This is a genomic window from Maribacter litoralis (assembly GCF_902506355.1).
Taxonomy (GTDB): Bacteria; Bacteroidota; Bacteroidia; order Flavobacteriales; family Flavobacteriaceae; genus Maribacter; species Maribacter litoralis.
Genome location: NZ_LR733271.1, coordinates 576,717 through 807,402, shown reverse-complemented (window position 1 = coordinate 807,402; position 230,686 = coordinate 576,717). Strand labels below are relative to the sequence as shown.

The window sequence follows — 230,686 nt, the reverse complement described above, 5'->3', positions numbered from 1 at the left end:
AGTAATAGGTACCTTGGATACTTTGGTGATTTCCTATTTGTTAACCGGTAAAATATCACTTGCAGCCTCCATTGCGTCTATAGATTTTGTAACGAAAATGGTATTGTACTTTTTTCACGAAAGAATCTGGAATTTGGTTAAGTGGGGTAAATAGAAAAGAAAAGGATTATGGCATTGACAGAAGCACAAGTTCAACAATTGAACGTTCAATTTAAAGGCATACCACCAGAAGAGATTATTTCTTGGGCAGTAAAACATGCTCAGACTCCTGTTGTAACAACAAATTTTAGACCTTATGAAGTAGCTATTTTACATGCTGTTTCCGGGGTAAGAAAAGATATTCCTGTGATTTGGTGCGATACCGGGTATAATACGCCTAAAACGTATAAGCATGCAGAGGAGTTGATCAATAGGTTGAATTTGAACGTTAAATTATATGTGCCTAAGCAAACAACTGCACATAGAGATGCCGTTATGGGTATACCTCAAATAGATGATCCTAGACATGCCGAGTTTACGGAGCAGGTTAAATTAGAACCGTTCAAAAGAGCTATGGCAGATTTTAAGCCAGATGTATGGTTCACAAATCTTAGAAAAGGGCAGACCGCACATAGGGATAGCTTGGATATTTTGAGTTTAAGTAAAGACGGCGTTTTAAAAGTGAGTCCGTTTTACCACTGGAACGATACGCAGTTAGATACCTATTTAAAAAAATACGATCTACCTAATGAACATAACTATTTTGACCCTACCAAAGTGTTGGCAAATAGGGAATGTGGATTGCACAGTTAATTAGCGGTAGTAGAAAAGAATTAAGATAATTGATCTAAAAAATTAGAATGAGTAATACAAGCACGGAATTGGAGGTAACACCTTCTTTAGACCTTTTAAAAGATACATCTCATATAAACGCCCTTGAAAATGAGGCGATTTATATCATAAGAGAGGTTGCAGCTCAGTTTGAGAAGCCTGTTCTTTTGTTTTCGGGGGGTAAAGACTCGATTACATTGGTACGTTTGGCGCAAAAGGCTTTTTGGCCTTCAAAAATTCCCTTCCCATTAATGCATATTGATACCGGTCATAACTTTCCTGAAACTATCGAGTTTAGAGATAGATTGGTAGAAGAGTTAGGTCTTGAATTGATTGTACGAAATGTACAAGATTCAATTGATCAAGGTAAGGTTAAAGAAGAATCGGGTAGGTATTCAAGTAGAAATAGCTTGCAGACAACGACCTTGTTAGATGCAATCGAAGAGTTTAAGTTCGATGCGTGTATAGGTGGTGCTCGTAGAGATGAAGAAAAGGCACGTGCTAAAGAACGTATTTTCTCTGTTCGTGATGATTTCGGACAGTGGGATGAGCGTAATCAGCGTCCGGAATTGTTCGATATGTTAAACGGACAAATAGAATTGGGTCAGAACGTTAGGGTATTCCCAATCTCTAACTGGACGGAATTAGACGTTTGGTCTTATATCAAAGAAGAGCAAATTGAAATCCCTTCTATCTATTTCGCTCACAAGCGTAAAACATTCTTAAGAGATGGCATGATCTGGTCTGCAGAAGATGGTATCGTGTTTAGGGAAGAAGATGAGGTTGTAGAAGAAAGATTGGTGCGTTTCCGTACCGTGGGTGATATGTCTTGTACGGCAGCCGTACTTTCAGATGCAGAAACTATTGATAAAGTAGTAGAGGAAATTAGGGATTCATCCATTTCCGAGCGTGGTGCACGTATTGACGACAAGCGTTCAGAAGCAGCAATGGAGAAAAGAAAACAACAAGGATACTTTTAGAATTTTCTTTTGAAAATTCAGCCTTTAGCCTTTAGCTATTGGCAGTTAGCAATAAAAATAATATTAAAAGCCAATAGCGAATAGCGAAGGGCTAATAGCTTTAAAATGGAAGTACTAAAAATAGCAACAGCAGGTAGTGTAGATGACGGTAAAAGTACCTTGATCGGTAGAATATTGTATGATACAAAGTCACTTACCAGCGATAAATTAGAGGCAATAGAAAAGACCAGTAAGCAAAAGGGATATGATTATTTAGATTTCTCTTTGGCAACAGATGGTCTGGTAGCGGAGCGTGAGCAAGGTATTACGATCGATGTTGCCCATATCTATTTCTCTACGGCAAAGAAAAGTTACATTATAGCAGATACACCTGGGCATGTAGAATATACCCGTAACATGGTTACAGGTGCATCTACTTCTCAAGCTGCGATCATTTTGATCGATGCGCGTAAAGGGGTAATCGAGCAGACCAACAGACACTTTTTTATCAATAACCTATTGCGCATAAAAGATGTGGTGGTAGCTATTAATAAAATGGATTTGGTAGATTATTCCGAGGAAACGTACAATGCAATAAAAGCCGATTTTGAGGCGTTGATGGCAAAGAGGGATTATCAAGATCAGAAAATTACTTTTATTCCTGTTAGTGCATTAAAAGGAGATAACGTAGTAAACCTATCGGATAAGACACCTTGGTATAAAGGGCAGTCTTTGTTAGAGCATTTTGAGGCGTTGGATAGAAAGGATATTTTTAATGTAGGAACACCACGTTTCCCAGTGCAATATGTTATCCGCCCAAAGACAGATGAACATCACGATTTTAGAGGATTTGCTGGTAAAGTATATGGTGGCGAATTAAGCGTTGGCGATGAGGTAGTGGCGCTACCATCACAAACACGTTCTAAAATAAAGGATATTTACTTTCATGATAAGAAGTACAGAACCGCATCTAGGCGTTCGTCGGTAACGATTACCTTAGAAGATGAAATCAATTTGAGTCGTGGAGATATGTTAGTGAAGGCTGATGATTTACCAACCGTAGATAAGCAATTTACAGCTACAATCTCTTGGATGGATTCATTGCCATTAGCTGCAGGAAACAAATATATAGTTCAACATGGTGTCAATAAAGTATTGGCGAAAGTTGAGCAGGTACATCATAAAATTGCACCGGATTATTCTGGTATAGATGAGAAAACGGAGTCTTTGGGTATGAATGATATTGCTCAGGTAAGTTTCCGTTTAAACAAACCAATTTTCTATGACCAATTTAAAGATCACAGAACAAACGGTTCATTTATATTAATCGATACAAAATCCAACAGTACTGTAGGTGCAGGATTTATAAGTTAATATCAACAGGTCAATTTTATATTGGCTGTTTTTATAAAGTCTATAAAATCTATAGGCAAAATATAGTAATAATTTACATCGGTATTTATACTGAACATTTAATACTAAGCAATGCAAAGTTTTAGAACAGAATTAGAAAATCAGGTAGTTGAAAAGGACATTCTTGAATTGGAACGTAAAATTCATGAGTTTCACGGCGGCAAACTAGATGAAGAAAAGTTTAGAAGCCTTCGTTTGGCACGTGGTGTTTACGGTCAGCGTCAAGAAGGTGTTCAAATGATTCGTATAAAGTTGCCTTACGGTAAGGTAACCTCTAAGCAATTGCTTCGTATTTGCGATGTGTCCGATGAGTATTCTACCGGTAGGTTACATATTACTACGCGTCAAGATATTCAGATTCACTATGTAGATTTGAATAGAACGCCGCAGTTGTGGGCAGAATTGGAAAAGGATGAAATTACGTTAAGGGAAGCTTGTGGTAATACCGTACGTAATGTAACGGCAAGTGAGACTGCAGGTATTGATGTAGATGAACCGTTTGATGTTTCGCCTTACGCACATGCATTGTTTCAATACTTTTTAAGAAACCCTGTGTCTCAAGAAATGGGGAGGAAATTTAAAGTTTCTTTCTCTGCAAGTGATGCCGATACCGGTTTATCTTACATGCATGATTTAGGTTTTATTGCCAAAATTCAAAATGGTGAAATTGGTTTTAAAGTGATGTTAGGTGGCGGATTGGGTTCTCAGCCAAGACATGCAGATGAATTGTACAGCTTTTTGCCTGCGGATCAGATAATTCCTTTAATGGAAACCGTAGTTCGTGTTTTTGACCGTTACGGTGAGCGTAAAAGTAGAGCTAAGGCAAGAATGAAATTCTTGTTGAAAGATTTAGGTCTTGACGGATTTAAAGAATTATTGGCTGCAGAGAAAACTGCGGTACCATTTGATAGTTTTCCTATTGACCCAGAGGCATACCCAAAGGTAGAAGTGTCCGAGTTGGAAGCACCAGCAGTTGAGATAAATAATGTAAAGGCATTTGAACAATGGAAATCTACCAACGTAATACCTCAAAAGCAACCAGGCTATGTTGCTTTGGGTATTAAGGTGTTATTGGGTGATTTTTATACGGACAAGGCACGTCTATTGGCAAATCTGGTGCAAAAATATGCTGCAGGTGAACTTAGGTTGTCATTACGTCAAAATATATTGATTCCGTATGTAAAAGAAGAAAGTCTTGCATTTTTCTATACCGAATTGGAAAAACTGGGCTTCATTGAAGCTGGGTACAATAAGGCATTGGATATTACGGCTTGCCCAGGTACGGATACCTGTAATTTAGGAATTGCAAGTAGTACGGGTATTGCCGAAGAATTGGAAAGAGTTATAAAAACGGAATATCCTGATTATATCAATAACGATGATGTTGTTATAAAGATCAGCGGTTGTATGAACGCCTGTGGGCAGCACAATATGGCAAATATTGGTTTTCAGGGGATGTCCGTTCGTACAAAAGATAAATTAGTGGCTCCCGCACTGCAGGTACTGTTGGGTGGTAGCAATGATGGAAATGGAAATGGTCGTTTTGCTGATAAGGTGGTGAAAGTACCAAGTAAAAGAGGACCGGAAGCATTGCGTTTGATCTTAAATGATTTTGATGCTAACGGAGGAGACTTGTCTTTCCCTGATTATTATGCGGAAAAAGGACAAATGTATTTCTATGATTTCCTTACTCCGCTTTCATCTACAGATGATTTAACGCCAGAAGACTTCATTGACTGGGGTAATACAGAGCGTTATGAAAAAGCTATTGGAGTAGGCGAGTGTGCAGGAGTTGTGATCGATTTAATTGCGACGCTTCTTTTTGAAAGTGAAGAGAAAATACAGAATGGGGAAGAAATGTTCCAAGCAGAAAAATGGTCTGCTAGTATCTATCACGCGTATTCTTCTATGGTGAATTCGGCAAAGGCGATGTTGACCGCAGAAAATACCAAAGTAAATACACATGCAAGTATCATTAAAGATTTTGATGAGAAGTTTGTTGCCGATGGTAGAATTGCCGTAGCTGGTGGATTTGAAAATATGGTCCTTCAACTAAATCAGAATGAACCAACAAAAGAATTTGCACAATCTTACATAAAAGATGCAAAGGAATTTTTAGAAACTGTTGAGAAATTCAGACAACAAGAATTAGCAGAGGCATAATATGCATACCAATAATTTATCCAATCAAAAAACAATCAATGCAATAGTTGATACTCCCTTAAAGAATAGAGGGAGATTGACTGTTGTTGGTGCAGGACCAGGTGATGTAGAGCTGATTACTTTAAAAGCGATCAGAACGTTAGAAAGTGCCGATGTGGTTTTGTATGATGCTTTGGTGAACGAAGAGTTGCTGGAATTTGCTAAAAATGCAGAGCTCATATTTGTGGGCAAACGCAAAGGCTGTTATGCTTATCAACAAGAGCAGATTAACGAGCTTATTGTCGGTAGGGCAAAATCTGCGGGACATGTGGTGCGCTTAAAAGGCGGAGATCCTTTTGTATTTGGTCGCGGTTCGGAAGAAATGGAATACGCCGCATCTCACGGATTGGAAGTTGCGATGGTACCCGGTATTTCCTCGAGCCTAAGTGTGCCCGCATATCAAAATATTCCGGTGACCAAAAGAGGTTCGTCAGAAAGTTTTTGGGTAATTACCGGTACCACCAAAGAACATAAATTATCTGCCGATGTTGTTCTAGCGGCAAAAAGCAGTGCTACGGTGGTCATTTTAATGGGCATGTCAAAACTCCCGCAAATAGTAGAGTTGTTTAAAGGAGAAGGTAAGGCGGATATGCCGATCGCCATTATTCAAAATGGAACACGTGACAACGAAAAGGTGGGTGTTGCAACTATCGATACTATTATAGATGTAGTGGAGAAAGAAAAACTATCGAATCCGGCGATTATTATCATTGGCGAAGTAGTTAAACATCGTGACGCACTGGCAGAGGCAACCAACCAGTATTCAAAGGAGAATGTCAGATTGAGCGAAGTGAATAAGTATTAAGTGCAAAGTACTAAGTAAAGAGTACCAGTAAAGGAAAAGTATAGAGACTAAGTGTAATTAAAAAGAAGCTAAAAAGTAGTTGAATGGTATAATGTCAAGTTAGTACTGAATATCAATTACTTTTTACTAAAATGAAGATTATGATTAAAACAGATATGCTCATTATAGGAGCGGGACCAACCGGATTATTCACGGTGTTTGAAGCAGGATTATTAAAGTTAAAGACGCATTTAATAGATGCCTTGCCACAACCAGGTGGACAGTGTTCAGAAATTTATCCTAAGAAGCCTATTTACGATATTCCTGCATTTCCAGAAATTTTGGCGGGTACTTTGGTAGATAACTTAATGGAGCAGATCAAACCTTTTGAACCAGGATTCACTTTGGGCGAAAGAGCGGAAACTCTAGATAAGTTAGAAGATGGTTCATTTGTGGTAACCACCAATAAAGGGACTAAGCACAATGCCCCTGTTGTAGTTATTGCTGGTGGATTGGGGTCTTTTGAACCAAGAAAACCGCCCATTTCAAATATTGTAAACTTTGAGGATACGGGTGTTTCTTACATGATCAAAGATCCAGAAGTATACCGTGACAAAAAAGTGGTAATTGCAGGTGGTGGAGATTCGGCGTTGGACTGGGCAATTTTTTTGACCGATGTAGCTTCTGAGGTGACATTGGTGCATAGAAGGGATGAGTTTAGAGGCGCATTGGATTCTGTTGAAAAAGCATCTGAATTGGCAAAGCTTGGTAAAATTAAATTGATAACTAAAGCTGAGGTAAAAGAGCTTCATGGAGAAAATGAGCTGAAGGCGGTAGTTATTAAGCATACCGATAAAGAAAAGGAGGATACCTATTTAGAGGTAGATAATTTCATTCCGTTATTCGGTCTGTCTCCAAAATTAGGTCCTATTGGTGATTGGGGCTTAGAGATTCAGAAAAATGCCATTAAGGTAAATAATGCAAAAGATTACCAGACTAACATACCGGGCGTATATGCCATTGGTGATGTAAATACCTATGAGGGTAAGCTGAAATTGATACTTTCAGGTTTCCATGAAGCAGCCGTAATGTGCCAGTATGCTTATCAGCAAATCAATCCTGGAAAACGTTTTGTAATGAAATATACAACCGTTGGAGGTGTAGAAGGATTCGATGGCTCCAAAAAAGTAGCGAAGAAAGAAGTAGTACAAAGTATAGCATAATTTTATTATTTGGTTAGTACCGCCTCCGGATGCTTTGGCGTACGGAGGCTTTTTTTATTACAATTTTTTAAAAATTCGTGGGCTAAAAAACCTATTGAAGTTTTGGTTAAGAACGGGTAGTACCGTTACTTTGCAATTCGTTCCTGAATAATTTGAACTGTTATCAAGAAAGGCGGAGGGACTAGACCCTGTGAAACCTTGGCAACCCTTTCCGCAATGGAAAAGAAGGTGCTACATTCTATCCTGTTTAAAAAGGACAGATAACTAAAGAAAGAACATTTTTCCTTCCTTTCCTTACTTGGTATCACATATATTTTAAAGCGAACATAAAATTTGTTACAGCGTAAAATGAAGGATATAAAAGAAATTTTAAAAGAGCGTATTTTAATATTGGATGGTGCCATGGGTACTATGCTACAACGCTATAAGTTTACTGAAGAAGATTTTAGGGGAGCGCGCTTTAAAGATTGGGAACACCCATTGCAGGGCAATAATGATTTGTTGTCATTAACCCAGCCAGAGGCAATTGCCGACGTTCACCATAAATATTTTGCAGCAGGAGCAGATATTGTTGAGACCAATACATTCTCGGGCACAACTATTGCCATGGCAGATTATTTTATGGAAGATTTGGTGTATGAGCTCAATTACGAATCGGCACGTATAGCAAAAATGGTAGCCGATGAGTTTACGAAGAAACAACCGAACAAGCCCAGGTTCGTTGCCGGAAGTATAGGTCCTACCAACAAAACGGCAAGCATGTCTCCAGATGTAAACGATCCAGGTTACAGAGCTATTTCTTTTGATGAATTGCGTATAGCGTATAAGCAGCAGGTTGAAGCATTGTTAGATGGTGGTTCGGATATTTTATTGGTAGAAACCATTTTTGATACATTAAACGCAAAGGCGGCTTTATTCGCTATTGAAGAAGTAAAGGAAGAGCGAAATATTGATGTGCCTATCATGGTAAGCGGTACCATTACCGATGCTTCTGGGAGAACATTATCTGGGCAAACGGCAGAAGCATTCTTAATTTCTATTTCCCATATTCCTATTTTATCGGTCGGCTTCAATTGTGCATTGGGAGCGAATCAATTGGTGCCACATTTAGAGGTGTTATCAACCAAAAGTGAACATGCCGTTTCGGCACACCCCAATGCAGGTTTACCAAATGCCTTTGGAGAATATGATGAGACTCCCGAGCAAATGGCGGAACAAATAAAAGAATACGCAGAAAAAGGTTTAGTAAATATAGTAGGCGGTTGTTGCGGAACCACCCCGGAACATATTACGGCGATTGCAGAAGTAGTGGCTAAATATGAACCTAGAAAGGTGACAGTTGTCGGTTGATGGTTGTCAGTAAATAATAACTGAATGGAATATACCGAATTAGAAGTATGGAAAGAATCTAGGGTTTTGGCAAATTTGATATATAAAGTTTCTCAGCAGTTTCCTAAAGTTGAAATGTATGGGTTGACAAATCAGATACGTCGTTGTGCTGTTTCAGTTTCGTCAAATATAGCTGAAGGATGTGGAAGAAGAACAGCAGCAGATACTATCCAGTTTTTACACATTTCTAGAGGTTCTCTATATGAATTAGAAACTCAGTTATTCATTGCTTTGGATCAAGAATATTTGATTAAAGAAGATTTTGAATCCATTGCGAAGCAAATTTTAAAATGTAAAAAACTCATTAATGGGTTTATCAATTACTATAAAAAGACCAAATAATGTCTGGAAGTATTTCAAAAAAACCATCAACTGACAACGGTCAACCGACAACTAAATACCTGAAATTATCAGGTCTTGAACCCCTAATCGTAACCCCTGAAACAAACTTCATAAACGTTGGAGAACGTACAAACGTAGCAGGTTCTAAAAAGTTTCTACGTCTTGTAAAAGAAGAGAAGTTTGAAGAGGCGTTGGCAGTTGCAAGGGAGCAGGTAGAAAATGGTGCGCAGGTCATTGATATTAATATGGATGACGGTTTGATCGATGGTAAAGAAGCCATGGTCAAGTTTTTGAATCTTGTTATTTCTGAACCGGATATTTCTCGTGTACCTATAATGATAGATAGCTCTAAATGGGAAATCATTGAAGCGGGTCTACAAGTTGTTCAGGGGAAATGTGTGGTAAATTCCATTAGCTTAAAAGAAGGTGAAGAGCAATTTATGCACCATGCCAAGCTGATAAAAAGATATGGTGCCGCTGTCATAGTAATGGCTTTTGATGAAGTTGGACAGGCAGATACTTACGAGCGTAGAATTGAAATTGCAAAGCGTTCGTATGACGTTTTGGTGAACAAAGTCAACTTTGCGCCAGAAGATATAATTTTCGATTTGAATATTTTTCCTGTTGCTACAGGTATGGATGAGCATAAATTAAATGCCATTGATTTTATTGAAGCAACAAGATGGGTACGTGAAAACTTACCACATGTAAGCGTAAGTGGCGGAGTGAGTAACGTGTCATTTTCATTTAGGGGGAATAACCCTGTGCGTGAAGCAATGCACTCCGTTTTTTTATACCATGCTATTAAAGCAGGTATGAACATGGGGATTGTCAACCCAAGTATGCTTGAGGTTTACGATGATATTCCCAAAGATCTATTGGAACATGTAGAAGATGTTATTCTAAATAGAAGAGATGATGCAACTGAGCGATTGCTCGATTTTGCGGAATCTGTAGTAGGGAAAACCAAAGAAAGTAAAATTGATTTGTCTTGGCGAGAAGAGCCTTTACAAGAGCGTATTACCCGAGCCTTGGTAAAAGGTATTGATCAGTATATTATTGAAGATGTAGAGGAAGCTAGAGTTGCTGCAGATAAACCGATTGAAGTCATTGAAGGGAATCTAATGACAGGTATGAACGTGGTAGGCGATTTATTCGGAAGTGGAAAAATGTTCTTGCCACAAGTGGTAAAATCCGCCCGAGTAATGAAGAAAGCAGTAGCATATTTATTACCCTATATTGAGGAAGAAAAGTTATTAAATCCGCAAATAGGAGATTCTGATAATGCGGGTAAAATATTAATGGCAACCGTAAAGGGCGATGTTCATGATATTGGTAAAAATATTGTAAGTGTAGTATTGGCCTGTAACAATTATGAGATCGTTGATTTAGGCGTAATGGTGCCACCGGAAAAAATTATTGCAGCAGCTATTGAGCACAATGTAGATATTATAGGGCTTAGCGGATTGATTACGCCCTCATTAGATGAAATGGTGCATTTGGCAAAGGAAATGGAGCGTAAAGATTTCAAGATTCCGTTGTTGATTGGTGGGGCGACAACAAGTAAGGCACATACGGCGGTAAAAATAGACCCGCAATATAAAGAGGCTGTAGTTCATGTAAATGACGCTTCTAGGGCGGTTACAGTGGTAGGCGATTTGTTACAGAAAGAAACAGCTACAGGTTATAAGAAAAGTATAAAGGATGATTATGATGTGTTTAGGGAAAAGTTCTTGAACAGGTCATCAAGTAAAACCTATAAGCCCATTTCGGCGGCACGTAGAAATAAGTTTAAAATAGATTGGAAAACTTCAGAAATAGTTAAGCCGAATAAACTGGGTATTCAGGTAATTGAAGATTTAGATTTAAATGTTCTTGTGCCTTATATAGATTGGACCCCGTTTTTTAGAAGTTGGGAACTGCATGGTAAATACCCCGCCATATTGACCGATGAGGTTGTTGGAGAACAAGCAACGGATTTATTCGCAGACGCTCAAGAGATGCTGAACAAGATAATTTCTGAGAAGAAATTAAAGGCAAAAGGTATTTTTGGACTGTTTCCTGCAAACTCTATCAACGATGACGATATTTTAGTTGACACAAGCTCAAATCTAGATGAGAATACTGGGTCGCTGAGCGGAGCCGAAGCGAAAGAGAGTTACACTTTCCGTACGTTACGTCAACAATTGGAGCGTAGAGAAGGTGTTGCAGATTATGCATTGGCAGATTTCATAGCTCCTAAGGAATCTGGAAAGCAAGATTATATAGGTTGTTTCTGTGTATCCACAGGTTTTGGTACGGCAGAATTGGCGGAACAGTACGAGAAAGATCTTGATGATTACAATTCTATTATGGTAAAGGCATTGGCAGATCGTTTGGCTGAAGCATTTGCAGAATATTTACATAAAGAGGTAAGAACCCAACATTGGGGTTATGCCTCAAATGAGGATTTGAGCAATGAAGATTTGATCAAAGAATCATATAAAGGTATTCGTCCGGCACCGGGTTATCCTGCTTGTCCTGATCATTTAGAGAAATTGACCATTTGGGAAATACTGAAGGTTAAGGAGACTATTGGGGTGGAATTAACGGATAGTTTGGCCATGTGGCCAGCGGCATCGGTAAGTGGCTATTATTTTGGAAATCCTGAAGCACGTTATTTCGGACTTGGTAAAATAAAGGAAGATCAAGTAAAGGATTTTGCCAATCGTAAGGGAATGTCGTTCGAAGAAGCTGAGAAATGGCTGGCGCCAAATATAGTAGACTAGTGCGTTAGGGATTGAAGCGGCATCTTTTTCTATTTGAATGGTATTCTCTGATGTTCAAAGACAGGATAAATAGAAAAAATATAGCGTAAAGCCCGCCCGAACGCCCAAAGAATAAAATTAGAAATGAAACCTATTAAGGGTGTACTCATAATTAGAGTAAAAAATAGAAAATGAAAGTAACAGACCATATTACCAACGCACAGGGAAAAACACTTTTTTCTTTTGAAATTGTACCGCCGGTTAAAGGGCGAAATATTCAGGAATTGTATAATAATATTGATCCGTTAATGGAATTTAATCCTCCGTTTATTGATGTAACGACATCGCGTGAGGAAACTATTTATATTAAAAAAGAGGGACTTTTAGATAAGAAGACCACACGTATGAGACCTGGTACGGTAGGTATTTGCGCGTCTATTCAACATAAATATAACGTTGACACGGTGCCCCATGTTTTATGTGGTGGTTTTACTAAAGAGGAAACTGAATATATGCTGGTAGATTGTCATTACTTAGGTATTGAAAATGTAATGGCATTGAGAGGAGATGCACGTAGTGAACAAAAGTATTTTGAACCTACCGATGGTGGGCACCCTTTCGCTATAGATTTGGTAAAACAGATTCAAGATTTAAACTGTGGAAAATATTTGCATGAGACCATAGAGAGCGAGTACTCAAGTGAATTCTGTATTGGGGTTGCAGGTTACCCGGAGAAACATTTAGAATCTCCGTCATTACAATCGGATTTAAAGCGATTGAAAGAAAAGGTCGATGCCGGTGCAGATTATGTGGTTACGCAGATGTTCTTTGATAATAAAAAGTATTTTGAATTTGTTGAAGCTGCAAAGGAAATGGGAATTAACGTCCCTATTATTCCTGGTATAAAACCACTTGCTGTAAAAAGACACTTACAGTTATTGCCACAGGTTTTTAGAATTGATTTACCTCAAGATTTAATAGATGCGGTAGATGGTTGCGCAACCAATAAGGACGTACGTAAGGTGGGTATAGAGTGGGCAATACAACAATCTAAAGAACTGAAAGCAGCTGGTGTACCTGTGTTACATTACTATTCTATGGGCAAGTCTGATAATATTAAGGCGATAGCGGAAGCACTTTTTTAAAGGTTTAAAAGTATTAAGTAAAGAGTATTAAGTACAAAGTGTTCGTTATTGATAATACTCTTTACTTAATACTTCGTACTTAATACTTATAACTATTTTTGCCTTCAATGAATTTCAAGTTTCTAACCATTGTAATGCTATCGGTAAGTTTCTGTTTTGCACAAGAAGCTTCTGAGAAAAAAAGATACACGCTTGATGCCAACCAGTTTTATGGTTCCATCATGTTGCATAATCCAGATATATCTCATTTAATTACTTCACATCCTGGTGGAGTTATATTGAGCTATAATCGAAAAACCTACGGAGCCGAAGCATGGGAGGAGTTATATAATTATCCCGATTTGGGTTTTTCTTTTATTTATCAAAATTCAAATAACAGTACGCTAGGGGATAATTACGGATTGTATGCGCACTATAATTTTTATTTTTTTAGACGCAATATGCAGTTTCGTATAGGTCAGGGTATTTCTTATGCAACCAACCCTTATGACAAAGAAACCAACTTTAGAAACAATGCTTATGGCTCGGACCTTTTAAGTTCAACGTATTTAATGCTGAACTATCATAAAGAGAATATTTTCAAAGGACTAGGTTTTAAGGCAGGTATTTCAATAATCCATTATTCCAACGCTAATTTTAGGGCACCAAATACCTCTACAAATACCTTGGCTTTTAATGCCGGTTTTGTGTATGATTTAGATGGAGGTAAGGATATTGAATATGTACACCGCGAAAAAGAAAAAGTAACCGAGGCGTTACGTTATAATTTTGCCTTGAGGGCTGGGGTGAACGAAAGTGATGTTATTGATTCCGGTCAGTATGGCTTTGCTGTACTCTCTGCATATGCCGATAAGCGAGTGGGTAGAAAAAGTGCCCTACAATTAGGAACGGATGTATATTTTTCTAATTTTTTGAAAGAATTAATACGGTATCAGAGTATTGCTTTTCCAGAAAATAATGTAGATGCCGATGATGATTATAAAAGGGTAGGGGTCTTCGCGGGTCATGAACTGTTCATTAATGAAATGTCGGTGATCTCTCAATTCGGGTACTATGTGTATTATCCATTCGATTTTGAAGGGCGCACTTATTTGCGTGTAGGGTTAAAGCGCTATTTTGGAAATAAAGTTTTTGGGGCGGTAACCCTAAAGTCTCACGGCGCAAAGGCAGAAGCGGTAGAATTCGGAATAGGAATACGATTGTAGAAATATGAGGTTAGAAAATAGAAAACAGAAAATAGACTTTAAATCGATAGGTGGTGGGCAAAGACTTTTGACCTTATCTTCTATGTTAGTTTTGTTGTTCATATGTATTTCCTGCGATTCAGAAAATTCTTTCGATTGTTTTCAGAGTACGGGTGATATAATACGAGAAGAGGTTATGGTAGCCGATTTTACTACCATTACCGTATTTGAAAATGTGACTTTGGTTATAAAACAAGGAGACACCCAAAAAGTAGAAATAGAAACCGGTGAAAATCTTAGAAATGAGGTTTCAGCTGTTGTAGAAGATGGTCGTTTATTGTTGACCGATACGAACGATTGTAATTATGTACGAGATTATGCTACGACTACCGTATACGTAACAACGCCAAATTTAACTAGTATTCGCAGCAGTACAGGATTTCCTATTCGAAGCGATGGCGTTTTGGCTTTTGAAAGCTTAAGTCTCTTGTCGGAAAGTTTTACGAATCCCGAAGCTGAAACTACGGATGGAGAATTTGATTTGGACTTAGCGGTAGAAACATTGAGTTTAACAGTAAACGGTATTGCTTATTTTAAATTAAGAGGAACAGCCGAAAGCTTTAGTGTTAGTATTGCAGCAGGCGATTCTAGAATAGAGGCAGAAGAGTTAGTTGCTGAACGGGTAACTATAAACCATAGAGGTTCAAATGATATTTTAGTGAATCCGCAACAAAGTCTTACTGGTGTATTAAGAGGTACTGGCGATTTGCAAAGTTATAACCGACCGGCAACAGTAGAAGTAGAAGAATTGTATAACGGACGATTGATTTTTGTGGAATGAATCCCATTTTAAAATATCTTAAAAATGTATTCGCAACCAAACGGGTGTTGGATGATGACCCTACTTTAATGGGATTAGTGAAAGCGGATGCCCTTTTGCAAGATATGTTCACCAGTGATAAATTTCCAGGATTGGCAATTACGGTTTTAAAAGAGGGGAAAACCATTTTTCAAAAAGGCTATGGGTATACGGATATTGATAAAAAACAATATGTAGACCCTAAAAATTCGATTTTTAGAATTGCAAGTGTATCAAAACCTATTGCGGCTACAGCACTGGCGCATATGGTTCAGGAAGGAGTAATCTCATTAGACGAATCTTTCTATACCTATTTGCCTAAATACCCCAAGAAAAAGTGGGATTTCACTATTCGCCAATTGGCAAGTCACACCGCAGGTATTCGCGTGTATAAGGGTAAGGAATTTGCTTTGAACGAACCTTTGGCAATAAAGGACAGTTTGTCTATTTTGGAGAATGACCCATTGGTTTTTAAACCAGGTACCGACTACCTGTATAATAGCTTTGATTGGGTAATGATTTCCGCGGCAATGCAAGAAGCAAGCGGAATCCCCTTTGAGGAATATGTTCAAAAAACAGTTTTGAATCCGTTAGGGATGCATCATACATTCTGTCCTGAACGTCATTTGGATGATGATTTTAAAGGAGCTGGTATTGAGGTCAATGATATAGCTGTATTAAAAGAACAAAACCAGGTAACCACATTTTATACAAAAGGGGTAACGGGGTTTAGAAAGGCTGTTTCTGTCGATAATTTTTACAAGTTGGCAGGTGGTGGTTATCTTTCTACATCAGAAGATGTTGCAAAATTCGGACAAGCATTTTTGGATAAGAAAGTTGCTATCGATGGTGCTATCTTAAATCAATTTTTAACCGCACAACAAGTAAATGGTAATTCTACCTACTACGGTTTAGGTTGGCAGGTGAGTGAAGATGCTAAGGGACGGAAGTTCTTTGGGCATGTAGGTAGTGGTGTAGGTGGTTACTCCAATTTTTTTGTGTATCCAAAAGAGCAACTGGTGTTTTCAATTCTTGTAAATAGTACCGACCCCAAAATACAAGAGGACCTAGATGTTGTAATTGACTTTTTTTTTTGATGAGGTTGATTCTTAGTGATTTAATGTTTTTTAGATTTAAAGAAAGATCATGCCGTTTCAGAGCAGTTTGGTATCATAGGTTTTATAGATAAAGAGCTGTTTAAGAAGGGCAATAATACTTTAGTGGTCACAAAAAAATTAGGTGATGTAAAAGAGTTTTCATGGTCTATTCCTTTTAATTATCAGTCCAACACACAATTAAAATAAATTTTTAACGCTATTAAGATTATCAAATTTAAAGTAAATGTTATGAGGTTAAAATGTTGTTTAATTATATTGTTAACAATAGCTGTAAATGTTTCTGCCCAAGAAATTACAGCCTTTCATACTATGTGGGGTATGGAGTATTATCAAGATGATAAGGAAATTACAAGGAAAGAAGTAAAAAGTATTTTTTCAAAAAATGAAGAAGTTTATGCACATTGGAAAAAGGCAAATACAAAAGATGTGGTTGCAGGAATTGCTTTGGCAGGTGAATTTGTAGGTGTTTTTTGGGCAACAACTGAATTATTAAATGATGACCCGACCTTAACAAATCGGGATAGGGCAAAAAATGCTATTGGTCCGCTAGCGGGAGGTTTAGTAGGTGCAATAGTGGGAGTTATATATTTAAACAGCGCCAATAATTCTAGAAAGCGAGCTATATTAACTTACAATAAACAATTTGATAAAACCACCACATTTAGATTGGTTCCTGTAGGAAATTCTAATGGGCTTGGGTTGGCACTCAGGTGGTAGACCATAGACATAATTTTAACACAAAACCTTCAGTTTTTGAAATAGAAATTGAATTTTATAAAAAAATAAAGTCCAAAACAGCCATATTTAAATATAATTACTACTTTAGCCAAAGATTACAAGAACAATGACAAAACAATATTTCTGGAACGGTTTTTATTTTTACTTCTTTTTTAAAAGAGGTACGGGACTGTTGTAGTATATTTTAAACATAAAATAGAATCTAAGTTCCGATATACGTCGGAACTTTTTTTTTGATTAAAACTGAGTAAAGTGAGTCTAAAAATAGCCATACAAGGAATAAAGGGCAGTAATCACCACCAAGTAGCAAAAGATTGCTTTGGTGATGATATAGAATTAATAGAATGCCTTTCTTTTGATGCTTTGGTAGATAAGTTGTTGTCTAAAGAAGCGGACCAAGGCGTTATGGCTATTGAAAATTCCATTGCAGGATCCATTATCCCAAATTATGCCTTGGTGAATCATAACAACCTGCATATCATTGGGGAATATTACTTGAACATCCATCATAATTTAATGGTGTTGAAAGGGCAGAAAATCGAAGATATTACCGAAGTAAGTTCTCACCCCATGGCATTGTTGCAGTGTAAGGAATATTTTAGGCAATATCCGCACATTAAACTCGTGGAAGATGTTGATACGGCAGAAACGGCAAAGCGTATACAAGAGCAAAAATTAAAGCATGTAGCTGCCATTGCACCAAATGTAGCTGCAGAATTATATGGGTTGGACATCGTAGCGAACGACATACAAACCATTCAAAATAATGCTACGCGTTTTATCATTGTAAAAACAAAAAACGATGCGTTGCCCCAGGCAGAAATAAGCAAGGCTTCTTTACGGTTTTTAACCGACCATAAAAGGGGAAGTTTAGCGGCAGTGCTTAATGTTATGAGCGATTGTAGATTGAATTTAACCAAAATACAATCGTTGCCAGTAATAGAAACACCATGGAAATATGCATTTTTTGTGGATGTTACTTTTGCTGATTATGCAGATTTTACAAAGGCTAAAAGTCTATTGAACATCATGGCAGAGGACTTTAAGATTTTGGGTGAATATAAAAATGTAAGACAATGATTCGTACCGCTGAAAGGTTAAATACCGTACAGGAATACTATTTCTCAAAAAAGTTGAGAGAAGTACGCGGGTTAATGGCAGAAGGTAAGCCTATTATAAATATGGGTATTGGTAGCCCTGATCTTACTCCGTCCCCAGAAGTATTGAAAGCTATACAGAATTCTGTACACGAAAATGGTGCCCACCAATACCAAAGCTACCAAGGTTTGCCACAGTTGAGAGCAGCTATCGCAGATTTCTATAAGAAGAAATTCAGTGTTGATGCTGACCCAAATACCGAGATTTTACCCTTAATGGGCTCAAAAGAGGGTATTATGCATATTAGCCTTGCATTTTTAAATGAAGGCGATGAGGTTTTAATTCCAAACCCTGGTTACCCTACATATACATCGGTTACGAAATTGGTAGGTGCAGTACCTACATATTATGATCTGACCGAAGAAAATGGATGGTTTCCAGATTTAGAAGAACTGGCAAAGCAAGATTTATCTAAAGTAAAGGTCATGTGGTTAAGTTACCCACATATGCCAACTGGTGCTACGGCTACAAAAGAACAGTTTGTAAAGATGGTGGCATTTGCTCAAAAGCATGAAATACTTTTGGTAAATGACAATCCTTATAGTTTTGTCTTAAATGCTGAACCGGCAAGTATATTAAGTATACCTAATGCAAAAGAGGTTTGTTTAGAGCTTAATTCATTGAGCAAAACATTTAACATGGCAGGTTGGCGTGTTGGTTTTGTTTTGGGTAGCGAAGATCATATCAATGCTATTTTAAAGGTGAAAAGTAATATGGATAGCGGCATGTTCTACGGTATACAAAAGGGAGCCATTGCAGCACTTGAAAGTAGTGATGATTGGTTTGAAGAATTGACCAAAGTATATGGTGCCCGTAGAGAGTTAATCTATCAGTTGGCAGATTTATTAGGCTGTACGTATGATCGTAAAGCTGTAGGTATGTTCGTTTGGGCAAAATTACCGGAAGGTAGCGCTGCATCAGAAGATTTTATAGATAACATATTGTACAATAAAGATTTGTTCATTACACCAGGAACCATATTTGGTAGTAACGGTGAAGGCTATATTCGCTTTTCGCTATGTATTTCAGAAGAAAAAATAAAAGAAGCAATCGCAAGATTTTAGTGTGATGAATGTATTTGTAATAGGTATCGGTTTAATAGGAGGTTCTTTGGCAAAGGATATAAAGTCCGCTTTTGACAATGTTACCGTGTATGGTATAGAATCCAATGCATCAAATTTGGAAGAGGCATTGTCCTTGGGCATTATAGATCAAAAAGCCACCTATAAAGATTTACAATTGGCAGATATGGTCATTGTAAGTATACCGGTAGATGTTATGGTTACCGAGCTTCCGAAAATATTGGATGCCGTTCATGAAGATTGTGTGGTTTTTGATGTGGGTTCAACCAAATCAATGATCTGCAAGGTATTGGAGAATCATCCTAAGAGAAGAAACTTTTTGGCGTGTCACCCAATTGCCGGTACAGAGTTTTCTGGTCCGTCAGCGGCAATACATGATTTGTTCAAAGACAAGACCAATATTATTTGTGAGGTAGAGTTAACTGCCTTTAAGCTTCAAGAAAGGGCATTAAAGGTTTTTCAGGCAATAGGTATGCGTATAAGATATATGAACCCTGTTGCTCACGATAAGCACATAGCTTACGTATCTCACTTATCGCACATAAGTTCGTTTATGTTGGGTAAAACGGTGATAGAGAAAGAAAAGAACGAGCGCGATATTTTTGATATGGCGGGTAGTGGATTTGAAAGTACGGTGCGTTTGGCAAAAAGTTCACCAGCTATGTGGACCCCTATTTTCAAACAGAATAAAGAGAATGTAGTAGAAACTTTAGAAGAGTACATACAGAATCTTACGGCGTTTAAAGAATTGCTGCTGAAAGATGATTACGAGGGCATTTATAATGAAATGAATAATACGAATAAGATCAAAGGAATATTAAAAAGAAATACCGTTAAACAAGAAATAGAATAAGTAAAAATGGAAAATTCAAAACAAATGAGAACATGGTTGGATGATTTAAACCTTGACCATCCACTAGTAATAGCAGGGCCATGTAGTGCGGAAACCGAGGAGCAAGTGTTAGGTATAGCACACTCCCTAAAAGATACCGATGTAAATTATTACAGAGCAGGTATTTGGAAACCCCGTACTCGCCCAGGAAATTTTGAAGGTGTAGGAGCTTTGGGGCTTAAATGGCTTCAAAAAGTAAAGGCGGAAACAGGTATGAAAACTGCTACAGAGGTGGCTAACCGTGCACATGTAGAATTAGCTTTAGAACATGATGTAGATTTGTTGTGGATTGGAGCAAGATCAACTGTTAGTCCGTTCATTATGCAAGAATTAGCAGATGCTCTTGAAGGTACTGATAAAATTGTATTGGTGAAGAATCCTGTAAATCCAGATTTAGCTTTATGGTTAGGAGGTATAGAGAGATTGCATACTGCAGGTATTAAAAAGTTAGGGGCAATTCATAGAGGGTTCTCTACGTATGAGAAAACCAAGTATAGAAATATACCGGAATGGCAAATGGCGATCGAGTTCCAGAATAGATTTCCAGATTTACCATTAATTAACGATCCATCGCATATTACAGGTAAGAGAGATATGATCTTTGATGTTTCTCAGACCGCTTTAGATCTTAATTTCGACGGACTGATGATCGAAACTCACCATGATCCGGATAATGCTTGGAGTGATGCCGCACAACAGGTTACTCCAGATAAATTGGTTCAGATCATGAGAGACCTTAAAATTAGAAAAGAAAGTGATCCAGAAGCTGAATACAATTCTCAATTAAGTAACCTTAGGGCACAGATTGATGTTATTGATAACCAATTGATCGAGACTCTAGGTAAAAGAATGAAAGTTTCAGATAGTATCGGTGAGCTTAAAAAGCAAAAGAACGTTGCCGTGCTACAATCGAACAGATGGAATCAAATTCTAGGTGCTATGATTTTAGAAGGGGAAAGTAAAGGACTTAGCGAAGAGTTCGTTCTTCGTATGTTCAAGGCTATTCACCAAGAGTCTATTAACCACCAAGAGAAGATAGTGAACGCTTAAGGTTAGCTTAACTTTATAAACATAAAACATCCGTAATATGCGGATGTTTTTTTATGTCTAATTTTTAATAAGTAAGAAAAATATCACATTTAAGCAATAACCCTAATTGTGAACCGTTAGGGGACTAAAGAACCAATTTAACCAAACAAAAAGTATGAAGAAAGTAGTATTAGTTACCATTATGTTGATTGCCTCGGTATCGGTAAAGGCCCAATCTTATTTAGGCTATTTAACAGATAACTACAGTGGTGTTAACAGTGTAATATCTAACCCTGCGAACATTGCTGATTCTCGTTTTAAGACTGATATCAATTTAATAGGTGCAAGTGGTTTTCTTGCTAATGATTATGTAGGTATTGGGTTTTCAGATTTGGTTTCCAGCGATTTTGAGTATGATGATGACGCTATGTTGTCGTTATCCGATAATAATAACTTTTCGGGCAATGTAGATGTCTTAGGTCCGTCATTTATGTTCAATGTTGGTAAAAAATCTTCTATCGCCATTTTTACCAGGGCAAGAAGTTTTGTAACGGGTAATGAATTTAATGGGGAAAGTATAGACGACCTTGATGATAGTATTGATGAAAGTCAAGACTTTTTAGTGAACGAGGGCGATTTCTTTGCAGCCGGTCATGGTTGGGCAGAAGTGGGTATTACATACGCACAAGAACTAATGAACAAAGAAGAACATTTCTTAAAGGGTGGTCTTACGTTCAAATATTTAAAAGGATTTGGTAACGCATATGTAACAGGTAGAAACGTAACCATAGATTATGATGCCGATGGTGCAACTTTACCAGATAATTCAACTATTGGAACCTTGGAATCTACAGGAGATCTAATTTATGGTAGAGCTGATCAGTATGATGTTGAAGATTATGATTATGAAGTGCCAGATGCAAACGGGTTTGGTTTTGATCTAGGTTTCGTTTATGAGTGGAGACCAGACTATGAAGATTACGTAGTAACGGGTGCTGACGGAGAAAAATCTGTCATGAAAGATAAAAATAAATACAAGCTTAAGTTTGGGTTATCGCTTACCGATATTGGTGCTGTAAATTATAAGGGTAGTTTGGTAGATACGTACAATATCAATAATACCATAACCCAAGATGATTATGATAATATTGAAGATTCAGATGACCTTCAAAATTTATATACGTTCACCCAAGCTACCGAAGATTTAAAAGCAGGGTTGCCAACAGCGCTTCATTTTAATGCAGATTGGAATATTAAAAATCATTTCTATTTAAATTTTAATACAGATTTGTCAATGCGTTCAGCAGGAGAAAACAATCTAAGAACAGCAAATGTATTTTCGTTGACTCCTCGTTTTGAAAGCAAGTGGTTCAGTTTCTATTTACCGGTAAGCAGCTATCAGTATAGTGGCTTGCAGGTTGGCGCAGGTTTACGTGCAGGACCGCTTTACATTGGGTCGGGTTCATTGATTTCTACATTTACAAAAAATGAAATTCAAGGTGCAGATGTGTATGCAGGTTTAAAAGTGCCGGTATATTACGGTCAGCCAAAAGATTCGGACGGTGATGGTATACCAAATAAAGAAGACGGTTGTCCAAAAAAAGCCGGACCTATAGAAAATAACGGTTGCCCTTGGGGAGATACGGACGGAGATTCTGTATTGGATAATGAAGATCAATGCCCAGATGAAGCAGGACCAGTAGAGAACAATGGTTGCCCATGGGTCGATACCGATGGTGATACTTTATTAGATAATGAAGATCAATGCCCAGATGAAGCAGGACCGGTAGAAAATAACGGTTGCCCTTGGCCAGATAGTGACGGAGATTCTATTTTTGATAAAGATGACAAATGTCCGGATGAAATGGGTACGGTAGCTAATGACGGTTGTCCAGAGCCTGTAGTTACCGCTGAGGTTCAAAAATCTTTGAACGAATATGCTAAAACTATTTTGTTCAATACGGGTAAATCAACACTAAAAGATGAGTCTACGCCAGTATTGGTAGATATTATCGGTATTTTAAATGAATACCCAAATGCCAATTTCACTATTGAAGGGCATACGGATAGTATCGGTTCTGTAGCTACCAATCAAAAATTATCAGAGAAAAGAGCTCAGGCGGTATTACAATTTTTAATCGATGGTGGTATTTCGCCGGCTAGATTAACCGCTATAGGTTATGGGGAAAGTAAGCCAATAGCTACCAATATGTATAAAGATGGTAGACAAAAGAATAGACGTGTGGAAATCAATTTAGCACAATAGTCGAAATGATTAAAATAGAAAGCCCGGTTTTTACCGGGCTTTTTTTATGGGTTTTAGTTTATCGTTTAAAGATGTACCGGGTAATGAATATTCCTTGACCGTCAGTATTTCCGGCATCTGCTTCAACACCACTAGTTACAAAAACAAGTTCCCATCCGTTTTGTGCCATATCACTTAGTTTAGAAGAAATAAGGGCATCGTTTGCTGCAATGTTTTGAAATCGAATACCTGCTACATTATAAAAATTGAGCAATTTGGTCTCTTCAAAGTCCTTCACTCGAATATCACTGCGTTTAGATTTGTTTCTGGTATTATCATCCTCGGTTTGGGTAGATGAAAACTCTTGGTAATCTCTATCGGCATTGGCATCAATAATTCTGGATCTTCCCAACCCGCTTGGTACAATAGATTCTACACTGGTAATAACCTTAAACTCTTGTGCAGTTATTGCGCTTGACGCTAAACAAGAGAAAAAGAAAAATAAAATGATTTTTTTCATGATGATGGTTTTTTTAAAAGATTAAAGTTTGCACAGTGAAAGTAAAAGGTATAATGAAGAAAGCAAAGTAATGCGGTTTATATCAACGTAAAATCACAAAAAACTATGAGAGAAAATCTACAGGAAAACCAGTAGGCAAAAAAAAGTCCCGATACTAAAAGCATCGGGACCTATTATAGAATATGTGTTTTTGTTCTATTGAATAGAGAAATCAAAAACAGATTGGTTTTCTCTTCCTTGAGGAACTTGACCTTGATAAATAAAGCAATACTCACCTGGCTCTAAAGTGTCTGGAGTTACTTTAAACTTGTTGCCTTCAATTTCCTCGATAGCAAAATTAAGAGCGTATTTTGGGTCTATACCGCTGCTGCTGGTAATCCAACTGCTTTTTCCGGTAATAACTTCTCTAAGGTTCTTTTTCTCTTTTACTGTAAGTTTAACCAAAACAAACTCGTTAGGGTTGCTTGCCATTCTAAACCACCAGTTAAAGATACCTGTATCTCCACCTTGGTTGTTTTGCATATTATCAACCTGTGTTACGCTAGGGTCGAAGATGAAAGTGAATTCAGGCTGACTTTGGCGAATAACGTTGTTCGATTGTGTTTTAGGTAATTGTGCCTTTTTCTTAGAGTTGATCAATCCAGAAACTAATTTTTGTGCCACTTGGTTAGAATTAGATCCCGAAAAAACACTTGGTTGAACCAACTTGTCTTCACCATTGGCATCTGTATAATAGATACCGGTTTTAGACATGGTGTTCTGTTTAGACTTGTCCATTATCAAAGACAGTACTTCAGAAGAAACACCTGCATTTTTCATTTGCCCTAAAGCTGTAATAGACGCATCGAACTTAACATCCGATGTATTAATTTTATCGATGATCATGTAATCGTCAAAACCAAGTTCCACCATTTGAATAACAGATTCGTTGGTAATGGTTTCTTGAGCGGCGCCAAATGTAAAAGTTGATAATGCTAAAAATAGCATCGATTTTTTAAGGAATTTCATTTTCGTTGTTTTGGTTATTATCTATTGTTATAGTTCTAAATTCAAATTTATGTTAATTTTTATATTTAAAGCAGTTACTTTGTATAAATGGAAGGATTTTAGGGTAAATGGTAGGAATTGTTTATAAATCTACGGGAAGTTGGTACACTGTTAAAGCGGATAATGGTGAATTCTTTGAATGTAGAATAAAAGGTAAGTTTAGGATCAAGGGTATAAAAAGTACTAACCCTATAGCGGTTGGTGATCGGGTACGCTTTGATATTGAGACTATTGGAGATGATACCATCGGTATTATCAATGAGATTGAAGATCGTAAAAATTATATTATACGCAAGTCTGTGAACCTTTCTAAGCAGACACATATTATCGCCGCCAATTTAGATCAAGTGTTTCTTTTGGTGACTCTTAACAATCCGCCTACATATCCTGTTTTTATAGATCGATTTTTGATTACTGCAGAAGCATATGAAATACCGGTAGTGCTACTTTTTAATAAAGTAGATACCTATGCACCCGAAGAATTGGATGAAATTAAATTTTTGGCAGCGCTGTATCGTAATATTGGGTATACCTGCATAGGTATTTCTGCCGCTACGGGTAAGAATGTAGATAAGGTGAAAGAAATGATGATAGGTAAAACTTCAATGTTTTCCGGTCATTCCGGTGTTGGTAAGTCCACACTGGTAAATGCCCTAGAGCCCAATTTAGATATTAAGACAAAACAAATTTCTCAACAGCACGCACAAGGTCAGCATACCACAACCTTTGCAGAAATGTTCGACCTAAGTTTTGATGCCCGTATCATTGATACACCCGGTATAAAAGGTTTCGGAATTGTAGATATGGAAAAGGAAGAAATAGGAGACTATTTTCCGGAATTTTTTGAATTAAAACAAGATTGCAAATTCAATAATTGTATTCATGTAGATGAACCAAAATGTGCGGTAAAAGATGCATTGGAATCTGGAGATATCGCCTGGAGTAGGTATAATAGTTATTTGCAGATGATTAAAGGAGAAGACGAGAATTATAGGGTAGATATACACGACGATAAAAAATGAGAGTAGTACTACAACGTGTTTCAAAAGCTAGCGTAACGGTAAACGATAAAAAATTAAGTGCCATTGAAGAAGGTTTGTTGATTCTCTTAGGTATTGAAAATGAAGATTCACAAGAAGATATAGATTGGCTTACGAATAAAATTGTCAACCTTAGAATATTTAATGATTTAGAAGGAGTGATGAATACCTCACTTTTAGATACTGAAGGAGACGCAATAGTGGTCAGTCAGTTTACTTTGCACGCCAGTACCAAAAAAGGAAATCGACCTTCGTATATTAAGGCGGCAAGACCAGATGTAGCCATTCCTTTATATAAAGCCTTTATTGCCACTCTAGAATCTAAAATGGGCAAAAAGGTAGGGACTGGGGAATTCGGTGCAGATATGAAAGTAGAGTTGCTAAATGATGGTCCGGTGACTATTTTGATAGATACAAAAAATAAAGATTAATGAATATTGAAAACGCACAACTAGAAGTAGATAAATGGATCAAAGAACATGGTGTTCGCTACTTTAATGAGTTGACCAATATGGCACAGCTAACAGAAGAAGTGGGCGAGGTCGCTAGAATTATTGCTAGACGCTATGGTGAGCAGAGTGAAAAAGAGTCTGATAAGAACAAAGATCTGGGCGAAGAATTGGCAGATGTTGTGTTTGTAGTGCTGTGTTTGGCCAATCAAACAGGTGTCGATTTGCAACAAGCTTTTGATAAAAAGTTAGATTTAAAAACAAAGCGCGATCATGACCGTCATCACAACAATAAAAAGTTGAAATAGGCTTATATTTGTCGTTCTATTTTTAAAACGATACGCATTGAAACTTCACTTGACAGGTCCGTCCAATACAAAGCTTAACGATACGATTACAATAACAGGTTCTAAGAGTGAATCTAACCGTAGTTTATTATTGGCTGCATTATTTTCTGATATTAAAATTGAGAACATTTCCAATTCAGATGATGCCCAGGTAATGGCAAAAGGATTAAAAATCTCTGAGGGTACTGTAGATATACATCATGCAGGTACCGCCATGCGTTTTTTAACCGGATACTTTGCCTCTCAAGAAGGAAAAGAAGTTGTACTTACCGGTTCTAAAAGAATGACCGAAAGACCTATTGAAATTTTAGTGGATGCCTTAAAAACATTAGGTGCAGAAATCTCTTATGTTCAAGATGAAGGATATCCGCCAATAAAAATTAAAGGACAGCGTATTGTAAAAGATAAGGTGAGTCTACCTGCGAATGTGAGTAGTCAGTATATCTCATCATTATTATTGATTGCGCCAAGTTTAGAAAACGGACTGGAATTAGAGTTGGTCGGTAAAATTACCTCGGTACCCTATATAAAAATGACCTTGGCACTGTTAGACGAAATCGGTGTCACCACCTCTTTTGAGGGTAACCTTATTAAAGTTTCTCCTAAGGCAAAAGTAGCGCCAACAACTTTGGTGGTAGAATCTGATTGGAGTTCTGCTTCATATTTCTATGGTATTTGTGCACTAGCAGCACCGGGAACCGAGATTACATTATCGGCTTATAAAAAAGAAAGTCTTCAAGGTGATAGCGTGCTTGCAAATATTTATACCGCATTTGGAGTGGAGACAACCTTTAGTAACAATATGGTTACTTTAAAAAAGACAGATAAAAAGATAGACGCTAAGAATGAGTTTGATTTAGCTAATGCTCCAGATATTGCTCAAACTATTGCCGTTACTTGTTTTGGTTTAGGGGTTGGCTGTTATTTGACCGGTCTACATACATTAAAAATCAAGGAAACAGATCGTTTAGAGGCTTTAAATACTGAGCTGTCCAAATTAGGGGCAAATATTGCTGTAACCGATAAGACTTTAACGATTGTACCATCCATAGGTATTCTTGAAGATATTGCTATAGATACATACAATGACCACAGAATGGCAATGGCTTTTGCCCCTTTGGCTATGAAAACCACAATAATAATCAATGATGCAGAGGTGGTATCTAAGTCATATCCAGATTTTTGGAACGATCTAAAACAACTAGATTTCGGTATAAAGGAATTATAATTAAGGATTTACTTGACAAGGCCTATCTGCAGATTGTATATTTGCAGCCGCAATTTGCTACATTAAATATAATAGCTACATGAAATTATCAAATTTTAATTTTGAGCTTCCTAAAGAATTATTGGCGGAGCATCCATCTGAAAATAGAGATGAGTCTAAGTTAATGGTGATCCACAGAGATACCGGAAAAATTGAACATAGAATGTTCAAGGACATGATCGACTATTTTGATGAAGGTGATGTAATGGTTCTTAACAACACAAAAGTATTCCCTGCCCGTTTGTACGGTAACAAGGAAAAAACAGGAGCTCGTATTGAGGTTTTTCTTTTACGTGAGTTGAACGAGGAGCAACGTCTTTGGGATGTTCTTGTTGATCCTGCACGTAAAATACGTATTGGTAACAAGCTGTATTTTGGTGATGACGAAACGTTGGTGGCAGAGGTTATAGATAATACAACCTCTAGAGGTAGAACCTTACGTTTTCTTTATGATGGTGCATACTTGGATTTTAGAAGAAAATTAAGGGAGTTGGGAGAAACACCTTTACCAAAGTACATAAAAAGAGATGTAGAACCAGAAGATGAAAATCGTTACCAAACTATATATGCAAAGCATGAAGGTGCCGTGGCGGCCCCAACAGCAGGTCTGCATTTCTCTAAGCATTTGCTAAAGCGTTTAGAAATTAAAGGTGTAGATTTTGCAGAGTTGACTTTACACGTAGGTTTGGGTACATTCAACCCAGTTGAGGTAGAGGATCTTTCTAAGCATAAAATGGATAGTGAAGAAATGTTCATTGATGAAAAAGCTGCTGAGATCGTAAATAATGCCAAAGTTAATAAACGTCGTATCTGTGCAGTAGGTACTACGGCAATGCGTGGTTTGGAGAGTGCGGTATCATCTAAACAAACGTTGAATACTTATGAAGGTTGGACCAATAAGTTCATTTTCCCTCCGTACGAATTCAGTATTGCAAATGCCATGATTACTAATTTCCATTTGCCAAAATCAACATTATTGATGATGGTATCTGCGTTTATGGGGCATGATTTAATGAACAAAGCATATAAAGAAGCAATATTGGAAAGCTATAAGTTCTATTCTTATGGTGATGCCATGTTGATTATATAAGTAGATATATCACCTTATTTAATAAGGAAAATTTTTAAATCCCGCTTTATCCATATGTTGACAAAGCGGGATTTTTATCACCAGTAATACCTACCTTTAATAGATGGAAGAAATAAAGAAAAAAGATATCCGGGCACTAACTAGAGAGCAGCTTAGGGAGTTCTTTGTTTCTAATGGTGACAAAGCTTTTCGTGGTAATCAAGTTTACGAATGGTTATGGCAGAAAGCCGCTTATTCTTTTGATGTGATGACGAATCTGTCAAAAGAAACTAGGGAAATGCTTGAGGCTAATTTTGTCATTAATCACATTAAGGTGGATCAAATGCAACGTAGTAGCGACGGTACTATAAAAAATGCCGTACGCTTGCATGACGATTTAATCGTGGAGTCCGTCTTGATTCCCACAAAATCAAGGACTACGGCTTGTGTATCAAGTCAGGTTGGGTGTAGTTTAGACTGTAGGTTCTGTGCAACCTCTCGTTTAAAACGAATGCGAAATTTGAATCCCGATGAAATCTATGATCAAGTAGTAGCCATTGACAATGAAAGCCGATTGTATTTTGACAGGCCGTTGAGTAACATTGTGTTTATGGGAATGGGTGAGCCTTTAATGAACTATAACAACGTATTAAAGGCAATTGATAAAATTACCTCTTCTGAAGGATTGGGTATGTCACCTAAAAGAATTACGGTTTCTACCTCTGGCGTGCCAAAGTTGATTCGTAAAATGGCAGATGATGAGGTGAAATTTAAATTAGCGGTTTCATTACATTCTGCAGTTGATGAAATACGTACTTCAATAATGCCTTTTAATGCCAAATTCACGTTGAGCGATCTAAGAGATTCGCTACAATATTGGTATAACAAGACCAAAAGTAGAATTACCTATGAATATGTGGTTTGGGAAGGAATTAATGATACCCAAAAAGATGTCGATGCTTTGGTGGAATTTTGCCGTTTTGCACCATCAAAAGTAAATTTAATAGAATACAACCCCATTGATGATGGCGAATTCAGACAAGCGTCAAATGCTGCTATAGACCGTTATGTGAATTCTTTGGAGCGTAATAATATAGTAGTAACCGTTCGTCGTTCTAGAGGTAAGGATATCGATGCCGCATGCGGACAGTTGGCGAATAAAAGTTAGAAGTACAAAGTAATAAGTGCGAGGTACGAAGTAAAGAGTACAAAGTATTAAGTAAGAAGTCCGAAGTAAAAAGTGGAATAGAGAAAATAGAGTAATTAGTAAAATGAACTATTAGGGAAATTGCTAACCTAATATCTTAGTACTTTACACTTATTACTTAATACTAAAAAACGCGAAGCGTAAAAGCCAAAAGCCAAAAGCCAAAATTATTTTTGAACTTGAACTTGAGTTTTGAACTTGAGGTTGAACTTGTATTTTATTTTTTCCAACAACCAACAACCAACAACCATCAAATCATTATATCTTCTCTGGGTACTGTTATTTCCTAGCTTTTAACTAATTTAGGCGTTCTAAGAAGGAGCAGCTGAAAATAGTATCGCAAATAAAGGAACCTGTCTATCAGGAAATGGAGTTGTTTGAGTCTAAGTTTAGAGATTCGATGAGCTCTAAGGTTGCACTACTCAATCGAATTACCCACTACATAGTCAATAGAAAAGGGAAGCAAATGCGTCCTATGTTCGTGTTTTTAACAGCAAAATTGTTGAATAATGGCGAGGTAAACGAGCGTACGTATCGTGGTGCTTCGGTTATAGAGTTGATACATACTGCCACATTGGTTCATGATGACGTAGTAGACGAAAGCAACAAACGAAGGGGTTTCTTCTCCATTAATGCCCTATGGAAAAATAAAATTGCAGTTTTAGTAGGCGATTATCTACTGTCTAAAGGTTTGTTGCTGTCCATTGATAATGGTGATTTCGATTTACTTAAAATAATCTCCGTCGCCGTTCGTGAAATGAGCGAAGGCGAATTGTTGCAAATAGAGAAAGCTAGGCGCTTAGATATCACCGAAGAGGTCTATTATGATATTATAAGACAAAAGACCGCTACCTTGATAGCGGCATGTTGTTCTTTGGGTGCATGTTCCGTTAAGCCTGAAAGTATCGATGTGGAAACTTTTAGAAAATTTGGTGAGCTGTGCGGTATGGCATTTCAAATTAAAGATGATCTCTTTGATTATGGAGGCGAAAAAATAGGAAAGCCTACCGGTATAGATATAAAGGAACAAAAGATGACATTGCCATTGATCTATGCCCTTAATAATTGCTCGAAGAAAGAAAAAAGTTGGGTGATCAACTCCATCAAAAACCACAATAAGAATAAAAAGCGGGTAAAAGAAGTGATAGCCTTTGTCAAGGAAAAAGGAGGCTTGGACTATGCCGTTAGCAAAATGCTGCAATACAGAAATGAAGCACTAGAGCTTTTGGATACGTACCCGGATTCTGAATATAAAAGTGCCTTACAGCTCATGGTAAACTATGTAGTTGATCGTAAAAAGTAATTTTTTATATTTTTAAAACATTGATTTTAAGGTTATTGAAAAATTATTTCAATTAATTTTATTTTTCAGGCAACTATATTTCCTTCTTCTGCGTCTATGTAAATAGAAGACCAAACCAATATTGTGAAAATTATACCTTTTTATAAAAACGAAAAGCAGCTTATAAAAAAAGCATCATCGGGTAACCGCGATGCGCAAGAGCGTTTGTATAAAAAGCATGCTCCAAAAATGTTGAGTGTCTGTAGACAGTATATTAGGGATATTCATTTTGCGGAAGATGTTATGGTGCAAGGGTTTTTAAAAATGTTCAATAAGTTACATACGTTTAAGTTCGAGGGTAGTTTTGAAGGTTGGTTACGTAAAATAATGATTAGAGAAAGTATTTCTTATTTAAGAAAACAACAGTTTGTGGTTTATGATGATGAGGTATACGAGAAAAATCAGTCCGACGAGATTTCGCAAAGTACAGATTTGGACACCGAGCATATTCAACAATTGATCGATGCTTTGCCACAAGGCTATAAAATGGTCTTCGTATTGTATACCGTAGAAGGGTATAAACATAAGGAAATTGCAGAAATGTTATCCATTGCGGAAAGCACTTCAAAAACACAATTATTAAAAGCCCGAAAATTGCTTCAAGACCAATTAAGGCAACAAAATATTATAGGGTATGGAAACCGATAAGTTTGAAAAACATATAAAAGCTAAATTTCAAGAGCGGGAAATTCTTCCTTCAGAGAATGCATGGGCAAAAATAGCATCAGAATTAAAAGATGATGATGCCAAAAAGAAACCCGTATATCTATGGATGGGTATTGCGGCTAGTATAGTGGTATTGCTTGGTGTTGCACTGTTTTACTTTAATGGCAGTGCCGTAAGCAATGAGTTGCCAACTGAAATTGTAGACACGGAAAAGGAAAATAAATTAGACGATGTTATTATAAAAGAGTCCTTGCCTTTTAAAAGTGAAGAAGAAGTGGTAGAGGTATCATCAGAATCTAAAACCAGTGTAGAAAAGGTAAAAGTTGAAGAACCTATAGTACCTAAAATACAAGAGTCTAAAGTGCTGGATGATAAAATTGAAGTAGCTGTAAATCAAGTGCCAACTAACGAAACTATTGAGATATTGGTGCCTGATGAAATTATTGACTCTAAGGTGGCAGCTATTATGGCGCAGGTAAATGTTCTAGAACAAAACAGTACAGTGACCGATGCCGAGGTAGATTCCTTGTTAAAACGGGCGCAAGACGAAATTTTAAGAGAGAAAATATTTAATAAAAATAAATCTGTTGATGCTATGGCTTTGTTGACAGAGGTTGAAGATGAACTTGATCAATCCTTCCGAGACCAAATTTTTGATTCCCTAAAAGCCGGTTTTATAAAAGTGCGTACTGCTGTGGCAGACCGCAATAATTAATCAATCACATATCGTTTTATCCTACATCTCTATAAAATGCTATAGGGACAGGGAGCGGAGTTTATTCATCAAAAAAAATCAAAATTAAAATGAGAACAATTACAATGTATTTAATAGTGTTGCTGACACTTTTGTTAACCCAAGGTTTAGTAGCGCAGGAGAGTTATAAAGAGAAGATAGAAACTTTAGAAGAGCAAAAGTTAAGCATCACCAGGCAAGAAAAGGAAGCTTTAAAATTTGAGATTGCAGAGATTGTAAAACAGTTGGAAAATGGGCAAATTACCGAAGAGGAGTCCAATGCATTAAAAATGAAAGCAGCAGAAAAAAGAGCTTTGAATATAGAAGAGCGAATTGCCATTATCGATAATAAAATTTCTCTGCTAGAAAGAAATAACGGTGATGTAAAAGAACTGGATACCTTAAACTATAAGTTTGCATTTGAATTCGGGGTAGGAGATGATGATGACAAACTGTTTGGAATACGTATCAATGAAAATAAATATAGAAAAGAGACGGTTTATGATAGAAGAACCTATTCTGATATTGTTTTGGCCGTTGGTCTAAATAATACAATTATAGAAGGACAGTCCTTAAATGATTCTCCATATAAAATTGGTGGAAGTAGATTTTTTGAAATGGGATGGCAATGGCGCACCAGGGTATTTAAGAATACTAACTTTCTGCGATTCAATTATGGGTTCTCATTTCAGTTCAACGGATTAAAACCAAAGGATAATCAGTATTTGGTTTCTCTTGAAAACGGACAATCGGAATTACAGGAGTTTGAGTATGATTTGGATAAATCTAAATTTAGAATGGACAACCTAGTATTTCCTATGCATTTTGAGTTTGGTCCGTCAAAGCTATCTACTACCGATAAAACCATAAGGTATTCATTGCATAATAAATTTAGAGTTGGTTTGGGTGGTTATGCAGGGTTCAATTTAGGAACGCGTCAAAAATTAAAATATACCATTGATGGCGAAAAGGTAAAAGACAAATTAAAGCGTAGTTACAATACCAATGATCTTGTGTATGGTTTAAGTGCCTATGCGGGTGTAGATGGGGTGCTATTGTATGTGAAGTATGATCTTAATCCAATATTCAAAGATGCGGCGGTAGATCAACGTAACATCTCTCTAGGTCTTAGGTTCGATCTTTAATTAAGAAATTCATCAATCAAATTAGCTGTGGTACTTTTAATAGGGTGCTACAGTATTTTTATTTAGAAAGTTCGGTATTCATTTCTTCGGTAAATTCATTTTCATAATACCCACGTTTACAGTGGCTACATTCTATGGTAGTGTGGCTTGAAATTTTAAAGAGCTTTATCCAGAAGATATGGAAATAGTTTTTTATTGTAATTGCGGTTAAGGAGCCTTTTTGCTGGCAATAAGGGCATGTGCTATGAAAAAGCTTTTTAGTTTCTGGCTTTCCTGGTCTAGTGCCGAAGAATAGAATCATTATTGCTATTTTTGATGTTCTAATTTACGTAAAATTATTACCAGCTTTTAGCAAGATTTTCATGATTGCAAAAACAACTATAGACCAAGTTTACGAAACTGCTCGTTTAGAGGAGGTTATTGGTGATTTTGTACAATTAAAGAAATCAGGATCTAATTTTAAAGGATTGAGTCCGTTTAGTGATGAACGTACACCAAGTTTTATGGTATCTCCCGTAAAGCAGATTTGGAAAGACTTTAGTAGTGGTAAGGGTGGAAATGTAGTTGCTTTTTTAATGGAACACGAGCATTTTACCTATCCTGAGGCGATTAAATACCTTGCCAAAAAGTATAATATAGAAGTAGAGGAGACAGAACAATCTAGCGAACAAAAAGAACAGGCGAACGAACGTGAGAGCATGTATTTGGTGTCTGAGTTCGCACAAAAGCATTTTAAGGAAATGCTTTGGGAAAGTGAGCTGGGTAAGGCAATTGGTCTCACCTATTTTAAAGAACGTGGATTTACCGATGAGACCATCAAGAAATTTGAATTAGGGTATTGCCTAGATCAGTGGGACGGTTTTACCAAAGCGGCCCTTGATAAAAGTTATAAACTGGAATACCTTCAAAAAACGGGACTCACCATTGTAAAAGAGGACCCCAATAATCCTAATGGAGCTAGAAAATTTGATAGGTTTAAGGGTAGGGTCATGTTTCCTATTCATTCGTTAAGTGGTCGTGTACTTGGTTTTGGAGGGCGTATACTAACAAACGATAAAAAGGCTGCCAAATACCTGAACTCCCCTGAAAGTGACATCTACCATAAAAGTAAGGTGTTGTATGGTATTTACTATGCAAAACAAGCGATCGCAAAGGAAGATAATTGCTACTTGGTAGAAGGTTATACCGATGTAATACAGTTTGCTCAAAGGGGTATAGAAAACGTGGTTTCCTCAAGTGGTACCGCTTTGACACCAGAGCAGATAAGGCTTATAAATAGACTTACAAAGAACATTACGGTGTTGTTCGATGGTGATGCGGCAGGTTTACGCGCATCGTTACGTGGTATTGACCTGATTTTGGAGCAGGGTATGAATGTAAGAGTATGTACATTTCCAGAAGGTGAGGATCCAGATAGTTTTGCCAAGAACAATGAGTTGGATGATGTAATGGCCTATCTAAATGATAACGCTAAAGATTTTATTCAGTTTAAGGCTTCTCTTCTTGTAAAGGAGGCTGATAATGATCCTATAAAAAGAGCCGATACGGTTAGGGATATCGTAAATAGTATTGCAAAAATCCCCGATCGTATTCAACAAGAGATCTATATACAAGAGTGTGCCCAGATTATGAATATTTCTGAGGCGGTGTTGTATAACACGCTTGCCCAAATTGGAAAAAAAGAGGAGAAGGAAATACAAAAGCAACAGAAAGAAGAGCAGAAAGCTTTTGATGTTGTTCGTAATACCGATATTGAAAAAGAAGAGAAAGTAGACGTACAGTACCTCTTAGAGCGAAAAATCATTGAATCGCTCATGCTATACGGCAATTTTAAAGAAGAATTTGAAGATTTGGTATTGAAGGAAAATGATGCGGGAGATTTGGTGTTAGAGCCAGAATCTGCCGAAATCAAGGTGTATGAAAAAATATACTTAGATCTTCAAGAAGATGAAATAGAATTGGCAAATGAAGATTTTCGTAAAATGTACAGCAGGCTGATCGAAGCCCTGAACCAAAACGAAGATTTTTCAATTACCGCTTTTGTAAACGGACTAGATCAAGATATGGCAAATCAAATCTCCTCTATTTTGATGGAGGAAGAACGCTATACCTTACATAATTGGGAAAGGAAGGATATTTTTCCAAAAAAGAAAGAAATTGGTGTATCTCAATTGGTTAGCGAAACAATTTTGACCCTACGCTGTTACCTGATCAAAAAAAGAATGACGGCATTACAGCAAACTACAGAAGAGGCAGGTAAAGATAATAGAGAGGCGCTTGAGGAGATTATGAACTATATTCAGTTGAATAAGTTATTGAACCAAAAATTAAATAGGGTTTTATCGTAGAAAAAATATTAACGTATTAAAAAAAGACCTGCTAACAGCAGGTCTTTTTTTATTTTATTACAGTTGTAAGAATTTAGTACAATTCCAGGGCTTTTGCCTGTTGTAATAAATCTACCATATTATCAACATTTAATTTTTTCATTAAACGAGCTTTGTAGGTACTAACTGTTTTTTCGTTTAGGTTTAAACCTAAAGCAACTTCTTTGTTGCGCTTACCACTAGCTAAAAGTTTTAATACTTCTATTTCTCTAGTAGATAGTTTTCTAAAGAACCTTCTTGGTTTTTTAGTTCCTTCATCAAAAGCAAGTCTTTGTGCAAGTTCGTTCGTAATGAACATGCTACCTTCACTTACTTTGGTCACTGCTGCAGTTATATACTCTACACCAGATGATTTGGATAAATATCCAAAAGCACCTGCTCTAATGGCACTTAGGGCGTACACATCTTCAGATTGACCGCTGTACATAAGGACTTTTACGTCCGCGTAATCTTTCTTGATTTTGCGTAATGCCGCTATTCCGTTTATATCCGGAATATCCATTTCTAACATGACCACATCGGGGGTTGTGTCTTTGAGTTTTTCAAACAGTTCTTCGGTAGTAGCTACCTCATCGATCAGTTCAAATCCCTCAGCGGATTCTAGAACCTTCCTAACTCCCATTCTTATGATAGGATGATTGTCCGCTATTAAAACTTTGATCATTAAATTATTTTTTTATAGATTTTAAAACCTATTATTGTCTGAAAAGACAACATGCAATGTAAGGCATAAAATTCTAAATTAGAAGTCAAAGTTGCATTTTTTTATTATTAACGTATAATTTTCAACTTTATTTTCGATTTAATACCTTGATTCTTAGTTGAGTTGTTATTTTAACTCTTTTGGGATCTCACAAACAGGTATAGATAACATTTTGTGTTGGTTCATAGTATTGAACCTTGTAAAAATTGTATAGACCTCTTTCTGTCTTCCTTCAAAATCTGCAACGGTTTTTCCTTCGTCTTTCATGTTCATGGCCCATTCTAACTCGGGGTACGATGCACCTATCTGATCTTCATCTGTTCTATCATCTCCCCATAAACCATCTGTTGGTGCGGCATCTATGATCTCTTGGTTTACACCCAAAGATTTTGCGATGTCATATACTTCGGTCTTCATTAGATCGGCAATAGGGCTAAGGTCAACACCGCCATCGCCGTATTTTGTATAAAATCCTACCCCGAAATCTTCTACCTTGTTTCCTGTACCTGCTACCAGATAGCGTTTTAGGGCGGCAAAATAGTACAAACTGGTCATACGTAGTCTAGCTCTTGTGTTTGCCAAAGACATAAATCTTTCCTCTTCATTTTCAACCGCTGGTAGGGCTGCCACTAAGCTATCGAAAACCGGAGTAAGGTTTACAGGTTGTCTTTTTACATTGGGGAAATTCGTTGTTAACCAATCAATATGTCTTGAGGCGCGATCACTTTGGTTCTCGGCTTGGTGAATGGGCATCTCTAGACAAAGCAGGTCTAAACCCGTTTTTGCGCATAGGGTAGAAGTAACGGCAGAGTCAATTCCGCCAGACACTCCAATGACAAAACCTTTTTGTTTTGCATTAACAGCATAATCTTTTAACCACTTTACAATGTGTTCAATTACCTTTTCAGTTTGCATACCGCTCTAATTATTTAGTAAAATCAATTAACTTTGCCTTAAAAATAAGTTGAACACTGTGAATAATAAAATGTATTGTAAAATACTTGCCAAGGTCAAACCTATTTTTATACTATTATCAGTTTTTGTCATTCTTTCTAGTTGTAATGATAGTGATAAGGTTGCCAAAGAGATTTCGGCGATACCCATGGATCTTAAAATATCGCGATTTGATCGCGAATTTGCGGCTTCGGGTGAGAAAGGTTTGCCGAGCTTACGTAAAATGTATCCGTATTTATTTCCGGCGCCAGATAGTGTTTGGATCGCCAAAATGAACGATTCCCTTCAAATAGAGCTATTTCAAGAAGTAGGTAACGCCTTTCGTAGTTTTGAGGACGAGGAAGAAGGCTTGGTGCAATTGTTTAAACACATTAAGTACTATTTCCCGGAATACACGGTGCCAAAAGTGATAACGGTAACAAATGATGTCGATTATAATAACAGGATTATTTTGACCGATAGTTTGTTATTCATTAGCCTTGATAATTATTTAGGTCCTGAGCATAAGTACTATGGTGGTTTTCAGCGTTATATTGCACATACTTTAGATCGTAATTTTTTGGTAGCCGATGTTGCTAGTTCTTTTGCGAAGCAGGTAGTGCCAAGACCAAGAGATCGCTCTTTTCTTGCACGTATGATCTATTTTGGCAAAGAATTGTATTTGAAAGATATGATAATGCCAAGTGTAGAAGACCGTAAGAAAATAGGGTACTCGCAAGAAGATCTAGATTGGGCTTTTGCAAATGAAGAGCCGATGTGGAGAAATTTTATTGAAAACGAATACCTGTACAGTACAGATAATAAGTTGAACCAGCGATTTTTAGAACCGGCACCCTTTTCGAAATTTGGACTGGAATTGGATAATGAGTCGCCAGGTAGATTAGGTAGATTTGTAGGTTGGCAAATTGTACGCGCATTTATGGATAATAATGATGTGGAGTTAAAACAACTTATGACCATGCCTGCAGAAGAGATATTTAAAAAATCAAATTACAAACCCAGAAATTAAATGGCAGATTTACATACTTCAGAGATTACGTTGCGCGTAGGATTAGATGAGAATAGAGTTCCTGAAAAATTAAACTGGTCTGCACAAGACGGAGGCATTGAGAATGAAGAGGCAAAGGCAATGTTGTTGTCCGTTTGGGATAGCAAGAACCAAGAATCTCTAAAAATCGATTTATGGACCAAGGATATGCCCGTAGATGAAATGAAAACTTTCTTTCACCAAACATTGGTTTCTTTGTCAGAAACCTTCTTAAAAGCGACGCAAGACGAGAAAATGACGGCTACCATGAAAGATTTCTGTGACTACTTCGCAGAAAATCTAAATTTAAAAGAACAGGGTTAAACAGTTTTCAACTTCTTTTTACCTTTTATTTTTTTAATCCAGTAAACAATATAGGCGGTACCGAAAACGGACGGAGTAAGCCATGCCCATAGATTATCTTGGTGCATACCGGCAACTATAAATGCCGTTATGGAAGCTATTAGTGCACCTAACATTCTGCTTAGGTGATTTATGAGCCAAAGTTTTCTGTTCTCTAATGTGGTCTTAAATAGTTTGTAGTCGCCAAAGGTTAAAGAGAGACCGGTTAGACCGAATACTAGAAATAGGATACTGTGAGAATATCCTTGTATAAGTCCTGTAGAGCCAAAGACGATCATTAAGAGCGCGCAAATAGCCATAATTGCTGAAACGAGTATATCGGTCAAGTTCGCTTTTGTTTTTTTGGTCGATTTAAATGTGAGTGCCCTATTACCTGCCATAACCATATAGATCGTAAAAATACCGATCAAGAATAAAAAGGTGTTGATGTGGTTGGGCATACGTGCTACTACTAGAGAAATAGCAGAGCTTATAATCATTGACCATGAAAACCATTTACCTAATCGTTTATGATTGTGTTGCCCTTTTTTTACAATAATACTTGCTATACCGGTAATAAGACCTACACCGCCAAAAAATGCGTGAATGTAGATGAAGATGCTAATGATGTTTTCCATGGTCGGTCGGTTTTTCGTTACCCAAAGATGGAGTATTTATTGTTGTAGAGATAAATATAATTACTCAATTGGGGTATTTGGGTGCTGAGTTGTGGTAAGAAGTACAGAGTACAAAGTATTAAGTACAAGGTATTAAGTATTAAGTAGAAGGTACGAGGTTAGAAGTACTAAGTGTTAAGTACAAAGTCTTAAGTAAATGTAAATGTCATTGCGAGGAGCTCTCGCGATATGGCAAGCTATTGAAATTATCTATGTCAGTTCGAGTGTTTTCTGAAAGAAAATGTATCGAGAACAGGTTTGGAACACGCGAAGAATCTCGATAAAAATTTCACGTACGATCAGCTAAGTACTCTGTACTTAATACTTAATACAAAAAACGCGAAGCGTTTAACCAACCATCAACGAACAACCATCAACGAACAACCATCAACGAACAACCATCAACGAACAACCATCAACGAACAACCATCAACGAACAACCATCAACGAACAACCATCAACGAACAACCATCAACGAACAACTATTACCTATTCTTCCTAGGCTTGCACGTCATACAAAAATCGGAGAGGGCATTGATCTCATCAATCACCTTGTTGTGTTCTTTGAGAAGAAGCTCGGTGTCTTTTCCGAAATCCGTTACTTTAAAGACTTGGGCGCTTACGGTATTCATTTCTTCCTGTAGCTCATTGAAAATGGGCTGAAATAATTTAGAATCGCTAAAAGTACCTTTCTCCTCATATATTTTTTTGCGAATTTTTCTAGCATAAAGCTCTACCAGGTCAAAATCGTAGCGCCCAAATTGCAATAGTTGATTAGCGGTAAGGGAATCCGGAGCCACCAACACAGCAAGGTTTTTTTGAAAAATAGCCTTTACCTTATCATTAAAGTTTTTGGTAAACATGAACGAGACCGAGTTCATATTAAAACTGAAGTCGATTTTTGATCCAGAATAAATAGAATAGGAGGTAAGTTCAGGATTGATTTCCGATTCCGCCGATTGATAGTCGCTTAGCTGTAACTCATAATCAGGATTCCACACAAGCGGTTCCTGTGCGAAAGTAGGCATTGATGAAAATGCTATAAAAAGTACGAATAGAATGTTTTTCAATGGTTCTAATTTTGAATCGAAAGTACTATAAAAAGCGATTCATAAAGAAGTTTGTAATGCCATGGAGTATTAAAGTTTGTTAAAACCTACAGTTGAAACTCCGTTTGGTTGTTTCCTGTGTCAAATATGTTAGGGTAGTGTTCACGAGCATTCTGAGCCATAAAAGCAACGGGTACATCTTCAAAATACCCGTAATCTTCCAAATATTCCATAAACTGGGTGCCATCTTCATTGAATGCTTGTAGCACGGCATCATTTTCACCATCAAAATCCAAAGGGGCAACATTCAGCATTTCGCATAACGAAGCGTTGAACGTGGGTGAGAGCTTCAGCCATTTACCATTAATATAGGCATCTACCATACCATGGGGCGTTAACTCGTTAGAACCGAATTTCTCTATCAATCGGTCTACCGCGATATGGTTTTTGACCTTCGCTAAATGAATTCGTGCAGGTATACCCATAGCACGTAAACAAGCAACTAAAATGATCGATTTGTCCACACAGTGCCCTTTAGTGCGTTTTGCAATTTCACTGGCACGGTATTTCTCTTTGTTGAAACTTAGGCTGTAGGGATCGTACCGCCATGTATCTCTCACCTTGGTATAAAGTGCAATAGCTATTTCTTTCTGTGATAGTTCGGTATCTTTAAATTCGGAAATAAACGCTTGTATTTCTTCACTTTTAAAATCAAAAAAGTAAGTGGGGGATAGGTAATCCATAGAATTGAGTATTTGTAGTATACATCGATTTATACGCCAAAGACTAAGGTAAGAAATTTTTATGCGTCAAGGGTAAATCGCCATACGCCCAAAGCTAGTATGGAGTAAAGAGTATAAAGTACAAAGTATTAAGTACGAGGTGAGATGTCTAATGTTAGAAGAGAGAAAATAGAATATAGAGAATAGACTTGTTTTATCAGATGCTTGGAATCAGTATTAAGTACAAAGTATTAAGTGAGAATTTTAAAATTGGAATAGAGAAAATAGAGTATAGAATATAGAGGAAAGAGAATGGACTTTTATTGATTGAATCGTATTTAGCTTTGCTAAATTGTTGATATTTAAGTAGCCAGTAGCCATTATTCACTATTTCGCTAATACACTGCCAGCTGATACTGCCTACTGGGAACTGAAACTGCCCTCTGATACTGAACACTGCCCACTGAGAACTAATCCCTCGGTCTGTTCTGCCAAATATGAATATACTGCCCTGTTGACATTCTCCGTGCCATTTCTTTGGCTCTGTCTGCCAATTCACCTTCGTAAAGTTCGTCAATGGTTTCGAACCATAGTTGTAGCCATTGCGCAAAGTGATTTTGAGAAACCGTATGGTTGAGATTTTTATCAACGTTGACATGTGCTTTTGAGGGGCTTCCTCTAAAAGTGCGTACCCCAAATAAGTTAGATTCCCAAAAATCGGTGAGTTTGCTGAGGTGTGCCGGCCATTGCTCTTCGGTAATATGTCCGTTAAAAATGGGTCCAAGAATATCATGCTGTCTTATTTTATCGTAAAACGTATGCACCAATACCCTCACATCTTCTCTATTTGTAATTTTTGTCATGCGCTATGCTTAAGAATCTGCAACGACTTTTTCTACCCGTTCGGCGGCATCAAGTTTAGAAAGGGTAAGGCGAATAATACTATCCGATTTCGCTAAAAGGTCATGCGGAATATTGGCTGCTAAGGTAATGATATCTCCTTGCTCTAGAACATGAACAGTGCCTTCCACTCCGAAATCTATACTGCCTTTTACTATATGGACTATAATTGGAAAAGGCGCTTTATGTTCTTTCATAAGCTGACCTTTTTTCAATAAGATGCGTATTTCTTTAGAGAACGATGTTTCTAAAAGCACTTGTGTGACAATTTTCTTGTCGTTAAATTCTAAATTTTCGGTGAAAGATATTTTTTGCATACCATTGTTTTTACAATAGTAGACAACAACGGATTTCTAAACTATGACACTTCTCAGTGTTTTTTGTAAAAAGCACTTTCTGCGGTTCTGTTTTAGTGGTGTTATGGGGTAATCGGTCTATTGATTTTTAACAATTAGGAATAAAATATGTAATTGGCTATTACTCCCCCAGAGTATTTAAATACAGCGCTAAAACTAAACCGATTGCTGTAGCAACACCTGTCCAATACTTATCTTCTTTAAAAGCTTTTGGAAAAACCTCTAAAGCAAGTGATGCGGCAACGGCACCACCGGCAAAGCATTTAATGTAATTCAAATACTTGGTAGGTACGTCGGCAAGTAAAAAATGACCCAGCAAGGCGGAGGCGGATAGTATAAGAGCGGTACCGATCCAAAGCCATAAAACTTTCTTTTTAGAACCTGCATTTTCCGCCATCTCTTTTGCCCCACCTGCCGCTTCGGGTAAATTCGATAAAAGTATGGAGCCAGAAAGCGCAGCGATGGATAATGGTCCTGCGCCGATCAAAGAAACACCCAATGCCAAATTTTCTGGTATGCCGTCTAAGGTAATAGCAGCAAGTAAACCACCGCCACTTTGAGAGTTCCATTTTTCCTTCACCCAATAATCTAATGCGGTGAACGTAATGGCACCTACAAATACCGTGGTCAACGCCATGGGGACGGAGTTATTTTCAAGTGCCGGATAAATAAGTTCAAGCAATGCCGAAACCAATAGCGCACCGCCTGCCAATGCTACCAGAAAACCTTCCAGCCTTTTTGATAAATTTCCGTACAGCCCCCACAGTGCACCAATAACAAGTGCTCCGGTTACAATTAGTACAACAATGGCGGTCATCATAATTTTTAACGATAGGGTTAATTAATTTGCTAGGTGTTCAGCGCAAATTAGGCACCTGTCGTTAAAATCGATGCTATGATTAAAAGTTTTATTAACTCTAAATACTACCCGTTGGCAATTTTCGCCTGTTCTTCTAAATCGGCAAGGTTTTCAAATTTTTGTAGCTGTAGTTCTTTTTTGGTTGCTTTTATTTCATCAACTAAGGCAAGAATTAAATCTAAGGGTTTGGCTTCGTAGCCAAACATTTTTTGGTCAAAGGCAATGCCGGCTATAATACCGTCATTTTCCATGCCTACACCCCAATTTTCTATAAAATCTACTAATGCTATTTCTGTAATTTGGTAGTTGCTCCAATGGTTTATAGTGCAAGATTTCGCTCTGGCACCTTCTGCCCAAAAACATAATATGTCAACAGGTTTGCCCTGTTCATTTTCATAAAGCGCAGAGGCTGAGGTGGCAAAGCCTTCATGATTTTGCAGCGCATAAACAATGCCTGTCTCGCAAACGGTTTTAATAAAGTTCTTGTATCTATTTTCAATGATATCTGAGCCTTGTTGTTCCATGTGTTGTGTTTGTGGGAAGGTGTGTTGTTTTTTGTTGAAATGATGACGAAGGTAATTTTAATTTTTGTGATTCACATTCCATTTTATTAGTCAATGTCAAAGTCATAATCTCCACCCCAATCTCCGCCACTGTCAAAATCGAAGTAATCATCGATGGTATGGAACATTTCAGATATATCAGTGAATAAATCAGAAAATGAAAGGTCAGGGTCGTAGATAAAATCGATCCAATACCAATCGTTTAAAAAGTCATCATCATTATTATTTGAGATTACTGGAGATATTGATTTGAGTTTTTCTAAAAGTTCAAATTTTAAGTTCTTAAGAAGAAAGATGTTTCCTTGAAGAAATAGAATTAATTCTAATGCCTTATTTGGTTCGTTTTCAATAAAGGTTACAATATTTTCATCTACTTCGTCTAGGTACTCTTGTAGTTCTTTTTTTAGATTATTTCCCTTGAAATTGGTTTTGAACAATGAAAAAATACTTGAAACTAAATCACTTTTAAAATAAGATTTCAGTTTTAAATCACGAACAATCTCTTTTTTATATTGGTATTCAGATGGTATTTTTTTGAATATGGCTCTTAAGTAAGGTTTTAATTTGAAATAGCTATCCTCGTCAATGAGTCCTGTAAAATATTCTTCAAATTTATTTGGCTTATATTTTGTGAAATTCTTTCCAGTTTCGACAGTTACATATTCTCTTAAGTATGGGTCTCTTGGGTGAGATTTTAATTGAGTTTTCTTGATTCTTAAAACTTGCTTTAAAGTCAAGTCGAATAATGTCAACTTTAAGAGTTCTATTAACTCAGTTTTAGGTTCTAAAATGAGTTTTGTAGCCGCAGGTTTCAATTCAGACAATCTATAAATATTTGAGTTTTTGAATTTCTGACTAGAATTGAACTGCATTGTTTTTATTGTTTTGAATAGTATTTTCTAAGATAAGCTGATGAGTTTAAGGAGTGCAAAATGCACTTAAGAATTGATAAATACCATTTTTTAAACTTTTATGTAAGTTACCTTTTTTTGTGCCATGCCAATAAACTGTATTTGTGCCGGTAATTAGAAATTCTTTGTCTTTGACTTTAAAGCTTAAATCGGTATTCATTATAGCATCAGCAGTTCTAAAGTTCCATTCAATTCGTTCAATTTTAACAATTACTTTTACCACATTATCATTAGGAAAACCAAATGAGTTTTTTACACTTAAATTGGTGCTTGTATTTTGTTGTAATTCCTCAACTGCGGCTACAAATGTTGATTCATAACCTGGAATTTTTGATTCTCCAATACTTGGTCCTGTTTTCTCAATTTTAGCGTAATTACTTTCCTTGTCGAAAATGAATTCAAATGATTTACTACAATCCAAATTAGAAGCTAATTTGTTTATTTTTTTATGGGAAGAACAACTGGTAATAAACAGTATAGATAGAGAATATAGAAAATATTTTAATTTCATTATGTGTAGTGCTATTTAGATTTTATAACGTAATTACAATTGATTAGTTGCCTAACAATTATATTGAAATTAAAAAAAACTCAAAGAATCTGATTTTAGAATCTAAGAGCTTAGAATTGTATGAACTTAGATTAAATATGGAGAGGTTTGTTTTTTACATCAGAACTATCTCGAATTACGTTTTTTATATATCTCTTGGTATTTGAGACCTTCTGATTACTTTACTCAATGGTGCACGTTGTAAATCTCGTTTGATAAATTCTTTCCACACATAAGGACTTATAGTATATTTTGTATTGTTAGAATTCGTAATAATAGGAGTTCCATATGCCCTGTCTCTACGAGAATTAGATAAAATCCCAAAACCTCTATTATAATTGATTCATGCCTCTCCAAAATATGAATAGAAAATGTTATCAAAATCAATTTCTGTTAATCCCAAAATGATGGTGATTTAAGGTTTTTTTCATAAAGATGCTCTATCGTATCCATCTCATCATAGTTATATGTCAATTCGGTTTTTAATAATTCGGACAATCTATTTAGATAATTCGGGATATTTTTCTTGAATTCTTGAAATTCCTTTTCGTTCATTTAAGACATTTTAATTAATTCATATAAAGTATTTTTATGAATAAAGTGTAGCTAATAAATAAACGCTAACCTTTCAAATCTAGCACGAGCCCTATTATTTATTTTAAAAAAAAGCTCAAGAATCTGATTTTAGAATCCATGAGCCTAGAATAATATTGTCTCAGATTAAAGAAGAATTTGTTTGTTTTTTACCTCAGTTCTTTGTTGTATGCCGTTTTTTATTAATCAAAATTTATTCGATTACTAATATCATCTATATTCTTTCGATGATTTTCTCTTTCAATTCTTTCCCTTTCAGCTTGTTGTTGTTTCCTTCTATTAATTTCCTCTAATTGCTTATTAGCAACTTGCACAGCTAATTTAAGAGTGTCTTTATGATACTTTTCGACTTCTTCGATTGTAGTTCCATTTAAAATCACTTGATTCCCGTAAGCCGTTGCAATTCCCCGTCTATGCATTGAAGTCCAACTTGGTGGTCGATTCCAAGCATTTATAAATAACTCTCTCCATTCATAACTGGGTGTTCTATTTAATTCAAAAGGTATTTTATATAATCCACTTCCAGCAGTTCCATCATTCGTTGGTTGAGTAATTTCATCTATAACAATTCCTTTAATTTTGATTGGTTCATCTTTCGGGACAGGTTCAGACTTTGTTTCTTGATTTCTTGAATTAGGTGTTTTTCTTGTAGTTGATATTCCAAGTTCAGGTGCAGTTTCCCTATCGTTTAATAATGTAGTTGTTAAGTCAGAATAATTATTTTCATAATGTGTTTCGTTTGACAAGTCCACATAATATTTTCCTTGAAGCCAACTAGGGATTGAAGTGTCTTTAGTTCCGGATTTTAAAATTGGGATAAATTTTCTATGATTTGATTTTTGCAAAACCTCTGCTGTCATTATATCTCCCTCATATCCAACTCCGCCTATTCTATCTTCCGATTTGGTCTTATATTTTGGTGTGCAAATAATAAGAACATAGTCATTTTTCCCTGACTGATTTTTCCATAAAATGAGGCATTTGGTCGCCTGGAACAATTTCCCATTGGTCAAGTTTTGCATCAATTCCATCATTTCGTAATTCTGTTGCAAGTTCTTTTACCCATATTTTGGCTTCTTCACTTTCCCAAGCGTATGAAATAAATGCTTTTGGATTATCCATTCAGTTCGTTTTTTATATCAGTTTTATTATTATCAGAATTGCTGAAATCAATAAAGTCAACATTGATATGATTTGAATTTTCCATTTTACCAATTTCACAGCTTGTAAGTAAACGATATATGCGATAACCAACAATAAAATAGAGGTCCACCAAGTGTTGCTAATTAAATTCAGTCCAGCTCCAGTTAGTGCTATTAAAATTCCACTTATTGGTGCGAATTGAGAGTCAAAATAAGAACCCGCTTTCCAGTTTTCAAATCGTTCAGCAAAATATGCGTTTCCCTTTTCCGTGTCAAAGTCAAAACCATTGTCCATTCCGATTCTGGTTTCCATTTCAATTTTATGTTTAGCTAGTATTCCATAAAATCCGATTGCAAATCCGCTAAATGATAAAATCGTACAGTAAATAAAGTAAAGGTTGTCGATCATAGGTTTGAGTTTTGTTTAAATGGCATACAACTATGGTGTATGTGCACAATTACGCATATTCCCCTATATTCAAAAATATATGTAATTACACTTCTAATATATCTCTAAAGAATAAACCTACAATTTAGAATTTACACTGCATTACGGGAAACCATAATTGGTCAAAAATTATGTATGGTTTGAGTATTTTTACGACCAAATGGTCGTGCCTAAGAAAATTCTATTTATCTACAATGCCAATAGCGACACGGGCAGTAAAATGCTAGACTTCGCCCATAAAATCATCAACCCAGCTACCTATAACTGCAATCTCTGCAGTTTAACCTATGGCAGTTTTACCGAGAACAAACAGTGGAAAGGGTTTAGAGAAAGCTTGTTAGCCAAAGGCTACGAGTTAGAATTCTTTCATAAAGACGAATTCCAAGAAAATTATTAAAGTAAGTTTGGGCACAAGTATACCTATCCTATTATATTGGTAGAAACAGGTCATGACCTAAAGGTGTTGGTGTCTGCCGAGAAGTTGAACGCTATGGAGACGGTGGAGGATCTTATTGGTGAAGTAGGCAGTTTCAGTGTTCAGTAAGCAGTTTCAGTTTTCAGTTGTCTTTAGTGAAGTGTTATCCCTACTGTCAGTTCGAGTGAATTTTCGAAGCATGAGAAAATTTGTATCGAGAACAGGTTCGGTACACGCGAGGGTTCTCGATACAAATTTTTTACTTCCGCTCTGCTACAGTATAAAATCCACTCGAACTGACAATATGTTTTGTCTGTTGTTAAACGTAGTCTTAGAGATACGTGTTCCAAAAAAAAAGATAGCCGCGCTTTGCTCGCTATGACGGAGAGATTTTAATATTCGTCTTTGCGAGGAGCTTTTCGCGACGTGGCAATCTGTTGAAGGTGTGTTCTGTATTTGGTTGTTGGTCTCACTCGGTCGTAGAGCTTATTCGGTCACTGAGCCTAGCTGAAGTGATGCGAGTTTCAAAGTTCTCGACTGCGCTCGAAGTGACATTTCGGTTTTAAAGAGTAGAAAGTACAGCGTATTAAGTCGTAAGTAATTAAAGAGTACAAAGTAATAAGTACAAAGTATTAAGTAGTGGATGTGAAGTGTAAAACGAATAGCATAAAGCGAACAGCTCTGAGTACGAAGCACGAAGAACTAACACAAACAGCTATATACTTTGTACTTAATACTTAATACAAAAAACGCGCAGCGTTAAGAAAAACTGCAAACTGTTACTGCCAACTGATACTGCCAACTGATACTGCCAACTGATACTGCCAACTGTCACTGCCAACTGTCACTGCCAACTGAATGCTAGAACAAGTACTTAATACAAAAAACGCGCAGCGTTAAAAAACGAACAACCATCAACGAACAACCAACAACTACTTCTTCGTTGCCTCAAAAAACTGCCCGTTTATCTCGTCTATGTATGCTAATACTTCATCGCGGCCGCTGCGGTGGCTAGAGCTGGTGATAAAGTGCGGTGGAGCTTCTTCCCACATGTCCGTGGTGAGTTTGTTCAAATACTGGTTTACTTGTCGCTCAATGGCTTTTGGCTTTAATTTATCGGCTTTTGTAAAAATTATGGCAAAGGGTACTCCGTTTTCACCCATCCACTGCATGAATTCCATATCTATAGGTTGTGGATCATGGCGAATATCTACGAGCACAAAAGAACATACCAATTGCTCTCGTTGTAAAAAGTAATTGGTAATATATTTTTGAAAGGTGTTTTTATCTTTTTTGGAAACACGAGCATAACCATAACCCGGTAAATCGACCAAAAACCAATTCTCGTTGATCTTAAAGTGGTTGATAAGTTGGGTTTTTCCGGGGCGACCAGAGGTTTTTGCCAAGCTTTTACGCTCGGTCAACATATTGATTAAAGAAGACTTACCCACGTTAGAACGACCAATAAAGGCATACTCGGGCAATGGCTCCTTTGGGCATTTGGTAACATCGGAATTGCTCATTACAAAGTCGGCCGACTTTATTTTCATCCGTAGGGTATTTAAAAATTATTTTTGGTCAACCATTCATCTAAAATGGTATTGAACTGGTCTGGGTGCTCCATCATAGGTGCGTGTCCGCATTTATCCAACCAAAAAAGATCGGAATTGGGTAGCAGCTCGTCAAAAAGCTCTGCAACATCTGGCGGAGTAACCGTATCATCTTTACCCCAAATAATACAAGTAGGGGTTTGCATGCTTGGTAGATCTTGAGCCATGTTATGGCGAATGGCACTTTTGGCGATCGCCAAGGTTTTTACCAATTTAACACGATCGTTGACCGTGGCAAAAACTTCATCTACAATTTCTTTGGTGGCAACTTCTGGATCATAGAAAACATCTTGAGCCTTCTTTTTAATGAACTCATAATCACCACGTTTAGGGTAACCGTCGCCCATGGCACTTTCGTAGAGCCCAGAACTACCGGTAATGACCAATGCCTTAACCTTGGCAGGGTAAAGTTTGGTATGTAAAAGACCAATATGGCCACCTAAAGAGTTGCCTAAAAGAATAACATCTTCGAGTCCTTTATGATCTATAAATTTTTTAAGATATTTTGCAAAATTCTTTACCGTTGTCTTCAACATTGGCATAGAATATAGCGGAAGTTCAGGTATAAGTACTTTGTATCCTTTTGGAGGAAAATAAGAGGTTACCCCTTCAAAATTACTAAGTCCGCCCATAAGTCCGTGAAGAATAATTATGGGTTTTCCTTCACCTTTCTCTATATACTTAAAGCCACCTTCGTTAATCAATTCGTTTTCCATGCGCACTACTCATCATAATTGCCCAAATATAGGTAATTACAGAGAATAGCAAACAACTCTTTTCGATAAGGTGGTTTTATGATTACATCAACTTTAGATTTTCCCCAGAATAAAGGTGAAGTGGTAAAATCTGATCAAAAAAATCCGATGAGTGGCAAAAACGGTTCACAAAAGGGGTAATTTATTAACAAAGTGGTTTTTAGTGGTAAAATGTGGTAATAATATTTATATATTTGAGTTATATAAATAAAACCTATCCATTTTGGACATTTATTTCTTTGGGACATTTAACTGCAAGGCCGATGCCAAGGGGCGTATCATGCTTCCTGTTGCGCTGCGCAATCAAATGACTCCGATCTTAAATGAAGGTTTTTTTATTAAAAAGTCGTACTACAACGAATGTCTAGAATTATATCCTGCTCAAGAATGGTATAAAATCATGGCGGAAATGGACCAGAATAACCGATTTGATGAAGAAAGCCAACTTTTTCAAAGAATATTTATGGATGGGCTAAGACCTGTAGAGGTAGATGGTACCGGTAGGCTTTTATTGGCAAAAGACGTGATTTCTTTAGCTGGAATTACAAAAGAGGTGAAGATAGTGCCAATGCGCAAGCATTTGGAGATATGGGATGTGAAAGAGTACGAAGCTACCATATCTATATCTAAGGAAGAGAAGAAGAATTTGGTGAAGCGTGTAATGCTGAACAAAAAAGACGATAAAGATGTATCATAATCCGGTAATGCTGACAGAGACAGTAGATGGGTTGGACATCAAAGAAGACGGTATATATGTAGACGTGACATTTGGTGGTGGCGGTCACTCTAAAGAAATATTGAAAAGATTGGGTAAAGAAGGCAAGTTATATGCCTTTGATCAAGACGAAGATGCGCAGGCAAACGCGTTAGGTGATCCAAGATTTACGCTAATTGCGGAAAATTTTAGATACATCACCCAGTTTTTAAAGTTCTATGGCATTAGAAAAGTAGATGGAATCTTGGCAGATTTTGGAGTTTCATCGCATCAGTTCGATCAAGCGGAACGTGGTTTTTCTACCCGTTTCGATGCGGATCTGGATATGCGAATGAGCAAGCGTAATACGCTGTCTGCTTTTGAGGTGGTCAACAAATATTCGTATGACGACTTGAGAAAGGTGTTGTTCGAATATGGCGATATCAGAAATGCCAACGCTATGGCAAAGGTAATTGTTGCCAGTAGGGAAGAAGAGCCGATACAGACTACCGATGCCTTAAAGGTGGTGTTAAAGCAGTTTTTGCCAGAGCATAGGCAGCATAAAATATTGGCACAGATATATCAGGCGATTCGCATAGAGGTGAATCAAGAGATTGCGGTGATCAAAGAGTTTTTGGAGCAGGTGCCAGGGTTGTTGAAAGAGAAGGGAAGACTAAGTGTTATAAGTTACCACTCGTTAGAAGATAGGTTGGTAAAAAGATTTATAAGGGCCGGTCAATTTGAAGGAGAGCCAGAAAAGGATTTTTACGGGAATATAGATGTACCGTTAAAAAAGGTTGGAGGATTGATAGTTCCGACCAGAGAAGAGATAAAAGTTAATAACAGAGCACGTAGTGCCAAATTGAGAATAGCAGAACGCAATGGCGAAAAGTAAAGTGAAAACAGGTGTATTTGACCTATTGAAGGGAAAGTTTTTGGTGAGCGGTGACGCCCCTAAAAATTGGCTGTTCATTATTTTCATTTCTTTTTTGGCAACGGTAATGATCAGTAGCTCACACAGCGCCGATCAAAAAGTACACCGTATTGCATTGTTGAACGAAGAGGTGAAAGAATTGCGTAACGAATTTGTCGATATGCGATCAGATGTGCAGCAGTTAAAGCTAGAATCGAACATTACCGGTAAAATATCGGCAAAAGGATTATTTCCTTCAGAAACTCCCCCGCAAAAAATTAAAGTGAAATCTTTAAATGAAGAGGAGTAATGGCGGTAACGGATAAAAGCATATTAAAAAGACTCTACATAGTGGCGGGTTGCATGGTGCTCTTTGCGGGCGCGGTGTTGTTCAAGCTGGTTTCTATTCAAATTGTAGATGGCGAAAAATACCAGGCATTGGCAGATACGCGAACAGAGCGTATGTTCACCATTGAGCCCAACAGGGGTAATTTGTATTCTGACGATGGTAGCCTTTTGGCGACTTCGGTATCTAAATACACCATCCGTTTTGATGCCGTAACCGTTAGCAGCGAAGATTTTAAGGAAAATGTAAAGCCGTTGGCAGATGCCTTGGCAAAGCAGTTTGGGAAAACATCTTCTCATTATCAGCAAATTTTAAGAAAGGCAAGAGAGAATAAAAATAGATACGCATTGATCGTGCGTAATTTGGATTATTCAGATTATATGGCAGTTAAAAAGATGCCGCTATTTAATAAAGGTGCCTATAAAGGAGGTTTGATCATTGAGCAGAAAACCAAAAGAGAGCATCCGCTAGGTAAAATAGCCGAGCGTAGTGTCGGGTATGAGCGTGTAGATGAAAACGGTTATTACACCCGTGTGGGAATGGAAGGTGCCTTTGGAGAATATTTAAGGGGAATTTCTGGTAAGCGTTTAAAGCAAAAAATCGCCAAAGGGCAGTGGAAACCGATCGGTAACGATAATATCATTGAGCCAAAAGATGGTTATGATGTGTATTCTACCATTGACATCAATATACAAGATATAGCGCACCATGCACTTTTGGGGCAATTGGAAAAATACCAGGCAGACCACGGTACGGTAATCGTAATGGAGGTGAAGACCGGTGAGGTAAAAGCGATTTCCAATTTAGGGCAGACTTCAGAAGGTAAATATTATGAGCGATTAAATTATGCCATAGGTGAGTCTCACGAGCCTGGGTCAACATTTAAGTTGGTGAACTTGGTAGCTGCTTTAGAAGATAAGATAATAGATACCAGTTCTGTAATAGATACCGAAAAAGGGTCATGGAAATTATATAGACATAGAATAAAGGATACCAAGCGTGGTGGTCATGGAAAAATTACCATGTCAAAGGCATTTGAAGTGTCGTCTAACGTTGCATTTGCAAAAATGGTGCATGAAGGCTACAAGAACGATCCAGAGAAATATGTAAACAGGTTAATGGAAATGGGCATTCATAAAGAACTGGGCTTACCGGTTGTTGGTGAAGGCAAACCGGTTTTACGTTACCCAGGTGATAAAGGTTGGTCTGGGTTGTCATTGGCGCAAATGGCTTATGGGTATGAGGTTTCTATGACTCCGTTACAGACTTTGGCTTTTTATAATGCTATCGCCAATGATGGTGAAATGGTAAAGCCAAGATTATTGAAAGAAGTAAAGGAATGGGATAAGACCATAGAGAAGTTCGATAAAAAAGTATTGAACCCTGCTATTTGTTCGCAGTCTACTGTGAAGAAAGTACAGCAGATACTTAAAAATGTGGTAGAGAAAGAGCATGGCACCGGTCATGGTATGTATTCCAAGAATTTTTCCATGGCAGGAAAAACAGGAACTACCCAGACAAACTATGTATCTAAGGATAGGTCTAAGTACGAATACATTTCGTCATTCGCTGGCTATTTTCCGGCAGACGATCCAAAGTACTCGTGTATTGTAGTTATCCATAAGCCAGATAAGGGTGTAGGATATTACGGTGCCGATGTTTCAGGGCCGGTATTTAAATCGGTTGCACAGAAAGTATATGCTACATCACCTTTAACAAGTGAGGTGGATGTAAAAGATGTATTGGTGGCAGATAATGAAGATTCTCATAGTGGCTATTATAAAAAGGCGCAGCAAAAATATGCTGCAGTACCAAATGTAAAAGGTATGTGCGGTATGGATGCCGTAGCAATTTTAGAAAATTTGGGTATTGAGGTAGAGGTAAAAGGGAACGGAAAAGTTAAACGCCAATCGATCTCTACGGGTACAGATTTAAAAGCGGTGAAAAAAATAGTATTGGAGTTGATATGATGCAATTGAAAGACATATTATATGGAGTGCGTATTACTGCTGTTAGCGGTACTACTACTTGTGATATAGCTTCAGTGCAGTTCGATTCTCGTGAAGTGCAAAAATCTGATGCCTTTGTTGCAATTAAAGGTACGGTTACAGATGGCCATAAATATATTGATGCGGTTGTAAAAGCTGGTGCAAGGGCGATTGTTTGTGAAGAGCTGCCAAAAGAAATGGTAGATGATGTAACCTATGTGCAAGTAGAAAGTGGTAATCAAGCATTGGCATTGATGGCTTCTAACTTCTACGATACGCCGTCTAAAAATTTAAAATTGGTGGGTGTTACCGGTACCAATGGTAAAACCACGGTATCTAGTTTATTGTATCAATTGTTCAAAAAAGCAGGGTATAAAGTAGGGTTGTTGTCCACCATAAAAATAATGGTAGACGATACCGAATTTCCTACCAAACATACCACACCAGATGCATTGGTAGTCAATAAGCATTTAAAATTGATGAACGATGCCGGTGTAGAGTTTTGTTTTATGGAAGTGAGCTCTCATGGTATTCATCAAAAAAGAACTGAAGGTTTGGCATTTGCGGGTGCAATTTTCACCAATCTTTCCCATGATCACCTAGACTATCATAAAACCTTCGCAGAATATCGCGATACCAAAAAGATATTGTTCGATCAATTGCCTAAAACGGCTTTTGCGTTGACCAATATTGACGATAAGAACGGCTTGGTCATGTTGCAGAATACCAAAGCTAAAAAAGCAACGTATGCGCTAAAGAACTATGCTGATTATAGAGCGCAGATTTTAGAGAACCAGTTCGATGGTCAATTGTTGAAAATCAATGACAACGAACTTTGGTCAAAATTAATAGGTTATTTCAATGCTTATAACATGCTGGCGATTTACGCTACTGCGGATTTATTAGGATTGGATCAATTAGAAACCCTACGCCTTATAAGTGAGTTGGAAAATGTAGACGGCAGGTTTCAATATTATATATCAAAAAACAGAATTACGGCAATAGTTGATTATGCCCATACGCCGGACGCCCTAAAAAATGTGCTTGAGACAATCAACACGTTGAGAACTGGAAATGAAAACGTCATCACCGTTGTGGGGTGTGGTGGCGATAGAGACAGATCAAAGCGTCCGGTAATGGGTAATATCGCCTCTGAGATGAGTAACAAAGTGATTTTTACATCCGATAACCCTAGAACGGAATCGCCCACGGAAATCATCACCGAAATGGAAGCGGGGGTCGAGCCGCAGAACGTCAAAAAAATGCTGTCCATTGAAAATAGGGAACAGGCAATAAAAACGGCCTGTCAATTGGCAGATGCCAACGATATCATATTGGTAGCCGGTAAGGGTCACGAAACCTATCAAGAGACCAATGGTAAGCGTGTAGATTTCGACGATTTTAAAATAGTAAAAGAGCTATTGAATAGCCTAGATAAATAACCAAAGCTTAGAAGCAAGAATAAAGAATTTATGTTAACCTATCTGTTTGAATATTTAGAAAAACAATACCAGTTGCCCGGTGCTACGCTGTTTCAGTTTAGTACGTTTCGTGCTGCAATGGCTATTCTTTTTTCGTTGATGATTGCAACAGTATACGGTAAGCGTGTTATTCTGTTTTTGCAAAAACAACAGGTGGGCGAGACCATTCGAGATTTAGGTCTTGACGGTCAAAAGCAAAAAGCGGGTACCCCGACAATGGGCGGATTGATCATTATTATGTCTACCCTTATCCCTGTACTGTTATTTGCACGATTGGAGAATATCTACATAATACTATTGATTTTCACCATGCTTTGGATGGGGGCAATTGGCTTTTTAGATGATTACATCAAAGTATTTAAAAAGAACAAAGAAGGTTTAAAAGGTAGGTTCAAGGTCTTGGGTCAGGTAACATTGGGGCTTATAGTTGGTGCGGTACTATACTTTCATCCAGAAGTGACCATGCGTGATCATGATAAGACCATAATTACACAAGAATACACGGTTGAGCAAGTAAAGGGAGAGGAAATTAAATCGACCATGACAACAGTACCGTTCTTTAAAAATAACGAGTTTGACTACGGTAGTTTAATTTCTTGGGCAGGCGAAAGTGCAAAGGAGTATGCTTGGTTGTTGTTTATACCAATAATCATATTAATAGTTACGGCAGTATCTAATGGAGCTAATTTAACTGATGGTATAGATGGTCTCGCTGCGGGTACTTCGGCTATTATCGTATTTACGCTGGGTATTTTTGCGCTGGTATCGGGTAATATTATTTTCTCTGATTACTTGGATATCATGTACATACCAAGAGTAGGAGAGCTGTTGATTTTCATTACCGCTTTTGTTGGTGCATTGATCGGATTTTTATGGTATAACGCCTTTCCGGCACAAGTATTCATGGGCGATACGGGTAGTTTGACCATTGGTGGGGTAATTGCCGTAATCGCGATTATAGTACGTAAAGAATTGTTGATTCCCGTGTTGTGCGGAATCTTCTTTGCCGAGTCCATTTCCGTGATGATGCAAGTAGGGTATTTTAAGTACACAAAAAAGAAACTTGGTGAAGGTAGACGCATTTTTTTAATGTCTCCCTTACATCATCACTATCAGAAAAAAGGATATCACGAGAGTAAGATCGTAACCCGTTTTTGGATCGTGGGTATTTTATTGGCCATTGTGACCATAGTGACCTTAAAAATTAGATAATGGCACTGCTAGTAGTACTTGGAGGAGGAGAAAGTGGAGTAGGTACGGCCATTTTAGGATTAAAGAAAGGATACGATGTATTTGTATCGGATAAAGGAAAAATAAAAGAGAAGTATAAAAACGTTCTTGAACATTTTGAGATTGATTGGGAAGAAGAACAGCATTCTGAAGACCGCATACTAAAAGCCGATTTGGTAATGAAGAGTCCGGGTATTCCGGATAAAGTACCCTTGGTAAAGCAGTTGGCGGCGAACGGTGTTCCAGTAATATCAGAGATAGAATTTGCATCAAAGTATACAGATGCAAAAATCATTGGTATAACGGGAAGCAACGGTAAAACAACGACTACCATGCTAACGAACCACATATTGGCTACAGCTGATTTAAAAGTGGGTATGGCAGGTAATATTGGCGATAGTTATGCAAAAATGGTTGCGGAGAACGATTTTGAGTATTACGTACTTGAAATCAGCAGTTTTCAATTAGACGGCATTAAAGATTTTAAACCACACATTGCCGTGATTACGAATATTACACCAGATCATTTAGATCGGTATGAGTATGAATTTGAAAACTATATAGCATCAAAATTCAGAATTGCAGAAAACCAAGACGAAAACGATTATTTGATTTATGACGCAGATGATACGGTTTTGGTGGATTGGCTGAGCAAGCACCCTGTCAAATCAAAATTAATGCCCTTTTCATTGAATAAAGTATTTGAGCAAGGCGCATTTATAGAACAAAACGAGATAATAATAAAAACAACAACAGACACTATTAGCATGACGAAGAACACTTTGGCCTTAGAAGGTCAGCACAATGTAAAGAACACAATGGCAGCGGCAACAATTGCAAAATTGGTCGGTATACGCAAAGAGACCATAAGAGCCTGTGTTTCTAATTTTCAAGGGGCTCCCCACCGTTTGGAAAAGGTGTTGAAAATACATCATGTGGAGTATATAAACGACTCAAAGGCAACAAATGTAAATGCTGCCTATTACGCATTGGATAGTATGAAATCACCTACTGTGTGGATTGTAGGTGGGGTGGACAAAGGAAATGAGTATATGGAACTAATGCCTTTGGTACGAGAAAAAGTAAAGGCAATTATTTGCTTGGGCGAGAATAATGAAAAGATCAAGCATGTATTTGGTAAGGCCGTAGACTTATTGGTTGAAACGTATGCTATGGAAGAAGCCGTAAAAGTAGCCTATAAAATTGCAGAACGTGGGGATACGGTATTGTTATCGCCTGCTTGTGCAAGTTTTGATCTGTTTAAAAACTATGAAGATCGCGGAGATCAATTTAAAAACTGTGTAAAAAACCTATAAGTTGTTGAATATATTCCAAAATATAAAAGGAGATAAAGCCATTTGGGCCATTGCGGCACTCTTGGCCCTGTTCTCGTTTTTACCTGTATATAGCGCCAGTAGTAATTTGGTGTATGTAGTGGGTAACGGTACGCCGGTGGGTCACTTGGTAAAACATGCCATACTGTTGTTTTTAGGTTTTGGAATTATTTATGGTGTGCATAAAATACCTACGCATTTCTTTAAAGGTCTTTCTATGATCGCCCTACCCATTGTTTTGGTGTTGCTCATATTTGTTTTGGCACAAGGCACTTCTAGTGGTGGTACCAATGATAGTCGTTGGATCCGTTTGCCTTTGGTAGGTTTCGGTTTTCAGCCCTCTAACTTGGCAGCTGTGGTATTGATGATTTACGTAGCACGCTATTTTTCAAAAGTTAGGGATATTAAAATAACCTTTAAAGAAAGTATTCTCCCGTTATGGTTGCCTGTTTTCTTGGTAGTGGCTTTAATATTGCCGGCTAACTTTTCTACCGCAGCGATAGTTTTCTCAATGGTAATGGTATTATGCTTTTTAGGTGGTTATCCTATGAAATACCTATTGGGGATCGTTGGTACGGGAATACTGTTTTTGTTCATATTCATATTAACGGCAAAAGCTTTTCCAGATTTATTCCCGAATAGGGTAGATACTTGGATGAGCCGTATTGATAGTTTCTCTAATGCTGAAGATACTGAAGGAAACTACCAGATAGAACGTGCAAAAATAGCCATTGCAACAGGAGGTATTGTAGGTAAAGGAGCGGGAAAAAGTGTGCAGAAGAACTTCTTGCCACAGAGTTCATCAGATTTTATCTATGCAATTATTGTAGAAGAATATGGCCTGGTAGGCGGATTCATTTTAATGCTTTTTTACATGTTCTTGTTATTTAGAATAGTGGTAGTAGCCAACGGTTGTGCTACCATATTCAGTAAGTTGTTGGTATTAGGAGTAGGGCTGCCAATAGTATTTCAGGCATTGATAAATATGGCGGTAGCGGTAGAATTGTTTCCGGTAACGGGGCAGAATTTACCATTGATCAGTAGTGGTGGTACCTCAAGTTGGATGACCTGTTTGGCTATAGGGATCATTTTGAGTGCGAGTAATAAAAGTATAGTTCAGGAAAGTGCTTCTGGCAACGATGTAGATATGGACGAGACTAACCCTTTAGAGATATTAAGTGGGCAGTTATAAGTTTATTTTGTCGGGCGGAGGTACTGGCGGACATATTTATCCGGCGATAGCCATAGCGAACGAATTGAAAAGGAGATATCCTGATGCAGAGTTTTTGTTCGTTGGAGCAAAGGATAGAATGGAAATGGAAAAAGTACCACAAGCGGGGTACAAAATAGAAGGATTGTGGATTACGGGAATTCAGCGAAAACTGACCCTTAAAAATCTACTTTTTCCGATAAAATTGATAAGTAGTTTAATGAGAGCAAATAGCATCGTATCGAAGTTTAAACCGCATGCCGTAATTGGCACGGGTGGTTTTGCTAGTGGTCCGTTGTTAAAAATGGCAACCACAAAAGGGATTCCTTGTGTTTTACAAGAACAGAATTCTTTTGCGGGAATCACCAATAAACTATTAAAAGATAAAGTGGAAAAAATCTGTGTAGCCTATGAAGGTATGGAGAAGTTTTTTCCAAAGGATAAAATAGTATTAACAGGTAACCCTGTTCGGTCAGATTTGGTGGAGTTAAAAGCCACCAAAGAAGAAGCTTTAAACTATTTTGAATTGAGTGACGCTAAAAAAGTATTGTTGGTGTTGGGTGGCAGTTTAGGTGCCAGACGCATTAATCAGCTAATTGTGGATCATTTAGAATATTTTGAGGCATTGGGCTTACAGGTAATATGGCAATGTGGTAAAGGGTATTATGAGACGTATAAAGTCCATCAATCAGAGAATATAAAAGTACATGCCTTTTTGAATTCTATGGATAAAGCCTATGTAGCGGCAGATTTCATCATTTCAAGGGCAGGAGCAGGTGCGGTGTCTGAATTGTGCTTGGTAGGTAAGCCAACATTTTTTATTCCGTCACCGGTAGTGGCAGAAGATCATCAGACAATGAACGCATTGTCTTTGGTGAAAAAAAATGCCGCTATAATGATTAAAGAAAAAGAGCTTGATGATCAATTTAAGTCAGAATTTGAATCGGTCTTTAATTCATCTGAAAAGCAAGTTGAATTGTCAAAGAATATCAAAGCATTGGCATTGCCCAATGCAACGGCTGATATCTGCGATGAAATAGAAAAATTGATAAAATAAATGAACGTAACGCAAATACATAGGGTGTATTTTATTGGCATTGGAGGCATTGGTATGTCTGCTTTGGCGCGTTATTTTGCGTTCATAGACAAAACGGTTGCGGGGTACGATAAAACCGAAACCCCATTAACCCAAGAACTGGCAAGTTCTGGTATCGATGTTCATTATGTGGACGATATCGATAGTGTAGCTGACGAATATAAAAACGATCCAGAGCATACCTTGGTGGTATATACACCAGCAGTACCCTCTAATCATAAAGAATACCAGTTCTTTGTACAGAATGGTTTTACCATTAAAAAACGATCGGAAGTACTTGGTTTAATTACTAAAGATTCATTTTGTTTAGCAGTTGCCGGTACCCATGGAAAAACAACAACGTCAAGTATTTTGGCACACTTGTTAAAAGAAACGGGAGTGAAAATGACCGCTTTCTTAGGTGGTATCTCAGAAGATTTCAATAGTAATTTCTTGTTGGAAGGTACCGAGTTTTCGGTAGTGGAAGCCGATGAATTTGATCGTTCATTTATGCAATTGACGCCCAATGTAGCTTGTGTTACATCGATGGATGCAGATCATTTGGATATTTATGGCGATGCACAAGAATTGGAAAGAACGTTTAAAGATTTTACCGAGCGATTGAAACCGGGCGGTAAATTATTTGTTCGAAATGGTTTGCCTTTAGAAGGGCTTACCTATGGTATAGAAGACGATTCGGATTATTGTATCCGGAACATAAAAATAGAACATGGCACCTACATATTCGATTTGGAGACCCCCGACCTCAAACTAGAAGGGGTTGAATTTAACAAACCTGGGCGACATAATTTGTTGAACGGTTTAGTGGCTTTTGCGATGGCGATGCAAGCAGGTCCCCCGCCGCATCGCCTTGCTGAGGCACTAGCAACTTTTAAAGGTGTTCAGAGGCGTTTTTCTTATCAAATTAAAAATGATGATTTCATTTATATAGATGATTATGCGCACCATCCTACTGAAATAAATGCGGTTTTTGAGGCAGTATCAGAAATGCATCCCAATAAAAAAGTATTGGCAATTTTTCAACCACATTTGTTTTCAAGAACACGTGACTTTGCGAATGAATTTGCAAAAAGTTTATCTCGCTTTGAAAATATCTTGTTGTTGGATATATATCCGGCTAGGGAGGAGCCTATTACGGGAGTAGATTCAGAATGGTTGTTGGGCAAAATGACAAACGGTAATAGAAAATTAATTTCAAAGGAGCAAATACTATCTGAGATTAAAAACCAAAATCCGGAAATATTAATAACAATGGGAGCCGGAGATATAGGCTTGGAAGTAGTGAAAATAAAAAAAGAAATGTCATATGCGAGTTAATTTGAGCATAATAAAATTAGCGGCGTTACTACTGGTAATCACTGGGCTGTATGCTTTTTCTAATGAAAGAAATAGCTCAAAACAGGTGACCGGTATGAGGGTAGAATTCATTGGTGATCAAAATTTGTACCTCACAGAAGGGACGGTTAATAAATTGTTAATACAAAATTGCGGAGGTCTCAAAAATGTGCCTAAAGAAAATATAGTTTTGAATACTGTAGAAAAGGCCCTTGAGGCCAATGAAATGGTGAAAAGTGCACAGGTCTATCTTACAATAGATGGCGAGCTTACGTCGAAAATAGTTCAACGGAAACCAATCGGGCGCATAGAAGGGGATAAAAAGTTCTATTTAGATGATGAAGGAAAGAGAATGCCACTTTCCAAAAATCATTCAGCTAGAGTCCCCATTATAACAGGCAATATCAGTGGTAAAAGCCTTGAGGATGTCTATGTCATATTGGAACACATAAATAAGGACGATTTTTTTCGAAAATCGGTAATAGGTATTCATATTCAAGATGATAGCGAATATCAATTGCGGTTAAGGCTTAATAATTTTGTTGTAAACATAGGCGGTATTGAAGATTTAGAGGCCAAGTTCAGCAATTTCAAGGCATTTTATGCCAAAGCGAACAAGGATGAAACCTTGGAGGATTATGCGGTAGTAAGTTTAGAATTCAATAACCAGGTGGTGTGCACTAAAATATAATTAAAATGGAACAAACTAAATATTCAGTCGGGTTAGACATAGGAACAACGAAAATCGTTGCCATAATCGGTAAGCAAAACGAATATGGTAAAATTGAGATTTTGGGTATAGGTAAGTCCAAAAGTTTAGGTGTACACAGAGGTGTGGTAAATAACATTACCCAGACTATAAAATCTATTCAGCAAGCAGTTGAAGAAGCAGAGGCTAATTCTGGACTTAAAATTGGGTCTGTTGTCGTTGGTATTGCCGGGCAGCACATAAGAAGTTTACAGCACAGCGATTACATTACCAGAAAAGATTCTGAGGAGGTTATCGGCGAAGAAGATGTTGACACTCTATGTAATCAAGTGCACAAATTGATTATGCTACCGGGCGAAGAGATTATTCATGTATTGCCACAAGAGTATAAAGTAGATGGACAAGCGGAAATTCGTGAGCCTATCGGTATGTACGGTGGTAGATTAGAGGCTAATTTTCATGTAGTGGTCGGTCAAGTAGTTTCCATCAAAAACGTTGGTCGTTGCATTAAGAGTGCCGGTTTAGATCTTGGCAACATTACGTTAGAGCCATTGGCATCATCTGATGCGGTATTGAGTCAAGAAGAAAAAGAAGCAGGTGTAGCATTGATCGATATAGGTGGTGGTACAACAGATTTGGCAATTTTCAAAGACGGCATTATTAGACATACGGCTGTAATACCATTTGGTGGTGGTGTCATTACCGAAGATATAAAAGAAGGTTGTTCAATTATAGAGAAGCAGGCCGAATTATTGAAAACAAGATTTGGTTCAGCTTGGCCAGGTGAGAACAGGGACAATGAAATTGTTTCTATACCAGGTTTACGTGGTAGAGAGCCAAAGGAAATTTCTTTGAAGAACCTATCTAAGATCATTCACGCGCGTGTGGTTGAAATTATTGAGCAGGTGTATGTAGAGATCAAAAACTACGGTCACGAAGAGCAAAAGAAAAAATTAATTGCCGGTATAGTGCTTACAGGTGGTGGAAGCCAGTTGAAGCATTTAAAGCAATTGGTAGAATATATAACAGGTATGGATACTCGTATTGGGTACCCTAACGAACACCTAGCGGGTGATTCTGACGAAGAAGTTGCTAGTCCCCTATACGCAACCGCTGTTGGTCTATTAATGAATGCCATTAAAAACCAAGAGAAGTTGAAATTAACACAAGAAGAAATCGTACAAGAGCAGGAAGAAGAATTGGTATATGCAGAACGCAATGCCGAAACCGTTGCGCGCCCAAGCATACACAAGGAGCGTAAATCTGTTTTTGATAAGTGGTCTGAAAAGTTGAAAGAATTTTTGGATAACGCAGAATAATAAGTTTAGCATAAGAGAATACATAACCAGTAATAATTAGAATATGAGTAAGAACAGCGAATTTGATAATATCTCCTTTGATCTACCAAAGAATCAAAGCAACGTTATAAAAGTCATTGGTGTAGGTGGCGGTGGTAGTAATGCCATAAACCACATGTTCCAGGCAGGTATCAACGGAGTTGATTTTGTAATCTGTAATACTGATTCACAGGCCTTGGATAATAGTCCGGTGCCTAACAAAATACAGTTAGGTGTATCATTGACAGAAGGTTTGGGTGCTGGTGCCAACCCTGAAGTAGGTGAACAAGCTGCCATGGAAAGCATGGAAGATATCAAAACTATGTTGGATGCTACAACAAAGATGATTTTCATTACTGCCGGTATGGGCGGGGGAACAGGAACTGGTGCTGCTCCCGTAATTGCAAAGTTTGCAAAGGAAATGGATGTTCTTACTGTAGGTATCGTTACAATGCCGTTTCAATTCGAAGGAAAAATGCGAGTTGAACAGGCTCAGTTAGGTATTGAAAAATTACGTAAAAATGTAGATTCGCTGATCGTAATTAACAATAACAAACTAAGGGAAGTGTATGGTAACCTTGGGTTTAAGGCGGGGTTCTCAAAAGCTGATGAAGTATTGGCAACTGCAGCTAGAGGTATTGCAGAGGTTATTACACATCACTATACTCAAAACATCGATTTACGTGATGCTAAAACCGTTCTTTCTAACAGTGGTACTGCAATCATGGGATCGGCAATATCATCTGGTTCGGCAAGAGCAAATGAGGCTATTATGAAAGCCTTGGATTCTCCATTATTGAACGATAATAAAATTCAAGGAGCCAAGAATGTATTGTTGCTGATCGTATCTGGAGCACAAGAAATTACTATTGATGAGATTGGTGAAATCAATGATCATATTCAAATAGAAGCTGGTTATGGTGCAAACATCATTATGGGTGTTGGTGAAGATGAAAGTTTAGGAGAAGCTATAGCTGTTACCGTAATTGCAACGGGATTTAACATTGAACAGCAAGATGATATTGTAAATACAGAATCAAAGAAGATTATTCATACGTTAGAAGACGGTCAACGTGCTGAGGCAATGTTGTTATCTAACACAAAAACAGTCCATACTTTAGAGATGGATGACGAGGAAGAGGAGGTTAAAGAAGTCAAGCCCGTAAAAAAGTATGAGTTCGTTGAGGAAAATGATTTTGATTTGATTCCTACAACGAACTACATCAGGAATTTTAATGTTTTTTACGAAGAAGTGTTGGCAGAGAACGTATCTGAAGAAGACTTCGTTATAGTTGATGCACCAACTTCGTTGAGGGATATAGAAGTAGTAGATCCAAAAGTTTTAAGAGTGGAGGATGAAGATGACAGATTCGCTTCTAATTTTCAACATTCTAAAGATGAGGAAGAAGAAAGAGAAAATGTGATCATGTTCGATCTTCATGATGAAGTTAAGGATATTGATGTTAATGATAGCATTGAGATCGTGCCGGTATTGGAGTACAATAAAAATGGAGAAAAGAGATATAGTTTAGATGACTATATGAAATTGGAAAGTAAGCTTACCGGAGCAAAATCAAAGGCTGAAGAATTTGAGCCAAAAGTAGTAGAGGACGAGCTAATTTTTGAAAAAAAGACGGTAGCTCCAAGAAGAAAGGCACAGCCAGAAGAAGAATTGGATCCTTTAGATACACCAATTGAGGAGTTGTTAAGGGAAAGAGCAGATGAACGCAGACGTAAATTAAAAGATTTCAATTATAAGTTCAAGAATAACGCACCAACTAGTTATGATGAGAAGAAACCTGCTTATCAAAGACAGGGAGTAAATTTGAACGATAGCCCTAGAGAAAAAAAAATCTCTAGAACCTCGCTAAGTGGTGATAGTAATGACGATATTCAGTTGCGCTCTAACAACTCTTTTTTACATGATAATGTAGACTAGCAGAAGGTTCGCTATAATGTATTAAACCCGAAAACAAATAAAGTTTTCGGGTTTTATTTTTTATCTTCGCAGACCAAAATAAAGAAGAAATGGGTTTACAGCAAAGAGTAATGGAGCAGTTGAAATTAGCTATGAAAGCAAAGGATTCAGTAGCATTAGAATCGCTTAGAGCTATTAAATCTGCTTTATTGGTGGCAAGTACTAGTGGTGGATCGGAAGTAACTGAAGACGATGAAGTAAAAATCGTTCAGAAACTGGTAAAACAACGTAAAGATAGTGCTGCAATTTTTATAGAGCAGGGAAGACAAGATCTTGCAGATCCAGAATTGGCACAAGTAGCTGTTATAGAACAATTTTTACCGGAACAACTTACCGAAGAAGAAGTAGAGAAAGTAGTTGTACAAACTATAGACTCTATTGGCGCGTCGGGAATGAAGGATATGGGTAAGGTTATGGGAATTGTTTCAAAAGAACTTGCCGGTCAAGCAGATGGTAAGTTGATTTCTACAATTGTAAAGAAAAAATTGGCATAAAAAAATTGTTGTGCAAACAGATAATTTAGTTTTGAATACTGAATACTGAATACTGAATACTGAATACTGAATACTGAATTTGGCCTCGTGGCGCAACTGAATAGCGCATCAGATTTCGGCTCTGAGGGTTGGGGGTTTGAATCCCTCCGGGGTCACTATTTTAAAAAAGGTCTTGCATTTGCAAGACCTTTTTTAATTACTTTTTTTTGATACATCATTAGTCCCTGTTGATATCGAAAATAATGCCGTCTTTGTGCATTTGTGTCATTTCGTTCTTTGAATAGCCGTAAGTAATATCAGAGTAATTTTCATCTTTATCTATTTTATAGATTCTTGATTTTTTTGAGATTTCAAAATCGTTCAAGGAAAGGTATAAACTATCAGATGTAATTCTTTCTAACCGCATAGTAGAAAAACTACCATTGTTTGCCTTGTATTCATAGATGTCACCAACTGCTGGTTGCGTTAGGTATAACTGTGTATTCTCTTTGTTTTTTCCACTTGAGTATATCGCAAATACAATCAATAATGCAAATATTAAAAGTCCTGAAAACTGCCACAGAGGTCCTTTTGCATCGCCTTTAATATTTTTATACTGCATTTTAAGCGCTTCGGGCATTTGTTTTGGCTTTAGAGTCTCTTTACAATGTGTACAGTAAGAGCTGCCACTTTTGCCTAATGGGAAAACGGGAATCCAGAATACATGCGCATGTCTTCTGTAAATATTGATGTAAACAGTATCTTGATTGTTACAATGTTGACACGTAATGTTTCTGGTTTTTACCGAATCAAGATTTGCAGACCCAGTGCCGAAAAATATCATAATAGAAGGTTTAGTGTTTAGTTCAATACATAACGTCGTTATATATCGTCTATTGCTCAAAAAGCTATTACCTTCAATAAATCAATTGATTACGTAGTAACGGAACTTGAAATAATATTTTTTACAATCATTTTGGCATGAACTCTAGAGTTCTCGATAAACCACTTATGGGTTTCCATTCCGCCACAGATAACACCTGCTAAATATAATCCTTCAACGTTGGTTTCCATGGTTTCTGGATTGTATTCGGGCAGTTTTTTTTCGTCGTTGCTAATATGTACTCCTAATCTTTCCAAGAAATAAAAATTAGGTTTATAACCTGTAAGTGCAAGAACAAAATCGTTTTCAATTTCTTCCTCACCGCCATCGGTATTTAATATGATTGTTTTTTCGGTGATACTTTTAACCGTGGTATTGAAAAACGTTTTAATGCTACCTTCTTCTATGCGGTTAATGATATCTGGTCGTACCCAGTATTTTACACGTTGGCCAACTTCTGGGCCTCTAATGATCAAGGTAACATCTGCACCTTTTCTATAACACTCTAAAGCGGCATCAATGGCTGAATTACTTGCCCCTATTACAGCAACTTTTTGACCTGCATAATAATGGGGATTATTATAATAGTGCGCCACTTTTTCTAGATTTTCACCAGGTACATTCAGTAAATTCGGTAGGTCATAAAAACCGGTTGCGACTACAATTTGTTTTGAAGTATATGTGTTTTTATTGGAAGTTATAGTGAAAATATCCTTGTTTTTTTGAACGTTTTCTACCTTTTCGAATAAATGGATGTTCAATTTATTGGAAGTAACAATTCTTCGGTAATATTCTAATGCTTCATCTCTTTTAGGTTTAGCTTCCTTACTGATAAAAGGAATTTCGTCTATCTCCAATTTTTCAGATGAAGAGAAAAATTGCATGTTGCTGGGGTAGTGAAATAGTGAATTCACAATAGGTCCCTTTTCAATAATAAGATAAGAAAGTCCGTTTTTCTTTGCTTCTAAGCCACATGCAATACCAATTGGTCCTCCGCCAACAATTACAATATCATATTCAATTTTCATCCCTTTAATTCTTTAATAGTAGTAGTAGGGTCATCACTTTTAAAAACAAAGCTACCAGCGACCAATACATCGGCACCGGCATCAATTAATTTTTGAGAATTGCCAGTAGTAACACCACCGTCAACTTCAATTAAGGCCGATGAATTTTTTCTGGTAATCAATTCTTTTGCAGCCTTTATTTTATCATAGGTATTTTCAATAAACGACTGACCTCCAAAACCAGGATTAACGCTCATGATCAAAATAAGGTCTACATCTTGTATAATATCCTCCAAGAGCATTACGTTGGTATGCGGATTAAGGGCAACGCCCGCCTTCATGCCCAAAGCTTTAATGGCCTGTATGGTTCTGTGTAAATGGGTACAGGCTTCATAATGTACGGTTAGAATATGTGCTCCAAGATTTGCGAATTCTTCCAAATACCTATCTGGATCTACAATCATTAAATGCACATCTAAAGGAATGGTGGCATGTTTTTGAATAGCTTTTACCACTGGCATTCCGTACGAGATATTGGGTACAAAAACACCGTCCATGACATCAATATGGTGGTAAGTAGCCTCACTGGTATTTACCATTTCTACATCACGTTGTAAATTACCAAAATCTGCTGCTAACAGCGATGGGGCTATGCTTGCCTTTTTCATTCTAAAAACCTTTTAGTTCCTTGCAAAAATACGGATTTGTAATTCGTTCTACGGTTGTTTTAGATTTGCTTTAACTTCATTTAGTCAATTGCCATGCTACCATTTTTAGTTAGGATAGGATTTACTTTTGACTTGTATTCGTCGAGAATTCCGTTCAATTTATTCAACTCTATAGCTAGTTCGGCAGAAAGTTCATCGTATACTTTATATGCACCGTTGGTAGGCTTGGCATCGCCAGATTCTACGCTTCGGCGTAATGATGCCAATCTGTTGTTGAGTTTAATTGGGAAGTTCAAAGGATCTTGACCTGATTGATTTTTAACTTGGTAAAGAGCTTCTTCAACCTCCGTCAACTTACCTATGAACGGAGTAACGATTGTTTTATAGTCACTCTCGCTAATATTAGGCTTAATGGTATCTAACGTACTTTTTATTTCACGGATTTTAATGACAGCTTCGTTAGCGGCAGAAGTTTTGCCCATTATCTTATTTGATAATTTGAACTGTTCATCTAAATCTTCTTTGGTTATTCCTTTTAAGTTGGGATCCATTTTAATGTCGAAGGCATACGTTTTTTCGTAATTTCCTGATTTCATCTTGATTTTATAGGTGCCTAAAGGTGCTTTCGGACCTCTGGCGGGGCGAGCACTCCAAATAATCATTCCTTCAAAGGTAGTAGCACCCGGATAGCGCATATCCCATGTAAAATTGTTAATACCTTTTGCTGTAGTTGGTTTTGATGAGCCTCCTTTTAACCAATAGGGTAGGTTGGGGTCTTCTTTATATTCGGGCTTACTACCGGTAAATGTGTTGATCAGTTTGTCGTTGGCATCATAAATTTCAAACGTAATCGTATCTTTTTCTTCTTTTAGATAGTACTGAATAGAAGCATCGGTTAAACCTCTATAGGCATCAACAGGTTTAAAAAGAATTGCGTCTTGCTTTTCCATTGCTGGAGTATACTGTCGTAATGGTTGTATATCGTCTAAAATCCAAAATCCTCTACCATGCGTACCCAGTACTACATCATTGTCCTTAACGACTAAATCCCTTACCGGTGTATCGGGTAGTTTTAATTGTAGGCTTTGCCAAAGTTCACCATCGTTCATAGAGAAATATACACCATGTTCAGTTGCTAAGAATAAAAGTCCTTCTCTTACAGGATCCTCGCGAACAGCCCTTGCAAAATGACCGTCTTCGATTCCATTGATGATTTTTGTCCAAGTTTTACCGTAATCATGGGTTTTGAAAACATAAGGTTGTCTGTCATCTACTTGGTATCTGTTGGCGGCTACGTAGAGTGTACCAGGGTTGTGTAGAGATTCATCTATAATACTTACCCTAGAAAATTTGGGCAACTCTTTAGGGGTGATGTCTTCCCAATTTTTACCGCCATCTCTGGTAATATGTATTTTACCATCGTCTGAACCTGCCCAAATAGTGTTGATATCATGATTAGAAGGCGCTAGGGCAAATACGGTAGCGTATATTTCAGGTCCGTTCATGTCCATGGTAATTACACCACCTGTTTTACCTAAGGTAGATGGATCGGCATAGGTAAGATCCGGACTAATTTTTTCCCAAGATTGACCATCGTCGGTAGTTTTCCATACATGTTGTGAGCATGTGTACATTACATTATCATCTTGTGGGGCGAACATAATGGGGAATGTCCATTGCCAACGTTCTGGCAATGCACTGGCTGGTTCACCCGAGAAAAATCGTGGATATACCTGTATGTCTCTTTTTTGACCGTTACTTCTGTCATAACGGGTTAAAAGGGCGCCTTGACTACCAGCATAAAAAATATCAAGATTGGTTGGGTGCTGTGTAATCCAACCGCTTTCTCCACCACCAACAGCATACGCCCAGCCGTCGCCTTGACCGCGAGCTTGCATATGGTCCCATCCGTCACTTGGTACGGCAATAGTGCTATTGTCCTGTTGTGCACCGGCAACATGATACGGTACATCGTTCGTGGTCATTACATGGTAGAGTTGAGAAGTTGTGTAATCTTCTTCCGTCCATGTTTTACCGCCATTTATACTCACCACACCACCGCCATCGTTAGAGGAAATCATACGTTCGGGGTTATTAGGGTCTATCCATAAATCGTGATTATCACCATGTGGAACTTTTATTTCAGTATCAAAAGTGAACCCGCCATCGGTAGATTTCCAAAAATCAACATTGAGTCCGTAAACGGTTTCCTTATCTATAGGGTCTGCATAAATTCTGGAATAGTAAAAAGCCCGCTGTCTAAGCTTGCGCTCATCATTGGTTTTGGTCCATGTTTTACCAGCATCATCTGATCTAAAAACACCACCTTCATTAGCTTCTACAATAGCCCAAACACGATTGGAGTCTGCCGGAGAAACCGTCACTCCAATTTTTCCTAACGGACCTTCAGGCATACCTGGGTTTTTAGATAGATCTGTCCAAGTTTCTCCGTCATCGGTAGATTTCCAAAGTTTGCAATCTGGTCCGCCTCCCCACATTTTCCAAGCTTTTCTTTGCACTTGCCAAGTGCTGGCGTATAAAACACTTGGGTTGTTACGGTCTATAATTAAGTCTACTGCACCTGCCTTATCGCTAACATATAAAGTTTTCTTCCATGTTGTACCGCCATCAATACTTTTAAAAACGCCCCTTTCTTCATTGTCGCCATAAGGGTGACCTAATACGGCGACGTATACAATATCAGGATTTGTGGGATGAATTCTAATTCTAGAAACGGCTTGGGTTTCTTCAAGTCCTAAATGCTGCCAGGTTTTACCGGCATCTGTTGATTTGTACACCCCGTCACCTTGGGTAATACTACCACGTAATTGAACTTCTCCCATACCGATATATACGATGTCGGGATTTGTTTCTGCTACGGCAACGGCACCAACGGAAGAACTGGTTATTTGACCATCGGTAACTGGTTTCCATTCATTACCGCCATCGGTGGTTTTCCATAATCCGCCACCCGTTGCTCCAAAATAATATTCATTAGGTCTACTTGGGCTACCTGCAGAACCTAAAGACCTACCACCACGTATAGGACCTATATTTCGCCATTCTAAATTTTCATAGAATGCTTTGTCGATTACTGAATTTGGAGTTTTACTTTTTGATTTTTTTCGTTGCGCAACCATAGTGCCGGTTGAACATAAAAATAGAAAAGCAAAAACGAACGATAATTTCGAGTTCATAGTAGTTGTTGTTTGGTGGATAATTTGAATAATTGGTTGCTTGAAAATAAGAATTTAATCTGCTAATACTAAGGGATAAGAAAATTTTAACGACTAAGGAAACCTTAAAATATGGTAAGTATTTTAATTGCGGTTTTGCGTTATATTAATCTTAAAAACAAGTGCTAATTTTGTCAATTATTTATTCGGGATAAATAAACGCATGCCTAAAATTACTCGGATGTAATAAAGCGGAAGTAAATTGAAGTAGTAATATTAAGTGTGATTTACTGAATTTGTCGTAAACCTTCATAAATGGAAATAGCAACCGCATTTGCTAAATTAAGACTTCTAATATGCTCACTGTACAAAGGTATTTTTACAGCGTTTTCCATATTATTTTTTAATAAAGATTTTGGAAGCCCCACAGATTCTTTTCCAAATACCAAAAACATTTCATCTTCGAAGTCGATTTCCCAGTGATTTTTTGTGGCAGCAGCAGAAAAGAAGATCATTTTTTTGTTTTGATGTTCTTTAAAAAAAGCATCCACATTTTTATACATAATTACATTTAGATGTTGCCAATAATCTAAACCAGCTCTTTTTAAACGTTTATCGGTAAGTTCAAAGCCAAAGGGTTTAACCAAGTGTAATGTGGAACCAGTACCAAGAGCCAACCTGCCAATGTTACCGGTGTTGTTTGGAATTTCCGGTTCAATAAGTACGATGTTGAAGCCCATTATTTTTTAAAAGATTGTAAGTATAAGTGTTCTACTTTTTCTCTTGCCCAGGGCGTTCTGCGTAAAAACTTTAAACTAGACTTTATAGAAGGGTTGCTTTTAAAACAATTGATATTAACCTGTCCGGCTAAATCTTCCCATGAATATTTTTCGGTAAGCTCTTCTAAAATGGTCACAAGTTTTACACCGTGAAGCGGATTGTTAGGTTGAGAATCTGAACTCATTAGAATTGATTATTTTTAAGAACTAGTTTTATTTCTGAAAAGCAATGTACATGGACAGTGCCGGTACTTCAATAGTATCTTTTAATTTTTGTAAGCCTTCAAAGTCAAAGGTACTACCAGAAACTGCTTTATACCAAATACCTTCAATGTTATAATCAATATTTTGGTTCGATGCATTGTAGATTACTAGAATGTTTTTCCAACGATCATTATTGGCATGATCTTCAATCGTATAGGAGACAAGGCTATCATTATTTTGTTGAAATTTTAGATGTTTTCTAACTTCATTGGCGCTGCTCATATAAAATGCTGGGTGTTCTTTTCTTAACCGTATAAGGTTTTTGTAATAGTCGAATACCTGTTTATGATTATTTTTCCACTCCCAATTTATTTGGTTAATGCTATCTGGTAAGTTGTATGAATTATGTTCACCGTACTTGGTTCGAAGTAGTTCTGAACCGGCATGTAGAAATGGTGTACCTTGGGAAGTCAATACTATGGCGTTTGCCAATTTATCCATAGCTATCAAGGATTCCATATTCGCATTTGGTCTTGATATTTGTAATTTATCAAAAAGGGTGTGGTTGTCGTGGCAAGACACATAGTTTATAGACTGCCAAGGCTCTAAAGTCCAAGCGACATCAGAATAATTAACACTATCGTAATGTATTTGTGGATGTTGAATAGCACCAACAATTCCGAATTTAATGGATTCTGTTGTGTTCATAGCTCCACTTACGAAACCTATGCTTTTGTCCTCAAAGACAGAGCCTTTTAAACCGTCTCGCAAATCATCATTAAAAGCCGCAATTTTTGGTAGTTGTTGCATGTGCTTTTTCAGGGCTCTTTTCTTTTCGGGTAACGGAGAATCTTTTGCCGTCCATCCTTCTCCGTATAGCAAAGCATCAGGATTTATGTTTAATACGGCATCTGCAATTTCGTTCATGGTTTCTATATCATGAATGCCCATGAGGTCGAATCGAAATCCGTCAATATGGTATTCTTTGGTCCAATAGGTAACCGATTCGATTATAAATTTACGCATCATACTACGTTCTGATGCAGTTTCATTACCGCAGGCAGCAGCATCGGAATAAGAACCATCTTCCCAATGTCTGTAGTAGTAACCGGGTACTTCAAGATTAAAATTAGAAGTATCTGTTTTCCCTGTATGGTTGTAAACAACATCCATAATAACACCAATTCCATTATTATGAAACGCTTTGATCATTTGTTTGAATTCTTTAATACGGACTTCAGCATTAAAAGGATCTGTTGAAAATGAACCTTCAGGAACATTATAATTATTAGGGTCATATCCCCAATTAAATTGTGGGGTATCTAAATTTGTTTCATCAATGGAATAGTGGTCAAAAGTGGGTAAAAGATGCACATGTGTAATACCCAATTGTTTTAAGTGGTCAATACCTGTGGATGCATTATTATATCCAATGGTACCTTTTTCGGTTAAGCCTAAATATTTACCCGGATAGTATGAACCGGATTGTGGGTGAATTGTCATATCACGAACATGCAATTCATAGATAATAGCTTCATTTGGATGATTGAGCTGCGGCGACTTATCTTTTTGCCATCCAATAGGGTTAGTGCTATTCATGTCTAAAACCATGGCTCTTTTGCCATTGACCCCAACCGCTTTTGCATAAATTCCTGGTGTTTGATCTAACCATTTACTGGACTCCTTTACTTGATAGGTGTAATAAATTCCGTTTAAATCTTCATTTATGACAATTTGCCAAACACCGTTATTTTCTTTGGTAAGGGTATAGCTCGCATATGGTTCTGAGTTATTGCCGGTTTTGAAAAGTCTTAAAACAACTTCTTCGGCATTTGGCGACCACAGCTTAAATGATGTAGATGCTTTGCTGTACTTAAGCCATAGGTTTTCATTTACGGGCGTAGGATAATTATTGTAGTCTGTAATTGACTTATTGTCGGTATTGCATGAATTGAACAACATAAAACCTAGTAGCGTTAGTACTATATTTTTCATAGAAAGCATAGTGATGCTCTAAGATAAGCAAAGAATATTAGGAAGTAGCGAAGGTTTGTTCGTGGCTAAGTAAATAATAATGATACTATTATAAATGAAAAAACTCCGGTAATCAGCCGGAGTTTATTCATCAATCAAAAAACGAACAGTCATGATAAACTGTTGTTACCGTTAAAATTACAACTAATATGCCAATATTGCCAATTTAAGGAAAAATTAACGTGTAATTTTATTGCTTTATCGCATTGAATTTTTAACCCAAATACGTTTTTAATATTTTACTTCTAGAAGTATGCTTTAATCTTCTGATCGCTTTTTCTTTAATTTGACGAACTCTTTCTCTTGTAAGATCAAAAGTTTCACCAATTTCTTCAAGTGTCATTGAATGTTGACCTGCAAGGCCAAAGTATAAACGAATAACATCTGCCTCACGAGGAGTGAGAGTTTCTAAAGCACGCTCAATTTCTGTGCGAAGAGACTCATGTAATAGTTCTCTATCTGGATTTGGAGACTCACCACTACGAAGTACATCATAAAGGTTAGAATCTTCACCGTCAATAAGAGGCGCATCCATTGATACGTGTCTACCTGAGTTTTTCAATGATTGTTTTACATCATCAACGGTCATATCCAACTCTTTTGCAATTTCTTCTGGAGATGGCATTCTTTCATGCGCTTGCTCTAAGAAGGCAAAAGTTTTGTTGATCTTATTTATAGAACCAATTTTGTTCAGTGGTAAACGAACAATACGAGATTGCTCTGCCAAAGCTTGTAATATAGATTGACGGATCCACCATACGGCGTATGATATAAATTTAAAACCTCGCGTTTCGTCAAAACGCTGTGCAGCTTTGATAAGACCAAGGTTTCCCTCGTTAATCAAATCCGGTAAAGTAAGTCCCTGGTTTTGGTACTGCTTGGCAACTGACACCACGAATCTGAGGTTGGCTTTGGTAAGTTTTTCAAGAGCGATCTGGTCGCCTGCCTTGATGCGTTGTGCCAACTCTACTTCTTCATCAGCGGTAATCAAGTCCACTTTTCCAATTTCTTGTAAGTACTTGTCCAAAGATGCGGTCTCTCTATTGGTGACCTGTTTTGTAATCTTAAGCTGTCTCATTAAAATAAATTAAGTTCAATTTGCATAGACTGCATATACTTATACGTAAAAATCTTCCGAATGTTACAATTCAATAGAAAAAAGTTCATTTTTCCGTTGAATAGCATAAAAAAAGCCTCAACTGTTTAGTCGAGGCTTTAAGAATATACTTACAAAGAGTTAGTCTCTTCTTGGTTTTCTATCGCGATTACGATCGTTTCCACGACGGTCATCTCTACGTTTGTCATCACGTGGTGGTCTTTCAACAAAACCTTCTGGTTTAGGCAAAAGAGCTTTACGAGAAACTTTTTCTTTACGTGTACGTTTGTCAATACCAAAGTATTTCACATCGAATACATCGCCCATATTAACTACATCAGAAACATTTTCAGTACGTTCCCAAGCCAATTCTGATACGTGAAGTAATACTTCGTTTCCTGGAGCATCCATATATTCTACAACGGCACCGAAATCAAGCATTTTGATAACCTTTACTTCGTAAACGCTACCAACTTCTGGCTTAAACAATAAAGAATCAATTTTTGCCATTACAGCATCAATACCTTTGCTGCCAACACCAAGTACTTCAACAATACCTTCTTCGGTAACTGGATCTTCATTAATTACGATAGTCGTCTCGGTTTCTTTTTGCAATTCTTGAATTACTTTTCCACCAGGACCGATCAATGCACCAATAAATTCGTTTGGTATACGTCTCGTAACCATAGTAGGAGCGTGATCTTTAACATCTGTATTAGGAGTAGAAATAGTTTCAGTTATTTTACCTAAGATATGTAAACGACCTTCGCGGGCTTGTTTTAAAGCATTTACCAAGATTTCATAAGACAAACCTTTTACTTTAATATCCATTTGGCAAGCAGTAATACCATCGGCAGTACCGGTTACTTTAAAGTCCATATCACCTAAGTGATCTTCATCACCTAAGATATCGGAAAGAACAGCATATTTACCTGACTCAGTATCTGTAATCAATCCCATTGCAATACCGGAAACTGGTTTTTTCAATTGAACACCGGCATCCATCATTGCCATAGTACCAGCACAAACAGTAGCCATTGAAGAAGAACCGTTAGATTCTAAAATCTCAGAAACCACACGTACGGTGTAAGGACAATCTTCAGGAACCATTCCTTTCAATGCACGTTGAGCCAAGTTGCCGTGACCAACTTCTCTACGAGATGTTCCACGAATAGGTCTTGCTTCACCTGTTGAAAAAGGAGGGAAGTTATAGTGTAAATAGAAACGCTCTTCACCTTCAAAAGATGGCATGTCTATTTGGTTTGCTTCTCTACTTGTACCTAAGGTAACTGTAGCTAAAGCTTGAGTTTCTCCACGAGTAAAGATAGAAGAACCGTGTGTAGATGGTAGGTAGTCAACCTCACACCAAATAGGTCTGATCTCGTCAGTCTTACGACCGTCTAATCTTAAACCTTCATTTAATGTTAAGTCACGTACAGCGGCTTTTTCTGCTTTACTGTAGTATTTAGAAATTAATCCGCCATAATCAGCTTGCTCTTCTTCAGAAAAAGAAGCGATAATTTCTTCCTTGATTTCACCAAATGCAGCACTACGCTCATGTTTTGCAGAACCTGCTTGAGCAACCGCATATACTTTATCATACGCCATGTCGTGAATTTTCTTAGCTAAGTCAGCATCTTCACGTTCTGGCTCGTACTCACGTACTTCTTTTTTACCGAAAGCTTCAGCTAACTTTACTTGAGCAGCACATTGAACCTTAATAGCTTCATGGGCAAACTTAATAGCTTCGGTCATTTCTTCTTCAGAAATCTCATCCATTTCACCTTCAACCATCATTACAGAATCAGCAGAAGCACCGATCATCATATCAATGTCAGATTCTAATAATTGAGCTCTAGTTGGGTTAATAATGAATTCACCGTTTACACGACCAACTCTGGCTTCAGAGATAGCGCATTCAAAAGGGAAATCTGATAATTGAATAGCTGCAGAAGCTGCTAAACCTGCCATAGCATCTGGCATAACGTCTTCGTCATGAGACATTAATTGTATCATCACCTGAGTTTCAGAGTGATAATCTTTTGGGAATAATGGACGTAATACACGATCCACTAAACGCATTGTCAAAACTTCACCATCACTTGGTCTTGCTTCTCTTTTAAAGAAACCACCAGGGTAACGACCAGCAGCAGCAAATTTTTCACGGTAATCTACCGTTAGTGGAAGAAAGTCCACATCACTTTGTTTGTAATTGGAAACAACTGTACATAATAACATACATTTTCCTGATTGTACAACAACAGAACCGTGTGCCTGTTTTGCCAATTTTCCGGTTTCGATAGAGATTTCTCTACCATCACCAAGGTCAATGACCTCTTTAAATACTTTTGGAATCATAAAATTCGATTAAAACCTGCTCGTGCAGATTTGTTAAACAATGGTCTTTCCGACTGAAATTTTCTCTGGTCGGAGTTGTTGTGTTGTTGTGTTGACCAATGAAAAACCGTGTGTAGCTTTTTGTTCGCCTTTACCAAAATTCATGGCTTCAACTCCTAAGGCATGGAGTACTTAAAAAAAAGGGGATAGTTAACTATCCCCTTTTCAAAAATTATTTTCTAATACCTAGTTCTTTAATAAGCTCTCTGTATTTTACAATATCATTTTTAATCATGTAATCTAAAAGACTTCTTCTTTTACCCACCAATTTTACAAGTGAACGCTCAGTGTTGTAATCTTTGTGATTTTTTTTCAAGTGACCGGTCAAGTGGTTGATTCTGTGTGTGAACAAAGCAATTTGTCCTTCTGTAGAGCCAGTGTTTTCTGCACTACCGCCGTATTTTTTAAAAATTTCGGCTTTTACTTCTTTTGTTAAATACATTCCAATATTATTTTAAATGATTTTTATGTATGTGATTGTTTTTCAATCAGGGCGCAAAGGTAGTGATTTTTTTGAAATGTTTATTCTATATTTCATTTAAAAAGCGCACCCAGTAGGTAACGGTTGTTGGTTCTCTAAATCATTGGCAAATGTAGCGCTTAATTCTGCTGCCGAAAATCCTGTTTCAATAGTTCCTTTTTGCACGGCAGATGAATAACCTGTAGTGTTCATGTGAACACGAATATATACCTCGGTACTACTAGCTAGGGTGATTTTGCTGCCTGATCTTGTAAAGGGTTGTTCCTCAACATGACTGTGAGTGAGAATTCTTCGGTAAATTAAGTTACCCTCCAAATCTAAAATTTCCCACCAATCGGCATATTGATCACATCCTGTATCAGGGCTCGAAATTGTTGTGCTGATGGTGTAGGCATTAGGTTCTCCAGAAAAACTGACATCGGTAATCTTTGCTTCAAAATTTAAAATGCTCGCCGAATCTGATTCATCGGCGAGCATTTTTTCCTTATCTGTAGAACAGCATAAAAACCAAAACGAAAGTATGGTAAATACTAATGGTTTCACGCTGTTGCTTTTTCTGCTCTAACGGGGTTGTTCTGAATTAAGTCAATATATAAGTTCACTTTTTTCTTTAGATCCCTTCTATGTGAAATAAAATCTAAAAAGCCGTGTTCCAATAAAAATTCTGAAGACTGAAAACCTTCCGGTAAATCTTTACCAGTGGTGTCTTTTACAATTCTTGGTCCAGCAAAACCTATTAACGCTCCTGGTTCAGCAATATTGATATCGCCTAACATGGCATATGATGCAGTGGTACCACCAGTTGTTGGATCTGTACAAAGCGATATATAAGGTAAACCAGCCTCTGATAATTGAGCTAATTTAGCCGAAGTTTTAGCCAATTGCATTAATGAAAGTGCAGCTTCCATCATACGAGCACCACCAGATTTTGAAATCATCATAAATGGAACTTTCTTTTTAATGGCATAATCTATACCGCGAGAAATCTTTTCACCGACTACACTACCCATTGATCCACCAATGAATTTAAAATCCATACAGCAGATTACTATGTTTTTACCATATGACTTGCCAAAACCAGTTCTAACAGCATCTTTCAATCCTGTTTTTTTCTGTGCGGCTTTTAAACGCTCACCATATTTTTTGGTATCCTCAAATTTTAATGGGTCTTTAGAAGAAAGCTTTTCGTCAAGTTCGGTGAACTTATTGTCATCGAACAAAATTTCAAAGTATTCTTTACTACCAATTCTTACATGGTAATCATCTTCGGGGCTAACATAAAAGTTTTTTGCAAGATCGTCTGACTCAACAATTTTGCCAGTGGGCGATTTGTACCACAAGCCTTTAGGTGTGTCTTTCTTTTCCTCGGTAGAGGTTTGAATACCTTTTTCTTTTCTTTTAAACCAAGCCGTCATTTCATCCATTTTTTGGTTATCCTAAATGTTATAACGTATTAACGTTATTTAAATCTTCAAATGCTTTTTTCAAACGCTCAATAAAAGAGATTTCCCCTTTTCTTAACCAAACTCTTGGGTCGTAGAATTTTTTGTTAGGCTCATCGGCACCTTTTGGGTTACCAATTTGAGCTTGTAAATAATCTTTGTTGTCTTGAACATAATCACGAACACCTGCTAAAAAGGCGTACTGTAAATCTGTATCAATATTCATTTTTATAACTCCGTAGCTAATGCCCTCTCTAATTTCTTCTACTGTAGAACCAGATCCACCGTGAAAAACGAAATCAATATGATTGTTTTTTACACCATATTTTTTAGAAATATACTCTTGAGAGTTTAAAAGGATCTTCGGGGTCAATTTTACGTTACCTGGCTTGTATACACCGTGAACATTACCAAATGCAGCGGCAATTGTAAATCTAGGGCTTACTTTAGAAAGCTCTTCGTACGCGTAGGCTACCTCTTCTGGTTGTGTATATAATTTAGAATCATCTACATCAGAATTGTCAACACCATCTTCTTCACCACCAGTAATACCTAATTCGATTTCTAGCGTCATGTTCATTTTGCTCATGCGCTCTAAATATCCTTTACAGATTTCAATGTTTTCTTCTAAAGGCTCTTCAGAAAGATCGATCATATGAGAGCTGAACAAAGATTTGCCCGTTTCCTTAAAATGTTTTTCACTGGCATCTAAAAGACCATCGATCCAAGGTAAAAGTTTTTTAGCACAGTGGTCTGTATGTAAAATTACCGTAGCACCATAAGCTTCCGCTAATTGGTGTACATGTTTTGCACCGGCAACAGCACCTAAAATAGCAGCTTGTTGACCGTCGTTAGAAAGACCTTTACCAGCATTGAACTGAGCCCCGCCATTAGAGAATTGTATAATTACAGGAGCGTTTAAACTTGCAGCAGTTTCTAGAACACCATTGATAGTGTCAGACCCTATAACGTTAACTGCAGGTAGTGCAAATCCTTTTTCTTTTGCGTAGTTGAAAATTGCTTGAACTTCATCTCCGGTAGCAACTCCCGGTTTTATGTTGTGAGCCATAATTATGTGGTATGTTAGTTTCTTTAAAAAATGAGAAACAAAAGTAATAAAACAATTATACTTAAAAAGGATAGTTGATGCCAATTTGCAAAACAGAGTTGGCAAAATTATAATCTCTAAACCATCGTTTAGACTGAATTTCAGCAGGGTTGTAGGTTTTAAAACCTAAATCTAATCGAAATAAGAAGTAGGTGAAATCATATCTGAGTCCAACGCCCGTACCCAAGGCAATATCTTTTAATGATTTAAGACCGTCAAAAGTAGCATCTGGATCTTCTACATTATCTAGTACATTCCATATGTTTCCTGCATCGGCAAAAATAGCTCCGTTGATATCGCCTGCAATGGGGAATCTATATTCTAGGTTTAAAGCAATTTTTAAGTTGGCCTCGTTAAAATCGTTAACTGCCGATGTGCTTCCGGGTCCCAATGAATATGGAAACCATGCCCGGTTATCATTTGATCCACCACCAAAATAACTACGAACAAAGGGAATGTTGTCAGAATTTCCATAAGGAATGGCAATACCAAAAAATGTCCTTGCCGCTAGTACGTTTGATCGAGAAAGGTCCCAGTATTTAACATATTCAAACTCATTTTTTATATACTGGGAAAAGGGTACACCGAAAACCAACAGTTGATCATCATCATTTTTGTTGAACGGAATAAATGTGGAGAATGCGGAAAGTACATTACCTGCTCCTTCGATTTTCCAGCGAAATTGATAAAAAGTATTATCAAGAATACCTGTTCTATTGGTTTTATTGAAAGTGTAGTTAGAAGCGAAAATTAAATTGTTTTCGGTAAGCCTAATTCTTCTTTCTTCAATTGTGTTTACATCGTCGTAATCATCGGTTGTAGCGCTAACCTCCTCATTGAGTACGGCATTCGTAAACCCTGTAGTACCAGAGGGTATAATTAAGTTTAGTTCATCGTCGCTATCACCGGTTTCAAAATATTCTGCAAGTTCTGGGTAGAGTGTGGCATCTTCGTAAGAATCTGCAATATCATCTAAAAGCTCATAGGTGTTGGTATAAACATTATAAAAGCGATTACTGTTTACGTTTCTAACAAACTGTATATTCAATAATTCAACTTCGTGGTTTACAAAATCACTAGGCACCCAATTGTAGCCTAATACGGTATTAAAAGTCTGCTTGTCTAAACCAATATTGTTTTGAAAATTAGTGCCAATGGCGATTCTGGTTTTTGGCAAGGTATAATTGGGTATAATTTTAGAAGTATTGATAAAAGGAAACCATATTCTGGGAAAATCTAAAGATATGTCTCCGCCAAATTCCGAGAAATAATTTGCTTCAAAAGTGTTACTGCTTAACAGACCGTATGAACCATTTGCAGAAATACTTAAATTTTCAGCTCCTTTAAATATATTTCTAATTAAAAGGGTGGTTCCCAGACCAACACCTAAACGGCGTAAGTTAGAGCGGCTTACTTCAAAATTTGTGCCCAATGAATATTTAGTTTTTGGAGCTAAATAAATATTGGTGTTTACCTCATTGCCCAAACTATCTGTCTCAAAAATTATGTTTGGATACTTAAAAACGTTTAAAGCATTCAATTGTCTAGATGTTCTTATTTTGTCTACATCCCTGTAAATACTATCCTTTTTAAAAAATATGGCATTTGCCAATGTCTTGGGCTTAATGTCAAAATTTTTGGAGTAGTGAATAGTGTAGTCTTGGTAATCTATGGTGTAGAGCGAATCTTGTGTATTGGTAGAAAGGTAGTCTGTATAAATATTGATTTTATTGATTTTTTCAACCTTATATTCAGATGTGGTTACTTCGTTTTCCCCCCTGGTCTTTAGGTCACCGATATTGAGGGTAATGTTCATTTTTTGATCGTCGGATGCTCTAGTGGTATCTCTTAAAATATCGAATGTAATTGAGCTTTCTTGAAAATTTCTAATTCCGTTATTTCTGAAGATTCCCGTAAGTCGTTCGCGTTCTCCATTAAAATTAGATAGGTCAAATTGTTGCCCTTCTTTAATTAATGAGTTTTCCGCATTTAAAAAGTATAATGAATCTATAGCCTTAGATGAAATGTTGTTTCTAAGGGAGTCTATCATAAATGGGTCACCTAGTTCTATATGATAGTTGACTTTGGCTTTTTTGTGTCGAGCACTATCAATTTCATAGGTAGTGTTGTTGGTAAAATATCCTTTACTTTGGTAATAAGCACTAAGTTTTGCTAGGCTTAATCGTGTTTTGGTAGTATCTAAAATAGTGGGTTCTTCTCCTATATCCTTTAACCAATTACTAAGTCCTTTTACCAAAAAAGATTCACCTAAGCGTTCAACTTGTTTTTCAGAAAGTAGTTTGTCAAGTCTCTTTTTTCTATTGTCTTTTCTATAAAGCCAAGCGTTGTATGAAGAATCTGGATTCTCTTTAGCAAGATTGTATAGGTTTAATCTTAAAGGGTATCCGAGTACGGTAGAATTGGGTTTTTGATAAACAAGACTTTCCAATTCTTCGTTGTTTACTTTGATAGAATCGGCATATATCGCATTTTTAACCACCAAGAGTTCATCATCCTCAACCTTCTTTAGCGAGTTACAGGATAACAAGACTATTGCCAGTAGGGATAATAAGCTTATTTTAGCCATGATGTTTTTGGAGCAAAGTGCCATCCTCATAGAAATCAAAAATACATTATTTGAATGGTTGTCAAAAGTGAATTGAAACTTATCAAAAGTCTACAGCAAAAAAAGTGCCGAAATGAGCACGGACTATTTGTGGTGGAAGGAAAAAAGACGGTGGAAGAAGTAGTGAATTCCAACATGAAACAATACAAATTGTTTGCCGTTGATCCTGATGGTTTAGAGGTTGAAGGAACTCAGGTTATAAAAATAACATCGAGAGAATTGAGTCAAATGAGCGGACTTAAGAATCCTAATGGATACCTTGGGGTGTTTTATATTCCTAAACAAACCGGAAATATTACTTCTGATTGGGTATTGGCGCTTGACGGAGTTCAGGATCCGGGCAATTTAGGAACTATTATTAGATTATGCGATTGGTTCGGTATAAGTGATATTATTTGTTCTACGGATACGGTAGATTGCTATAACCCGAAAGTTTTGCAAGCGACCATGGGGTCTATTACACGGGTAAGTATTCAATATATGCCTCTTGATGCATTTTTAGGTTCAACCCAACTACCTATTTACGGGACTTTTATGGATGGTGATAATGTGAATACGACCAAGTTGCCAGAAAAGGGAATTATGGTAATGGGAAACGAGGGTAAAGGAGTCTCAAATGCTATTGCAGAACTCTGTACTGATAGATTGACAATACCGCAATTTGGTGGAGAAACTGCAGAAAGTTTAAATGTTGCCTCTGCTACGGCAATCTTACTACATGAAATTAGAAAGTAGTTTAACGTAGCGTTTTTAAAAAGGTTCATTATCCTTTTCCATTCATTGAAAATATTGGGTTAAAAACTACCAGAGCTGATAACAGCAAAGCATTTCGCTCGTGATTAGAAATTAACTAGGTATTGTGGATGGAAAAATTTATTTTTTGCTAATTGCTAATTGCTAATTGCTAATTGCTAATTGCTAATTGCTAATTGCTAATTGCTAATTGCTAATTGCTAATTGCTAATTGCTAATTGCTAATTGCTAATTGCTAATTGCTAATTGCTAATTGCTATTCAAAAGTAAAGTTGATAAAAATACCTCGGGTTTTCAGAGATTCAATATTACCGGTCCATGGGCTATTGGGATCTTGATCAGGCACTAGTTCGTCTGTAAGAGCAAAAACACCACGTATAGAAGGGGTGAATTTAAAATACTCTAAATAGAAATCTATACCAAAGCCAAGTTCATAGTTGTACACCCATTTTTTCATTCTAAAAGTTCCAGAGCTATTGTCGTCTAGACTTTCTTCGTTACTGCCCAGGTTGAGTCCAGTCGATACTCCGCCTAAAAGAAATGGTTTAAAATTTCCATATCTTCTAGTACTAGCTTTAAGTAATAAAGGGAAATTTATATATGTAGATTTTACTTCTACTATTGCATCATTCTCATCAATTAATGGAGAAGGAAAACCTAGCAATCTAGACCCATAATGTAAGCCGGGTTCAAAACGGACATCAAAAAATTCGTTAATTCGTACTTCGCCAATCAAGCCAACATTGAATCCAAAAGACTTTGCAACTTGGATGGTAGTTAAATCTTTACCGTTAGAATCAAACCCCAATTCTTCTTTGTAATCAAATTTAAAATCATATTGGTTTAAACCCAAAAAATAACCCCAGTTTAAGAGTTTTTTATCTTCGTTTTGTTTATTCAAAATAGGGCTCTCATTAAATTGAGCGCTCATTAAATTCGTTATCAACAACGTTAGGGGCACTAAAAACCACTTTTTCATAAATGCTGGTTTACGATTGTAAAACGTCAAATAAATATTGAAAGACCGGCGAATCTTATAGATTGCCTTTTTTTGCAACATAAATTGATGCAACCCCAAATGTTTGAGGTTTATTCGTTACATCTATAAACCCAATTTCGCGTAAAATATTGTTGAAGTTTTCTCCGTGAGGAAAAACTGAAGCAGATTCACTCAAATAGCCATAAGCCGAATCATCTTTAGAGAATATTTTTCCAATTAAAGGAAGAATGTTTTTCGTGTAAAAGCTATAGCCTTGTTTGTAGGGTGTCTTGGTAGGTACAGAAGTTTCTAAAACAACTAAAGTGCCGTTTGGTTTTAAAACTCTAAGAATTTCGGCCATACCGGTTTCTAGGGTTTCAAAATTTCGTACTCCAAAAGATACGGTTACAGCATCAAAAGTATTGTTATCAAAAACCAGGTTTTCACTATCGCCAACGACCATTTCAATGGTGCTGTCCAAATTTTTGTTAGTTACCTTTTCCTTTCCAACTTCTAGCATACCAGGTGAGATGTCTAAACCGACGATTTTTCTGGCGCCTGTTTTTGTTAAGGCAATGGCTAAGTCTCCTGTACCGGTAGCAATATCTAAAATAGAGTTAGGTTGTTCTTTTTTTAAAATTTCAACCACTTTTTTTCGCCATTTAATATCGATGCCAAAAGAAATTACACGATTTAATCCGTCGTAGTTTTTAGATATGGTGTCGAACATTTTAGTAACCTGTTCTTTCTTACCTAGGTCAGAATCTTTGTATGGCGTAACTTTTTGGGGCATTTTATTGCTATTTTTTTGGCAAATATACGATATAGTGAATGCTTAACTCCTTTTTAACCACCAAGGTTGACCATTGATAGGTTAAAGAATTGAAAATAAAGAATAAACTAATTTAATTATGTAATTTTGCCCCATAATAATTGCTATTGATTTCAAGACTACTTTTAAGTATTTATAATGTTTAAGAGTAGAAATTTTGCGCTTGATATTTAGCGGTCTAATAAGATAAATGAAGATTATAATTGCTGGTGCTGGGGAAGTAGGCTTTCATTTGGCCAAATTGCTATCCTATGAATCACAGGATATTACTTTAATCGATTCTAAAAAAGAGAGTCTTGCCTACGCAGATAACCACTTAGATATTCGTGTGCTAAAAGGTGATGCCACATCTATAGCTGTACTTAATGATGCGCAAGTGCAAAACTCAGATCTTGTTATTGCGGTAACTTCGTCAGAAACTACCAATTTAACGTTATGTATGTTAGCGAAACAATTGGGTTGTAAACGAACAATAGCAAGAATCTCAAACACCGAGTTTATAAAGAACAAAGATTTGCTTAGGTTTTCAGATTTGGGTATCGATGAATTGATATCGCCAGAAGCTTTGGCAGCTACTGAAATTCAAATGTTGTTGAATAAATCTGCATTTAACGATACTTATGAGTTTGAAGAGGGCGAATTGATAATGGTTGGGGTTTCTTTATTGAAATCAGCTCCATTTGTAGGTAAGATGGTAAAAGAAGCGGCAAAGATTTTTCCCGAATTACACTTCATGCCAATAGCTCTGCAGCGCACTGGAACCCAATATACGGTTATACCACGTGGTGATACCGTTTTTAAAGAAGGTGACCAAGTATACTTTATTACGGTAAAGGAAGGTGTAGATGAGTTGTATAAACTAACCGGTAAGAAAAAAGCGGAAATTAAGAATGTAATGATTCTTGGTGGAAGTAAAGTAGGGTATAAGACCGCCAGGGATCTATGTGCCAATAAATTCAACGTTAAGTTGATAGAAAAGAATAAGGAAAAGGCTTTTGATCTTGCCGATGAGTTGCCAAATGCACTTGTTATTAATGGTGACGGTAGAAATGTAGAATTGCTAGATGAAGAAAGTTTAGAGTCTATGGATGCATTTATTGCAGTTACCGGAAACTCCGAAACCAATATTATGTCATGTTTGGTGGCAAAGTCAAAATATATTAAAAAGACCATCGCCTTAGTTGAAAATATGGATTATTTTCAGCTATCACATTCCATTGGTATAGATACTTTGATCAATAAGAAGCTTTTAGCGGCCAACAATATTTTTAGGCACATTCGTAAAGGTGAGGTAGTGGCATTAATGCGTTTGAACAATTTAAACGCAGAGATATTGGAGTTCATCGTAAAAAGAAACTCTAAAGTTACCGGTGCTACAATTCGTGAGTTAGATTTTCCTAAAGCCGCAACTATCGGTGGTGTGGTAAGAGACGGAGTAGGGCATATTGCGCTGGGTGGATTTAACATACAAGAAGGCGATAGGGTAGTGGTTTGTTGTTTACCTTCCGAAATTCCGAAAATAGAACGAATGTTCCTTTAAGATGAGGCTTAACTTAAGAATCATATTTCATATCATGGGGCTGCTGTTACTTTGTAATGGTGGATTCATGCTTTTGGCAGCAGTAGTTAGTGGCTTGTATAAAGATGGGGCTACACTAAGTATTGCTTTGGCTTCGATCTGTACAATGTTCGTTGGTGTTTTTATGATGTACTACACAAGGGGTCATAAAAAAGAAGTGAAGCAAAAAGAAGGATATATAATTGTAACTTTTGGTTGGATTGTCATGTCCATTTCTGGTATGTTACCTTATCTATTTTCTGGAGCTTTACCTACGGTCACCAATGCTTTTTTTGAAACGATATCCGGATATACCACAACAGGTGCATCAATTATGGATGATATTGAGGCAATGCCAGAAGGAATACTTTTTTGGCGAAGCCTAACCCATTGGATCGGCGGAATGGGTATCATTGTTTTGGCAATTGCCATATTACCATTGTTAGGTATAGGTGGTATGCAATTGTTTTCGGCAGAAGCCCCCGGACCCACAGGTGATAAATTACACCCAAGGATTACGGACACCGCAAAAAGACTTTGGCTTATTTATTTTGGCTATACGGTAGCAGAAACCATTCTTCTACAGTTGGCAGGTATGTCTTTCTTCGATGCTATAAACCATGCAATGGCAACCTTGTCTACAGGTGGTTTTTCAACTAAAAATGCAAGTGTAGCCCATTGGAACGATCAGCCAATGATTCAGTATATCATCATTTTCTTTATGTTTTTGGCAGGTAGCAATTTTGTATTAAGCTATTTTGCTTTTAAAGGGAAGGTTCAGAAAGTAATAAAGGACGAGGAGTTTAGGTATTACGCAGGCTTTGTAATTGTATTTACTATCATTGTTGCATTGGTAGTATATTTTAAAGCTAATATAACGGAACTCACCCCGGGTTATCCTATGGTTTTGGGTAAAGCTGAAAGTGCAATAAGACATTCCTTGTTCCAAATTATCTCTGTAATAACTACTACAGGATTTGTCAGTGCCGATTTTACACAATGGACACCATTTTTGACCGTATTTTTCTTCGGACTGTTCTTTTTAGGTGGTTCGGCAGGTTCTACGGCTGGTGGTATAAAGGTAATGAGGCACTTGTTGATTATTAAGAATGGTGTGTTGGAGTTTAAGCGAACCTTACATACCAACGCAATAATCCCCGTTCGTTATAATGATAAAACGGTAAAAGAGAAAATTGTCTATAATATAATTGGCTTTTTCGTACTCTATATGTTATTGTTTATAATTGGAGCTCTAGTTTTAGGTTTCTTGGGATTAGATTTTGAAACAGCAATAGGCGGGGCGGCATCTTCATTAGGTAATGTTGGTCCGGCTTTAGGTAGTTTAAACCCGGTAAGTAATTTTAATAGTTTGCCAGACCTTGCAAAATGGTGGTGCGGATTTTTAATGCTTGCAGGTAGGTTAGAATTGTTTACAGTACTAATTTTATTGACCCCTTATTTCTGGAAAAGTACCTAGATTAGAAAATTATACGAATAAAAAAGTCCCTTTATTAAAAGGGACTTTTTTTTATTTAGTTATGTGCTGAGGTTTATTTCAGCGCTTCCTTAATTCTTGAAATTGCTTCTTTAATTTCTTTAACTGAAGCTGCATAAGATATACGAATGCAATTTCCGTTTCCAAAGGCATCACCTGTTACAGTGGCTACATTTGCTTCTTCTAAAATATACATTGAGAAATCAGATGCATTGTTGATTTTTTTACCGTTCAAAGTTTTTCCAAAGTAAGCGGTAACATCTGGGTAAACATAAAATGCACCTTCAGGTTCATTACATTTAAATCCGTCGATCTCATTTAATAGACTTAAAATAAGCTTACGTCTTTCTTTAAATTCATCTACCATGTATTTAATACGATCCGGTGATTCTTCTAAAGCTGTAATTACCGCACGTTGAGCTATGCAATTGGCTCCACTGGTAACTTGACCTTGTAATTTGTTTGTTGCACGTGCAATATAAGCCGGTGCGCCAATGTAGCCTATACGCCACCCTGTCATTGCAAATGCTTTTGCAACTCCGTTTACGGTAACTGTACGGTCGTACATATCTTCAAATTCTGCCATTGAAGAATGTTCTGTAACGCCATAATTAATATGCTCGTAAATTTCATCACTAACCACAATGATGTTAGGGTGATTTTTTAAGACATCAGCAAGAGCGCGTAATTCTTCCTTGCTGTAAATAGATCCACTTGGGTTACATGGCGAGCTATACCATAACATTCTTGTTTTTGGTGTAATGGCTGCTTCTAGCTGCTCGGCAGTCATCTTAAAATCATTTTCCAAGCTAGTCGGTACTTCTACCGGTACCCCATCTGCTAGTTTTACAATGTCGCTGTAACTAACCCAGTAAGGGCAAGGTAAGATCACTTCATCACCTTTGTTCAAAATAACTTGGGCTACATTATACAATGCTTGCTTTGCACCAGTAGACACAACGATCTGGGCAGGCTCATAACTTAAATTGTTATCTCTCTTGAATTTGGTGATGATAGCCTTTTTTAAGTCTACATAACCATCAACAGGTGTATAGGAGTTATAGTCTTCATTAACCGCTTTAATAGCAGCTTCCTTAATGTAATCTGGTGTGTTGAAATCTGGCTCGCCTAAGCTAAGACCAATAATATCTTTACCTTCAGCCCTTAATTCACGGGCTTTTGCAGCCATTTCTAAAGTGGCTGACGGTGTAACACTGTTGATTCTGTCCGAAAGTTGATTGCTCATGGGTACTCTTAATTTCTAGTATTGTAAAGTTGGCTCTTTGCCTAACTCTTTTAAATGTTTAAAGTGCGAAATTATAGCTTTTCTGGTAGTTTTATACTCGTGATAAGGTAAATTAAATTCCTGTGCCGTCTGTTTCACAATTTTTGAAATTTTTGTGTAATGTACATGGCTGATGTTAGGGAAAATATGGTGTTCAACTTGATGATTTAGTCCCCCTGTAAACCAGTTTACTATTTTGTTTTTAGTGCCAAAATTCACAGTCGTAAATAGTTGGTGAATAGCCCAAGTGTTTTTCATTGTACCTGAGTCATCTGGCAAAGGGGTGTCCGCGTCATCTACAATATGAGCCAATTGGAAAACAACACTAAGTATTACCCCTGCGACGTAGTGCATCAAAAAGAATCCTATGAGTATTTTCCACCAAGCAATATCCAAAATAAGCATCGGCAATACGATCCAAATAGTGATGTACAGTATTTTGGTGATAATAAGCGTACTCCAGTTCATAGTGGCGCTCGGTAGTTTACCATAAGATAGTTTACGCTTCATATAGCGGTACATTTGCTGAAAATCTGTAGTAATTGCCCAGTTAAATGTTAGTAGACCGTAAAGAAACACAGAGTAAAAATGTTGAAATTTATGGTGTTTCTTCCATTCGGCATGTTTGGAAAAACGTAATATTCTACCAGCTTCCATATCCTCATCATGTTCATGAATATTGGTGTAAGTATGGTGAAGTACATTGTGTTGTACTTGCCAGTTATAAACATTGCCGGCAAGAATGTAAATACTGCTTCCCATTAACTTGTTTACCCATTTTTTGTTAGAGTATGCGCCATGGTTTCCGTCATGCATAACGTTCATACCAACACCGGCCATACCAATACCCATAACTATGGTTAAAAGTACATTGGCCCAATTTGGTAGACCCAAGGTTAATATCAAAAAATATGGTGCAAGAAATAGGGCGAACATAATTACCGTTTTAAGGTGTAGTTTCCAGTTTCCTGTTTTTTTAAGTTTATTTGTTTTAAAATATTCGTTAACTCTGCTATTTAAAGTTTTAAAAAACTTGGCAGAATCTGTTCTTGGAAAACGAATGGTGTTTTGTTCCATAATTCGGTAATCTTTTACTTAATATAATGTAATTGAATCTATAATAGTTTGATAGCTTAATTAAAAGCCAAATCTTTGCACGAGTGAATATACTAATTAATTCTATTTACAAATATACGGATGACTGCTGAAATCATATTTGAAAATTTTCCCAATTTATCTGAAGATCAGAAAAGAAGGTTTGAGAAACTAGAAGAACTATATAAAGACTGGAACCAGAAAATTAATGTGGTTTCACGAAAAGATATAGATGAGCTTTATTTAAGGCATGTGTTACATTCATTGGGAATTGCAAAATTTATACAGTTTAAAGATGGTTCTACAATCTTAGATGTAGGTACCGGTGGTGGTTTTCCGGGCATACCTTTAGCTATCTTTTTTCCTGAAGTACAATTTACATTGGTTGACTCCATAGGAAAAAAGATAAAGGTGGTGAACGAAGTCGTTGAAGGTTTAGAATTAACCAATGTAACAACTATAAATGCTCGTGTTGAAGAAATACCGGGTCAATTCGATTTTATCGTCAGTAGGGCAGTGGCAGCTATGCCAACCTTTGTGCACTGGATAAAAGGTAAAATTAAAAAGGAATCAAAACACGATATTCGAAACGGAATACTATACTTAAAAGGCGGTGATCTGCATGAGGAGCTGAAAAACTATAGAACTGCAGAAATCTTTGATTTGACCAATTATTTTAAAGAGGACTTTTTTGAAACAAAGAAAATGGTCTATTTACCGCTGAAGTATAAAGGGTAGGCAATACTCAACTATAAAAGGAAAGAACTGTAGTATGCCTTCTTATACTTTCTGGCAAACTCTTTTAAATAATTCCAAATATGTATCTGAATACAAGTGATATGTAATCTTAATCTGTTAATAATCATAAGCAATTGATTTTAAATGAGCTACAAAGTTCGGTAAATCACACTGAGTTTACAATTAATTAACGTTAAATTTACATTGATATTGTACTAGAGGTATGTTAAAGTTTTTCTTTGTTAAAGTAAAATGCCCAGCGACTAACAAGTCGTTGGGCATTAAATTCTTGTGTTATAAGCAGTTATTTACTCCATGGTGGTACTACACCATTGGTTCTAGCGTAGGCAATAAGTTGACCTTTATGTTCTCCGTTATGTTCCATTATGGCTAATAATCCTCCTAGTTTATTTGACTTCATAAATCCGAAATCCACTTCTTCGCTTAATGTGCCATCTTCTACTTTTGTAATGTTTTCAAGTACGAAGTCATTCGATTTTTTAAGGGCGGCGATAATATTTTCCTTACCGGTAATTTTGCTCAAACCCATTACATCTACGTCCGCAGGTGGGGCAAAACCCAGTTTTGATGCAAGAAAATAGTTTCCACCGGCAACATGTAAAAGTGCTTCGCCAACGGAGCTTATACCTTCTGCTGGTCTCCAGTCATACTTATCTTCAGGGAAGGCTTCTGCAAGTTGAATTACTTGTAATTGGTTGCCTGTCAGTACTGCTTTTATACTGTTTTGTGTTAAGCCTTCTTGGGCATAAGAAAAGCAGCTTGCCAGTAAAAATGTAAATAGTAACTTTTTCATAATTAGTGTGTTAAGGTTGATGAAAGAAAATGTAATTTACTTTAAAATTTAGGTAAAGCCCAAAAAAAAGGCTGAATTAACATTCAGCCTTTTTAGTTATTGTCTTATCCTAAGAACGGATACCTGTAATCTACAGGGGTAACAAATGTTTCCTTTATTAAACGAGGAGATACCCAGCGTAGCAAGTTTTGTGCTGATCCGGCCTTATCATTTGTACCAGAAGCTCTGGCTCCGCCAAATGGTTGTTGACCTACTACTGCACCTGTTGGCTTATCGTTAATGTAGAAATTACCGGCACAGTTCTGTAATGCCTTCGTCGCTTCATCAATAGCGTATCTGTCTTGAGAAAGTACAGCACCTGTTAGTGCATATTCAGAAGTTCCGTCGATTAACTGCAACGTTTCGCTCCAATCTTTATCTTCATAAACGTATATAGTAACTACAGGACCGAATAATTCCGTTTCCATAGTTGTATACTTAGGGTCTGTTGTTAAGATTACCGTAGGCTCTATAAAGTAACCTTTAGATTTGTCAAAACCGCCACCAGCATAAATCTCGGCATTTTCATCTTCCTTAGCTTGGTTAATATATTTTGCCAACTTGTCGAATGAGCCTTCATGAATTACAGCGGTAATAAAGTTGCTCATATCTTCTGGAGAACCAGGTTTGTTGAATGATTCTATATCTGCCTTTACATATTCTAATATCTCATTTGCGGTAGATTTGGGTAAATATACTCTTGAAGCGGCACTACACTTTTGCCCTTGGAACTCAAATGCACCTCTAGAGATAGCTGTAGCTACTTGTTTTGTATTAGCGGTAGGGTGAGCAAGAATAAAATCTTTACCACCGGTTTCACCAACTATTCTAGGGTATGTTTTATATGTATGAATGTTATTGCCTATTTGTTTCCAAAGTTCTTTGAAAACATGCGTAGAACCTGTAAAGTGTAGTCCTGCAAAGTCAGGGCTACTTAGTACAGTATTGGTAATCATAACCGGATCGCCGTAGACTACGTTTATAACTCCGTCAGGTAAACCGGCTTCTTTGAAAATGTCAACAATAACCTTTGCTGAAAATATTTGACTATCACTTGGCTTCCATATTACAACATTGCCCATCATTGCTGCACTTGCGGGCAGGTTACCAGCAATGGCCGTAAAGTTGAATGGGGTTATGGCATATACGAAACCTTCTAACGGTCTGTATTCAACTCTATTCCAAATACCCTCGGCAGAATCTGGTTGCTCCTCATAAATTTGAGACATGTATTCTACGTTGAATCGTAAGAAATCAATTAATTCACATGCAGAGTCTATTTCCGCTTGGTGAATGTTCTTTGATTGTGCGATCATTGTAGCCGCGTTGATTTTTGCGCGGTATGGTCCAGCAATTAATTCTGCTGCTTTCAAGAAAATGGCGGCACGTTGTTCCCAAGTTAAATTCGCCCAAGCATTTCTTGATTCAAGACAATTGTCAATAGCGGCTTGTACGTTCTTTTTTTCGGCAGTGTGGTAGGTGCCAACAATATGTTTGTGGTCGTGAGGAGGGGACATAGGCTTGGTGTTGCCTGTACGTACCTCTTCTGATCCAATGTACATAGGTACATCTACTTGACCGTTAAAATATGTTTTGTATTGTTCCAAAACCGCTTCTCTTTCTGGTGAACCAGGAGCATAGCTTTTAATTGGCTCATTAATAGCTGTAGGAACTTGAAAAAATCCTTTACCCATTGTCAAAATTTTAAATTAAATTGTTGACCAAAGGTACTAAAAGGGTGTAGGACTAAAAACTAATAAAAGATTAAAAGGAATTAATTAAGTGCGAAGGGTGCGCTAAATTTAAATGTGGGTATATAAACCCTGAATTTTTGGGCATTGTTCATAATTACCATGTTGTAATGACCTTTCATGGCACCAATAGGAGAAGTAAGTAAACAACCGGAATTATAAGTGTGTGATTCACCTGGCTGAATAACCGGCTTTTTGCCAATAACCCCTTCACCATCTAAAGTTTCCATGTCATTTAAAGAGTCGTATATTTTCCAATGACGAGAAGTTAATTGAACGGCATCTTTGCTCTGGTTTTCAATAGTAATGGTATACCCAAACGCATAATGCATTTTGTAGTTTTTAAAGAACGTGCCTTCAAAAGTTGTTTGTACCGATATTTTTATGCCTTTAGTAACTTGTGTTATCATCATATTTAATATGTAAATACGCTCTGTGCTATTAATATGGTTATAGCTATAATCCCTAAGATAAAAAATATTGTGTTTAAGAAAAAATACTTTATAACCGTTTTAACTCTTCCTTGTTGATAGAAATTGCGCATTGCTTTATAAAGGTAGATGGCGAATATTAAAATAAATAAACCTTCACTGCCAAAATTGAACACTGCGTTGATCAAATTGCTAACAATGAGCAAGATAAATAATAATGACTGATTGTGAAAGCTAAAGATTAAATGATCGGTATAAGTGTATTTTTTTCTGATATAGACCAACCAAATGAAAAAAGAAAAGAACGGAAGAAAGAAAAATGTGGTAAATGGTAATTTAGAAATTAAAGAATTTAAAAACGAACCTGGTCTTTTTTCTATCTCTACAAAGCTGTTGGCTAAATTAAAAGCCATTTCATTTTCTTTATTTTCAGGTATATTAAATTTAGTAACACCTTGTTCAAAATAATAAATGGTGTCGTATTTAATTATGGAATTAAAAAAGTCAATTTTTCCTAAAAATCGACTTGTAAGTTCTTTTGTGTTTATTTTCTTAAAATATGACTTGGGGTCTTTTAAAATGGTAGAATCTTTGTCGCTAATTTGGTTTTTGAAAAACCCATTAATTTTAAGAGAGTCCATTTGGGCTAAGGCTAGGGCTCTTTCTTCTTCGTTTTCAAATTCTATTTTGTCAAACTCTTCATGCATTAAGTTAAATATCGGTTTACGATTTTCGTACCCAAACTTATTGAAGGATTCAAATTCACTATTGAAACTTAAAATCAAAAAGTAAATTATAGATAAGCTCAGCAGAAACCTAAAAGGGTTGGTGTAAGAGAGTCGTCTGCCAGAAATATATTCTTTAGTGATTTTACCTGGTTTTAATAAAAGAGCTGCCAGTGTTCGCCATAGCTTAGAATCGTAGGAAAGGTAATTGGCAAGAAACTCTTCAAAGAAATCTAAAAGAGTTAGTTTCTTGGTGCTATTGGCTTGAGAGCAATTTGGGCAATATTTATCGCTTAATTCCAGCGGATGCCCGCAATTAAGACAGTCTACACCTCTGTATCTTAGTTCGTATCTGCCCTTTGTTTGAGTGGTTGGTTTGTTTTCCATAAATGATGAAAAACGTAAATATACAGTTAGTTCGTGATATTTCTAGAATTGGCAGAACCTATACCTATAATACTGTCGTACATGTCTCCAAAATTTCTGTAATATACCAATACTAAATAGGTGTTTTCGGTAAAATGAAAATTACCGCCAACTTCGTTCAGTTTTACTTTATCGTCACTTTTTACGGCATATTTATAATTATAGAAACCTTGTTTCATTTTTAAGGTAGCTTCTAACATTCCATTTTTTTCATTGTAGACCATTTTGTTTTCATCCGTAAGTGCATAGTTGTTGAATTTGCCAAAAACATACACATCGTCCAAGGCAATGAATTCGGTATACGGAAGGCTAAAATGAACATTGGTGTATTCCGCTTCTCTAGAAGCATTGTCCCCTTGTAGCGTTCTTACCACAAAATCTCCGTTTATATCAGGAAAATAGGTGTATGCTTTGTCATTTCTAAAGTCGTCAGAAAAAAGATAATGGTTGTAAAGGTCGGTAAGGTCGATGCTAGATATCTGTGAACTTGGAGCTCTAAGGTCACTTGTGTCAAATAGTAAAAATTCATTACCGCCATAAAAGGCCGTTTCTTGGTCATATTTATAAACTAATTCGCTGCCCATGGTATATTGTGGGGCAATATTGGTAATCACTGTGGGCCAATAATGATTTTGAAGAATGGCAACTTTTACTTCTTTTTTAGGGTTGATCAATCTCGTTGATCCAGAATTGATGCTGAATTGTACAACCTGTTTCTCATTTATATAATTGAAATCTCTTGATCGTTTAATTTCGGTAGCGACGGTAACGACATCCTTATAAACAACAAACCTTCGTGAAAACTGTATTTCATTATAGCTATTATACACTTCAATAAGGTAATTACCGCTCACTTTTAAACGAACATAGTCGTTGGGTATGGTTAATTGGTAGTTAGAATAAGATTGTAAAGTACTATAGCTATTCTCGTAATCTGTTATACGTTGGTTGTCGACGCCATCTATATATTGAGATTTTAATAGGGATGATGGGGTCCAGTCGTAGTCGCAATGAATAACCTTATAGTAATAATCTTGTTCGTTGGCAAGTATGTCGTCAAATTCCAAATAAAGTGGTTCTCCTATTTTAATGACCGGAAACTGATCTTCTGTAGGACCCTTAAAAACTATCGATTTAATGTTCTCGGGCGGGTTGACCTCTACTTGAACCTGGGCAATCAAATTTTGTAAAAATAGAAGACAAATAATATGTTTGATGAAAATGCGCATTATACCCCGTTTTTTTTGAGTAAAGGTAAACAAAAAGGATGCCTAAAAAATATAGCTCGTTCTATTGTCTAATTTATGGGACAATAATTATGAAAACGAACTTTTTGTACTTAAATTTGCTCAAATTTTGATAACCTAAAGGTCTACACGCACATGTCAAAAGACATTCGAATTAAGAAAGGGCTCAACATTAATCTGGTGGGCGCCGCAGAACAGACTACTTCAAAAGCTGTTTTAAGTAATGTTTACGCAATACAGTTAAGTGATTTTCACGGAATTATCCCTAAAATGATGGTTAAACAAGGCGCCGAGGTAAAAGCGGGCGAGCCTTTGTTCTATAACAAAAGCATAGAGAGTATGGTTTTTGTTTCGCCGGTAAGTGGTGAGCTCATCGAAATTGAAAGAGGGGATAGAAGACGTATTTTGACCTTAAAGATATTAGCCGATAAAACACAAGAGGTAATTTCAGGTGCTGTTACAGATGTTGAGAAAGCATCTAAAGAAGAACTGAAAGCAACGTTGTTGAAAAGTGGCTGTTGGCCATTTATCAAGCAAAGGCCGTATGATGTAATTGCAAATCCGGATACCACGCCTAAGGCTATTTTTATTTCTGGGTATTCTAGTGCTCCTTTACGGGCAGATTTAAATTATGTGCTTCAAGGCAAAGAGAAAGAGTTGCAAACTGCAATTACTGCATTGGGTAAATTAACGCCTGGTAAAGTTCATGTTTCGGTTGGTGCCGGTGCTTCGCCGTTGTCTTCTATGGAAGGTGTAGAATTGCATACGGTATCTGGACCGCATCCTGCTGGTTTGGTAGGTACTCAAATAAATAGAATTGATCCTATTAATAAAGGAGAATTGGTTTGGACTGTATCTCCTCAAGATTTAATTATAATAGGTGAATATTTGCTTACAGGAAAGTTCAATGCAGAGCGTGTTATTGCTCTTGCTGGTTCTTCTGTAAAAGCACCTAAATATTATACTACGAAAATTGGTTCTGAGATTTCTACCTTCTTATATGCAAGTGGTGTAAACGAAGAAAATTTTAGAGTAATCAATGGAGACGTACTTACAGGTTCTAAGAGTAAGCCAGATGGTTTTTTAGGATACTATAATAATACGGTATCCGTAATTCCTGAAGGAGATGATTATGAGTTGTTTGGATGGAACAAGCCGGTTTTCGATAAAATTTCTGCAACTAGGGCTTTAACGTTCTCTTGGATGCAGCCCAACAAGAAATATGATTTAGATACCAATACCAATGGTGAGCATAGAGCTTTTGTGGTAACGGGACAATATGAAAAAGTTTTTCCAATGGATATTTTTCCAATGCAACTATTAAAAGCTTGTATGGTTAAAGATTTGGATGAAATGGAGCAATTAGGTTTGTACGAAGTGGCTCCAGAAGATTTTTCGTTAACTGAGTTTATATGTATTTCTAAACAACCACACCAAAAAATTATTCGTGAGGGGTTAGATTTATTGCAAAAAGAAATAGGATAAGAAATGAGTTTAAAAAGCAAATTACACGAACTTAAACTGAAGTATCAGGGTAAGAAAATGGCTCCTGCCTTTAATGCCTTTCATACTTTTTTGTTTTCGCCAGATGAGACTACCCATGCAGGTGGTACCCATGTAAAGGCGGCCGATGATTTAAAGCGTACCATGAACACGGTAATTATGGCACTGGTACCAGTGTTGATATTTTCTATGTTCAACGCAGGTTATCAGTACTATTCTGCAATCAATGGTTTTCCTGCAGAATTTTCTTTAATGAACGATTTTCTTACTTGGGATAACTTTTGGATCGGTATTATTAAGGTGTTGCCATTAGTGGTGGTTTCTTATGCTGTAGGTCTAATAGTCGAATTTATTTTTGCCGTTATCAAAGGTCATGAAGTAGAAGAGGGTTATTTGGTTACCGGTATGTTGGTGCCATTGATCGTACCAATAGATACTCCGCTTTGGATGTTGGCGGTTGCCGTAGTATTCGGTGTTGTTATCGGTAAAGAAGTATTTGGTGGTACAGGTATGAATATTCTTAATCCAGCCTTAACTATTAGAGCATTTTTATTCTTCGCTTACCCTACTTGGATGAGTGGTGATAAAGTTTGGGTTTACGGAGCAAGGGAGCGCTCAGAAGAAATTCTGGCAGGTGCTACAAATGTAGATGCCTACTCTGGTGAAACTATACTTGGGTTTTTAGCGCAAAACAAAGGGGCCGAGATGTCATATTCCGTTTCAGATATGTTCTTCGGATTTATTCCTGGTTCTGTTGGTGAAACATCGGCGTTCTTAATTCTTTTAGGAGGGTTGTTCTTGATATTCACTAAAATCGCTAGCTGGAGAATTATGTTAAGCGCTGTGATCGGTTCATTGGTAATGGGCTTAATATTCAATCAAGTAGTTGATTTTGGTTGGATAGGAGAATCAAGTAAATTTTACGGATTAATGAGTTTTGATTTTTGGAAACATTTAATCGTAGGTGGTTTGGCGTTCGGTATTGTTTACATGGCTACCGATCCTGTAACTGGGTCTCAAACCAATAAAGGTAAGTGGTACTATGGTTTCTTTATAGGTTTCATTTCTGTAATGATTCGTGTATTTAACCCGGCGTATCCAGAAGGTGTATTCTTGGCGATTTTGTTAATGAACGTATTTGCGCCTACTATTGATCATTATGTGGTTAGGGGTAATATTAAGAGAAGAATGAACAGATTAAAAAATGCTACTATCTATCCAAAAGATTCAGATGGTAAAGCAGAAGAACTTAAAGCTGAAACAGTTTAATTATGGCTAATAAAACAGATAGTAACGTTTATACAGTAGTTTTTGCTGCTGTTATGGTTGTGGTAGTTGGTTCAATACTAGCATTTTTGGCTTCTGCATTACGTCCTAACATTAAAGAGAATGAGCGTTTTGAAAAACAGCAGAACATTCTTTATGCAATGGGGGTGAATGAAAATGGTGATGATGCCGGTAGCGTAAACTTCGTGCCGACAGATGTAGTTGAAGATGAGTTTGCAAATTATATTAAAGAGCAGTTGGTTATACAAGGTGACAAGATCACTGAAGATGATGAAGCGTATTTAATTGATTTGAAAAAGCAATTGGCGAACATTAAAAAAGGTGAAGATTACAAATTACCTGTGTTCATTGGTGAGAAAGATGGTGAGAAATTTTACATCATTCCTATGTACGGTAAAGGTCTATGGGATGCTATTTGGGGTTTTATCGCCTTAGATGATACTATGACTGTTCAAGGTGTTTATTTTGACCATAAAGGAGAAACTCCTGGTTTAGGTGCCAATATTAAAATGCGTTATTTCATGGACGATTTTAAAGGGGAGACTATTTTAAATGGTACTCAATATGCTGGTATATCGGTAGCTAAGGGTAATAATGACCCGTTGAACAAAACAAAAGATGACAATGAAGTAGATGCCTTGGCAGGTGCTACAATTACCGGTAACGGTGTTTCTGCTATGATCAGCGAAACTGTCAAATTATATAAACCTTATTTAGAAACAATTAGAGCAAAGTAATATGGCACTACTATCAAAGAAAGATACAAATCTTATTACGGATCCCTTAGCGGATAACAACCCTATTACGATACAAGTACTAGGCATCTGTTCAGCATTGGCAATTACGGCAGAATTAAAGGCATCATTGGTGATGGCAATTTCTGTAATGTTCGTACTGGGTGCAGGTAATGTAGTTATCTCGTTAATGAGGAATATTATTCCATCAAAAATTAGAATTATTGTACAGCTAATTGTGGTTGCTACATTGGTAATTATAGTGGATCAAGTGCTAAAGGCCTTTGCTTATGAATTGAGTAAAACATTAGCGGTATTCGTTGGTTTAATTATTACAAACTGTATAATTATGGGTCGTTTCGAAGCTTTTGCTTTGGCAAACGGACCATGGCGTTCATTCTTGGACGGAATAGGAAACTCATTAGGTTACGGTGTAATCTTAATAATCGTTGGGTTTTTTAGAGAATTATTAGGTTCTGGTACGTTGTTCGGTATTCCGGTTTTAGGAGATCCAATAGCAAAAACTGGTTTATATGCTACAGGTTATGAGAATAATGGTTTTATGATTATTCCGCCAGCGGCATTAATCGTAGTTGGTATAATAATTTGGGTACAACGCTCAAGAAACCCTGCGCTTGTAGAAGAAAATTAAACGACATTTAAGTAGAAATTATGTTAGAACATGTAGAATTATTTTTTAAGTCCATCTTTATCGATAACATGGTATTTGCCGTGTTCTTGGGGATGTGTTCTTATTTGGCGGTATCCAAAAAAGTGGCTACTGCGGTTGGTTTAGGTGCTGCCGTAATATTCGTATTAGCGGTAACCGTGCCAATGAACTGGTTGTTAGATAAGTATTTGCTACAAGATGGTGCCTTGGTTTGGTTAGGTCCTGAGTATGCCGATTATAACCTTAGCTTTTTATCTTTTATTCTATTTATTGCAACTATTGCCACAATGGTACAGTTGGTAGAGATAGTGGTTGAGAAATTTTCACCTTCTTTATATAACTCACTGGGTATATTCTTGCCTTTGATTGCAGTAAACTGTGCAATTCTTGGGGGGTCGTTATTCATGCAAGCAAGAGAAATCGAAACTTTTGGTTTAGCATTTAATTACGGTGTAAGTTCTGGTATTGGCTGGTTCTTGGCAATTTTGGCTATTGCGGCCATTCGTGAGAAAATTAGATACAGTAATGTTCCTGCTCCTTTAAGAGGTTTGGGTATTACCTTTATTATTACTGGTTTAATGGGTATTGGTTTTCAAAGTTTTGGAGGAATGTTGACCGGTGGAGGTGATGAAGCTGAAGAAACTTCAGAGCAAGTGAACCAAATAAGCAAACCAGAAATGGTAACTCCTGTAGAGGAAGAAGTAGTAGTAGATAAGAACGAAGAAATTGACGAAAAGGTGATTTCTTATAACGACGTAAACAAATAAATATGATTTTAGCTGCAAGTACTGGCGGAACAATACTGATAACTGTTGTCGCATTTCTAATACTGTTGATGGTGTTAGTAGCATTGCTTCTGTTTACCAAACAAAAACTTTCTCCATCTGGTCCTGTAACCATTACCATTAACGGAGAAAAGAAAATTGAAGTTGATTCAGGTGGATCTTTGTTATCTACATTAGGTAACCAAAAAGTATTTTTACCATCTGCCTGTGGTGGAGGTGGAACATGTATTCAATGTGAGTGTCATGTGCTTTCTGGTGGAGGTGAAGCATTACCTACCGAAACTCCTCATTTTTCTAAAAAAGAATTGAACCATGGTGCTCGTTTGGCCTGTCAGGTTAAGGTAAAGCAAGACATGGAAATTACGATACCAGAAGAAGTATTCGGTATTAAGAAATGGCCTGCTAAAGTAGTGCGTAATTATAATGTTGCTTCTTTTATTAAAGAGTTTGTAGTTGAGATTCCAGAAGATATGGGCTACAAGGCTGGTGGTTATATTCAAATTGAAATTCCAGAGTGTGAGGTAAAGTATGCCGATATAGATATTACGGCACACCCAGAAGAGCATGAAACTCCGGATAAATTTCAAGCTGAATGGGATAAATTCAACCTTTGGCCTCTAGTGATGAAAAATCCTGAAACGGTCGAAAGAGCGTATTCAATGGCTTCTTTCCCTGCAGAAGGTAGAGAGATTATGTTGAACGTACGTATCGCTACTCCGCCATGGGATCGCTCAAAGAACGGTTGGATGGATGTAAACCCTGGTATTGCATCTTCTTATATATTTAACCTTAAGCCTGGTGATGAGTGTACAATATCTGGTCCTTACGGTGAATTCTTTATCAATGAATCAGATTCTGAAATGTTATACGTAGGTGGTGGTGCAGGTATGGCGCCAATGCGTTCTCATTTATATCACTTATTCAAAACATTGAAGACCGATAGAAAGGTGACTTACTGGTACGGTGGTCGTTCAAAAAGAGAGCTTTTCTATTTAGATCACTTCTATAAATTAGAAGAAGAGTTTCCTAATTTTAAATTCTATTTGGCATTATCTGAGCCGTTAGAAGAGGATAACTGGAAAGTAAAAGAAAATATAGATGCTCCTGGTGATGGTTTCGTAGGTTTCATTCACAATTGTGTAATTGATAACTACTTAAGCCTTCATGAGTCTCCAGAAGATATAGAACTTTATTTCTGTGGACCTCCATTAATGAACAAAGCTGTTCAGAAGATGGGTGAAGATTTCGGTATCCCAGATGAACATATACGTTTCGATGACTTTGGCGGATAAGCTGTAAGTTGTTGATTTTAAATAATTTAACCGATATGTAATGTATCGGTTTTTTTTATAAATTTATTTACATATGCACGTATTAACAGAACAAGAGCTGCATAACTTAGCAATGAATATTGTTGGCAAACAGTTAGAAGAGGCGGGGTTTGAATTTTTGGCGGTGAATAGTGAATTGCGAAAAAATCCGCAGTTTGTTTGCACCAAGGATAAGCAAATGCGTTTTGTAGTAGTTAAGGCAATAGAGTATCCTGGTGATCCAAAAGATCTTGAGTTTTTTATGTCAGACCTAAAGAAGATGAAAGAACATGCTCTTAAATTTGAGGCAACAACTTTCTATGCCGGTGTAGGATTGGTAAATGCTACTGATCATAATTTACCAGTGTATTTAAATGAGGAGTATATTGTGGATTATGATGGTTTGGTAGAGATATGAGAAAATGTATTTTAATATTGATGGTTTTTGTAGGGTTGATTCAATCTTGTAAGAATAAGGAAGCGGTTCGAAATCAAAATGTAGGTGGCGCTTTAGGTACTTCTTATAGTATAATTTCCATCACCGCTGAAGAAATGGATATGCAGCAGGAGATTGATTCGGTATTTGCTGTCATCAACCAATCTTTATCCACTTATATACCAGAATCTGATATTTCTAGGGTGAATAGTGGTGATAGTACTGTAGTTGTAGATGCTATGTTTAAAGAAGTGCTGCAACTTTCAAAAATGATACACCGAGAGACAAATGGTTTTTTTGACCCTACGGTAGGTACTTTGGTAAATGCTTGGGGCTTTGGTCCGGAAAGGCAAATAACAATGGATAGTCTAAAAGTGGATAGTCTTTTACACTATGTAGGTCTTAACAAGGTATCGCTAAATCAAAATAATCAAGTGGTCAAGTCTAATGCAAATATTTATTTAGATTTTAATTCAATTGCCAAGGGTTATGCAATAGACCGATTAGCTGCAATGTTAGATGCTAACGGAGTTCAAAATTATTTAATTGAAGTTGGTGGTGAGCTTGTAGCTAAGGGAAGAAATGTTATTAAGGAAAAATCTTGGGTAGTAGGTATAGATGATCCTGAAATGAAAATAAACAGGTCCACTAGAATTTTAATAAACTTAAATAATAGGGCTCTGGCTTCATCTGGTAATTACCGTAAATATAGGGTAGATGAAGCAAGTGGGAAAAAATATGTACATACGGTTAACCCCAAAACGGGTTATACACAATTGTCGAATACCCTTGGGGTAACCATATTGGCAGATAATTGTGCAACTGCAGATGGTTATGCCACGGCTTTTATGGCAATGGATTTAGATGATGCGTTTAAGGTAATCAATGAAAATGACAGATTAGAAGCCTATATCGTTTATATCGATGAAAATGGCGATACACAAGAATTCTTGACAGCAGGGTTTAAAGCTGTAGTTGTAGAGTAATTATTTCTTTACGAAAGGAATTATTTCCCCTTGTGCTAAGCGGTACCTATCGATTTCTTCTTGGCTCAAAAGCTTGGTAAAATCTATTTCGTTAACGGTGAAACCTATTTCTCTTAGTTTATCGAAATAATCCCTGCCGTAAATACGTACATGGTCATACTGTCCAAAAATTTTAGCCCGTTCTACTTTATCTGTTATGGTGTTGTCTTCATAGGTAATTTCTCTATTCAAGTCTTGCGGAATCTGAAAAATGCCCCACCCACCTGGTTTTAGAATTCTATATAATTCAGACATGGCCTTGGTATCATCTGGTATATGTTCTAATACGTGATTACACAGAATAACATCGAAGGTATTATCTTCAAAAGGTAAGTTACAGATATCTGCCTTCACGTCTGCTAACGGAGAATTTAAGTCCGTAGTGACATAATTGAGGTTTTTTAACTTTTTAAACCTTTTATAAAACGCCTGTTCTGGTGCAAAATGTAATACGTGTAAATGAGCCGTAAAAAAATCTGTTTCCTCTTTTAAGAACATCCATAATAAACGGTGCCTTTCTAATGATAGGGTAGAAGGCGAAAGTACATTTTCTCTTGGGTTTTCATATCCGTACGGAAGAAAACTTCTAAAGGTATTGCCATCAATAGGATCTTCATAAGTGTTGCCATGGTAATACGCCTTAAAAAAGGGTTTTACCAAATAACTAAGGGAAATTAATACTGGTCTAGGAACAAGGTTAAGAAAAAATTTAAAAATTTTCTTCATCAGTATTTCTTAGCTTTTCACGGTAGAAGAGGTAAATTCATCTTCTTCATCACTTTCTATGCCCAGTGCTTCGTAAATGTATTTAAAAGTTGATAATAGCTCTGGTTTACCATTTACAATGGCTACATCGTGTTCAAAGTGAGCACTAGGCTTACCATCTGCAGTAAGTATTGTCCATCCGTCCTTTAGTTGTTTGATGCTCTTAGTGCCCATATTGGTCATGGGTTCAATCGCAACTGTCATCCCTTCAACAAACTTTTTGCCTCTTCCGCGACGACCGTAGTTAGGCATTTCAGGGCCTTCATGCATTTTTCTGCCTAGTCCATGCCCTACCAATTCTCGAACAACACCGTAACCATGCTCTTCTGTAAATTTTTGAATGGCATAGCCAACGTCACCTACACGGTTGCCGACCCTAAATTCACGAATACCTATGTATAACGATTGCTTGGTAACCTCTAACAGCTTTTTAACTTCAGGACTCACTTCTCCTACTTCAAAAGTATAAGCGTGATCACCATAGAAATCATTTTTTAGAGCACCACAATCAATGGAGATAATATCTCCCTCTTGCAATGGTGTGTCATTTGGAATGCCATGTACTACCTGAGCATTGGGGCTCATACATAATGAATTTGGAAAATCATATAATCCTAAAAAACCAGGTACCGCACCGTGGTCACGAATGAAAGTTTCGGCCATGGCATCAAGCTGAAGAGTTGTTACTCCCGGTTTGACTTCTGCAGCGATCATTCCCAATGTTTTAGAAACAATTAATGCGCTTTCACGCATTAATTCAATTTCCTCAGCTGTTTTTAATTTTATCATGCTAATTGTATACTAATGGTTTATACCAATGAATTTTGAGTCATATATTTAGACTTTTCCACACCCATTAGTTTTAAAATAGTTGGTGCAATATCACCTAATACACCATCATTAATATGATTAATTTCTTTATCGACCAATATTAATGGTACAGGGTTGGTCGTATGTGCCGTGTTTGGAGAACCATCTTCGTTAAGCATGGTTTCACAATTTCCGTGGTCAGCGATTACGATTACAGAAAAATCTTTTTCGATAGCTGCAGTAATAACGTCTTTTGCACATTCGTCAACTGTTTCACAAGCCTTAATTGCTGCTTCCATAACACCGGTATGACCAACCATATCAGGATTTGCGAAGTTCAAACAGATAAAGTCAACATCTCCTTTATTGATTTCTGGTATAATTTTATCCCTAATTTCAAAAGCGCTCATTTCTGGTTGCAAGTCATAAGTTGCCACTTTTGGTGAAGGACATAGAATTCGAGATTCACCTTCAAAAGGAACCTCTCTACCTCCATTGAAAAAGAAAGTAACATGAGGGTACTTCTCGGTTTCCGCTATTCTAATTTGTTTTTTACCGGCATTGGATAAAACTTCACCTAGCGTGTCAACGATATTATCTTTGTTATATACAACGTGTACGTTATTGTATGATTCGTCGTAATTGGTCAAAGTAACATAGTACAGTGCAAGTTTGTGCATGTTTTGTTCATGCATATCTACCTGACTTAATACTTGAGTTAGTTCTCTTCCTCTATCTGTTCTAAAATTGAAGAAAATAACTACATCGCCTTCTTTTACAGATGCAACAGGTGTGCCATCTGTATTGGTCATTACAATTGGTTTAATAAATTCATCGGTAACATCGGCATCGTAACTTTTCTGAATGGTTTTACCGATATCTGTAGATTTTTCTCCTTCTGCATTTACGATAACATCATAAGCTTCTTTTACACGTTCCCACCTTTTGTCACGGTCCATTGCGTAGTATCTACCAATTACAGTGGCTAATTTTGTGTTTTTATCTGCGCCGTATTGAACGATATCTTCTAAAAACCCTTTTCCAGATTTTGGATCAACATCTCTACCATCGGTAAATGCATGTAAATACATATTTTTGACACCAGATTCTTTACCGGCAGCAATTAACCCTTTAATATGGTTGGTATGACTATGTACACCACCATCACTTAATAAGCCTAAAAAATGAACATCTTTATTGTTTTCCTTTGCGTAGTCAAAAGCACTTTTTAGTACTGGTTCAGAACTCAAAGTGTTCTCGTTGACCGCTTTGTTTATTTTAGCTAAATCTTGATAAACAATTCTACCGGCACCCAAATTCATATGACCAACTTCGCTATTACCCATTTGACCTTCAGGCAAACCTACGTTCATTCCGTCGGTTAGCAAATTGGAGTTTGCGTATTTGGTATATAAACTATCTATAAAAGGCGTATTGGCTTTATCTACTGCAGATACTTCAGGATTTGGAGATTTGCCCCAACCGTCTAATATCATTAAGATTACTTTTTTGTTCATCTTCTCAAGGTTTTAAGAATACAAAAATACTATGTTCTGTTAAGTTTAGCTACTAGATTAAGGGCCTTTTTTAAATAGGTACAGTAACACAACATAATTGAACATGAAAAAGAGTTTTGTTTGTTAAAGTTTAGTTATAACAGTGTTAAAGGATGAAACATTTTAAGTTTTAAATAGTCTATTAAAATGTACGCTATTGTACTTCATCAATTAAAATCAATCATCATGAAAAAAGTAATTCTTACATTAGTTATGGTAGCATTTACCATGGGATCAACAGTTATGGCATCTGAAAACACTAACCGAATTGCATCATCAACTACATCAGAACTTATAAAAAAAGCAGATGTTAGTTCTTTTTGTAAGGCAGTAATAAAGGGAGATGTACAAACAGTAAAGCGCTTAATTGATTTGGGCGAAGATGTAAATCAAAAATCTATGGGTATGACCCCTGCAATGTTTGCAGCCCGTTACAATAAAGTGGATATTTTAGACGTATTGATCAGCAATGGTGCAGACCTAGATATGAAAAGTAACCAAGGGTATACTGCAAAACGTTATGCTGAATTATCAAATGCAACCGAGGCCCTAGAACTTATCGAAACAGCTACCGGTAGCTAATTTTCGATACTTTTTTTACTCTTTAGCAAGACTAAAAGATTGGGTTTATAAACTCATAGTTTTTAGTAACTTATCTTGATTGTTAAATATTTATTATTTAATTCTTAATATTATTATTTTCTTAGTATAATATATGTAAATTTATGTTATTGATAATTTTGATAAAAATTTAAATATAAATATTATGAAAAAAGTAATTGCATTTTTATTCTGTTTAGGAATGTTTTCGATAGCAAGCGCTAACGTTGACAATATTAAGAACTCTAACTCTTATACTATAAATTCTATTTCTGCCAATGATGAAATCAGTTCATTATGTAAAGCAGTTATAAAAGGAGATGTAGACGAAGTTAGAAGTTTGTTAGCTACTGGGGCGGAATTAAACGAAAAGTCATTAGGGTTAACACCTGCAATGTATGCTGCGCGTTACAATAAGGCAGAGGTAATGAAGGTTTTGCTTCTAAACGGGGCGAATTTAAATATTAAAAGCGACCAAGGGTATACCGCAAAAGATTATGCTAAACAATCGAACGCTAAGGATGTGTTGGATGTTATTAAACAAGATTCTTAATAAACAGCATTCTAAAATTTAAAAAGGTCCATTGAATTTTCAATGGACCTTTTTTTAATTAATACAAAATCCTACTCCAAATAGTGTTCAGGTAAAAGAGTAAAACGCGTTAAAAATCAAATCCGTTTACGGCTCTAACAACGAAGGCGTACATTGCCATAAATATCATTAGGGCGCAAAATACCGAGTAAACTTTTAAAAACGCAACCAATATTTCTGGTTTGCAGTTTTCAAAAGCTTGCACGTACAAGTTTCTGAAATGTGTAATTGTTCCCATTATAGTGTTCTTCTATGATTAAATCATAGCTATAAAGGCTATCGATAAATGGTAAAATAAGCTTGGGACTTACCCAAAGTTACAAAAATATCAGTAGGGTATAAAAGGCTCTGGATAAAGTGCTCAAAAAATCGGATTAACCTTGATTTTTATACTTTGCGATAGCTTCCTTAATTTTTTCAATTCTATTTTCAGGATCTGGGTGGGTACTTTGAAATTCAGGGGTACGGTTTGGTCCGCCAGCTGCTTTTAAAATTTCCATTACCGTTACCATTTCGTAAGGGTCATATCCAGATTGAATCATAAAAAGTACACCTAGTTCATCACTTTCCAATTCGTCGCCTCTACCGTTTTTCAATAAAGTGCTCTGTCCTATACTGCCTACAATGCTGCCCATATCTCCTGCACCTACAGTTGCACCCATGGTAGCGGTTTGCCAAGTTTGGCTATCGGCAATTCTTTCAGCGGAATGCCTACCGATAACATGACCTATCTCATGCCCTAAAACCCCGGCTAATTGCGCTTCATTAAGTTGAGAAAATAGTGCATACGTAATAAAACATTGCCCACCAGGCAACGCAAAAGCATTTATGGTTTGGTCATCTGCCAATAAATGAAAGTCATATTCATAAGGTGTTTCCCTAGCAATACTGTTTTGAACCAATTTGTTTCCTACAGACGCAACGAACGACTGCAAACGTTGATCGGGATAAAGTCCGCCGTGCTGCTGTGCCATCTCTGGGGCACTTTGTAAGCCTATAGCAATTTCTTGATCAGGGGTCATGGTAATATGCTGTGAACGACCGGTGTAAGGGTTCTCTTCGGTGTTGCTGCATTTTTGTATAAATGCGAAGGCAACAATGGCCAATCCTATGAATATTCTAATTTTCCAACTTCCTCTTCTCATGGTAAAGTGTTATAGTACAGGCTCTAATGTACAAAATGCTTATAAAAGCTTTCTATTGATATCTAAAATATTATTTTGTATGTAAGACTTCAAAAAGTTCATAGTAAAATGCTCGGCACCATAATAATCTTCGCGAATTATAATGGATGCCACGTTTTTACTTCTGTACTGTTCAAGCATAGGTATAGATAATGGTGCATAGCTATAATGCCAAGGCTCATATTTAAAACCTCTTCTTTTTGGCTCATTGGTATAAACTAAATAAAAACCATAGGTTTCAGAGTTTTCATCCATCCATTTTTTAAAATCGACATAAGGACCATCACCTTCATATTTGTGAGGAACCAAAACATCACCCTCCACTTTTCTGTAGCCGTCCACAACATCAATATCGGTACCCCAATGATGTCTGCTGGTACCAGGTATGGTAGAATATTCAATAATTTTATCAATGGCGTCGGTAGGGTTCATGCCATCATCATCTGTATATTGCAAAAATTTGCGCTCAAAAATTGCTTCTTGTCTATCGTAGCTTCTATAACTAGATACTATTTTTAAATCAATACCATCTTTATATGCTGCTTTTTTCATTTCTATAAAGGCATCATGAGCTTCTTTTCTTAAGTTGATACCCTTACCGAATAGCTCTATATCTTCTTTGCCCATAAGTTCAAGAATGCCATATTCCTTTTCTTCTTGAATAAATATTGTTGGAGCAAGAGCAAGTGCTAAGGCTGCGGAACTACTTCTATTTATAAATGTTCTTCTTTGCATATCTAAATATTGATGTTAATGGAGCAATTTATTTGCCAAACTCGATCAAAAGATAAAATACTTTTGAATGCGGTAAAATCTGTATTATTAAAGTAAAAATAGTGATTATTGATCTTATGGTATGTAAGATTAATTTTCTTCTCTTGTCGAAAGGTATAAATATCCTTGGTGTTTGATATTTAAGTCGTTTAAGGTAATTATGTAAAAATAAATACCAGATGGTAAACCTATATTTTTTGCAATTACACCATTTACATTAGAAATGCCGTTAAATTCGTTAGTGTAGTTCTTTTTTGAGAATACCATTCTACCATATCTATTGAAGATTTGTAAGGTGTTGTTCGGTGACCCTTCTATTCCTTCAATTTCTAAATAATCGTTTATACCATCACCATTAGGAGTCATATAATAGTTGTCTAATGTAATATTGGACACGGTTTCTAAAAGGTCGGAGTTTCCGCCAATAGTTATTATTTCATAGTCACTTGGTACAAAGTCCTCTGAAGTTATTGAGCCACTGTTAAAATCTCCCTCCACATTAGAATTTCCAAGATTTACCCAAACTTTATCAATAATACTCCAACCTACCACTTTTAGGTCGGTAATAAAATCACCGTAAAGATTGGCGTTGCTATCTTGGTCCCAGGTTAAGGTTACTTTCGATGGAATACTACCTTCTAAATGCCAAAATTCATATTCGCTAACCGATAAAAATTGGTTTTCGGTTAAACTGGTATCGAAACTTGTTCCAATAATACTTGGGGTGTTGGGGTCTTCATAATAATAGGCTGCTTTGGTATAATCATTAGAACTTTCGGATGCAATCGTCAATGGACGTAATTTATCGAACTGGCCAATTGGGTAGGTAAATTCAGATTTATTGCTCATTGCTGCATAGCCATCTACTTTTGTGGTATTGCCTTCGCCTATATAGAATGAATCGTTTAGAAAATTTATATTGACTTCGGATACCATTCTATTGGTAACAATATCACCTGTTATAAAACTGGCGTTATTTGAAATCCCAACAGTATTATCTATATAAAGATCGTTGTCAACGGCAACTTCAAAATCATAAAAAATAGGATTTGACCCACCGGATATCGTTAGCGCCTTATCCATGGAATAAAAACCGACCAATCCTTTATTTTGATTAAATGCACCATTATTGATGACATCCATATGAAAACCAACAAGACCGTCATCGTGAATTTGAATATTTCCATAGTTATGCACGGCATCTTGACTGTAGCTGTTTAAGGCACAGAGTAAAGTACAGACGATATATATAAAAGTTGATGTGTTTCTCATATTCTTATCGATGTGCTTCGAATATTACTACAATTCCATCTGCATAATTGTCTGTATTTAAGGTAAACCCATTGCTTGTGAAAGCAGTAACCGTTGCGGTGGTTAACCCTAAATTATCTCCATTTTGATTTGCATAACGTAACCCGATACTGTGAGAGCTAGAAGCGTATCTAGATATATCGTTAATTGAATTACCACTACCTCCGTTGAAGATTACTTGTTCGGTAATAGTGCCATTGTCATCTCTGGCAAATCCTTTCATACTACCATAAGCATTTGGTAATCCATTTTCATTATTTCTAGTCCCGTTGTCAGCATTAATATCGAAATCTTCAATATTGGCATAGGCTACAAACGACACTGATGAAGGTTGAAAAGGAATTCCGGATACGGAAACCGCACCTGTTCCCGAAATTCTAAACGTACCGGTATAGGTAGTTTTTTGACCCATTTGGCTCCAAGACGTACCATCAAAAACATATACTTGATTTGTATCCGTATTAAAGACCAAAGATCCTGTGGCAGCATCTGTTGTAGCATTTATATCTGCGGTTGTGGCATTGGTTAAGCCAAGTAGTAAACCACTTTCCAATTGGGCGTTGGCAATAACACCTGTTAGAAGAATGATTGTTAATAGAATGTAATTTTTTAATCTCATTTTTATAGGTCTAAAACAGTGAACATAAATTCAGAATCAAATCTTGATCGGTCGGTGCCGCCGTTGTCATTATCACCGATGATAACCTCAAAACTAGTCGAGGTTTGGTTGGAGTAGGAGATGCCAGGATCGTCGTTACCGGCACCACCTCTACCAGGTTGTGTTAATTGAATGATATAATCTGCATCAGATACCGCACCTGTAGGCAATGTAACTCTGTAATAACCTACACTGATTCTAGTGACGGTAACTCCAGCTGTTGCTTTGGTAACAGTACCGGCAGAGCTTATTTTTCCAATAGCTTTTATAGGGCTCATAGAATTTACCCACTCAGTACCAGTGGCTGTTGAAGTTAATACTTGACCAGCTGTTCCTGGGGAATCATTTTCATCTAATACGGCACCTTCCAATTCTAAAGTTTCGTTTATTATTACTGAAGTATTGCCCGAAGTTTCTTCAACTTTTAATGCTTCAATTTCACCAACAACTAAACCTATTTCATCGGCTGCAGGGCTGTAAATACCGGTATCGGAATCATCAGAAAATCTATAAGATGGCAGGGTTGTACTACCATCAGAGTTGTTTAATCCACTAGTTCTAGTTGTTCCATTTACGGTAAGTTTATTTGTTCCTAGTAATGGATTTCCTATACTTAACCTATTGTTGGTTGCGTCCCAGAATAATTGGCTGTTATTTTCAGTTGGAGTACCATCGGCTCCTGCAAAAAACACAGAACCTGTAGTACCTGTATGTGATAAATCAGATAAAGGAACATCTAAGTCTCCATTAGAATCAGATATTCTTAAGTAGTCAACCCCTGCCACATCAACAGTGGAAAAACTAGTGTTGGTTTCATTGGTAATACTCCCATCAACTTCCGTAAAATCGTTAATGATGTTGTATGGTAATGTACTCGACCCATCTCCAGTTATACTTATTCCGGCACCTGCTGTAATTTCTGTTTCAGTTCCGTCTGCATATAGAGAGGATAAATTCGCTACCTGAGTTGTAGGGTCATCTTCAATTTTAAGTAAAAGTTCAAATGTTGAACCGTTGAATGCGAACATTTCAACTGTTTGATCATCTGTTGAAATTGTACTAAGATCAACTTGATTGGATCCAGTTAATGGATTCGTTAATGTAAGAATATTGGTAGCGCTTAAACTTAAATCAGAAAGTTCATTGGTTACCGAGTTGTCCAGGTTATCCGGAACGGTAATGGTATACGGACTGGCCGCAGTACCTGCACCTGCAATAGTAGTATTCGTACCGTCATTGAGAACCGTTTCCGATCCATCGGCAACAGGAAGTGTTATAGGAGTTGAAGCCACACCATTGATGGTAGAGGTGATTTCTCCAGCAGTGATATCCAGTTCGTTCGAGTTTACGATCGGGGCATCCAAAGCGCCATTGCTGTCCGTGATCGTCAATGTGTTCGTCGCAGAAGTAAAAGCTGTGTTCGTTTCGTTTGTTACCGAGTTGTCCAGGTTATCCGGAACTGCAATGGTATAAGGACTGGCCGCAGTACCTGCACCTGCAATAGTAGTATTCGTACCGTCATTGAGAACCGTTTCCGATCCATCGGCAACAGGTAGGGTTATAGGAGTTGAAGCCACACCGTTGATGGTAGAGGTAATCTCTCCAGCGGTAATATCCAGTTCGTTCGTGTTTACGATCGGAGCATCTAAAGAACCATTGCTGTCCGTGATCGTCATTGTGTTGGTTGCAGAAGTAAAAGCGGTATTTATTTCGTTCGTTACGCTATCATCTATTTCAGTAAACGTATTTGCTACCACATAAGGATCACCGGTAACACCTGTACCTGAGACACTGATGTCCGTTCCCGCGGTAACCAAAGTTTCCGATCCATCGACAACAGGTAGAGTTATAGGAGTGGAAGCGACACCATTGATGGTAGAGGTAATCTCTCCAGCGGTGATATCCAGTTCGTTCGAGTTTACGATCGGGGCATCCAAAGCGCCATTGCTGTCCGTGATCGTCATGGTGTTGGTAGCAGAGGTGAAAGCGGTGTTCGTTTCGTTCGTTACCGAGTTGTCCAAGTTATCCGGAACGGTAATGGTATACGGACTGGCCGCAGTACCTGCACCTGCAATAGTAGTATTCGTACCGTCATTGATAACCGTTTCCGATCCATCGGCAACAGGAAGTGCGATGGGAGTTGAAGCCACACCGTTGATGGTAGAGGTAATCTCTCCAGCGGTTATATCCAGTTCGTTCGAGTTTACGATAGGAGCATCCAAAGCGCCATTGCTGTCCGTGATCGTCATTGTGTTGGTTGCAGAAGTAAAAGCGGTATTTATTTCGTTCGTTACGCTATCGTCTATTTCAGTAAAAGTATTTGCTACCACATAAGGATCACCGGTAACACCTGTACCTGAGACACTGATGTCCGTTCCCGCGGTAACCAAAGTTTCCGATCCATCGGCAACAGGAAGTGTTATAGGAGTTGAAGCCACACCATTGATGGTAGAGGTGATTTCTCCAGCAGTGATATCCAGTTCGTTCGAGTTTACGATAGGAGCATCCAAAGCGCCATTGCTGTCCGTGATCGTCAATGTGTTCGTCGCAGAAGTAAAAGCTGTGTTCGTTTCGTTTGTTACCGAGTTGTCCAGGTTATCCGGAACTGCAATGGTATACGGACTGGCAGTAGTACCTGCACCTGCAATAGTAGTATTCGTACCGTCATTGAGAACCGTTTCCGATCCATCGGCAACAGGAAGAGCGATGGGAGTTGAAGCCACACCGTTGATGGTAGAGATAATCTCTCCAGCGGTGATATCCAGTTCGTTCGTATTTACGATGGTAGCATCCAAAGCGCCATTGCTGTCCGTGATCGTCAATGTATTGGTTGCAGAAGCAAAAGCGGTATTTATTTCATTCGTTACGCTATCATCAATCTCCGTAAATGTATTTGCAACCACATAAGGGTCACCGGAAACACCTGTACCTGAGACACTGATGTCCGTTCCCGCGGTAACCAAAGTTTCCGATCCATCGGCAACAGGAAGTGTTATAGGAGTTGAAGCCACACCATTGATGGTAGAGGTAATCTCTCCAGCGGTAATATCCAGTTCGTTCGTATTTACGATGGTAGCATCCAAAGCGCCATTGCTGTCCGTGATCGTCAATGTGTTGGTAGCAGAAGTAAAAGCAGTATTTATTTCATTCGTTACGCTATCATCTATTTCAGTAAACGTATTTGCAACCACATAAGGGTCACCGGTAACACCTGTACCTGAGACACTGATGTCCGATCCTGCGGTTACCAAAGTTTCCGATCCATCTGCAACAGGAAGTGCGATGGGAGTTGAAGCCACGCCGTTGATGGTAGAGGTAATCTCTCCAGCGGTAATATCCAGTTCGTTCGTATTTACGATGGTAGCATCCAAAGCGCCATTGCTGTCCGTGATCGTCATTGTGTTGGTAGCAGAGGTGAAAGCGGTGTTCGTTTCGTTCGTTACCGAGTTGTCCAAGTTATCCGGAACGGTAATGGTATACGGACTGGCCGCAGTACCTGCACCTGCAATAGTAGTATTCGTACCGTCATTGATAACCGTTTCCGATCCATCGGCAACAGGAAGTGCGATGGGAGTTGAAGCCACACCGTTGATGGTAGAGGTAATCTCTCCAGCGGTAATATCCAGTTCGTTCGAGTTTACGATAGGAGCATCCAAAGCGCCATTGCTGTCCGTGATCGTCATTGTGTTGGTTGCAGAAGTAAAAGCGGTATTTATTTCGTTCGTTACGCTATCATCAATCTCAGTAAATGTATTTGCTACCACATAAGGGTCACCGGTAACACCTGTACCTGAGACACTGATGTCCGTTCCCGCGGTAACCAAAGTTTCCGATCCATCGGCAACAGGAAGAGCGATAGGAGTGGAAGCCACGCCATTGATGGTAGAGGTGATCTCTCCAGCGGTGATATCCAGTTCGTTCGAGTTTACGATCGGAGCGGTCAAAGCGCCATTGCTGTCCGTGATCGTCATTGTGTTGGTTGCAGAAGTAAAAGCGGTATTTATTTCGTTCGTTACGCTATCATCAATCTCAGTAAATGTATTTTCTACTACATAAGGATCACCGGTAACACCTGTACCAGATACACTGATGTCCGTTCCCGCGGTAACCAAAGTTTCCGATCCATCGGCAACAGGTAGGGTTATAGGAGTTGAAGCCACGCCATTGATGGTAGAGGTAATCTCTCCAGCGGTGATATCCAGTTCGTTCGTATTTACGATAGGAGCATCCAAAGCGCCATTGCTATCCGTGATCGTCATTGTGTTCGTCGCAGAGGTGAAAGCGGTGTTCGTTTCGTTCGTTACCGAGTTGTCCAGGTTATCCGGGACAGCTATAGTGTAAGGACTAGCGGCAGTACCTGCACCTGCAATAGTAGTATTCGTACCGTCATCGATAACCGTTTCCGATCCATCGGCAACAGGAAGTGTTATAGGAGTTGAAGCCACACCATTGATGGTAGAAGTGATTTCTCCAGCGGTAATTTCCAATTCGTTCGAGTTTACGATCGGAGCGGTCAATGCGCCATTACTGTCCGTGATCGTCAATGTGTTGGTAGCAGAAGTAAAAGCAGTATTTATTTCATTCGTTACGCTATCATCTATTTCAGTAAACGTATTTGCAACCACATAAGGGTCACCGGTAACACCTGTACCTGAGACACTGATGTCCGTTCCCGCGGTAACCAAAGTTTCCGATCCATCGGCAACAGGAAGAGCGATAGGAGTGGAAGCCACGCCGTTGATGGTAGAGGTAATCTCTCCAGCGGTGATATCTAGTTCGTTCGAGTTTATTATGGTAGCATCCAAAGCGCCATTGCTGTCCGTGATCGTCATTGTGTTGGTTGCAGAAGTAAAAGCCGTGTTCGTTTCGTTATTGGCATCTTTATCTAGATCCAATGCTTCAGAAGCGGTGATTGCATCCGCAAGTTCTGTATCCGTAGCGAAAGTATTTCCTAAATCGACACCGGTAGCACCGACAGCAGGATTCGTCAGGTTTACTGTTGTCCCTGTGATGGAAATATCTGAAAGTTCGTTCGTTGCAGAAACATCTTCGTCGGCAAGAATATGATTGTCTATTTTGGTATCTACCGCTGCTATTGCATTATCGGCATCCAATTCGTTTTGGTCAATATCCGCTCTAATAGCAGTATCGTCATATGCCAATCCGCTAATATCGGTACTTACATCGCCACCGGCATCCGATACGGTTAAATTTGTTCCATCAAAAGAAATTCCTGTATTGTAATCATCTGTAGCATCTATATCTAAATTTGCAGGTAGGTCGCTTAAATCATTAAAGCTCCCAGAGAAATCATCTGCAGCGTTTTGGTCAAATGCTGACAAATCAACAGTTGTTGCATTTGGATCATTTGATAAGGTAAGCACTCCCGAAGTATAATCTAAGGTCTGTATTTCGTTTTGGGCGTCTGCATCTGCATCGTCTACATTGATTGCAATAGTATTACCGTTGTCAATACTTATATTCCCCGGTGTATTGTCTGTCTGTAAATTTTGATTATCGGTAACTGCGATAGAAATAATGGTTTCTATTCCGTTTTCATTGGTGTAAGTGTAGGTGCCATCACCATTATCGTTAAGTGTAGAAATAGTTTGTGCCGCTCCGTTAAAAGTAACCGTATTACCATTTCCATCATCTAGGGTAATAGTGCCATCCCCATTATCGGCAAATGAAAAATCACTAGTGTTGTTGCCGTCACAAAGGTTTGTCCAAATAGATCCATTGAAATAGTAAACACATTGGGTATCTGTGTTATAGACTACAGCACCGTTCAATGGTGTTATTGCTTGCATTTGTGCAGTAGAAAGTCTTGTAAGTACAAAAGCTTTATCTGTACTTTCCAATTCAACAATAGAAGCGGAATGTATGGTGTTGGGATTCTGACCTATTTTCACCTGTGCGGATACACAGAAGGAAATTAGTGAGAAAAATAGAAAGAATTTAATTTTTGTAGACATTGACGTATTGGGGGATATGTTAACATCTGTAAAAATAAGGGGTGATTTGTAAGAAAAATAGAATATGTTGTGTAGCTAGACAATTATGTTGAGAAAACCAATAGCTGTTCTATTACACCCAATAAATGTGTATTTTATCTAGTGTTTGTTAGGTTTAATGTTGTAAGAATTATCAAAAGATAACAGAACAATTTTGTGAAGATTGAAGTGAAAACAATCAAAAATTCTCAAAAAGGTTACCGCGTTAAATACAAAAATCCTTGATAATTTAAATCTTCTTCAGGTATGTAAATGGTATAAAAATAGACTCCGGTAGGTAAGCCTTCTTCAGCTCTAAAAGGCACGTTGTCCAAATTTGAAAAACCTACAAACTCATTGGTGTAATCGGTTTTCTCAAATACCTTTAATCCGTAGCGATCATATATTTGAACAAAATTACTGGAGAACTCCTCTAACTCTTCAACATAGAAAGTATCGTTAATGCCATCACCATTTACCGATACAAAGAAATTGTCAATAAAAAGAACATCTTTAGATAATGGTTCAAATGGTTTTTTTGATGACCCAAGAGTAATAGCTTCGTAATCATCTGGTATAAAAGATTCAGTAGAAACAAAACCTTCAGTTAATGTCCCCACAGGTACACTACCTACCAAGTTGACCCATTGTTGTGAAGCTTTGCTGTACCCTACAGGTATAACTTCATCTACATTATCCGTTAAACTTACTACAGTACTACGTTCGTTCCAACTTAAGGTTACTGTGGTTGGTACAGAACCTTCTAATCGCCAAAATTCAAAAGTATTTACCAATTCCACATCCAAATCCGTAGCATTGGTATCAATAAAACCAATGGGTGCAGGGGCATTATTAGGATTTTCGTAGAAATAAGCGCACTTGGCGAATAGGTTTACACTTTCGGAATTTATGATCAATGGTCTTAGATATTGAACGTCACCGACCGGAAAGCCAAAATTCTGTTGATTGGTAATGGCTGCATAACCTTCAATTTTACTAAAGTCATTTTCACCACTGTAAAATGAATTATCTACAAAGTTGTAAAAGATTTCTGGCGATGCTACAGGGGTAAGAATACTACCAAAAATAAAATTGGTGTTATTGGTGTTGTCCATACCAACATTAAGCTGCATATTATTTTCAAGGGCAATTTCCATATCATAGAATTGCGGTGTAATGTTCCCCGAAACCGTAATAAGCTCCGACCCATAAAAACCAGCTAAACCAAGGTTGTTGTCCATGGGAGATTCATTGATGAAATCGGTATGGAAACCTAAGGTAGCCCCTTCGTGCATGCGCATGCTGCCGTTGTTGTATAATGCGGTTTGGGCAGGAACAATTGCCGTACATAAAAAGAAAAATAAGAAGGCTATATTTTTCATATGTTAAAAGTCAGATATTGTGAAAAACCAATTTGAGTCACTTTCGTTGATAAAAATTTGAGGTACCAATATTGCACTTATAATTGCATTATGACCGTGATCTTCTACTCCGTTTTCTGTGCTATTTTCTACTTCTATTAATGGTTCTTCAGGAAAACTAATTACAGACATTTCTGTTGTGGATACAGTAAAACCATTAACTGTTTGATTCTGTAATTGAATTTTAAAATCAGGTGATACATTGAAAATCGTTAATTGTACTATGTAATTGGCGTCAGGACGTGGGGTGTCGAATGTTACCGTGTAATTACCCGCAGAGTTTCTTACTACGGTTGAATTAAGAATTTTAGCAGGAGTGCCATCGGCGTTTACTTTACCCATTGGCAAAGTAGCTATATTTGATGGATTTGCCCATGTAACATCACCAGCTGCGTTAGTTGTAAGTACTTGACCGTTTGCACCTGCTAATAATTTATCCGGAGTTACATTATCATCAAGGATTTTTGTGGTTGTAACGGCATTTTCCGCTAATTCAGCAGTATTTACACCTAATGGCGTTATGCCAATTGCATCTGTCGCTGAAATAGTAATGCCATTTCCTGCAGTATAAGTTGTTCCAGCTGTAGGTGCATTTATCCAATCGGTTTGCGTTCCGGTAGAAGATAATATTTGACCGGCAGTGCCTGATTCACCATCCTTGTCTAATAGCAAATTACTTACTTGAAGACTTTGATTAACTATAACATTCGTATTCCCTAATGTTGGTTCATCAATCCTCAAAGCCTGAACTGCACCTACATCAAAAGCAATTTCATCCGCTGCAGACCTATACATTCCAGTGTCTGGATCACTGGCGAAACGATATGTAACGACACCATCTCCAGCAGAAAACGAAGCTGCTCTTACTTGTCCACCAGAAACATGTAATTTAGTTGCTGGTGTATCTGTCCCTATTCCAATATTTCCAACTCCATCAAAACTTAAGTCAAACCCTGCTAATTGGTGAACTCTATCCTCTATTAAGGTTAAGTTGGCGTTAGATAAATTATCTCCAGCATTCAAACCATCAATTTCAGTCTGAATTTCTACGATGGCCGCCTGAACGTCATTACTAATAGTGTTACCAGCTGGTGTGAAGGGAACGGCCGCTGCGTTTTGGTTATCAGTATTGATGGTGTGGGTTAAGTCCGAAATTTGACTTTCTGTTATCGTAAGGTTTGTCTCATTGATATCAACCAAAATTTCATTGTTGACTGCATCTTCGGAAACGGCAATTTTATTTGAACCTGAATTTATACTTCTGAATTCAAGGTCGACACCATTCTTTTGAATAAAAGTCGGGACACCCGCTACACCTTGGTTAGAGGCAGTGTTTGTTTCACCTGTAATAGTAATCCCATCAATTTCGGTCTGAATTTCTACGATAGCTGACTGAACGTCAGTGCTTGTGGTGTTTCCGGTTGCAACAAAAGGAACAGCCGCTGCATTTTGGTTGTCAGTATTGACAAAACTATTATCAGCCAATTCATCGATAGCTGCCTGTGTTGTGGTCGCAGTTAAACCAGAAGTAGCATTGTCATAATCGACTTCACTTGCATTCTGATCATCATCACCTCCTCCAGGTGTGTAATCTGCCCATTCTACATTTCCAGTAATATTATTTGTAATTAAAACTTGGTCTTCGGTCAGTGTTCCTTGTGCAGGTTCGATTTTTGCTGGTGTAACTACACCAGGGTTAATAGTAAGTTCACCTAAATTATTCATGGTAGCATCTTTCTTAATAAAGGTCTCGGTTGCTACATTGGTATCACTACCAATTAAAATGTTTCCATTGTTTAAGTCAATAACTTGAGATGCATTAATAACATATGGGTCGTCACTAGAACCATCACCAGTTATATCTATTTTTACTCCTCCTTCTAAAACGGTTTCCGTTCCATCCACTACAGTGGCATCGGCTAAACTGCTTAGATCAACCTCGTTACCTGTGGTTAAAGGAGTAGAGATTGTAAGTATATTTGTTGCTTCGTTAAAGAAAATATCCTGAAGTTCATTCTGGTCATCCCCATCCCCATCATTATAAAAAGCGCCACCATCGTTTACACTGGTGGAAATTGAATTATTTGGGTCTTCACTTACAATAGTTTGTGCCGAACCGCCAACTGTATTGTCCACGTAAGTTTTAACAGCATTTTGCGTAGGGTATAAATTTGTAGAGTTTCCTAAGGTAACATCATTAGATTTATTGGCTAAATTTTCTTTAAGAGCCAAACCAGCTGTAACTATGGCATCAGTAGCAAAAGGTGATAGGTCTGCACTGGTGGCATCTCCATTTTCAATATTTATGGTAAGAATTTCATTTGCCAAAGTAGCATTACCTAAGTTTTGTTCATCTGTATCAATTGTTGGGTTAGGCAATGTAATCGTTCCACCATTTGTTAAACTAATTTCATCTCCAGCGGCATTAATGCTTAACTGCTGTAAATACGTTGATAAATCTATATCTGTATCATCATTTTCAAGGCTTAATATATTGTCATCTAAACTCAATTGTTGGTCATCTGAACCAATTAAAGCACCTAAACTAATGGTGGATACTCCTGCTATTGTAGACCTTTCGAGTGTAAGCGTTGTGTCTAATTTATTAAAGGTTAGATCATAAAAATCATTGGAATCTTCCCATTGTACAATACCATTTTCATCGGTCGTCAAAAGTTGATCTGGTACCGTATTGGCAATATCTTCAGGGGCAATACTGCCATCTCTAATTTCTACCGATCCAACGGCATTCTCACTTATTTCGCTAGATCCTACAGATGCCGCAGCCAGTTTATCTTGGGTAATGGAGTTGTCTTGTATATCATCGGGCCCAATACCGCCATCAATAATATTGTCTCCCAATATGCTGTTTTTGGCTACTTCTAAATTGTAACCGGCAGCAGATTCGGTAATCTCAATAGTACTTCTACCATTAATTATGGGGTCGTTGGTGATGCTAAAGTCTACGGCATCGCAAAGGTTGATCCATTGGGTACCGTCGTAATAATTAATGCATTCGGTATCGGTATTGTATACCATACCCCCACGTTGCGGGGTAATGGCTTCCATTTCTGCCGTGGTAACTCGGGTAATGACCAAAACTTTAGAGGTGCTTTCCAGCTCTAAAACAGATGAAGCATCTATATTTTGGGGGTTGTCTCCTATTTTAATTTGTCCGAATACGGGGGGTATAGCCAGTAAAATAAAAAAAATAAAGAAAATTATTGCTTTCATACTTAGTGTCTTATGACGAGAAAATAGTGAAAACAAAAATAGAATTATCTAGACAATACCATTTATTTATAAGTTGAAATAATGTTGTATTGGGTTAAAGAACATGTATTGTCGTTGTACCGCCTTATTTTTGCTTAAAGTTGCTGCCTTTTTAATTCTTGTTGATAAAGAAATTAACAAAAGTTTATTGACGGCTTTTTTTTTATAATGGTTACAAATCTTTTCTTTATCTTTTGAATGCCTCTATGAGTGGGGTGTTATCCCTTTTAATATACACTAAATGACCAGAAAATTACTTTTTTTATTAGTATTATTTACCGCTATATCGGGCTTTGCCCAAGATGATACCAGACGACCATTATTTGGTTCTGTAATCTATATGAATATTGGCGTACCCAATGAAAATGTCATCAACTCAACTTCTGAGCATGCCACAATTACCAATGATCAAGGGCAGTTTAAGATCAACGTAAAAGTGGGCGATCAACTGGTTTTTACTGCGGTAAACTACAATATAAAGGTAGTGACCATTACCGAAGAGATCTTGGCGAACAACCGCTTGGTGGTAGAGGTAAACGAAAAGGTGACAGAGCTTGACGAAGTGGTGATTACACCAGAGCAGCAAGAACGCTTCTTGCAAATGAGAAACGAGGAGTTTAAACAGCATGAGTACGAAATAGATCGTAGTACAGAGGTGGAGAATATAGCCATGTCTGAAGTTGATAGGGGGATGCAAAATGGCCTTAATTTTGCGAATATATTTAGGGCTATGTTTAAATCTCAAGATGAAGTTGCCGAAGAAAGGCCTAAGTTAAAGGTAAGTGAGGTGTTGCGTCAGGTTTATGACGATTCTTTCTTTGTGGTAGATTTACAGATACCTCAAGATAAGATCAATGAATTTTTGTATTACTGTGATGCCCGTATGCCGGCACAGTCTTTACTTAAAAAGGAAAATGAATTTCAGTTGATCGATGCTTTAGTGAATAATAGTAAAACGTTTCTTAAAGATTTAAATGAGGAGTAGACTCCTTATATTTTTTCTGTTTTCTGGCGGTTTTTCTTTTGCGCAAATTGGCGAATATAAGAAAATAGAGGGTAGGGTATATAGTGATGACGGTGATGTTGCCGCTACCCACGTAATCAATCTAACTTCTAAAAGAGCCAGTATAACAGATCAAAATGGGTATTTTGCTATTGCTGCAAAGCTATTTGATACTTTAGAATTCTCTGCCGTACAATACAAAAAGAAAATTGTAGTGGTCAGTTCGGCAATTTTTGAAAGCAAGCTCATTTCGGTTGGTTTAGAAGATGCTTTAACAGAATTGGATGAAGTAACGGTAACCCCTTATAATCTTAGTGGTAATTTGTTGGCAGATTTACCTACGTTGGATCTAGATCCAATAGTAACCGCATCTACCTTGGGGCTACCGAACGCCTACGTGAAAATACCCACAAAGGCAGAACGAGAGTTGTCTGCGGCAACCGCAAACCCCATAATGAGTTTTGATCCTTTGATCAATGCCATTACCGGGCGTACCAAAATGTTGAAAAAAAGGGTAGAGCGCAATAAACTTTATGACAGAACAGAGCGAGTTCGTAAATTTTATGCGGATAGTATTTACCAAAAACAGTTATTGATACCTGTTGATAGAATAGACGATTTTCTCTACTATTGCGAGGTTGATCCACGTTTTCAAAAAACAGTCGATACCCATGATGAAATAGCCATTTGGGAGTATCTACGACAAAAAAGTATACTTTACAGAGAGAATAATGCTTTGGATTAAGGGTGTTATATTTGGCATGTGCTTTGCTAATATGATATGAAACCATACAATATGAAAATTTTTAAACCAGTATTGGTATTATTGATACTTCCCCTTTTTGCCTTTGCCGGGGCACATAAATTCTACATTAGTGTTACCAATGTGAACTACTCGGAAAAAGATGAGGCCATACAGATCATTACCCGTGTTTTTATTGATGATATGAACGCGGTGCTAAAAGAGCGATATGGGTATACTGCAAATCTGGGCACCGAAAAGGAAAATGATGTAGATAAAGATTTTCTAGTAAAATATCTGAGAACAAAATTTTTGGTAGAGGTCAATTCAGAAAACGTAACCTACGATTTTATAGGCCATAAGTATGATAGCGATATGGTTATCTGTTACCTAGAGGTACCCAATGTACCACTTGCCACATTAAAACAAATCGGTATTACCGATGAAGTACTGACAGATATTTATGATGATCAGCAAAATGTGGTACATATGAAAGTAAAAGGCAAGAAAAAAAGCCATGTTCTTGTAAAATCTCGTCCTAAAGGAATGTTAAATTTGTAACATATATTAAGATATCCCTATAAAAACTTTAATTTTCGGACACTAAAAAAACCAAGTAATGATAAGAATAAAGTACGCATTCGCGTCTATTTTATTCCTTTTCGCCGGTGTAACCTTTGCACAAGAGACGGTAACTAAAGAAAAGGAACCTGGGCACTACAACCAGAGTAAGTTTAAGCAGTTATACGAAGAGTTTTCTACTCCCAACACCTACAGGTCTGCATCTGGTGCGCCAGGACCCGATTACTACCAGCAACAGGCAGATTATGTAATGGACATTCGTTTAGATGATAAGAATGCCAAATTATTTGGAGAAGAAACTATTACATATACAAACAATTCACCAGATGATCTAGAGTATTTATGGGTGCAATTAGATCAAAATGTGAGAGAAAAAGATTCTAAGGCAGCATTAAAGAACGGTAGCGGAATTTCTTTAGGTGATTCACCAGAAAAGTTTGTAGGTAACTTTATGACCGAGGCTTTTGATGGCGGATTCAATATCGATTATGTAAAAGATGATTCTGGTAAAGCATTGCCTTATACCATTAACTTTACCATGATGCGTGTAGATTTACCTACTCCGCTAAAAAGTGGCGATAAGTTTTCTTTTGATATTAAGTGGAACTATAACATACCTGATCATACGATAAATAGAGCTAGATCGGGTTATGAGTTTTTTGAAGAAGATGGTAACAGAGCCTATGTAATTGCACAGTTCTTTCCAAGAATGGCGGTTTATAATGATGTAGAAGGATGGCAGAACCACCAATTTTGGGGTAATGGGGAATTCGCACTTCCTTTTGGAAACTACGAAGTGAACATTACGGTACCGGCAGATCATATTTTAGATGGTACCGGTGTACTTCAGAACAGAAAAGAGGTATATACCAAAGAAATGATGCGTCGTTACGAGTTAGCTAAAAAGTCGTACGACAAACCTGTTATCATTGTAACCCAAGCAGAAGCGGAAGCAGCTGAAAAAGGATTCTCAGATAAAACAAAAACGTGGAAACTAAAAGCGGAGAATGTTCGTGATTTTGGTTTTGCAACATCAAGAAAGTTCATTTGGGACATGCAAGCGGTGAAATTAGGTAACAGAGATGTTATGGCCGTATCGATGTACCCAAAAGAAGGTAACCCGTTATGGGAAGAGTATTCTACAAAAGCTGTAGCGCATACGTTGAAATCTTATTCTTCGCATACGTTTGACTACCCTTATCCAAAAGCGATATCTGTACACGCTAAGCGTCAAGGTATGGAGTACCCAATGATCTGTTGGAATTATGGTAGACCAAATAAGGATGGTAGCTACTCAGACAGAACCAAATATGGTATGATCAGTGTAATTATTCACGAAGTTGGTCATAACTTTTTCCCAATGATCGTAAACTCAGATGAGCGTCAATGGGGATGGATGGACGAAGGTTTGGATACCTTTATGCAATACATGGCAGAGCAAGAATTTGGTGAAGCGTATCCAGAAGCTATTGCACCAAATGCAAAATACCCATCTAGAAGAGGAGACCCGGCGAAGATCGTACCTTACATGAGTGGTGATCAAAGTACCATTTCCCCAATTATGTCAAACCCAGAAAATGTTTTTCAACTAGGGCCAAACGCATACGGAAAACCTGCAACGGCATTGAATATTTTAAGAGAGACCGTTATGGGACGTGAGTTGTTCGATCATGCTTTTAAAACGTATTCTCAACGTTGGAAATTTAAACACCCAACACCAGAAGATTTCTTTAGAACAATGGAAGATGCATCTGCCGTTGATTTAGATTGGTACTGGAGAGGATGGTTCTATACTACCGATTATGTAGATATGGCCGTTAAGGATATTAAGAAATACTATGTTAGCGATAAGCCTAATAAAAAAATGAAAGCTTATTTAGCGCAGCGCGGTATACCAGAATCTAACTTGCCACCAATGGTATATTTAGAAGAGTATGGTGACACCGATATTGTTGCGCCAGAATTAAGGGATAACTTACCTTCGGAAACTTCTAAAACTCTAAAGGAGTTTATGATGGATAATATGACCGCAGCTGAAAGAGCGGCAATTAAAGAACCTAAGTATTTTTACGAAGTAACGTATAATAGCCCAGGTGGCCTACCAATGCCATTGATCGTTGAATATACGTATGCAGATGGTTCTGTAAAGAATGTAACCTACCCGCCAGAAATCTGGAGAAAGAATAGTAAAGAGGTAAGCATGGTTATTTCTTCTACATCAGAGTTAAAAGGTATACAGATAGATCCTAAAATGGAGACTGCCGACATTGACACTACTAACAATAGCTGGCCAAAGAAAGAGCAGGATAGCGAATTCGATAAAATGAAAGAAGGAATCAAAGGAAAATAATTAACAAAACATTTATTGAAAAAAGCCTCGTATAACTACGGGGCTTTTTTAATTTCGATACTAAACTTGTTTATATTTGTAGTATGATTGCTATGTATTCATTATTTATTAGTGGCGCAGAAATTTTCTTCATTATGTTTATCGTAGTGATGGTATTTGGTGCCGACAAAATTCCTGGAATTGCAAAGGGCTTGGGCAAAGGTATGCGCCAACTTAAAGATGCTACCGAGGATATTAAACAGGAGATTCAAAAAAGTGCCGACAAACAAGGCATAGACACAAGTTTTGTGACCGATATTAAAAAAGATATTGATGACATGAAACAAGATATTAGTTCTGGCTTAGGAACCGACGTCAAAAAACAAATTAATGACGTTAGTAAAAATATCAATGAAGTAACCGGCACGATCAAGAGAAAATAATCTACTATGTTAGATGAGATTTTACAATGGGATCGAGATGCCTTTGTCTATCTCAACAGTCTTGGTATAGAACAGTATGATGCTTTTTGGTCTACCGTTACCAAATTTCCTCCTTGGATTCCATTATTTGCACTTATTATTATACTTTTCTTTATAAAATTCCCGAAGAAAGATGCCTTGGCAATGATTTTGACCATATTGATTATGGCATATTTTGTAGCTACGGTAACAGATTTAACAAAGCATGTAGTAGCACGTTTAAGACCTAATAACGATGAAGAGTTAAATACACTGATCCGTATTTTAAGGAGTCCGTCTGGGTTTAGCTTTTTTTCTGGTCACGCCTCATCTTCTTTTTCTATAATAACGTTGACCGTATTATTTTTAAGACGGCATTTTAAATGGGTGTACCTATTTTATATATGGCCTATTTTATTTGCTATGAGTAGGGTGTACGTAGGTGTTCACTTTCCAATAGACCTTATGGTAGGTGCTTTGGTAGGTATATTTTCCGCTTGGCTGTTCTATAAATTATATGGCTTGATTATTTCACCCTACTTAAAGTCAGTCCGTCACGTATAGGCAAAAGAACCGTATCCAATAGTGGATGATCGCTCAATTTCTTATTGTAATCTAACAATACCTTTGTGGTAACATCTTTTGGGTTTAAGGGCTCTACCACTTTGCCCGACCATAATACATTGTCGGAAAGTATTACAGAGCCGGGTTTGGTTTTAGGTAATACAGCTTCAAGATATTTATCGTACTGTTTCTTTTCGGCATCGATAAAAATAAGGTCAAAGGTGATATCCATTTTAGGAATAATATCTAGGGCATTGCCCACATGTTGTACAATCTGTTCGCCATAACCGCTTCGGTCAAAAAAAGTACGCTGAATTTGTTCCAGTTCTGCATTGACATCAATGGTGTGCAGTTGGCCATTTTTCTGTAATCCTTCCGCAAGGCATAAGGCAGAATAACCTGTATACGTGCCAATTTCAAGTATAGTAGCAGGGTTTATCAATTTAGAAAGCAAACTTAGAACACGACCTTGAAAATGCCCGGTAAGCATACGTGGCTGTATTACTTTTAAATGGGTTTCTCGTGTAAGCTCCTGTAATAATTTAGGTTCTGGTTGAGAGTGGTCCGCTAAATAGTTTTCTAAAAGTGGCGATAAAAAATGCATGTGTTTCTTTTTGCAAAAATAGGGTTTTAAGCCTTAATTTAAGGGTCTGAAATAAGAGAGCGATGAATAATGAAATAGAAATAAGGGAAGCCGTAAAAAGCGATTTGCCCGTATTACGACTGCATGAACAAGAAGTAGTCAATGCAGAACGCCCCATGAACCCTACCATTAAGGAAAGTGGAGTTGTTTATTATGATTTAGAAGCGCTTATAGAGAACCCAAGAGCTACTGTTTTGGTAGCATGCCACGACGATAAAATAGTAGCAACAGGGTATGCTTTGGAAAAACCTGCAAGAGATTATCTTGACCATGAAACTTTTGCGTATTTAGGCTTTATGTTTACAGATCCAGCTTATAGGGGTAGAGGTTTGAACGGTAAAATTATTGATGCATTAATAGATTGGGCAACAAATGCAGGCTTAACCGAAATTAAGTTAGATGTATACAGCGACAATGATTCTGCCATACGTGCCTATGAGAAAAAAGGGTTTAAAAGACATATGATAGAAATGCGATTAAGAACCGAATAACATAAAGGATTGTTGGTAGTACTATCCATAATTCTGGGCATATGTTTACTTTTATATAAAATTAGCTATGGAGTTTAAAAATACGTTGGAATTTGCACAATCGTTAGATGCACAAGACCACTTAAGTACATATAGAGATGAGTTCATTTTTCCTAAGATAAACGGAAAAGAGGTTATTTATTTTACGGGAAACTCGCTAGGTCTTCAACCAAAACGCACGAAGGCTTTTGTTGATGAAGTGATGAAAGATTGGGCGGAATTAGCCGTAGAAGGTCATTTTTATGCCGAAAAACCTTGGTGGGACTATCATGAGCGGCTAGCTGAGCCATTGGCTAAAGTGGTAGGTGCTTTACCCGAAGAGGTTTCTGTAATGAATACCCTAACGGTCAACCTACATTTTTTGATGGTTTCATTTTACAATCCCACAAAAAAACGATTTAAGATCCTATGCGAGGAAAAAGCTTTTCCTAGCGATCAATACATGTTTCAAAGTCAAGTTCGTTTTCATGGTTTAGATTCCGACGAAACTATTGTGGAACTAAAAAAACGTGAAGGAGAACATCACTGGAGAACAGAAGATATACTTGCAAAAATTGAGGAGTTAGGCGATGAACTGGCACTTGTTTTAATTGGCGGAGTAAATTATTACAACGGTCAGGTAATGGATATGGAAGCCATTACCAAAGCGGGTAAAGCTGTTGGTGCCAATGTGGGTTGGGATCTGGCACATGCCGTTGGTAATGTTGAGCTAAAACTACATGAGTGGGATGCCGATTTTGCTTCGTGGTGTAGTTACAAATACATGAATAGCGGACCAGGAAATGCCTCTGGAATTTTTGTGAACCAGAAACACTTGAACAAAAAAGACATTCAACGTTTTGAAGGATGGTGGGGAACAAAAAAAGAAACCCGTTTTCTTATGAAACCCGAATTTGAACCTATGGAAAATGCCGATGCTTGGCAAATAAGTAATGTGCCCGTATTATCGGTGGCACCGTATTTGGCATCGCTGACCATGTTCGAAGAAGTAGGTATGGAGAAGTTGATTGCAAAAAGAAATTTGATCGTCTCGTATCTGGAATATATACTACATGAAATCGATAAGGAAGTAAATAGTTCTTTTGAAATAATAACCCCTAAAGATAGAGGTTGTCAATTGTCGGTATTTTTACACGGACAGGGAAAATCTTTGTTCAATTATTTAATGGAAAATGGTGTGGTTACCGACTGGCGTGAGCCTAACGTAATTCGTTTAGCACCGGCGCCTTTTTATTCTACCTATGAAGATATGTATCGTTTTGGGCAGATTCTAAAAGCGGGAGTATTGGCAAATTAGATTTTAAAGAAAATAGAGAATAGAAAAAAGAAAATAGAGAATAGAAAATAGATAATAGAGGATAGAAATGTATTCTTTTATTTCCAACAACCAACAACCAACAACCAACAACCAACAACCAACAACCAACAAACCAATACTAAATGAAATCATTACGATTAATTTTAGGGAATGCTAGATACTTCGGTCCTTCATGGGTTTTCGCAAGTATTAATATTCTTTTTGGTACTTGGGCAATTTATATACCTACGGTTAAAGAGTCGTTGAATATCAGTAAATCTGAGTTGGGTATTGCCATATTCTTTTTGGCTTTGGGTGTTTTTACGGTTTTTCCATTTGCTTCTGGTATTGTCAATAGGTATGGAGTAGGTAAGGTTACCTTCAGTGGCGTTATGATGAGCTGTACGGCTGCTATGTTGCCATTATTGGCACCAAATTACTATGTGCTCATGGTAGCTTTATTTCTTTTTGGGGCATCTAACGGTATCACCGATATTGCGATGAATACCCTTGTGACCGAAATAGAGAAAAAAGACAAGGTGAAATTCATGGCGGCATCACATGGTTTTTTTAGTCTTGGTGGTGTTTTGGCAGGTTTGGGTAGTTTTTTAATTGGACCGTTGTCAAATCCCGTACTACATATGTCCTTGGCTGTTTTGTTGGTCGTATTGGTCAATGTAAAATTTAGAAGTCAGTATTTTACTGAAGTAGCGGAAGAGGTAGAAAATGAACCCTTTAGTTTCGGACTCCTTAAGCCTTTATTGTTACTGGGGCTTATTTCATTTGTTGCTATGGGCAGCGAAGGTGCTATTGTAGATTGGAGCGGACTATATTTAAAGGAAATTGCATTGGCACCAGAGGCATTATGGGGATTAGGCTTTTTAGGTTTTCAGATAACCATGACCTTAGGGAGGTTTTTAGGTGATGGTATCAGCGATAAAATTGGGTCCGTCAAAATTGTTGCCTTAGGGGCAATTTTGGCAATAATAGGTTATTTTTTAGTACTCACGGCAAACGTTACGTTGAGTATTTTAGGTTTTACTATTAATGGATTGGGTTTTTCTGTCATGGTGCCCGAAGTCTTTAGAATAGGAGGTAATGTAAAGGGGATAGATTCCTCTAAAGGAATTGCTTTTATTGCCGGTACCGGTTATGCCGGCTTTTTGTGTGCGCCTCCAATACTGGGGTTCTTGGCGGAAAATTATAGCCTTACCAGAAGTTTTGTAGTACTATTGGCCTGCGGATTCTTAATTTTACTCTTTACATTGTTATTAAAGAAAAAGCGTGCATAAATTAGTTCTTGATATTGCTTCTTACCTTAAACTCATTAGAGGGGTCTTGCACTTTTTCAATGAAATCTAACATCTCATTTGTAAGTAGTAATTGATTTTGGGCATTCCAGTAACGCTGGTCGTAAGGGTATTTTATTTTGAACAAGTCTTTTGAGGTGCTCACGTTTTTCTTTACATCAAAATCACCTTCGTTATCTGATGTAGTGAGAATAAAGGATACATCGTAGTAGGAGGTATATGAATTTTTATCATCCGTCACCTCGACTTTTACATCATATTTTGCAGAAGCTATGTAATATCTATTTGTAATTAATGACTTGGATAGTGAAATTTCTTTTTCTATTGCAACTGTTCTAAACCTAATATTGCCATCTTTTTTATATGGACTATTTTTTGAGTTTATTACCATATACATTCTTTCAATTGCATTGTCGTCATTGTTAATGATGTAATGACCATTTATGATTTCATTATTAAATTCTGGTTTGGTATGAAAACTTAGATTGGTTTTACTGCCATTATTAAAAGTAGATTCGGTCAAATCAAAAGCGTCTCCAGTAGCGTTCATAGGAGTAAAATTCATAAATAGTTGGTAAAAAGTTTCAAAAATGAAATATACTTTCTTTTCATCTTTGACCAAACCTACTTTGCGCATATTGGTCAACTCAACCTTAAAGTCTTTTTTGTCGGGATTTATTTTTCCTGTATATAGAAGTGTTTTCCTTTCCAATTTTCCTTGAAGATCTTGTATGCGTGTAATTTCTCCATTATACCGTAGAACGCCTCTCAACAAAAATTTCTCTTTATAAGGGTAGATAGGATAGTTAAATCGAATAGAATCCCTTACTTTTTGCCATAGCGTTTTTTCATTGGTAACCGTAACTTCATTTAATTCTAATACACTTTTGTTGAGATAGATGGTGTCATTAATTTTTTGAAATACGGTGTGTAGTTTATCATACCCAACTCGGTAGATTGTAATGGAATCTAATGATGATGAAAATTGAAATCGCCCATCTTCATTGGTAATGGTATGGTCTTTAGAATTATAGATGCCAACAAATTCTAAAGGGGAATTATCGGCACTATCTATCACAATAGCATTAATAGTCTGTTGAGAATAGCCTATATATGAAAAAAGAAGAAGTGTGAAAAGGGATAATTTCATAATTGGTTATTTTTTTGGTAATTTTATCAAACTCCGTACCAATTTACCCGACACCACCTCTTGTTTGAAAAGTTAGAAATAGACTTTAAATTGTAGCCTTTATTTTAATTTTTAAGATTACTACTAATTTTGAAATCGTTTTCGGAGTCTTGTACTTTTTCAATGAAGGCTGTCATTTCATCAGTTAAAAGTAATTGGTTCTGTAGGTTCCAGTAGCTAGGTTTGTATGGGTAGTCTAACTTAAAAAGATCTTTGGTTGCATTTGCATTCTTAGCAACTTTAAAATTCCCAAAATTATCTGAGGTCATTAAAATTACGTTTAGGTCATGTTTTCCTTCGAATGATTTCTCTTCATCTGTAGTTGTAACCTTATAAGCTAGACTGCCTGAATCAAGATAATATTTATCTTGAATTTTTTTTAAAGAAAACATGAATTTTTTTATAGTCAGTCTTATAATAAAGCCATTTATTATTTAAAAAATTATCTACTGTTATAAAATATTCCATTTTAAACTCTTTTACAGCGGAATCCTTTGTTTCTAATATATAGTATCCTTTAATTTTTGTGGAGTCTGTAAATTGAGTAAACGCAATTTTTAAATTCTCACCTTTATTAAATTTATGCTCGGTAATGTAATATTTAGCTTTGGTTATTTTAATAGTAGTAAGCGAGTTATAAATCGTTTTTATTGAAGGGAAAACAAAGTTAGCATGTTTAGTATCAAATTTTAGACCTACTTTTCTCATATTGGTTAACTCTACTACAAAGTCTTTTTTCGATTCTTTTGAAGAATCATCCGTAAATATGTTTTTAATAGATAGCTTACCTGTAATATCTTCAATTCTTTGCATCTCTCCGTTATATTTGGATATTGCACGAAGCATAAACTTCTCTTTAAAGGGTTCATTGCTATAGTTTGTGTTCAGCGATTCATATACTTCTTGTAAAATTGATTTTTGATTTGTAACCACTACCTCATCTAATTCTAAAATGCTCTTTTCTAGAAATATAGTGTCTTTTAAGTTGCTAAAACTAGCTTTGATTGTTTCATACCCTGGTCTGTAAATTGTTACAGAATCTAATGATGATGAGAACTGAAAACGCCCATCTTCATTGGTAATGGTATGGTCTTTAGAATTATAGATGCCAACAAATTCTAAAGGGGAATTATCGGCACTATCTAACACAATAGCATTAATAGTCTGCTGAGAATAGCCTATATATGAAAATAGAAATAATACTAAAAGAAGTGGTTTCATGGTATGGTCGATGAATAAAGAGAGCTTCAAACTTTATACCACATTATTTCACCACGACCCCAGAAAAGTATAAAGAGAAATCAGCATCCGGTCTTTTGTGCATCATACTAATGTTCAATCCGTTTAATTCCTTGTAATCTTCCCAAGTGGTCGTCATATTTGGTTCAGACTGGTTTTCTTTTCTGTATACCCATTCCTTAATAATATAATCATCACCAAAATAATAATCATACGCATCGCCAGGGGTATAACCACCATCATTGTCATACACTGTGGTCAGTTTGTGCATAACAGATTTGCTTATGGGAGCTTCAACCCCTTCTGTGTGTTTGAAGGTGAAACTTTTTTGGTCCCACACCAATTGGTAAGGAGCCAAAAGCCAAAATTTGTCATTTACGAAACCTCCATCGGTAGCCGTCATAGTGCTGTCTACAGATTTTCTGTTGTATGATATAGTATCTTGTCTCGTCATCATGGTCACATCATTGGAAGCAGTTTCCCATAACCAAGTACGTTCAAAATGCTCATCTTCTCGATCTACATTGAAAGTGAATTTGATGCTTTCAACATCTTTCCAGTTTTGAAATCCGTTTGCATTGGCAATTTTTTCAAGAACGGTCAATTCCTTATCTTCGGCAACAGCAACTTTAGGTTTTTTTTGGTCGGTTTTACATCCTGTAAATACGCTTGAGATAAGTACGGAAAGAAGAATTAATTTTTTCATTTTCAGTAGATTTTCAAGTAAATATATCAATTACAGTATCTTTAACCTACTTTTATTTATTTGTAAACTCAATTATCAAGGTGACATTTCTTAAAAAGCTATGTTTTATAATCATTGGAAACCAGTTTGGTAATAAATCGGTTTCTAAAGGTGCACATGAAAAATTAACTGATAATGAGTTAATTGAGAGAATTGTCGCTAAAAACGATTCTTTATTATTTGGAGAATTATATGATCGGTATTCTCAATTGGTTTACAATAAATGTTTAGGATTTTCAAAGTCTAACAAAGAAGCGGAAGACTTAACCCAAGATATTTTTTTAATGTTATTTGTTAAGCTGGGTTCATTTAAGGGGAATTCAAAATTTTCTACTTGGCTGTATTCTTTCACTTATAATTTCTGTGTTAATTATGTGAACAGAAATAAGGAAAGAAAAATTAACGACAACTCCATTAAATATGATACCCAAGAAGATATACCTGTTGAAGTAACAGATGATCTTTTGCTACAGATGCAAGTAGATAAGCTTAAACAAGCTCTAGAATTAATTGGTCCGGAAGATAAATCTTTATTGTTGTTGAAATATCAAGATGGAGCATCTATCAAAGAATTGGAAAATATCTTAGATTTAAAACCAAGTGCTATTAAAATGAGGCTCAAAAGAGCAAAAGCGAAAGTAACGGAAATGTATAAAACCCTACCTTAATGCTAGAACAGGACAATAATCCATTTAAAAATTTACAAGGGGATCTTAAAGATGTTCCACCAGAACTGCGTAAAAAAGTTATGGATGATGTTGCTGCGGCTAAATTGGTTATGGAGTTGACCAATCTTTTTACGGGTAATTTCGCCTCAATTATTGAGAGCATGTTGAAAACAAATTCAAAACCTAACCAGAAATAATAGTAGTAGACCAGATATGGAAACAGTAGATAAGTGGAAAGACCTAACATTTGAATCTTTAAGTAATATTTTTAAAGATATTGCAGCGGCATTACCTGGTATTTTCGGTGCCTTTATAGTAATTGTCTTTGGGTGGATCATTATAAAAATAACCACTTTGGTTCTCAGAAAAATATTCAAGATCATAAAGTTGAGTAGCATATCCGAGAAAATCAATGAGGCAAAACTTTTCGGAGATGCCGATATAAAAATAGACTTGTCCAAGGTCATTGTAACCTTTGTAAAAGTATTGTTGTGGTTGGTCTTTATAATAGTGGCTTCAGATATTATGGGCTTGACCATTATATCTACGGAGATAGCCAACCTATTGCGCTATCTGCCAATTTTACTGTCTGCAATGGTCATCTTTATGTTAGGCCTGTTTTTGGCAAAGACAATAAAGGAGGCCATTATAAAAGTCTTTGATTCCATTGGTCTAAGCGGCGGTAAGCTTTTAGGTAATGTTTTATTTTACCTGATCATAATTTTTGTAAGTATAACAGCGTTAAACCAAGCAGGTATTGATACGCAGATTATTACCAATAATTTCACTATTGTGCTAGGTGCCTTCTTACTAGCGATTTCTTTGGCATTAGGTTTGGGGTCTAGAGAAATTGTTGGTGATCTTTTAAGAACTTTTTATTCTAGAAAGATTTACGAAGTAGGAGATAAGGTAAAAATCGGCGATTTGCAAGGTACCGTTATCGGTATAGATAATATTGCCATGGTATTAAAGACCAAAACGGGTAAAGTGGTTATACCAATTAAGAAAGTGGTAGAAAAAACGGTTGAAGTAGAAGAACAGCCCGAACCAAAACCAAAAGAGTAATTATTTTATAAAATTGAAATAGAATTGATGGTAATTAGGTGAACGATCGCCACATCTGTTTATATTTTAATTCATTAATTTTGTTAGAGATAAATAAACTTAAAATATGAGTTCTAAAAAAGGAAAAATTCAGGAAGCCATAGATGAGAAATTGCTGGAGGAAAGAAAAGTCTTCTTATGGGGTATGGTTGATGACGATTCTGCAAAACATGTAATTGATAGGTTGTTGTACCTAGATATGCAGAACAATAAAGAAATTCAATTATATATTAATAGTCCTGGTGGTTATGTAACTTCTGGTTTTGCAATGTACGACACCATAAAATCATTAAAGAGTCCGGTTTCTACAATCTGTAGCGGTCTTGCAGCTTCTATGGGTTCTATTTTATTATCGGTAGGTAAAAAAGGTAGAAGATTTATTCAGCCACATGCACAAGTAATGATTCACCAGCCAAGTGGTGGAGCAAGAGGGCAGGCTTCGAATATTGAAATACAGGCTAGAGAAATTATAAAGACCAAAGAATTAAGTGCACAGATATTAGCTGATAACTGTGGTCAAGATTTTGATAAGGTTTTAAAAGATTTTGATAGAGATTATTGGATGAATGCAGAAGAGTCTATTAAATACGGAATAGTTGACGGTATTTTAGAGTAGGCTATTATAACTTATAAAAATCAAAAAGTCCTTTACAAATTGTAAAGGACTTTTTTTGTGGTTAATCATCGTTTGGTGAAAAAATGTTGAATTTTATTTTGAGGCTACAATACCTTTTTTAATCTGTAGAATAGGGAATTCGGTTCTTCTGTTCAGCTCCAATTCTTCTGGGGTACAATCTTGTTTACTTGTACAGTGATTAATTGGTACTCGTTTTCCAAACCCTTTGTATGAAACTATCCTATCTTTAGATACACCGTTTTCAATGAGGTATTCGTAGGTAGATTTTGCCCTTCTTTCAGAAAGATTATCATTGTATGCATGGCTACCCACTGGATCTGTGTGCGCCTCTAATTTAATTATCATATCTGGGTAGGTAATGTTCATAACCTTAATTACCTTATTCAGCTCTGCGGCAGCATCGGGTCTAATATCACTTTTGTTAAAGTCAAAGTATATTTTATTGAGTCCAGCTAGTACTTTTAGATCTAAAACTGGTTCAAGAACAATATCTTGTCGCATTATTTTTTGAGCCTTTGGAGTAGATGCCGTGTTGAAGAAAACATTTTTATGTGGGTGGGTTTTTCTAACCGCCTCTATCATATAAGTAGTTTTTCTATTCACCGGAAATCTATAATAACCATTTTCATCTGTTGTGGTCTGTGCCACCAAGGTATTGGTGATTTGATCAAATAATTTAACGGTAACACTATCCAGCATTTGATTGTTTACCCCGTCAACAACGTAACCTTCAACATCTAAAGCAGGGGTAAATTTAAATTTATAAATATCGTCACTACCAACACCGCCTTCTCTGTTCGAACTTACATAACCGTCTAATCCATTTGGTAACCCGTAATAGGCAAAATCATCACTAGAACTGTTTATAGGTGTACCCAAATTTATAATATCTATTACCTCACCATCTTCATTTGAAATGGTTGAAAAAACATCTAATTGACCAAAGCCAACATGACCATCTGAACTAAAGAATAATTTACCTTCTTCGTTAATGAACGGAAACATTTCGTTTCCTTCGGTATTAACAATAGGACCTGCATTTATTGGGGTTTGTATACCTCCACGTTCATGAATTTCTGCATAGTAAATATCTGTACCGCCGTATCCACCAGGTCTGTCGGAAGCAAAATAAATACGTGTTCTGGCTTGGTTTACAGATGGGTGACCTGTAGAATAATAATCACTGTTCATTCTTAGGTTGCTGTTCTCTACCCACTCACCATCTACAAATTTGGCACTATATATTTTAAGGTTGATTTCATTTGATGCCCCATAACCTTCTTTTTTGTCATAGAAATTGTTTCGGGTAAAATACATGATAGTGTCGTTCTTATAATCTGTAGAAAAAGCGACTGAACTTTCATGGAATTTGGTATTGATATCTCCTTTTAAACGAATAGGTTCCGACATTGGGTTATCTTCTTGTACAGCAAAAAGATCTAGCCAAGGTTCATCGTTCCAGCCGTAAGTTTCACCGGTTACCACATCTCTTCGTGATGAAGCAAAGTATATATTCCCTAAAAACCTAAACGCTCCAAAATCACTATCGGCAGAATTAAAAGATACTGGTTCTACTTCATATCGTTGTCTACTGTTAAAGACAACCGAAGCCAAATTACCATCCTTTAAAAATCGTTTTACACGAGAATCGTTCTTATTATATTTTTTATATTTTTTCAACCAAACTTCTGACTCCTCTAAATCGCCATTGGCATATAGAGCCATGGCATATTTAAAATAGTAATCTGTAGGTAAGGTGGCATTGTTGATGACTGCCTTAAAATGCGGAATCGATTTTTTATAATCGCGAATCAACAAATAACATTCTGCCAATTGCTGGTGTGCATACTCTGCATTGAAATCGGTTTCGACCATTCTTTCATACTCTGGTATTGCCAAAGAATATGAGAATTTACTAAAATAGTAATCAGCTTTTTTTTGTGATGCAATTTGTGCAACGGTAAATTGCCCTACTAGAAAAAGTAGCGTTAAAAGCACCAAATTTTTATAATTTTTCATCGTATCGATTTTAAATTATTAGAAATATCTTGGGGATTTTACAGGACCTAATACCTTTTTGGTAAGTTCGAAAATTAAAATAATTTCATGCGTACCACCAGTATATGGTCTTACAGATGATGTTGGTAGATCATAAGCATAACCAATTCTAAAATCTCTAGAAACTTGGTAGTCCATCATAGCACCAAAATTAGATGCGTCGTTCACTCTGTAAGAAGTACCGATCCAAAATTTTTCATTGAACAAAAAGTTAATGGTAAAATCATAGGTTGCCGGTGCACCATTGGTAAATTTCGTAATAATGGTAGGCTTAAAAATAGTAGTTTCTGATAGATCAAAAACCAAACCACCAATTGCGTAGTAGCTATTACGTTCTATAGCTTCAAACTCGCCCTCGTTCAAATCTGTATTTAATATTCTTGGAGATGAAATACCGGCATACCATCTGTTGGAGCCAATATAAAAACCAGCGCCAAAATTAGGATTGATACTATTAAAGTTAGCGTTGAAAAATTGATCGTTGGGATCAGGATTTTCTAGGTTATAACTTGTGAAACCTCCTTTAAGTCCAAAACGCATTTTTACTTGCTGACTTACTGGAACGGTATAGGAGAAATCCCCATAAAAATAATTAGTGCTTTCAAAACCTAAACGGTCATTGATGTACGATACGCCAATACCGATCTTTTCATTTTTTAAGGGAGAATGTACAGATAATGTACTGGTTCTAGGGTTTCCTTCTAAACCTGCCCACTGGTTTCTATGTAGTATTGTTGCATTTAAGGTTTCTCTACTACCCGCATACGCAGGGTTAACAGAAATGGTATTATACATGTACTGTGTAAACTGAGGTAATTGTTGTGCACTTACAAAGGCACCGGTACATAGTAATATGGCTAAAAAGAAATTAGCTTTTTTCATGGTTATGTTTGGGTTTAGCTTTTTAGGGCTATATGTTAATTAATAAGTAGGTTAATCTTATATAAACAAATTTAAACGCTCTTCTTATATACTGAAAAATTAACGGTTGACGCTCCTAATTATTCGTTCTGATACTGCATTTTCGTTCAATTGATGTATTTATTAGATAAAAGCAAAGTGTGTTGTAAAGAACTTAAAAAGAGTATTTTAGGGTTGTTTTTTTTGGTGGGGGAAAGGGTGAAAAGTACCTCATCTGTTTTAAGATGAGGTACATTGTTATATGTGTTTAATTATTAGTTTGTACCTAGGTAAATGTATCCGTTGAACGGTTCTAGAATTGTACCTGTTTCAATATCGGTTGCTGTAATGATATAGTAATAGGTGCCGGTTGGTAACATACCAGATTGTCCGAAAGAACCATTTGGAGATTCACCGCCCCAATCATTTTGATAATCTTTAACCTCGGCAACTTTAGTACCCCAACGGTTAAATATTATAACATCAAAACTAAAGGCACAGTACTCAACCCCTGTTATTTCAAAGAAATCGTTTACACCATCACCATTGGCGGTAACCGCCTTTGAGATTATGATATCACCTCTGCCACATGGTACACATTCTGTATCTACGATTACAGTAAAGTCAACGTAGTATTTACAAGTGCCTTCAGTAGAACTGTAGGCAATTTTATATTCACCTGGCTCATGATTCATTGGGTCAAAAATGTTTTCTTCAATTTCAACATCACCTTCAAGTATCATAAACGTACCGTTACGGTCAAAATCTGCCGGTAGGTAATTTAATAGGTCAATTGGCTCTTCTTCAATACAGATATTGATTGTAATCTCTTGCAGTTGTGGTTGCAGAACAAATATGATCTGCTCAAAAGATGCAGTGTTACCACAAGAGTCGGTTACGTTCCAAGTTCTGATGATCATATAGTCGTCAGAATCATCCGCTTGCTGAATTTCTTCATTGAAGACCACATCAAAATTATCACAACCACCCGTAAATACCATTTCTGGAGCTTCCGGAATTTCATCACCACAAATAATGGTGATTTCTTCTTCATAAGGCAAACTCATAATTGGTCCGGTAGGTTCTACGGTAATAACTTGTGTATGTTCTGTTTCATTACCGGCACAATCGGTTGCTGTCCACGTTCTTGTAACTGTATAACCTACGGCACAGTTCTCATCATTTGTGATTGTTTCCTCAAAGACCACATCAATATTAGGGTCACAAGAATCTGTAGCTGTCAATATAGAAGCTTCTGGCACCATATTACATTCTACGGTCATATCTTGAGGCAGCGCTTCATTAAATGTAGGAGCTACTGTATCTTCAATAGTTATTACTTGTGTGTGTGTACGAATATTACCAACACAATCAGTAATTGTCCATGTTCTGATAATTGTAAATTCGGTTGCACACTCATCATCTTGACCTTCCACTGATTCATCATAATCTACAGTGATGGCACAAGTGCTATCTGAAGTGATTACAAATGCATCTGGGATCGTGTCACAAGCTTCAATAGTTTCATCAGTTGGCCAACCTTCATCACCATCATTATCAATAATAGTTACCGTAGCAATATTATCCGATAGAATACCCACTATAGGACTTGAAATATTTTCAAGAATTACATTGAAAGTCTCTGGGTCTTCAATAATTATATCATCTATAATAGGAATAACTAATGGTTGCGTATTTGGGTTTGTACCACCAAATGTCAATGTCTGTGTATTACGAGGTACACCGGTATAATCCATACTATCATTGGCAGAACCATCAACAGTGTAGTATTCAACCGTAAACTCATCTTGTACATCCGCATTTAGAACTACATTTAAAGTAACCGTACCGGCATCTTCATTTACCTCAACAGAAGTAGTATCAAACTGAACGCCATATAATGATGGGTCTGCATCGTTATCAATGATATTTACCGTAGCCGTATCATTGGCAAGAATACCAACGATAGACGAAGAAATATCTTCAAGGATTACATTGAAATTTTCAGTGAATTCAATTAATGTATCATCAATAATAGGAATTACAATAGTTTGCGTATTCGCATTTGTACCACCAAACGTTAGTGTCTGTGTATCTTGAGGTACACCGGTATAATCACTACCATCAATAGTAGTACCGTCTACCGTATAGTACTCAACCGTAAACTCATCTTGTACATCGGCATTAAGCACCACGTCAAGAGATACCGTACCTGCATCTTCGTTCACGTCTATCGAAGTAACATCGAATTGAACACCATACAATGATGGATCAGCGTCATTATCAATGATATTCACCGTAGCCGTATCATTGGCAAGAATACCTATTATAGGCGAAGATATATCTTCAAGGATTACATTAAAGTTTTCGGTAAATTCGATCAATGTATCATCAATGATCGGGATCACTATGGTCTGTGTATTGGCATTTGTACCGCCAAACGTCAGTGTCTGTGTATCTTGAGGTACACCAGTATAATCGCTACCATCAATAGTAGTAACGTCTACCGTATAATACTCAACTGTAAACTCATCTTGAACATCCGCATTAAGCACCACGTCTAGAGAGACCGTACCGGCACCTTCGTTCACGTCAACCGAAGTAACATCGAATTGAACACCATACAATGATGGGTCAGCATCGTTATCGATGATATTTACCGTAGCCGTATCATTGGCAAGAATACCAACAATAGGAGAGGAGATGTTTTCAAGGATTACATTGAAATTTTCAGTGAATTCAATTAAAGTATCATCAATAATAGGAATTACAATAGTTTGCGTATTCGCGTTTGTACCATCAAACGTTAGTGTCTCTGTATTACGAGGTACACCAGTATAATCGCTACCATCAATAGTAGTACCTTCTACCGTATAATACTCAACCGTAAACTCATCTTGAACATCCGCATTTAGCACCACATCAAGAGAGACCGTACCGGCACCTTCGTTCACGTCTATCGAAGTAACATCGAATTGAACCCCGTATAAAGAAGGATCAGCATCATTATCAGTGATATTGATAACACCTTGGTCATCATTTATAGCTATCAATGTGGTTGATAGGTTAGAAAGGTCAACAAATAGGCTTTCTGTAAATTCAATTAGCGTGTCGTCTATAATGCTAACCGTTATAGGGTGAACTTCACCATCTGTACCTGTAAAGGTCAATTGACCACTGTTAGTGGTGTAATCACCAGGTTCAATCGCAGAATCATTATTAGTGGTGTAATCCAAGGTAAATCCACCTTGAACATTACCTGTTAACAGCACATTTATAGTTGCAGTACCTGCAGCTTCATCAACTGTAATATTATCATTTTCAAATGAGATACCGGTAACACCAGGTATGTTGTCATTATCAGTGATATTGATATTACCTTGGTTATCATTAATAGCGATTAAGGTTGTAGACAGGTTAGACAGATCAACAAATAATCTTTCTGTTGCCTCAATAATATTATCGTCTATTATGGTAACCGTTACTGGGTGAATTTCACCATCTGTACCAGCGAAGGTAAGTTGCCCTGCATCAGTCGTGTAATCCCCAGGTTCTACAGCAGTATCATTATTGGTTGTGTAATCTACAGTAAATCCGCCTTGAACATTACCGGTCAACAATACATTGATCGTTGCCGTACCAGCAGCTTCGTCAACGGTGATATCATCATTCTCAAATGAAATGCCGGTTGTTCCAGGTATGTTGTCGTTATCGGTAATGTTGATGTTACCTTGATTATCGTTGATGCCTATTAAATTAGTTGATAGGTTAGATAAATTAACTAAAAGTGTTTCTGTAGCTTCAATGAAATTATCGTCAATAATGGTGACAACAATAGGTTGTAATTCTCCATCCGTACCGGCAAAGGTCAATTGACCAGAGATACTAGTATAGTCACCAGGTGCAATAGCGGAACCATCTGCAGTTGCATAGTCAATGGTGAATCCGCCAGGAACATTTCCTGTCAGTTGTACGTTTATGGTTGCCGTACCAGCCGCTTCATCGACTGTAATGTTATCGTTTTCAAAATCAATACCTGTAGTGCCCGGAATATTGTCATTATCGGTAATACTGATATTGCCTTGAGCGTCATTTATTGGGATTAAGGTAGTTGACAAGTTAGAAAGGTCAACAAACAGTCTTTCTGTTGTCTCAATTAAATTATCATCAATAATGGTAACTGTAATGGGTTGTGTTTCACCGTCTGTACCGGCAAAAATCAACTGACCACTATTGGTTGTATAATCACCGGGTTCTACTGCAGAATCATTATTTGTTGTATAATCTAAAGTGAATCCTCCTTGAACATTTCCAGTCAATAATACGTTGATTGTTGCTATACCGGCAGCTTCGTCTATAATGATATTGTCATTTTCAAAAGAAATACCAGAACCAGGAGTGTTATCATTATCAGTGATATTGATATTCCCTTGGCTGTCATTAATAGCAATTAATGTCGTAGACAAGTTAGACAGGTCAACAAATAATCTTTCTGTTGCTTCAATAATATTGTCATCAATAATGGATACGGTTACAGGATGAATTTCACCATCTGTACCGGCAAAAGTCAACTGACCACTAGTTGCGGTATAGTCACTAGGTTCTTCTGCAGAATCATTATTGGTTGTATAATCTAAAGTGAATCCGCCTTGAACATTACCAGTCAATAAAACATTAATTGTAGCGGTACCTGCATCTTCATCTACGGTAATATCATCATTTTCGAAAGATATACCGGTAGTACCTGGTATGTTATCATTATCCGTAATATTGATATTACCTTGGTTGTCATTGATTATTATTAACGAGGTAGATAAATTCGATAGGTCTACGAACAATCTTTCAGTTGCCTCAATAATGTTATCATCAATTATGGTAACGGTTATAGGTTGAATTTCACCATCTGTACCTGTAAAGGTCAGTTGACCGTTTATAGGGGTGTAATCTCCCGGTTGTATAGCCGTATCATTGTTGGTGGTATAGTCTACTGTAAATCCACCAGGAACGTTTCCTGTTAATTGAACATTGATCGTTGCGGTACCTGCAGCTTCATCAACAGTGATATCATCGTTTTCAAAAGCAATACCCGTAGTACCCGGTATATTATCGTTATCGGTAATATTGATGTTAGCTTGATTGTCATTGATAGTAATCAAGGTAGTAGATAAGTTAGTAAGGTTTACGAACAATCTTTCTAACGTCTCAATAGCGCTATCATCGATAATGGCAACCGTAATAGGTTGTAATTCCCCATCGGTACCAACGAAAGTCAGTTGGCCAGAACTGGTTGTATAATCATTAGGTTGGGTTGCAGAATCATCTGCCGTAGTATAGTCTAAAGTGAACCCGCCTTGAACATTACCTGTTAATAATACATTTACCGTAACAGTACCAACAGCCTCATCTACCGTAATATCATCATTTTGGAACGAGATACCTGTAGTACCAGGGTTGTTGTCATTATCGGCAATATTGATATTTCCTTGGCTGTCATTAATAGCGATCAAGGAAGTAGAAAGGTTAGATAAGTCTACGAACAATCTTTCTGTAGCTTCAATAATGTTATCATCGATTATTGTAACGGTAACTGGGTGAGTTTCTCCGTTTGTGCCAGTAAAAGTCAATTGACCAGAAGTTGCCGTATAATCACCAGGTTCTACCGCAGAATCATTGTTTGTGGTATAATCCACTGTAAATCCGCCTTGCACATTACCCGTCAACAGCACGTTTATGGTCGCTGTGCCTGCATCTTCATCTACGGTAATGTCATCATTTTCAAATGATATACCAGTGGTTCCAGGTATGTTGTCATTATCTGTAATATTGATATTCCCTTGGTTGTCATTGATAGTAATCAAAGAGGTAGATAAATTAGAAAGGTCAACGAACAATCTTTCTGTCGCCTCTATAATGCTATCATCGTTTATAGTCACCGTAATAGGTTGTACTTCACCGTCATTACCCGTAAAGGTCAATTGACCGCTATTGCTGGTATAATCACCAGGTTCTACTGCAGAATCATTGTTTGTGGTATAATCTACCGTAAATCCGCCTTGAACGTTTCCAGTTAAAAGAACATTTATAGTAGCCGTACCATCAGCTTCATTAACGGTGATATCATCATTTTGGAATGATATTCCCGTACCTGCACCACCATCGTTATCAGTAATATTAATTACACCTTGGTCTTCATTTATTGCAATTAACGTGGTTGAAAGGTTTGAAAGATCAACGAATAAACCTTCTGTAACCTCAATTATACTGTCGTCGTTAATAGCAACAGTTATGGGTTGCAATTCTCCGTCCGTTCCTGCAAAAGTTAACTGTCCTGAGTTGGTAATGTAATCAGTAGGCTGTGTAGCGGTATCGTCATTGGAGGTGAAATTTAATGTAAATCCTCCTTGAACATTACCTGTTAACAATACATTGATCGTTGCGGTACCTGCAGCTTCATCTACGGTAATATTATCATTTTGAAAAGATATACCGGTAGTGCCTGGTATATTATCATTGTCATTTATGGTACCGATAGCTGAATTTGTAGATTGTTGATCCAAGAACCCAACATTGATATTAGATTGAATATTTGATAATGTAATTGTAAAATCTTCTGAAGGCTCAATAATATTATCATCTATGATCGGCACATCGATATTCACCGAATAGGTTGTGCTGTTGAATGTTACCGTACCTGTCGAAGAAGTATAATCTTCAGATTCAAGCGCTGTATCATCGCTAGTTGCGTAATCAACAGTTACGGTTTCGCCCGGAGTAATGCTACCCGTAAAAGTAGCTGTAAATCTAGCAAAGGTATCGGTGCCTTCTATAACGATTACATTGTTATTGGCGAAAGAAACCCCTGTACTGCCAGGTACATTATCATTGTCGGTTATTTCGATAATACCTTCGCTATCATTTATTGTTGGTGTGTTTGTACCGTTGGTTAGTTGAACTAACAACTGTTCGGTAGTTTCTATAATCGAATCATCATTTATGGATATGGTTACCAGTTTTATTTCATTATTGGTACCATTAAACGATATTTCATTTGATGAAGAAACATAATCACTAGCTTGTACTGCGGTATCGTCTGCAGTATTGTAGTTTACCGTAAATCCGCCCGAAACAGTACCTGTATGGGTAATTTCAAGAACAGCGGTACCGGCATCTTCATTTACAACTACATCATTAATGCTCAAACCTATTGGGTCTCCATTCTCACTTACATAAATATATTGTGTATGGCTGGTTGAGTTACCTGCGCAATCATCTGTTGACCAGGTTCTAATAATGGTGTAATTTGTACTTGTATTATCACCATCATATGTTTCATTGAACACCACTATAGAGTTGGAGTCACAATTATCATTGGCAGAAAGAATCGGTGCCGTTGGTATATTATCATGAGCGGCATATGAATCTTGTGGTAAAGACTCATTAAAGGTAGGCGCCTCGTTATCTTCAATGGTTATTACTTGTGTAAATGTATCACTTACTCTTCCACAGGCATCTGTAAATGTCCACGTATTGGTATACGTACCTTCCGTTGGGCAAGAACCAGATTGTACAAAGCTACCTGCTGTTTTGTGTAAGGTAAAATTACAAGAAGCCGTTGCAGGTACTAATGAATTGGCATTATTCAGTGCAGCAATGTTATCACAGTCAACAGTTCTGTCCAATGCATTTGGAGCAGTAGACCAATTTACCTGTGGTGGTTGTTGCACATCTATAATGGTCGGGGTATGTGTACCGATACCACAAGCATCTGTAGAAGAAGAACTATTTGTTGTAATTGGGTCTCCACTAATTACACCACTATACGTAGCGGTAGCTTGTAATTCAAAACTAGCAACACAAGCAGTTTCTAAAAAGTAGCAGGCCTCTATTATTTCTATATCGAAATCGAGGTCGTAATTATCGCCCATATTAGTGAATCCATCTTGAGCTGTAAAAGTCAATGTCTTTGTAGATGGGTCGTATGAATGGGATACTCCGGCAGGTAAAGTGCCTACTCCAGAGAATTCCGCCTCCATTGGCAATACAGTTGTAATTACAAGATCTTGAATATCGTCATTACCTATATTGCTTACGTTTAATGTTAATGGTACAATATCACCAGCGTTAAACGGACCGGCGGTATTTGTATTTAAACTTAAAGCACCTAAACTTGGTTTGTAAACATCAACACTTAATCCCATTAAGTATAGACCATAAGACTCTTGATCTGTGGTTATCTTAAATCGGGCAAAGGTCTGGTCGTTATCTATATATCTGTTTCCGGTATTTGCTAATGGAAATACGGTAGCATCAAAACCTAAGGTATTGGTACTAGCGGCATTTCTGTCCACATAATTTAAACCATCAATGGAGATACGACTATTAAAGAAGTTATCCTCATCTCTTAATGTGGTCGATAATTTAGACCAGTTGTTAGTAGTATCATAGATCAATAATTGGTCACCAGAAAGATCACGATCACCTTCTAAGGCACCTAACATTACATTGGCATTGATATTACCGTTAGGTATGGTTTCAAAACCACTAAAGTTAAATTCAGTTTCACCAGCACCATCAGAAGCAAAGGTATGAACGTAACCATCATAAAGAGTAATGTTTTTAGGGTCTAAAGAAACATTTTCATACACAAAAACTATTTGCCATCCACCAGAAGTACCGGTAATATTAGCGATACCATGAGAACGTAAATCCATTTCTGTAGCCTTAACATTACCTACTTGGTATGTTCCAAAAGGAGAGGCAAGTGCATTGATATCATCGGTTATATCTTTGATACAAACATATGGGTCGTTTTGGAAATGATCATCGCGACCTCTATAGATAACTTCATCGGCAGAAACGGTAGTGTACGATGATTGGCCGGGCAACATTAATTTTACTTGGTTGTAGTTCCAAGATGGTTCTGTAGCTCCGCCACCAGTTGTGCCATCATATTCTTTATCTGCAGCAGCCCAGTATAAGTATGCTTTCTTTATGTTCAAACAACTTAATGTAGGCTCTGGATTCGCCAAATTGGCATTGGTAGAGTTAAAGGTAGATGGGTCAGAATCAATATCCACAAAAACGTTATTATTGAAATCATGGTTACCATCTTCACCATTGTAATTACCAGTTGAATTTCTTGAAAGAACATTATTGGCAATCATGGTAAAGTCTCCATTGATACTACCAGAATAACGAATTTCAAAATCTTTTTTAAGGTTGGTGTCGTTTACAAAAATGTTTACTACAGCTTCATCTTCTGAACCGTTAGAATCCACAATTTTATATCTGAATGAATCGTTACCGTTGAATGACGGACTAGGCTGATATTCAAAATAATCATCTGTAGCATCACCAGGTGTACCATTGTCTCTAAGCGTAACCGTACCATTAATAGGGTTGTTTACCACTTGTAGAGGGTTTACGGCTGCAGGACCGTCAAATCCATAATCATCATTGTCAAGCACCGTAATATTTGCAGAAGCTTGATTTTGAAATACTACGAACGAATCATCTACTGCACTTGGTAAGTGGTTGACATCGGTTATCGTACCTATAGCGGTAGGATTGGATGCTGTAATCAAGCTTGGTGAAATTGAAGTAATCGTCAATCTTAAGGTTTCATCGCCTTCAATTAATGCATCTTGTATTATATCTACAGGTATTTGTAGAACTTCATCTGAAGTCCCGGAAAAGTTTAAGGTTCCTGTTTGCGTAGCATTATAGTCACTACCATAAGTGGTAGTGTTATCTGTAATTTCATACGATGCAGTAAAACCACCATTAATTGGGTTACCTGTATAAGTAACCTCAAAATTAGCGGTAACATTAAACTCGTCTACGGTAAATCCAGTTGCTGCAACTGTCCCGGTATCATCATTAGTTATAGTACCAATTGCATCTGCATTGGCTATGGTGATTTTGCTGGAGGACGGATTGGAAATAGTAATTCTTAAATCTTCGTTATTCTCAATAAAATCATCACCAACAACATTAATTTGAACCGAACGTACTTCATTGTCAACACCGGTAAAAGTTAAGGTACCCGTTGTTGATGGGGCTGTGGTAAGCGTGTAATCAACACCCGTTGTAGTACTGATGTCGGTTATTTCATAATTTAATGTAAACCCACCGTTTAATCTATCTCCCGAATAGGTAACATCAAAATTAATACCGTTTGTTTGCTCTACAATGCTAAAACCATCTACCGAAACAGCCCCTCCATCATCATCAATGATAACTCCTCTGGCTTGGTTGTTCAATAGGTTGATACCAACATTTGAGCGTATGGCCACCAAATCAACAAAGAAATCTTCTTCGCCCTCAATAGTATTGTCACTTATAATTGGTACGGTAATATCTTGAGTTTTTTGTGTATTGGTGAAAATTAATGTTTCTATTGTCGCATTAGGATTGAAATCTGTAGCATTAGCTGCACTACCGTTATTAACAAAATAGTCTACTTCGATAGTTTCACCAGTATCTATAGCACCAATAAATTCAACAACAAATGTTGCATTTACGGTGTCTGACGGATCACCTTCTGTTACAGTTACCGTTAAGTTTTCAAAATCTATTCCGCTTGTGGCAGTATTGTCATTATCGCTAATTGCACCCGTACCTGTTGGGTCTACAATGTTGATTAGAGTAGTGGACAAGTTAGAAAGCTGAATGTTCAAATCTTCAGTAGCTTCTATAAAAGAATCTTCTAAAATATCAACTGATACGGATTGCGTATCACCAGTTGAAGTGCCTGCTGGGAAAGCTAGTTGCCCCGATGCCAAAACGGTATCATAATCTTTAGCACTAGTGGCGGTACCATCAGTAATACTATAATCTACAGTAAAGGAATCTTGTACGGTATTACCATTATAGGTGACAATGAAGTTAGTGCTTCCTGCGGATTCGTTTACTGAAAAGTCAGAAGCACTTAAACCTGTGGTTGCCGTTTTAACGTCATTATCGGTAATGGTACCAATAGCATTGGCATCAACTAGGTTAATTAGTGTAGTAGATAAATTAGTTAATTGAAAATTGATGGTTTCATCAGATTCAATTATAGTATCGTCGTTGATATTAATACTTACATTTTGAATGTCTCCATCTTCTGTACCCGTTGGAAATATCAATTGACCGGTTAAGGAAGGATTTCCACTATAATCTGAACCAGCTATGGCCGATCCATCTGTTATTGCATAATCTACAGTAAATGAATTTTGAAGTTCACTACCATTGTAGGTAACCACAAAATTGACAGTGCCAGCATCCTCATCTATATTGATATCAGCTACAGTTAACCCTGTAGTTGGTGTTTTTGTATCATTATCTTCTATAGTACCTATCGCATATGGGTCTACTAGGTTGATAAGGTTGGTAGATAAGTTTGATAATTCTATGTTTAATGTTTCGTCCCCTTCTATAAGGTCATCATTGATTATGGTAACACTTACCAATTGTGTAGCGCCATCTGTAGTGTTGTTTGGAAAAGAAACCTGTCCTGTTAATGTAGCCGTATAGTCGTCTCCTTCAAAAGCAGAACCATTAGTAATGGTGTAATCTACTGTAAAGCCGTTTTTGACATTACCGCCTTTATAAGTTACTACAAAATTTGCCGATGCCGTTGCCTCATTGAAATTTACATCAGCAATAGACAAACCTGTGGTCGGGTCGGTATCGTTATCTACAATTGTACCCGTAGCATCTGCATTTATAATAGTCAAAAGACTATTTGAGATATTTGATATTTGAATACTTAGACTTTCGTCACCTTCTATTACGGTGTCATCTGTAATTGCTACTAAAAGTGTTTGCGTATTTCCATCGGCAGTACCGGCAGGGAAAGTAACCTGACCAGTTAGATTTACATTATAATCTGATCCAGCAGTGGTACTATTATCAGTAATAACGTAGTCTACCGTAAAAGAGTCTTGAACGGTGGGTCCGGTATAAGTCAATATAAAATCTACGGTTCCAACGTCTTCATTTATTGAAAAATCAGCAATAGAAACACCTTCGCCAGAAGCAGGGGTATTTATATTGGTTATGGTCCCAAGAGCAGTATCTGTGATATCCCCTACATTGGTAGAACCATTGGTCATACCTAATGTGAAGGTTTCGTCACCTTCAACTACTGCATCATCGATGGCAGGGATAAGAATATTCGTATTTAAGGTGTTACTTGGTACTGAAAAACTAGGTAAAGCGGTATAGTCTGATGCAAAGGTAGTAATGTCTGAATATGTAAGATCAAACGTAACCACTTCGTTTACCGCATGAGATAGGTTAACTACAAAATCTAGGTTAGTGCCTTCGGCAGAGGTAGTATCGGCAATTACTACGTTAGGTCTAATAAATAGATCAACAGCATTAGAATAGGTGTACGGCGTACATAGATTTTCACTGTCAAAAGCACTGAAACGATATTTGTTTCCACTTTCGGTACTGGTGATATTGGTTAAGGTCAATGCCGTTGTAGTGGCACCAGAATACACACCCCCATTGGAAATAGGATTCCATGTAGTTCCATTATCCGTACTTAATTCCCATTGGTATGTAAGTCCGGTTCCGTTAACCCCCGATGTATAGGTAATTGTATCGCCAAGATTGGCAACTCTATCGCTAGGTTGCATTGTAATACTTACGGTTTGGAATGCTGAAGTAACTTTGCCATCTGTACCAGTATAACCACCTTGCCCTAAAACACGACCGGTAGATGGATCGACTGTACCATTGCTTACCGTTAATGGCCCAGTACCTAAATAACCATCTCCATCAGGGTCGGTATGTCCTGCTTCAATAGCATCGGGGCAACCGTCGTTATCAGAATCATTATCTAAGCTATCAATAATTGTGTCGCCATCGGCGTCACCATTACCTTCGTTAATATCTGTTATTCCATCATTGTCATCATCCTCATCCACTAAATCATTAACTCCGTCAAAATCACTGTCCAAATCATCATCGGTAATTGTAATTTCACCTTCACCGGTTACAAATACAATGTTTTGCGGTACATAATTAGTAATTAGTCCGGTTGCAGGGCTATAAGAGGGTACTACGGTAAAGTATTCGGTAGGTTCAATTACAGCATCATCGTTTACCTTAAAGTTTCTCTTAAAATTTTGACCGCTCGATCCATTAAAATTAAAAAAACCAGTGGTTTCGTCATAATCTGATGGTTCTGTAGCCGTATTGTCAGAAGTAGTGTAATCTATTCTAAAGTTATCCTGAACATCCCCGTTTAAAGTAAAATCAATGCTTGCATTACCTACAGATTCCAGTTCGGTGATACTACTTAAATTAACGGTAGCGGTATCATTATCATGAATGCGAAGTGCAGAACGTTCTGTATTAATACTTACTCTTGAAGGGGCAATACCATATTTGGTTTCCTCTGCCACATTTCTAGATTTAACACCGTTAAACTCTTCGGATGGTTCAACTATTGAATTGTCTATAGTAAGTATTGGTATAATTACTTCTGTACCAGCAATTGAACCAGCAGGAAATGTAGCAGTAGTGTTGAAAGAATTGAAATCTGTACCATCGCTAGCCGGACTCGCTGAACTAGGATCCGTTTCAACAGAGAAATCAATACTATAGGCATCTTCAATACCTACGTATTGTTGACCGCTGGAGTTGGTACCATTTGATAATCGTAAAATATACTGAATTTCTCCACCTTCGGTAATATCATAGTTTCCGCCGGTTACATAGGCAACATCGGTATCTATGATTGTACCGGTACCTGTAGCATCTGAAAAAGAATAGGAACCAGAAGGGTCACTTAAGGTTAGTGTAAATTCTTGTTGTGTGGTTTCTACCCAGTCATCGTTTAAGGCAGCTACCGTAAAAGTTGAGGTTGAACTTAAAAAGAAACCTAAAGTTACCGAAGTATTTCCGTTATAATCCGCAGGTGTAGTGGTTCCATCTGTATAAGTTACATCAAAAGTATAGTCTCCTAGTAATGGACTGTCGGAAGTTACCGTAAAAGTCATATTAGATCCTTCATCGGCACTAGCATCCGATACTGAAAAGGTTTGAGCCAAACCATCAATAGATCCTATAAAGAACCATATGACAAATAGCAACAATGTCGATGTTATGAACGTTGAATTTTTCATTATTGATTCTTATTATAGGTTATTATAATACCGTTTGAGCGTTTACTGCTATCAACCGGCTTATCGGTAGTAGAATTTCTATTGTCTAGAGTGTAGATTATTTCTGTATGACAATTAGCGTTTACATTATAAACATCTGTACTACTGCTAATTGAATTGAACAGATTGATGCCCCTTGAAAAAGGCGTAAAGAGATGTTGTATTCCTCTTTTTGGAAATACAAATGTTTCAGAACAACATTGGGGGGAGATGATGTTAGAAGTGTAAATAGACTTCATATTAATGGTTAAGTTTAATTCTTTATTGATTACTTAACCAACATCAAAATCGATTGAAATAAATTTACAATCAATTGCTTAATAGAAGGTTAAGAATTTTTTTAGAACAGATTTGGGATCTAATTCTTTTTCAAAATTAGTACCTAACTGTCTAATAACTCAATTTTATAGTTCACACGATGTTATTCGTCGATGAATCTACGTTAGCGAATTAACGGTGATAGTTTTGGGATATTTAAATGTTGTTGTGAATCGCTTAAAATGTGTGGTAAATAATTTGTAGTCCTTTTCTTATTTTTGTTAAAACTTAAAATTGAATTTTTTTTTAAATAAAACATAACAAATTGAAATTCAGTTTATTGAATAATATTTTTGGTTAAAGGTGAAAATTACATTTCTGTAGGAATTTATTGGAAATGTTAATTTTATTTGTTGTAGACTGTTAAAATTGATGTTAAAGAAGAAGGGAAATTAGATGGGCACTTTATCGGTAAATTCAATATGTTCAACGAAATAGGGTGATTATGATAGTATGTAAGGTGTATAATTAATCAAAGTATATTCTAGATATTTTTGGTAAAACAAAAACACCTTTTCATATTAATGAAAAGGTGTTTTCTATATATAGACGCTCTCGCGGAAAGTTAAATTGTACTACATATCAAAATTAAAATTTAGTTAAGTTCTATAGGTTAAATTCATATTAATTAATCATTAAAGGGTATCTAAATTATTTAGTATATCGTTGGCTTTCAATTGTATGTCGGCTAAAGTATTTCCATCCATTTTATTTAGAAGGGCAAGCATCATATTCATACGTTGATTGTCTTTAAAATGTTCTTTCTTATCCGCCAGAAAATTCCAGTAAAGAGAATTAAAGGGGCACGCTTTTTCTCCTAATTTTTTTGTGTGGCTATAAGTACAGTTAGTACAGTAATTGCTCATTTTATTAATATAATTAGCACTGCTTACATATGGTTTAGTAGCCACAATACCACCATCGGCAAATTGGCTCATGCCTCTGGTATTTGTAATCTCCACCCATTCTATAGCGTCAATATAAACACCTAAATACCATTGGTCGACTTCATCTGGATCCATCTGAGTTAGTAGGGCAAAATTTCCTATAATCATTAGGCGTTGAATATGATGGGCATAAGAATTGTCTAAACTTTGACCAATTGCATGTTTTAAACAGTTCATATTTGTGTTTCCGGTCCAAAAGAAATCTGGTAGTTTGTTTTTGTTTTCAAGGGAATTTAAATACTTATAATCGGGCATTTCTTTCCAGTAAATTCCTCTCATATATTCTCTCCATCCTAAAATTTGACGTACAAATCCTTCTACTTGAGATATTTGAATAGTGCTGTTATTATTATTGAAGTGTGCTATAACAGTATTAATAACCTCCTTGGGAGACAGAATCTTACTGTTCATAGCAAATGATAATCTAGAATGAAATAAAAACTTTTGATCTTCATGCATGGCATCTTGATAATCGCCAAAATAGGGAAGTAGATGATTGCAAAAATAGGTCAAGGTCTCCAAACATTCTTTTCTGGTTACCGGCCATGTAAATGATTTAGCCTCAACTTGCCCAAAGGTTTTTACATTGGCTTTGGTTAGCTCTTCAATAATTTCTTCGACATTTTTTTTAAACTCTGTTTCTTTAGGTATGCTTGGCTGACCCTTCCATTTATTTCGGTTACTATGGTCAAAGTTCCATTTTCCACCTACGGGTTGATCGTTAGACATTAATATTTGGTGATTTTTTCGCATCATGCGATAAAAACTCTCCATGACCATTTGTTTTTTGCCTTTGTAGAAATCTTGGAGCTCAAATCTTGTAGTGTAGAAATGTTCTGTATCTGCAAATGAAGTAGCTATAGCTAATGAGCTACATATATCTCGAAGCTGTTCATCTAACCTATACTCATCTGGCAACTGATATTCAAATTTATCGGCATTTGAATCATTGACTACCATTGAAATAATGTTCTTTAAATTTTGAGGATTATTACTATCGTTTAGTTTAAGGTAGATGAAGTTATGACCCTTGGCACTAAGGTCTTCTTTAAAACTTCGCATGGCTAAAAAGAAAGCTATTACTTTTTGTATGTGATGTTTAACATAGTCTGTTTCTTGGCGCATTTCGGCCATAATGTAAATAATATCGTCATCTACATTTTTGAACCAAGAATGGTTTTGATTTAATTGATCACCTAATATTAAGCGTACTATTTTCATTCTTATCTTTCTTTAAAACAACGTTTCTTGTAACCACAGCCGTTGGTAGCTACCAGCACTGTCATAACGTTCGACCTGACTTTTAATATTGAATTTTCTATTTCTAGGGTCGTTTCCTACTCCGCTATTGTACATCCAATTTCCCCAATTACTGTGTACATCGTAATCGATTAACATACTTTCAAAATATGCGGCACCCATTCGCCAATCTTGCTCTAGCTCTTTAGACCAAAAGCTGGCAACATTTTGTCTACCTCTGTTGCTCATCCATCCGGTTTCCAATAACTCCCGCATATTGGCATTAACAAAGGCTTCTTTTGTATTGCCGTTTATCCATTTTTTTAGCGACTGCTTATCAGTTTTCCAGTCATAGGGTTTTTGAAGAATGCCAGATAGATGGAATATCTTATCCATATGTTTTAAGGATATGTACTTAAAATAATCACGCCAAATAAGTTCAAAAATCAGCCAATAGGTATTCTGGTTCTTGATAATTTCTTTTTCAAATCTTACAACTTCCCAATAGATGGTTCTTGGAGATATACTTCCATTTGCCAACCAAGCAGATAGTTTTGAACTATAATTTACACCTATTAATCCATTTCTAGTTTTTTTATAAATGGCAAGTTTTTGTGAATCCCAAAAGTAATTTTGAATTCGCTTTTTAGCTTCTTGTTCTCCGCCCTTAAAAGGAAATGCCGTAGAGTTATGTTGTTTAAAATCTTCAAAACCTAATTCTTCTAATTGGGGTAATTCTGTATTAGTACGTACTAAATTAGATTCAGGCATTATTTTAGAAGCTGATGTGGAGATTCGAACTTGGCAATTGGCTTCAAACTTTTTTCTGAAGTTGGTGAATATTTCAGGAATTAAATTGAAATTTGCGTAGGGTATATCGGTAGGATGAAATAAAAATTGATCATATTCTTCATTAAATTGAACGGTAGATGATACTTTTCTCTTAACCTTGGTGAGTACCAACTCTTCGTCTCTTGTCCATTCTTTTTGTAGAAAAACATTGTTTATGTTATGGTGTTCAATAAGTTTTGGCAAATAGTCTTCAGACCTACCAACATATATGAATAAAGGAATGTTTAAATTTTTAAGTTCTTCTTTTAGTTGGCTAATCGTTTCGAGTAAGAACTTAGCCCTGTATTTTTCAGTTCTTTTAAATCCGTATTCGTCATATTCAAAAAAAGTAGATTCAAAACAATAGAATGCAATAACTGTTTGACCGTTAATGGCATTGTTTAAGGAGGAGTTGTCTGCTACCCTTAGGTCGTTTCTAAACCACATTAAATTATTCATGTATTATCTTTTTTGGTTTATGGCGTTTGCATTTTTCACTGCAGTATTTTACGTTGTTCCAGTTGCGTTCCCATTTTTTTCGCCAAGAAAATGGTTTTCTACAAGTTATACAGGTTTTTACAGGAAGGTGTAACTTTTTATGAGCCATTAGAGTAACGAGTATAATAACTGATCTGGTTTGGCGTATGATAACCGTTGAATAAGTTTGGGTAAAGCATAACCATCTAGTCCATTTGTGACCATAGTGTTGATTTTATCCAGTTGCAACCATCCATCATCGTGTAAAATGTCATTCGGTAAATAAATATGCTCAATAGCCCCTATGATCATTAAACAACCATTCTCCTTAATTTCATATTCATTTATATATCTACAGCCTAATTTTACGGTACTCTCACCAACATAGGGTGCCTTAAAATCATCTAAGTATGTTTCTGTTAAATTGGTTTCTGTAAATTCTGAAATTTGCTCTTCATATTTTGCAGACGTTTTATGTGACTCTTCTATTATTTTAGTGTTAACGTGGTTAACTGTAAAAAATCTCGTTTCCTTAAAGTTTTTGTAAGTGTGTCTCTTTACCGTTAAAGGTCTTAGAATAAAGCCCAACATTGGCGGACTACTACCAATATGAACTACAGAATTGAAAATGGCTAAATTGCTACAGCCCGATAAAGATTTTGTGCCAAGAAGATTGGCAGATTTATAGCCAGTGCAACTATTGATCAAGTGAGCCCTATACCTACTCGACATTTTTTTCATGTCGTTAGAATTGAAATGTTTCAAAGTGTTTCTTTTTTGTTTAATAAAAATACTAAATAATTAAACAAAAATTAACTTTATCGAATAAATGATTGTTTACTTTATCACCGTAAAGCTTATAATTAAGGCATAATTTCATATTTTTAACATTCACTTAATGTAGGCTTAAAGCCCAATACATGACCCAAGAAAAAAAGAATATTGCCATTATAGGCTCTGGACTAGTAGGATCATTACTAGCAATTTATTTGAAGAGATACGGACATAAAATTACTGTTTTTGATAGGAGACCAGATATTAGGAATATCGAATTTTCTGGTAGGTCCATTAACCTGGCTATGAGCAATAGAGGTTGGAATGCTTTGAAAACAGTGGGCATAGAAGATGAAATCAGAAAAATTGCCATACCCTTAGATAAACGTGCCATGCATGTAATAGGCAAGGAACAATATTTTCAAAAGTATGGTAAAGATGGTGAGGCAATTTGGTCCATATCAAGAGGAGTGTTGAATAAACGCATGATTGACTTGGCTGAAGAAAATGGAGTTGATTTTCGTTTTGAAGAAAAAGTTTGGGATATTGATTTGCCCGAAGCAATAGTCTATACAGGTGAAACAGAAAAGGGTGAATGGAAAGAGTATCCATTTGATCTGGTTTTTGGCTGTGATGGTGCTTTTTCCAGAGTACGACATAAAATGCAGCGTCGTAGTAGGTTCGACTATTCTCAAGATTTTATTGATGTAGGCTATAAAGAATTGACCATACCTGCCAATGCCGATGGTACACATAAATTAGATAAGCACTCTTTTCATATTTGGCCACGTGGCAAGTTTATGTTCATAGCAATGCCCAATTTAGATGGTAGCTTTACCTGTACGCTTTTTATGCCTTTTGAGGGTGATATTTCTTTTGAGAGTTTAAAAACAAAAAAAGATGCCGTCCATTTTTTCAATACCTATTTTCCTAATGTAAAGGACGAAATAGAAAATTTGACCGAAGATTTCTTTAGAAACCCAACTAGTGCCATGGTAACCATGAAATGTTATCCTTGGACCTATTGGGATAAAGTTGCTCTGGTAGGCGATTCCGCTCATGCAGTGGTGCCATTTTACGGACAAGGAATGAATGCCGGGTTCGAAGATATTTTTGTTTTAAATCAATTGATTCAGGAATTTGGAGATGATTGGGGGCATATCTTTTCTACATATCAAGAAAAACGAAAGCCTAATGCAGATGCTATAGCTGAATTGAGTTATAGAAACTTTATGGAAATGAGTAGTAAAACGGCTGATACAAATTTTTTACTTCAAAAGAAAATAGAAAAACACTTTTCTACAAAACATCCAGAGAAATGGATACCCGCATATAGTAGGGTTACATTTTCAAACAGACCGTATTTAGAAGCACTAGCCGAAGGCGATGCACAGGAGGAAATAATGAAAGAGGTTATGAAAATCCCCGATATCGCTGAGAAATGGGATAGCGAAGAAATTGAGAACTTTATGTTGGAACTAATAAAATAATTACCGGTTAGACCTCATTTCACTTTTACGCATTGGCATACTATCAATTAGGTCAAATATCTTGTTTAAGTTAAAAGGATATGGCTTTTTAGATTTTATACCGCCATCTTTACCCACCAAAATATAACCTTGATATGCTTTAGGTAAAGTTTTTGAATTTGTAATTTCAAGAGCTTGTCCATTGCTGCTATAGAATACATTGTTTTTAAGAACGAAAACTCGAACGTCTCTTTCAACTAAACCAACAGAATTTTTTGCAATTATTTCTATCGCAGATTTTACTTCGGCAACATTGTTATTGTTTTCATATAGAATTATTAATCTATTGTTCCATTTAAAGTCGGTTATATCTTGAGCTTTTGTAATGGAACTGAACATCATTATTAAAATGGAGACAATTTTTAATGTATTCATAGGTATGAATGTAAACAAAAAAAGCCATCTTTTAAAGATGGCTTTTTAAATGTATTAAGTTTGCTTTTATAATTTAGCGAACATTTTTTGCATTTTTTCACTTTCTTCTTCAGCAAGCGTAGGGTCAACTAAAATACGACCACTGTGCTCATCTGTAATGATTTTCTTTCTAGAAGCAATTTCAACTTGTACCTGTGGTGGTATCGTAAAGAAAGAACCACCAGATGCACCTCTTTCAATTGGAACGACCGCTAAACCGTTCTTTACGTTGTTACGGATACGAGCATAGGCCTTAACCAAACGCTCCTCAATTTTATCTTGGAACTTGATAGATTCTTCTAATAACGCTTTTTCTTCCTTCTCTGTTTCTGCAAGAATAGCGTTTAGCTCACCTTTTTTGTGCTTTAAGTGTGCTTCGCGTTCAGATAAACGTTCTTTAGTTTCAGAAATTACAGCTTTCTTTTGCTCTATTTGAGCTTTGAACTCCTTAATGTTCTTTTCTGCCAATTGAATTTCCAATTCTTGGAACTCCAATTCTTTACTAATAGAATTGAATTCTCTACTGTTACGAACATTTTTTTGCTGTTCGCCGTATTTTTTTATTAAAGCCTTTGCTTCTTCAATCAGGTTCTTCTTAGCTCCAATTTCAAAGTTTATATTCTCTAAATCGGTTTTAAGTTTATCCATTCTCGTTTTTAGGCCAAGGACTTCATCTTCCAAATCTTCTACTTCTAAAGGTAGTTCACCACGAACATTCCTTATTTCATCAACCCTAGAATCAATTAATTGCAGATCATATAATGCTCTTAACTTTGCTTCTACAGACGAATCTTCTTTTTTTGCCATATTAAAAATAATTGATGGGATTTGTTATACTTTCCGATAAATGGATTGCAAAATTAGGAATTTTTTTTGTAAGATAATCAACTAAAAGGTTTTTTGTAAACTGCTCAGTTTCAAAGTGTCCAATATCTGCCAAAATTATTTGATTTTCAGCCTCGTAAAATTGATGATATTTAAGGTCAGCGGTAACGAATACGTCTGCTTTAGCGGCTTTGGCTGCTCCAATAGCAAACGACCCACTTCCACCAAGTACAGCTACTTTTTTAATCGGCTTTTTTAATAAAGCGGAATGTCGCACCAATTTAGCGTTCATTTTTAGCTTAAGTTCCTTGAGAAATTCCAATTCTGAAACTTCTTCGTCCAATTCACCGATCATTCCCATACCAATATGTTGGTTCGTATTTTCTATGGTCTGTATGTCATAAGCAACCTCCTCATAAGGGTGGGAGGATAATAAAGCTTTGGTAATGGCAGATTCTCTGTCCTTCCCAAAAACACAAGTAATCATTATTTCATTTTCAATGTGCGTAGTTCCTTTTTCTCCAATTGTCGGATTTGCCTCTTCATTTGCTTTATAGCTGCCGTTACCCTCAACTGAAAAGCTGCAATTAGAATAGTTGCCAATATTACCTGCACCAGCTTTAAAAAGCGCATTTTTAACTTCCTCTATATTATTTTTAGGTATGTAGGTAGTTAATTTTTTGATAGTATTCTTTTGTGGAATAAGCACTTTTGTATTTGACAGTCCAAGTACATCGCAAATTTTAGCATTTACGCCATATCTGGCATTATCGAGTGCAGTGTGGTTGGAATAAATAGAAATATCATTTTTAATGGCCTTAATAACTACCCGTTCCACATAATTTTTACCGGTAATCTTTTTTAATCCTCCAAAAATAATAGGATGAAAACTAACAATAAGGTTACAATTTTTGGCTACGGCCTCATCAACTACATTTTCCAAGGTATCTAAGGTAACCAGTATGCCGCTTACTTCGTTAGTTGCATTTCCAACTAATAAGCCAACATTATCAAAGTCTTCGGCATATGGTAGAGGAGCAAATTCTTCTAATATCTGGGTAATATCTTTTACGGTCATTTTATTAAAAAAAAAGTTATTCAAAGATAAATTATTATAATTTCGTTGCGATGCAGGTGTTACGAAAACTTCTTTTTCCCATATCATTAATTTACGGAATAATCGTGTTTCTAAGAAACCGCTTGTATGATGTGGGTATTTTCTCTTCAACATCTTTTACAACAAAGACTATTTGTGTAGGTAACCTAAGCGTAGGGGGAACGGGTAAAACACCTATGATAGAGTTATTGGTTCGTACACTTTCTGATAATCATGAGGTTGCTATTTTAAGCAGAGGGTATAAAAGAAAATCTCAAGGTTTTTTACTTTCAGATGATAAAACGAGTGTTGAAAATTTAGGCGATGAGCCATTTCAGCTAAAAAGTAAATTTCCAAAAGTAGCTGTTGCCGTTGATGTCGACAGAAGAAATGGTATTCATCAACTTGAGAAAATGGTTGATCCAGATGTTATTTTGCTTGATGATGCTTTTCAGCATAGAAAAGTAAAACCCGAATTTTCAATTCTATTGACAGCTTATGATAGTTTGTTCACTAAAGACTGGTATTTGCCTACAGGAGATTTAAGGGATTCTAAAAGGGAAGCAAATAGGGCAGAGGTTATTGTGGTAACTAAATGTCCGTCAAATCTTTCGCAATCGGAAAAATCAAAAGTTCTTTTAAGCATAAAGCCAAAATCGCATCAAAAAGTATTCTTTAGTTATTTGGTCTATAATACAGATTTAAAAGGAGCTGAAATATCGCTTGAAAGTTTAAAAGATAAAAAGGTGACATTGGTAACGGGTATAGCAAATCCGGCGCCATTAGAGAACTTTTTAAAATCATACGGTATTGTATTCGATCATTTAAGATTTAATGATCATCACTTTTTTACACCAACGGAAATAGAAAATTTAAAAAGGAAAGATACCATTCTAACCACCGAAAAGGATTATGTGCGCCTGAGGTCAAAAATACCAAACCTACATTATATAGAGGTGAAGCACGAATTTTTGTTTGGGGAAAATGAGTTGTTCAAAGAAGAGTTGAAACAGTTTATGTCAAAGAATTCTTAGCTTTTTTATCAAAAATGTTTTCTCCGATTTTCTGATAGAAAATATCTGGCTTAAATGGTTTGGTTACTACATCGTTACAACCGGCAGCATAAAAACTTTCTAAACTATCATCCAATGAAATTGCGGTAAGTGCAATAATCGGAGTCTCTTGGTTGAATTTTCTAATTTCAATGGTAGCTTCTTCACCACTAATTCCGGGCATATGAATATCCATTAAGATGGCATCGTAAACATTTTCTTTGGCCAAATCAACCGCCTCATGCCCATTGTTGGCAATATCGCTGGTCATATCCCTTTTGGTCAGCATCTTTTTAGTAATGACCTGGTTAATTTTATTATCCTCAACTATCAATAAATGAAGACCTTTAAAGTCATAATCTTTCGGAGTAATTTCAAAGGAAACATCTTCAGTAAGGTCATCAATACTCTTCATCTTTATTTCAAAAAAGAATGAACTACCTTGACCCAAATTACTCTCAAGTTCAATTTGACTGTTGAACAGCCCTAAAAGACTTTTTACAATAGTTAAGCCAAGTCCGGTACCGCCATATTCTCTGTTAATTTGAATAGAACCTTGTTCAAATCCCTCAAAAATACTTTTCTGCTTTTCTTTCGAAATACCTATTCCGTTATCCTTTACCTCAAAATAGATGGTGACTTCGTCTTGATTCTTATTCAATAATTTAGATATCACCTTTACTTCACCTCCTTTGGTAAATTTGATGGCGTTACCGATTAAATTCATGAAAATCTGCGATAACTTTAAAGGGTCGCTCAGTAAATGGCTTGGGATATCCTGATCATACTCTAGAATAAGAGTGGTATTGTTAGATTTGGCACTTTGTCCTAAAGAATTGATTACCTCATTAATTACCTTTTTAAGGTTGAGCTCCATATTTAAAGGTTCAAGCTTATTGGCGTCAATTTTATTGATATGAAGAATATCGTTTATAAAATTAAGAAGATAATCTCCTGAGAATTTTAAAGCTTTTAAATGTTCTTTTTGGTGTTCTTCAGGATTTTCCTCGAGCAATAAATGGGTAAGCCCGGTAACTGCGTAAAGCGGTGTTCTTAACTCATGACTAACCGTTGAAAGAAAATTTGTTTTTGCTTCCATAGCTTGTACCGCACCGTCTCTAGCTATTTGTAATTCTTTGTTTTTTGTTTGTAAAAGATCGTTGGTCTTTAATTTTATTTGATTGTTTCTGTATAAGGTAACTGCCAATAATGATATGATAATCAAAAATGCGGAAGTTAAAATAGCCGTTAACTCAGACCTGTTTTGAGATTCTGTAAGTTCTTCGATTTTCTGTTCTTGACGTGCAATTTCTTCCGTTTTGTAATTGTCCCTTATTTTATCTGCCGTTTTTGCCTCTATTTTGCTCTTTTCGATATTGAAAATAGAATCTTTTAATTGAACCAGATTTTGACTATTACTAAGCGATTTTTGATATAATCCTAATTTCTCATATACGGTTGTTAGTAGGATATTGGCATCCTTAAAATCTTCTAAAAAACCATTGTCTTCTGCAACGGCCAATGCATTTTCGCCATTTTTGGCAGCTTCTGCGTAGTTTTCAAGTCCTAGGTTTAGCTCGGCAAGAGTAAGATATGCCTGGCTGGTCAAATATTCCTTCTCATATACATCAGTATTTACGATAAGGGAATTTAAATTTTTAGTGGCACTGTCATATTTTTCGAGGCTTAAATAAACTTTCGCCTCGGTCAGTAGTAAGTTGTTGTAGAAATTGCGATCGTTATTAAGTTGTTTGGCCTCGTTCAGCATAAATAATGACTGAAAGTTTCTATTGCTCCTATGTAATAGAATAGCTTCAATATATTTGTGCATACCATCTCCGTAAGGATAAGAAATATCTTTAAGCAATACACTGGCACGATCCCAATAGAATTCTGTGTCGCCTTCCTTATCTATTCTTAGGTATAAAAGCGCAAGTTCATGTAGACTATCTATTAAGCCTTTAATGTCTTCACGTTTTTCGGCCTCGTTAGCAGCTGTGTTCAATGTTTCTAAAGCCAGGTCGATCTTATCCTGGTTTTTGAACTTTCTTGCTTGGTCAAAATAAGGTTGAATATCTTTTTTGGAAATCGGGTCTTGAGAAAATACGGCAGTAGTAGTCGCCAATATTACAATGGGGACTAGTAAAATTTTAAATACCTTATTTAAAAATAAAATTCTCAAATATATTTTTTAATAGTAATGAAATTAATTAAATCTATAATTCTACTGCTATAACCTGTTTCGTTGTCATACCAACCAATAATTTTTACCATTTTGCCTATGACAGAGGTCATTAAAGAATCAAACGTACAAGAATAACAACTATTGTTTATGTCTATAGAAACTATTGGATCTTTAGTATAGTTTATGATATTCTTAAATTCATTTTGAGCAGCCTTTTCAAAAGTATCATTTATTTCTTCGATACTTGTCTCTCTTTTTACATTTAAAGTTATGTCTGTCAATGATCCATTAGGCACGGGTACCCTAATACCGCACCCTCCGATGGTATCTGCCAATTCTGGAAATATTCTTGTTAATGCCTTTGCAGCTCCCGTTGTTGTAGGAACAATGGATTGAGAGGCGGCGCGTGCTCTTCTTAAATCTCTATGGGGTTGATCGTGTAAACTTTGATCGGTAGTATATGAATGTATGGTCGTAATATAAGCTTGTTCAATACCACATAGATCGTTGACTACCTTGATCATAGGCGCTGCGTTGTTGGTGGTACAAGAAGCATTCGATATAATGTCATCTGATGCCATCAACGTATTTTCGTTAATGCCAAAGACAATCATTTTAATATCATCTTCCGTTGGTGGAACGGATAGAATAACCTTTTTAGCACCATTTTTAATATGATGAGATAAGGTATCCCTGTCCTTGAACTTACCGGTACACTCCACTACTAAATCTACATTTGAACCAGTCCAGTTAATCTTGGAAGGGTGAGGTTCATTTTGCAAGATTATACGCGATTCATTAACAATAATATGAGTATCATCGCATGAAATATCTAATGGGGAAGTGCCGTGTATGCTGTCATACTTTAATAAGTGTGAAAGCGTTCGGGTATCTGCCAAATCATTTATTGCAACCACGTTCAAATTAGGGTGTGCTTGCAAAAGGCGAAATAGGGTTCTTCCTATTCTTCCGAAACCATTGATGCCAATATTTAATTTTTGCATTGGTTACCGTAAATATTTATACTAGTGACTACAGAAGTTTAAAAGCATCTATGTTGCTTAATTAAACTTTGAAATCTTAAAATGTTTTACAAAAATCTAAAGTATGTGTTTATGTGCCTTGTAAGAAGATCTAACCAAAGCACCACTTTCTACATGTCTAAAGCCCATTTCAAGACCTATATCCTCATATTTTTTAAACTGCTCTGGAGTAATAAATTCTTTAACAGGAAGGTGTTTTTTAGATGGTTGTAGATACTGGCCAATGGTTACCACATCTACATCTGCCTTACGTAAATCTGCCAAGGTTGTAATAACTTCATCTTCATGTTCTCCCAAACCTAGCATAATACCAGATTTTGTTCTATTTATACCTTGCTTTTTTAAATAATTCAAAGCTTCAAGACTACGTTCATACTTTGCCTGTATACGTACTTCTCTGGTAAGTCTTTTAACGGTTTCCATATTGTGAGATACAACCTCAGGTGAAACGGCTACTATTCTATCTAAATGCTTTTCTATACCCTGAAAATCAGGTATCAAAGTTTCTAAAGTGGTTGTTGGGTTCATTCGGCGTATGGCCTTTACGGTTTCTGCCCAAATTATGGAGCCCATATCCTTAAGGTCATCTCTATCTACAGAAGTAATTACGGCATGCTTAATACCCATAATTTTTATAGATCTAGCTACCTTTTCCGGTTCGGCCCAATCTACATTTTCAGGTCTACCTGTTTTTACACCACAGAATCCACATGACCTCGTGCAAACATTTCCCAAGATCATAAAAGTAGCGGTACCTTCTCCCCAACATTCACCCATATTAGGGCAACTACCACTTGTGCAAATAGTGTGAAGATCGTACTTATCTACCAAACCTCTAAGCTGGGTGTATTTCTTACCTGTAGGTAATTTGACCCTTAACCATTTTGGTTTGCCTTTTGGTGGAGCAACATTTTCTTTAACAACTGTAGACATGCTATAATTTTAATACAAATATACGAACTATAAAAATGAGGATAAAGCGGAATTATATACTACACAAATGAATGTGAAAATATGAAGTAAAATAGAATTCGTTATTTTTTTCTTGCTTCGATAATTTCTGACAGTAGCTTTTTTGCCCTAAGCAATTTTACCTTAACACTGTTAATAGGCTCGTTTAGCTGGGTTGCGATATCGGCATAACTTAACTCGTTGAAATATCTTAAATTGATTACCGCTTGATAATGAGGTTTTAATTTTTTAATATCCCTTAATAAATCGGCTAAATTCTGTTCCTGTATGAGTTGGTCTTCCATTGATGGAGATGCATCTAAAGCACTGGTAATAGCTTCGGAGTTACTACGCGAATCCAACAAACTTTTTTTACGCTTTCTAACCAGATCGATATGTATATTTTTTGAAATGGTGATCAACCAGGTTTTGAATACGTAGGCGTCATTATAAGTATGAATTTTATCGAACGCTTTTGAGAAGGTCTGAATAGTAATGTCTTCAGAATCGTTTTCGTTTTCAGTACGTTTTAATTGAAATCCGTACACATCGTTCCAAAACATATCTAATAAACGGCTGAACGCAATTTGATTGCCTTGTTTAGCTTTGGATATTGTTTCTTTTAATGTGTCTGCCTTATTCAAATATAAATTTTGTAAACCCCTGTTTTGAGAATGAAGAGTTGCTTATTCCGAAATTAAATCTTTTTTACAATCTTGTTCATCTGGCATTTTGCCGCACATACCACAAGCTTGCCCATCTTGATTTAAAAACGGACTTTGGCTGGCACATGTACCTGCAAACTTACCATCTTTTTTAGACCATATTTTAATAGCTATTCCTGCGAAAGCCAATCCTAATAACCCTATGGTCAATAATACTAGTTTCATATGCTGAATTTTATACAAAGATAAAAAATAAAGCCCCAAAAATGGGGCTTTAAGAATACTTTATGTGAGATAGCTTAGTATGCTATATTGGCAACTATATTTTCTACATTCGGTGCATGGTTGCCACCTTTCTGTTCTATAGTGATATAGCCTACGGCATTTTCCGCATAAGGTAAAGCCAATAATTTTTGTTGGTCCCCAGCTTCTTCAATAATACCAAGGTTGATCATTTTACCGTTAACTTCTGCCCACATTTGAAAGCACTGGCTTTCTGGAATATTAGGTAGTTTACTTACATTGATATATGACAACTTTTTAACTGGGTTAATATAAGCTACCGCTTTAAGTTCTTTTGCCTTTTGATTTCCTTTAACGTTGTACTTTTTGGTTTGAGGGTTGTTAAGAACAATAAATTGGTTACGTACATCTTCCAACTGCTCTTTCATATTCTCTTCAAGCAATTTTATCTTATTGCTAACAACACTGTTCTCTTCTTGTAGGCTTTGATTTTGGTTCCAAAAGAATGTTGAGATACCAATAAATAAAATCGCGGTAATACTTGCTGCTATTGCATAGCTATAGAATCGTTTTCTGCCTTTACGCTCGGCTTTAATTCTTGCATTAATTTTATCTTTTAGTCCTTGTGGTGCTTCAATGGCATGAAGTTTTGCAAAAATCTCAAGATTTTCCTGTAACTCTTCATACGTTTTCCTCACTTCTGGGTACATGGCAATATAACGCTCCACTTGCAAGCTTTCCAACTCGGTAGTAGTTCCTAAAAGGTACTTTTCCAATAAATCGGAATCAAGGAAAATTTTTATTTTGTCTTTCATAATACAATATTTAAAATCATGGCAATTAAGGCAGGACCATATATTTTGCCTAATTCACGTAATCCTATCTTTAGTCTAGATTTAATAGTACCCAAAGGGATGTCCAACTCATCACTTGCTTCTTGTTGGGTCATTCCTTGAAAGAAAAGAGCTTCTAGAACAATTTGATATTTTTCTTCAATTTTGCCTAGATGTTCTTGTACATCCATTAATTCGGGTCTTGTACTTTCTACACCTAAGGTATATACGTCTGAAACGTCTATTTGGATTTCTTTATCAGTTTTAGTGTTGACACTTCTTAATTTGTCAATAGCGGTATTGCGTGTTATTCTGAAAAGCCATGTAAAAAGTTTTGCTTTTTTAGGGTCGTAAGAATCTGCTTTTTTCCAAATTTTGACAAAAGATTCTTGAACTACATCTTGGGCAAGTTCAGGGTCGCGAACTACTTTGTTGGCAACACCTAGTAGGGTGTCAGCATAGTTATCGTACAAAAGTGAAATCGCTTTTTCGTTTCGCTCTTGTAATAATTCAACAATATGATTTTCTAATAGAGTACTCATAATTTAAAAAGATGCACATATTTTTTTTAGAATGGACATCCAAATGCTAACATTGAACCGTATATGCTTAAACGCTAAATTATAAAATTGATTGTTAATGATGCGTTTTCTAAAAATATATATTGAATAAGTGGTCGGCTGGTAACTGCCCACTTTGTTTTTGGTTGGTTTGGTTTGGTAATAACCCTTGTAATTTTATTACAGGGGTTATTTTATTAAATTAACCTCTGGGCTAATTTCTATATTGAATTTTGATTTGACCTCTGCAATAATTTTTGCCGCCAGATCCAATATGTCCTTACCGGTTGCATTATCATAATTGACCAATACCAACGCTTGATTTTTATGAACTCCTGCATCACCAAAACGTTTTCCTTTAAAACCACATTGTTCAATTAACCAACCTGCCGGTATCTTATAAAGTTCTTCTGAAACCTTATAAAAAGGTGCCTCAGGGTACTTTAAATTAAATTCCTTAAAAATTTCTTTGTTAACAATCGGGTTTTTAAAAAAACTACCGCTATTACCTAATTCTTTTGGGTCTGGCAGTTTACTTTGGCGAATTGCAATGACTGCATTGGAAATATCTTTAATGGTAGGGTTTAATATATTTTCTTTTTCCAATTGATTTTCAATGGCACCGTAACCAGAATTTATTTTATGATTGTTTTTGGTGAAAGAAAAAGTAACCGAGGTTATTACATATTTGTCTTTCCCCTCATTTTTAAAATATGAATCTCTATAGCCAAACTTGCATTCTTCTTTTGATAGGGTTACCAACTGCTGATCTTCTATTCTCACCGCCTCGCAACTTACAAAACAGTCTTTTAGTTCTACGCCATAGGCACCAATATTCTGAATTGGGGCAGTACCGGTATTTCCCGGAATTAATGACATGTTCTCAAGTCCGCCAAAATCATTTTTAAGTGCCCACATCACCATGTCGTGCCAATTTTCTCCGGCCATGACCTTAACTATTGCAGTGTCGTTATCTTGTGATAATAGTTGTTTGCCTTTTAAATTAACATGAATAAAAAGGGCATCAATATAATCTGTAAGCAACATATTACTACCGCCACCAATAAGAATTTTCCTTGGATACTCTTTATTGTTTAGAATGTCCTGTAATTCTTCAATGGTCGTAACTTCTACAAAGTGCCTTGCGGTAGCATCAATGCCAAAAGTATTATAGTTTTTTAAAGAAAAATGGTCATATATAATCATTAACCCTTGTAGTTTTTAAGTGCCTCGCTTAAAATATAAACCGCACGTTTTAGGCTCTCTTTATCAAGAACGTAGGCAATCCTAATTTGTTTTTTACCCAAACCGTCAGTGGCATAAAATCCTGCAGCGGGTGCAACCATTACTGTTTCGTTGTCTAAGCTAAAGTCCTCTAACAACCATTGCGCAAAGTGATCTGCGTCTTTAATAGGTAATTCGGCAATACAATAGAAAGCTCCTTGCGGCTTGGCAATTTTAATACCGTCTATTTTTTCTAGCTCAGTAATAAGTAGATTTCTTCTGGCTACATACTCTTCCTTTACTTCGGCGAAGTAGCTATCGGGAGTATCCAAGGCGGCCTCACTGGCAATTTGTGCATAAGTTGGCGGCGATAGTCGTGCTTGTGCAAATTTAAGGGCAGTAGCAATAAAATCCTTGTTTTTAGAGACTAGGTAGCCAATTCTGGCTCCGCACATACTATATCTTTTAGAGACCGAATCAATAACAATCGCATGCTCTTCTAAACCTTCTTCCTTTAAAATAGAAGTATGGGTTTTATTGTCATAGGTAAATTCTCTGTATACCTCGTCGGCAACCAGAAAGATGTTATGCTTTTTAACCAAAGTGGCTAATTTTTGTACCTCTTCTTTGCTGTATAAATATCCTGTTGGGTTACCTGGGTTACATATTAAGATAGCCCTGGTTCTATTTGTAATTAATTTTTCAAACTCTTCAATAGGGGGTAAGGCAAAATTATCTTCTAGTTTAGATACCACCGGTACAACGGTTACACCACATGCAGTGGCAAAACCATTATAATTGGCATAAAACGGTTCTGGAATAATTATTTCATCATCTGTATCCGCAATTGTATTCATGGCAAATGACAAAGCCTCTGATCCACCTGTGGTTACAATAATATCGTCTGCAGTAACTGGAATATCATTTTTAATATAATACTTGGCAATTTTGCTCCTAAATTCTTCAGATCCTTCGGTGCGGCTATACTCCAACACATTAATGTTATTGTTCTTTACGGCATCGAGTGCTTGTTGGGGAGTTTTTATATCTGGTTGTCCAATATTCAAATGAATGACGTGCACTCCTTTCTTTTTAGCGCTTTCTGCGAAAGGAACTAATTTTCTAATGGGCGATTGGGGCATTGTAAGCCCTTTATTCGAAACAGATGGCATATAAATTAAATTTTACGCAAAAGTGATAAATGATAATGGCACTTACAATTTAATTGTGGTTTATTTAAATTTCATGCTGCTGTTAAAATTGACGGTTATGTTAAAAAAATACGTATCTTAAAAAGGCTTAACTAATTCATACAGATCATGTTACGTATACGCTTCTTTTTTTCATTACTTTTTATTTGTAGTATTGGGTGCGCTGTTAATGCACAAACGTATCAATTGCCAAAGGGCAAGAAATTTCATAAAGTAAAATTTCAGCTCATAAATAATCTAATGATTATTCCTGTAGAGGTAAATGGTACAGAATTATCTTTTGTTCTAGATTCTGGAGTAGGTACGCCCATTTTGTTCAATTTGGCAGATCAAGACTCTATTCAACTGAATAATGTTACGGAGATAACCATTAATGGGCTGGGAGAGGGTGATCCCATTAATGCTCTTAAGTCTACTGGTAATAAGGTGCAGCTGGGTAGCGTCAAGAATATATCTCAAAATATTTACGTGGTGATGGATGCTGGTATCAATTTCTCGCCAAGCCTAGGTATTCCTGTACATGGTATTATTGGTTACGACCTATTTCGCGATTTTGTGGTCGATGTAAACTATGTAAAGAAAACGATCAAATTTTATGATCAGGAGCAGTATAGGTATAGGTCAACCAAAAATACTAGAGTTGTGGATATGACGGTCATTAGAAAAAAAGCTTATTTAGACGCTTTTGTGATGATAAATAAAACCGAGGAAATACCTGTTAAAATGTTGTTGGATACAGGTAGTAGTGATGCGGTTTGGTTATTTGAAGATGAACGAATTCAGTTGCCTAAAAAGCATTATCAAGATTTTCTTGGTAAGGGCTTGGCCGGTGATATTTTTGGGAAACGAACAAAAATCGATCATATTAAAATTTCTGATTTTGTATTGAGTGATGCAAAGGCTGCATTTCCAGATATGGAAACCTTTAATACCATAGCAGATTTTGGCGGTAGAAATGGAAGTTTAGGTGGTGAGGTAATAAAAAGATTTAATGTCGCGTTCGATTATGCCAATGAAAAACTCATACTTACCAAAAATTCTAATTTCGGTAAAATATTTCAGTATAATATAAGCGGTATAGATTTACAACATGCGGGTATGAGATATGTATCAGAAAGAATAACCGATGCCAACGGTGTAGTACATAGTAATGCAAAGTCTTATGGAAATGTGCAGATTATACTTCAAGGAGCAACTAGGCTGAGTCTGGTTCCGGAGATAATTGTTTCGGGAATTCGTCAAGGGAGTCCGGCACATTCCGCAGGATTACGTGAGGGCGATGTAATTTTAGCTGTAAATGGTAAGCGCATCCATAGATATAAATTACAGGAGATCATGCATATGCTCAACGTAAAGAAAGATAAAAAGATAAAGGTTTTAGTGGAACGGTATGACAATGATCTACTGTTCAGTTTTGAGTTGAAACCCTTGTTCGATGAACAATAGCGCATAAAAAAAGCCCAACTGAAAAGTTGGGCTTTTAAATTTAAAAAAAGATTTTTTTTATTTGGTACCGGTAGATGCTTTTACCTCACCTTTTATCTTTAAAACCTTTGTAGGTGTATCAGCGTTTGATATCACCGTAATTGCCTTACGGATAGGACCAACTCTGTTAGTATCATACTTTACCTGAATTTCACCTGTTTTACCTGGTAAAATCGGGTCTTCTGGTTTTTTAGGAATTGTACATCCACAACTAGAACTTACTTTGCTCACAATAAGTGGAGCATTACCAGTGTTGGTAAATTCAAAAACTCTAACTCCGTCAGATCCTTTTGCGATTTCACCATAATCAACGGTTTCTGATTTAAACTCTATTTTGGCCGCAGTGTCTTGAGCGGTCAAGCTAAATCCTAGTAAGCCTACAAATAATACAAGTACTATTTTTTTCATCATATTTAATTTTGGGTGGACTTCAAAATTAAATCTTTTCAGATCAACCTCAAAATCCTTTTGTTATACTCTAACGTTACTTATTTTTGTTTCGTATTTAATTTTAGGTAAAATTTAGCTGAAGTGACCGTTAGAATGTCAATTCGGCTTTATTTTTAATAACCCACATTTATATTTATTCAAAAACTGTTCCAAATATGGAAATTCCTTCAAAATATAATCCGCAATCCACGGAATCTCATTGGTATGAGTATTGGATGAAAAACGGATATTTTCATTCAGTTCCCGATGAAAGGGAGCCGTATAGTATAGTAATACCGCCACCAAACGTAACGGGTATATTACATATGGGTCATATGCTGAACAATACCATACAAGATGTATTGATTAGAAGAGCCCGTTTATTAGGTAAAAATGCCTGTTGGGTACCTGGTACCGATCACGCGTCAATTGCCACCGAAGCTAAGGTCGTAGCTAAATTAAAAGAGCAGGGTATTAATAAAAATGACCTTACAAGAGATGAGTTTTTAAAACATGCTTGGGATTGGACAAATGAATATGGCGGAATAATTTTAGAACAGTTAAAGAAACTGGGCTGTTCTTGTGATTGGGACCGTACAGCGTTCACTATGGACAAAGAACGATATGATAGCGTCATCAAAGTATTTATAGATCTTTATAACAAAGGTTTAATTTACCGTGGATATCGTATGGTAAATTGGGATCCAGAGGCACAGACAACCTTGTCTGATGAAGAGGTGGTTTATGAAGAAAAGCAAGGGCTGTTATACTATTTGTCATATGCTATTGAAGGTTCAGACGAGAAGGTGACGATTGCAACCACAAGACCAGAGACAATTTTAGGTGATACTGCTATTTGTATTAATCCTAACGATGAGCGATTTACCCATTTAAAAGGTAAAAAGGTCATTGTGCCAATTTGTAATAGGGTAATACCTATCATTGAAGACGAATACGTTGATATGGAATTTGGTACAGGTTGTTTAAAAGTTACACCTGCGCATGACATAAATGACAAAGCCCTAGGTGAAAAACATAATCTTGAAACCATCGACATCTTTAATGACAATGCTACCCTAAACAGTTTTGGTATGCATTACGAGGGTAGAGATCGTTTTGTGGTAAGAAAAGAAATCTCAAAAGAACTAGAAGAAAATGGCTTTCTGGTAAAAACGGAAACCCATATTAATAAAGTGGGTACATCTGAAAGAACCAAAGCTGTTATTGAACCTAAATTATCTGATCAGTGGTTTCTTAAAATGGAAGATTTGGCAAAACCTGCTCTAGAAGCTGTATTGGAAAGTGGTGATGTAAAACTTCATCCGAAGAAATTTGAAAATACCTACCGCCACTGGATGGAGAACGTTCGCGATTGGAACATCTCTAGACAACTGTGGTGGGGACAGCAGATACCGGCATTCTATTTTGGTGACGGACAAGAAGATTTTGTTGTGGCAGCCAACGTAGAAGATGCCTTGGAACTTGCCAAAGAGAAATCTGGCAATGCTGGTTTACAGATAAGTGATTTAAGACAAGATGCCGATGTGCTCGATACTTGGTTTTCATCATGGTTATGGCCAATGAGTGTATTTGGTGGTATTATGGATCCAGATAATGAAGAGGTAAATTATTACTACCCAACAAATGATTTGGTTACCGGTCCGGATATTTTATTCTTTTGGGTAGCTAGAATGATAGTTGCCGGGTATGAGTTTAGAGGAAAAAAACCTTTTGAGAATGTTTATTTCACCGGTTTGGTTAGAGATAAGCAGCGTAGAAAGATGTCAAAATCTTTAGGTAATTCTCCAGATGCATTGAAACTGATAGAAGATTATGGAGCCGATGGCGTTCGTGTAGGCTTATTGTTAAGTTCTGCCGCTGGTAACGATCTTATGTTCGATGAAGATTTATGTCAGCAAGGAAAAAACTTTGCCAATAAAATTTGGAACGGATTCCGATTGCTAAAAGGATGGGAAGTTGCAGATATTCAGCAGCCTGAAGCTTCTAAGCTTGCTTTGGCATGGTACGAGTCTAAGTTGAACAAAACCTTGGTAGAAATTGAAGATCATTTTAGCAAGTTCCGTATTTCAGATGCTTTAATGTCAATTTATAAATTGGTTTGGGACGATTATAGTTCTTCTTTATTGGAGATTATTAAGCCTGCCTACCAACAGCCAATAGACAAAACAACGTTTGATCAAGTGATTGGGTTGTTTGAACAGAACTTGAAATTATTGCACCCTTTTATGCCTTTCTTGACCGAAGAGGTTTGGCAACATATTTCCAAAAGAAGCGAGAGCGAAGCTCTGGTAGTTGCAAAATGGCCAACAGTAGGTAAAATTGATGAGCAATTATTAGAAGATTTCGACTTTGCGGCTGAGGTTATCGCAGGTGTAAGAACCATTAGAAAAAACAAGAATATTCCAATGAAAGAAGCATTGGAGTTATCCGTTTTAAATACTGAAAAGGTTAGTAACCGTTTTGATGTGGTCATATCTAAATTGACCAATGTATCTGACATTAGTTATGTAAAAGAACAGTTAGAAGGTGCGTTAACCTTTCGTGTTAAGAGTAATGAGTATTTTGTGCCTATGGAAGGCGCTATCGATATTGAAGCGGAGATCGTTAAAATCAACGAAGAGTTGACCTATACAAAAGGATTTTTAAAATCTGTTCAGAAGAAACTTTCCAATGAGCGTTTTGTGAACAATGCTCCAGAAAAGGTTATAGCGATTGAGCGTCAAAAATTAGCCGATGCTGAAGCTAAAATTGAAACATTAGAGAAAAGTTTAGCTAGTTTAAGCTAAAATTTTAGTTGATAAATTAAGTAAGCCTCATTTCTATTTCATTAGAAATGAGGTTTTTTCTATTGTTAAAATTTAGTAAGTGCTTTAGTGGTTTTGTATTTTTAAATAGAACTAAAAAGCTGCGAAAATGAAATCACTACGAAAAGAAGATATTAAACAAGAAGTATTTGATCTTTACGATGCCTATGCGCATAATAAACTAGAACGCCGAGACTTTGTTCAAAAGTTGTCAATGTATGCCGTAGGTGGTATAACTGTGCCTTCGTTAATGAGTTTTCTTATGCCAGATTATGAAACAACATTTTTGATTGATAAAAACAATCCGGATCTTGACTCTGAATTTATTACCTATAATTCTCCTAAAGGCGGTGGTGAGATCAAGGCGTTGCTTTCAAAGCCAAAATCTGCTAAAGAAAAATTACCTGGTATAGTGGTAGTGCATGAGAATAGAGGGTTGAATCCGTATATAGAAGATACTGCAAGAAGAGCAGCCTTGGCAGGTTTCATTACAATAGCGCCAGATGCGCTGAGCCCGTTGGGCGGTTATCCTGGTAATGATGATGAAGGAAGGGAGATGCAACGCAAAAGAGAGAGAAATGAAATGCTTGAGGATTTTATTGCTGCGTTTGATTATTTAAAGAATCATGAGGATTGTAACGGAAAAATAGGTGTTGTAGGTTTTTGTTTCGGAGGATGGATTTCTAACATGATGGCGGTTAAAGTACCAGATTTGGCAGCTGCCGTTCCGTTTTACGGAGGTCAGCCCAAAGAAGATATAGAGCGTATAAACGCGCCTTTATTACTACAATATGCCGGTTTAGATGAGCGTGTAAACGCCGGATGGCCAGAATATGAAAAAAGATTAAATGAATTAGGTAAAGAGAATACTGCATATTTCTATCCAAATGTAAATCATGGTTTTCATAATACATCTACCCCAAGATATGATGAAGAAGCCGCAGAATTGGCATGGTCAAGAACTATTGAGTTTTTCAAAGAGAAATTGATGTAAGTCGTTGATTTTAAATGCTTATAATAGCGTGTTTACGGTATAGTTCTGATTTTGAGCTAGTAATCGTTTGATTTGAGTTAAGCTAACAGGGATAATCCCTTTAAATTTACCATATAAACAATCTAAAAAACACACATTATGAGAAGTCTATTATGGTTAGTAGCAGTTATTTGTATAATTATATGGTTATTGGGAATGTTAGGAATAGTTCCTGGCCTTGCAACTGGTAGTTTAGTACATATCCTATTGGTAATTGCAGTTATTGTAATCCTTTATAATATCATATCAGGTAAAAAGGTCTTGTAAAGCAAATATTTACAAACCATTTTTCAAAAAATATACGAACCCTTGTTGATAGCAAGGGTTTTTTTATGCTTTAATGTTATCTTTAATACTATGATAAGACCATATGTATTAGCAGAAACCAATTGGGAGCATTTAAAAAATGAACAATTTGATTTAGCCATTTTACCGTGGGGTGCAACCGAGGCACATAACTTTCATTTACCCTATGGTACAGATAATTATCAAGCGGAACATATGGTAACCTCTTCTGCAGGTATGTCTTGGGAGAAAGGAAAAAAGGTCATTGTTCTGCCAACAATACCTTATGGTGTCAATACTGGACAGAAAGATATCTATTTGGATATGAATCTGAATCCGTCTACACAATTGGCTATTTTAAAAGATTTGGTTACAGTTTTAGATAGGCAAGGGATTAAAAAGCTCTTATTGTTTAACGGTCATGGTGGAAATAATTTCAAACCACTGGTAAGAGAATTGGGTTTGATGTTTCCAAACATGTTCATTAGCTTTTGCTTTTTTCCTCCAATGCTCGATAAAACTGAATATTTTAAGGAAAAAGGAGATCATGCTGATGAAATGGAAACAAGCCTAATGCTTTATCTAAGGCCAGATTTGGTTTTGCCAAAAGAAAAATGGGGTAGTGGTAGTGCTAAAAAGTTTAAGATCAAAGCTTATAATGAGGGCTGGGCTTGGGCAGAAAGAGAATGGTCTAAAGTTAGTAGCGATACAGGAATTGGAAATCCGGAGTATGCCACCTCTGAAAAAGGCGAACGTTTTTTTAATGATGTATGCACAAAGCTAGATGAGCTTTTTTGTTCTCTATGTGATGCCGATTTAGAAGAGTTGTATCATTGATTCTTAACACCTACCCATTTGGTCGTAGAAGGTTCTTCAATTGTTTTAAGATGGATGTTTAGATCAATTTTTAAGGACCATAAAGCACTTAAAATAATTATGTTTTTAAATATGTATTGTCCCGCTAGAGTGAAAATCAATTCGCCTTTGCCAAAAATCTCTTCAGGTAGTAAAAATAAAGGGGTGAAGGTAAAAAGTATATGAATTATTGCAATAGAGATGAATATACGAGGTTTCCAATTTATGATAAGAAAGCAACCGATTAAAGTTTCGGCAGCTGCCAAAATAGTTAAACCCAAATGTTGGGGTAAAATGCCTAAAGTTAAAATACCAATGGTATTAGTTGCTAAATCTTCTGCCGGACTTAGATTAGGAATAAATTTAATGAAACCAAATATTAAATAGACAAGCCCTATCGAAATACGAAGTATGTTGAATTTCAATTTTTGTAGTTGTTTCATCTCGTAAATTTCACTGGTTTACATATACTATAAACTCAATAGTAACAACCTAGTACTTACTATGATTTTTTGAAGGTAATTAATTGTGGTTACTTCAATTCTTTGGTGGCCAATTCAATGTAAGATTGCATTGCTTTCTTCTTGCTCATATTCTTGGCTTGAAATAATGCATTTGCTTTAAATGCATTGATCAATGGTGTTTTACTACCTGGATTATCAAAATTGGCATTTGCAATTTTGTAATAGGCATAAAGTTTTAAAAGAACATCTGCAGGTATTGGCTCTGTATAGTTATTGACCAAATCAACCGTCTTCTCAAATTCAATATGTAAGTTCGTCTTTTTCATTTGGGTCGATAAAAGTGGCAATACATGTGCCGGCACCTTTTACTTTTTGGTTAAGTTTTACGTTGATCTGGCAGTCCAATGGCAAGAATAAATCTACTCTAGAGCCAAATTTAATAAAACCGGCATCATCACCTTGTTGAACACTTTCTCCTACCTCGGCATAATTTACAATACGTCTTGCTAATGCACCGGCAATTTGTCTATATAGAATTTCGCCAAACTTAGGTGTTTTGATCACTACCGTTGTTCTTTCGTTTTCTTCGCTAGATTTTGGGTGCCAAGCTACTAGGTATTTACCTGGGTGGTATTTTGAAAAGGTTATGCTACCGCTTGCAGGGTATCTGGTAACGTGTACGTTTACCGGAGACATAAATATAGATACCTGCTTTCTCTTGTCCTTGAAATATTCTTTTTCCTCCACTTCTTCAATGACCACAACTTTACCGTCAACGGGCGACAAGATTTCATTAAAATCTTTTATGGCCAGTCTTTTAGGATTTCTAAAAAACTGTAGAATAATAATCAGTAGAATTAAGCCAAGTATTTGAACCGTTAATTTCAGCCATGCTATATCTATGAAAAAATGAGCCAGTAAAATACTAACCCCTATTAGTAAAAAAGAAAACAATATAATTTTTTGTCCCTCTCTATGAAACATAACTGAAAATATTTAAAGTTAAATATGCAAACGGTGCTGCAAAAACTAAACTATCCAAACGATCTAACATGCCACCATGGCCCGGTAATATGGCTCCACTGTCCTTAACACCCGCAGTTCGTTTAAATTTTGATTCTATCAAATCTCCTAAACTTCCTGCTACAACTATAACGGTGGCCAATATCATCCATTGAATAGGACTAATTAGCTCTTCAAATCTACCCATAAGATAAGCTGCAGCCAGTGCAAATATAAAACCTCCTAAAGTACCTTCAATGGTTTTTTTAGGAGAAACTGATGGAAAAAGTTTGGTACGTCCAATACTTTTACCAACTAGATAAGCAAATGAATCGTTTACCCAAATTAAAATAAAAATACCCATGATCAATAATTTGGCAAAGGCGTCATTTTTGTAAGGTATCATAGTAAGAAAAATACAACCTCCGCCGATGTAGAACAAGCCTACAATAAATTTTAGTGGTGTATTGAGAATCAAAGGTTTTTTTGTAAAAAGGTTTGCTAACAAAAAAATGTTGACCACAATAGTTACCAACATAAGAACATTGATAAGCAGTTGATCTTTTACTAAATAGATGAAGACCCACCAAAGAGCAAGGTATGCAGCAAAAATGTAAAACCCTTTTAAGCGAACTAGTTTTTTATATTCATATAGACAAGCGAGACCGAATGTCATGAACAAAAAATCAAATGCGTCGGAGCTTAAAAAAACTGCCGACAATAATAAAATGATATATACAGCCCCAGTTAATGACCTTCGTAAAATTTCTTTCATACTATAAATCTTCCAGTAGTAAAAGATAAAGATTTTTAGTACTACTACCATAGGTTAGAAAATCATCTGAATTTTCTTTGGTAGCTTTAAAGTGTTTTAGGGTTGTTATATTGGCCGGAATTTTTTGACCGTATTTCTTTTTAATAGTTTTTAAACCTTCACCAATATTTTCTACCAATTGACTTGTAGTTGCAAAAACAACTACATTACTTGGTAGTTCATTTACTTTTTTCTCAAGTAATTGATTAGAGCAAACTAAAATACTTCCGTTTTGGGCTATTAAATGCTCACAGGTGGTAAAGAATACTTCACTTTGCCTGGCATTATCGGTAAAAGTAATCGGTTCCTTTGAAAATTTTTGGGCTAGCCTTTCATTGAGAACAAAGAAAGGCTCGCTTTCCCAATTATTTTCAGTTACTATATTTTGTATAGCTCGTGACACTTCTATGTCAGAATCACAATAGATAAACTTTCCACCATTTTGCTTGAAATGAATGGTAAATTTCTCGTCAACGGGAATATTTATATCAGGCATATGGTCTCCACGCGTTTCCGCTGTTTCTTTCGAAACTTTCTTCTTACCACCACCAAATAAAATATCTAAAAACCCCATTTATACTATTGAACTAATTGCTAATCTAAAGTAGTGCAATTTTACTTATTTTCAGTAATTTCTTGCTCCTCTGTAGAATTGTTTTCCTCTTCTTCTTTAAGTTTCTTTTCGTTTTCTAATGCTAAAACATCCTTTTCGAAATTACGCTTTCCAAAAATCTTTTCTAAATCTTCCTTAAAGATAACCTCTTTCTCTAACAATCGTTCGGCCAAAGTGGTAAGTTTATCTTTATTGTCTGTTAATACCTTAATTGCTCGTTGGTATTGCTCTTCTATGATTTTAGAGATTTCTGCATCAATTTTACGAGCGGTATCTTCACTGTAAGGCTTAGAGAAACCGTAAGAATCTTGACCAGATGAATCGTAGTACGTTGTATTACCAATAATATCGTTAAGACCATAAATGGTAACCATTGCTCTTGCTTGCTTGGTAACTTTTTCCAAATCACTTAAAGCACCGGTAGATATTTTATTGAAAATAACCTTTTCTGCAGCTCTACCGCCCATTGTTGCACACATTTCGTCCAACATTTGTTCTGGTCTTACGATTAAACGCTCTTCCGGTAGATACCATGCAGCGCCTAATGACTGTCCTCTAGGTACAATAGTAACTTTTACCAATGGAGCAGCATGTTCCAACATCCAACTTGTAGTTGCATGCCCTGCTTCGTGATAAGCTATAGTTTCTTTTTCACCAGGGGTAATTATCTTGTTTTTCTTTTCAAGACCACCAACGATTCTATCAACGGCATCTAAGAAATCTTGCTTAGTAACCGCTTTCTTTTCGTTACGTGCAGCTATTAATGCCGCTTCGTTACAAACATTGGCAATATCTGCACCAGAGAAACCAGGAGTTTGTCTAGCCAAGAAATCCAAGTCTAAAGTTTCAGCTGTTTTGATAGGTCTTAGGTGAACCTCAAAAATTTCTTTACGTTCACGAATATCCGGTAGGTCAACATAAATTTGTCTGTCAAATCTACCGGCACGCATTAATGCCTTGTCCAATACATCTGCACGGTTGGTTGCTGCCAATACAATTACATTGGTATTGGTTCCAAAACCATCCATTTCGGTTAGTAATTGGTTCAAGGTATTTTCACGTTCGTCATTTGAGCCCGTAAAATTGTTTTTACCTCTAGCTCTACCGATAGCATCGATCTCATCGATAAATATAATGGCAGGAGATTTGTCTTTTGCTTGCTTAAATAGATCACGTACCCTAGAAGCACCAACACCTACGAACATTTCTACGAAGTCTGAACCGGATAGCGAGAAGAAAGGCACTTTAGCTTCACCGGCAACTGCTTTGGCTAAAAGGGTCTTACCAGTTCCTGGAGGACCTACTAATAATGCTCCTTTAGGTATTTTACCACCTAATGAGGTATACTTGTCTGGGTTTCTTAAAAACTCAACAATCTCTTCAACCTCTTCTTTGGCACCTTCTAGACCTGCAACATCTTTAAATGATGTTCTTGTATCGGTCTTTTCGTCAAATAATTTTGCTTTCGATTTACCAATGTTGAAGATTTGCCCACCGGCACCGCCGCCGCCGCCGCCAGACATTCTGCGCATTAAGTATATCCAAATACCAATGATCAATACAAAAGGTAATAATGATAATAGGAAATCTAGTATAGCTGTTGATTCTTTACCAAATTCAATAATGGTATCTAAATTGTTCTCTTTTTTGATGTCGGTAATTTCATTTTGAAATATTTGAAGATCACCGTAATCTAAAGTGTATTGAGGAACATTGCCAGACGAAGGAAGAAAAGACTTCTCATTGACATCTTTGTGAACATCTTTAGAAATAGCTTCATCGGTCAAAAAGACTTTTGCTTGATTTGTATTTGTGATGATTAAAATCTTTTTAACATCACCATTTCTCAAATACTGCTGTAATTCTGAAGTAGTCGTTTTTTGTGTGCTAGCTAAATCATCACTATTGAATAATTGAAACCCAATAAGTAATACTGCTACCAATCCGTAAATCCACCAAGAGCTAAACTTTGGTTTTTTCGGATTTGTTTTGTTTTCTTTTGCCATTTTAATTTTTTATTGATTTACGCTACTTTCTATTGTTGTGAATTTTGCATCTCCCCATAAACCTTCTATGTCATAAAATTCTCGAACTTGCTTTTGGAATACATGGACCACTACATTAACATAGTCCATTAATACCCATTCGGCATTGTCCTCGCCTTCTACGTGCCAGGGTTTATCTTGAATCGCTTTACTTACTGTTTTTTGGATAGAACCTACGATAGCATTTACATGCGTATTGGAAGTACCGTTACAAACTATGAAGTAATCACAAACGGTATTCTCAATTTCTCTTAAATCTAATAGATTGACATTTTGTCCTTTTACCTCGTCAACTCCTTGTATAATTAATGCAATTAACTCATCTGCGCTAGTTTTACTTTCCTGCATTCAAAAATTTTAGTTTTTACAAAGTTATTATTTTTTTGTTCTTTTAGGTCTAGTTTTTAACAATACATTAAAGTTTCACAATAAGGTACGTCAAATGCAAATAATCAAACTTGATGCCACGCAATCAACAAACACCTATTTAAAAAATTTGTCATTTGAAAGAGCGTTAGAAGATTTTACTGTCATCACCACTAAAAATCAAACATCGGGTAGGGGACAATTAAATGCGGTGTGGGAGTCTGAACCTGGTAAGAATCTAGCTTTCAGTGTTTTGAAAAAAAATATTGATATTCCAATTCAACGGGTTTTTCTTGTAAGTGTTTGTGTTTCATTGGCTATTGTAGAGAGTTTAAAAGATTTTGGAATACCTAATTTGAGTATTAAGTGGCCAAACGACATTCTGTCAGGTAATTACAAAATCGGAGGTATATTGATAGAAAATATTATATCGGGCTCAACAATTAAACGTAGTATTATAGGTTTTGGGTTGAACGTAAATCAAAAATCATTTAAAAATGCGCCTCATGCATCTTCGTTAAAAATGATTACGGGTACTGATTATGATCTTGATGAAGTGTTCTATTCCCTGGTAGAACATCTACACCAAAATTTGATCAGACCATTTCAATTGCGTGAAAAAGAATTATATACACAATACCATACCCACTTATTTAAAAAGGGGCAAACCAGTATTTTTAAGCTTCCGAACGATGAGCAAATTACGGGTACAATAGAAAAGGTTTCCATTGACGGTAAATTGGTCGTGAAACTAGTTAATGGTGATTTTAAGGAATTCGGATTAAAAGAAATACAGTTACTGTATTAGATTTTACCCAAATTAGTCGATAGTGTATTTATGAAATTAGTGATAGGCGATTTTATCATCATGGCCATCATAGCATTGAACTCACCTTTGAAGCTTAAAACAACTTCACTTTGTTCGCTACCAACTTCACTAATGTCTGCAGTTAACGTAAATGGTAATTTTTCACTGGCAGCACCCAAAACTAATTGATCAAAAGGTGTTTGCTCCTTTTTTTCTAAAACTATTTCTGGCATACCCTTTAAAGCAAAAAGAAACCTATTTTCATTAAGAACTTCGAACTTATCGATATTTTCGGGCATTAACTGTCTAAAATTAGATAGGTCGTTCAAAAAGTTGAAAGTTTCTTCTTTACTTTTTGCTACTTGTGCCTTAGGCGTTTCTATAAACATATATTATTTATTTGTCCATTGTGAAGGGTCTTTCCTCCATTCCATTAATGTTGTTAATTGTTCTTCTTTTACATAACCTGTATCCGAAGCTTGTTCAATTAAATGGGCGTAATTGCTTAACGTATGCAATTCAGTATTTTCTTCCTTAAAGTTTTTATCAGCAGTTTCAAATCCGTAGGTAAAAATGGCCAACATTCCCTTAACATTGGCATCTATAGCTTTAAGGGCCTTTACTGCATTTAAACTGCTTTTTCCTGTACTGATCAAATCTTCGATTACAACCACTGTTTGATGGGCTTCTAAATGACCTTCGATTTGATTTTGACGACCATGAGATTTAGGTTCAGGTCTTACATATACGAACGGAAGGTTAAGTTTATCTGCCACTAAAGCACCAATGCCAATTGCACCTGTGGCAACACCAACAATACAATCTGGCTTGCCGTATAATTGCTCAACTTGCTTCGCCATTTCATCACGAACGTAGTTTCTGATAATAGGGTAAGAAAGTAATATTCTGTTATCGCAATATATAGGAGATTTCCATCCAGAAGCCCATGTAAAAGGATTTTCGGGATTCAATTTAATTGCATTAATTTGCAAGAGAAGCTCTGCTGTTTTTTTTGCAGTGTTTTTGTCTAAAACCATGACGCAAATGTATAAAGTTTTTGTTAATGAATTGCCTTTGATTTTAACAAATAAACTCTCTGATACTACAAACGGTGAGTATTTTTTGTTAAATAAGGAGTCTATTGAAGAGGCGATAAGTTCATTGAGGAAGGGGAAGTTGGAGGAAGCGTTCATATACCACCCGAATCACGATGAAATTTTAAAAAAGTTTACGGAATATATTCCACTGGTTATTGCTGGCGGTGGTGTTGTATATAATAAAGAGAGAAAGGTTCTTTTTATTTATAGAAACGATAAATGGGATTTGCCGAAAGGAAAACTCGATAAAGGTGAAACCATTGAGGAGTGTGCCATACGTGAGGTAGAAGAAGAGACCGGAGTAAAAGGTCTTAAGCTAGATAATTACCTGCGCACTACCTATCACCTTTTTAAACGTAACGGCACTACTAAACTAAAGCAAGTATATTGGTACGAAATGAGTACCGATTATGAGGGTAAATTAAAACCCGAAAAAAAGGAAGGCATCTTTAAGGTAAGATGGAAAGGTCCCGAAAAAATAAAAAAGGCTTTAGAAAATTCTTACGTCAATATAAAAATATTATTTCAAGAGGATTAGTATCAGTTTGGTATTCTATAGATAGGATATTGCATGTGAGCTTCTTCATAATGCTTACTGTGTTTAAATAACCATTTTAGTTGTAGGTACCAGTTGTTTTTAAAGTCTTGATCTTGATTCTTTTTAATGTCAAATTCAGTTCTTAAGATAGAATCATTTTTTAACATTTCTAGAGCGGTATCTTCAAATACGTAAGGTGAAAAACCTTCTTTTTGTTGTAAAATGGTATCAAAGAAATTCCAATTGAAAAATGAATCTATAGCACTAGGTTCTAAGGTTTCAAGTATATACCTAAGCCCTGGTTGGTCTGTAGGTATAATAATATCTCCTGCTTTAAATTCTTTTGAAATGTTGGCAGAATTTACTGAGGTATTATAATGAAGATAATGACCTTCGTAAGGAGATGTATATGTTTTGTAGTTGTCTATTTTATACGATTCAACCAAAAATGTAGAATCTTTTTGTAGTTCGGTATATGAAATGTTATTGAGCTCTAATCGCTTTATGACATTATGCCACTGCTTACCGATGATGTACGCTTGAGGTATGCGTATGGAGTCTGAGGCTTTAAAGTAATCTTGATACGTTACTTCTTTTTGGGTGGGGATTTCTCGATTATATTTTAATCTTTTAAAGCCGGTAATTTCACTAATAATGGTATCTGCTTTAAATCCTTTGAAAACATAATTTGAAGTTTTGGTCGTATCCAATTGCCATTTTAGCGGGTAATAATCACTTTGTTGTAGAGCGGCATTGGCAACATTGCGCATTTCTTTAATCTGTTTACCATCTTTCTCTGCAATGGCAATCATTTTTAGCATAAGCTGGTAAGTGCCGGCTACGCGTTTATCGTAAGGTTTTAGCATATGCGTCTCTACCATCATACCTACGGTATTCCATAATGTGGTATAACCGGTAGAATATCTCGGGTGATCCATAAATTGTTGAAATCCATTTTCGGGCGGAGCGTTGAATACATTTACATAGGGTGTAATTTCCCACCCATCGTTGAGCAATGAATCCTGTAATTGGGGCATTAATTGATCATGAACATAATCACCTAAGGCGCCACCTAATTTATTGTGTTGTGTAAAAAGGTGGGTAAGGGTGTACTGGTAGTCAGCACCGTTACTAACGTGGTTATCTATAAAAATATCAGGATTTATTAAATGAAATATTTCAGTAAAAGTTTCAGTGTTTTTAGTATCCGTTTTAATGAAATCCCTATTTAGATCATAGTTTTTGGCATTACCCCTAAAACCATATTCTAAGGGTCCATTTTGGTTGGCTCTAGTAGTGCTATTTCTGTTAAGGGCACCACCAACATTATAAACCGGTATGGTAGCAATTATTGTCTCCTCCGGAGCTTTGATTTCTTTACTAGCTAAATCTCTAAATAGAAGCATTGTAGCATCAATACCGTCGCTTTCACCGGGGTGAATACCGTTATTAATCAACATCATTGTATTGTTCTCTGCTAATTTTTTAAAATCAAAATCACCTTTGCCGCTATACGTAACCACATGCAAAGGTTTACCACTATCGGTAGTACCAATGGTTTGTATGTTTATACTGGAAAATTCCTTGGACAGTTTTATATAAAAATCAATTACCTGCTCGTAGGTAGCTGTTTCCGTTTTGTTAGAAGTTTCAAAAGGGGTAGGGAAATCGGTTTTGGTATTTTCAACTTTATTCTCGCAAGAGAGCAATGTAAAAAACAATAATAGCGGTAATATCGTTTTCATGAACTATCAATTAAATAGGTTAAATGCCAGTAATTGATAGTAAAAATAATAATTACTTTATTGCTTTAAGCAACTTGGGTAATTTCAACGATTTTATTTCTATCGATCGGTTTTTGATTGAATGTAATTAAATGATGGCTTTTTCCTTTAAAATACTCCCATTGCTGTTGGTCACGAGGGTCAATGGAAGAGGTGACAATATTGATTCTGATTTTTTCCGTAATCGGAAGGTTGATAAAAGCTTCTAAAAATTCCCACCCATCCATAATGGGCATGTTAATATCTAAAAATATTATCTGTGGAATTTGCTGCTTGCTATTAAAAAATTCGTTCATAGCGTCTATAGCAATTTTGCCATTTGCATACGATGCTATAGAATTGCACTCTACACTTGAAGAAATTAATTTTCGTAAACCGAAAACGGTAATTGCATCGTCATCAATAATAGTGATATCACTAATTTTTTTCATTAAAGAAAATTTTAAATTCTGTACCTTTTCCTACAACACTACTAACTTCAACTTTACCGTTCATAGCATCAATTTGATTTTTGGTAAGGTAAAGACCTATACCTCTGGCGTCTTTATGATCATGAAATGTTTTATACATGCCAAAGAGCTTTTTGCCATACTTTTCTAAATTTATTCCCAGTCCGTTATCTGCAATGGTCAATATTGAATAGTTATCTTTTTTCTCTGCACTTAAAATTACTTTAGCATCTCTTTCTGGGTGTTTGTACTTAACGGCATTAGAGATAAAGTTCGTTAAAATACTATCTAAATATGCCGGTACAGAATGAACCATAAAGTCCTCCGGTACATTGTTTTCAATGGTGGCATTGTTATTTGAAAGAAGTGAAGATAAATGTTGTTTAGTATCTAATATCTTGTCATTTAGAGGTAACTCCTTTATTTCAATATTGGTATTCGTGTTTATGGAAACAACTTCATTCAAGTTGTCTAAAGTTTCAAGTAAATTATTAGAAGCTTTGGTAAGCATTTCCACAATTTTTGTTTTCTCATTCTCGTCTTCTTCATTTTCCAAAAAGTTTAAAAGCATGGAGAAATTTGCAGAATGAGAGCGCAAATTATGGGAAACTATATGAGCAAAGTTTAATAATTTTTTATTCTGAACAGAGGCAATATTAATAATGTTACGTAATTCTTTTTCTTTTTCCTTAAGTCTAGTGATATCCAAGCTTATACCAACAATACCATAGGCAATTCCTTTACTGTTAAGTAGCGGTATTTTAGAACTAAGAAAAGATGTTACCTTACCGTCTAATGTAGTTTTTTTAGTCTCCTTACCAATTACTGGTTTAAGAGTGTTCATTACTTTTAAATCCTCTGCACGAGATTTTCTGGCAGCTTCTAAAGGGTAAAGATCAAAGTCGTTTTTTCCAATAATTTCTTTTGGGTCGTTTACGCCTAAGTATTCACATTCAGCCTTATTGATCAGAACTTTTCTCGATTCAGTGTCTTTGATGTAAACATTAACGGGTAAGTTGTCTATAAGTGTTCTAAGTAATTTTTCGTTATCAATGGTTTTAGTATGTGCCTCTACCTGCTCGTGAATATCTTGAAAAGTACCTATTAAACCTACCATTTCCCCTTTATTGTAGATAGGTTTTCCCCCAGCCATTACCCATTTTTCTTTTCCAGAGGCGGTTACAATCTGTAGTTTTAAGTTGCTCCACGTTTTGCCTTTGTTCTGTGCTTCAAATAATGCCATGGAAATAGTATTTCTACTATGCCCTTCTTTATAATAGAATAAAGCAGTTTCTATATTAGGGGTGAAATCTCTCGGTACTTCATGTATTGCCTTTGTGGTTTCGCACCAAAACAATTTGTTTTCGACAATATTATATTCCCATCGACCAATTTTAGTGATTTCGGCTTGTTGTTGTAGAAAAAGTTCTTTTTTATTTAGCTCAAGCTCATTTTTTACGGCGTCGGTAATGTTGCTCAATTGAATGATTGCTCCAACGATATTTTCATCAACGTCGTACCAAGGTGCGTTGGTCCACTCAAACCAAAGCTCTTGTCCGTCGCAATCAATGGCTTTGTGTATGCCCATTGGTTGTGAATTTCCCTTAAAACAATTTTCTATGACCATTTTCCATTTATGGCTTAACTCGGGAAAAACTTCAAATAAGCTTCCTGAGTTAGAGCATTCGTCATTTTTATTAAAAAGGCTCGTCCATTTGTCAGAGGTCTGAACAATGTTAAAATTAGTATCAATGAAGGCAGTTGGTGCCGGTAATTGTCTAATTATGTACGAGGCGTTAGATGTTAGGGGAACTTTTATCATGCCGCTGAAATTTCTTACGAATTTAAAGGGATTGAAACAGTTAACTGTATAATTGTTGTGAATGCTATCATTTACGTTGTAAAAGAATTAAAAATCAGATTTTAAACTGGGTTATTATTTTTTGTTAAAGTGAAATCTAAAAATAGAACCCTGCCCAGGATTACTTTCTACAGTAATTTTACCTTTCATAGCTTCCATTTGATTTTTTGTAATGTATAAGCCAATACCCCTAGAATCTTTGTTTCTATGAAAGGTTTTGTAAAGCCCGAATAATTGGTCGCCATATTTTTCTAAATCAATACCCAAACCATTGTCTTCAATACTTAAAATAGTATAATTTTCATTTTCTTCTGCACTTAAAATTATAATAGGCGTTTTGTCTTCACTCCTATATTTTATGGAATTGGTAATGCAGTTGGTCAATATACTGTTTAAATAAGCAGGCAAAGCTTTAATGGTAACGTCGTCTGGTATTTCATTAATGATTTTACCATTTGTCTGTTTTAAAAGCCCAGCTACATTCTGCTCAACGATAAAAATACTATCGTTTAAGCAAAGTGATTTCTTCTCATTATTTACATTAGATTTCACTGCTACGATCTCCCTAAGACCTTTAATGGTTTCAGATAGATTGTCGGATGCATTGAAAAGCATCGTCATAAATTTATTTCGTTGAGTAAGCCCTTTTTCATCGTTTAGAAAATTTAAAAGCAATGAAAAGTTTGTAGCATGGGTTTTAAGATTATGTGAAACCATATGAGCAAAGTTGAGAAGCTGGTCATTTTTTTCCCTTGATGCGTTAATGGTATTTTTTAACCTCTTTTCTAATTTAGTTTGAGTTGTAATATTCTCAATAGTACAAAGAATGCTCTTTTTGTTATTACGTCCTACAAGCAGATTTCCAGTAACCTTTAGATTCAACTGATGTTTTAATTTGTTTGAATATGTAAATTTCTCAGGTTTAAATACACCGTTATTTTCTAATTGTTGCATTAGGTTGTCTGATTTGCTAATGAGCGTTGAACTCACGAAACTCTTAACACTCTTATTCAGGAAATAATTTTTGTCATGACCAGATAGTTTTAAAAATTGTTGATTGACATTTATAATTCTTCCAGTACTAAAATCTACAATAGCTAGACCTAATGGTATTTTCTCAAATAACGGGTATTCGTTAAGCTCGTTTTCTAGTTTAGTAAGCTGTATGTCAATTTGATTTATTTCATCAACTTCTTGAATAGTGCCAATAATTCTGGTGCACTTACCGTCTTTAAACTTTGGTCTGCCAATGGTGTTTACCCAAATAATTTTCCCATCTTGTTGTTGTAGCTGAGCTTTTACGTTCCAAGGTTTACCTGAGTTGATAGCTTCATCAAGTGCCTTTTTTATGATATCTTTAGATTCGTCTACGTAGAAGTCGATGGCATTATCTAAAGTAGGTTCATAATCTACTTTTAAACCATATATCTTGTTCACCACTGGTGTCCATTGTAATAAGTTGTTAACGACATCGAGCTCCCAACTTCCTATTTTTGCAACAGACCTTTTATTATTAAGCAATAATTTTGTCTTGTTCAGTTCCAATTCCAACTCTTGGGTTTTGGAAATAGGTTCTGTTTTTATGATTACGCCAATGATATTACCATACCCATCTTTCCAGGGGTTTAAATGCCAAATGGAGTCTTCAGATGAGTAATGGGAATTTTTAGCGTTGTACTTAAATTTAATATCCCTTAAACCATCTAAACTATACTTTAACCGTGTAGTAAGTTCTTGAGAAAGTTCAGGGAAAAGACTATCAAGGTTTTTACCTTTTATTTGATCAAGATCAAATTGAAAATTGACTAACCACCTGGGTGAAGCACTTATAAGATTGTAATCGGTATCTATGATGGCAATAGATGATGGGATTTGTTGAATCCAATCTAAAGAAAATGAAGAGCTATTTTTTGATTTTAGCATAGGTGGAAAGAATTTTCCTACTAAATTATAAGAATATTCCAACCTTACCTTGTAAATTGTTGTGTTTTTGCGAAAAAGTGTGGTTATACGCGCCTTTTATGTTGTCTGGTCGATGAAATACGCTTATTTTCTTACAGAATCAGGTACTAAGCCAGTGTAATCGCCACCATTGCGAATTACATCTCTTACTATAGATGAACTTATATATGATTTGCCCGATGAGGTCAATAAAAACACGGTTTCTATCTCAGATAATTTTCTATTTGTATGGGCAATTGCCTTCTCAAATTCAAAATCTCCAGGGTTGCGCAATCCCCTTAAAATAAAATTAGCATCTACTTTCTTACAAAAATCTACTGTAAGCCCTTCGTATGATTTTACAGAAATTGATGGTACATCTTTAAATGCCTCTTCTATAAATTTTATACGTTGTTCTAAGCTGAACATGTACTTTTTATCTGCATTTTTTCCTATGGCAATTATAATCTCATCGAATAAAGTGATGCCTCTCATAATAATGTCATGATGGCCTAAAGTCAATGGGTCAAAAGAACCGGGAAAAATTGCTCGTCTCATATAAAGATTTTACTTGCTAAATATAGGCAATTTAAGATAATGCTTCGGTTATAGCGTGTTCAAATAACATACCCAATTCAATGCCTGCTTCTTTTGCTTGTTGTGGTAAAATACTCTCAGTGGTTAAACCAGGTGTAGTATTCATTTCAAGCAAATATGGTTCGTTTCTAATAAATATAAATTCACTTCGAGAAAAGCCGGTCATTTTTAAGACATCATATATCTTTATTGAAGCTTTTGTAACTTTCTCCAATTGTTCGGCATTAATTCTGGCCGGTGTTATTTCTTGCGATTTACCCTCATATTTGGCTTGGTAGTCAAAGAAATCGTTCTCAGATACTATTTCGGTGATGGGGAAAACAGTTGTTTCGCCTTTTAGTTTTAATACACCAACAGATACTTCTGTACCTTCTAGAAAACCTTCTATAATTATTTCATCATCTTCTTTATATGCAGTTTCTATGGCACCTTTTAATTCTTCGGCTTTATATACTTTGGTAATACCATAACTACTACCAGATTTATTTGCTTTAACGAAACACGGCAACTTGACTTTTTCAATGATTTCGGCTTCGTTGATTGGGTCTCCTAAATTTAAATAGTATGATGGCGCAGACTTAATTCCGTAAGGTTTAAGAACGCTTAATAAATCCCTCTTGTTAAAGGTTAGAGCTGCTTGATAAAAATTACATGATGTATGTTTAAGACCTAAAAGTTCAAAGTAGGCCTGCATTAATCCGTCTTCACCTGGTGTGCCATGTATGGCATTAAAAACACAATCAAAAGTTATAGATGTACCGTTAAGAGGTATTGAAAAATTATTACGGTCTACAGGTGTTTCGTTTTCCTCATCATCGACATAGACCCATTTATCTTTAAAAATATGAATTCTAAACAGGTTGAACTTTTCCTTATCTAGGTAATTATAGACCACATTACCACTTTTAAGTGATATTTTATATTCACTAGAAAAGCCCCCCATTATAATTGCAATATTTTTTTTCATCTGTATGGTCTGTTAAAATGCTATAGCAAAGATGGAGCATTGAAATAAAATAAAAAAGAAAACCTTGTTCATTCATGAACAGGATATATAATTTTTGGATATGCATTAACTATAAACGTAAGCTCATTAAAAGGTAAGGGGGCATTTACTATATTTGTCTGGTCAAATAATTTGTATGAGAAATTTTTTCAATTTTTTAAAAAGTAAGACATTTTTAATTCAACTTGGTCTTGCGTTACTGGTACTAATCATCATCATTTTTCTTGTGTTAGGGTACCTGAAGAGTACTACCAATCATGGTGAGTTTGTAGAAGTGCCAGACTTTTCTAAAAAGTCGGTAATGGAAATGAGAAAATCTATAGAACAAGCCGGATTGCGATATGAGGTGTTGGATTCTGCAAATTATAATCCAGATTACCCAAGGTTTTCTATCATAGAACAAAACCCTGCGGCAGGATCAAAAGTTAAGGAGAACAGAAAAGTATATTTTACGGTCAATCCATCAGGATATAAAAAAGTTACCGTGCCCCAAATAATTCAGGTGACCAAGCGCAATGCCTCTTCTATGTTAAAGGCAGTAGGTTTAGATGTGCAACGGGTTACCTATATTGATGAGTTAGGTAAAGACATGGTCTATCGTATTAAATTTAAGGGTAAGGATATTAAACCAGGCGATAAGCTGCCCAAAACTTCTAAGATAGAATTGATCTGTGGTAATGGAAGCATTACCGAAAGGGCAATTATTAAATCTGAATCTGAGGATTAAATGGAAGATAACATGGAACGCCCAGAGAATGAAGATGGAGAACTTTTTGAACATCATAGGGTTGTAGCATCAAAAGGTCAAGTACCGCTACGTGTAGATAAATTTTTAATGAATTTTATTGAAAATGCTACGCGGAATAAAATACAGCAATCTGCCAAAGATGGTCATGTATGGGTAAATGATCAGATAGTAAAGTCTAATTATAAAGTAAAAGCTGGCGATGAGGTTAAGGTGCTTTTTGAGCATCCTCCACACGAATTTTTGTTGGTGCCAGAAGATATTCCTTTGGATATTGTTTACGAGGACGATGTATTATTGGTGGTGAATAAACCTGCGGGTATGGTGGTACACCCTGGGCATGGTAATTATACGGGAACTTTGATTAATGCCTTAATACATCATACCGATAATTTGCCGTCTAACAGTAATGAAAGACCAGGGTTGGTGCATCGTATAGATAAAGATACATCGGGTCTTTTAGTTGTGGCAAAGACCGAAGCTGCTATGACACATTTAGCAAAACAATTTTTCGATAAAACTTCAGAAAGGGAATATATAGCTTTGGTTTGGGGAAATATTGAAGAAGATGAAGGAACCATTGAAGGTCATGTTGGACGAAATCCTAAAAACCGATTACAGATGCATGTTTTTCCTGAAGGGGAGGAAGGAAAAGAAGCAGTTACTCATTTTAAGGTTTTAGAACGTTTAGGTTACGTTACACTGGTATCTTGTAAATTAGAGACAGGTAGAACGCACCAAATTAGGGTGCATATGAAATATATTGGTCATACCCTGTTCAACGATGAGCGTTATGGAGGTGAGAAAATTTTAAAGGGTACAACATTTACTAAGTACAAGCAATTTGTAGAAAATACCTTTAAACTATTGCCTCGGCAAGCGTTACATGCTAAAACGTTGGGTTTTGTACATCCGGTAACGGGTAAGCATATGAGTTTTGATTCTGAAATACCAGATGATATGGCGAGCGCTATAGAAAAATGGCGTAGTTATAGTAAAAATAGTACGGCATAAGATTTGTCAATACCACTATTTAAACTCTTTTTTATCTTTTGTAGGTGGTACAGTTGATCATGTTTATTTTTGGGTATTAAAATTGCATTATGAAAATTGTTATTTCTCCGGCAAAATCGTTGAATTACGAAAGTGAATTGCCAACAACTAAATATACATCTCCTGAATTTATCGATGATGCTGAAAAGCTGAACAAAGTATTAAAGAAGAAGAAACCTAAGGCACTTTCTGAGTTAATGTCTATTTCAGATAATTTGGCGCAATTGAATTGGCAACGCAATCAAGATTTTACTACACCATTTACCCCGGAAAATGCAAGGCAGGCCGTGTACGCCTTTAGTGGTGATGTATACCAAGGTTTGGATGCGTATACCTTATCCGAAGAAAAAATTGAGAAGTTGCAACAGACGCTTAGAATTTTATCTGGACAGTATGGTATTTTAAAACCGTTGGATCTAATGCAGCCATACCGATTAGAAATGGGTACATCTTTAAAAATTGGCAGAAAGAAAAACTTGTATGAATATTGGGGAGAAAGGCTTACAAATCATTTAAACAATGAAATGGAAGATGATGAGCTGTTGGTGAATTTAGCAAGTAACGAATACTATAGCGCATTAAAACCTAAGAAAATAAAGGCAGAAATTATTACTCCAATTTTTAAAGATTGGAAAAACGATAAATTAAAGATTATCAGCTTCTTTGCTAAAAAAGCTCGAGGTGCAATGGTAAGGTATATTATAGATTCTGATGCTAAATCTTTAAGTGACATTAAAGGGTTCAATTTAGACGATTACCAATTCAGCCAAGAACATACTTTAAAGGAAAACGAACCCGTTTTTATCAGATAAAATATAATTCGCTCTTTTTCGTTCATAGAGTATATAAAAATACGTTTATGAAAAGGGTATATCTGCTGTCTGTAATTTTTGTTGTTCTATTATTTTCTTGTACTGATAGGGATGATGAGGTTAACCTCGTTAATATTCGAATTCAAAATAGTACCGAGTTATTTTTTAATGAAGTAAGGGTAGCGGAAAAAGATACCGTTTATGAGAATATAGCAGCAGGTGAGTTTTCTAATTACATGGAATTCGAAACCGCTTTTGCCAATACCAGAATAACGATTCTTACCGATTCAACCAGCTTGAATTATTTTCCTACGGAGGTAGTTTCAGATTCTCTTCCCATAGGTTTTTATACGTATGAGATTTCTTTAGATGAAGATAACCAAGTAAATCTTACCTTTAGAATAGACGATTAAGACTATTTCTTTTTATTGATTTTAATTTTTTCCTCAACGGTAGGTCTTTTCTTAATTTTTCGTGGTCTTCTTGCGCCATAAGAATTGTTGGATATTTTCCCTTTTTTAGATTTTTTGTCTCCTTTTCCCATATCTCGTTGTCTTTGCTTTCTCTTAAAGTTAGTAAATTAGTAATGATCGATCTATATAATAGGCTCAAGAGAATAAAACACTAATGCAAAAGATATTCAAGCATATTCATCCTTATGAACCTTTTATTAATAATTCTACGGAAAAACTAATTGTAGGAACCTTACCACCTCCTCGTTTTACTACTGGAGATCTCAAGGAAGGAGATGTAAATTTTTGCTATGGAAGTAGAGATGGTCAGCTATGGCCTATATTAAATAAAATATTTGATCTTAATTTACAGTTTGAGACTACTCAAAAGGCGATAGACCAACGAAAATTATTTTTGAGGGAAAGAAAAATTGGTATTTGTGATATTGTAGCTTCTGCTGAAAGGATAAAAATAGACGCTTCTGATTTAGGCATGAAAAACATACAATTAAGGGATGTTTTAGGATATCTAGAAAAGTACCCAAAAATTCATACCCTTCTTTTTACAGGTGGAAACAGTAAAAACGGACCCGAGTATTTTTTTAGAAAACACTTAAAAGAGAAATCTGTAGTACTCAAATCGGTTTCAAATGATGTGCCTAGAATTCATGAATTTGAACATCCTTGTTCCAATAAGGTAATAAGAACGGTTTCATTAACGGCACCTTCTGGAGCAGCAAATAGGGCAGTGGGTAGTCTTGAACTTTATAAGACGTTGAAGAGGCAAAATCCTAAGTTCAATACGATAGATTTTAGGGTTTTACAGTATAAGCATCATTTTTAAAATTCAAATGTTAGTGGTGTTGGGTGTAAAACTAAAAAGAGTCTTGCTTTTAAGACAAGACTCTTTTACGAGAACACTATATGAAAATGAAAAAATTTTTTACTTATTTACATTGTAAAGATATATAGCTGTTCGTGTTTTTTGGAATATTTGTTGTCAATACAGACAATTTTGTGGTATACGACCATGAATATGATATTTCACAAAAATGATTCTCTAAATTCTCTTGGAATAGCGATATTTATGTTCGAAATTTAAAGAGTTTGCCGTAATGGTACGGCCAAAAGTTTTTAATATATGCAGCAAAAAGAAAGATTGGCAGAATTTAAGAAGTCTGTCCAAAATAAATTTAATGTTTATAATAGCCTATTCTTAAATCTACCCTACGAGAATATCGAAAATGTGGGTATGTTGATTCCTTTACTATTGAATCAATCGGAAAAGGGATTAAGTAATGGTCTAAACCCAAAAGAAATTCTTGAAAATTTTTTCGAGAACTTCGTAGAAATTAAATCCGAAAAAGAGCAGATAGACTTTATGTTCCGCATTATACAGTATGTGGAGAGACAAGTGGTTCTTTATGATAGTGTTGAAGACGCAGCGTTTCCTAAGTTACACAAGCATTCAAGCTCCCTATCCTTAAAAGATTATTTTCAGCTTGTAGAAAAGAATAAATCTTGGGATACAATTTGGGATAAGTTGAGCACTTTTAGTGCGCGAATTGTATTAACGGCACACCCAACTCAATTCTATACCCCGGCAGTATTGGATATTATCACTAATCTTAGAACCTTAATTTTAGAAGATAAAATCGATGAAATAGATGTGGGTTTACAACAGTTAGGTCTTACCTCGTTGATTAATGCTAAAAAGCCAACTCCTTTAGATGAAGCCAAAAACATCATCTATACATTAAGACATGTGTATTATGATGCTATTGGTGATATGTACGCATATATAAAAGGGAGTACAGGGTCAAAGCAATTTGAAAATCATGATATTGTAAAACTAGGTTTCTGGCCAGGTGGAGATAGAGATGGTAATCCGTTTGTAACTGCCGATATCACTAGAGATGTAATGAACGAACTTCGTTTAACATTAATGAAGTGTTATTATAATGATTTAAAGGGATTGGTGCATAAACTAACCTTTAAAGATGTACAAGAACCTTTGCAGAAACTTAGAGCCAACCTTTATACGGCTATGTTCGATAGCTCTAAGGATATTGGCTATGAAGACTTGATTGTTCCTTTAGAGGAAATACAATCGATACTAATGGAAAAGTATCAAAGCCTTTACCTTAAGGATCTTGAAAAGTTTATCGATAAGGTAAAGATTTTTAAAGTTCACTTTGCAACCATAGATATTCGTCAAGACCACAGTATGCATACCAAGGTAATGGTAGAGGTTTTAAAAAAGAACGGTTTTATAAAATCGGAACTGAGCGAGTTATCTGAAGAAAAATTATTAGATATTCTTTTGCATGAAAAGTTGAATTTATCTGCAAGTGATTATGAAGAGGAGATTGTAAAAGATACTATTAAGAACATACTTCAATTACAGACCATTCAAGCTAAAAATGGAGAAGAGGGTTGTAATAGGTACATCATCAGTAATTCTGAAGATAAATTCTCTATTCTTTTCGTTTATGCATTGTTTAGATGGTGCGGCTGGGCAGATAAGGAAATTACGTTTGATATAGTGCCGTTGTTTGAAACCATGAACGGTATGGATACTGCTCAAGATACCATGAGATTTTTGTTCAGTTTACCTGAATACAAAGCACATTTAGCGAATAGAAATAATAAGCAGACCATTATGCTAGGTTTTTCTGATGGTACTAAAGATGGTGGTTATCTTAAAGCAAATTGGTCGATATTGAAAACCAAAGAAGAATTATCGGAAGTTTGTGATGAACATGATATAGCGGCCATTTTCTTTGATGGTAGAGGAGGTCCACCGGCAAGAGGAGGAGGAAAAACCCATCGTTTCTATGCTGCGCAGACAAATAAGGTTGCCAATAATGAAATTCAGCTTACCATTCAAGGGCAAACCATTACAAGTACTTATGGTACAAAAGAGCAGTTCATTTATAATAGTGAGCAATTATTGACTGCCGGTCTGTCTAATACCATTTTAGAAAAAGAGATCGTTATTTCAGATTCAGATAGAGAATTGATTGAAGAATTATCTGAATTGAGTTTTAAAAAGTACGATGATCTAAAACATCATGATAAGTTTATGCCGTACTTGGAAAATATGAGTACGCTTAAATATTATACAAAAGCTAATATTGGTAGTAGACCAGGTAAAAGAGGGAATAAAGCCAAGCTTGAATTGTCTGATTTAAGAGCAATATCATTTGTAGGTTCTTGGAGTCAATTAAAGCAGAACGTACCTGGCTATTATGGTATCGGAACCGCATTGGAGAAGCTCGAAAAGGATGGAAGGTTCGAAGAGGCTAAAAGGTTGTACCAAGAAGTGCCGTTCTTTCAAGCGTTGATGATGAACAGTATGATGAGTCTTACCAAATGCTATTTTGAATTGACCAGCTACATGAAAGAAAACGAAGAGTATGGTGCTTTTTGGGAAATTCTACATGCAGAATATGAATTGTCTAAAGAGATGCTTTTAAAACTTTCCGGTATGGAAATCTTAATGAAGAAAGAAGCAATTTCTAGAGAATCAATTAAAATACGAGAAAGTATAGTATTGCCGTTATTGGTTATTCAACAATATGCCCTACAAAGAATAGGTGAGGGAACAGAATTTAAAGAATTGTATGAAAAAATAGTAACTAGATCTCTTTATGGAAATATTAATGCCAGTCGAAATTCGGCATAAAGTATTTAAGTTATAATATAAAAAAAGCCCGATTCAAATTATGAATCGGGCTTTAGTTTTATATTGATGTAGAGTACTATTTTTTGTTTTGTTGATTCTTAATAGTTTCCTTGTCAATATCAAAATTGTTAGTGTCTATATCAGTGTTTCCCGTAGGGTTTGTGGGATTGTTCTGTTCTACTTTTCTATTAAACTTTTTTCTATCTTTTATAATTCCCATAGTTCTATTTTTTTAGGTTCAATTTTAAGATACCAAATAGAAGACAAGAACTGCGTTAATTGCTTTATAAACCTTTGTTATAGAATGTTAAACCAAGCTATTCAGCTTGATTTGGACTAAGCAATGCATAAAATAATTCTATGCCATAGGCTATCTGTCCAATTTTTAAATTTTCATTTGGGCTATGTTGATTATTGTCTGGGTTTACCATCGGAACAATAAACGCAGGAATTTTTAATTCATTGATGAATGGCGAAATAGGCACGGTACCTCCCATTATACGAATCTGAACAGGTTTTTCTCCAAATTTAGATTCCATAGTCTTTACGATACCATTACCAAATGGATTGTCTAGTTCAGTACGGAAGGCATCGGTTACAGAACCCTCTTTAATAGTAACGATTTTGTCATATTTTACACGGTCTTCCATTGTCGGTTCAGTGTTCATTACATGGTAACCTTGATTTTTAATATGAGCTTTTACCAGGTTTTTAAGTTTTGTTCCATCACTTTCGGGCACTAACCTTAAATCTAACTCTGCAGTGGCAGTGGCAGGAACAATTGTTCTAGCTTGGTCACCAATCCATCCAGAGCCTAAACCTCTTATGTTCAAAGAAGGATATTGTAATGATTCTTGGTAAAAGCTACCCACTTTTTCTGGGCTTGATATTGCCAAGTTTTTATTGATTTTTTCTATGTTATCAGGTACACTTTTTAAAATTTCTAGTGTTGCATCATCTAAAGAAATTCCATCATAATACCCCTTTATCAATACTTTGCCATCAGCATCTTTCATTGTAGCTAAAAGCTGTGTTAATTGAAAACCTGGGTTAGGTGCATAATTTCCGTAATGACCACTATGTTGAGGTTTTATTGGACCATAGGTAGTAATTGATAACGTTGTGATTCCTCTACAGCCATATACGATGGTAGGTTTTCCCGAAACATGAACAGGGCCATCATTAATCACCAAGAAATCTGCCTGTAATAAATCTTTATAGGTTCGAACCGCTTTTGGTAACGGAGCGCTACTTTTTTCCTCTTCACTGTCCAATATAACTTTTACGTTATAAGGGATATCGATATTATCTTTTTTAAGAGCATCTATGGCATTTAGAAACATGATAATTGGTCCTTTGTCATCAGAGGTAGACCTACCAAAAAGTCGCCAGTCATAATTGATGTCATCATTCAAATCTGAAAAAGATTCGGTTTTCCAGCCTTCATTAGTTTTAGATTTCAAAACTATTTTGTAAGGATCTGCCTGGTCCCATTTAGTGGCATCAACAGATTGCCCATCTAAATGCATATAGAATAAAATAGTAGGCTTATTATCGTCCATTGGTAAGGCGGCAAAAAATAGCGGAAGGCCTTCTGTTTCTAAAATGGTACTGTTAAAACCTCGTTCAGTAAATTTTTTTCTAAGCCAAAAAAGGTTGGTATCAATATCATCGGCATTCAATGCGTCATTTGGTATGGCAACAAATTCCTTTAATTCACCAATGGCATTTGCAACCTTTGATTTTATTAAAATGGAGTCTTGGGAATGGGCAGTAAATAGGGATAAAAGGAATGTGAGTGTAAGTAGTTTTTTCATTTTATTTCTCATCATAATATTCCTTAAATGTAATGAAAATAGAGTGAAAAACACGCCTTACTAGTAATAACATAGTTTATGACAAATCCTACATTTGAATAAAAATATATGAATAATAATATTATTTTTTTTTGATGCGAATTTTGATTTTTGAATTCATAAATTGTATTACTTTGATTAGTTTTTAATTTATAAAAAATGAAAAATTTTATTCAGTATATTTTGATTGTTTTCTTTCTAAACGCATGTTCAGATGATACTACTGCTGAGGTGGAAGAAATTGATTCTGGAAATATTGAAGTTACCGTTTTACTGGGAGGCGAAGCTGCAATTGATGCAGTGGTAACTACGAATCCAGAAACTAAAACATTGATTGTCGGTGAATCTGGAGCAGTGGTTTTTGATAATATAGATCTAGGTAATTATGTAGTTAATGTGGTATTAAACCAAAATCCAGATTTTATATATTTTCAAGAAGTTATACTTACTAAAAACGTAACAGAAAAGATTATTTTCAATATCCCTGAAATACCTGTCGTAACAGAGCAAGATTTGGATATTGATTTTTTATTAAATCAATCTTATCAGAATCTGCAATCAATATTTAATGCGGATGCGTATTTATCGTATTGGGGAGATACTGGTAGTGATATCTTAAAAGCTAATCCTAGTTTTGATAGTAATCTAATTGATTTAGATGCATATTCTTTTAATGCTCAATCTACTATAGTAAATCAGGTTTGGGCAGAACATTATATTCAGATAAGGGGTACGAATTTGGGCATAGACTATTTATTGGGTCCTTCAAACGTTGTAACCAGTGATGTTAATAGAGAAGAATTAGAAGCGCATTTTAAATTTTTAAGAAGTTTATTGTATTTCAATCTAATAAAAATTTATGGTAATCCGCTTTTAAGTATAACAGCCGAAATTGATTTAAGCGGTCCTCCAAATTACCCTCAAAATCCAAATACCACCTACGCTCAAATAGAAGAGGATTTGCTTTATGCAATTGAAAATTTACCAGTTTCAAATAGTAATGATCGTGCAAATCAGTGGAGCGCAAGATTTTTGTTGGCCAAGGTCTATATGACCATGGCCGGTTTTCCCTTAAATGAATTCAGTAAATACGGTAGTGCTTTGGAACAGTTAAGAATTCTTCAAGGGCAGTATGAATTAATGACAGATTATAATTCAGTTTTTAACGTAGAAAATGAAGCCTCAAATAGTGAAATTCTATTTAAAATCACTTTTGATGGAGGTGAAGACTCCAAAAGTGCAATTAACGATTATTGGGGTCCTTTGGGTATCTCTTCAAAAGATGCTCTGTTGCTTGTTTCTGGTTTCGAAAATTCGTTCAATAGTTCATTATCATTTGAAAATCCTGTAAGTTTTCCGATAGAAATTGAAGACAATCGGTTTAAAAATTCGATAGCGACATTCTCTATATTTGGTAATAGTGTCGTTAATGAAGAAAATCCAAAGAATTGGAGACCTTTAAAATGGTATAACGGAGAATTACCGGATGCAAATTTTGAGTCTACATCGTTTGACTATCCTGTTTTAAGATATGCTGATGTATTGTTGTTATTAGCTGAAGCTGAGAATGAAGTAAATGGGCCAACTTCCTTAGCTTATGCGGCGATAAATCAAGTTCGGGAAAGAGCATTTGGGAATACCGAGAACGATGTTCCCGGTAATCTTAATAAGGATCAATTTTTTAATATAATATATTTAGAGCGAAAATTAGAATTATGTTTTGAGGGTCATAGGCGAGACGATTTAGTTAGATGGAACAAGCTTCAAGATGTCATCGATAATTTTAACTCTACTAATGACTTTTCTAAAGATTATCAACCACACGAGTACGTTTGGCCGATACCGCAATCGGAAATAGACTTAAATCCAAATGCGATACAAAATCCAGGTTATTAGAAGGTTGGTTATCGAATGCTTTTTACAAACTCTACAATAGAATGTACTCCATTTGCAGTCAAGTGCTTAATAAAAGCAGAACCTATAATTGCTCCTTGAGCTGTTTTGGTAGCTTGCTTAAAAGTTTCTTCGTCTTTAATACCGAAACCAACTATTTGTGGGTTCTTTAAATTCATTTGGGCAATGCGCTGAAAATAACTTTCTTGTTCTTGACCAAAACCAGATTTAGAACCTGTTACACTAGCTGAACTTACCATATAGATAAAACCATCCGAAGCCTTGTCGATCTGATCAATACGTTCGTTACTAGTTTGTGGTGTAATAAGGAAAACATTTAAAAGTCCGTATTTTTTAAACGTTTCTTCGTACTCGTCTTGATAAACATCGAGCGGTAAATCGGGTAGAATAAGTCCGTCGATACCAATTTTCTGGCATTTTTTACAGAATGCCTCCACACCATATTGTAACATCGGGTTGAAATAACCCATGATAATTAACGGGATAGATACCGTTTTACGAATATCTTTCAATTGATTGAAAAGTACTTCGGTAGTCATTCCGTTTTTCAATGCAGCAGTAGAGCTTTCTTGAATTGTTGGTCCGTCTGCTAAAGGATCACTAAATGGTAATCCTATTTCAATCATATCAACCCCGTTCTTTTCTAAATCTTCAATGATTTTAACGGTATCGTTGAGTGCAGGATACCCAGCGGTAAAATATATGGAAAGGAGTTTTTTGCCTTCTTGTAATTTTGTGGTAATTCTATTGCTCATAATAAAGTTATGCTAGCTTAAAGTAATCTATGTAAGTATTTAAATCTTTATCTCCACGACCGGAAAGGCTGATAACAACAACATCATCTTTTTTGAATTTTTTATGTTCAAAAATTGCAAATGCATGTCCCGTTTCAATTGCAGGAATAATACCTTCCAATTTAGATAACTCAAGACCGGCAGCCATTGCTTCATCATCCGTAGCAGAATAGAATTCAGCACGACCAGATTTATATAGATGCGAGTGCATTGGACCAACGCCAGGATAATCTAATCCTGCGGAAATAGAATAGGGTTCAGTAATTTGACCATCTGTTGTTTGCATTAGCATAGTTTTACAACCATGAATTATCCCAACTTTGCCAAGTGCCGATGTAGCTGCGCTTTCTCCAGAATCTATACCTTTACCGGCAGCTTCAACCGCAATAATGCCAACATCAGGTTCATGCAAAAAATGGTAGTACGTACCAGCTGCATTACTGCCACCACCGATACATGCAACTACATAATCAGGATTTTCACGACCTTCTTTTTCTTTTAATTGCCATTTTATTTCCTCTGAAATTACAGATTGAAAACGGGTTACCATATCTGGGTAAGGATGCGGGCCAATAGCTGACCCAATAATATAATGGGTATCTACTGGATTATTGATCCAATCTCTAATAGCTTCGTTCGTGGCATCTTTTAGGGTTCTACTACCAGATTTTGCAGGTCTTACCTCGGCACCCAACATTTTCATACGAGCCACGTTAGGTGCTTGACGGGCAATATCAATTTCACCCATATACACAATACATTCCATGCCCATTAAGGCACAAACGGTAGCAGTGGCTACACCATGTTGCCCAGCACCAGTTTCGGCAATAATTCTGGTCTTGCCTAGCTTTTGAGCCATTAGAATCTGACCAATGGTATTATTTACTTTGTGTGCACCAGTGTGGTTTAGATCTTCTCTTTTTAAGTATATTTTACACCCATGTTTTTCAGAAAGTCGTTTGGCAAAATATAGGGGAGAAGGTCTACCGACATAGTCTTTTAAAAGCTGATTGAATTCTTTCTGAAAAGAATCTTCGTACATCAGTTTTAAATAATTTTGTCGTAGTTCTTCCACGTTTGGGTACAACATTTCGGGTATAAATGCACCGCCAAATTCACCGTAGTACCCTTTTTCATCAGCATTATAATTCATAGCGCTTCTTTAAACTTTTGTAATTCTTCAATATTTTTTAAACCCGGTTCTATTTCAAATCTGCTATTTACATCAATGGCATAGCAATACTTAGACTCGGGACTTTTTATAAATTCGTTAATCTTATCAAGATTGTTCAGCCCAATTCCGCCGCTTAAAAAGAAAGGTTTGGTAGAAGGGTAATCTTTTAAGACAGACCAATTAAATGTGTAACCATTACCACCAGGTAACTTTCCTTTGGTGTCAAAAAGATAATAGTCGCAAACATTTTCATAAGGTATTAGTACATCAAAATTGAATGCTTCCTTTATGGAGAAAACTTTAATAATTTCGACCTTCTGATTGCATTTTTTTAATTCGGAAGCAACTTGTACACAGTATTCAACACTCTCATGACCATGCAATTGAACTCCTTGTAATTTATGCTTATTGACAATTTTAATGACATCAGCTATATCTGCATCCACAAAAACACCTATTTTACTTATTTGATGTGGTAAATCTGGAATTTCACCTTTAAAATATCTTGATGAAGGTTCCCAAAATATAAAACCAAGATAATCTGGTTGCAATTGAGCAACATCAGATGTATTTAGTTTCATTCCGCAGATTTTGAGTTTCATATTATTTTTTTAAATCTGTTATGAATGTTATGGCGCTTTCACCTGGGTTGTCGGTTTTCATAAAATTTTCACCAATAAGAAAACCTTTATATCCATATTCCTTCAACTCTTTAATAGCTTCAATAGAGCTGATTCCGCTTTCGGATACTTTTACAAAATCATCGGGAATTAAGTTTGAAAGTGATTTGCTAGTCTCTAAACTAACCTCAAAAGTCTTTAAATTTCTATTGTTAACACCTAACATATCTATACTGGGCATAATAGATTTGTGAAGCTCTTCTTCGTTATGAACCTCTAAGAGTACATCTAGACCCAAGCTTTTTGCCAATTCAGAGAATTTTTTAATTTCTTCCATAGTCAGCACAGCAGCTATTAAAAGTATAACATCGGCACCATAAGCTTTGGCTTCTATAATTTGGTATTCACTGATTATAAATTCTTTGCGAAGTAAAGGGATTTGTGCGGATGCCCTGGCAATTATTAAATCTTCTAAAGAACCTCCAAAATATTTAATATCGGTCAATACGCTCATACCGCAAACGCCTGCTTTTTCATATCCCATTGCTACCTGCCCAACATTGGCATTCTGATTAATGGTTTTTTTGGACGGAGATCTGCGTTTAAATTCAGAGATTATTCCCGTGTCACTATTTCTAAGCGCTTGAGCCAAAGAAAAAGTGTCTCTTTTAAAAATTACCGAATGTGTGTATTGAGCGGCTGGAAAAATCAAACTTTTTAATTCAATTTCCTTTCGTTTATCCGCTACAATCTTATCTAGAATATTCATAACATATATGTTTATTATAGTCTCGTTAATTCGAGACACGGCATTCGATTTAATTTTTACTCAGTTCCTGTATTTTTTTCAAAGCTGCCAACCCGTTACCACTTAATAGCGATTCCTTAGCTTTTTCAAAACCCTCAATAGGAGTTAGGCTTTCTACCGTAGCAATGGCAATACCTGCATTGGCACAGACCACATTATTTTGTGCTTCGGTACCTTTGCCTTGTAAAACGTTCATGAAAATTTGAGCCGATGATTCTATACCATCACCACCAACAATATCCGATTGTTTAATTTCTGCCACACCAAAATCAGATGGTTTTAGCATCGCCTCGGTAGTATTTGAAATTGTTTTGGTGCTACCTGTCAATGATATTTCGTCATAACCGTCTAAAGCATGTAGCACAGTAAAATTCTTATCGGTTTTCTGATAAAGATAGCCATACATACGAGCTAGCTCAAGGTTAAAAACACCTACCATTTGGTTTTTAGGAAATGCAGGGTTTACCATTGGGCCTAACATATTAAAGAATGTTTTCACTGCTAGATCTTTACGTATAGGTGCCACATTTTTCATAGCAGGATGAAATAGGGGAGCGTGTAATACACAAATTCCTGCCTCATCGATACATTTTTCAAGAAAGCCGGCATCGTTGCTGAATTTTATCCCTAAAAACTCCATCACATTACTACTACCACATTTAGAGGAAACCCCATAATTACCATGCTTAGTGACTTTTACACCTGCACCAGCGGTAACAAAAGAAGCCAGTGTAGAAATATTAAAAGTGTCTTTACCATCGCCGCCTGTACCACAAAGGTCAATAGGGTTGTAGGCAGATAAATCTACCGCTAGGCATAAATCTAACAAAGCATCTCTAAAACCCTCTAATTCTTCAATGGTAATGCTTCGCATCATATAGACGGTCAAGAAAGCCGCGATCTGACTTGTGTTATAATCACCCTGTGCGATATTCACCAAAATGCGTTTGGCATCTTCTTTAGAAAGTATCTCGTGATTTATAAGCTTGTTTAATGTTTCTTTCATTTTTGTAATACTATATAGTTGGTTTTTAAGGCTGGTTTAAGCGTTCAACCAATTTTCTAACATTTTTTTTCCTTGCGGGGTAAGCACCGATTCGGGGTGAAATTGCACGGCATGTACATCATATTCCTTATGGCGTAAAGACATTATTTGTCCGTTTTCATCTACAGATGTTGCTTCTAAAACTTCCGGTAAATCAGGATTTACCACCCAAGAATGGTATCTGCCAACTTCGATTTCATTTGGAAGCCCTTCAAAAATAATATCATCTTTTGTGATTTTTATTTTAGTGGCAATACCGTGATACACTTCATCCAAATTTATTAGGGAACCACCAAATACTTCAGCGATTGCCTGTTGCCCTAAACAAACTCCAAAAATACTTTTGGTAGGTGCATATTTTTTGATGATTTGTTTTAGCAAACCTGCTTCGTCTGGTATACCCGGACCAGGAGAAAGTACAATTTTATCAAATGCATCAACCTCTTCTAGGGTAAGTTGGTCATTACGTTTTACAATAACCTCACAACCTAACTCCTCTAAATAATGCACTAGGTTATAAGTGAAACTATCGTAATTATCTATAACTAATATTTTCTTCATTTTATATGTCTTCAGCTATTTCTAATGCCTTGGTCAGAGCGCCTAGTTTGTTATATGTTTCTTGTAGTTCACTTTCTGGGTTTGATGCAGCGACCAATCCGGCACCAGCTTGGTAATGCAGTTTATGATTTTTACTTAAAAAAGTTCTGATCATAATGGCATGGTTGAAATTTCCTGAGAAATCCATGAAACCTATAGCTCCACCATAATACCCACGACTGGTTTTTTCATATTTTTCAATAAGTTGCATGGCCATGTGTTTTGGAGCGCCACTTAATGTACCGGCAGGGAAAGTATCAGCTACCACTTTCATGGTAGGAATATCACTTTTCTTCATTCCTGTAACCTTAGAAACTAAGTGTATAACATGGGAGAAAAATTGCACCTCTCTATAGTTTTCTACCTGTACAACACTTCCGTTTCTACTAAGGTCGTTACGGGCAAGATCTACTAACATCACGTGCTCACTGTTTTCTTTATTGTCCGTTTTCAATTCCTTGGCAAGTTGAGCATCTTGCTCATCGTTACCGGTTCTTTTAAAAGTACCTGCAATAGGGTGTATTTCAGCTTTACCTTCGCTAACGATTAGCTGTGCTTCTGGTGAACTACCAAATATTTTGAAATCACCATAATCAAAATAGAATAGATATGGAGACGGATTTACAGAACGTAAAGCTCTATACACATTAAACTCATCACCTTTAAAACCTTGGGAAAAACGTCTGCTTAAAACCAACTGAAAAACATCGCCACGTTGACAGTGTTTTTTAGCTAATTCAACATGTTTTCTGTAATCTTCATCTTCTAAATTAGATTCTCTTTCTCCTTCGATCTTAAAGTTGTAGGTGGCAAAATTTCTAATGTTTAGAAGTTGTTCCAGTTCAGGAATATTGTTCTCGGTATTATAACAATGAGCAAAAAGATATGCTTCATTCTTATAATGATTGATGGCAATGATATTTTGATACACGGCATAGTAAATATCTGGAATATGAACAGAGTCATCTTTAACCGATATATCAACATCTTCAAAATACCGAACGGCGTCGTAAGCCATATAGCCAAACAAGCCGTTATTAATGAATTTATAGTCATTGTCATCAGCTTTAAAAGCTTTGCTGAAAGAATCGATACAGTTGACCACATCAATTTCTGGTGTTATTTCAATTTCTTCTATAACACCATCTGGAAATTGTTTGGTAATAACTTCATTTTCCACTTTAATAGATGCAATTGGGTTGCAACAGATATAAGAAAAACTGTTGTTGTTTGCATGATAGTCGCTACTTTCCAAAAGAATGCTATTTGGAAAACGGTCTCTAATTTTTAAGTAGACACTTACCGGGGTAACGGTATCGGCAAGTATTTTTTTATGATATGTTTTAAATTGATAGGCCATACATAGGTACTTTTATAAAATAAAGAAGGCTTGTCGTGATGACAAGCCTTTATATAGTTTTACTACAATGATGCTGTGCTCACGATGTTTTTCGTAAGTTGTTCCACCACCAAGTATTTGCGATTAAATTTTTCATTGAGCACCAAATATAAAAAGGAAATTTAAACTTTCAAACTTTACCTTGGCAAAAATAAAAATCCCTTTGAATATATCTCAAAGGGATTTTAAATTGTTGTAATTCCACAGGGTCAATGGAATTTAATGGGTGTTATAGTGCTAGATCAACTACTAAATCGAAATCATCATAGATAGCTTTATCACCTAAATTGTCAAAGAAGCTTCCTGAACCATACTTAATATCAAATTTTGTTCTGTCAATCTTTACAGTAGCAGTAGCTTTGTTTTCGAACATAGAAACAACTAGAGTTACAGGTTTAGTTATACCTTTAATGGTAAGGTCTCCGGTTACAGTGTATGAATTATCGTTCATAGGTTTAACGGAAGTAAAAACCAATTTTGATGTTGGGTTGTTTTCAACACCAAAGAAATCTGCGGATTTTAAATGTCCTTCTAATTTTTCTTTTCCCTTACCAGCTTCAAGGTCGTTTACGGTAATTGAAGTCATATCAACCACAAATTCCCCTCCTGTCAATTTTTTGCCGTTCATTTCTAAATGGCCAGATTTTAGGTTTATGCTACCGTTGTGCGCACCGGTAACTTTGTAGCCCTTCCAGGTAACTGTACTTTCACTAACTTTTACTTCTTTCTTTTCTCCGTCAATTGGGGTAGTAGCAGTTGCGCTAAAGCCAAAAACAGCTACGAATACTAAACTTAATAATGATTTTTTCATGTTTCTAATTTTAAAATGATTGTGTTTAATTTATATATGTGTAATAATTTGTTCTTCTGGGTATCTTACTTTTGGATAATGCTGTGTGGCATCTTCAGATGATCGGTATCCAACCGCTAGCACTACCGCGGCGTTTAAACCTTTGTCTGTAAGTCCTAATATTTCATTGTATTGCTCTTTGTCAAAACCTTCCATAGGGCAGGTATCAATTTCCATTTCAGCGGCAATCGTCATAAGGTTACCTAAAACAATATAGGCTTGATTAGAAGTCCATGCGCCTTTGTAAGCATCTGGAAGGTCTAAAAGGGTTGATTTCATTGTTTTGGAAAACCCTTCAAGATCCTCTTTACTTAGACCGCGAACTTTCATAATGTTAGCTATGTAATCATCTATCATACTATCATCAAAGGTAGGCTTGTTGGCTAAAACAATAATATAAGATGCGTCTGTTATTTGCGGTTGGTCATAAGAAGCTTTTCTTAATTCTTTTCTTACTTCCTCATTTTTGATTACATAAATCTCATAAGGTTGCAAACCGTAAGAAGAAGCTGTTAGTCTTCCAGCTTCTAATAATGTATTCAAATCTTCGTTGCTCACTTGTTTAGAGCTGTCGAAATTTTTGGTGGCATAACGCCAGTTTAGTTTATTTAAAATAGTACTCATAGTTGTGCTTAAAATTTATCTAATAATTCGTTGAATTGGTGTAATTCTTCTTTGGTAAAGTTTTTAAGCATATTTTCTTCTGCTTCAAAAAGTATTCCATCAATTTCATTTAAAATTTTTAATCCGTTTTCGGTAATTACAATTTCTACTTTTCTTCTATTTTTTTCGCATACCGTTCTGTTTACAAACCCTTTTAAAATTAGCTTGTCTACCAAACGGGTAGTATTACTCATTTTGGTAACCATACGTTCGTTAATAGTAGAAAGATTTGCAGGTTTCCCATTTTGCCCTCTTAAGATTCGGAGCACATTAAACTGTTGTACCGATATGTCATAAGGTTTTAAAACCGTAGAAACGCCTTCATTAATTTTATTTGCTACAAGAGCAACATGAATTAATGTCCGTTTGGCCAACGGCATTTTTTTATTCGTCTTTATAATTTCTTCTACATTCATGTATGTACAATAATTGTATATACAAATGTATAATTATATTTGGAATTGGATATAATTGTTATGATTAATTTTTTGTTAAAAACATGAAGACGGTCTCAATAAATAAAAATCGATTATTTTTACAGCATATAATTTACACTATGGCAGATTTATCACAACAAGAATGGGAAGAGCAGTTAGAGAAAGATTCTAATGCAGTAATTCTCGATGTAAGAACAGAAGAAGAAGTAGAAGAAGGTATAATTCCTAATTCAATCAATATCGATATTTATAAAGGACAAGAGTTTGTTGAAGAATTGGAGAAGCTTGACAAAACAAAAAACTATTATGTGTACTGTAGGTCTGGAGCAAGAAGCGGTCAGGCATGTGCGATCATGAAAAACTTAGGCTTTGATAAAGCTTTTAATCTTCAAGGAGGATTTATGAATTGGGAAGGTGAAACCGCTTAACTTCAATTCTTTTCAGAAAATATGCCCGCTTTACAGCGGGTTTTTTATTTTTATAAAATGAAGGAAGACTTACTTCATTTTATTTGGAAGTACAAAAAATATCCAGTGAATGGGCTCAAGACAACATCAGACGAAGATGTTTATGTCAAGTCTGTCGGTACTCATAATGATTTAAGTGGACCTGATTTTTTCAATGCACAAATAGAATTGAACGGGCAGCTATGGGCTGGTAATGTAGAAGTTCATCTAAAATCATCAGATTGGTATGCGCATAATCACCAAGAAGATCGTAATTATGACAATGTAATTTTGCATGTTGTATGGGAAGATGATATTTCTGTATATAGAAAAGACGGAAGTCAAATACCAACGGTATCCCTTAAAGATATTATTTCTGACTCATTATTACAGAACTATCAGAAATTGTTCAACACTAAAAATTATAAGTTTATCAATTGTGAAAATGATTTTGATAAAGTAGACGAGTTTATTAAAGAGAATTGGTTAGATAGACTATTTGTAGAACGTTTAGAGCAAAAATCAATATTCATTACCGAGCTGCTTGTTTATACCAATAATAATTGGGAGCAAGTTTTATTTTTAATGCTTTTAAAGTCATTTGGTTCTAAAATTAATAGAGATGTATTTGTGGAGATCGGTAAATCAATAGATTTTTCTATCATAAGAAAATTGCATAAAAAGCCGCTTCAGATGGAAAGTTTGTTCTTTGGTCAGGCAAAATTGTTAGATAACGCTACAACCGACGATAAGTATTTAGAAGAATTACAAAAAGAATATAACTACCTAGCGCATAAGTTTAATTTGAACCCGGTTTTTAAGTCTCCCGAGTTTTTTAGATTAAGACCCATGAATTTTCCGACCATAAGACTAGCGCAATTGAGCGCTATTTATGCGGAAAATAATAATTTATTTCATTTGTTGATTGAAAAGGAGGAGTCGGACTTCTTCGATATTCTAAAAATTGGTACCTCACCATATTGGGATACCCATTATAATTTTGGCAAGATTTCAAAACAGAGCAAAAAGAGAATATCAAGCTCATTTTTAAATTTACTGTTTATAAACACTATTATACCATTAAAGTTTGCATACCGCCAATATAAAGGTGCCACGGATAATGAAGGTCTGTTTCAAATGATGGCGAAAATTAAAAAAGAAGAAAACAGTATAATAACTAACTTTGATAAATTGCAGGCATCGATAATAAATGCTAAAGATTCTCAAACATACTTACAGTTGTATAATAACTATTGTAGGAAAGATAAATGCTTGGATTGTGCGATTGGGGCATCTTTAATGAATGTAAAAGCCTAATTTTATACGCAATGAATGTATTCTATGAAATATTGCTTTATTTTCAAAAAAGGGGATTCGAAGTCTGTGGTAGAATCGCTGAACGCCTAGGTATTAGGGCTAGGGTTGTTAGAACATCTTTTATTTACCTCACTTTTGTAACAGTTGGCTTTGGTTTTGCCCTTTATCTTTTTCTGGCGTTCTGGTTGAAAATAAAAGATTTAGTGTACACCAAACGAAATTCCGTTTTTGATTTATAATGTATGATACAATTATTTAAGTCTAAAATATATCTAGCATTGGCCTTAATGCTACTGGTTTTGACTTTTGGAGTATTGGGGTATCGCTTTGTGGCAGACTATTCTTGGGTAGATGCATTTTACATGACCATAATTACCGTTACTACCGTAGGGTTTTCTGAGGTAAGGCCTATGGGGCCAGAGGGTAAGATTTTCACCATTATACTTATAGTTACCAGTGTATTTATCGTAGGTTTTGCTATTTCGATAGTAACCGAATACCTACTTTCTAGAAATTCAGTAGAACTGCTTAAAAAAAGAAAAATGAAAAGTGCCATCGAAAATTTAAATGAACACGTTATTGTCTGTGGTTTTGGTCGTAACGGTATGCAGGCGGCCGAAAAATTAAAAGCTTATAGAAGACCTTTTGTGGTAATTGAAAAGGACAAAGAAATTATAGAAAGGTTTGAAGATGACATATTGTTTATTGAAGGTGATGCAAATGATGACGATGTGCTCTTACAAGCCGGTATAGAGCGGGCAAGATATTTAATTGCCACGTTACCAGATGATGCGGCTAACCTTTTTGTGGTATTGTCGGCTAGGCAGATGAAAAGAAATCTCTTTATAATTAGTAGGGCTTCTCTCGTAAATTCTCAAAAGAAATTGTTTTTGGCTGGTGCCAATAAGGTAATTATGCCAGATAAAATTGGAGGGGACCATATGGCGTCTTTGGTAGTAATGCCAGATTTGATAACGTTTATGGACAAGCTTTCTACCGAAGGTGAGAACACCACAAATCTTGAGGAGGTAGCTATTGAAGATTTTTCAGATCAAATTGAATGTAACTCTTTGCGAGATCTTGATTTACGAAGAAAAACGGGGTGTACTATAATAGGATATATTTCGCCAGATGGTAATTATATCATCAATCCGGAAGCTGATATGGAACTACAGCCGAAAAGTAAGGTCATAGTACTGGGTAGACCAGAACAGATAAAGAAATTAAATGAGATGTTCCATATAGAATAATGATCTTTATACCATATATATTTGATTGCATCCATTATTTTTAAGATATTGCTAGACTAACTGACTAATTCAAAAAATTTTAAAACTTATGAAGTATAGACTTCTAACTCTATTAACGATGTTAATTCCATTTCTTACAATTGCACAAGAAAAGGGCTTGGATGAAAAAGTAAATGATGCCTTCATGCCTTTTGCAACATGGTGGGAAGCAACGGTTTTAACTTCTATTCCAATAGCAGGTTACAACATTCCAATTGTACTTATTTTATTAATTGTAGGAGCTACCTTTTTTACGATCTATTTCAAATTTCCCGGTATTAGTAAATTTCCTTTAGCTATCAATGTAGTAAGAGGTAAATATGAAGAAATTGAAAAGTACGGACTTGAGAAAGTTCAATTACATATGACAGAAGATGGCGATATTCCTGATACCATTAGAGATGAAAGTGAAGAAGGTGAGGTAAGTCACTTTCAGGCTTTGGCAACTGCCGTTTCTGGTACGGTAGGGCTAGGTAATATTGCCGGTGTGGCAGTGGCAATAGCCTTAGGTGGTCCTGGAGCTACATTTTGGATGATCATATGTGGTTTAATCGGAATGTCTACAAAATTTGTAGAATGTACTTTAGGGGTTAAATACAGAGATGTAGGTCCTGATGGTACCGTGTATGGCGGTCCTATGTACTATTTGTCAAGAGGACTAAGTGAAAGCAACTTTAAAATATTAGGTAAAATATTGGCAGGTCTCTTTGCAATATTATGTGTAGGTGCTTCCTTTGGTGGTGGTAACGCATTTCAATCTAACCAAGCTGCGGTACAATTAACTTCAATGTTTAATTTGGAGGGTGGTGCAACTGGGGTTGTCATAGGTGTAATTCTTGCAATTTTAGTGGGTATCGTTATTATAGGTGGTATTAAAAAGATTGCCAGTGTAACGGAAAAGATAGTTCCTTTTATGGCAGGTATTTATGTTCTAGCATCTTTGGTGATCATTTTTTCGAATATCAAATATATAGGCGATGCATTCGGGATGATTTTTGCCGGTGCCTTTTCTCCAGATGCTGCTATTGGTGGTATCGTTGGTGTTATAATCGTTGGTTTCCAAAGAGCGGCATTCTCTAATGAAGCAGGTGCTGGTTCTGCAGCCATTGCACACTCTGCAGTGAAAACAAGATACCCTGCAAGTGAAGGTATAGTGGCATTATTAGAGCCGTTTATCGATACTGTGGTAATTTGTACAATGACAGCTTTGGTAATTATATTTTTTAATATGGACGCTGGTGCTTTTGATTATGGTAATGGTATAGGTAGTACGGTTATGTTAAATGAATCTGGTGCATATGTCGGTGGAGTTGATTTGACTTCGATGGCGTATGATTCTGTTATTCCAGGCTTTAGGTATGTACTTACAATCGCAATTATTCTATTTGCATTTTCAACAATGATTTCTTGGTCTTATTACGGACTTCAATCATGGAAATATTTATTCGGAAGAGGTAAAACGGCCGATATCGTTTATAAAGTACTTTTCTTAATGTTTGTTGTTATTGGTGCAGCAGCTACCTTAGATGCAGTTATTAAATTTTCGGATGCTATGATTTTGGCATTAGTATTTCCTAATATGATAGGTTTACTAATTCTTTTCCCGAAAGTGAAGAAAAGCTTTGATAGGTATTTAACGGCCATTAAGAAGGTGTACTAATATTTATTAGATTTTGAAAAATCTTAAATCCCACTTCAAGTTCAATAAACAAGAACGAAGTGGGATTTTCTTTTTATTGTTTATACTGATTTTTATTCAAATAGGGTACTATGTGTACCGGTCGTATGCGGTTAACGATGCTGATGCTTTAATATTTGAAAACACAATACAAACACAAATTGATTCTTTAAAAGTTATAGCATCACAGAGTGATGTAAAGCACGAATATCCTTTCAATCCTAATTATATAACAGATTTTAAAGGGTATACGCTTGGGATGTCTGTTGAGGAAATAGATAGGTTACATAAATACAGGGAAGGAAATAAATATGTTAACTCGGCAAAAGAATTTCAAGAAGTGACTAAGGTTTCCGATTCTTTACTGAATAAAATAGCTCGAAATTTTAAATTTCCGGAATGGGCAAAAAAATCAAAAGTTAAAGCCTCTTATCAAACTAATTCAACGAAACCAAATGAGCATGTCAATAAAGTAATCTATAAAGATTTAAATAAGGCTACGGCTCAACAGTTGCGAAAAATTAATGGAATAGGTGAGAAGCTGTCAGCAAGAATCATAAAATTTAGAGATAGATTAGGCGGTTTTTTAATTGACGAACAGTTGTTTGATGTGTATGGTCTTGAAAAAGAAGTGGTAAATAGAACTTTAAAAGAATTTAAAGTGATCAGTAAACCGCAAATTGTAAAAATTAACGTAAATAATGCAACGGCTTCAGAATTGTCAAAATTGATATATCTTCAAAAACACGTGTCTGAAAGCATTGTAAATTATCGTAATCTCAACGGAAGTATCAATTCTTTGAACGAATTGTCAAAAATAGAAGGTTTTCCTATAGAGCGTATTGATAGAATTGCTTTATATTTGTCATTATAAAAATAACGCTATGCAAAGTATGTACTTCACTGAAGAACATCAACTATTTAGGGCCAGCCTTAAAGATTTTTTACAAAAAGAAGTAGTTCCCCATATTGATAAGTGGGAAGAAACAGGAACCATTGAAAGGTTTATTTGGAAGAAGTTTGGTGATATGGGCTATTTTGGTCTGGCAACTCCTGAAGAAGATGGTGGTCTTGGTCTTGATCTTTTTTATACCATTATCTTGTTAGAGGAGCTTCAAAAAATTAATTCTGGTGGATTTGCAGCTGCAATTTGGGCTCATGCATATTTGGCTATGACCCATTTAAACAAAGAGGCAGATGCTTATTTAAAGGAAAAGTATTTGCGCCCAAGCGTAGATGGAGATAAAATAGGTTGTCTATGTATATCAGAACCTTTTGGAGGTAGTGATGTTGCGGCAATGAGAACAACTGCGATCAAGAATGGTGATCATTATATTTTAAATGGTTCCAAAACTTTTATTACCAATGGGGTTTATGCCGATTATATGATCGTAGCGGCAAAAACCAATCCGGAGTTAGGGAATAAAGGAATTAGCATTTTTGCAGTTGATAGAAAAAGTGAAGGGGTTACCGCCAATAAATTGAATAAATTGGGGTGGCGAGCATCTGACACCGCAGAACTTGCTTTTGATAATGTGAAAATTCCTGCAGAGAATCTTATGGGTGAAGAAAACATGGGCTTTTCCTATATAATGGAACATTTTTCTTTGGAACGATTGATAATGGGTGTAAATGCTCATGCTCGCTCAGAACATGTTTTGGAATATGCATTAAACTACATGTCTGAAAGGGAAGCCTTTGGTAAATCAATAAATCAATTTCAGGCTTTAAGACATAGAGTGGTAGATCTTCATGCGGATATTGATATGTGTAAGGAATATAATTATTCTGTAGCATATCGACTGGATAAAGGTCAATATGTGGTTAAAGAGGCAACGATCTCTAAATTAAAGTCTACTAAAGTTGCAGATGAGGTGGCTTATGAGTGTTTACAGTTTTTAGGTGGCTATGGTTATATAGAAGACTATCCGATGGCACGTAATTTTAGAGACAGTAGATTAGGACCAATAGGTGGTGGAACATCGGAAATACTAAGAGAAATTATTTCTAAAATTATTATAGATAAAAAAGAATATAAGCCGGCTACGGTTTAGTCGGTTGAATTAAAAAATTTAAAAAGTAGATTAAAGGTTGCCCATTTGAATATAGTTAGTATATTTGCAGCCTTAATCATAAAGAAAGGAGGTTGTAGCCCATGTTAATAATACCAGTAAAAGAAGGAGAAAACATCGATAGAGCTTTAAAGCGTTTCAAGCGTAAGTTTGATAAGACAGGTACAATGAGACAGTTGCGTAAACGTCAACAGTTCACAAAACCTTCAGTTGAGCGTAGAGCACAAATACAAAAAGCAGAATATATTCAAGGTCTAAGAGATCAAGAAGAAGTTTAGACTTTGTACTAGAAAATAAAAATCCCGCAATTTGCGGGATTTTTTTTGCGTTAAAATCAAGTAATTTAAAACTTTGATACCTTTAATATATGTTTTTGTCGGAATTTATATCATATCTCACTCTAGAAAAAAATTACTCTGCACATACCGTGAAGGCGTACCAAAAAGATATTTTAGAGTTTGTGGAATTTTGTAAATCAGTGTATGATGTTGATGATATTGACTCTGTAGAATACGCATTGGTTCGTAATTGGATAGTAGTGTTAGCAGAAAAACAGATAAACAATAGAACTATAAATAGAAAAATTTCATCCCTAAAGGCATATTATAAATTTCTTCAAAAGATAGGTGTCTCAGAAGTCAGTCCTTTAAGTAAACATAAAGCATTAAAAACTTCCAAGAAGATAGAAATACCTTTTTCAGAGCATGAGATGAAAAGAGTATTGTCTGAAATTGAGTATACGGCCGATTTTGAAGGTGTAAGGGATGAATTGCTTATACATGTACTTTATGTAACGGGAATGAGAAGGGCGGAAATTATATCGCTTAAAGTGGCAGATGTTGATTTTGCTAACATGACAATAAAGGTTTTTGGTAAAAGAAGTAAAGAGCGTTTTGTTCCCATGTTGTTAGAGACGAAAGAAAAATTTAAAGTTTATTTAGAAAACAGGAGCGCATTAGCTAATATTAAAGATGATGCATTTATGTTTTTGACTATGTCAGGTAATAAATTGTATGAAACACTTGTTTATAGGTTAATAAAAAAGTACTTTAGAGAGGTTTCCTCTAAGGTGAAAACGAGTCCGCATATTCTTAGGCATACCTTTGCAACGCATCTTTTGAATAAAGGTGCCGATTTAAATGCGGTAAAAGAATTGCTGGGTCATTCCAGTTTGGCGTCTACACAGGTTTACACGCATAATAGTATTGCAGAGTTAAAAAAAGTGCATGCAAATGCTCATCCAAGGGGAAATAAGAAATAAATGTTTAATCTGGCTAAATTCTTAAAGCCTATAAATTTCCTGACTATGAAAGTAAATACGCAATCGGTAAATTTCAATGCAGACAGAAAATTGATTAATTTTCTTCAAAACAGACTTGATAAGGTGGAAACCTTTTATTCTAAGGTAATTAGCTCTGATGTATATATGAAAGTCGAAAATACAAGTGCAAAAGAGAATAAGATAGTGGAGATAAAAATTTCGGTTCCAAAAGATAAATTCGTGGTAAAAAAACAATGTAAGTCATTTGAAGAGGCTGTGGATTCTGCTTGTAGTTCCCTGGAACGTAGGCTAATAAAACAAAAGCAGAAATTAAGATTACAAGCTTGATAAAAATTTTTCAAAATTTGTTTTGAATAAACAAAAAATACTATACATTTGCAGTCCGTTAGAAATAGCGGGCTTTTTTATGGCGATAAAAACCGTAAAATAAGCCGATGTAGCTCAGCTGGCTAGAGCAGCTGATTTGTAATCAGCAGGTCGTGGGTTCGAGTCCCTCCATCGGCTCTGAAGTTCTTTAAAATAATAGTTTGAGGGGAGATACTCAAGCGGCCAACGAGGGCAGACTGTAAATCTGCTGACTACGTCTTCGCAGGTTCGAATCCTGCTCTCCCCACAAATTTTTTTAAAGGGTTTTATTGAAATATTGTAATATTATAAGCGGGAGTAGCTCAGTTGGTAGAGCGTCAGCCTTCCAAGCTGAATGTCGCCGGTTCGAACCCGGTCTCCCGCTCTATAAATTTGACAAAAAATGTCATTCCTGCGAAGGCAGGAATCTGCTATATGGTAGATTCAACACTTTACGCCGGTGTAGCTCAGGGGTAGAGCGTTTCCTTGGTAAGGAAGAGGTCACGAGTTCAAATCTCGTCATTGGCTCAATTAAGGTATAAATTTGTACACTAATATAAACTAAGATTAAAATACATTAAACATGGCAAAGGAAACTTTCGATCGTTCCAAACCGCACTTAAATATAGGTACTATTGGACACGTGGATCACGGTAAAACTACATTGACTGCTGCTATTACTACTGTTTTGGCAAATGCAGGTCTTTCTGAATTGAGAAGTTTCGATTCTATCGATAACGCTCCTGAGGAAAAAGAAAGAGGTATTACAATTAACACATCACACGTAGAGTACTCTACAGCTAACCGTCACTACGCGCACGTTGACTGTCCTGGTCACGCGGATTACGTAAAGAACATGGTTACTGGTGCTGCTCAGATGGATGGTGCTATTTTGGTTGTTGCTGCTACTGATGGTCCTATGCCACAAACACGTGAGCATATCCTATTAGGTCGTCAGGTTGGTATTCCAAGAATTGTTGTATTCATGAATAAAGTGGATATGGTTGATGATGAGGAATTGATCGAGCTTGTTGAGATGGAAGTTAGAGAATTACTTTCTTTCTATGAGTATGATGGTGATAATGGGCCTGTGATCGCTGGATCTGCATTAGGTGCATTGAACGGTGAGCAAAAATGGGTTGACACGGTTATGGAATTAATGGCTGCTGTTGATGATTGGATCGAGCTTCCTAAGAGAGATGTTGATAAAGATTTCTTAATGCCTGTTGAAGATGTATTTACAATTACAGGACGTGGTACTGTTGCAACTGGTCGTATTGAGACTGGTATCGCTAACACTGGTGATGCAGTTGAAATCATCGGTATGGGTGCTGAGAAATTAAACTCTACTATTACTGGGGTTGAAATGTTCCGTAAGATTTTGGATAGAGGTGAAGCTGGTGATAACGTAGGTATCTTATTAAGAGGTATTGAAAAATCTCAAATTAGCCGTGGAATGGTAATCTGTAAGCCAGGTTCTGTTAAGCCACATGCTAAATTCGAAGCTGAGGTTTATGTATTGAAAAAAGAAGAAGGTGGTCGTCATACACCATTCCATAATAACTATCGTCCACAGTTCTACGTAAGAACAACGGATGTAACAGGTAACATTGCACTTCCTTCAGGAGTTGAAATGGTTATGCCTGGTGATAACCTTACAATTACAGTTGAATTGATTCAGCCAATCGCATTGAGCGTAGGTCTTCGTTTCGCTATCCGTGAAGGTGGTAGAACAGTAGGTGCTGGTCAGGTTACTAAGATTATAGATTAATTTTAATCTAATAAGAGTATTGTGTATAAGGGTGTCCTGCTCAAGCGGGACACCTTTACATGCAAAATATAGAATAGGTGATTTAATTCATCGTTCATACGGGTGTAGCTCAGTTGGTAGAGCACTGGTCTCCAAAACCAGGTGTCGGGAGTTCGAGTCTCTCCTCCCGTGCCACAATAGAATTTGGGTGTATAATCCTATTTGTTGAAATTGTAAAACAGTATTTGAATGTTCACATATATAAAAGAATCCGTTGAAGAGTTAAGGAATAATGTTACTCTTCCTTCACGTGCAGAATCATCTAATCTTATGGTGATTGTAGCTGTGTTTTCTATCCTTTTTGCTTTGGCTACATGGGGTGTAGATACGGTTTTTAGTAAAGTGATCAAGTCTTATTTCAACTACGTTTTAAACTAATAGGACTATGTCAGAGGTATTAGAGAAAAAATGGTACGTTGTACGCGCTGTAAGTGGTCAAGAGAATAAAATCAAAGGATACATTGAAAGTGAAGTAGAGCGTCATGGTTTTTCAGACTATTTAGAGGATGTTCTTGTTCCTACGGAAAAAGTAGTTCAGATAAGAAACGGAAAGAAAATCAACAAAGAGAGGGTTTATTTTCCGGGGTACATCATGATCAAAGCTAATTTAGGCGGAGAGATGGTTCATATTATAAGATCGATAACTAATGTTATTGGGTTTTTAGGTGAAACAAAAGGTGGAGATCCTGTTCCTTTGAGAAAGAATGAGGTCAACAGAATGTTAGGTAAGGTTGATGAGTTGGCTGTTAATACCGATAGTGTTGCTATTCCATTTGTTTTTGGTGAAACGGTTAAAGTAATTGATGGTCCTTTTAATGGCTTCAATGGAACCGTTGAGAAAATAAACGAAGAAAAGCGTAAGTTAGAGGTAATGGTTAAGATTTTTGGTAGAAAAACACCATTAGAACTTAGCTATATGCAAGTAGAAAAGATTTAAGTATTTAAATTAAGTGTTACATACATATAATTAAAGTAGTGTTGCTTCCGTAAACACACTTTCAATTTAATTTTAAACAATGGCAAAAGAAGTAGGTAAAGTAGTTAAACTACAAGTTAGGGGAGGTGCAGCGAATCCATCGCCACCGGTTGGACCCGCCTTAGGTGCTGCTGGTGTTAACATTATGGAGTTCTGTAAGCAGTTCAATGCTCGTACGCAGGATAAACCAGGTAAAGTATTACCAGTTGTTATCACCGTTTACAAAGATAAGTCGTTCGACTTTGTTGTAAAGACACCACCGGCGGCAATTCAGCTATTGGAAGCGGCTAAGATTAAAAAAGGATCTGGCGAACCTAACAGAGTAAAATTAGGTAGTGTTACCTGGGACCAAATCAAGGCGATCGCCGAAGATAAAATGGTTGACCTTAACGCATTTACAGTAGAATCTGCTATGAGTATGATAGCTGGTACTGCTCGTTCAATGGGTATGAAGGTTGCAGGAAAAAGACCTTTTTAAAATCTTAAAAGTAATTAAATGGCAAAGTTGACAAAGAAGCAAAAAGAAGCTCAGTCTAAAATAGAGAAAGATAAACTATACTCTGTTACAGAAGCTTCAGCTTTAATTAAAGAGATAACCAATACAAAATTCGATGCATCAGTAGATTTAGCTGTTCGTTTGGGTGTAGATCCAAGAAAAGCTAATCAAATGGTTCGTGGTGTGGTAACATTACCTCATGGAACTGGAAAAGATGTTAAGGTTTTGGCTTTGGTGACCCCAGATAAAGAAGCGGAGGCTCAAGAGGCTGGTGCAGATTATGTTGGGTTAGATGAGTATTTGGAGAAGATTAAAGGCGGTTGGACAGATGTTGATGTTATTATCACCATGCCAAGCGTAATGGGTAAATTAGGTCCTTTAGGTCGAGTATTGGGACCAAGAGGTTTAATGCCTAATCCAAAAACAGGTACTGTAACTATGGATGTAGCGAAAGCTGTATCTGAAGTTAAAGCAGGTAAGATAGATTTTAAAGTTGATAAAACAGGTATCGTACACGCTGCGATAGGTAAGGCTTCTTTTTCTGCTGATAAAATAGCGGATAATGCTAAGGAGTTGTTGGATACTTTGAATAAGATGAAGCCAACTGCGGCCAAAGGTGTTTATATGAAGACAATCTTCATGTCTAGTACCATGAGTCCTAGTTTGCAATTAGATCCAAAGTCAGTTTAACAACTGGTAGTTAAAAATTAATAGTATGACAAGAGAAGAAAAAGCAACGGTTATAAAAGATTTGACTACGCAGTTGGCAGATAGCAGCACTATTTACGTGGCTGATATCTCAGGTTTAGATGCAGGTACAACTTCTGATTTAAGAAGAGCTTGTTTTAAAGCTGATATTAGACTAGCTGTAGTTAAGAATACATTGCTTGCTAAAGCAATGGAAGCTTCTGATAAAGAATTTGGTGAATTACCTGAAACGTTAAAAGGGAATACTTCTCTTATGTTTTCAGAAGTTGCCAATGCTCCTGCAAAATTAATAAAGAACTTCAGAAAAAAATCTGATAAGCCTTTATTGAAAGGAGCTTTTGTTGAAGAAGCAATTTACATAGGTGATGAAAACTTAGAAGCTTTAGTTAGCATTAAGTCTAAGGAAGAAATGATTGGCGAAATAATTGGATTGTTACAGTCTCCAGCCAAGAATGTTATTTCTGGTCTTAAGTCTGGTGGTGGTA

Annotated in this window: 215 protein-coding genes, 6 tRNA genes and 1 riboswitch (2 of these 222 only partly in view); of the genes, 113 read left to right on the top strand and 108 right to left on the bottom strand. The window is 36.3% G+C overall.

The features are described 5' to 3' along the window. The 20 genes from EXIGUO8A_RS03375 to EXIGUO8A_RS03280 form a co-directional block, all read left to right on the top strand. Positions 1 to 154: the 3' portion of a DUF2061 domain-containing protein gene (locus tag EXIGUO8A_RS03375; protein WP_116772448.1), read on the top strand. The gene continues 110 nt to the left of window position 1, outside the view; 154 of the gene's 264 nt are visible here — the last part of the coding sequence; the start codon falls outside the window, past its left edge; the stop codon is at positions 152 to 154. 14 nt (positions 155 to 168) lie between these two features. Then, positions 169 to 792, top strand: a complete 624-nt coding sequence (locus EXIGUO8A_RS03370) for a phosphoadenosine phosphosulfate reductase domain-containing protein (RefSeq protein ID WP_159301923.1) — start codon at positions 169 to 171, stop codon at positions 790 to 792. A 47-nt stretch (positions 793 to 839) separates the two neighbouring features. Beyond that, a complete protein-coding gene (gene cysD, locus EXIGUO8A_RS03365) occupies positions 840 to 1,790 on the top strand; it encodes a sulfate adenylyltransferase subunit CysD (protein ID WP_236564425.1) in 951 nt (316 codons plus the stop codon). A 105-nt stretch (positions 1,791 to 1,895) separates the two neighbouring features. Then, complete coding sequence (locus EXIGUO8A_RS03360; protein WP_116772493.1) at positions 1,896 to 3,143, top strand: sulfate adenylyltransferase subunit 1; 1,248 nt, start codon at positions 1,896 to 1,898, stop codon at positions 3,141 to 3,143. A 111-nt stretch (positions 3,144 to 3,254) separates the two neighbouring features. Then, on the top strand, positions 3,255 to 5,345 hold the full coding sequence (locus tag EXIGUO8A_RS03355; RefSeq protein ID WP_159301922.1) for a HEPN domain-containing protein: 2,091 nt from the start codon (positions 3,255 to 3,257) through the stop codon (positions 5,343 to 5,345). Position 5,346: 1 nt separating this feature from the next. After that, complete coding sequence (gene cobA / locus EXIGUO8A_RS03350; protein WP_159301921.1) at positions 5,347 to 6,189, top strand: uroporphyrinogen-III C-methyltransferase; 843 nt, start codon at positions 5,347 to 5,349, stop codon at positions 6,187 to 6,189. 140 nt (positions 6,190 to 6,329) lie between these two features. Continuing rightward, positions 6,330 to 7,391 (top strand): NAD(P)/FAD-dependent oxidoreductase, encoded by a 1,062-nt coding sequence (locus EXIGUO8A_RS03345; protein ID WP_116772452.1) that lies wholly within the window; start codon positions 6,330 to 6,332, stop codon positions 7,389 to 7,391. 157 nt (positions 7,392 to 7,548) lie between these two features. Further along, positions 7,549 to 7,658, top strand: a riboswitch (SAM riboswitch). Between the two features lie 81 nt (positions 7,659 to 7,739). Then, positions 7,740 to 8,741: a homocysteine S-methyltransferase family protein gene (locus tag EXIGUO8A_RS03340; RefSeq protein WP_159301920.1), complete on the top strand. Its 1,002-nt coding sequence runs from the start codon at positions 7,740 to 7,742 to the stop codon at positions 8,739 to 8,741. Positions 8,742 to 8,765: 24 nt separating this feature from the next. Beyond that, positions 8,766 to 9,122, top strand: a complete 357-nt coding sequence (locus EXIGUO8A_RS03335) for a four helix bundle protein (RefSeq protein ID WP_159301919.1) — start codon at positions 8,766 to 8,768, stop codon at positions 9,120 to 9,122. Beyond that, positions 9,122 to 11,890, top strand: coding sequence for a methionine synthase (metH, locus tag EXIGUO8A_RS03330; protein WP_159301918.1), 2,769 nt, complete (start codon positions 9,122 to 9,124; stop codon positions 11,888 to 11,890). The genes EXIGUO8A_RS03335 and metH overlap by 1 nt, the downstream gene beginning before the upstream one ends. Before the next feature lie 170 nt (positions 11,891 to 12,060). Continuing rightward, positions 12,061 to 13,014, top strand: a complete 954-nt coding sequence (gene metF / locus EXIGUO8A_RS03325) for a methylenetetrahydrofolate reductase [NAD(P)H] (protein WP_116772455.1) — start codon at positions 12,061 to 12,063, stop codon at positions 13,012 to 13,014. A gap of 107 nt (positions 13,015 to 13,121) precedes the next feature. Beyond that, on the top strand, positions 13,122 to 14,219 hold the full coding sequence (locus tag EXIGUO8A_RS03320) for an acyloxyacyl hydrolase (RefSeq protein ID WP_159301917.1): 1,098 nt from the start codon (positions 13,122 to 13,124) through the stop codon (positions 14,217 to 14,219). Positions 14,220 to 14,223: 4 nt separating this feature from the next. Beyond that, positions 14,224 to 15,039, top strand: a complete 816-nt coding sequence (locus tag EXIGUO8A_RS03315; RefSeq protein ID WP_159301916.1) for a head GIN domain-containing protein — start codon at positions 14,224 to 14,226, stop codon at positions 15,037 to 15,039. After that, a complete protein-coding gene (locus tag EXIGUO8A_RS03310) occupies positions 15,036 to 16,154 on the top strand; it encodes a serine hydrolase domain-containing protein (protein WP_159301915.1) in 1,119 nt (372 codons plus the stop codon). The genes EXIGUO8A_RS03315 and EXIGUO8A_RS03310 overlap by 4 nt, the downstream gene beginning before the upstream one ends. Positions 16,155 to 16,403: 249 nt before the next feature. Continuing rightward, the gene (locus tag EXIGUO8A_RS03305) at positions 16,404 to 16,892 is read left to right on the top strand and encodes a hypothetical protein (protein ID WP_159301914.1); all 489 of its coding nucleotides are present in this window, start codon (positions 16,404 to 16,406) and stop codon (positions 16,890 to 16,892) included. Positions 16,893 to 17,165: 273 nt separating this feature from the next. Continuing rightward, positions 17,166 to 17,993 (top strand): prephenate dehydratase, encoded by an 828-nt coding sequence (locus EXIGUO8A_RS03300; RefSeq protein ID WP_116772459.1) that lies wholly within the window; start codon positions 17,166 to 17,168, stop codon positions 17,991 to 17,993. Then, complete coding sequence (locus tag EXIGUO8A_RS03295; RefSeq protein WP_159301913.1) at positions 17,990 to 19,135, top strand: pyridoxal phosphate-dependent aminotransferase; 1,146 nt, start codon at positions 17,990 to 17,992, stop codon at positions 19,133 to 19,135. Before EXIGUO8A_RS03300 ends, EXIGUO8A_RS03295 begins: the two co-directional genes overlap by 4 nt. A gap of 4 nt (positions 19,136 to 19,139) precedes the next feature. Further along, on the top strand, positions 19,140 to 20,006 hold the full coding sequence (locus EXIGUO8A_RS03290; protein ID WP_159301912.1) for a prephenate dehydrogenase: 867 nt from the start codon (positions 19,140 to 19,142) through the stop codon (positions 20,004 to 20,006). A gap of 6 nt (positions 20,007 to 20,012) precedes the next feature. After that, positions 20,013 to 21,095 carry a bifunctional 3-deoxy-7-phosphoheptulonate synthase/chorismate mutase type II gene (locus EXIGUO8A_RS03285; RefSeq protein ID WP_116772462.1) on the top strand — a complete coding sequence of 361 codons (1,083 nt, stop codon included), beginning with the start codon at positions 20,013 to 20,015 and terminating at the stop codon, positions 21,093 to 21,095. 154 nt (positions 21,096 to 21,249) lie between these two features. Next, positions 21,250 to 23,340 (top strand): DUF5723 family protein, encoded by a 2,091-nt coding sequence (locus tag EXIGUO8A_RS03280; RefSeq protein WP_159301911.1) that lies wholly within the window; start codon positions 21,250 to 21,252, stop codon positions 23,338 to 23,340. Between the two features lie 58 nt (positions 23,341 to 23,398). Here EXIGUO8A_RS03280 and EXIGUO8A_RS03275 read toward each other — a convergent pair whose 3' ends face one another. Next, entirely contained in the window at positions 23,399 to 23,839 is a 441-nt protein-coding gene (locus EXIGUO8A_RS03275) for a hypothetical protein (RefSeq protein ID WP_159301910.1), read from the bottom strand. 195 nt (positions 23,840 to 24,034) lie between these two features. Beyond that, a complete protein-coding gene (locus EXIGUO8A_RS03270; RefSeq protein WP_159301909.1) occupies positions 24,035 to 24,847 on the bottom strand; it encodes a hypothetical protein in 813 nt (270 codons plus the stop codon). Positions 24,848 to 24,954: 107 nt separating this feature from the next. Between EXIGUO8A_RS03270 and rsgA the strand changes: the two genes are divergently transcribed. The 10 genes from rsgA (at position 24,955) to EXIGUO8A_RS03220 (ending at position 34,151) form a co-directional block, all read left to right on the top strand. Next, the gene (rsgA, locus tag EXIGUO8A_RS03265; protein WP_159301908.1) at positions 24,955 to 25,908 is read left to right on the top strand and encodes a ribosome small subunit-dependent GTPase A; all 954 of its coding nucleotides are present in this window, start codon (positions 24,955 to 24,957) and stop codon (positions 25,906 to 25,908) included. After that, entirely contained in the window at positions 25,905 to 26,357 is a 453-nt protein-coding gene (dtd, locus tag EXIGUO8A_RS03260; RefSeq protein ID WP_159301907.1) for a D-aminoacyl-tRNA deacylase, read from the top strand. Before rsgA ends, dtd begins: the two co-directional genes overlap by 4 nt. After that, on the top strand, positions 26,357 to 26,683 hold the full coding sequence (locus EXIGUO8A_RS03255) for a nucleotide pyrophosphohydrolase (RefSeq protein WP_116772468.1): 327 nt from the start codon (positions 26,357 to 26,359) through the stop codon (positions 26,681 to 26,683). The genes dtd and EXIGUO8A_RS03255 overlap by 1 nt, the downstream gene beginning before the upstream one ends. 37 nt (positions 26,684 to 26,720) lie before the next feature. After that, a complete protein-coding gene (aroA, locus tag EXIGUO8A_RS03250; protein WP_159301906.1) occupies positions 26,721 to 27,950 on the top strand; it encodes a 3-phosphoshikimate 1-carboxyvinyltransferase in 1,230 nt (409 codons plus the stop codon). Between the two features lie 79 nt (positions 27,951 to 28,029). Beyond that, positions 28,030 to 29,079 carry a tRNA preQ1(34) S-adenosylmethionine ribosyltransferase-isomerase QueA gene (queA, locus tag EXIGUO8A_RS03245; RefSeq protein ID WP_116772470.1) on the top strand — a complete coding sequence of 350 codons (1,050 nt, stop codon included), beginning with the start codon at positions 28,030 to 28,032 and terminating at the stop codon, positions 29,077 to 29,079. A 103-nt stretch (positions 29,080 to 29,182) separates the two neighbouring features. Continuing rightward, positions 29,183 to 30,226, top strand: a complete 1,044-nt coding sequence (gene rlmN, locus EXIGUO8A_RS03240; RefSeq protein WP_116772471.1) for a 23S rRNA (adenine(2503)-C(2))-methyltransferase RlmN — start codon at positions 29,183 to 29,185, stop codon at positions 30,224 to 30,226. 364 nt (positions 30,227 to 30,590) lie between these two features. Beyond that, the gene (locus EXIGUO8A_RS03235; RefSeq protein ID WP_159304386.1) at positions 30,591 to 31,568 is read left to right on the top strand and encodes a polyprenyl synthetase family protein; all 978 of its coding nucleotides are present in this window, start codon (positions 30,591 to 30,593) and stop codon (positions 31,566 to 31,568) included. Positions 31,569 to 31,691: 123 nt separating this feature from the next. Then, a complete protein-coding gene (locus EXIGUO8A_RS03230) occupies positions 31,692 to 32,255 on the top strand; it encodes an RNA polymerase sigma factor (protein WP_159301905.1) in 564 nt (187 codons plus the stop codon). Beyond that, positions 32,242 to 32,988, top strand: a complete 747-nt coding sequence (locus EXIGUO8A_RS03225; protein WP_159301904.1) for a hypothetical protein — start codon at positions 32,242 to 32,244, stop codon at positions 32,986 to 32,988. Before EXIGUO8A_RS03230 ends, EXIGUO8A_RS03225 begins: the two co-directional genes overlap by 14 nt. A gap of 89 nt (positions 32,989 to 33,077) precedes the next feature. Further along, a complete protein-coding gene (locus EXIGUO8A_RS03220; protein ID WP_159301903.1) occupies positions 33,078 to 34,151 on the top strand; it encodes a porin family protein in 1,074 nt (357 codons plus the stop codon). A 58-nt stretch (positions 34,152 to 34,209) separates the two neighbouring features. Here the strand turns inward: EXIGUO8A_RS03220 and EXIGUO8A_RS03215 are convergent, their stop codons facing one another. Further along, positions 34,210 to 34,452, bottom strand: a complete 243-nt coding sequence (locus EXIGUO8A_RS03215) for a zinc-ribbon domain-containing protein (RefSeq protein ID WP_116772476.1) — start codon at positions 34,450 to 34,452, stop codon at positions 34,210 to 34,212. A 61-nt stretch (positions 34,453 to 34,513) separates the two neighbouring features. On the opposite strand from EXIGUO8A_RS03215, the gene dnaG reads away from it, so the two are divergent. Next, the gene (dnaG, locus tag EXIGUO8A_RS03210) at positions 34,514 to 36,499 is read left to right on the top strand and encodes a DNA primase (protein ID WP_159301902.1); all 1,986 of its coding nucleotides are present in this window, start codon (positions 34,514 to 34,516) and stop codon (positions 36,497 to 36,499) included. A gap of 73 nt (positions 36,500 to 36,572) precedes the next feature. On the opposite strand, the gene EXIGUO8A_RS03205 is transcribed toward dnaG, so the two are convergent. After that, complete coding sequence (locus EXIGUO8A_RS03205) at positions 36,573 to 37,202, bottom strand: response regulator (RefSeq protein WP_036156232.1); 630 nt, start codon at positions 37,200 to 37,202, stop codon at positions 36,573 to 36,575. Between the two features lie 165 nt (positions 37,203 to 37,367). Continuing rightward, the gene (nadE, locus tag EXIGUO8A_RS03200; protein ID WP_159301901.1) at positions 37,368 to 38,156 is read right to left on the bottom strand and encodes an NAD(+) synthase; all 789 of its coding nucleotides are present in this window, start codon (positions 38,154 to 38,156) and stop codon (positions 37,368 to 37,370) included. Positions 38,157 to 38,226: 70 nt separating this feature from the next. Here nadE and gldB point away from each other — a divergent pair, with 70 nt between their 5' ends. Continuing rightward, positions 38,227 to 39,204, top strand: coding sequence for a gliding motility lipoprotein GldB (gldB, locus tag EXIGUO8A_RS03195; RefSeq protein ID WP_159301900.1), 978 nt, complete (start codon positions 38,227 to 38,229; stop codon positions 39,202 to 39,204). Then, complete coding sequence (gene gldC / locus EXIGUO8A_RS03190) at positions 39,205 to 39,546, top strand: gliding motility protein GldC (RefSeq protein WP_159301899.1); 342 nt, start codon at positions 39,205 to 39,207, stop codon at positions 39,544 to 39,546. Here gldC and EXIGUO8A_RS03185 read toward each other — a convergent pair. The 13 genes from EXIGUO8A_RS03185 to EXIGUO8A_RS03125 form a co-directional block, all read right to left on the bottom strand. Beyond that, on the bottom strand, positions 39,543 to 40,202 hold the full coding sequence (locus EXIGUO8A_RS03185) for a hypothetical protein (RefSeq protein ID WP_159301898.1): 660 nt from the start codon (positions 40,200 to 40,202) through the stop codon (positions 39,543 to 39,545). The genes gldC and EXIGUO8A_RS03185 overlap by 4 nt on opposite strands. Positions 40,203 to 40,726: 524 nt before the next feature. Then, positions 40,727 to 41,311, bottom strand: a complete 585-nt coding sequence (locus tag EXIGUO8A_RS03180; RefSeq protein WP_159301897.1) for a hypothetical protein — start codon at positions 41,309 to 41,311, stop codon at positions 40,727 to 40,729. 86 nt (positions 41,312 to 41,397) lie between these two features. Further along, positions 41,398 to 42,033: a transglutaminase-like domain-containing protein gene (locus tag EXIGUO8A_RS03175; RefSeq protein WP_159301896.1), complete on the bottom strand. Its 636-nt coding sequence runs from the start codon at positions 42,031 to 42,033 to the stop codon at positions 41,398 to 41,400. Positions 42,034 to 42,482: 449 nt separating this feature from the next. Continuing rightward, positions 42,483 to 42,875, bottom strand: coding sequence for a group III truncated hemoglobin (locus tag EXIGUO8A_RS03170; RefSeq protein ID WP_159301895.1), 393 nt, complete (start codon positions 42,873 to 42,875; stop codon positions 42,483 to 42,485). Positions 42,876 to 42,884: 9 nt separating this feature from the next. Then, positions 42,885 to 43,229 (bottom strand): cupin domain-containing protein, encoded by a 345-nt coding sequence (locus EXIGUO8A_RS03165; RefSeq protein WP_159301894.1) that lies wholly within the window; start codon positions 43,227 to 43,229, stop codon positions 42,885 to 42,887. Between the two features lie 160 nt (positions 43,230 to 43,389). Then, the gene (locus tag EXIGUO8A_RS03160) at positions 43,390 to 44,088 is read right to left on the bottom strand and encodes a ZIP family metal transporter (RefSeq protein WP_116772485.1); all 699 of its coding nucleotides are present in this window, start codon (positions 44,086 to 44,088) and stop codon (positions 43,390 to 43,392) included. 104 nt (positions 44,089 to 44,192) lie between these two features. Next, positions 44,193 to 44,651 carry a DUF2750 domain-containing protein gene (locus EXIGUO8A_RS03155; RefSeq protein WP_159301893.1) on the bottom strand — a complete coding sequence of 153 codons (459 nt, stop codon included), beginning with the start codon at positions 44,649 to 44,651 and terminating at the stop codon, positions 44,193 to 44,195. A gap of 86 nt (positions 44,652 to 44,737) precedes the next feature. After that, positions 44,738 to 45,562, bottom strand: a complete 825-nt coding sequence (locus tag EXIGUO8A_RS03150; RefSeq protein WP_159301892.1) for a hypothetical protein — start codon at positions 45,560 to 45,562, stop codon at positions 44,738 to 44,740. Positions 45,563 to 45,608: 46 nt separating this feature from the next. Then, positions 45,609 to 46,022 carry a hypothetical protein gene (locus EXIGUO8A_RS03145; protein ID WP_159301891.1) on the bottom strand — a complete coding sequence of 138 codons (414 nt, stop codon included), beginning with the start codon at positions 46,020 to 46,022 and terminating at the stop codon, positions 45,609 to 45,611. Between the two features lie 522 nt (positions 46,023 to 46,544). After that, entirely contained in the window at positions 46,545 to 46,706 is a 162-nt protein-coding gene (locus EXIGUO8A_RS03140; RefSeq protein WP_159301890.1) for a hypothetical protein, read from the bottom strand. Positions 46,707 to 46,927: 221 nt separating this feature from the next. Next, positions 46,928 to 47,605 (bottom strand): hypothetical protein, encoded by a 678-nt coding sequence (locus tag EXIGUO8A_RS03135; protein WP_159301889.1) that lies wholly within the window; start codon positions 47,603 to 47,605, stop codon positions 46,928 to 46,930. An 82-nt stretch (positions 47,606 to 47,687) separates the two neighbouring features. After that, positions 47,688 to 47,867 carry a toll/interleukin-1 receptor domain-containing protein gene (locus EXIGUO8A_RS03130; RefSeq protein ID WP_159301888.1) on the bottom strand — a complete coding sequence of 60 codons (180 nt, stop codon included), beginning with the start codon at positions 47,865 to 47,867 and terminating at the stop codon, positions 47,688 to 47,690. A 12-nt stretch (positions 47,868 to 47,879) separates the two neighbouring features. Further along, a complete protein-coding gene (locus EXIGUO8A_RS03125) occupies positions 47,880 to 48,296 on the bottom strand; it encodes a hypothetical protein (protein ID WP_159301887.1) in 417 nt (138 codons plus the stop codon). A gap of 205 nt (positions 48,297 to 48,501) precedes the next feature. Between EXIGUO8A_RS03125 and EXIGUO8A_RS18750 the strand changes: the two genes are divergently transcribed. Then, the gene (locus EXIGUO8A_RS18750; protein WP_236564424.1) at positions 48,502 to 48,732 is read left to right on the top strand and encodes a hypothetical protein; all 231 of its coding nucleotides are present in this window, start codon (positions 48,502 to 48,504) and stop codon (positions 48,730 to 48,732) included. A 950-nt stretch (positions 48,733 to 49,682) separates the two neighbouring features. Here the strand turns inward: EXIGUO8A_RS18750 and yihA are convergent. Both yihA and EXIGUO8A_RS03110 read right to left on the bottom strand, forming a co-directional pair. After that, entirely contained in the window at positions 49,683 to 50,300 is a 618-nt protein-coding gene (gene yihA, locus EXIGUO8A_RS03115) for a ribosome biogenesis GTP-binding protein YihA/YsxC (protein ID WP_159301886.1), read from the bottom strand. Between the two features lie 11 nt (positions 50,301 to 50,311). Next, positions 50,312 to 51,076: an alpha/beta fold hydrolase gene (locus tag EXIGUO8A_RS03110; protein WP_116770088.1), complete on the bottom strand. Its 765-nt coding sequence runs from the start codon at positions 51,074 to 51,076 to the stop codon at positions 50,312 to 50,314. Between the two features lie 262 nt (positions 51,077 to 51,338). Here EXIGUO8A_RS03110 and EXIGUO8A_RS03105 point away from each other — a divergent pair, with 262 nt between their 5' ends. The 15 genes from EXIGUO8A_RS03105 to EXIGUO8A_RS03035 all read left to right on the top strand — a co-directional run bounded on the left by EXIGUO8A_RS03105 (position 51,339) and on the right by EXIGUO8A_RS03035 (position 67,415). Next, positions 51,339 to 51,812 (top strand): division/cell wall cluster transcriptional repressor MraZ, encoded by a 474-nt coding sequence (locus EXIGUO8A_RS03105; protein ID WP_074669845.1) that lies wholly within the window; start codon positions 51,339 to 51,341, stop codon positions 51,810 to 51,812. A 7-nt stretch (positions 51,813 to 51,819) separates the two neighbouring features. After that, on the top strand, positions 51,820 to 52,704 hold the full coding sequence (gene rsmH, locus EXIGUO8A_RS03100; protein WP_236564423.1) for a 16S rRNA (cytosine(1402)-N(4))-methyltransferase RsmH: 885 nt from the start codon (positions 51,820 to 51,822) through the stop codon (positions 52,702 to 52,704). Then, a complete protein-coding gene (locus EXIGUO8A_RS03095; RefSeq protein ID WP_407658169.1) occupies positions 52,691 to 53,032 on the top strand; it encodes an FtsL-like putative cell division protein in 342 nt (113 codons plus the stop codon). The genes rsmH and EXIGUO8A_RS03095 overlap by 14 nt, the downstream gene beginning before the upstream one ends. Continuing rightward, positions 53,032 to 55,038 carry a penicillin-binding protein gene (locus EXIGUO8A_RS03090; protein WP_159301884.1) on the top strand — a complete coding sequence of 669 codons (2,007 nt, stop codon included), beginning with the start codon at positions 53,032 to 53,034 and terminating at the stop codon, positions 55,036 to 55,038. The genes EXIGUO8A_RS03095 and EXIGUO8A_RS03090 overlap by 1 nt, the downstream gene beginning before the upstream one ends. Further along, positions 55,035 to 56,498, top strand: a complete 1,464-nt coding sequence (locus EXIGUO8A_RS03085; RefSeq protein WP_159301883.1) for a UDP-N-acetylmuramoyl-L-alanyl-D-glutamate--2,6-diaminopimelate ligase — start codon at positions 55,035 to 55,037, stop codon at positions 56,496 to 56,498. Before EXIGUO8A_RS03090 ends, EXIGUO8A_RS03085 begins: the two co-directional genes overlap by 4 nt. A 30-nt stretch (positions 56,499 to 56,528) precedes the next feature. Next, positions 56,529 to 57,749, top strand: a complete 1,221-nt coding sequence (mraY, locus tag EXIGUO8A_RS03080; RefSeq protein WP_159301882.1) for a phospho-N-acetylmuramoyl-pentapeptide-transferase — start codon at positions 56,529 to 56,531, stop codon at positions 57,747 to 57,749. Then, entirely contained in the window at positions 57,749 to 59,083 is a 1,335-nt protein-coding gene (gene murD / locus EXIGUO8A_RS03075) for a UDP-N-acetylmuramoyl-L-alanine--D-glutamate ligase (protein ID WP_159301881.1), read from the top strand. The genes mraY and murD overlap by 1 nt, the downstream gene beginning before the upstream one ends. A gap of 1 nt (position 59,084) precedes the next feature. Continuing rightward, a complete protein-coding gene (locus EXIGUO8A_RS03070) occupies positions 59,085 to 60,293 on the top strand; it encodes an FtsW/RodA/SpoVE family cell cycle protein (protein WP_159301880.1) in 1,209 nt (402 codons plus the stop codon). Then, positions 60,280 to 61,368, top strand: coding sequence for an undecaprenyldiphospho-muramoylpentapeptide beta-N-acetylglucosaminyltransferase (gene murG / locus EXIGUO8A_RS03065; RefSeq protein WP_159301879.1), 1,089 nt, complete (start codon positions 60,280 to 60,282; stop codon positions 61,366 to 61,368). Before EXIGUO8A_RS03070 ends, murG begins: the two co-directional genes overlap by 14 nt. Beyond that, complete coding sequence (gene murC / locus EXIGUO8A_RS03060; protein ID WP_159301878.1) at positions 61,369 to 62,724, top strand: UDP-N-acetylmuramate--L-alanine ligase; 1,356 nt, start codon at positions 61,369 to 61,371, stop codon at positions 62,722 to 62,724. A gap of 1 nt (position 62,725) precedes the next feature. After that, on the top strand, positions 62,726 to 63,433 hold the full coding sequence (locus tag EXIGUO8A_RS03055) for a cell division protein FtsQ/DivIB (RefSeq protein ID WP_317164566.1): 708 nt from the start codon (positions 62,726 to 62,728) through the stop codon (positions 63,431 to 63,433). A gap of 5 nt (positions 63,434 to 63,438) precedes the next feature. Then, the gene (gene ftsA / locus EXIGUO8A_RS03050; RefSeq protein ID WP_116770077.1) at positions 63,439 to 64,770 is read left to right on the top strand and encodes a cell division protein FtsA; all 1,332 of its coding nucleotides are present in this window, start codon (positions 63,439 to 63,441) and stop codon (positions 64,768 to 64,770) included. A gap of 43 nt (positions 64,771 to 64,813) precedes the next feature. After that, positions 64,814 to 66,727, top strand: coding sequence for a cell division protein FtsZ (gene ftsZ / locus EXIGUO8A_RS03045; protein WP_159301877.1), 1,914 nt, complete (start codon positions 64,814 to 64,816; stop codon positions 66,725 to 66,727). 89 nt (positions 66,728 to 66,816) lie between these two features. After that, the gene (locus EXIGUO8A_RS03040) at positions 66,817 to 67,260 is read left to right on the top strand and encodes a GatB/YqeY domain-containing protein (protein ID WP_159301876.1); all 444 of its coding nucleotides are present in this window, start codon (positions 66,817 to 66,819) and stop codon (positions 67,258 to 67,260) included. An 81-nt stretch (positions 67,261 to 67,341) separates the two neighbouring features. After that, positions 67,342 to 67,415, top strand: a tRNA-Arg gene (locus EXIGUO8A_RS03035). 62 nt (positions 67,416 to 67,477) lie between these two features. On the opposite strand, the gene EXIGUO8A_RS03030 is transcribed toward EXIGUO8A_RS03035, so the two are convergent. From EXIGUO8A_RS03030 to tamL, 14 genes are all read right to left on the bottom strand, one after another. Continuing rightward, positions 67,478 to 68,083, bottom strand: a complete 606-nt coding sequence (locus EXIGUO8A_RS03030; protein WP_159301875.1) for a hypothetical protein — start codon at positions 68,081 to 68,083, stop codon at positions 67,478 to 67,480. 89 nt (positions 68,084 to 68,172) lie between these two features. Next, positions 68,173 to 69,150: a YpdA family putative bacillithiol disulfide reductase gene (locus EXIGUO8A_RS03025; protein ID WP_159301874.1), complete on the bottom strand. Its 978-nt coding sequence runs from the start codon at positions 69,148 to 69,150 to the stop codon at positions 68,173 to 68,175. Beyond that, positions 69,147 to 69,797 carry a ribulose-phosphate 3-epimerase gene (rpe, locus tag EXIGUO8A_RS03020; RefSeq protein WP_159301873.1) on the bottom strand — a complete coding sequence of 217 codons (651 nt, stop codon included), beginning with the start codon at positions 69,795 to 69,797 and terminating at the stop codon, positions 69,147 to 69,149. The genes EXIGUO8A_RS03025 and rpe overlap by 4 nt, the downstream gene beginning before the upstream one ends. An 80-nt stretch (positions 69,798 to 69,877) precedes the next feature. After that, positions 69,878 to 72,994 (bottom strand): WD40/YVTN/BNR-like repeat-containing protein, encoded by a 3,117-nt coding sequence (locus EXIGUO8A_RS03015; protein ID WP_236564422.1) that lies wholly within the window; start codon positions 72,992 to 72,994, stop codon positions 69,878 to 69,880. A 266-nt stretch (positions 72,995 to 73,260) separates the two neighbouring features. After that, on the bottom strand, positions 73,261 to 73,713 hold the full coding sequence (locus EXIGUO8A_RS03010) for a tRNA (cytidine(34)-2'-O)-methyltransferase (RefSeq protein WP_159301872.1): 453 nt from the start codon (positions 73,711 to 73,713) through the stop codon (positions 73,261 to 73,263). Then, positions 73,713 to 73,937: a VF530 family protein gene (locus tag EXIGUO8A_RS03005; protein ID WP_068482283.1), complete on the bottom strand. Its 225-nt coding sequence runs from the start codon at positions 73,935 to 73,937 to the stop codon at positions 73,713 to 73,715. The genes EXIGUO8A_RS03010 and EXIGUO8A_RS03005 overlap by 1 nt, the downstream gene beginning before the upstream one ends. 28 nt (positions 73,938 to 73,965) lie before the next feature. Next, the gene (gene pulA, locus EXIGUO8A_RS03000) at positions 73,966 to 75,951 is read right to left on the bottom strand and encodes a type I pullulanase (protein ID WP_159301871.1); all 1,986 of its coding nucleotides are present in this window, start codon (positions 75,949 to 75,951) and stop codon (positions 73,966 to 73,968) included. A gap of 253 nt (positions 75,952 to 76,204) precedes the next feature. After that, entirely contained in the window at positions 76,205 to 77,068 is an 864-nt protein-coding gene (locus EXIGUO8A_RS02995; RefSeq protein ID WP_058106041.1) for a sigma-70 family RNA polymerase sigma factor, read from the bottom strand. A gap of 159 nt (positions 77,069 to 77,227) precedes the next feature. Then, entirely contained in the window at positions 77,228 to 79,444 is a 2,217-nt protein-coding gene (locus tag EXIGUO8A_RS02990) for a polyribonucleotide nucleotidyltransferase (RefSeq protein ID WP_116770050.1), read from the bottom strand. 211 nt (positions 79,445 to 79,655) lie between these two features. Further along, on the bottom strand, positions 79,656 to 79,925 hold the full coding sequence (gene rpsO, locus EXIGUO8A_RS02985) for a 30S ribosomal protein S15 (RefSeq protein WP_116770049.1): 270 nt from the start codon (positions 79,923 to 79,925) through the stop codon (positions 79,656 to 79,658). A 96-nt stretch (positions 79,926 to 80,021) separates the two neighbouring features. Then, positions 80,022 to 80,507, bottom strand: a complete 486-nt coding sequence (locus tag EXIGUO8A_RS02980; protein ID WP_159301870.1) for a hypothetical protein — start codon at positions 80,505 to 80,507, stop codon at positions 80,022 to 80,024. After that, entirely contained in the window at positions 80,504 to 81,379 is an 876-nt protein-coding gene (accD, locus tag EXIGUO8A_RS02975) for an acetyl-CoA carboxylase, carboxyltransferase subunit beta (RefSeq protein WP_116770192.1), read from the bottom strand. The genes EXIGUO8A_RS02980 and accD overlap by 4 nt, the downstream gene beginning before the upstream one ends. 28 nt (positions 81,380 to 81,407) lie before the next feature. Continuing rightward, positions 81,408 to 82,475: a class II fructose-bisphosphate aldolase gene (gene fbaA, locus EXIGUO8A_RS02970; protein WP_159301869.1), complete on the bottom strand. Its 1,068-nt coding sequence runs from the start codon at positions 82,473 to 82,475 to the stop codon at positions 81,408 to 81,410. A gap of 61 nt (positions 82,476 to 82,536) precedes the next feature. Next, positions 82,537 to 85,101, bottom strand: a complete 2,565-nt coding sequence (tamL, locus tag EXIGUO8A_RS02965) for a translocation and assembly module lipoprotein TamL (RefSeq protein ID WP_236564421.1) — start codon at positions 85,099 to 85,101, stop codon at positions 82,537 to 82,539. A 54-nt stretch (positions 85,102 to 85,155) separates the two neighbouring features. On the opposite strand from tamL, the gene EXIGUO8A_RS02960 reads away from it, so the two are divergent. After that, a complete protein-coding gene (locus EXIGUO8A_RS02960; protein ID WP_159301867.1) occupies positions 85,156 to 85,875 on the top strand; it encodes a TrmH family RNA methyltransferase in 720 nt (239 codons plus the stop codon). 274 nt (positions 85,876 to 86,149) lie between these two features. Here EXIGUO8A_RS02960 and porT read toward each other — a convergent pair whose 3' ends face one another. Together porT and ubiE are read right to left on the bottom strand one after the other, a co-directional pair. Then, on the bottom strand, positions 86,150 to 86,872 hold the full coding sequence (gene porT / locus EXIGUO8A_RS02955) for a type IX secretion/gliding motility protein PorT/SprT (RefSeq protein ID WP_159301866.1): 723 nt from the start codon (positions 86,870 to 86,872) through the stop codon (positions 86,150 to 86,152). 55 nt (positions 86,873 to 86,927) lie between these two features. After that, positions 86,928 to 87,665: a bifunctional demethylmenaquinone methyltransferase/2-methoxy-6-polyprenyl-1,4-benzoquinol methylase UbiE gene (ubiE, locus tag EXIGUO8A_RS02950; RefSeq protein ID WP_159301865.1), complete on the bottom strand. Its 738-nt coding sequence runs from the start codon at positions 87,663 to 87,665 to the stop codon at positions 86,928 to 86,930. Between the two features lie 229 nt (positions 87,666 to 87,894). Between ubiE and trkA the strand changes: the two genes are divergently transcribed. Next, the gene (gene trkA, locus EXIGUO8A_RS02945; RefSeq protein ID WP_058106049.1) at positions 87,895 to 89,244 is read left to right on the top strand and encodes a Trk system potassium transporter TrkA; all 1,350 of its coding nucleotides are present in this window, start codon (positions 87,895 to 87,897) and stop codon (positions 89,242 to 89,244) included. Position 89,245: 1 nt separating this feature from the next. Further along, the gene (locus tag EXIGUO8A_RS02940; RefSeq protein WP_159301864.1) at positions 89,246 to 90,739 is read left to right on the top strand and encodes a TrkH family potassium uptake protein; all 1,494 of its coding nucleotides are present in this window, start codon (positions 89,246 to 89,248) and stop codon (positions 90,737 to 90,739) included. 73 nt (positions 90,740 to 90,812) lie between these two features. Here EXIGUO8A_RS02940 and EXIGUO8A_RS02935 read toward each other — a convergent pair whose 3' ends face one another. After that, positions 90,813 to 92,003: a pyridoxal phosphate-dependent aminotransferase gene (locus tag EXIGUO8A_RS02935; RefSeq protein WP_159301863.1), complete on the bottom strand. Its 1,191-nt coding sequence runs from the start codon at positions 92,001 to 92,003 to the stop codon at positions 90,813 to 90,815. Positions 92,004 to 92,018: 15 nt separating this feature from the next. Further along, positions 92,019 to 93,119 (bottom strand): fatty acid desaturase family protein, encoded by a 1,101-nt coding sequence (locus EXIGUO8A_RS02930; protein WP_116770023.1) that lies wholly within the window; start codon positions 93,117 to 93,119, stop codon positions 92,019 to 92,021. Positions 93,120 to 93,239: 120 nt separating this feature from the next. Between EXIGUO8A_RS02930 and rsmG the strand changes: the two genes are divergently transcribed. Beyond that, complete coding sequence (gene rsmG, locus EXIGUO8A_RS02925; protein ID WP_116770022.1) at positions 93,240 to 93,875, top strand: 16S rRNA (guanine(527)-N(7))-methyltransferase RsmG; 636 nt, start codon at positions 93,240 to 93,242, stop codon at positions 93,873 to 93,875. Positions 93,876 to 94,179: 304 nt separating this feature from the next. Here rsmG and EXIGUO8A_RS02920 read toward each other — a convergent pair whose 3' ends face one another. The 5 genes from EXIGUO8A_RS02920 to EXIGUO8A_RS02900 all read right to left on the bottom strand — a co-directional run bounded on the left by EXIGUO8A_RS02920 (position 94,180) and on the right by EXIGUO8A_RS02900 (position 99,290). Continuing rightward, entirely contained in the window at positions 94,180 to 94,689 is a 510-nt protein-coding gene (locus EXIGUO8A_RS02920; RefSeq protein WP_159301862.1) for a DinB family protein, read from the bottom strand. A gap of 104 nt (positions 94,690 to 94,793) precedes the next feature. Further along, positions 94,794 to 96,422, bottom strand: coding sequence for an L-glutamate gamma-semialdehyde dehydrogenase (gene pruA / locus EXIGUO8A_RS02915; protein WP_159301861.1), 1,629 nt, complete (start codon positions 96,420 to 96,422; stop codon positions 94,794 to 94,796). Positions 96,423 to 96,502: 80 nt separating this feature from the next. Continuing rightward, on the bottom strand, positions 96,503 to 96,889 hold the full coding sequence (gene apaG, locus EXIGUO8A_RS02910) for a Co2+/Mg2+ efflux protein ApaG (protein WP_036158586.1): 387 nt from the start codon (positions 96,887 to 96,889) through the stop codon (positions 96,503 to 96,505). Positions 96,890 to 96,894: 5 nt separating this feature from the next. Beyond that, complete coding sequence (locus tag EXIGUO8A_RS02905) at positions 96,895 to 98,022, bottom strand: DUF3667 domain-containing protein (protein ID WP_159301860.1); 1,128 nt, start codon at positions 98,020 to 98,022, stop codon at positions 96,895 to 96,897. A 26-nt stretch (positions 98,023 to 98,048) separates the two neighbouring features. Next, positions 98,049 to 99,290 (bottom strand): type IX secretion system plug protein, encoded by a 1,242-nt coding sequence (locus tag EXIGUO8A_RS02900; RefSeq protein ID WP_159301859.1) that lies wholly within the window; start codon positions 99,288 to 99,290, stop codon positions 98,049 to 98,051. Positions 99,291 to 99,443: 153 nt separating this feature from the next. Between EXIGUO8A_RS02900 and EXIGUO8A_RS02895 the strand changes: the two genes are divergently transcribed. The 8 genes from EXIGUO8A_RS02895 to EXIGUO8A_RS02860 all read left to right on the top strand — a co-directional run bounded on the left by EXIGUO8A_RS02895 (position 99,444) and on the right by EXIGUO8A_RS02860 (position 107,019). Next, complete coding sequence (locus EXIGUO8A_RS02895; RefSeq protein WP_159301858.1) at positions 99,444 to 100,793, top strand: Na(+)-translocating NADH-quinone reductase subunit A; 1,350 nt, start codon at positions 99,444 to 99,446, stop codon at positions 100,791 to 100,793. A 3-nt stretch (positions 100,794 to 100,796) separates the two neighbouring features. Beyond that, positions 100,797 to 102,080, top strand: coding sequence for an NADH:ubiquinone reductase (Na(+)-transporting) subunit B (locus EXIGUO8A_RS02890; protein WP_116770016.1), 1,284 nt, complete (start codon positions 100,797 to 100,799; stop codon positions 102,078 to 102,080). 2 nt (positions 102,081 to 102,082) lie between these two features. Beyond that, positions 102,083 to 102,835 carry a Na(+)-translocating NADH-quinone reductase subunit C gene (locus EXIGUO8A_RS02885; RefSeq protein WP_116770015.1) on the top strand — a complete coding sequence of 251 codons (753 nt, stop codon included), beginning with the start codon at positions 102,083 to 102,085 and terminating at the stop codon, positions 102,833 to 102,835. A 1-nt stretch (position 102,836) separates the two neighbouring features. Then, on the top strand, positions 102,837 to 103,484 hold the full coding sequence (locus EXIGUO8A_RS02880; protein WP_116770014.1) for an NADH:ubiquinone reductase (Na(+)-transporting) subunit D: 648 nt from the start codon (positions 102,837 to 102,839) through the stop codon (positions 103,482 to 103,484). A 20-nt stretch (positions 103,485 to 103,504) separates the two neighbouring features. Continuing rightward, positions 103,505 to 104,269, top strand: coding sequence for an NADH:ubiquinone reductase (Na(+)-transporting) subunit E (gene nqrE, locus EXIGUO8A_RS02875; protein WP_116770013.1), 765 nt, complete (start codon positions 103,505 to 103,507; stop codon positions 104,267 to 104,269). A 2-nt stretch (positions 104,270 to 104,271) separates the two neighbouring features. Then, entirely contained in the window at positions 104,272 to 105,579 is a 1,308-nt protein-coding gene (gene nqrF / locus EXIGUO8A_RS02870) for an NADH:ubiquinone reductase (Na(+)-transporting) subunit F (protein ID WP_159301857.1), read from the top strand. A 73-nt stretch (positions 105,580 to 105,652) separates the two neighbouring features. After that, entirely contained in the window at positions 105,653 to 106,015 is a 363-nt protein-coding gene (locus EXIGUO8A_RS02865; RefSeq protein WP_159301856.1) for a Na(+)-translocating NADH-quinone reductase subunit F, read from the top strand. Next, a complete protein-coding gene (locus tag EXIGUO8A_RS02860; RefSeq protein ID WP_159301855.1) occupies positions 106,012 to 107,019 on the top strand; it encodes an FAD:protein FMN transferase in 1,008 nt (335 codons plus the stop codon). Before EXIGUO8A_RS02865 ends, EXIGUO8A_RS02860 begins: the two co-directional genes overlap by 4 nt. On the opposite strand, the gene EXIGUO8A_RS02855 is transcribed toward EXIGUO8A_RS02860, so the two are convergent. From EXIGUO8A_RS02855 to gpmI, 3 genes are read right to left on the bottom strand one after another with little or no spacing between them, the layout of a single operon-like run. Next, positions 107,020 to 107,784 (bottom strand): class I SAM-dependent methyltransferase, encoded by a 765-nt coding sequence (locus tag EXIGUO8A_RS02855; RefSeq protein WP_159301854.1) that lies wholly within the window; start codon positions 107,782 to 107,784, stop codon positions 107,020 to 107,022. Positions 107,785 to 107,793: 9 nt separating this feature from the next. Further along, on the bottom strand, positions 107,794 to 108,612 hold the full coding sequence (gene map / locus EXIGUO8A_RS02850; protein ID WP_116770008.1) for a type I methionyl aminopeptidase: 819 nt from the start codon (positions 108,610 to 108,612) through the stop codon (positions 107,794 to 107,796). Positions 108,613 to 108,632: 20 nt separating this feature from the next. Beyond that, the gene (gene gpmI, locus EXIGUO8A_RS02845) at positions 108,633 to 110,150 is read right to left on the bottom strand and encodes a 2,3-bisphosphoglycerate-independent phosphoglycerate mutase (RefSeq protein ID WP_159301853.1); all 1,518 of its coding nucleotides are present in this window, start codon (positions 110,148 to 110,150) and stop codon (positions 108,633 to 108,635) included. A 225-nt stretch (positions 110,151 to 110,375) separates the two neighbouring features. Between gpmI and EXIGUO8A_RS02840 the strand changes: the two genes are divergently transcribed. Both EXIGUO8A_RS02840 and EXIGUO8A_RS02835 read left to right on the top strand, forming a co-directional pair. Beyond that, positions 110,376 to 110,771: an ankyrin repeat domain-containing protein gene (locus tag EXIGUO8A_RS02840; protein WP_159301852.1), complete on the top strand. Its 396-nt coding sequence runs from the start codon at positions 110,376 to 110,378 to the stop codon at positions 110,769 to 110,771. 184 nt (positions 110,772 to 110,955) lie between these two features. After that, positions 110,956 to 111,342 (top strand): ankyrin repeat domain-containing protein, encoded by a 387-nt coding sequence (locus EXIGUO8A_RS02835; RefSeq protein ID WP_159301851.1) that lies wholly within the window; start codon positions 110,956 to 110,958, stop codon positions 111,340 to 111,342. Positions 111,343 to 111,451: 109 nt separating this feature from the next. On the opposite strand, the gene EXIGUO8A_RS02830 is transcribed toward EXIGUO8A_RS02835, so the two are convergent. From EXIGUO8A_RS02830 to EXIGUO8A_RS02795, 8 genes are all read right to left on the bottom strand, one after another. Beyond that, a complete protein-coding gene (locus tag EXIGUO8A_RS02830) occupies positions 111,452 to 111,619 on the bottom strand; it encodes a DUF6747 family protein (RefSeq protein ID WP_164674138.1) in 168 nt (55 codons plus the stop codon). A 136-nt stretch (positions 111,620 to 111,755) separates the two neighbouring features. Next, positions 111,756 to 112,526 (bottom strand): M48 family metalloprotease, encoded by a 771-nt coding sequence (locus EXIGUO8A_RS02825; RefSeq protein WP_116770005.1) that lies wholly within the window; start codon positions 112,524 to 112,526, stop codon positions 111,756 to 111,758. 39 nt (positions 112,527 to 112,565) lie between these two features. After that, positions 112,566 to 113,300 (bottom strand): M15 family metallopeptidase, encoded by a 735-nt coding sequence (locus tag EXIGUO8A_RS02820; RefSeq protein WP_116770004.1) that lies wholly within the window; start codon positions 113,298 to 113,300, stop codon positions 112,566 to 112,568. Between the two features lie 129 nt (positions 113,301 to 113,429). Further along, positions 113,430 to 114,611, bottom strand: coding sequence for a gliding motility-associated C-terminal domain-containing protein (locus EXIGUO8A_RS02815; RefSeq protein ID WP_159301850.1), 1,182 nt, complete (start codon positions 114,609 to 114,611; stop codon positions 113,430 to 113,432). Positions 114,612 to 114,615: 4 nt separating this feature from the next. Continuing rightward, positions 114,616 to 115,269 carry a hypothetical protein gene (locus EXIGUO8A_RS02810; RefSeq protein WP_159301849.1) on the bottom strand — a complete coding sequence of 218 codons (654 nt, stop codon included), beginning with the start codon at positions 115,267 to 115,269 and terminating at the stop codon, positions 114,616 to 114,618. Between the two features lie 2 nt (positions 115,270 to 115,271). Further along, entirely contained in the window at positions 115,272 to 121,283 is a 6,012-nt protein-coding gene (locus tag EXIGUO8A_RS02805) for a beta strand repeat-containing protein (protein WP_159301848.1), read from the bottom strand. Between the two features lie 236 nt (positions 121,284 to 121,519). Next, on the bottom strand, positions 121,520 to 122,683 hold the full coding sequence (locus EXIGUO8A_RS02800) for a gliding motility-associated C-terminal domain-containing protein (RefSeq protein ID WP_159301847.1): 1,164 nt from the start codon (positions 122,681 to 122,683) through the stop codon (positions 121,520 to 121,522). A 3-nt stretch (positions 122,684 to 122,686) separates the two neighbouring features. Next, positions 122,687 to 125,956: a beta strand repeat-containing protein gene (locus EXIGUO8A_RS02795; RefSeq protein WP_159301846.1), complete on the bottom strand. Its 3,270-nt coding sequence runs from the start codon at positions 125,954 to 125,956 to the stop codon at positions 122,687 to 122,689. A gap of 280 nt (positions 125,957 to 126,236) precedes the next feature. Between EXIGUO8A_RS02795 and EXIGUO8A_RS02790 the strand changes: the two genes are divergently transcribed. The 6 genes from EXIGUO8A_RS02790 (at position 126,237) to EXIGUO8A_RS02765 (ending at position 131,676) form a co-directional block, all read left to right on the top strand. Then, entirely contained in the window at positions 126,237 to 126,980 is a 744-nt protein-coding gene (locus tag EXIGUO8A_RS02790) for a peptidase associated/transthyretin-like domain-containing protein (RefSeq protein WP_116769998.1), read from the top strand. Further along, positions 126,970 to 127,743, top strand: a complete 774-nt coding sequence (locus EXIGUO8A_RS02785; protein ID WP_236564420.1) for a carboxypeptidase-like regulatory domain-containing protein — start codon at positions 126,970 to 126,972, stop codon at positions 127,741 to 127,743. The genes EXIGUO8A_RS02790 and EXIGUO8A_RS02785 overlap by 11 nt, the downstream gene beginning before the upstream one ends. Before the next feature lie 51 nt (positions 127,744 to 127,794). After that, positions 127,795 to 128,301 carry a DUF6702 family protein gene (locus EXIGUO8A_RS02780; protein WP_159301845.1) on the top strand — a complete coding sequence of 169 codons (507 nt, stop codon included), beginning with the start codon at positions 127,795 to 127,797 and terminating at the stop codon, positions 128,299 to 128,301. Positions 128,302 to 128,359: 58 nt separating this feature from the next. Then, positions 128,360 to 130,672 (top strand): M1 family metallopeptidase, encoded by a 2,313-nt coding sequence (locus EXIGUO8A_RS02775; RefSeq protein ID WP_159301844.1) that lies wholly within the window; start codon positions 128,360 to 128,362, stop codon positions 130,670 to 130,672. 83 nt (positions 130,673 to 130,755) lie between these two features. Next, the gene (locus EXIGUO8A_RS02770) at positions 130,756 to 131,094 is read left to right on the top strand and encodes a twin-arginine translocase TatA/TatE family subunit (protein WP_116769996.1); all 339 of its coding nucleotides are present in this window, start codon (positions 130,756 to 130,758) and stop codon (positions 131,092 to 131,094) included. Between the two features lie 6 nt (positions 131,095 to 131,100). Further along, positions 131,101 to 131,676, top strand: a complete 576-nt coding sequence (locus EXIGUO8A_RS02765; protein ID WP_116769995.1) for a phosphatase PAP2 family protein — start codon at positions 131,101 to 131,103, stop codon at positions 131,674 to 131,676. Here EXIGUO8A_RS02765 and EXIGUO8A_RS02760 read toward each other — a convergent pair. After that, positions 131,639 to 132,280, bottom strand: coding sequence for an O-methyltransferase (locus EXIGUO8A_RS02760; protein WP_116769994.1), 642 nt, complete (start codon positions 132,278 to 132,280; stop codon positions 131,639 to 131,641). The genes EXIGUO8A_RS02765 and EXIGUO8A_RS02760 overlap by 38 nt on opposite strands. Positions 132,281 to 132,342: 62 nt before the next feature. On the opposite strand from EXIGUO8A_RS02760, the gene EXIGUO8A_RS02755 reads away from it, so the two are divergent. The 3 genes from EXIGUO8A_RS02755 (at position 132,343) to EXIGUO8A_RS02745 (ending at position 135,438) form a co-directional block, all read left to right on the top strand. Then, entirely contained in the window at positions 132,343 to 132,810 is a 468-nt protein-coding gene (locus EXIGUO8A_RS02755) for a GNAT family N-acetyltransferase (protein ID WP_159301843.1), read from the top strand. A gap of 67 nt (positions 132,811 to 132,877) precedes the next feature. Then, positions 132,878 to 134,146 (top strand): kynureninase, encoded by a 1,269-nt coding sequence (gene kynU, locus EXIGUO8A_RS02750; RefSeq protein ID WP_159301842.1) that lies wholly within the window; start codon positions 132,878 to 132,880, stop codon positions 134,144 to 134,146. 143 nt (positions 134,147 to 134,289) lie between these two features. Next, complete coding sequence (locus tag EXIGUO8A_RS02745) at positions 134,290 to 135,438, top strand: MFS transporter (protein WP_159301841.1); 1,149 nt, start codon at positions 134,290 to 134,292, stop codon at positions 135,436 to 135,438. Between the two features lies 1 nt (position 135,439). On the opposite strand, the gene EXIGUO8A_RS02740 is transcribed toward EXIGUO8A_RS02745, so the two are convergent. From EXIGUO8A_RS02740 to EXIGUO8A_RS02725, 4 genes are all read right to left on the bottom strand, one after another. Next, positions 135,440 to 136,606: a peptidase associated/transthyretin-like domain-containing protein gene (locus EXIGUO8A_RS02740; RefSeq protein ID WP_159301840.1), complete on the bottom strand. Its 1,167-nt coding sequence runs from the start codon at positions 136,604 to 136,606 to the stop codon at positions 135,440 to 135,442. 104 nt (positions 136,607 to 136,710) lie between these two features. Then, a complete protein-coding gene (locus tag EXIGUO8A_RS02735; RefSeq protein WP_159301839.1) occupies positions 136,711 to 137,037 on the bottom strand; it encodes a hypothetical protein in 327 nt (108 codons plus the stop codon). Then, on the bottom strand, positions 137,009 to 137,866 hold the full coding sequence (locus EXIGUO8A_RS02730; protein ID WP_159301838.1) for a peptidase associated/transthyretin-like domain-containing protein: 858 nt from the start codon (positions 137,864 to 137,866) through the stop codon (positions 137,009 to 137,011). The genes EXIGUO8A_RS02735 and EXIGUO8A_RS02730 overlap by 29 nt, the downstream gene beginning before the upstream one ends. 43 nt (positions 137,867 to 137,909) lie before the next feature. Next, the gene (locus EXIGUO8A_RS02725; RefSeq protein ID WP_159301837.1) at positions 137,910 to 138,590 is read right to left on the bottom strand and encodes a hypothetical protein; all 681 of its coding nucleotides are present in this window, start codon (positions 138,588 to 138,590) and stop codon (positions 137,910 to 137,912) included. An 80-nt stretch (positions 138,591 to 138,670) separates the two neighbouring features. Here EXIGUO8A_RS02725 and EXIGUO8A_RS02720 point away from each other — a divergent pair, with 80 nt between their 5' ends. The 4 genes from EXIGUO8A_RS02720 (at position 138,671) to EXIGUO8A_RS02705 (ending at position 141,017) form a co-directional block, all read left to right on the top strand. Further along, complete coding sequence (locus tag EXIGUO8A_RS02720; protein ID WP_116769988.1) at positions 138,671 to 139,297, top strand: RNA polymerase sigma factor; 627 nt, start codon at positions 138,671 to 138,673, stop codon at positions 139,295 to 139,297. Further along, positions 139,297 to 139,494, top strand: a complete 198-nt coding sequence (locus EXIGUO8A_RS02715; protein WP_116769987.1) for a hypothetical protein — start codon at positions 139,297 to 139,299, stop codon at positions 139,492 to 139,494. The genes EXIGUO8A_RS02720 and EXIGUO8A_RS02715 overlap by 1 nt, the downstream gene beginning before the upstream one ends. 16 nt (positions 139,495 to 139,510) lie before the next feature. Beyond that, positions 139,511 to 140,362, top strand: coding sequence for a mechanosensitive ion channel family protein (locus tag EXIGUO8A_RS02710; protein WP_159301836.1), 852 nt, complete (start codon positions 139,511 to 139,513; stop codon positions 140,360 to 140,362). Between the two features lie 106 nt (positions 140,363 to 140,468). Then, positions 140,469 to 141,017: a ClpP family protease gene (locus EXIGUO8A_RS02705; RefSeq protein ID WP_058105935.1), complete on the top strand. Its 549-nt coding sequence runs from the start codon at positions 140,469 to 140,471 to the stop codon at positions 141,015 to 141,017. 93 nt (positions 141,018 to 141,110) lie between these two features. Here the strand turns inward: EXIGUO8A_RS02705 and EXIGUO8A_RS02700 are convergent, their stop codons facing one another. The 8 genes from EXIGUO8A_RS02700 to EXIGUO8A_RS02665 form a co-directional block, all read right to left on the bottom strand. Beyond that, positions 141,111 to 143,057, bottom strand: coding sequence for an OmpA family protein (locus EXIGUO8A_RS02700; RefSeq protein ID WP_159301835.1), 1,947 nt, complete (start codon positions 143,055 to 143,057; stop codon positions 141,111 to 141,113). Positions 143,058 to 143,075: 18 nt separating this feature from the next. Beyond that, complete coding sequence (locus EXIGUO8A_RS02695) at positions 143,076 to 143,978, bottom strand: PorP/SprF family type IX secretion system membrane protein (RefSeq protein ID WP_116769984.1); 903 nt, start codon at positions 143,976 to 143,978, stop codon at positions 143,076 to 143,078. A gap of 293 nt (positions 143,979 to 144,271) precedes the next feature. Further along, positions 144,272 to 158,119 (bottom strand): Calx-beta domain-containing protein, encoded by a 13,848-nt coding sequence (locus EXIGUO8A_RS02690; RefSeq protein ID WP_159301834.1) that lies wholly within the window; start codon positions 158,117 to 158,119, stop codon positions 144,272 to 144,274. Beyond that, a complete protein-coding gene (locus EXIGUO8A_RS02685; protein WP_159301833.1) occupies positions 158,119 to 158,397 on the bottom strand; it encodes a hypothetical protein in 279 nt (92 codons plus the stop codon). The genes EXIGUO8A_RS02690 and EXIGUO8A_RS02685 overlap by 1 nt, the downstream gene beginning before the upstream one ends. Before the next feature lie 714 nt (positions 158,398 to 159,111). Next, positions 159,112 to 160,644, bottom strand: a complete 1,533-nt coding sequence (locus EXIGUO8A_RS02680; RefSeq protein WP_159301832.1) for a cryptochrome/photolyase family protein — start codon at positions 160,642 to 160,644, stop codon at positions 159,112 to 159,114. A 12-nt stretch (positions 160,645 to 160,656) separates the two neighbouring features. After that, positions 160,657 to 161,952: a DASH family cryptochrome gene (locus tag EXIGUO8A_RS02675; RefSeq protein WP_159301831.1), complete on the bottom strand. Its 1,296-nt coding sequence runs from the start codon at positions 161,950 to 161,952 to the stop codon at positions 160,657 to 160,659. Next, positions 161,945 to 162,100: a DUF2256 domain-containing protein gene (locus EXIGUO8A_RS02670; protein WP_159301830.1), complete on the bottom strand. Its 156-nt coding sequence runs from the start codon at positions 162,098 to 162,100 to the stop codon at positions 161,945 to 161,947. Before EXIGUO8A_RS02670 ends, EXIGUO8A_RS02675 begins: the two co-directional genes overlap by 8 nt. Next, positions 162,100 to 162,735, bottom strand: a complete 636-nt coding sequence (locus EXIGUO8A_RS02665) for a flavin reductase family protein (RefSeq protein ID WP_159301829.1) — start codon at positions 162,733 to 162,735, stop codon at positions 162,100 to 162,102. The genes EXIGUO8A_RS02670 and EXIGUO8A_RS02665 overlap by 1 nt, the downstream gene beginning before the upstream one ends. A gap of 155 nt (positions 162,736 to 162,890) precedes the next feature. Between EXIGUO8A_RS02665 and EXIGUO8A_RS02660 the strand changes: the two genes are divergently transcribed. Beyond that, entirely contained in the window at positions 162,891 to 164,234 is a 1,344-nt protein-coding gene (locus tag EXIGUO8A_RS02660; RefSeq protein WP_159301828.1) for an FAD-dependent oxidoreductase, read from the top strand. Here EXIGUO8A_RS02660 and EXIGUO8A_RS02655 read toward each other — a convergent pair whose 3' ends face one another. The 3 genes from EXIGUO8A_RS02655 to EXIGUO8A_RS02645 all read right to left on the bottom strand — a co-directional run bounded on the left by EXIGUO8A_RS02655 (position 164,235) and on the right by EXIGUO8A_RS02645 (position 166,590). Continuing rightward, positions 164,235 to 164,648, bottom strand: a complete 414-nt coding sequence (locus EXIGUO8A_RS02655) for a DUF4174 domain-containing protein (RefSeq protein ID WP_159301827.1) — start codon at positions 164,646 to 164,648, stop codon at positions 164,235 to 164,237. A 66-nt stretch (positions 164,649 to 164,714) separates the two neighbouring features. Then, positions 164,715 to 165,494 carry a zinc ribbon domain-containing protein gene (locus EXIGUO8A_RS02650; RefSeq protein WP_116769976.1) on the bottom strand — a complete coding sequence of 260 codons (780 nt, stop codon included), beginning with the start codon at positions 165,492 to 165,494 and terminating at the stop codon, positions 164,715 to 164,717. 1 nt (position 165,495) lies between these two features. Continuing rightward, positions 165,496 to 166,590 carry a Nif3-like dinuclear metal center hexameric protein gene (locus EXIGUO8A_RS02645; protein ID WP_159301826.1) on the bottom strand — a complete coding sequence of 365 codons (1,095 nt, stop codon included), beginning with the start codon at positions 166,588 to 166,590 and terminating at the stop codon, positions 165,496 to 165,498. Positions 166,591 to 166,640: 50 nt separating this feature from the next. Between EXIGUO8A_RS02645 and lpxK the strand changes: the two genes are divergently transcribed. Continuing rightward, positions 166,641 to 167,642, top strand: a complete 1,002-nt coding sequence (gene lpxK, locus EXIGUO8A_RS02640; RefSeq protein WP_159301825.1) for a tetraacyldisaccharide 4'-kinase — start codon at positions 166,641 to 166,643, stop codon at positions 167,640 to 167,642. Here the strand turns inward: lpxK and EXIGUO8A_RS02635 are convergent. From EXIGUO8A_RS02635 to EXIGUO8A_RS02595, 9 genes are all read right to left on the bottom strand, one after another. Further along, the gene (locus EXIGUO8A_RS02635) at positions 167,623 to 169,842 is read right to left on the bottom strand and encodes a hybrid sensor histidine kinase/response regulator (protein WP_317164565.1); all 2,220 of its coding nucleotides are present in this window, start codon (positions 169,840 to 169,842) and stop codon (positions 167,623 to 167,625) included. The two genes, lpxK and EXIGUO8A_RS02635, sit on opposite strands and share 20 nt — an antisense overlap. Then, complete coding sequence (gene gap / locus EXIGUO8A_RS02630; RefSeq protein WP_159301824.1) at positions 169,839 to 170,849, bottom strand: type I glyceraldehyde-3-phosphate dehydrogenase; 1,011 nt, start codon at positions 170,847 to 170,849, stop codon at positions 169,839 to 169,841. The genes EXIGUO8A_RS02635 and gap overlap by 4 nt, the downstream gene beginning before the upstream one ends. Before the next feature lie 96 nt (positions 170,850 to 170,945). Further along, the gene (gene lipA, locus EXIGUO8A_RS02625; RefSeq protein ID WP_116769973.1) at positions 170,946 to 171,821 is read right to left on the bottom strand and encodes a lipoyl synthase; all 876 of its coding nucleotides are present in this window, start codon (positions 171,819 to 171,821) and stop codon (positions 170,946 to 170,948) included. 101 nt (positions 171,822 to 171,922) lie between these two features. Further along, on the bottom strand, positions 171,923 to 172,483 hold the full coding sequence (locus EXIGUO8A_RS02620; protein ID WP_116769972.1) for an RNA polymerase sigma factor: 561 nt from the start codon (positions 172,481 to 172,483) through the stop codon (positions 171,923 to 171,925). Between the two features lie 42 nt (positions 172,484 to 172,525). Further along, positions 172,526 to 172,729 (bottom strand): membrane or secreted protein, encoded by a 204-nt coding sequence (locus EXIGUO8A_RS02615; RefSeq protein WP_116769971.1) that lies wholly within the window; start codon positions 172,727 to 172,729, stop codon positions 172,526 to 172,528. Positions 172,730 to 172,803: 74 nt separating this feature from the next. Beyond that, complete coding sequence (locus EXIGUO8A_RS02610; protein ID WP_116769970.1) at positions 172,804 to 173,562, bottom strand: anti-sigma factor; 759 nt, start codon at positions 173,560 to 173,562, stop codon at positions 172,804 to 172,806. Further along, entirely contained in the window at positions 173,559 to 174,122 is a 564-nt protein-coding gene (locus EXIGUO8A_RS02605; protein WP_116769969.1) for an RNA polymerase sigma factor, read from the bottom strand. Before EXIGUO8A_RS02605 ends, EXIGUO8A_RS02610 begins: the two co-directional genes overlap by 4 nt. A gap of 207 nt (positions 174,123 to 174,329) precedes the next feature. Next, complete coding sequence (gene murB, locus EXIGUO8A_RS02600; protein WP_159301823.1) at positions 174,330 to 175,346, bottom strand: UDP-N-acetylmuramate dehydrogenase; 1,017 nt, start codon at positions 175,344 to 175,346, stop codon at positions 174,330 to 174,332. Then, the gene (locus EXIGUO8A_RS02595) at positions 175,346 to 176,536 is read right to left on the bottom strand and encodes a pyridoxal phosphate-dependent aminotransferase (protein WP_159301822.1); all 1,191 of its coding nucleotides are present in this window, start codon (positions 176,534 to 176,536) and stop codon (positions 175,346 to 175,348) included. The genes murB and EXIGUO8A_RS02595 overlap by 1 nt, the downstream gene beginning before the upstream one ends. 279 nt (positions 176,537 to 176,815) lie before the next feature. Here EXIGUO8A_RS02595 and EXIGUO8A_RS02590 point away from each other — a divergent pair, with 279 nt between their 5' ends. Next, positions 176,816 to 178,021: an aspartyl protease family protein gene (locus tag EXIGUO8A_RS02590; protein WP_236564418.1), complete on the top strand. Its 1,206-nt coding sequence runs from the start codon at positions 176,816 to 176,818 to the stop codon at positions 178,019 to 178,021. A 57-nt stretch (positions 178,022 to 178,078) separates the two neighbouring features. Here EXIGUO8A_RS02590 and EXIGUO8A_RS02585 read toward each other — a convergent pair whose 3' ends face one another. Further along, a complete protein-coding gene (locus tag EXIGUO8A_RS02585) occupies positions 178,079 to 178,471 on the bottom strand; it encodes a DUF1573 domain-containing protein (RefSeq protein ID WP_116769965.1) in 393 nt (130 codons plus the stop codon). Between the two features lie 194 nt (positions 178,472 to 178,665). Here EXIGUO8A_RS02585 and EXIGUO8A_RS02580 point away from each other — a divergent pair, with 194 nt between their 5' ends. The 4 genes from EXIGUO8A_RS02580 to EXIGUO8A_RS02565 all read left to right on the top strand — a co-directional run bounded on the left by EXIGUO8A_RS02580 (position 178,666) and on the right by EXIGUO8A_RS02565 (position 183,469). After that, a complete protein-coding gene (locus EXIGUO8A_RS02580; protein WP_159301820.1) occupies positions 178,666 to 181,296 on the top strand; it encodes a valine--tRNA ligase in 2,631 nt (876 codons plus the stop codon). A gap of 127 nt (positions 181,297 to 181,423) precedes the next feature. After that, on the top strand, positions 181,424 to 182,308 hold the full coding sequence (locus EXIGUO8A_RS02575; protein WP_159301819.1) for a dienelactone hydrolase family protein: 885 nt from the start codon (positions 181,424 to 181,426) through the stop codon (positions 182,306 to 182,308). A 138-nt stretch (positions 182,309 to 182,446) separates the two neighbouring features. Then, positions 182,447 to 182,614: a lmo0937 family membrane protein gene (locus tag EXIGUO8A_RS02570; protein ID WP_027067903.1), complete on the top strand. Its 168-nt coding sequence runs from the start codon at positions 182,447 to 182,449 to the stop codon at positions 182,612 to 182,614. Between the two features lie 90 nt (positions 182,615 to 182,704). After that, a complete protein-coding gene (locus EXIGUO8A_RS02565) occupies positions 182,705 to 183,469 on the top strand; it encodes a creatininase family protein (protein ID WP_201304101.1) in 765 nt (254 codons plus the stop codon). Here EXIGUO8A_RS02565 and EXIGUO8A_RS02560 read toward each other — a convergent pair. The 7 genes from EXIGUO8A_RS02560 to rsfS form a co-directional block, all read right to left on the bottom strand. After that, positions 183,463 to 183,930 (bottom strand): hypothetical protein, encoded by a 468-nt coding sequence (locus EXIGUO8A_RS02560; RefSeq protein WP_159301818.1) that lies wholly within the window; start codon positions 183,928 to 183,930, stop codon positions 183,463 to 183,465. The genes EXIGUO8A_RS02565 and EXIGUO8A_RS02560 overlap by 7 nt on opposite strands. 89 nt (positions 183,931 to 184,019) lie before the next feature. Next, on the bottom strand, positions 184,020 to 184,277 hold the full coding sequence (locus EXIGUO8A_RS02555) for an acyl-CoA-binding protein (protein ID WP_116769961.1): 258 nt from the start codon (positions 184,275 to 184,277) through the stop codon (positions 184,020 to 184,022). Beyond that, positions 184,252 to 184,935, bottom strand: a complete 684-nt coding sequence (locus EXIGUO8A_RS02550; RefSeq protein WP_159301817.1) for a phosphatidylserine decarboxylase family protein — start codon at positions 184,933 to 184,935, stop codon at positions 184,252 to 184,254. Before EXIGUO8A_RS02550 ends, EXIGUO8A_RS02555 begins: the two co-directional genes overlap by 26 nt. After that, the gene (locus EXIGUO8A_RS02545) at positions 184,925 to 185,728 is read right to left on the bottom strand and encodes a phosphatidate cytidylyltransferase (protein WP_116769959.1); all 804 of its coding nucleotides are present in this window, start codon (positions 185,726 to 185,728) and stop codon (positions 184,925 to 184,927) included. The genes EXIGUO8A_RS02550 and EXIGUO8A_RS02545 overlap by 11 nt, the downstream gene beginning before the upstream one ends. Position 185,729: 1 nt before the next feature. After that, positions 185,730 to 186,341, bottom strand: coding sequence for an LUD domain-containing protein (locus tag EXIGUO8A_RS02540; RefSeq protein WP_116769958.1), 612 nt, complete (start codon positions 186,339 to 186,341; stop codon positions 185,730 to 185,732). Positions 186,342 to 186,382: 41 nt separating this feature from the next. Next, positions 186,383 to 188,386 (bottom strand): ATP-dependent zinc metalloprotease FtsH, encoded by a 2,004-nt coding sequence (ftsH, locus tag EXIGUO8A_RS02535; RefSeq protein WP_116769957.1) that lies wholly within the window; start codon positions 188,384 to 188,386, stop codon positions 186,383 to 186,385. Positions 188,387 to 188,395: 9 nt separating this feature from the next. Then, a complete protein-coding gene (rsfS, locus tag EXIGUO8A_RS02530) occupies positions 188,396 to 188,773 on the bottom strand; it encodes a ribosome silencing factor (RefSeq protein ID WP_116769956.1) in 378 nt (125 codons plus the stop codon). A gap of 94 nt (positions 188,774 to 188,867) precedes the next feature. On the opposite strand from rsfS, the gene EXIGUO8A_RS02525 reads away from it, so the two are divergent. Continuing rightward, complete coding sequence (locus tag EXIGUO8A_RS02525; protein WP_159301816.1) at positions 188,868 to 189,599, top strand: biotin--[acetyl-CoA-carboxylase] ligase; 732 nt, start codon at positions 188,868 to 188,870, stop codon at positions 189,597 to 189,599. Here EXIGUO8A_RS02525 and EXIGUO8A_RS02520 read toward each other — a convergent pair. Together EXIGUO8A_RS02520 and pyrE are read right to left on the bottom strand one after the other, a co-directional pair. Next, complete coding sequence (locus tag EXIGUO8A_RS02520) at positions 189,596 to 189,988, bottom strand: SRPBCC family protein (RefSeq protein ID WP_159301815.1); 393 nt, start codon at positions 189,986 to 189,988, stop codon at positions 189,596 to 189,598. The two genes, EXIGUO8A_RS02525 and EXIGUO8A_RS02520, sit on opposite strands and share 4 nt — an antisense overlap. A gap of 3 nt (positions 189,989 to 189,991) precedes the next feature. Further along, positions 189,992 to 190,636, bottom strand: coding sequence for an orotate phosphoribosyltransferase (pyrE, locus tag EXIGUO8A_RS02515; RefSeq protein WP_159301814.1), 645 nt, complete (start codon positions 190,634 to 190,636; stop codon positions 189,992 to 189,994). Positions 190,637 to 190,643: 7 nt separating this feature from the next. On the opposite strand from pyrE, the gene EXIGUO8A_RS02510 reads away from it, so the two are divergent. Continuing rightward, positions 190,644 to 191,234, top strand: coding sequence for an NUDIX hydrolase (locus tag EXIGUO8A_RS02510; protein ID WP_159301813.1), 591 nt, complete (start codon positions 190,644 to 190,646; stop codon positions 191,232 to 191,234). A 2-nt stretch (positions 191,235 to 191,236) separates the two neighbouring features. Here EXIGUO8A_RS02510 and EXIGUO8A_RS02505 read toward each other — a convergent pair whose 3' ends face one another. From EXIGUO8A_RS02505 to EXIGUO8A_RS02480, 6 genes are all read right to left on the bottom strand, one after another. After that, positions 191,237 to 192,979 carry a M14 family metallopeptidase gene (locus EXIGUO8A_RS02505; RefSeq protein WP_159301812.1) on the bottom strand — a complete coding sequence of 581 codons (1,743 nt, stop codon included), beginning with the start codon at positions 192,977 to 192,979 and terminating at the stop codon, positions 191,237 to 191,239. A 65-nt stretch (positions 192,980 to 193,044) separates the two neighbouring features. Beyond that, positions 193,045 to 193,449: a response regulator gene (locus EXIGUO8A_RS02500; protein ID WP_159301811.1), complete on the bottom strand. Its 405-nt coding sequence runs from the start codon at positions 193,447 to 193,449 to the stop codon at positions 193,045 to 193,047. Beyond that, entirely contained in the window at positions 193,436 to 195,289 is a 1,854-nt protein-coding gene (locus tag EXIGUO8A_RS02495; protein ID WP_159301810.1) for a PAS domain-containing sensor histidine kinase, read from the bottom strand. Before EXIGUO8A_RS02495 ends, EXIGUO8A_RS02500 begins: the two co-directional genes overlap by 14 nt. A gap of 114 nt (positions 195,290 to 195,403) precedes the next feature. After that, positions 195,404 to 197,251: a PAS domain S-box protein gene (locus EXIGUO8A_RS02490; protein ID WP_159301809.1), complete on the bottom strand. Its 1,848-nt coding sequence runs from the start codon at positions 197,249 to 197,251 to the stop codon at positions 195,404 to 195,406. A 123-nt stretch (positions 197,252 to 197,374) separates the two neighbouring features. Continuing rightward, complete coding sequence (coaD, locus tag EXIGUO8A_RS02485; protein WP_116769948.1) at positions 197,375 to 197,827, bottom strand: pantetheine-phosphate adenylyltransferase; 453 nt, start codon at positions 197,825 to 197,827, stop codon at positions 197,375 to 197,377. Positions 197,828 to 197,858: 31 nt separating this feature from the next. Further along, positions 197,859 to 198,833, bottom strand: coding sequence for a D-alanine--D-alanine ligase (locus EXIGUO8A_RS02480; protein WP_159301808.1), 975 nt, complete (start codon positions 198,831 to 198,833; stop codon positions 197,859 to 197,861). Between the two features lie 175 nt (positions 198,834 to 199,008). Here EXIGUO8A_RS02480 and EXIGUO8A_RS02475 point away from each other — a divergent pair, with 175 nt between their 5' ends. The 4 genes from EXIGUO8A_RS02475 (at position 199,009) to EXIGUO8A_RS02460 (ending at position 201,895) form a co-directional block, all read left to right on the top strand. After that, positions 199,009 to 199,599: a PASTA domain-containing protein gene (locus EXIGUO8A_RS02475; protein WP_116769946.1), complete on the top strand. Its 591-nt coding sequence runs from the start codon at positions 199,009 to 199,011 to the stop codon at positions 199,597 to 199,599. Continuing rightward, complete coding sequence (locus tag EXIGUO8A_RS02470) at positions 199,600 to 200,631, top strand: RluA family pseudouridine synthase (RefSeq protein WP_159301807.1); 1,032 nt, start codon at positions 199,600 to 199,602, stop codon at positions 200,629 to 200,631. Positions 200,632 to 200,720: 89 nt separating this feature from the next. Then, entirely contained in the window at positions 200,721 to 201,482 is a 762-nt protein-coding gene (gene yaaA / locus EXIGUO8A_RS02465) for a peroxide stress protein YaaA (RefSeq protein ID WP_159301806.1), read from the top strand. Between the two features lie 47 nt (positions 201,483 to 201,529). Further along, a complete protein-coding gene (locus EXIGUO8A_RS02460) occupies positions 201,530 to 201,895 on the top strand; it encodes a hypothetical protein (RefSeq protein WP_159301805.1) in 366 nt (121 codons plus the stop codon). A 2-nt stretch (positions 201,896 to 201,897) separates the two neighbouring features. Here EXIGUO8A_RS02460 and EXIGUO8A_RS02455 read toward each other — a convergent pair whose 3' ends face one another. Next, positions 201,898 to 202,026: a 30S ribosomal protein THX gene (locus EXIGUO8A_RS02455; RefSeq protein WP_076551090.1), complete on the bottom strand. Its 129-nt coding sequence runs from the start codon at positions 202,024 to 202,026 to the stop codon at positions 201,898 to 201,900. Positions 202,027 to 202,109: 83 nt separating this feature from the next. Here EXIGUO8A_RS02455 and EXIGUO8A_RS02450 point away from each other — a divergent pair, with 83 nt between their 5' ends. Both EXIGUO8A_RS02450 and EXIGUO8A_RS02445 read left to right on the top strand, forming a co-directional pair. Further along, positions 202,110 to 202,778, top strand: a complete 669-nt coding sequence (locus tag EXIGUO8A_RS02450; RefSeq protein ID WP_159301804.1) for a uracil-DNA glycosylase family protein — start codon at positions 202,110 to 202,112, stop codon at positions 202,776 to 202,778. Positions 202,779 to 203,075: 297 nt separating this feature from the next. Next, positions 203,076 to 205,622: a phosphoenolpyruvate carboxylase gene (locus tag EXIGUO8A_RS02445; RefSeq protein ID WP_159301803.1), complete on the top strand. Its 2,547-nt coding sequence runs from the start codon at positions 203,076 to 203,078 to the stop codon at positions 205,620 to 205,622. A gap of 76 nt (positions 205,623 to 205,698) precedes the next feature. On the opposite strand, the gene EXIGUO8A_RS02440 is transcribed toward EXIGUO8A_RS02445, so the two are convergent. After that, positions 205,699 to 205,842 (bottom strand): hypothetical protein, encoded by a 144-nt coding sequence (locus tag EXIGUO8A_RS02440; RefSeq protein WP_164674133.1) that lies wholly within the window; start codon positions 205,840 to 205,842, stop codon positions 205,699 to 205,701. Between the two features lie 97 nt (positions 205,843 to 205,939). Beyond that, positions 205,940 to 207,439: a M20/M25/M40 family metallo-hydrolase gene (locus tag EXIGUO8A_RS02435; RefSeq protein WP_159301802.1), complete on the bottom strand. Its 1,500-nt coding sequence runs from the start codon at positions 207,437 to 207,439 to the stop codon at positions 205,940 to 205,942. A 198-nt stretch (positions 207,440 to 207,637) separates the two neighbouring features. Here EXIGUO8A_RS02435 and EXIGUO8A_RS02430 point away from each other — a divergent pair, with 198 nt between their 5' ends. Then, a complete protein-coding gene (locus tag EXIGUO8A_RS02430) occupies positions 207,638 to 209,374 on the top strand; it encodes a RagB/SusD family nutrient uptake outer membrane protein (RefSeq protein ID WP_159301801.1) in 1,737 nt (578 codons plus the stop codon). A gap of 8 nt (positions 209,375 to 209,382) precedes the next feature. On the opposite strand, the gene trpA is transcribed toward EXIGUO8A_RS02430, so the two are convergent. The 10 genes from trpA to EXIGUO8A_RS02380 all read right to left on the bottom strand — a co-directional run bounded on the left by trpA (position 209,383) and on the right by EXIGUO8A_RS02380 (position 217,761). Beyond that, the gene (trpA, locus tag EXIGUO8A_RS02425) at positions 209,383 to 210,147 is read right to left on the bottom strand and encodes a tryptophan synthase subunit alpha (RefSeq protein WP_159301800.1); all 765 of its coding nucleotides are present in this window, start codon (positions 210,145 to 210,147) and stop codon (positions 209,383 to 209,385) included. Between the two features lie 7 nt (positions 210,148 to 210,154). Further along, the gene (gene trpB, locus EXIGUO8A_RS02420; RefSeq protein ID WP_116769937.1) at positions 210,155 to 211,339 is read right to left on the bottom strand and encodes a tryptophan synthase subunit beta; all 1,185 of its coding nucleotides are present in this window, start codon (positions 211,337 to 211,339) and stop codon (positions 210,155 to 210,157) included. Next, a complete protein-coding gene (locus EXIGUO8A_RS02415) occupies positions 211,336 to 211,962 on the bottom strand; it encodes a phosphoribosylanthranilate isomerase (RefSeq protein ID WP_159301799.1) in 627 nt (208 codons plus the stop codon). The genes trpB and EXIGUO8A_RS02415 overlap by 4 nt, the downstream gene beginning before the upstream one ends. Position 211,963: 1 nt before the next feature. Continuing rightward, a complete protein-coding gene (gene trpC, locus EXIGUO8A_RS02410) occupies positions 211,964 to 212,749 on the bottom strand; it encodes an indole-3-glycerol phosphate synthase TrpC (protein WP_159301798.1) in 786 nt (261 codons plus the stop codon). A gap of 49 nt (positions 212,750 to 212,798) precedes the next feature. Beyond that, positions 212,799 to 213,794, bottom strand: coding sequence for an anthranilate phosphoribosyltransferase (gene trpD, locus EXIGUO8A_RS02405; protein WP_159301797.1), 996 nt, complete (start codon positions 213,792 to 213,794; stop codon positions 212,799 to 212,801). Positions 213,795 to 213,830: 36 nt separating this feature from the next. Further along, positions 213,831 to 214,394, bottom strand: coding sequence for an anthranilate synthase component II (locus EXIGUO8A_RS02400; protein ID WP_159301796.1), 564 nt, complete (start codon positions 214,392 to 214,394; stop codon positions 213,831 to 213,833). Position 214,395: 1 nt separating this feature from the next. Further along, a complete protein-coding gene (locus EXIGUO8A_RS02395; RefSeq protein ID WP_159301795.1) occupies positions 214,396 to 215,793 on the bottom strand; it encodes an anthranilate synthase component I family protein in 1,398 nt (465 codons plus the stop codon). Positions 215,794 to 216,061: 268 nt separating this feature from the next. Next, positions 216,062 to 216,643 (bottom strand): YceI family protein, encoded by a 582-nt coding sequence (locus EXIGUO8A_RS02390; RefSeq protein WP_201304100.1) that lies wholly within the window; start codon positions 216,641 to 216,643, stop codon positions 216,062 to 216,064. 30 nt (positions 216,644 to 216,673) lie between these two features. Next, entirely contained in the window at positions 216,674 to 217,306 is a 633-nt protein-coding gene (locus tag EXIGUO8A_RS02385) for an NAD(P)H-dependent oxidoreductase (RefSeq protein ID WP_159301794.1), read from the bottom strand. Between the two features lie 8 nt (positions 217,307 to 217,314). Next, the gene (locus tag EXIGUO8A_RS02380; protein WP_159301793.1) at positions 217,315 to 217,761 is read right to left on the bottom strand and encodes a MarR family winged helix-turn-helix transcriptional regulator; all 447 of its coding nucleotides are present in this window, start codon (positions 217,759 to 217,761) and stop codon (positions 217,315 to 217,317) included. Positions 217,762 to 217,901: 140 nt separating this feature from the next. Here EXIGUO8A_RS02380 and EXIGUO8A_RS02375 point away from each other — a divergent pair, with 140 nt between their 5' ends. The 21 genes from EXIGUO8A_RS02375 to rplJ form a co-directional block, all read left to right on the top strand. Beyond that, positions 217,902 to 218,210, top strand: a complete 309-nt coding sequence (locus EXIGUO8A_RS02375; RefSeq protein ID WP_116769928.1) for a rhodanese-like domain-containing protein — start codon at positions 217,902 to 217,904, stop codon at positions 218,208 to 218,210. Positions 218,211 to 218,267: 57 nt separating this feature from the next. After that, entirely contained in the window at positions 218,268 to 219,545 is a 1,278-nt protein-coding gene (locus EXIGUO8A_RS02370; protein WP_159301792.1) for a DUF2851 family protein, read from the top strand. Positions 219,546 to 219,556: 11 nt separating this feature from the next. Beyond that, entirely contained in the window at positions 219,557 to 219,784 is a 228-nt protein-coding gene (locus EXIGUO8A_RS02365) for a PspC domain-containing protein (RefSeq protein ID WP_116769926.1), read from the top strand. 3 nt (positions 219,785 to 219,787) lie between these two features. Next, positions 219,788 to 220,795 carry a potassium channel family protein gene (locus EXIGUO8A_RS02360; RefSeq protein ID WP_159301791.1) on the top strand — a complete coding sequence of 336 codons (1,008 nt, stop codon included), beginning with the start codon at positions 219,788 to 219,790 and terminating at the stop codon, positions 220,793 to 220,795. Positions 220,796 to 220,883: 88 nt separating this feature from the next. Further along, the gene (locus EXIGUO8A_RS02355; protein ID WP_159301790.1) at positions 220,884 to 222,494 is read left to right on the top strand and encodes an alanine/glycine:cation symporter family protein; all 1,611 of its coding nucleotides are present in this window, start codon (positions 220,884 to 220,886) and stop codon (positions 222,492 to 222,494) included. A 112-nt stretch (positions 222,495 to 222,606) separates the two neighbouring features. Then, entirely contained in the window at positions 222,607 to 223,386 is a 780-nt protein-coding gene (locus EXIGUO8A_RS02350) for a ComEA family DNA-binding protein (protein ID WP_236564417.1), read from the top strand. Between the two features lie 10 nt (positions 223,387 to 223,396). Further along, a complete protein-coding gene (locus EXIGUO8A_RS02345; protein WP_159301788.1) occupies positions 223,397 to 224,566 on the top strand; it encodes an acyl-CoA dehydrogenase family protein in 1,170 nt (389 codons plus the stop codon). A gap of 101 nt (positions 224,567 to 224,667) precedes the next feature. Next, on the top strand, positions 224,668 to 224,862 hold the full coding sequence (gene rpsU, locus EXIGUO8A_RS02340) for a 30S ribosomal protein S21 (RefSeq protein ID WP_058105996.1): 195 nt from the start codon (positions 224,668 to 224,670) through the stop codon (positions 224,860 to 224,862). An 89-nt stretch (positions 224,863 to 224,951) separates the two neighbouring features. After that, a complete protein-coding gene (locus EXIGUO8A_RS02335) occupies positions 224,952 to 225,845 on the top strand; it encodes a tyrosine-type recombinase/integrase (RefSeq protein WP_159301787.1) in 894 nt (297 codons plus the stop codon). A 45-nt stretch (positions 225,846 to 225,890) separates the two neighbouring features. Continuing rightward, complete coding sequence (hpf, locus tag EXIGUO8A_RS02330) at positions 225,891 to 226,193, top strand: ribosome hibernation-promoting factor, HPF/YfiA family (protein ID WP_159301786.1); 303 nt, start codon at positions 225,891 to 225,893, stop codon at positions 226,191 to 226,193. A gap of 103 nt (positions 226,194 to 226,296) precedes the next feature. Further along, a tRNA-Thr gene (locus EXIGUO8A_RS02325) sits at positions 226,297 to 226,370 on the top strand. A 27-nt stretch (positions 226,371 to 226,397) separates the two neighbouring features. Continuing rightward, a tRNA-Tyr gene (locus EXIGUO8A_RS02320) sits at positions 226,398 to 226,479 on the top strand. 44 nt (positions 226,480 to 226,523) lie between these two features. Then, a tRNA-Gly gene (locus EXIGUO8A_RS02315) sits at positions 226,524 to 226,596 on the top strand. A 71-nt stretch (positions 226,597 to 226,667) separates the two neighbouring features. After that, a tRNA-Thr gene (locus EXIGUO8A_RS02310) sits at positions 226,668 to 226,739 on the top strand. Positions 226,740 to 226,794: 55 nt separating this feature from the next. Next, positions 226,795 to 227,982 (top strand): elongation factor Tu, encoded by a 1,188-nt coding sequence (tuf, locus tag EXIGUO8A_RS02305; protein ID WP_116769919.1) that lies wholly within the window; start codon positions 226,795 to 226,797, stop codon positions 227,980 to 227,982. 98 nt (positions 227,983 to 228,080) lie between these two features. Next, positions 228,081 to 228,156, top strand: a tRNA-Trp gene (locus tag EXIGUO8A_RS02300). 54 nt (positions 228,157 to 228,210) lie between these two features. Next, a complete protein-coding gene (gene secE / locus EXIGUO8A_RS02295) occupies positions 228,211 to 228,399 on the top strand; it encodes a preprotein translocase subunit SecE (protein ID WP_081819476.1) in 189 nt (62 codons plus the stop codon). Between the two features lie 7 nt (positions 228,400 to 228,406). Beyond that, on the top strand, positions 228,407 to 228,958 hold the full coding sequence (nusG, locus tag EXIGUO8A_RS02290; protein ID WP_058106001.1) for a transcription termination/antitermination protein NusG: 552 nt from the start codon (positions 228,407 to 228,409) through the stop codon (positions 228,956 to 228,958). 79 nt (positions 228,959 to 229,037) lie between these two features. Next, complete coding sequence (gene rplK, locus EXIGUO8A_RS02285; protein WP_058106002.1) at positions 229,038 to 229,475, top strand: 50S ribosomal protein L11; 438 nt, start codon at positions 229,038 to 229,040, stop codon at positions 229,473 to 229,475. 18 nt (positions 229,476 to 229,493) lie between these two features. Further along, positions 229,494 to 230,183, top strand: coding sequence for a 50S ribosomal protein L1 (gene rplA / locus EXIGUO8A_RS02280; RefSeq protein WP_116769918.1), 690 nt, complete (start codon positions 229,494 to 229,496; stop codon positions 230,181 to 230,183). A 25-nt stretch (positions 230,184 to 230,208) separates the two neighbouring features. Next, a protein-coding gene (rplJ, locus tag EXIGUO8A_RS02275; RefSeq protein WP_116769917.1) for a 50S ribosomal protein L10 crosses the window boundary here: on the top strand, positions 230,209 to 230,686 show its 5' portion. Its footprint extends 38 nt past the window's final position; 478 of the gene's 516 nt are visible here — the first part of the coding sequence; it begins with the start codon at positions 230,209 to 230,211; its stop codon lies off the right edge, out of view.

Excerpts from the sequence above, each read along its gene's own strand:
- rpsU (WP_058105996.1), top strand. The coding sequence starts at position 224,668 with ATGTTAATAATACCAGTAAAAGAAGGAGAAAACATCGATAGAGCTTTA.
- EXIGUO8A_RS02435 (WP_159301802.1), bottom strand. The coding sequence starts at position 207,439 with ATGAAAAAACTACTTACACTCACATTCCTTTTATCCCTATTTACTGCC.
- yaaA (WP_159301806.1), top strand. The coding sequence starts at position 200,721 with ATGAAAATTGTTATTTCTCCGGCAAAATCGTTGAATTACGAAAGTGAA.
- EXIGUO8A_RS02380 (WP_159301793.1), bottom strand. The coding sequence starts at position 217,761 with ATGAATGTAGAAGAAATTATAAAGACGAATAAAAAAATGCCGTTGGCC.
- EXIGUO8A_RS02790 (WP_116769998.1), top strand. The coding sequence starts at position 126,237 with ATGACCAGAAAATTACTTTTTTTATTAGTATTATTTACCGCTATATCG.
- metF (WP_116772455.1), top strand. The coding sequence starts at position 12,061 with ATGAAAGTAACAGACCATATTACCAACGCACAGGGAAAAACACTTTTT.
- EXIGUO8A_RS02735 (WP_159301839.1), bottom strand. The coding sequence starts at position 137,037 with ATGTTTTCTTTAAAAAAAATTCAAGATAAATATTATCTTGATTCAGGC.
- EXIGUO8A_RS02480 (WP_159301808.1), bottom strand. The coding sequence starts at position 198,833 with ATGAAAAAAAATATTGCAATTATAATGGGGGGCTTTTCTAGTGAATAT.
- EXIGUO8A_RS02745 (WP_159301841.1), top strand. The coding sequence starts at position 134,290 with ATGAAATCATTACGATTAATTTTAGGGAATGCTAGATACTTCGGTCCT.
- EXIGUO8A_RS03320 (WP_159301917.1), top strand. The coding sequence starts at position 13,122 with ATGAATTTCAAGTTTCTAACCATTGTAATGCTATCGGTAAGTTTCTGT.
- ftsZ (WP_159301877.1), top strand. The coding sequence starts at position 64,814 with ATGAGTAAGAACAGCGAATTTGATAATATCTCCTTTGATCTACCAAAG.
- map (WP_116770008.1), bottom strand. The coding sequence starts at position 108,612 with ATGATAAAATTAAAAACAGCTGAGGAAATTGAATTAATGCGTGAAAGC.
- EXIGUO8A_RS02740 (WP_159301840.1), bottom strand. The coding sequence starts at position 136,606 with ATGAAATTATCCCTTTTCACACTTCTTCTTTTTTCATATATAGGCTAT.
- ubiE (WP_159301865.1), bottom strand. The coding sequence starts at position 87,665 with ATGCCCCAAAAAGTTACGCCATACAAAGATTCTGACCTAGGTAAGAAA.
- EXIGUO8A_RS02495 (WP_159301810.1), bottom strand. The coding sequence starts at position 195,289 with ATGATAAAAGTTCCCCTAACATCTAACGCCTCGTACATAATTAGACAA.
- murC (WP_159301878.1), top strand. The coding sequence starts at position 61,369 with ATGAACGTAACGCAAATACATAGGGTGTATTTTATTGGCATTGGAGGC.
- trpA (WP_159301800.1), bottom strand. The coding sequence starts at position 210,147 with ATGAGCAATAGAATTACCACAAAATTACAAGAAGGCAAAAAACTCCTT.
- EXIGUO8A_RS02855 (WP_159301854.1), bottom strand. The coding sequence starts at position 107,784 with ATGAAGAAAATTTTTAAATTTTTTCTTAACCTTGTTCCTAGACCAGTA.
- EXIGUO8A_RS02360 (WP_159301791.1), top strand. The coding sequence starts at position 219,788 with ATGATACAATTATTTAAGTCTAAAATATATCTAGCATTGGCCTTAATG.
- EXIGUO8A_RS02655 (WP_159301827.1), bottom strand. The coding sequence starts at position 164,648 with ATGAATACATTAAAAATTGTCTCCATTTTAATAATGATGTTCAGTTCC.
- hpf (WP_159301786.1), top strand. The coding sequence starts at position 225,891 with ATGAAAGTAAATACGCAATCGGTAAATTTCAATGCAGACAGAAAATTG.
- gpmI (WP_159301853.1), bottom strand. The coding sequence starts at position 110,150 with ATGAACAAAAAAGTAATCTTAATGATATTAGACGGTTGGGGCAAATCT.
- rsmG (WP_116770022.1), top strand. The coding sequence starts at position 93,240 with ATGACTGCTGAAATCATATTTGAAAATTTTCCCAATTTATCTGAAGAT.
- coaD (WP_116769948.1), bottom strand. The coding sequence starts at position 197,827 with ATGAGACGAGCAATTTTTCCCGGTTCTTTTGACCCATTGACTTTAGGC.
- gap (WP_159301824.1), bottom strand. The coding sequence starts at position 170,849 with ATGCAAAAATTAAATATTGGCATCAATGGTTTCGGAAGAATAGGAAGA.
- EXIGUO8A_RS02400 (WP_159301796.1), bottom strand. The coding sequence starts at position 214,394 with ATGAAGAAAATATTAGTTATAGATAATTACGATAGTTTCACTTATAAC.
- EXIGUO8A_RS02730 (WP_159301838.1), bottom strand. The coding sequence starts at position 137,866 with ATGAAACCACTTCTTTTAGTATTATTTCTATTTTCATATATAGGCTAT.
- EXIGUO8A_RS02475 (WP_116769946.1), top strand. The coding sequence starts at position 199,009 with ATGAGAAATTTTTTCAATTTTTTAAAAAGTAAGACATTTTTAATTCAA.
- EXIGUO8A_RS02560 (WP_159301818.1), bottom strand. The coding sequence starts at position 183,930 with ATGAAACAACTACAAAAATTGAAATTCAACATACTTCGTATTTCGATA.
- trpC (WP_159301798.1), bottom strand. The coding sequence starts at position 212,749 with ATGAATATTCTAGATAAGATTGTAGCGGATAAACGAAAGGAAATTGAA.
- EXIGUO8A_RS02415 (WP_159301799.1), bottom strand. The coding sequence starts at position 211,962 with ATGAAACTCAAAATCTGCGGAATGAAACTAAATACATCTGATGTTGCT.
- EXIGUO8A_RS02540 (WP_116769958.1), bottom strand. The coding sequence starts at position 186,341 with ATGGGGTTTTTAGATATTTTATTTGGTGGTGGTAAGAAGAAAGTTTCG.
- EXIGUO8A_RS02440 (WP_164674133.1), bottom strand. The coding sequence starts at position 205,842 with ATGGGAATTATAAAAGATAGAAAAAAGTTTAATAGAAAAGTAGAACAG.
- EXIGUO8A_RS03175 (WP_159301896.1), bottom strand. The coding sequence starts at position 42,033 with ATGGATTACCTATCCCCCACTTACTTTTTTGATTTTAAAAGTGAAGAA.
- EXIGUO8A_RS02650 (WP_116769976.1), bottom strand. The coding sequence starts at position 165,494 with ATGGCAAAAAAAGAAGATTCGTCTGTAGAAGCAAAGTTAAGAGCATTA.
- EXIGUO8A_RS02795 (WP_159301846.1), bottom strand. The coding sequence starts at position 125,956 with ATGAAAGCAATAATTTTCTTTATTTTTTTTATTTTACTGGCTATACCC.
- EXIGUO8A_RS03280 (WP_159301911.1), top strand. The coding sequence starts at position 21,250 with ATGAAGAAAGTAGTATTAGTTACCATTATGTTGATTGCCTCGGTATCG.
- EXIGUO8A_RS02610 (WP_116769970.1), bottom strand. The coding sequence starts at position 173,562 with ATGAAAGACAAAATAAAAATTTTCCTTGATTCCGATTTATTGGAAAAG.
- nqrE (WP_116770013.1), top strand. The coding sequence starts at position 103,505 with ATGTTAGAACATGTAGAATTATTTTTTAAGTCCATCTTTATCGATAAC.
- EXIGUO8A_RS03170 (WP_159301895.1), bottom strand. The coding sequence starts at position 42,875 with ATGACAAAAATTACAAATAGAGAAGATGTGAGGGTATTGGTGCATACG.
- EXIGUO8A_RS02335 (WP_159301787.1), top strand. The coding sequence starts at position 224,952 with ATGTTTTTGTCGGAATTTATATCATATCTCACTCTAGAAAAAAATTAC.
- EXIGUO8A_RS03185 (WP_159301898.1), bottom strand. The coding sequence starts at position 40,202 with ATGGAAAACATCATTAGCATCTTCATCTACATTCACGCATTTTTTGGC.
- EXIGUO8A_RS02865 (WP_159301856.1), top strand. The coding sequence starts at position 105,653 with ATGCACGTATTAACAGAACAAGAGCTGCATAACTTAGCAATGAATATT.
- rpe (WP_159301873.1), bottom strand. The coding sequence starts at position 69,797 with ATGAAAAAGGCAAGCATAGCCCCATCGCTGTTAGCAGCAGATTTTGGT.
- EXIGUO8A_RS02690 (WP_159301834.1), bottom strand. The coding sequence starts at position 158,119 with ATGAAAAATTCAACGTTCATAACATCGACATTGTTGCTATTTGTCATA.
- EXIGUO8A_RS02370 (WP_159301792.1), top strand. The coding sequence starts at position 218,268 with ATGAAGGAAGACTTACTTCATTTTATTTGGAAGTACAAAAAATATCCA.
- EXIGUO8A_RS02860 (WP_159301855.1), top strand. The coding sequence starts at position 106,012 with ATGAGAAAATGTATTTTAATATTGATGGTTTTTGTAGGGTTGATTCAA.
- EXIGUO8A_RS02500 (WP_159301811.1), bottom strand. The coding sequence starts at position 193,449 with ATGAAAAAAATTAGTGATATCACTATTATTGATGACGATGCAATTACC.
- EXIGUO8A_RS02830 (WP_164674138.1), bottom strand. The coding sequence starts at position 111,619 with ATGGGAACAATTACACATTTCAGAAACTTGTACGTGCAAGCTTTTGAA.
- EXIGUO8A_RS03090 (WP_159301884.1), top strand. The coding sequence starts at position 53,032 with ATGGCGGTAACGGATAAAAGCATATTAAAAAGACTCTACATAGTGGCG.
- EXIGUO8A_RS03005 (WP_068482283.1), bottom strand. The coding sequence starts at position 73,937 with ATGAGTTCAGATTCTCAACCTAACAATCCGCTTCACGGTGTAAAACTT.
- pyrE (WP_159301814.1), bottom strand. The coding sequence starts at position 190,636 with ATGGTTTTAGACAAAAACACTGCAAAAAAAACAGCAGAGCTTCTCTTG.
- EXIGUO8A_RS02365 (WP_116769926.1), top strand. The coding sequence starts at position 219,557 with ATGAATGTATTCTATGAAATATTGCTTTATTTTCAAAAAAGGGGATTC.
- EXIGUO8A_RS02385 (WP_159301794.1), bottom strand. The coding sequence starts at position 217,306 with ATGAGTACTATTTTAAATAAACTAAACTGGCGTTATGCCACCAAAAAT.
- EXIGUO8A_RS02990 (WP_116770050.1), bottom strand. The coding sequence starts at position 79,444 with ATGATTCCAAAAGTATTTAAAGAGGTCATTGACCTTGGTGATGGTAGA.
- EXIGUO8A_RS03220 (WP_159301903.1), top strand. The coding sequence starts at position 33,078 with ATGAGAACAATTACAATGTATTTAATAGTGTTGCTGACACTTTTGTTA.
- EXIGUO8A_RS02645 (WP_159301826.1), bottom strand. The coding sequence starts at position 166,590 with ATGACCGTAAAAGATATTACCCAGATATTAGAAGAATTTGCTCCTCTA.
- EXIGUO8A_RS02920 (WP_159301862.1), bottom strand. The coding sequence starts at position 94,689 with ATGAAAAAGTTACTATTTACATTTTTACTGGCAAGCTGCTTTTCTTAT.
- EXIGUO8A_RS03150 (WP_159301892.1), bottom strand. The coding sequence starts at position 45,562 with ATGCAGTTCAATTCTAGTCAGAAATTCAAAAACTCAAATATTTATAGA.
- nusG (WP_058106001.1), top strand. The coding sequence starts at position 228,407 with ATGTCAGAGGTATTAGAGAAAAAATGGTACGTTGTACGCGCTGTAAGT.
- EXIGUO8A_RS02550 (WP_159301817.1), bottom strand. The coding sequence starts at position 184,935 with ATGTTTCATAGAGAGGGACAAAAAATTATATTGTTTTCTTTTTTACTA.
- secE (WP_081819476.1), top strand. The coding sequence starts at position 228,211 with ATGTTCACATATATAAAAGAATCCGTTGAAGAGTTAAGGAATAATGTT.
- EXIGUO8A_RS02505 (WP_159301812.1), bottom strand. The coding sequence starts at position 192,979 with ATGAAAACGATATTACCGCTATTATTGTTTTTTACATTGCTCTCTTGC.
- rsmH (WP_236564423.1), top strand. The coding sequence starts at position 51,820 with ATGCTGACAGAGACAGTAGATGGGTTGGACATCAAAGAAGACGGTATA.
- EXIGUO8A_RS02930 (WP_116770023.1), bottom strand. The coding sequence starts at position 93,119 with ATGGAACAAAACACCATTCGTTTTCCAAGAACAGATTCTGCCAAGTTT.
- EXIGUO8A_RS02460 (WP_159301805.1), top strand. The coding sequence starts at position 201,530 with ATGAAAAGGGTATATCTGCTGTCTGTAATTTTTGTTGTTCTATTATTT.
- EXIGUO8A_RS02375 (WP_116769928.1), top strand. The coding sequence starts at position 217,902 with ATGGCAGATTTATCACAACAAGAATGGGAAGAGCAGTTAGAGAAAGAT.
- EXIGUO8A_RS02445 (WP_159301803.1), top strand. The coding sequence starts at position 203,076 with ATGCAGCAAAAAGAAAGATTGGCAGAATTTAAGAAGTCTGTCCAAAAT.
- tuf (WP_116769919.1), top strand. The coding sequence starts at position 226,795 with ATGGCAAAGGAAACTTTCGATCGTTCCAAACCGCACTTAAATATAGGT.
- EXIGUO8A_RS02800 (WP_159301847.1), bottom strand. The coding sequence starts at position 122,683 with ATGAAAAATATAGCCTTCTTATTTTTCTTTTTATGTACGGCAATTGTT.
- EXIGUO8A_RS02755 (WP_159301843.1), top strand. The coding sequence starts at position 132,343 with ATGAATAATGAAATAGAAATAAGGGAAGCCGTAAAAAGCGATTTGCCC.
- EXIGUO8A_RS03010 (WP_159301872.1), bottom strand. The coding sequence starts at position 73,713 with ATGGGCTTCAACATCGTACTTATTGAACCGGAAATTCCAAACAACACC.
- EXIGUO8A_RS03030 (WP_159301875.1), bottom strand. The coding sequence starts at position 68,083 with ATGATATTTTTCGGCACTGGGTCTGCAAATCTTGATTCGGTAAAAACC.
- EXIGUO8A_RS03015 (WP_236564422.1), bottom strand. The coding sequence starts at position 72,994 with ATGAACTCGAAATTATCGTTCGTTTTTGCTTTTCTATTTTTATGTTCA.
- EXIGUO8A_RS03345 (WP_116772452.1), top strand. The coding sequence starts at position 6,330 with ATGATTAAAACAGATATGCTCATTATAGGAGCGGGACCAACCGGATTA.
- EXIGUO8A_RS02430 (WP_159301801.1), top strand. The coding sequence starts at position 207,638 with ATGAAAAATTTTATTCAGTATATTTTGATTGTTTTCTTTCTAAACGCA.
- EXIGUO8A_RS02470 (WP_159301807.1), top strand. The coding sequence starts at position 199,600 with ATGGAAGATAACATGGAACGCCCAGAGAATGAAGATGGAGAACTTTTT.
- EXIGUO8A_RS03140 (WP_159301890.1), bottom strand. The coding sequence starts at position 46,706 with ATGAACGAAAAGGAATTTCAAGAATTCAAGAAAAATATCCCGAATTAT.
- EXIGUO8A_RS03355 (WP_159301922.1), top strand. The coding sequence starts at position 3,255 with ATGCAAAGTTTTAGAACAGAATTAGAAAATCAGGTAGTTGAAAAGGAC.
- apaG (WP_036158586.1), bottom strand. The coding sequence starts at position 96,889 with ATGATAACACAAGTTACTAAAGGCATAAAAATATCGGTACAAACAACT.
- EXIGUO8A_RS02780 (WP_159301845.1), top strand. The coding sequence starts at position 127,795 with ATGAAAATTTTTAAACCAGTATTGGTATTATTGATACTTCCCCTTTTT.
- EXIGUO8A_RS02840 (WP_159301852.1), top strand. The coding sequence starts at position 110,376 with ATGAAAAAAGTAATTCTTACATTAGTTATGGTAGCATTTACCATGGGA.
- mraY (WP_159301882.1), top strand. The coding sequence starts at position 56,529 with ATGTTAACCTATCTGTTTGAATATTTAGAAAAACAATACCAGTTGCCC.
- EXIGUO8A_RS02395 (WP_159301795.1), bottom strand. The coding sequence starts at position 215,793 with ATGGCCTATCAATTTAAAACATATCATAAAAAAATACTTGCCGATACC.
- EXIGUO8A_RS03205 (WP_036156232.1), bottom strand. The coding sequence starts at position 37,202 with ATGATCAAAGTTTTAATAGCGGACAATCATCCTATCATAAGAATGGGA.
- queA (WP_116772470.1), top strand. The coding sequence starts at position 28,030 with ATGAAATTATCAAATTTTAATTTTGAGCTTCCTAAAGAATTATTGGCG.
- ftsH (WP_116769957.1), bottom strand. The coding sequence starts at position 188,386 with ATGGCAAAAGAAAACAAAACAAATCCGAAAAAACCAAAGTTTAGCTCT.
- EXIGUO8A_RS02995 (WP_058106041.1), bottom strand. The coding sequence starts at position 77,068 with ATGAGACAGCTTAAGATTACAAAACAGGTCACCAATAGAGAGACCGCA.
- yihA (WP_159301886.1), bottom strand. The coding sequence starts at position 50,300 with ATGAAAATAAAGTCGGCCGACTTTGTAATGAGCAATTCCGATGTTACC.
- EXIGUO8A_RS03310 (WP_159301915.1), top strand. The coding sequence starts at position 15,036 with ATGAATCCCATTTTAAAATATCTTAAAAATGTATTCGCAACCAAACGG.
- EXIGUO8A_RS03315 (WP_159301916.1), top strand. The coding sequence starts at position 14,224 with ATGAGGTTAGAAAATAGAAAACAGAAAATAGACTTTAAATCGATAGGT.
- EXIGUO8A_RS02815 (WP_159301850.1), bottom strand. The coding sequence starts at position 114,611 with ATGAGAAACACATCAACTTTTATATATATCGTCTGTACTTTACTCTGT.
- metH (WP_159301918.1), top strand. The coding sequence starts at position 9,122 with ATGTCTGGAAGTATTTCAAAAAAACCATCAACTGACAACGGTCAACCG.
- EXIGUO8A_RS02605 (WP_116769969.1), bottom strand. The coding sequence starts at position 174,122 with ATGAGTACTCTATTAGAAAATCATATTGTTGAATTATTACAAGAGCGA.
- EXIGUO8A_RS03335 (WP_159301919.1), top strand. The coding sequence starts at position 8,766 with ATGGAATATACCGAATTAGAAGTATGGAAAGAATCTAGGGTTTTGGCA.
- EXIGUO8A_RS02890 (WP_116770016.1), top strand. The coding sequence starts at position 100,797 with ATGAGTTTAAAAAGCAAATTACACGAACTTAAACTGAAGTATCAGGGT.
- EXIGUO8A_RS02570 (WP_027067903.1), top strand. The coding sequence starts at position 182,447 with ATGAGAAGTCTATTATGGTTAGTAGCAGTTATTTGTATAATTATATGG.
- EXIGUO8A_RS02390 (WP_201304100.1), bottom strand. The coding sequence starts at position 216,643 with ATGAAAAAATCATTATTAAGTTTAGTATTCGTAGCTGTTTTTGGCTTT.
- EXIGUO8A_RS02695 (WP_116769984.1), bottom strand. The coding sequence starts at position 143,978 with ATGAAAAAAGCTAATTTCTTTTTAGCCATATTACTATGTACCGGTGCC.
- dnaG (WP_159301902.1), top strand. The coding sequence starts at position 34,514 with ATGATTGCAAAAACAACTATAGACCAAGTTTACGAAACTGCTCGTTTA.
- EXIGUO8A_RS03085 (WP_159301883.1), top strand. The coding sequence starts at position 55,035 with ATGATGCAATTGAAAGACATATTATATGGAGTGCGTATTACTGCTGTT.
- EXIGUO8A_RS02705 (WP_058105935.1), top strand. The coding sequence starts at position 140,469 with ATGAGTTCTAAAAAAGGAAAAATTCAGGAAGCCATAGATGAGAAATTG.
- EXIGUO8A_RS03110 (WP_116770088.1), bottom strand. The coding sequence starts at position 51,076 with ATGGAAAACGAATTGATTAACGAAGGTGGCTTTAAGTATATAGAGAAA.
- EXIGUO8A_RS02585 (WP_116769965.1), bottom strand. The coding sequence starts at position 178,471 with ATGATGAAAAAAATAGTACTTGTATTATTTGTAGGCTTACTAGGATTT.
- rplA (WP_116769918.1), top strand. The coding sequence starts at position 229,494 with ATGGCAAAGTTGACAAAGAAGCAAAAAGAAGCTCAGTCTAAAATAGAG.
- EXIGUO8A_RS03370 (WP_159301923.1), top strand. The coding sequence starts at position 169 with ATGGCATTGACAGAAGCACAAGTTCAACAATTGAACGTTCAATTTAAA.
- EXIGUO8A_RS02905 (WP_159301860.1), bottom strand. The coding sequence starts at position 98,022 with ATGGAAAACAAACCAACCACTCAAACAAAGGGCAGATACGAACTAAGA.
- EXIGUO8A_RS03285 (WP_116772462.1), top strand. The coding sequence starts at position 20,013 with ATGGAAAATTCAAAACAAATGAGAACATGGTTGGATGATTTAAACCTT.
- EXIGUO8A_RS02700 (WP_159301835.1), bottom strand. The coding sequence starts at position 143,057 with ATGAAAAATTATAAAAATTTGGTGCTTTTAACGCTACTTTTTCTAGTA.
- porT (WP_159301866.1), bottom strand. The coding sequence starts at position 86,872 with ATGAAAAAGTGGTTTTTAGTGCCCCTAACGTTGTTGATAACGAATTTA.
- trkA (WP_058106049.1), top strand. The coding sequence starts at position 87,895 with ATGAAGATTATAATTGCTGGTGCTGGGGAAGTAGGCTTTCATTTGGCC.
- tamL (WP_236564421.1), bottom strand. The coding sequence starts at position 85,101 with ATGGCTAAAATAAGCTTATTATCCCTACTGGCAATAGTCTTGTTATCC.
- rplK (WP_058106002.1), top strand. The coding sequence starts at position 229,038 with ATGGCAAAAGAAGTAGGTAAAGTAGTTAAACTACAAGTTAGGGGAGGT.
- EXIGUO8A_RS02590 (WP_236564418.1), top strand. The coding sequence starts at position 176,816 with ATGATTATTCCTGTAGAGGTAAATGGTACAGAATTATCTTTTGTTCTA.
- EXIGUO8A_RS02670 (WP_159301830.1), bottom strand. The coding sequence starts at position 162,100 with ATGGCTCATAAAAAGTTACACCTTCCTGTAAAAACCTGTATAACTTGT.
- rlmN (WP_116772471.1), top strand. The coding sequence starts at position 29,183 with ATGGAAGAAATAAAGAAAAAAGATATCCGGGCACTAACTAGAGAGCAG.
- EXIGUO8A_RS02510 (WP_159301813.1), top strand. The coding sequence starts at position 190,644 with ATGTATAAAGTTTTTGTTAATGAATTGCCTTTGATTTTAACAAATAAA.
- nqrF (WP_159301857.1), top strand. The coding sequence starts at position 104,272 with ATGATTTTAGCTGCAAGTACTGGCGGAACAATACTGATAACTGTTGTC.
- murD (WP_159301881.1), top strand. The coding sequence starts at position 57,749 with ATGGCACTGCTAGTAGTACTTGGAGGAGGAGAAAGTGGAGTAGGTACG.
- EXIGUO8A_RS03155 (WP_159301893.1), bottom strand. The coding sequence starts at position 44,651 with ATGGAACAACAAGGCTCAGATATCATTGAAAATAGATACAAGAACTTT.
- EXIGUO8A_RS02565 (WP_201304101.1), top strand. The coding sequence starts at position 182,705 with ATGATAAGACCATATGTATTAGCAGAAACCAATTGGGAGCATTTAAAA.
- EXIGUO8A_RS03095 (WP_407658169.1), top strand. The coding sequence starts at position 52,691 with ATGGCGAAAAGTAAAGTGAAAACAGGTGTATTTGACCTATTGAAGGGA.
- EXIGUO8A_RS02355 (WP_159301790.1), top strand. The coding sequence starts at position 220,884 with ATGAAGTATAGACTTCTAACTCTATTAACGATGTTAATTCCATTTCTT.
- cysD (WP_236564425.1), top strand. The coding sequence starts at position 840 with ATGAGTAATACAAGCACGGAATTGGAGGTAACACCTTCTTTAGACCTT.
- EXIGUO8A_RS03135 (WP_159301889.1), bottom strand. The coding sequence starts at position 47,605 with ATGACAGCAGAGGTTTTGCAAAAATCAAATCATAGAAAATTTATCCCA.
- gldC (WP_159301899.1), top strand. The coding sequence starts at position 39,205 with ATGGCAGATTTACATACTTCAGAGATTACGTTGCGCGTAGGATTAGAT.
- rpsO (WP_116770049.1), bottom strand. The coding sequence starts at position 79,925 with ATGTATTTAACAAAAGAAGTAAAAGCCGAAATTTTTAAAAAATACGGC.
- EXIGUO8A_RS02580 (WP_159301820.1), top strand. The coding sequence starts at position 178,666 with ATGGAAATTCCTTCAAAATATAATCCGCAATCCACGGAATCTCATTGG.
- EXIGUO8A_RS02545 (WP_116769959.1), bottom strand. The coding sequence starts at position 185,728 with ATGAAAGAAATTTTACGAAGGTCATTAACTGGGGCTGTATATATCATT.
- EXIGUO8A_RS02490 (WP_159301809.1), bottom strand. The coding sequence starts at position 197,251 with ATGCTAAAATCAAAAAATAGCTCTTCATTTTCTTTAGATTGGATTCAA.
- EXIGUO8A_RS02685 (WP_159301833.1), bottom strand. The coding sequence starts at position 158,397 with ATGAAGTCTATTTACACTTCTAACATCATCTCCCCCCAATGTTGTTCT.
- EXIGUO8A_RS02835 (WP_159301851.1), top strand. The coding sequence starts at position 110,956 with ATGAAAAAAGTAATTGCATTTTTATTCTGTTTAGGAATGTTTTCGATA.
- gldB (WP_159301900.1), top strand. The coding sequence starts at position 38,227 with ATGTATTGTAAAATACTTGCCAAGGTCAAACCTATTTTTATACTATTA.
- EXIGUO8A_RS02725 (WP_159301837.1), bottom strand. The coding sequence starts at position 138,590 with ATGAAAAAATTAATTCTTCTTTCCGTACTTATCTCAAGCGTATTTACA.
- rsgA (WP_159301908.1), top strand. The coding sequence starts at position 24,955 with ATGGTAGGAATTGTTTATAAATCTACGGGAAGTTGGTACACTGTTAAA.
- cobA (WP_159301921.1), top strand. The coding sequence starts at position 5,347 with ATGCATACCAATAATTTATCCAATCAAAAAACAATCAATGCAATAGTT.
- EXIGUO8A_RS02525 (WP_159301816.1), top strand. The coding sequence starts at position 188,868 with ATGCAAATAATCAAACTTGATGCCACGCAATCAACAAACACCTATTTA.
- EXIGUO8A_RS02660 (WP_159301828.1), top strand. The coding sequence starts at position 162,891 with ATGACCCAAGAAAAAAAGAATATTGCCATTATAGGCTCTGGACTAGTA.
- EXIGUO8A_RS02455 (WP_076551090.1), bottom strand. The coding sequence starts at position 202,026 with ATGGGAAAAGGAGACAAAAAATCTAAAAAAGGGAAAATATCCAACAAT.
- EXIGUO8A_RS02785 (WP_236564420.1), top strand. The coding sequence starts at position 126,970 with ATGAGGAGTAGACTCCTTATATTTTTTCTGTTTTCTGGCGGTTTTTCT.
- EXIGUO8A_RS02595 (WP_159301822.1), bottom strand. The coding sequence starts at position 176,536 with ATGCCATCTGTTTCGAATAAAGGGCTTACAATGCCCCAATCGCCCATT.
- EXIGUO8A_RS03255 (WP_116772468.1), top strand. The coding sequence starts at position 26,357 with ATGAATATTGAAAACGCACAACTAGAAGTAGATAAATGGATCAAAGAA.
- EXIGUO8A_RS03305 (WP_159301914.1), top strand. The coding sequence starts at position 16,404 with ATGAGGTTAAAATGTTGTTTAATTATATTGTTAACAATAGCTGTAAAT.
- EXIGUO8A_RS02710 (WP_159301836.1), top strand. The coding sequence starts at position 139,511 with ATGGAAACAGTAGATAAGTGGAAAGACCTAACATTTGAATCTTTAAGT.
- EXIGUO8A_RS02935 (WP_159301863.1), bottom strand. The coding sequence starts at position 92,003 with ATGAGCAATCAACTTTCGGACAGAATCAACAGTGTTACACCGTCAGCC.
- accD (WP_116770192.1), bottom strand. The coding sequence starts at position 81,379 with ATGACGGCTTGGTTTAAAAGAAAAGAAAAAGGTATTCAAACCTCTACC.
- kynU (WP_159301842.1), top strand. The coding sequence starts at position 132,878 with ATGGAGTTTAAAAATACGTTGGAATTTGCACAATCGTTAGATGCACAA.
- EXIGUO8A_RS02680 (WP_159301832.1), bottom strand. The coding sequence starts at position 160,644 with ATGAAAATAGTACGCTTAATATTAGGTGATCAATTAAATCAAAACCAT.
- pulA (WP_159301871.1), bottom strand. The coding sequence starts at position 75,951 with ATGAAAAATATAGTACTAACGCTACTAGGTTTTATGTTGTTCAATTCA.
- murB (WP_159301823.1), bottom strand. The coding sequence starts at position 175,346 with ATGATTATATATGACCATTTTTCTTTAAAAAACTATAATACTTTTGGC.
- EXIGUO8A_RS02675 (WP_159301831.1), bottom strand. The coding sequence starts at position 161,952 with ATGAATAATTTAATGTGGTTTAGAAACGACCTAAGGGTAGCAGACAAC.
- pruA (WP_159301861.1), bottom strand. The coding sequence starts at position 96,422 with ATGGGTAAAGGATTTTTTCAAGTTCCTACAGCTATTAATGAGCCAATT.
- fbaA (WP_159301869.1), bottom strand. The coding sequence starts at position 82,475 with ATGGCTCACAACATAAAACCGGGAGTTGCTACCGGAGATGAAGTTCAA.
- EXIGUO8A_RS03275 (WP_159301910.1), bottom strand. The coding sequence starts at position 23,839 with ATGAAAAAAATCATTTTATTTTTCTTTTTCTCTTGTTTAGCGTCAAGC.
- lpxK (WP_159301825.1), top strand. The coding sequence starts at position 166,641 with ATGCAGGTGTTACGAAAACTTCTTTTTCCCATATCATTAATTTACGGA.
- EXIGUO8A_RS03295 (WP_159301913.1), top strand. The coding sequence starts at position 17,990 with ATGATTCGTACCGCTGAAAGGTTAAATACCGTACAGGAATACTATTTC.
- rsfS (WP_116769956.1), bottom strand. The coding sequence starts at position 188,773 with ATGCAGGAAAGTAAAACTAGCGCAGATGAGTTAATTGCATTAATTATA.
- EXIGUO8A_RS03025 (WP_159301874.1), bottom strand. The coding sequence starts at position 69,150 with ATGAAAATTGAATATGATATTGTAATTGTTGGCGGAGGACCAATTGGT.
- EXIGUO8A_RS02820 (WP_116770004.1), bottom strand. The coding sequence starts at position 113,300 with ATGCAAAGAAGAACATTTATAAATAGAAGTAGTTCCGCAGCCTTAGCA.
- EXIGUO8A_RS02765 (WP_116769995.1), top strand. The coding sequence starts at position 131,101 with ATGTTAGATGAGATTTTACAATGGGATCGAGATGCCTTTGTCTATCTC.
- EXIGUO8A_RS02520 (WP_159301815.1), bottom strand. The coding sequence starts at position 189,988 with ATGTTTATAGAAACGCCTAAGGCACAAGTAGCAAAAAGTAAAGAAGAA.
- EXIGUO8A_RS03340 (WP_159301920.1), top strand. The coding sequence starts at position 7,740 with ATGAAGGATATAAAAGAAATTTTAAAAGAGCGTATTTTAATATTGGAT.
- trpD (WP_159301797.1), bottom strand. The coding sequence starts at position 213,794 with ATGAAAGAAACATTAAACAAGCTTATAAATCACGAGATACTTTCTAAA.
- trpB (WP_116769937.1), bottom strand. The coding sequence starts at position 211,339 with ATGAATTATAATGCTGATGAAAAAGGGTACTACGGTGAATTTGGCGGT.
- EXIGUO8A_RS03160 (WP_116772485.1), bottom strand. The coding sequence starts at position 44,088 with ATGATGACCGCCATTGTTGTACTAATTGTAACCGGAGCACTTGTTATT.
- EXIGUO8A_RS03165 (WP_159301894.1), bottom strand. The coding sequence starts at position 43,229 with ATGCAAAAAATATCTTTCACCGAAAATTTAGAATTTAACGACAAGAAA.
- ftsA (WP_116770077.1), top strand. The coding sequence starts at position 63,439 with ATGGAACAAACTAAATATTCAGTCGGGTTAGACATAGGAACAACGAAA.
- EXIGUO8A_RS02900 (WP_159301859.1), bottom strand. The coding sequence starts at position 99,290 with ATGCGCATTTTCATCAAACATATTATTTGTCTTCTATTTTTACAAAAT.
- EXIGUO8A_RS02575 (WP_159301819.1), top strand. The coding sequence starts at position 181,424 with ATGAAATCACTACGAAAAGAAGATATTAAACAAGAAGTATTTGATCTT.
- EXIGUO8A_RS03125 (WP_159301887.1), bottom strand. The coding sequence starts at position 48,296 with ATGATCGACAACCTTTACTTTATTTACTGTACGATTTTATCATTTAGC.
- EXIGUO8A_RS02895 (WP_159301858.1), top strand. The coding sequence starts at position 99,444 with ATGTCAAAAGACATTCGAATTAAGAAAGGGCTCAACATTAATCTGGTG.
- EXIGUO8A_RS02885 (WP_116770015.1), top strand. The coding sequence starts at position 102,083 with ATGGCTAATAAAACAGATAGTAACGTTTATACAGTAGTTTTTGCTGCT.
- EXIGUO8A_RS02775 (WP_159301844.1), top strand. The coding sequence starts at position 128,360 with ATGATAAGAATAAAGTACGCATTCGCGTCTATTTTATTCCTTTTCGCC.
- EXIGUO8A_RS03360 (WP_116772493.1), top strand. The coding sequence starts at position 1,896 with ATGGAAGTACTAAAAATAGCAACAGCAGGTAGTGTAGATGACGGTAAA.
- EXIGUO8A_RS02810 (WP_159301849.1), bottom strand. The coding sequence starts at position 115,269 with ATGAGATTAAAAAATTACATTCTATTAACAATCATTCTTCTAACAGGT.
- nadE (WP_159301901.1), bottom strand. The coding sequence starts at position 38,156 with ATGCAAACTGAAAAGGTAATTGAACACATTGTAAAGTGGTTAAAAGAT.
- dtd (WP_159301907.1), top strand. The coding sequence starts at position 25,905 with ATGAGAGTAGTACTACAACGTGTTTCAAAAGCTAGCGTAACGGTAAAC.
- EXIGUO8A_RS03130 (WP_159301888.1), bottom strand. The coding sequence starts at position 47,867 with ATGGATAATCCAAAAGCATTTATTTCATACGCTTGGGAAAGTGAAGAA.
- EXIGUO8A_RS02760 (WP_116769994.1), bottom strand. The coding sequence starts at position 132,280 with ATGCATTTTTTATCGCCACTTTTAGAAAACTATTTAGCGGACCACTCT.
- EXIGUO8A_RS02770 (WP_116769996.1), top strand. The coding sequence starts at position 130,756 with ATGATTGCTATGTATTCATTATTTATTAGTGGCGCAGAAATTTTCTTC.
- EXIGUO8A_RS02555 (WP_116769961.1), bottom strand. The coding sequence starts at position 184,277 with ATGAAAAAGACGAACTTACATATTGAATTTGAGAAGACGGTTGATTTG.
- EXIGUO8A_RS02450 (WP_159301804.1), top strand. The coding sequence starts at position 202,110 with ATGCAAAAGATATTCAAGCATATTCATCCTTATGAACCTTTTATTAAT.
- EXIGUO8A_RS03040 (WP_159301876.1), top strand. The coding sequence starts at position 66,817 with ATGGGTTTACAGCAAAGAGTAATGGAGCAGTTGAAATTAGCTATGAAA.
- EXIGUO8A_RS03290 (WP_159301912.1), top strand. The coding sequence starts at position 19,140 with ATGAATGTATTTGTAATAGGTATCGGTTTAATAGGAGGTTCTTTGGCA.
- EXIGUO8A_RS02825 (WP_116770005.1), bottom strand. The coding sequence starts at position 112,526 with ATGAGAAGAGGAAGTTGGAAAATTAGAATATTCATAGGATTGGCCATT.
- EXIGUO8A_RS02940 (WP_159301864.1), top strand. The coding sequence starts at position 89,246 with ATGAGGCTTAACTTAAGAATCATATTTCATATCATGGGGCTGCTGTTA.
- EXIGUO8A_RS03215 (WP_116772476.1), bottom strand. The coding sequence starts at position 34,452 with ATGATTCTATTCTTCGGCACTAGACCAGGAAAGCCAGAAACTAAAAAG.
- EXIGUO8A_RS02805 (WP_159301848.1), bottom strand. The coding sequence starts at position 121,283 with ATGTCTACAAAAATTAAATTCTTTCTATTTTTCTCACTAATTTCCTTC.
- EXIGUO8A_RS03225 (WP_159301904.1), top strand. The coding sequence starts at position 32,242 with ATGGAAACCGATAAGTTTGAAAAACATATAAAAGCTAAATTTCAAGAG.
- EXIGUO8A_RS02960 (WP_159301867.1), top strand. The coding sequence starts at position 85,156 with ATGGTTGTCAAAAGTGAATTGAAACTTATCAAAAGTCTACAGCAAAAA.
- EXIGUO8A_RS02715 (WP_116769987.1), top strand. The coding sequence starts at position 139,297 with ATGCTAGAACAGGACAATAATCCATTTAAAAATTTACAAGGGGATCTT.
- EXIGUO8A_RS02880 (WP_116770014.1), top strand. The coding sequence starts at position 102,837 with ATGGCACTACTATCAAAGAAAGATACAAATCTTATTACGGATCCCTTA.
- lipA (WP_116769973.1), bottom strand. The coding sequence starts at position 171,821 with ATGTCTACAGTTGTTAAAGAAAATGTTGCTCCACCAAAAGGCAAACCA.
- EXIGUO8A_RS02345 (WP_159301788.1), top strand. The coding sequence starts at position 223,397 with ATGCAAAGTATGTACTTCACTGAAGAACATCAACTATTTAGGGCCAGC.
- EXIGUO8A_RS02615 (WP_116769971.1), bottom strand. The coding sequence starts at position 172,729 with ATGAAACTAGTATTATTGACCATAGGGTTATTAGGATTGGCTTTCGCA.
- EXIGUO8A_RS03270 (WP_159301909.1), bottom strand. The coding sequence starts at position 24,847 with ATGAAATTCCTTAAAAAATCGATGCTATTTTTAGCATTATCAACTTTT.